Genomic DNA, 223706 nt, shown 5'->3' on the forward strand with positions numbered 1-223706 from the left:
AAGAAACTGAAACCGGCGAGCATGGAAGCCGAGCCGGCGGGGATGGCGCGTCTGGTGCCGACGCAAAAGCGCAGCCGCGAGCGCTACGAGAAGATTTTGGAATGCGCCGCCGCGATGATCGCCGAGAATGGCAGTGAAGCCTTTCGCATGAGCGACGTGGTCGAGCGCAGCGGCGTTCCGTTCGGCTCGCTCTATCAGTATTTTCCCGACAAGACCGCGATTATCGGCACGCTGGCGGAACGTTACAACGCGGTCGGGCGCGTCTGCGTGCAGCAGGAACTGGCGGCGGTCGAAAACAGGGCGGACCTGCGCCCGGCGTTGTGGCGGATCGTCGACGGATATTATCGGATGTTCGTGGATGAGCCGGTGATGCGCGACATCTGGCAGGCGACCCAGGCCGACCGTGCGCTCCAGCAACTGGATGAGGCCGACGGTGAATTTCTCGCCGGCCTTCTGCTCGATGCGCTCAGGCGCATTGCGCCGCGCCGGGATCCCGCGGCATTGGCGGCGGTCGCGCGATTGACGATGACGCTGATTGCGGCGGCAGTCCGGCACGCCATTACGCTTAAGCCGAAAGAAGCAGAGCGCATGATCGCCCTGTTCAAGCGGATGCTGCCGGAGGACACGGCCGCGCTGGCCTGATACCCCGCTGAACTCCGGTCACAGATTCGTTGGTTGACGGGTCGCATGCGCCGGAGGAACGCTTGGCCAGGTATTGCCTGACCGGAGATGACGCGCGATGAACAAGCAGAAAATCATGCTGGGTGCGATCGGAATCGCCGTCTTCTCGGCGCTTGGTGCCAGTCCGTCCCTGTCGCGCGACTATCCGTTCTGCCGGAAGGGCGAGGCCGGTCCGGGCGATTGCCGATACGATACTTACGAGCAGTGTTTGGCTGCGGTCTCCGGCACCGCAAGTTATTGCCAGCAGAATTTCTGGCTTCAACCGTCCAGCCGGGACATTCCGCCGCGGCGCGCTCCTCGCAACTGAAGCAGCGGAAGTACCGTTTCGCGGCGCGAGCTGCGCGCTTGCATGATAGCCCGCCGTCCTGCCATGCACGACGCGGCGCGTTAAGCTGAATTTTCAGCTAACACACGCGCCGCAGAGATCAAGATGCGCCGGTTATCCGGCATTTAGCCGTGTCTGCGCGCGCTGCGCGACTGCGACCGGTTTCTGACACGATCTTAACCGTGTGGTTTTACTCAAATGAAAGTCCTGCATGTGCCTATGGCCGCGGACGCAGAACGCGCCAATAAGGACCAGTAGAATCATGACCTCAAGGTCCGCCGGATATTTCGGGGCATTCCTGCAACGGCTCAAATTTAGGCTCTTGCGCAACATGCCGTGCGGCGACGATCACAGCCTTCGCCGCAAGTTGTTGATCGGGACCGGAATCGCACTCGTCTGCACCGGAATTCTCGCCACCAGCGTGATCGGCAGTGCACTCGACGATTACCGCCGCGCGCGCCAGAATCTCAGTGGGCTGGAAAGCTACCGGCTGATCCTCGAGACCGCCAATCTTCTGTCGGCTGAACGTGGGCCGTCCAACAGCGTGCTCGGCGACGTCGGCGTGACGCACGGCGCGCTGCGCGAACGTCTGACGGCGTTCCGCGCGAAATCCGACGCCATTCTCGATCAGCTATCGGCGAGCGCGGGCGTTCCCCGGGACCTGCTCGCGCCGACCAGGGCACAGCTTCAAAAGGGCCGGCAGGAAGTGGACCGGGTCGCGGCCATTCCGCGCGATCTGCGGCGTTTAGACGACGTACAGTCTGTGATCGAAAGCATGTTCGACGTGGTCGATATCTTCCAGTCCGTGGTGGCCTGGAAGGCGAGTGCGTTGACGACGCAAAATCCCGAGCTCGCAGCGCCGGTGATGACCGGGCGGATGTTCGGAGAACTGCGCGAGTATGGCGGCCGGATCGCGTCGCAGATCATGGCGCCGATCGCCGTCAGTCAGCCGCTGCCACTGAAAAATCTCGTCGACAGCAACCGGACCCGTGGCCGCATTCTCCAGTTGTGGCACCTGGCCGGAGGCCGGCAGGTGGTCGGCCACGACGATCGGCGGCTGTCGGCCGATCTTCACGATGTCGAAACGATGTTCTTTGGCGAAGGCCTCGGCATTCTCGACGGGCTGGTGGCGGAAGGCCGCAAGTCGGGCAATTACTCGATGACGGCCGACGAGTTCACCGTCCGCTTCGTCAAGACCCTGAAGCCGCTGGAACGCCTGCGCGGAGATTTTCTCGATATCACCATCGAGCGTTTCACCGTGCTTCGCAACGGAGCGCTGGTGACCCTTGCGGTTACGGTCACCATTACCACGATCATTCTCGGAATTCTGGTCGGTCTGCTGGTCGCGGCCCAGCGGTTTGTGTTCGGACCGTTGATGAGGGCGCGGGAAGCCGTGATCGTGCTGGCTGAGGATCGTCCCACTGTGCCCTATCCCGAGCCGCATCACGCCACCGAGATGCGCCGCCTGTTCGATGCCATCGTCATTCTTCGCCGCAGCCTGGCCGAGCGTGCGTCGCTGACGAAGGAGCTGAAGCAGCAGGCGGAGACCGACGGGCTCACCGGGCTGATGAATCGCGGCGCCCTCGATATGATTGGTGAGCGTCACGCCGGCAACCGGGCCGGGGAGGATGCTGCCTGTCTCATCCTGATGGACATCGATCATTTCAAGGCGATCAACGACCGCTACGGGCATCTCGAAGGCGATCACGTTCTGAAAGAATGCGTGCGTATGGTGCGTCCGATGCTGAGACCGGGCGATATCTTTGCCCGCTTCGGCGGGGAGGAGTTCGTGATCCTGATGTCGGGTGACGATCTTGCTGGTGCAAATGCACTGGCGAAGAGAATCCGCGCCGCGCTGGAAGCGCATGAATTCGTTCTATCGGATGGCACGACACTGACTGTGACGGCGAGTTTCGGCGTTGCCAGGGGCAATCTCGGGCAACTGGCCTGGCGGCAGCTGGTCGAGGCCGCCGACGCAGCGCTGTACCGCGCCAAATCCGACGGCCGCAACTGCGTGCGTCATTCGCAGCAGCTGCATCCGACGCTGGTGCCCGATCTTCCGAAAGGTCGTGATGCGGATGCGCCGACGAGGAAACCCGCCGCCGCGCGCTAGCGGGTCCGAGGCGGTCTTCGAAGAGAGTGCTGGTCGTCATTGAAGTGGCGCACCCGACACGATTCGAACGTGTGACCTTTGCCTTCGGAGGGCAACGCTCTATCCAGCTGAGCTACGGGTGCAGTGATGTCCATTTAGCCGATTGGCCCCGCGCGGGCAACGGCCTGAAAGCCCGATTTTGGGGCCCGCGTTGCCCTGTTTCAGGCGGTAGTCACACGTTTGAATCGGGTGGGGCTGGCTCGTGTGGTGAGTTGTGGCGCCGCTGGGTCTATTTGCGATCGCCGCCGTTACCGGTTCTGTGGCAATGCAGAACTATCCGAAACTGTCGTTGCGGGGGCCTGTTCCAGATAGCTCTTGGAGAGATCGATTTTATTCCAATGAATTGTCTCGGAGATCAATCCGAAGATATCGCCCGATGTGAACTCGGTCTCTGGATCCGGCTTCTCAAACAATGACGGTCCGTATTTCGATGCGATGTCCTGTGGTTTGAAACCGAAAACGTCGAGAAGCGTCGGTGCAATGGAAAAGTGACTGGCATAGCCCCAATTCGTCCTGGCGCCGGCCGAAAGCCTTTCGCGCAGCCGAGGCTCGTCGGTCATTGCAAAAAGAGGGACCAGAGCTTCGCGCGGGTCGGCGTTCTTAACGGAGCAATGCGACAATGCCGTGCTGGACAGACTTTGCCCGTGGTCAGAGGTATAGATGATCAGTGTGTTATCAAGCGGGACGCTGTTGGCGAGACGCTTTAGAACGCGATCCACCGACCATCGCACGGCGTTTCGATACGAGTTGATCAAGGCCGGATCATTGTCGCGTGCACTCTCGCTCATCGTCGGCTGGAAAATTCGTTGTGTCGACGGATATCCGCGGTCGTAGGGGAAATGCGCGCCGTTCTTGATGGCATAGACAAACGTCGGCTGTTCGGATTTCAGCTTCTCCGCGAGGATGTCGACAAGCCTGTCGTCAAGGTCGGGCGGCGCTATGGTCTCTTCGATGGCGTTGAATGAGTCGATCTCTCTCTTCTCTTCGGGCGTCATGAAGTTCTGGAGTTTGGCCGGTCCTCGCAGGAAGGCCGCCTGAGAATCGATCATGACGGTCCGAAAGCCGGCGGTCTTTGCATAGTCCCAGATCGTCGGGTTGCGCGCGACCGAATTCATAAGGTCGCGGCGTGTCGCTCCAAACCGCAGCATTGCATTGGAATAGGAGCTGCAATTCCCTCCAGAAACCGCATGTCCAAAATTGACGATACGATCTTTCAAGCTGGCGATGTCCGGGGTGTAAGGATTTCCGGGGCGCCAATCGATGTAGTCGCCGCGAACGCTTTCATCGACCAGCAAAACCACGTGCCGGATTTTTCGGCCGTCGGCGCTCCACGTCACCCGCTCGCGGGTAGGCATCGCTTTGGTTGCGAGCCTCGCACCAGATATGGCTGCGACGGACAGCGGGGCGAATTGCATCGACATGCCATAATGTCCGCCGCCGTCCTTTGCATAAATGACCGCGGCGAAAAGAACGATCGGAAACGCCGGCGCCCACGCAAGATATCGCCACAGCCGTCGCAGGTGAGCGCCGGGACTAACCGATGGCGCCGCAATGACGATAAATCCGAAGAGGAAAACGAGGGCGCTCCAGGCCATAGCCGAGCCGTAGAACTCGAGGGCACGGCCGACTTCATGACGCGCAGCCCATAGCGATGCGATATCGAACATCGATATTTCCACGCCGGAAACAAGATAGAAGGCAAAACCTGCGGCGCTCGAAAGAGCGATGACCGCCGCCCAAAACGATCTGACCCAGGGATTAACCTGGAAAGCAGCAATCAGGATGGCGGTGAGGGCGCAGGCCCAGAGTCCGAGATAGACGACAAGCGTGAGCCATCGCCCCTGCTCGATGTACTGGCTGGGCCACGTCAAGGCATTTGGATTGGTCACAGCGACAAACGCGAGGACGCTGCAGAGCTTGAGTGCGATGATCGCTTTCGCGACTCCCGACGTGTGGCTCGCGCGATCCAAACGCATAGGCGCTGCTCTCTGTTCTCAGGGTTGGCAGAGCGTCAAACAAACTGATCTGCTCGTGCGTCGCAGATGTCTGGATCGCGAATTCGCGCAGTTCAAGCTGGAGATACTTCTAGGGTTAAAGCTTTAAATAATTGAATGCAGCGAGACCGGCATTCATCGCGGCGGCAGGTAATTAAATACCCATGTCGTCGCGCGTAGACAGGTCCCACGATCAAGCGTCATCGGTAACAAAGCACCTCGACACGAAGAAGGGTGCCATCGTCGTGGTGCGCATGAATTCACAGAACACGGAAGCGGTCAGCGGCGGCTCGGCGCTCTCGATAACTCCTTGAGGTCGGCGACAAAGATTAACAGCGCATGCGGGAAAACGGTGTTGCCGGGAGGCTCCTTGATTGGCCCCGTGCGGGCAACGGCCCGCACGGATTTTACAGGCTCCAAAGGAGAGGGCCGGCGTGCGACGGCTTACGCCGCGCGCACCTGATCGAGGAAGTTGTCGACCTGCTTCTTCAACTCCTCGCCGCGCCGGCTGAGTTCGTCAGCCGAGGCCAGCATCTGCGTCGAGGCCGCGCCGGTCTCCTGCGCAGCGGCGCTGACGCTGGCGATGTTGCTGGAGACTTGCGCCGTTCCGCGCGCCGCCTGCTGCACGTTGTTGGCGATCTCGTTGGTCGCGGCGCCCTGCTGTTCGACCGCGGCTGCGATGGCGGCTGCAATCGACGAGATGCGGTCGATGGTTTCGCTGATGCCTTTGACCGCGGTGACCGACTCCTGCGTCGCGGTCTGCATGCCGCTGATCTGCCCGCTGATCTCGCCGGTCGCTTTCGCAGTCTGCGCGGCGAGCATTTTCACTTCCTGCGCAACGACGGCAAAGCCCTTGCCGGATTCACCGGCGCGTGCGGCCTCGATCGTGGCGTTGAGTGCAAGGAGGTTGGTTTGCCCGGCGATGGTGTTGATGAGCTGGACGACGTCGCCGATGCTGTCGGCGGCCTGAGACAGTGCCATGATCCTCGTGTTCGTCACTTCGGCTTGCCGGACCGCTTCCGCGGCGACCGTGCTGGACTCGTGCAGTTGCCGGGCGATGTCGTTGACCGAGGCAGCCATTTCCTCGGTAGAGGCCGCCACGGATTGAACATTCGCCGTGGCCTGTTCCGACGCCGCGGCGACGGTGGTGGACTGCTGCGACGTTTCTTCCGAAATGGACGACATCGATGCCGCCGTCGCCTGCAGTTCGGCGGCCTGCGATGAGACCGAGCCGAGCATGCTGGAGACGTCTGTTTCGAATGCCGATACCAGTTCCTCGATCCGGTGGGTGCGGATCAGGCGGTTCTTCTCATCCTGCTTTTGCATCTCCCGGTCGAAACCGAGTTTGGCCTGCATCGCCTGAAGGTTGCGCAGGGCAACGCCGATCTCGTCGTCGCGTTCGATGAAGACCCGGTTGTTGAAATGCCCTTGGGCGATTCGGGTCATCAGCTCGATCAGCCGGCTCGTCGGGCGGCCGATCGCGCGGATCGTCATCAGGCCGAGCAGGATGCCGAGAACGAGCGCCGCAATCAACGCCCCGGATGCGACCATGATCGAGGTCGTGAAGCTGCTCTGGGCGTCTTCATACTGGCTCTTTGCGACATCGATCTGCAGCGCGACGAGCTTTTCGGCGTCCAGCTTGGCCGCCTCAAACAGCGGGTTCACTTTCTCCGTGAGGTGTTGTGACAGTTCGCTGAACTTGCCGGCCGTGAGCAGGGCGAGGCCGGGCTTCAGGCCGTCCTCGACATAGCTTCGCCGCTTCTGGCTGTAGCTGTTGGCAATGGCCTGCTCTTCGGCGGTGTGGGAGCTCGCCATGAACTTCTCCCAGCTCTTGCCGATCTGGGCGATGTTGTTGCTGACGGTCGTCTCCACTCCTCCGACCGTCTTTTTTGCGAGCCCATTGGTGGCCGCGCCGTAAAGGGAAAGAATATTGGTCTGCATCCGGTCGTTGATCGCGAATAGATGGGCGAGCGGCACGGTCCGGTCGTTGTAGACCTGCTTCAGATGGGTGTTGGCCTGCTGCGCGGTGACGAGGCCAACGAGGCCGATTGCCAGCATGAACATCGTCAACGTCGCGACGAGGGTGACCAGCCGTGCCCGCAGCGAGCCGGTAAACAATGAGAAATGGTCGGCGAGCGAGCGCTTGCGCAGAATGCCGGCGTCCAGTCGGTAGTCGTCGGCCTTCTTCGCGCGGAACTGGGCGTAGACGGCTTCGGCTTCGCGCCGCTGGTCGGGCTGCAGCCTGGTGCGCACCGACATGTAGCCGGTCACCGCGCCGTTCTCCCAGATCGGAGAGGCGCTCGCCAGCACCCAATAGTATTCGCCGTTCTTGCGCCGGTTCTTCACCGCGCCGGTCCATGGCTTGCCGCTCTTTAGCGTCGCCCACAGATCACCGAAAGCCTCGACCGGCATGTCCGGGTGGCGAACAATGTTGTGGGGCTGATTGAGCAGCTCTGCTTCGCTGAAACCGCTGACGTCAATGAACTGGTCGTTGACGTAGGTCAGCTTTCCCTTGGTGTCGGTCTTGGAGACGATCATCGTCTCATCGCCAAGCGGATATTCGACATCAACGACGGGCAGATTCATTTTCACAATGGGAAACTCCGGATCATGTAAGAGACGAAAGCATGCCGCTCATGCGCGACAAGCGATGCGCACAACAAAATGGCTGCGAGGTGGGCTGGATGCGTCCTTGCGGCCGTCACAGGCCGTGTGGGAATCAGCGAGGATCGCAAGATACGTTGCTGAAGACTCAATTCCCGGCGTCTCATCGATCTGCCCTGCTTCGACGACAAGGCAAAATGCCTGCAGGGTCTTGGCCACATTCTTGATTCGATTTTTATGATTCAAGACCTAAGAATTGGTTGCGCTCCGATACGTTGAGCGCGCTGAAGACAAAAAGTCACACGCTCGGATGGTTCGGATGACGCGCAGCATTCCGCTGGCGGCAAGCAAAGGCTGCGCGTGACTGGAAAACTCACGCGCAGCTAAGGAGTTTTACGGAGGCGCTCTGTTCGTCAGGCGGTCTCGACGGCGAACTGCAGCCCGGCATGATCGATGAGACGCTTGATCAGGCGATCGCCCAATGCCGCGCCCGGAGTCCAGATGCCGCCGGCAACGTCCGGTGCATCGCGCACGAGGCAGACAGCGCACTCCGCAATCATCTTTGATGTCGAGCCGTAACCCGGATCGCGATCGCCCTTGACCGAGGCATGGATCTGCCGGCCGTCCAGCGACACGCCGACGAACAGGATGTCGTAGAGACCCGTCTCGCGCTCTTCCTTCGAGGGACCTTCGCCGGGCTTCGGTCCGCCGGGTCCGCCCATCGCGGCATTGGCAGCGACGATGGCCTTGGCGGTGGCTTCGCCCTTCTCGCCGGGACCGGCCAGCATCATTTCGTCGTAGATGAACTCCCTGCCGTAAGGGAATCCCATCAGCAGATTCGAGCGATGCACGTTGCGGGTGTTGATCGTCGCCATCACGAACGGTGCGACCCACATACCGAGATCGTCGTCGTGGAGCGGCTTGTTGCCGGGCGGCTGTTTCGGGCCTTCGAAGCCCGGCGTCAGCGCGAATGGATTCTTGAGCAGCGGGACGATGCTGAGATCTTTTGCGGCCGCGGCGTAGGTCGCTTTCAGGCTCGCGGCGGTGCCGCCGGAGAACGTGCCTTTCATCTTGCGCACGCGGCCCTTCACGCGGTGCACGGTCGCGCCGAATTGCTTCTTCGCGGCATTCTGCAGGAAGAACACCCCGAGTTCGAACGGGATCGAATCGAACCCGCAGGAAAACAGGATGCGGGCGCCGGTGGATTGTGCGGTGGCATGATGGGCGTCGATCATCTGGCGCATCCATGCGGGCTCGCCGCACAGATCGAGATAGTCGGTGCCTGACGCGGCGCAGGCCGCGACCAGTTCAGACCCGTAAAGCTGATAGGGACCGACCGTGGTCAAAACCGCCTTGGTCTGACCGACAAGCGCCTTGAGCGAGGCGGGGTCGCTGGCATCGGCTTCGATCAGCGGTGTATCTTTCGGTGCACGGATCTCGTCGCGGACGGCTGCAAGCTTGTCGCGGCTGCGGCCGGCCATCGCCCATTTGAGATTGCTGCCGGGGCCATAGTGCGCGGCGAGATATTCGGCCACGAGCCTGCCGGTGAAGCCGCTTGCGCCATAAACAACGACATCGAATTTCGGTTGGGTCATCGCGGTATCCTCTTCTCGTCCGTCGGGCACGGCCCGCTTATGCCAGCAATTTACGCAATTCCGCTTTCGCCACTTTCTCCAGCGTCGAACGCGGCATCTCCTCGACCAGATGGACCTCGCGCGGCACCTTGAAATCGGCCAGCGCGTTCTTGCAGGCGCTCAGAATATCTTGCTGGAGCGTGGACGGCGCGCCGTGGAGGCCGCTCGTTGGAATGACGAACACCACCGGCACTTCGTCCAGCATCGGATGCTTCTTCGCGACCACCGCCGCCTCGCGCACGCCGGCCACCGTGATGACGATCTGCTCGATCTCCGAGGCGGCGACATTCTCGCCGCCGACCTTCAGCATGTCCTTGGCGCGATCGCCGAACCGCAGGAAGCCGTTCTCCAGCAATTTTGCGCGGTCGCCGGTGATGAAATAGCCATGCTCGTCGAAGCTGTCGCGGGTGGCCTGCTCGTTGTGCAGATACTCCTTGAACAGCGACAGGCCGGGAATACCGCGGATCAGAAGATCGCCGGTGTCGCCAACCTGCGTCGCTGCGCCGTTCTCATCGACCACGCGGATCTCGTATTCCGGCGCGGCGCGGCCGATGGCGAGCGGAATGTTGGGCTGATGGGGCTCGCCGACAATGCCGTGGGTGATGGTTTCCGTCATGCCCCACCAGCCGATGGTCTTTACACCGAAGATGGCGTCGGTCGGCGGCTCGCAGATCGCGCTGCCCCACAGCCGGAAGTGATGCGCCTTCGGGACCTCACGCTCCATCAGCGCCTTGACGCAGAACGGCACCAGCGACGTCCAGGTGCAGCGGTGCTCCAGCGCCGTGCTCCAGAAACGGCTGCCCGAGAAGCGCGGCTGGATCACGGCGGTGCCGCCGACCCACAGCGTCGATAGCATGGAGTAGGCCAGCGCGTTGGTATGGAACAGCGGCAGGTAGATAAGGTGAGTATCGTCGGGCCGGAGATCCTGATGCACGGCGTTGATCTTCGCGCCCCAGAGCGCGTTGGCATGTGTCCATAGCACCGCCTTCGGCCGCGACGTAGTGCCGGACGTATATTGCACGCTGCATGACGCGTAAGGATCGGCGGGACGGCGCGGACGGTCGGCGCTGTTGGCAAACAACGCCTCGAATGATTCAGACTTCGGCGGCTTGTAGCCCTGCGCGGGCGGTGCGCCTGCGTCGTGAGAAATGACCGCGAGCCAGTGCAGGTTGCGGCAGTTTGTTGCAATCAGGTCGGCATAGGCCGGTTGCGTGATCGCGGCGACCGCGCCGCAGTGATCGGCAAAGTATTCCATCTCGGCGGGCGCCGAGCGGGTGTTGGTCGTCACTGCAATGGCGCCGAGTTCGACGCAGGCAAACCACGTCAGCAGCATCTCGATGCAATTGTCGAGATGGATCAGCACGCAATCGCCGGGCTTGATCCCGCGTTTTGCGAGGCCCGCGGCCAGCGCACCGACACGGTCGTGGAATTCGCCATAGGTCCAGGGACGCGACGGCGCATCGAACGGCGCCCAGATCAGAAACGGATGGTCCCGCCGTGTCTCGGCGCGCAGCCGCAGCAGCCACGGCACATCCAGTCCGGCGAAGGGGCCGACATGACCCGGCAAGAATTGTCCCGATACTAGATCGATCTTTGGCATGTTTTCTCCCGTCCCGCTTGTCCGTTGCGGATTGCCAATTGCTTGTCTGACGGGAGGCGCGGAGTCAACGTTGGACGGGCGCCGGCGCTTCATGCGGCCGTCAAAATCACGCGCAATCCGTCCTTGGGTTTGGGGATCGGCCACATCTGCCATGCGGGGACATAGCCCGGCGCCATGGTGACGTTGAGATTTTGCAGGAAATGAAATGCGAAGCACTTGGCCTGCATATAGGCGAAGTGCACTCCAATGCACATATGCGCGCCGCCGCTGAACGGAACGAAAGCAAAGCGGTGTCGCGCGCGTTGCGCCTCGTCGGTAAAGCGCAGCGGATCGAACGCCTCGGGATCGGGCCAGTGTTCGCTCATGTGGTGGGTAAACAGCGGATTCATGCTGACCAGTGTGCCGGCTGGAATGTCAAAGCCCTTGAAACTGAAGTCACGCGTCGCGCGGCGCGGGATCGACGGCACCGGCGGTTTCATCCGCATCGCTTCCTTGAACGCCATTTCGGTGAGCGGCATGGCGTCGAGCTTCTCGAATGGCAGCGGCGCCCCGGGTTCGATCCCGAGCGCCGAGACTTCGTCGCGCAATCTGGTCTGCCACTCCGGATGCGCGGCCAGCAGCGCCACGAACGACGTCAGCGATGATGTGAGCGTGTCGTGCGCCGCCATGATCAGAAAACTCATGTGGTCGACGATATCCTGCGTCGTGAGCAGCGCGCCGTCTTCATGAGTCGCGTGGCACAGTTGCGAGAACAGATCGTCACCGCCGTTCTCTCGCCGCAGGGGAATCTGTTGCGAGAAATAGGCGACGATACGCTGGCGCCCCCTGACGCCGCGCGCCATCTGGGTGCCGGGCCAGGGCTGGCGGATGACGGCGACGGAGGCGGCGATCATGTCGACGAAGGCGCGTGTGACCTCGTCGACGTCAGGACCGATCTCGGTGCCGAGGAACGACGTCGCGGCGAGATCGAGCGTGAGCTGTTTCATCGCCGGGTAGAACAGCATCGGGCCGGGTGCCTCGCGCCATTGATCCACGCGCGCCGCGATACCCGTATCGAGCTGCGCGAGATAATTCTTCATCGGTCCCGACTTGAACGCGACCGACATCGCGCGGCGATGCTGGCGATGTTCCTCGAAATCCAGCAGCATCAGTCCACGCGGAAACAGTCGCCCAAGAATTGTCTCCCATCCGTTGGTCGACGAGAACAGCTTGGTCTGGTCGAGCAGCATGAATTCGTTGGCTTCGGGACCGAGCAGCGAGACGCTGGTCTCGCCGAGCACGCGCGAGCGGTAGATCAGCCCATACTTGCGCGCCATCGCATCGACTTCGCCTCTTGGGTCGGCAAGAACGCTGAGCGTTCGCCCAATGAATGGCCAGCCTTCGTCGCCGGGAATGTGAGCAAGCTTGGCGCGGTCCACCATGAGGGGCGGCTTGACCGCGACGGGTGATGTCAGGCTCTGCGTCGACATTACTATTCCCCGGAAAAGGTGTCGGAGGACATCGGTGAGCGGGCGGTATCCGATCAGAATTATCGCCGAGTTGGCGATGGCCGACAACTCCGATCACGGCTGGTTCGGATAGTTGTGATGGTGCGGTGCAGTTGATCGCTTGTGATGCGTCCACGACGCGGTGTCACGGAACCGGGTTACCCGGAATCCGCTGCCGCTTTCGCCAGCGCCTCGATGCGTTTCCGGAATGATCGCGGCGATTCTGCAAACACCCGGCCGGACAACAGCCGCGCGCGTTCGAGGTGAAACCGGCGCCGGCTTTCGATCGGCGGTGTCAGGCGCGAGCGCCAGTGAGCCAGCGGCTGGTTCGGTTGCGTCAACAGGCTGAGGGCGACGAGATCGTTGCTCTTGCCGAGTTGCATGCGCAGTTTCTGTACCTCATCGATGAAGGCGCGCCACACCTTCGGCCACAGCGGTGCAATGAGGTCCAGTTGGTAGCGAAATGCAACGATGGCCTTGCGGAAATCGTGAATGGCCTCTGGATTCGTGTCGTCCCATTCGCGCGGAAGACGGCGGCGGGCGCGGCGGTAGGATCGTGCGAGCGCGGTCACGCTGTCTTCAAAGGAGATGCGTTCGAGCGGCCAACTCGCTAGGCAAGTCGACGCCCGCGCAAGGCCGTCGCGCAGGTGTTGATGAACCTCTGCATTGAGCTGGGCGGTCTCGGAAGCCTCTCGCGTCTCTTGCAGCCGCCGGGTGATGGTGGCTTCGGTTCGTTGCGACATCGCGGGCGTCCCGGCATCCCGCTGTTTTGCGATGTCGGCCAGCGCATCGAGAACGCTTTGTGCATCACGGCTGCGGCCGAACTCGCGGGCGAGGAGGCGAGCTTCGTGACGCAGAACCATGGCCTCGTCGCCGATCGGACCTTGCAGCAGCCGCAACAAGGCCTGCCAGCGCTTCAGCGCGACGCGAAGATCATGAATGGCGGTGCTTGGTTCGCCGCCATGAAGCGGGTCTTGGAGTCGTTCGTGCGCGGCCCGGGCCGTGGCCAGAATGTTATCCCCGGTCTGCCGCAGCGAATGCGCAACCGGCGGAGCCTGAGGGGCGGCCATCATCGACGTCTGTCCAGAGCCATTCGCGCAAGATTATGGCTTCTCAACGCCGGTGGAAAGTCTCCATCCAGGTGTACCGCGAAGTGGGATGCCGCCTTCTGGCAAACGAACTAGGCTGGAACGATGGTCTTGCCGATCGGCCACAGCGCGATACCGGCGAGCTTGAGATGCGCCCATGCGAAGGGAATGCCGATAATCGTCACCGCGAGAATGACGGCGGTCACCACATGGCCGAGCGCCAGCCACCAGCCCGCCAGCACCAGCCAGATGATGTTGCCGATCAGGCCGAGAACTCCGGTGCCGACATCGGAGCGGCCGAGATATTCATCGCGCGACACGGCTTTCTGACCGAACGGAAACAGCGTGTAGGTCGCGATGTTGAACGCGGCCCTGGCCCACGGCACGCCGATGATGGTGATGGCCATGATGACGGCGGCGACCACCCAGCCGAGCGCCATCCAGAAGCCGCCGAGCACGACCCACAATATGTTGAGCAGAAGTGAAACGGGGGACATCGGAACTCATCGGAAGGAGGGCACTTGATCCAGTGTAGCACCATTTCGCAACGCCGTCGTGAAAACCGGCGCGCGCTGCGTTTAACGGTAGCCAATCCGGATGCGACGCCCATATAGAGTGGGACATCAAGGAGACATCAATGCCGAAACTCAATTTCGCGTCAGCTACGGCGACTCTGGCAACGGTTGCCGTTGCGGCGCTCGCCGTCACGCTCGGCTCCGCAGCACCGGCCAGGGCCGATGCGCCATTCTGCTCGGAAAACTACAGCCGCACCGGGATGGGCCGTATGTGTGTCTATTACACCTATGAGCAGTGCCGCGTGGCCACCAGCGGCGTCGGCGGTTCGTGCAGCGCCAATGCGTGGTACCAGCCCCGTGAATATTATGAGCCCGCCCCGCGGCGGCATCGTCGGCACCGGCATCACGGCTGAGGCCGTTTCCGGTTCACGCGATTTTGTCGTCGCATATATCTTCGGCGCGGGTTTCCGCGCCGATATTTGTCTGCGGCGCGCCTTGAACCCATATTGCCGGGCGGCCGTATTTTTGGAACGCTGGCCGGGCAACACAGCGCGCTGAGGGAACGGCAAGGCATTGGTCATGAACGCGTCGGACAGTCAGGGTGCAGGCGGCGACAGCGGCAGGGACGCGTTCTACAGCGCCATGCCGGTGTTTCGCGGCTTCGCCAATCTGATGGACCCGTCGCTGTACCAGCCGGTGCCCGATGGATGGCTGATCGGCGTTGCCGATATCGTGCAATCGACCAAGGCGATTGCGGACAATCGCTACAAGGCCGTGAACATGGCGGGCGCATCGGTGATCGCGTCGGTGACCAATGCGCTGGACAATCGCGATTTTCCGTTTGCCTTTGGAGGCGATGGCGCGGGCTTCGCGGTGTCGCCGCAGGATGCCGAGCTGGCGCGCGATGCGCTGGCGGCCACCGCGACCTGGGTCAAGGAGGATCTCGATCTCTCCTTGCGCGTGGCGCTGGTGCCGATCGAGGCGATCCGCGCGCAGGGTCTCGATGTGCGGGTGGCGCGCTATGCGGCCTCGCCGCATGTGTCCTACGCGATGTTTTCGGGCGGCGGGCTGGCGTGGGCGGAAGCCGCGATGAAACGCGGCGAGTTCACCGTGCCGATGGCGCCGTCCGGCGCGCATCCCGATCTCACCGGATTGTCGTGTCGTTTTTCGGAGATGCCGGCGGAGCGCGGTCTCATCCTGTCGATGCTGATCGTGCCTGCATCTACGGACAGCGCGGCATTCCGCCGCCTGATCGAGGATGTGGTGACGCTGGTCGAGCGAAGCCCGGGTTCGGGACGGCCGGTGCCTGTCGCCGGGCCGCCGCTGCGCTGGCCAGTGCCGGGCGCGCAATATGAAGCGCTGGCGCAGCGCGGCGGGCCGCTGTTCGTCCGCCGCCTCAGTGTTCACGCCATGACGTTGTTCGCCTATGTGCTGTTTCGATTCGGGATTCCCGTCGGCGGTTTCGTGCCGCAAATCTATATGCAGCAGGTGGTGGAGAATTCGGACTTCCGGAAATATGACGACGGCCTGCGCATGGTGCTGGACTGCAAGCCCGAACTGGCCGACGCACTGGAAAACCGTCTTGCGGTGGCCGCCGCCGCCGGCACGGCGCGTTACGGCCTGCATCGGCAAGATGCGGCGATGATGACGTGCTTTACCCTGGCAGCGTCCCGGCCTGATCACTTTCATTTCGTCGATGGCGCACGCGGCGGTTATGCGTCCGCCGCCACCGCGTTGAAGGCGACGCTGAACTAACAAGCCGGACGTCTTTCGACGGTCATTGAAAAGGGCGGCGGAAACCTGCACCATCGCGCGACTTTCGCGGGCGCTGCAGGCGGATTATGGGCAGGATCGATTCCAGGGGTAAGCGCCGGCGTGGCAGGACATCGCTTTGCGGTGTCGCGCTCGGCCTGCTTGTCGTCCTCGGTTGTCTTGGCCCGGCGCAGGGCAGCGACGATGACGATGATGAGTCATCCAGCGCAGGCCCGAGGCAGCCGAACATCTATCTCGATTACAATACGGCCTATGCGATCGTGCCGCCCAATACGCTCGCGATCGGTTTCAGGAATTTCATTTCGCCGATTCCGGTGGGGTCGCAGGCCGTGATGCTGAACGCGCCGCTGACGGTAGATCTCACCGAACGGTTCTCGCTATATGGCGGCATTAGCGCCATCACGTCGCGGTCCGATACCTCGCCCTGGTCGTCGATGATCGTCGACAGCTTGAATATCGGGTTCAACGCCGACGTCATCCAGCAGGATAGTAAGACGGTGACGGTGATTTCGACTTTGACGCGGTCGATCAACAGCGCGCCGGGGCTGGGGTCGACATCGAACCAGACGGTCGTCGAACTCGATTACGGACTCAATGAAGATCAAACGAAGGGTTTGCTCGCGGGCACACGAGTGACCGCCGTCTGGGTGGATTCGGCGCTTGCGAAAGTCGAGCCGGCGTTCGTCGGATATCTCGGCGGCTATTATCAGTGGCCGAACAACTGGAAGCTGTCCGGTCGCTTCGGCATTCAGAGCTTCGGCGGGGCCCAAATCTTCGGCGGTCTGATCAGGGCAAAGGCGTTTACCCAGCCGACCATGCGGATCGATCTTGAGCGGATGGACGACAATGACAACCGGCTGTTCGGGGCGACGGTCGAGGTGTCCTGGATGCCGGAGCCGCTTGTCCAGTTCACGTTGCGGACGCCGCTCTATGCGGTGCGCAATTGAGCTTCGCGAACAGCGGCAACAGATGCGCTGTACCAGAACGTGTTCACTGAGAGGAACGGACATGGACATTCACGGAGGACAGAGGCAACGCCTTGACGTGAAGGGATCGGACATTTCGGGCTCGACCTTCGACGACGTCAACATGTCGGGCTGTACCGCGCACGACGTCAATCTCAGCGGATTGCGGATCGACTACGCCAACCTCGCGGGGCTTCATATCAACAATGCGAATATGGCCGGGGCCTGTCTCACGGATTGCCGGATCGAAGGCATGACCATTAACGGCATCAAGGTCGAGGACATGCTGGCGGCCTATGAGAAGCAGAAATAGCCATCCTTGGCGCCTCCCGCTTCGACTTTAGGCTAAAGCCACCCCATCAGGTGGAACTTTCCCGGTGCGCCGGCGTTTGGGCTGGTTGGCATGGGAAATACCGATGATTGCTGAGGACACCGCTTTAAAGACAGCGAACCGTTTCGATGCGTCCCTGACCCAGGACGGGCGCTACCGATTATTGATCGAAGCGGTAACCGATTACGCCATTTACATGCTCGATCCTGATGGGTGGGTGACGAGCTGGAATCCGGGGGCGCAACGCTTCAAGGGCTACACCGCCTCTGAAATCATAGGCCGTCATTTTTCCGAGTTCTATGTTGAGGAGGACCGCAAGTCCGGGCTTCCCGCGCGCGCGCTCGCGACCTCGGCGCGCGAAGGCAAGTTCGAGAGCGAGGGCTGGCGTATCCGCAAGGACGGCAGTCGGTTCTGGGCTCATGTGGTGATCGACCCGATCCGCTCGCCCGACGGGCAGCTCGTCGGCTTCGCCAAGATCACGCGCGACCTGACCGAGCGCAGGGCGGCGGAACAGCGTCTCAAGCAGAATGAAGAACAGTTTCGGTTGCTTGTGCAGGGCGTGACCGATTACGCGCTCTATATGCTCGACCCGCAGGGGCGCGTGAACAGCTGGAATGTCGGCGCAGAACGGATCAAGCAATACCGCGCCGATGAGATCATCGGTCAGCATTTCTCAAAGTTCTACTCGGAGAGCGACCGGCAGAAGGGTGAACCGCAGAACGCGCTGGACACTGCGCGCCGTGAAGGCCGCTTCGAAAAGGAAGGCTGGCGCGTGCGCAAGGACGGCACGCAGTTCTGGGCCAGCGTCATCATCGACCCGATCCGCGACGACACCGGCGCTCTCATTGGCTTCGCCAAGATCACCCGCGACATCACCGAACGCAGGGAAACGCAGAAGGCTCTCGACCAGGCGCGCGAGGCACTGGCCCATTCACAGAAGATGGATGCGATCGGACAGTTGACCGGCGGCATCGCCCACGATTTCAACAATCTGCTGATGGTCATTCTCGGAAGTCTTGAGCTTGTCGGCAGACGGCTCCCCGACGACGAACGGATCGCAACGCTGATCTCCAACGCGACCCAGGCCGCACAGCGCGGCGCCGCGCTGACCCAGCGCATGCTGGCTTTCGCGCGCCGCCAGGATCTCGATCTCAGGCCGGTCGATGTGCCGGACCTCGTGGGAGGCATGACCGATCTGTTGCAGAGATCTCTCGGCCCGTCGGTGTCGATCGAGACGCACTTTCCGCCCAAGCTCAATTTTGTTCACGCCGACGCCAATCAGCTTGAAATGGCGTTGCTGAATCTCGCGGTGAATGCGCGCGATGCGATGCCGGGTGGCGGCAGCATCGTCATCGCGGCGCGCGCGGAAACCGTCAAAGGCCGCTCGCAAGGCAGACTCAAGGCCGGGCGTTATGTCTGCCTTTCGGTGAAGGACACCGGCGAGGGCATGGATCGGGTGACACTGAGACGCGCGATGGAGCCGTTCTTCACCACGAAGGGTGTCGGCCGCGGCACCGGACTGGGCTTGTCGATGGTTCACGGCATGACCGAACAGTCCGGCGGCCGCTTCGTTCTGAAAAGCCAAAAAGGCGAAGGTACCACGGCGGAGATCTGGCTTCCCGTCGCCAAAGCGGCCAAAGCCGCTGAGAGAGAGCGTTCCATCCGCGACGGCGCACCGCACACCCGCCCGCTGGTGGTGCTTGCCGTCGATGATGACGGTCTCGTGCTGATGAATACCACGGTGATGCTGCAGGACATGGGGCATAAGGTGCTCGAGGCGACATCAGGCAGCCAGGCGCTCGATATCCTGCGGCGCGAGCAGGCGGTCGATCTCGTGATTACCGATCACGCGATGCCGAAAATGACCGGCGTTCAACTCGCCGCTGCGATCAAGGTCGAGCGGCCGGGCCTTCCGATCATTCTTGCGACGGGCTACGCCGAGCTACCGGCGGGCGAGGACGCCGAGCTGCCCAAGCTCAGCAAGCCATTCGGCCAGCAGGAATTGATGCAGGCCGTGGCCACGGCGATGGTGAATCAAGCTCCATTATCCAAGGCGATTTGATTCAACGCGATTTGCGTCCCGTCGATGATTGTGCGCCGCCGCGCCAGATGGATGCTGCGCATTCGTAGGCGTTGCCTGTCCAGCTTGACGGCCTTGGCGATGCGCATAAGCTGACGCTGCTCAAGTGCCAAAGATTTACGTCTTGATCCATGTCAGGAGAAAATCATGTCAGTTGCACGCGTCACCGAGCTTATTTCCGCATCCCCAAAAAGTTTTGAAGACGCCGTCCAGGTCGGCGTCAAGCGCGCCGTCAAGACGTTGAAGAACGTCGAAGGCATCTGGGTCGACAATCAGAAATGCGTCATCAGGAACGGCAAGATCGCGGAGTACCGCGTCAATCTGAAGGTGACGTTCATCCTCAAGGACTAGCGATACCTCGGCCGGATCGCCGCTCCGAGACATGTGCGGAGCGTTGATCCGTCAATGGCCAATCTGCAGGGTATCGTCGTCGTCCTCACCGGTGGCTTCGATAGGATCGAACATCGCTCGCCAGGCCGGCAGCGATCGTGACGGATGCTGCGCGGCCATAAGTTGCCGGATCGCGATCCGGATATTGGCGCGAGCCACGCGATCCTGTGCGATGGGCTGCGAATCCGGCGACACGTCATTCGCGATGGCTGCCAAGATTTTCTTCTTGGCCGCGACGGCTTCGGCGTGACCATGTACGTCGAGCAATTCTTGAAACGCATCGTGCCGCGCCCCATCGAAGGTTTGCGCCATGCCGCGCGTGTCTTTCGTCGGATGCGCCGGATAGAGATGCGCGCACGGAATCCAGCCATCCGGGACCGGTTCCGTCGCCGGATGGGTGCGGCGACTTCTGAGAAGTTTCGGAAGCACGTGGGTGTGCGGGCCTTCCGGGCTCTTCCCGGTGGGCGGTGGAATCGGCTGATAAACCTCGACGCGACCGGCGCGGCTGATGAAGACGCGATGGGGACTGGCGGCCAGAATGATCGACATGGCCGGATTGTCCGGATCGAAAACGGGACGGTTCAGACAGGGCTGTAGACGTGCAATCACATCGGCGTTCCTGATCCGGACGCAAAGATCGGCTTGAAGCGCATCGAGCCCGAGATCGAACAGCACGCCGTCGCGATCTTCCTCGCGCAGCGCGTCTCCGTCATGGCTCAACTCGGTGAGCACCGTGCGCCGGTTCATGGCGCAGGTATCCTGCGGCAGACACAGCGCGACGCGGTGGCTCCAGTCCTTTCGGGTGACGCTTTCGGAGGCGAATGGGCGAAGATCGTCACGAACCGTGATCGCAATGCCACCCCGCGCGGTCACAGCCGACACAACGCTATCCGATGTCGTCAACGTCACCGGTTCGTCGCGGCCCCGGGAAAATTCCGCGATCCCGCCGAAGGTGCCGAGACTCCATTGGGTGTCTGGATTGGAGATCTGCTCCGTCAACAGGTCCACGATGCTGGCCATCTGCGCCATGTTTGCGGTGTCCGGATCCGATCGGCTCGCGATAGCTGCTGGCTACTATGCCATCCGGCGCAGCAAGAACAAGGGTGATGGCTGCCTTGCGCCGCAGGTCTCGACAGGCCACGTCTGGCGGGCTTATCCTTGCCGCATGAGCGGACACGATCACGATCATCACGACCATCATCACCACGGCCATCACCATCATCATGATGATGATCATTCCGAATTGTCGGAGACGGAATTGCGCGTGCGCGCGCTGGAAACCGTCCTGACCGAAAAAGGTTACGTCGATCCTGCGGCGCTCGACCTGCTGATTGAAACCTATGAAACCAAGGTCGGACCGCGCAACGGCGCGCGCGTGATCGCCAAAGCCTGGGCCGATCCGGCCTATCGCGCGCGCCTGCTGGCCGACGCCACGCCCGCGATTGCCGAACTCGGTTATTCCGGTCGTCAGGGCGAGCATATCGTGGCGGTCGAGAACACCGCACATCAGCACAACATGGTCGTCTGCACATTGTGCTCCTGTTATCCGTGGTCGGTGCTCGGCCTGCCGCCGGTCTGGTACAAGGCCGCGCCGTACCGGTCGCGCGCGGTGATCGATCCGCGCGGCGTGCTGCGCGATTTCGGTTTCGAGCTTCCCACCGACACGGACATCCGCGTCTGGGATTCCACCGCCGAGATTCGTTATCTCGTGGTGCCGCAGCGCCCCGCCGGCACCGAAGGCTGGAGCGAGGAGCAACTCGCCGACCTCGTCACCCGCGACAGCATGATCGGGACCGGCTTCGCGAAATCGCCGGCATCGGCCGAAACATGAACGGCGCACATGACATGGGCGGTGTCGATGGCTTTGGGCCGGTGATTCCGGAGCCGAACGAGCCGGTGTTTCACGGCGAGTGGGAGCGGCGGGTTCTGGCGATGACGCTGGCGATGGCGCGGCCTGGCGGCTGGAACATCGACATGTCGCGCTTCGCTCGTGAGGACCGTTCGCCCGCGGATTATCTCAGCAAGACGTATTACCAGATCTGGCTCGTCGGTCTGGAGCGGCTGATGCAGGAGCGCGGTCTGGTAATGCCGGAAGAAATCGAGGCCGGCCGCATGGTGCATCCGCCCAAGGCGGGTGTGGCTGTTCTGCCTTCAAACGATGTTGATGCCATGTTGCGCCGTGGCGCGCCGACCGAGCGAGCCGCAACCTCAACGCCGCTGTTCGCCATCGGCGACCGTGTGCGCGCGAAGAACATTCATCCGGCAGGTCACATCCGGCTGCCGCGCTATGTCCGCGGCCATGTCGGCGTGGTGGAATTGCTTCACGGCGCACATGTCTTTGCCGACAGCAATGCGCGCGGCGCCGGCGAAAATCCGCAGCAGCTTTACACCGTGCGCTTCACGGGGCCTGAGCTGTGGGGCGAACGCGCCGATCCGCGCACGGCGGTTTCGGTGGATGCCTGGGAATCCTATCTGGAGCGCGCCGAATGACTATCGACCAGAGCGCCGCGATGCAGGCCACGGCGAGCGTTCCCGGAATTCCGCGCGACGACGAGGGGCCGGTGTTTCGCGAGCCGTGGGAGGCGCGCGCTTTCGCCATGGCGCTGGCGTTGCATGCGCGCGGCCTGTTCACATGGACGGAATGGGCGGACGCACTGGCGCAGCAAATCAAGCTCGCGCAGGCCGAAGGCGACGCCGACACCGGCGAAACCTATTACAATCACTGGCTTGCGACGCTCGAGAAATTGGTGGCGGCGAAGAACATCGCGCCGGCGAGCGAGCTGGACCGTTATCGCGATGCCTGGGATCATGCCGCCGACCGCACGCCGCACGGACAGCCGATCGAACTGACGCCTCAAGATTTCTGACGCGCGGCCCACCTTCCCACCGGATTCGACAGCCATTCTCCGCTCATTCCCGCGCAAGCGGGAATCCAGCGCTTCAAGGCCTGGGTCCCCGCTTTCGCGGGGACGACCGGAATGAAATGCGTTGGACGCTAACCCATCTCTTCGTTCAGGAACGGATTGGTCATGCGCTCGTGGCCGAAATTCGAGCCGGGACCATGGCCGCAGATGAATCCGATATCGTCGCCGAGCGGCAGCAGCTTGTTCTTGATCGAGCTGATCAGCGTGGCGTGATCGCCGCCGGGCAGGTCGGTGCGCCCGACCGAGCCGCTGAACAGCACGTCGCCGACGATCGCGAAACGCATATCCTTGTTGAAGAACGCCACGCTGCCGGGTGAATGCCCGGGGCAGTGATAAACGTCGAACGTGAGGTCACCGATCTTGAGCTGATCGCCTTCATTCAGCCAGCGATCCGGCGCGAAGTTGCGGACGCCGGTCATGCCGAAATTGGCGCCGCTCGCAACGACGTTGTCGAGCAGATACTTGTCCGCGATGTGCGGACCCACGATCGGCACTTTCAGTTCGTCACGCAGCTGCGCCGCGCCGCCGACGTGATCGATATGGCCGTGCGTGATCCAAATCTCGTCGACCGTGATGCCGGCCTGCTCGATTGCGGCAAGGATGTCAGGAACATCCCCGCCGGGATCGATCACGACCCCGTGCATGGTCGCTGCGTTCCATAAAAGCGTGCAGTTCTGCTGGAACGGCGATACCGGAACGATCAGGGCGCCGGCTTTGGCGGCAGTCTTCGATTCATCTGTCATGCCGGTCACAATGCTGATTTTTTGCGCCGCGCCAAGTGGATTCCGACGAATCCTGCTGATGAGAGGGTTGCGCGTCGCGGGTGCACCCGCTCTGCGGTCAGGCGACGCGTAGGTTCGGCTTCACGGTCGCCACCATGTCGAACGGTTCCGGTCGACCGACGCCGTAGCCTTGCGCGTAATCGACCCCGATCTCACGCAACGCCTGGAGAATGGCGTCGTTTTCGACGAATTCGGCGATGGTCTGCTTGCCCATCACCTTGCCGATGCGGCAAATCATTTCAACCATGGCGCGGTCGATCGGATCGTCGAGCATGTCCTTGACGAAGCCGCCGTCGATCTTGAGGTAGTTCACCGGCAGATGTTTCAGGTAACCGAACGACGACATGCCGCTGCCGAAATCGTCGAGCGAGAACCGGCATCCCAGTTTCTGCAGCACGCCGATAAAGCGGTTGGCATTGTCGAGATTGGCGATCGCGCTGGTCTCGGTGATCTCGAAACAGATCATCGCCGGCGGAATATTGAACAGCTCGAGCTGTTCGCGAACGTAGTCGACGAAGCCTTCGTCGCTGAAGGTTGCGCCTGACAGGTTGATCGCGCAGGTGGCGATGATTTCGGATGCGGCGAGCCGGGTGGAGATGATCTCGAAGGCGTGATGCACGACCCAGCGGTCGATCAACGGCATCAGGCCGTAGCGTTCGGCAGCAGGGATGAAATCTCCCGGAGGAATCAGATTGCCGTCCTTGTCGCGCAGCCGCAGCAGAAGCTCGATATGCGCTCCGGCGTGGCCGGTGTCGTGCAAGGCAGCGATATTCTGTGCGTAGAGACAGAAGCGCTCTTCATCCAGCGCGTCGTGAATGCGTTGCACCCACGCCATTTCACCGAAGCGATGCAGCAGCTCCGTATCGCTCGGATTATGGATCTGGATCCGGTTGCGGCCCTTCTCCTTGGCAAGGTAGCAGGCGAGGTCGGCCGTGCGCAGGGTTTCATCCTTGGTGGCGCGGCCGCGCATCTGCACGAGGCCGATGCTTGCCGTGATCGTGAACGACCGCCCGTTCCAGACGAAATTGAGATCCTGCACCGCCTGACGCAGCCGTTCGGCGACGATTGCGGCCCGATCGAGATCGCCGTTCTCCAGCAGGATCGCGAATTCATCGCCGCCGAGCCGCGCCAGCAGATCGTCGACCCGCAAATGCAGCTGCAGCGCCGAGGCGACCTCGCACAGAAGCTTGTCGCCGGCGGCGTGGCCGCAGGTGTCGTTGATGATCTTGAACTGGTCGAGATCGAGGAACATCAGCGCATGCGGGCCCTGGCGGTCGCAGTCCTCCTGCAAGGCCTTCTCCAGCCGGTGTTCGAACTCGCGGCGGTTGGCCAGCTTGGTCAGGCTGTCGTGCGACGCCTGCCATGACAGGCGGGCGATATATTTTTTCTCGCTGGTCATATCGTGCAGCACCAGCACCGCGCCCGCGACGGCGCCTTCCTTGTAGAGCGGCGTTCCGATCATGGAGATCGCGACGGACGTGGAATCCGGCCGTTGCAGCAATTGCGGACGCGCGGTGTGGGTGAGGTCGCCGCCCTCCAAAATCTGTTCGATCTGGCTTTCGCGTAGCTGTCCGGTCTCTTCGTCGAGAATTTTAAACAGTGAGGCGACCGGCAGTCCTCTTGCGGCCAGCGCGCGGCAGGCTACCAGTCGCTCGGCGGCCGGGTTCATGTATTCGACGTTGCCCTTTGCGTCGGTGCTGATGACGGCGTCGCCGATAGCCGCGAGGGTGATCTGCGCGCGCTCCTTCTCTGTGCGCAGCGCATGGATGAATCTGCGGCGCTGCGCCAGGAAATAGCGCGCCATCGTCAGCAGCAGCCCAACCAGCAGCGCGGCAACGAGCAGATTGGCGATGGTCAGGACGAGCTTGACCTGCCGCGATCCGTTGCCGAGGCTTTCGACGTAACCTGTCGCCTCGGGCGCGATGCGGGCGTTGAACTGGTCGATCCGCTCGCGCAACGAGTTGAGTTGTGAGGGCGAAACCGGTGTGCCGTTCTGTTCGGTCTGGATCTGTTTCGCAAGGTTGGTGAGTTCATCGAGTATCGCATCGGTGTTGATCCAGTGCGTGATCGCTTTCTTGAACGGCGGCAACTCCCGGAAATGGCGGTACAGCCAGATGACGCCGTCGATGTCGTCGGGATGAATTCCGCCTTGCAGAAAGCCGTCGCGGGCGGTTGCGAGGTCTGGCGGCTTTTGTTCAAGCGCGAGACGCGCGGTGCGGTCGCCCAGCGGTCCGGCGATGGCTTTCTCGTATTGTTCGAAATGCCGGTCGTCGCCGGTTTCGCCGTAGAGATAAAGATGTTGGACGGCGTCCTTCTGGCCCTTCGACCACAGGCTTTCGCCGCCGACATAGGCGCGGACGGATGACAGGACGCTCAGGCTCATCCCAGCCAGAAAGGCTTGCAACAGAACAATGGCGATGAAGGGCGAGACCAGCCGCAGCAGACGCATTTTCGCTGATACAAAATTGAACTTCATCGGACGCCGTACGCCCCCCGCCTGCCGTTTGACTTGAATTCCCTGACTGCCATTCCCATTCCAGCGCAGGCGGCGCGGCTCTTGGGCCCGTCCGTCATGCGCGAGTTCCAACACTGGCGGTAACCGATTAAGAACGCGCGAATGATGCCCCTTCCGGTTGCGGAACCCGGAAGTTGCGTGAATCACGGGTAAACAGCTGGAAGCATTCTTTAATGACGCCGGTCTGCGTCGGCCTCGGCGGGGCGGCTGGCCATGCAGCCCAGTCAAATGAGGGCTTTCTGGCCAGCCGTTCAGCGTTGCGGCGTTCCCGGCATCGACGTTGGCGAAATGAGGTTACCGCCTGGTCTGGGCTTTCAGCGTGTCCTCCACCGCGCGGTCGAAGGACGAGGCCTTGGCGGGTGAGGCGCTGCGCTTCTTGTCGGTGACGTAAGCGTCGCGCTTCTGCACGAGAGCTGCGAGCTTTTCATTCAGGGCCTTGCGCGCCTGCGTCTGCTTGTCGAGTTCGGCCTTGCGTTGCTCGGGCGAGAGTTTGCGCAAGCCGTCGGGAAGTTCTTCCTCCTTGATGTCGCCGAGCGTCGCGCGGCCGGACGCAACCGCGCTGACCAGATCGCCGTCGCCGGTGACCGCTTCGGACGAGACCTTCGAACGCTTGTTGAGATAGCTCGCCATGTCGGAGGCCGACGCGGGCGCCGCCGCCGCAACCTGCGACAACTGCCGGGTTTTTTCCTCGACGCGCTTTTGCAGTCTCGTTGGTCCATAGGGAATCACGGTGCCGTTGATTTCCTTTTGCAGGATGATGATGTCGTCGTCGTAAGGCGTTTCGATCACCACGACCTCGCCGCCGTCCTGCGGAATCGGAATGAAGCGGCCGTCGCCGAGTTGCGCGATGTCCTGCCAGACGCGCTCGGTGTCGCGGGCGCGGCCGGCCAGCACCGCGTTGACCACGATGTCGCGCTGCTTCGCCACGGCGAGCGTCTTCGGGTATTTCGTGTCCTGCGCGTAGTCCATGTGCGGCGGCGCGTCGCCAACCAGAAACACGATGCGCCGCGCGTCGCTGCCCTTGGTCCATTGCAGCTTGTTGACCGCGACATCGAGCGCTTCGTTGACGCTCTCCGGCCAGTCGCCGCCGCCGCGCGCTTTCAGTTCGAGCAGGTTGGCGTAGATGTCCTGAATGTCGGTGGTGAGATCGAAGGTTCTGGTCACATACTCGTCGCCGATATCGCGATAGGCCACGAGGCCGATGCGGATGTCGGCGTCAGGATTGGTGTCGACGACACTGTTTGCGATCGACCAGATCTTTTGTTTGGCGCCTTCGAGCAGACCGCCCATCGAGCCGGTGGTGTCGAGAACGAATGCGACTTCGACGGTCGGCTTCGCAACGGCTTGCGAGAGCGTTGCGGTGACCGGCAGCGCGAGGACGGCAAGTGCGAATGCACGGCCGCCGGATTTGAATCTGTCGGTGATGCGAGTACATTTCCCCTCCAAGGGATGAAACCAGTGCCCTGAATCCGAAGTTCGCTTTGTTTTGCAGCGCGTTCTGTAGCGAACTTCGGATTCAAAAGGGCACTGGCTAATTGTGATTCCAGTGTGGTTTTGGTTCGCAAGTCCGCAAAAGGATATGCGGCAGCAACGATGCGGACTTGCGAACCACCACACTGGTTCGCTCCCAGCGGAACCCATGGTTCCCATGCTTCGCGACGGCGCGGAGCCCGAATTGTGTCGGGCCGCGTACGCTTTTAGGGCTGAGGGGTTTTTGCTTTTCTGCTACCCTCGTTGGAATCATGCATTCACCGTTTCGCCATATCGAGCCGGGTTTGCCGCCGGATCGCCGCCAGTCCGACACTGCGCTTGCGATTGCGCGCGGCACGTCCAGGCTTTTGAGATCGCTGGGCTTTTCCTGCGTCAGCGAATTGACCCTGCCGTCGGGGCGGCGCGCCGATCTGGTGGCGATGAACGCGCGCGGCGACATCTGGATCGCCGAGATTAAATCGTCGGTCGACGATCTGCGCGCCGATCAAAAATGGCAGGACTACCGGATGCATTGCGACCGGCTGTTCTTCGCCTTCACGCAGGATCTGCCCTGCGATCTGTTTCCGCCCGAGACCGGATTGATCGTCGCCGACGCCTACGGCGCGCACCTGCATTGCGACGCGCCCGAGCATCGGCTGCCGGCCGCGACACGCAAATCGATGATGATCAGTTTTGGATTGCTGGCGGCGCAGCGGATCGGGCGCCTCGCCGATCCGCAGGATTATCCCGGCGTCGGCGCGTAACCGCGGCCTTTGCCGGCGCGCGTGAAATCCACGACGACGTTTTCCATCGGCTTCAGCGCATTCTCGAACATCGCGAACGCGATCTCCGCGCCATGCACCACGCCCGCTGTATCACTCTGCGCGGCGGGATGAATTTCCAGCAGCGTCAGAAAGCTCGGCCAGAACCGCTTGCCGAAGCCGTGGCGAAGATAGGCGGTCGCGTTCATCGCGTCCGAGTCGGGATGCTCCGCAAGACGCGCCAGCATCACGCGCGCACCCATCCGTGAGGCTTCAAGCACATAGACTGCGCCGAGCATTTCCGCAGCCGATCCGAATGCGGGCAAGGGCAGTGGATTGCAGGTGATGTTCAGGGTTGCGAGGTCGCGTTCAAGCGCGGGTGTGCGAATGCGCTGCGTCCAGTCCGGAATCAAACTTTCGATTCCGTTGGCTTCGAGGGCTGCCTCGATCGGGAACAGCGCTTCGGCCTGACTTCGCAGGAAGCCCTCATAATAAAGGGGAATGGCGAGATCGAGTTTCGCTAGCGCAACGTCGAGGCGGCTGTGCGACATTCTCGTCGCTTCGCGGATCGTATCCCAGATTGCGGCGCCCATGACGGTTTCGCCTTATGCTGCGCTAACTCATGTTACCACGATTTCGCGCGACGGTACGAACGGCTCAAGCAGGGTTGTCACGTAATTCCGGGTCACCTGAACGGGATAGGCTTCTCGCCTGCGGACTGTGATGCGCGGCGCACGCAGGGACGATCCCTGCGGCCAGTCGATGCGATAATCCTCGACCAGACCGAACTGTTTGGTGACTTCAAGCCGGGACGAGATTTCGATATGTCGCGCTTTTCGCATCTGCTCTCGGCGGCGTGGCCGCTCCCTTTCTGAATGGTCCTGCGTGGATAACGCAGGGCCGCTCACAAAAGTTCCGCCGGCGAGCCGCTGTTCAGCGCGGCGCGCGCTTGGCCAGGATACGCTGCAAGGTCCGGCGATGCATGTTCAGGCGGCGCGCGGTCTCCGAAACATTGCGATTGCACATCTCATAGATGCGCTGAATGTGTTCCCAGCGGACCCGGTCGGCCGACATCGGATTCTGTGGAAGCTGCGACTTGTCGGTGCCGCTTGCGAGCAGCGCCGCGACAACGTCGTCAGCGTCAGCGGGCTTCGAGAGATAATCGACCGCGCCCATCTTCACCGCGGTGACGGCGGTTGCGATGTTGCCGTAGCCGGTCAGCACAATGGCGCGGGCATCCGGCCGCTGACGCTTCAGCGCCGACACCACGTCGAGGCCGTTGCCGTCGCCGAGCCGCAGATCGACCACCGCGAAGGCTGGAGGAGTCTGATCGATGTGATGAAGTCCGTCGGACACATTGTCGCAGGCGGTCACCGCGAAGCCCCGGGTCTCCATGGCGCGCGCCAGCCGTTCGAGAAACGCCTTGTCATCCTCAACAATCAGCAGAGAACGGTCGGCAATCTCGGTCAAATCGGCAGTTGCGGTCACGGTGATGCGCCTCCTGATGTGGTTTCATAGATATGGCGTCTCTATCGGGCGATGCCAAGGCCGAGAAACAGGTCTGCCGTCCTAATCTGCTGTCCTAAAAAGGTACCCGGCCGTACTGGCCCTCAAAGCAATGCCGGTGACGGAACTTCCGAGGTCTCGAAACTGCTGCGAGGCCAGACAATCGTTACAATTGCGCCGTGGTCGGGGAATGTGCGGTTGGTGAACGACACCCGTGCGCCGGTTCGCTCCAGCAAGGTGCGCGCGATGAAAACGCCGAGGCCGAGACCGCCGCCCTGGGCGTCGCCGGTGCGCCGCCGCGTCAGATAGGGTTCGCCGATCCGCTTGAGAATGTCCGGCGCGATACCGGGTCCGTCGTCGGAGATGACGATCTCAACCGTGCTCGCATCCCACCACGCATTCACCTCGACACGCTCGCGCGCGAAATCGACCGCGTTCTCCAGAATGTTGCCGACGCCGTAGAGGATCGCCGGATTGCGCATGCCGACCGGCTCGGGATCCTGGGCCAGTGCGATACGCACCTTGATGGCGATGCCGAAATCGCGATGCGGCGCGACCGTCTCTTCGATCAGTGTCGAGAGCGGCATCCGGTCGAACGGCGCGCCGTGCGACGAGAGCTGCGTGATCTTTGCAAGAATTTCACGGCAGCGCTGTGCCTGCTCGCGCAACGTCTTCAGGTCGTTGCGTGCATGTTCGTCGAGCCCGCTTTTTTGAACAGCCTGCTCGAGTTCGCGCGAGATCAGAAAGATGGTGGACAGTGGTGTTCCGAGCTCATGCGCGGCGGCGGCGGCGAGACCGTCGATCTGGGTCAGATGCTGTTCGCGCGTCAGCACAAGCTCGGTGGCGGCCAGCGCGTCGGAGAGCTTGCGCGCCTCTTCGGTGACCTGAAACGCGTAGAGGCTGGTGACGCCGATCGCCAGCACGATCGAAAGCCAGACCGCGACCATGTAGGTCGGCGGCAGCACCAGCGGCTCGTCGCCATTCCACGGCAACGGCAGGTGGAAGAATCCAAGTGCCGTGGCGCAGGCTGCTGCGAAGATTCCGAGTGCGATCGTGATCCGGGTCGGCAGCGCCGTTGCCGAGATCAGCACCGGCGCAAGGAAAAGAAATGAAAACGGATTCTGCAGGCCGCCGGTCAGGAACAGCAGGGCGGCGAGTTCCGCGATGTTGATAGTGAGCAGCGCGGCGGCGTAGCGCGGCGCCAGGCGGTGGACCGGGTTGAACCGGACCTGCAGCACCAGATTGAGGAGCGACGACAGCCCGATGATGACCACGCAGGGAATCACCGGGACTTCGAAATCGAGCCCCTCGGAGACGATGAAGATCGTCGCCAGTTGCCCGAGCGCGGCAAGCCAGCGCAGCCTCAGGATGGTGTCGAGGCGCACATAACGGGTGGAGTGGCGGAAATCGGACCTGAGATCGCTCATGAGCTAGTCTTAGCGTCCAGCCACGCCGATCACAAACGGCGTCCACATCGGACCATTGCAAATCCGGCCCTTGCAGACAGGGCGCGGTTGGCTCATTGAACGCCTGTCATGACTGCTCCGCTTCAAGCCAACGTCACGCCGCAGTCCGGTCCGGCATTGTCTGACGCCGCGATCCGGCTCGACCAGCTGGTGAAGGTCTACAAGACCACGCGCGCTGTGGACGATATCTCGTTCACGATTCCGCGCGGTTCGGTGACGGGGCTGCTCGGAGGCAATGGCGCCGGCAAGACCACGACCATCTCCATGATCATGGGTCTGGTGTCGCCGACATCGGGCCATGTCAGCGTGCTCGGATGCGCGATGCCCGAGCAAGGCGCCGAGGTGCTCGGCCGGATGAATTTCGAAAGCCCCTACGTGGACATGCCGGGCCGGCTCACCGTGCGGCAGAACCTCAACGTATTCGGCCGGCTCTATGGCGTGACGAACCTGAAGGAACGGATCGTTTCGCTCGCCGCCGATCTCGATCTGAACGAATTCCTCGACCGTCCCAGCGGCAAGTTGTCGGCGGGCCAGAAGACGCGGGTCGCGTTGGCAAAGGCCCTGATCAACGAGCCAGAGTTGCTGCTGCTGGACGAGCCGACCGCGTCGCTTGATCCGGACACCGCGGACTGGATCCGCAGTCATCTGGAAACCTATCGCAAGGAGCGTGGGGCCACGATCCTGCTGGCCTCGCACAACATGCTGGAAGTCGAACGGCTGTGCGACCGCGTCATCATCATGAAGCGCGGGCGCATCGAGGACGATGACAGTCCGGCCGCGATTCTCGCGCGCTACAACCGCGCCACGCTGGAAGAAGTGTTCCTCGATGTGGCGCGCGGCCGCGTGCAGCAGGCCGCATCATGAGCGGCGTCGAGCTTCGCCACGGCAATCCGAATGCCCTCGCCCTGCACCGCATCGGCGCGATGATCCTACGCCACTGGTATCTGCTCACGTCGTCGTGGCCGCGGCTGCTCGAGCTGATTTACTGGCCGGTGTTGCAATTGATCACATGGGGCTTTTCGCAGGCCTATATCTCCCAGAACGCGGGTTTCTTCGCCAAGGCCGGTGGCACCTTTATCGGCGCGGTCATCCTGTGGGACATCCTGTTCCGCGGTCAGCTCGGCTTCTCGATGTCGTTTCTTGAGGAAATGTGGTCGAAGAATCTCGGCAATCTCCTGATGAGCCCGCTCAAGGTCAGCGAATACCTGATCTCGCTGATGGTGATGAGCGTGGTGCGGCTGGCCGTCGGCGTCATTCCGATGACGATACTCGCCATCGCTTTCTTCGGTTTCAACCTGTTCGGTTTCGGCTTCGCGCTGGTGGCATTCTTCTGCAACCTGATCTTCACGAGTTGGTCGTTCGGGCTGATCTCGTCGGGGCTGGTACTGCGCAACGGCATGGGCGCCGAGGGATTGGCGTGGACTCTGATGTTCGCGCTGCTGCCGCTGACCTGCGTCTATTACCCGGTCTCGGTGTTGCCAGAGTGGCTGCAGGTGGTGGCGTGGATGTTGCCGCCGACTTATGTCTTTGAAGGCATGCGGGCCTTGCTGATCGACCAGGTGTTCCGCGCCGATCTGATGATCCAGGCACTGGCGATCAATGTGGTTCTGTTTGCCATATCGACTGTGGCCTTTTTGCTGCTGCTGAAAAGCGCCCGAAAGCACGGTTCCCTGGTCCAGAGCGGCGAATAGCGCTGGAAAACAGGGGCCGCCCCTTAATTAAGGGCTGGCCTGTAGATTCGTCGGATTGACGCATTGTCGCAGTCCAGCGCAGTATGCTGCGCTGCGAAACCGGGATCGAGGAATCACTATGCCGATAGGCGAATTTGGCAGGCCGCCAGAGCTGCCGTCCGAGGTCAGTCCTGCGCTGACCACGCCCATGTACTGGATGTACGAAATGGGCCAGGCCTCGCTCAATCCGGCGCGTGCGGTGGCGGACATGACGAAGCTGTGGTTCGAGAACCCGTTCAATCCGCTCGCCAGCACCGAATTTGGAAAATCGATCGCTGCCGGCTGCGAACTGTTCGAGCGCACCACGCGCCGCTACGGCAAGCCGGAATGGGGTCTGCATGACACCGAAGTCAACGGCATGCGGGTTCCCGTCGAGATCAAGACGGTCTGGGAAAAGCCGTTCTGCCGCTTGCTGCATTTCGAGCGCAAGCTCACCCAGCCGCTGCGCGCGCCGCATCCGCGCGTGCTCATCGTCGCGCCGATGTCGGGACACTACGCGACGCTGCTGCGCGGCACCGTCGAAGCTTTCCTGCCGGCGCATGACGTCTACATCACCGATTGGGCCGATGCCCGCATGGTGCCGGTGGCGCAGGGCCGTTTCGATCTCGACGACTATGTCGATTACGTCATCGAGATGATCCACGCGCTCAAGGGCGACGTGCATGTTGTGGCTGTGTGCCAGCCGTCCGTGCCGGTGCTGGCTGCGGTGTCGATTATGGAAGCCGACAAGGATCCTTACTTCCCGACTTCGATGACCCTGATGGGCGGCCCGATCGACACGCGGCGCAATCCGACCGGCGTGAACGATCTCGCTGAGCAAAAAGGGATCGAATGGTTCCGCAACAACGTCATCACCAAGGTGCCGTTCCCGCATCCGGGATTCATGCGCGACGTCTATCCGGGCTTCCTTCAGCTCACCGGCTTCATGAGCATGAACCTCGACCGCCATGTCGATGCGCACAAGAACCTGTTCAGCAACCTCGTCAAAGGTGACGGCGATCTCGTCGACAAGCATGTGGAGTTCTACGACGAGTACCTGGCGGTGATGGACCTCACCGCCGAGTTCTATCTGCAGACCGTCGATCTGGTGTTCGTGAAACACGCTCTGCCGAAGGGCGAGATGAAGCATCGCGGCAAGCTGGTCGATCCGTCGAAGATCGAGCGCGTTGCGCTGATGACGGTCGAAGGTGAGAACGACGATATTTCGGGTTTGGGTCAGACCGAAGCCACGCACGGACTGTGCAGTTCGATTCCGGATGCGCGGCGAGTGCATTATGTGCAGAAGGGCGTCGGCCATTACGGCGTGTTCAACGGCTCCCGCTTCAGGTCGGAAATCGTCCCTCGAATCTCCGATTTCATGCAGTCGTCGGCCCATACCAAGCGGGCTCTGGCAGCTGCGGAATAGGCTTTTTCGGGCATTTAGGGCGAAAAAGCCCGGTTTTAGGGGGATTTTGGGGCTTTTCGCTCCCGAGTCTTCTGTGAACGTATAAGCCTTTGAATTTACGATCGATTTTTCCTTCTGCAATTGCGGCGGAGGAGTGAATTCCGGCGGCACTTTCAGAAGCCGGTTCCGGGTTAGAAATGAATCAAAATTTCATGTTCCATCCCCCCGGATGTAGAGGCTAAGCCTTTAAAACTACGATATATTGGGCAAATGATTTGTTTTTGCGCCGATGAATTTCACTGGCGGCGGATATGGCAGAATCCCGGCGAATTCCTGCTGTCTGGACCCGCTGACATGGCCTTTCGTGCTCTCCTTTATCGCCGCCCGACCGAACCGCGCACGCTCGCGGTCAAAATTGGCTCATCAATCTACGCGATTCAGTTGCGGCGACATCGCCGCGCGCGCCGATACACGTTGCGTATTCATCCGAGCAGGCGTGAAGCCATTCTCACCATGCCTCCGCGCGGAAATCTGATTGAAGCCAAGGACTTCGCGCAGCGTCACGGCGCCTGGATCGCCGCGCGTCTCGGTGGTTTGCCGAAAGCCGCGCCGTTTTCACCTGGTACATCGGTGCCGTTGCGCGGAAATTTGCACCGGATCGTTCATCGTGCCGGCGTACGTGGAACCGTGTGGCCGGAGACACGCGACAGCGGCGACAAGATTCTGTGTGTTGCGGGTGATTCTGAGTTCATCGATCGTCGCGTCCATGACTTTCTCAAGCGCGAAGCGCGCGCCGCATTGACGGAAGCCTCGCATCGCTATGCTGACGTGCTCGGTGTCAAGGTGAAGCGGATCACCATTCGCGATCAGTCGAGCCGGTGGGGATCGTGCACCTCCGCAGGCGCGCTGTCGTTCTCGTGGCGGCTGATTCTCGCGCCGCCTTATGTGCTGGATTACCTTGCGGCACATGAGGTTGCGCATCTGGTCGAGATGAACCACTCGCCGCGATTCTGGAAAGTGGTCGCCAAAATTTGTCCGGCGACCGAGCGTGCCAAGCGATGGCTCGACACCCACGGCAACGATCTTCATCGTTACGGCATCGAAGAATAACACCTGACCGAGTGGCATGCCGCGAGTCTGATTCAGTAAAGCTGAATCAGACTTCAGTTATGCGCGCGATCAACGTCGTCCGCCGAAAACCCGATCGATCAGCCAGCCATCGAGACCAGCTGCCGATTCAGGGCGGCCGGATGTTTGCGTAACCGGCGGCTGACTTTGTTGCGAAGTGCGCGCGGGCGCATTCGGCGGCGGGAAATCCTGATTGTTGGACTGCGACGGAGCAGGATAAGGCTGCTGTTGCGGTGAAGGCGCGCGCGAAGTTCCCGGGAACAGGTTGGACAGGAATCCGCCCGGCGATTGCATCGAGCCCGGCAACGGTGACGCCGGCACGTTCTGGTGCGCGACTTTCATGAAGCGGGTCCAGACCTCGACCGGCAATCCGCCGCCGGTCGCCTTTCTGGTCGGAGAGTTATCGTCGTTGCCGAGCCACACGCCGGTGACGAGGTTCGCGGTGTAGCCGATAAACCAGGCATCGCGGAAATCCTGACTGGTGCCGGTCTTGCCGGCGGCCGACCATCCCGGAATGTCCGCCTTCTTTGCTGTTCCCGTCACAAGCGTCTCGCGCATCATCGCATTCATCATGCCAACAGCATTCGCGGCGATTACGCGCGCCGGTGGATCGTTGCGGCGCGCATACAGCACCTTGCCCTCGGGAGTGCGGATCCGGTTCACCACATGCGGCGAGACGGCGAGGCCGCCATTGGCGAACGGCGCGTAGGCGCCTACCAATTCGTTGAGCGACACTTCCGAGGTGCCGAGCGAGATCGTCGCGTTGGGCTCGAGCTTCGAGGCAATCCCGAGCCGATGCGCGGTGCGCACCACATTGGCGGGGCCGACTTCAAGGCCGAGACGCACGGCCACGGTGTTCAGCGACATCGACAGCGCCTGCGTCAGCGTCACCGGTCCGAAATATTCGCGGCTGTAATTCTCCGGCCGCCAGCCCTTGACGTCGAGCGGCGCGTCGGGTCGCACCGTGTCAGGCGTCATGCCGGCTTCGACGGCGGTGAGATAGACGAACGGCTTGAACGCCGAGCCGGGCTGGCGTTTCGCGGTCACCGCGCGGTTGAACTGGCTTTCCGCATAATTGCGCCCGCCCACCATGGCGCGCACCGCGCCGTCCGGCGTCATTGCCACCAGCGCACCCTGCGTGACGTTGAACTTCACGCTCTTGGTGGCCAGTTCGTCGATGATCGCGGCTTCGGCGATGCTCTGGAGTTTCGGGTCGATCGAAGTTTCCACCACGATGTTCTGGTCGATCTGGCCAACCAGATCGTCGAGCACTTCGCCGATCCAGTCGGCGACATAGTTGATGGTGCCGGCGCCGACCGGCCTGACGGCATAGGACGGCTTTTCGATCGCGGCCTTGGCCTGCGCGTCGGTGATGAACTTCACGTCGGCCATCGCGCTCAGCACGATCTGCGCGCGCCGCTCCGCACCTTCCGGGTTGCGGTTCGGCGCGAGCCGCGACGGCGATTTGACGAGGCCGGCCAGCATCGCAGATTCCGACAGCGAGACATTGCGTGCAGACTTGCCGAAATACTTCTGCGCCGCGGCCTCGACGCCGTAAGCGCCGGAACCGAAATAGACGCGGTTGAGATACAGTTCCAGAATCTCGTTCTTGGAGTATTTGCGCTCCAGCCAGAGCGCCAGTTCGACTTCCTGCAGCTTGCGCTGGAACGTGCGCTCCTGCGTCAGAAACAGATTCTTGGCGAGCTGCTGGCTCAGGGTCGAACCGCCCTGCGAGACGCCGCGATGCATGAGATTGGCGAAGGCCGCGCGTGCGATGCCGGTCGGGTCGAGGCCGAAATGCGAATAGAAGCGGCGGTCCTCGATGGCAATAAACGCCTTCGGCAGATGGGGCGGCAGATCTTTCAGCGAGACGTTGGCGCCCGGCATTTCGCCGCGTGTGGCGATGACGGTGCCGTCCATGCCGGTGATCTGGATGGTGGGCGGGCGCTTGGGAATTTCCAGCGACTGGATCGGCGGCAGTTGCGCGCTGACCCAGACAATCACGCCAGCGGATGCGATGATCGCCCAGAGGCCGAGTACGGCGCCCCAGTACACGACACGGCCGAGGCCGGACCGCGAGCGTCCCTTCGCTTTGGCTTTACTTTCCTTGCGGGCTGCAGCGCGGGTCTTGCGCGGACGGGTTTCGCGCGGGGCATCGTCTTCGTCGTCATCGACGGGACGGCTTTTCGCTGCACGACGCTTCGGCTTGACGTCTTCGTCGTCCTCTGGCCCACCGACGCGGTCCCACGGATTGAGGCGGACGCCATCAAGCGATGCGGCGCCGTCGAATTTCGGCTCCTTGCGACCGCTCTTCTTTTTACGCCCCAACGCCATCCAAACCCGTGCCGGCAATGCTGATTGTGCAAGGCATGCAGGCTAGCGGCGGCGGTTTAAAGGCGCGTTACGCAAAGGTTAACGAGGGATTAGATGTTCCGTCGCGGCATGCCAGAAATGCCGGTCCGAAGTTCTATTGACCTGGCTTTGCGGATCGACAGAGTCTGTCGGCCAATTTCATGCACAAAGGTAAGATGATGACCGGCCATGTCGATCCCACCAAGGAAGTGTTCGCTGCGTTCCGCACCAACGATCGTCCCGGTCCGATCCATATGCTGAACCTGGTGCGGCTGCACGCGCAGGCGAAATACCCCGACGGCCGGGCGGCGACCGGCGCGGAGGCCTATGCCAGTTACGGGCGCGAAAGCGGGCCGGTATTTACCCGGCTCGGCGGTCGGATTGTCTGGCAGGGCAGGTTCGAACTGATGCTGATCGGCCCTTCAACGGAGCGATGGGATCACTGCTTCATCGCCGAATATCCGAGTGTGGCGGCGTTCGTGGAGATGATCCGCGATCCGGTCTACCGCGAAGCGGTCAAGCATCGTCAGGCCGCGGTCGAGGACTCGCGGCTGATCCGCACCGCGCCGATGCAGGTCGGTGCGACCTTCGGTGAAATCCCCGATTAGCGGGCGAGCCAGAGCAGGACCAGTGCGACGGCGGCGGGAAGCGCCTGCACGATGATGATCCGCTTGCTGACCGAGTAGCCGCCGTACAGTCCGGCGACGATCACGCACAGCAGGAAGAACATCTTGATCTGGAAGCCGAACGCCGGATTGGGATGGAGCAGGCCCCAGATCAGCCCGGCGGCGAGGAAGCCATTATAAAGCCCCTGATTGGCAGCGAGCACCGCGGAGGCCTGCGCCTTCTCGATGGTGTTGCCGAACGTCGCCAGACCCTTCGGCTTGGTCCAGAGAAACATCTCCAGCACCAGGAAATAGATGTGCAGCGCGGCCACCAGCGCGACCAGACCATTGGCAATCAAGCTCATCGCAATCTCCCCCAGAAAGAGGGAAACCTAGCAGCAAGCGCGATGATTGCCGAGGCCTCGATCTTGTCGGAAAACGGAAAGACTTCCCGGATCGCTGCAGCCATGATGGTCGAAATTCACGGTTACGGAAGCCGAACATGACTGCAGAGCAACCAAAGCGATTTCATCTCGACCGGCTGGAGACGCCGATCGGAACCGCCTTGCTCGTGACCGACGATCAGGGATTTCTGCGCGCGCTCGACTGGAGCGATTACGAGGCGCGGCTGCATCGCCTGCTGCGGCGGCACTACGGCGACTATGTTCTGGAGGGAGCGTCCGCTCCGAAGGACATCGTCGCGGCGCTGACCGGCTACTTCGCCGGCGATCTCGGCCAGTTGAAGACGATCAAATGGCGGACCAACGGCACAGCATTCCAGCGCAAGGTGTGGAGTGAGCTGCACAAGATACGCGCCGGCAAGACGTCGAGTTACGGTGCGTTCGCAACGCGGCTGGACGTGCCGAATGCGGCCCGCGCGGTCGGCCTCGCCAACGGCGCCAATCCGGTCAGCGTCGTGGTGCCGTGTCATCGCCTGATCGGCGCGGACGGCTCGCTCACCGGCTACGGCGGCGGTCTTGCGCGGAAAGAATGGCTGCTTGCGCACGAAGGCGCGGCGTTCAAGCGCCCCCAAGAATGATCCGGACATGATCCTCGAAATTCAAGGATCATGCCCGATCAGGATGCGCCTAGCTTTGAGCGTTCAGCAGCTTGCCGACGGTACGGTCGATCTCGTCATATGCACCTTCGCCGGCGTGGCTGTAGACGATGCGGCCGGACTGATCGACGATGTACTGCGCCGGCCAGTACTGGTTGCGGTAGGCATTCCATGTCGCCGAGTTGTTGTCCTGCGCGACAGGATAAGTAATGCCGTGCCGCTTCAGCGCGGCCTGCACATTGCTCGTCGAACGCTCAAACGGAAATTCCGGTGTGTGCACGCCGACGATGACGAAGCCCTTGTCCTTGTACTTGGCATAGAGCTTCGTGACATGCGGCAGCGTGTTGACGCAGTTGACGCAGCCATAGGTCCAGAAGTTTACCATCACGACCTTACCGCGCAGGCCTGCGATCGTCAGCGGGCCGGAATTCTGCCAGTTGGTGAGGCCGCTGAATTCAGGCGCGGCGGCTTTCGTCTCCACCATCTGGATCGTTGAGGCTGCGCTGCCCGCGTCATCGCTGCGGCCGGGCAGGGTCGAAGCAATCAGCGCGAGTGCGATAACCGGAATGCTCATGATGGATCGGCGCATGGAAATCTCCTTCGGCGTTACAGGCCGGTCTGGCCATTGGGATAAAACTGGGTCAGCCACGCCACGGCGAGCGTGTCGTATTGAAAGTAGGTCGCGGCGGCGAAGGCGATCACGATCACGCCGAAACCCTGCTGCAGCCGCGGCGCGATCCGCGCGAGACTGCGCACGCGCGCGGTCACGGCCTGTCCGCCATAGGCAATGAGCAGCATCGGGACTGCCGCGCCGACGGCATACGTCACCAGCAGCAGCGAGGCCCATGCGGTGTCCTTCGATGTTGCAATGACCGTCAGGATCGAGCCGAGCACCGGACCGGCGCAGGGCGTCCACACCAGGCCCAGCGTGGTGCCGAGGATGAATCCGCCGAGCAGGCCCTGACGGTCGCGCGGTGTGGTGTCCTGCTGCGTCAGACCGGCGAGCCGGATCGACAGCCACTCGAACGGCGCGGGCCAGATCATCAGCACGCCGAAGATCGCGAGCAGAACAGCCGCGCCGTCGCGCAGTACGTTCGGGTCGAAATCAAAAATGCGCGTCAGTGCGCTGAGCGCCAGCGCGACAACCGAGAATGCAAGCACGAAGCCTGCGGCGATGAACGCCGGGCGAAGCCGGCTGGTCTGTCCCATCGACGCGCCGAGCAGGATCGGCAGCACCGGGAGTGTGCAGGGGGCCGCAATGGTGACGACGCCGGCCAGCGCCGCGAGAAGAAGATTGAACACGATTGAGGTCCGCCGAAACTCTTAAGCCACCGCGCGCATGACGGCGCGGCCACAGGATGGGTTCGGGGGAATCTTCGGGGAGGCGGCCAGAATGTTACCACGCATGGCGTCACGTGTTCGTGACGCGGGCGTGAGACGCGATCACGCGGCGGATGTGGTCAGCGGATGAAGAAGCGCACCGGCACGGTAAAGCTCGCGGAGCTTTGCGTCATTTCCGGCGGGAATGACGGCAGCGGTTGGGCGCGGTGGATCATCGCCATGGTTTCGCCATCCAGTGCCGACGATCCGGAGGATTTGGACAGCCGCGCACCCGTCACACTGCCGTTGCGGTTGACGGTGAAGCTCAGCATGGCGACGCCCTGTTCGCCGGCGGCTTTCGCTCCCGACGGGTACTGCTTGTAGCGCTGCAGATGCGCCGAGAGCATGCCGTTGTAGCTCGCGCGCGCGGCCTGCGCGGCGCGCGGCGTCGCGGTGGTCTGCGGCGCGGGATTTTCGGTCGGCTTCTTCGGCTTCTCGACGACGGGCTTCGGCTTCTGCTTCACCGGCTCCGGTTTTGGCTTCGGCTTCTCCGGAGGCGCTACTACCTCCGCCTTTTCCTGCAGCGGGGTCGGCGCGATCTGTTCCTCGACAACGTCGGGCTGCTTTTCAGGCTCGGGGGCGGGAGGTTCGGCTTCCTGCATCTGCGGCCCGGGCGCGATGTCCTGCTGTACCGGTTCCGGCGTTTGCGGCGCGGATTCCAGATCGAGCATGATCGGCTCGGATGCCGTGCCGATCGCGTCCGGCATGGACGGCGTGTACAGCACAAATCCCGCGACCAGCGCCACATGCGTTGCCACCACCAGCGCCGCCGCGAGACCCCAGCGGCGAACGTCGGAAATGTCAGGCGGTCCGTGCAGGACGAGTGTGTTCATTACCGCGAGGCTCTCTGCTCAGTTTCGTGCGTCGAGCCCGACGAGCGCCACCTTGAGGTAGCCCGCGTTGCGCAGCAGGTTCATCACGTCCATCAGTTTCCCGTAGGGGACGCTCTTGTCGGCGCGCAGGAAAACCGGATCGGCTTTCTTGCCGCTGGTGGCGGTGTCGAGCGCGCCGATCAGCGTGGTGCGCGGAACGATGTTCTCACCGACCGCAACCGAAAGATCCGGCTTCACCGTGATGAAGACCGGCTTGTCGGGCCGTGGCGGTGGCGTCGCCGTGGAGGCTGGAAGCTCGACGCCGATATCGACCGTCGCCAACGGCGCGGCGACCATGAAGATGATGAGAAGCACCAGCATCACGTCGATGAACGGCGTGACGTTGATTTCGTGGGTCTCGGTCAGATCGTCATCCGAACCGCCGACTTTTCCACCCAGACGTGCGCCCATGACGTTACTCCGCCGCGCGCGCGAGGCGCAGTGAACGGCGGCCCTGGTCGCGGCTGATGAGCAGCATCACCTGCGCCGTCGCGTCGCCGAGCAATGCACGGTAGGCGGTGATCATGCGAACGAGGTGGTTGTAGATCACGACTGCGGGAATGGCCGCGATCAGGCCCATCGCGGTCGCGAGCAGCGCTTCGGCGATGCCGGGCGCGACGACGGCGAGGTTGGTGGTGTGGGCTTCGGAAATGCCGATGAAGGAATTCATGATGCCCCACACCGTGCCGAACAGGCCGACGAACGGTGCGGTCGCGCCGATGGTGGCAAGCATGCCGGTGCCGCGCGAAATTCGTCGCGACATCGCCGCTTCAACCCGGCTGAGCCGCAGTTCGACGCGCTCCTTGAAGCCTTCATCGTTGACGGTGTCCGACAGCGCGGCTTCCGCGGCTGCGGATTGCACCAGCCGCGACACTGCATCCTTGCCGCTGCGGGCGTCCCGCTCGGCTTCCATCAGCGAGATGTCATTGGCGAGAACCTTGATGCGCTTTTTCGCGCGCTTGGTTTCGTGGCGCAGTTCAAGCAGCTTCGCGACGCAGATCGTCCAGGTGATGAGCGAGGCGAAGGCCAGTCCGATCATCACGATTTTGACGACGATGTCCGCGCCCATGAACATGCCCCACGGCGACAGGTTGTGTGGCAGTGCAGGGTTCTTTGCAGTCTGTCCAATGACCGGTGTTTGAGCGGCGGTGGCCTGCGGGGTCGGGGTTTGCGCCTGAGCGGCAGGCTGCTGCATCGCGGGTGCCGGCGCGGCCGGTGCCGGAGTGGCGGGCGCAGTGAGAGCCGGAGAAAGTGTTGGCGCGATCGTCGATTGCGCTGGCGTTTGAGCGATGGGTGCTTGCGCAGCCGGTGTTGGCGTTTGCGCAAAGGCCTGCGCGACCATCAAAGACGTTGCAGCGGCAAGCAAGACCAATGATCCCGCAGCCATTTTTGTATTGGTCATGTGCTCTCCGCTTCTTCAAATCGCATTTGCAGCCGACATCGGGTCAACGTCGGATGGCTTGCTGTTTCGCAGTTTTCGCCGTCTTGCAGTTTTCGCCCAAAGCTCTCGTCGGCAAATCCGCGGCGAGGCACCGCGGCCATAGCCATTGCCGGGAGGCGAGTTTCATTTTCAGAATAATGCACTGCGGTGTCCTTGTCGCCACCGGGGGGGTAGATTTAGCCAAAACTGGAACGATTCCAGAGTTTCCGCCCCGTCAGAACCTCACATTCGTGAACACCCGCACGCCGAGCCCGGGCTGAAGAACTTCGGCTTTCTTGAAGGAAATATGATTGCGAATCCGCTCGTTGAGCAGGTTGTCGCCGGCGAGGCCGACGGTGATGTCGCGCGGTCCGCTATCGGTTCTGTTGAACGTATGCGTGTAGCTCACCTCTGCCCTGAGCAGATTGTATCCGTCGGTCGGGGTCTCGTTGAACGACACGTCGTTCTGCGCAAATGCATGCAGCAGGCCGACCCGGGTGTACCATTCGGCGCTGCGCCACCAGAGGCCACCGCCGGCGCGCATCGGCGCGATGCGCGGCACGTTGGTTCCATCGGTGAAGGTTGCACGCACAATGTCATACTGTCCGTCGATGCCAAACATGCCGTCGCCGAGCGGCGTGACGTCGAGTTGGGCCGCGACTTCCGCGCCCCGGAAAATCGCATCGCGCTGGCCGTAAGCGACCTGGGTCAGCGGACCGGCGGCGCCGCAGGTGGCGAACGTATCGGTGCAGAAGTTGCCGGTGACCTGCTTGAAGATGAAGTCCTGATAGCGCGTGTAATAAAGACTGGTCTCGAACCGCAATTGTCCCTTGGCGCGTTTGAGACCGATTTCGGCGGTCTGCGCGGTCTCGATCTTGAGATCCGGATTTCCGATCACGAAGGTTCCTGACGCGCCGTCGGAGCCGCGCGAGAAAAGTTCAGGCGCCGCGGGCGCGCGCTGCACATACTGCGCGTTGAGCGTCGCCACCATGTCCCAGGGCAGGTCCTTCAACACACCGAGGCTGGCGCTTTTCGGTGTGAAGGTTCGCCGCGCGGGCTCTTCAGAAAAAGTGTTGGGCGGCGGCAGGAAGTTCGCCGGGAAGGTCGGCGCCAGCCCCTTGACGATGTGGTTCTCGATGCGCGCCGCGGCCTGCATCCGCAGCGTGTTGGTGAACTGAATCTGCTCGAAGCCAAAGGCCGCGGCGGTGTTGGTTTTGGTCGGCGCCAGCAGGCCGCCGAGGCTGCCGTCGGTACCAAGGTCGCGCTGGCCGAATTGCGCGCCCCATGTTCCGGTCAGCGCACCGATGCCCGTCGCAACCGCCGCATGGTCCAGTTCGAATCGGCCTTCCACCTCGCGGTTTTTGATGATGTTCTTCACCACATCGACGCCATTGCCGTTGAGGCCGAGTTCGTCGTGCTTGTAGTTGCTGGCGCCGAAGGTGAAACGCACCGCATCGATGCCTTCGATTGGCGCGCGCAACTCGCCCTTGCTGGTCCATTTCGTCTGTTCCATGTCGATGCGCAAATTCTGCGGCGCATCGATCACGCCGGGGATGTGATAGAGGCTGGTGATGTGCTGGATCGCGGTACCGACGTAGCCGCCGTCGAAAATGTAGGAGCCGCCGACGGCTTGTCCTTCGCTCTGCAGCCGCGTGTTGGCCTGCACGCCGCCGGGAATCCGGTAGTCGCCCGCGCGCCGGCTATAGGCATCGGCATGGATCGCGACGTTGTTGCCGCTGGCGTCGAGGCTGACCGCACCGTCAAGACCGTTGTCCACCGATGAAGCGCCGCCCTTGAACCGCGCGCTGAAACCGTCCTGCACCAGTTTCTCTGGGATACGGTTGTTGGTAGCGCTCACCACGCCGCCGATCGCCTGCGATCCGTAACGCAGCGTCGACGGTCCGCGGATCACCTCGACCTTGTCGGCGGCGAGCGGATCGATCGGCACCGCGTGATCCTGACTGAAGTCGGATGCGTCCTGGCTGCCGATGCCATTTTCCTGCACGCGCACGCGATAGTCGTCGAGGCCGCGGATGTTGGGGCGGCTCGCGCCCGGCGCGAAGGTCGATGACGAGGCACCCGGCAATGTAGAGAGCAGGTCGGCGAGCGAAGCCGCGCTGCTGCGCTGAATCTCGCGGCCGGTGATCGCGGTGGTGGATTGAAAGGTGTCGTCGATGATGTTGACCGGCCCGCGCTGCAGACCGTCGCTGGACGTGTTCGCTGTCGGGGCGGGCGCAGACACCGCGATCTCGGGAAGGACCTCCTGGGCCTGGCCGTGGCCGACACCAGCCCCAGTCACCGATACGCAGGCCATGCCTGCTGCAGAAACCCATGATTTCAAACGCATTTCGCCCCCAACGCCTACGCAACTCGCAGAGAGTTGATAATGCAAGTGCGAATTATTCGCAATAAGTTTTTGCGATTGATTCTTAATAGGAAAGTGAAGCGGGGAGAAACGGACAAGTGACGGCGAATCTCGCCGGAGGCGCGCGAAGTCGTGCCCGACGAATGGCAGAAAAATATGCGTCAGGTGGTTGCGGTTATTCGGCAGGCGCAGCGTCGCCGACGGGACGCGACGGTTTGTTCGCTGCAGTGTGCGGCGTGTTGTTCTTTATCAGCGCGCGCTGACGGCGCTGGCGCAGCCAGATCAGAATGCCGGTGACGCCGAGCACCGCCGGAATGATGCCGCTCAGGAATACGACGAAACGCCAGATCTCGCCCGAATGACTGCCTTCATGCAGCCAGCGAATCCATGACGCGGTCCGGTCTCCCGACAGCGGCTGAACGACGCTGATGTCGCCGCTGCGGTCGTTGATCATGATCGTCACCGGTTCGGTCTTGCCCTCTTCACGAAGCCTGACGCGCCAGGCGCCGGTCTGGTTCGGATAGAAGATTGCATCGACGGTCGCGTTCGGCCGCGCGGATGCGGTTGCGAAAATCTCGGACGGCGAACGTGTCGGGTTCGCCATCACCTGGCCTCCCGGACCACCGCCGCGCGGCGGCTGCGCCGTCATCGGTGCCACCGACGACAGGAGTTCGCGTCCCTGTTGCGGCCAGGCCAGATAAATTCCGGTCAGCGAGATCAGCACCAGCGGAAAGCAGATCCAGAAGCCGGTCATGTAATGCAGGTTCGATGACGTCGCGGGGCTCCGCCGCCACACGAAGGCGCGCGACCATTGGCCGTGCCGCGGCCACCACAGATACAGGCCGGTGAGCGACAGAATCAGCATCGCGACGCCGGTCCATCCGACGATGCTGCGTCCGTAGTTCGGAATGGTGAGATTTTCATGGAACACGTGCATGAAGCCGAAGAACGTGTTGCGGAAGTTGGCGATGCTGATCACGTGCGCGTCGTGACGATCGATGCTCGCAGTGAGACGCACCGGACGTTCGCCCTTCGCCGCAGGTCCGCGCAACGCAATCGTCAGCGGCACGCGATCGTTTTCCGGAAAACCGATGAACAGCGGCACGAAGCCGTCGCCGGCGGCCTTGCGCGCATTGTCGACAGCAAGCGCGATGTCCGTTGGTTTCGACGGCGCAACCGCGCCGCGCGGCGTGCTCATGAATTCGCCGATGTCATCATGATAAACGAGAATCGCGCCGGACAGCGCAACAGGCACAAGCAAAACGAACAAGCCGATGCCGAGCCAGAGATGGATGTTGCGCCAGAGTCGCTTCAGGGCTCCACGCCGGTGTGTCGAAGGTGGTGCTGACATTTGGATTCGTTCCAGGAGTTCCATCTGGAGAAATTCTAAGAGCGCGTTTGCGCGCCGCGCTGATCCACATCTTCTATTCACAACAGGCATATCGCTGCAATTGACAAAGCTTCGCACCGTTGAAGTTTGCAGAAGTTCTAATCTCAAAGCCTTGCCCTGCTTCCGTGTCCTTTCCTAAAGGCTGCCTTGAAATCGCCGTTCAGGTGAACGCGCGGCATCTTGAAGGGTGGGGCAAGCGATGCGTCGGAACAAATTCAACAAAGAAATAAAGTCGAAGAAGAACCAGAAGCACGACGCCGTTGCCGCCGCGCCGCAGACTGCAACCTCATCGTCTTCCTTTATTCGCGCTTCGGTGCGAAAGCCCGGACCAGCGATGCTCGGCCTCGCGTCGGTGATGATGGCGACAAACGCGATGGCGCAGGAAGCGCTTCCGACCATCGACGTGCAGGAAACCACCAACAATGGTGGCGCTGGCGGCTATCAGGCCACTGCTCCGCAGGTCTCGCGCGTTCCGACGCCGCTGCTCAATACGCCGCAGACGGTCAACGTCGTCACCCAGCAGGTGCTGCAGGAGCAGCGGCTCACCAGCATGGAAGATGCGCTGCGCACCGTGCCGGGCATCACCTTCGCCGCGGGCGAGGGCGGCAACCAGGGCGACACGCCGATTATCCGCGGCTTTGCAGCGCGCGGCGATATCTTCCGCGACGGTATCCGCGATCCGGGCTGGTACACGCGCGACCTGTTCAACGTCGATCGGGTTGAGGTCTACAAAGGTCCGTCGGCCTTCGCGTTTGGGCGTGGTTCGACCGGCGGCGCGATCAACCTCGTCACCAAGCTGCCGACCGGCATTCCCTATATCGAAGGCTTCGTCACCGGCACCACCGCGGGCGGTTACCGCACCGAACTCGATGCCAGCGGCAAGAAGGACAACGTCTCCGGACGTATCGCCGCGATGTATCAGGACATGCCGACCCCGGGCCGCGACAATGTCGGCGTCAAGCGCTGGGGTGTTGCGCCGTCGATCAAGATCGATCTGAATCCGGAAACGCGGGCGATCGTCAGCTACATCTATCAGGGCGAAGAGAGCGTTCCCGACTACGGCGTGCCGTATCTTCCGGCGCCGACGCGAAATTCAAGCGGTGTACTGACAAACGGGGGCTATTACGGCAACGGTCAGGCGACCGCGCCGATCCCGGTGCCGCGCAGCAACTGGTACGGCGTCAGGAACGGTCCGCTCGCCGATGTCGTGCGGACTGATACCCACATCGGCACGATCAAGGTCGAGCGCGACCTTGCGCCCGATCTCAAGATCAGCAACGCAACGCGTTACGTGAGCAACAATCGCTTTGCGATCAACACTGCGCCGCGCAGCCTGCTTCAGGCGGACAACACAACAGCGGTAACGCCGGGTTATCCTGTCGATCAGATGACGATCGGACGGCAGCATTTCCAGATCGAGACCAACAACACGCTGCTGACGAACCAGACCGACATCGGGGGTAAATTCTACACCGGCTCGTTGCTGCATACGTTCTCGGCAGGGTTGGAGACGACGCGCGAAACACGCTACCAGCAGCGTGCGCGCGGCGTCGGTCCAACCGGAACCGCTTCGAATCTATGCGATCCCGCTCAATTGGCTTGCCGGACGAGCGCCTACTATCCCGTCGATACGTCATTTGGCGGCTTTTTCGGCGGCTGGAACACGTCGCTCTCGACCGAAACCACCACGGTCGCCGCGTATGCGTTCGATCAGATCAAGATCAACGAGTATTTCGAGGTGCTCGGTTCGATCCGGCACGACTACTACAAGGCCGAGTTCGGAGATCCCGGTAACGCGACCGCTGCGAATCGTAATCTTGGTCGCACGGACGATATGACGAGTTGGCGCGTCGGTGGCGTTTTCCATCCGACCAAAAACTCCAGCGTCTATGCAGCATACGGAACGTCGTTCAATCCATCAGCAGAATTTGGCGTCCTTTCGAGTGCCGTCAACAATGCAGCGAGCCCGCTGCTTGATCCCGAAAAGAACACAACCATCGAGGTCGGAGCCAAGGCGGATTTCCTCAACAACAAGCTCAGTGTCACCGGCGCAATTTTCCGCATCGAGAAGACCAATCTGCGGATTTCGTCCGCTCCAGCGGATACGACCGCAGCGCTGGTGCTCGACGGGCTTGCACGTGTTGACGGCATCGAGCTTGGCATCGCAGGGGCCTTGACCGACAAGTGGCAGGTGTTCGCCGGCTATAGCTATCTCCAGTCTGAAATTGTCAGCACCCGTAATCTCGCGGAGCTTGGCCGTGAACTGCCGGGCACCCCGCACAACAATTTCAATCTGTGGACGTCCTATGCCATCACGCCGGATCTGACCATCGGCGGCGGCGTGCAGTATCAGGACGATGCTTTCGCGAACACGACCAACACGACCTATGTTCCGTCGTTCTGGAAGTTCGACGCGATGGCGGCCTACAAGGTCACGCGAAACTCGACGTTGCAGCTGAACGTCTACAACATCGGCGATGCGATGTACTATGCCCAGTACTACGCCGGTCACGCGGTGCCTGCGTCTGGTCGCTATGCGTCGCTGACTTATCGCATCCGGTTTGAGCCGGAGCCGGCGGTAGTGCCGGCGAAGTACGTCAAGTAACTGCGGATGCTGTTATGTCTGCAACGGGCCGCTCGGTCAGGGCGGCCATGTTGTTTGCAGGGCAGGTCCTTGCAAATGGACTTGGACGAAACGCGTTCCGGCGCTAACGCTGTCGCGTCAATGAAGGAGTCGATGCCATGATGCTGCACATTCCGAATGTGCTGACGCCCGAGCAGGTCGCGCGCTGCAAGGACGTCATGACCAAGGCCGCTTGGGTCGATGGCAACGTCACCGCCGGTCATCAGTCAGGCAAGGTCAAGTTCAATCTGCAATTGCCCGAGGAGTCCGCCGAGGCGCGCGAGTTGGGCGACATGGTGCGCGGGGCGCTCTCGCGCAATCCGCTGTTCATGTCGGCTGTGTTGCCGATGCAGATCTTTCCGCCGCTGTTCAACCGCTACGACGCCGGCATGACGTTCGGATCGCATATCGACAACGCCATTCGCACCCATTCGCAACTGCCGGTACGGATTCGCACCGACGTATCGACGACGCTGTTCATCTCGTCGCCCGAGGATTACGACGGCGGCGAACTGGTTGTCGAAGACACCTATGGCAGTCACAGCGTGAAGCTGCCCGCCGGCGACGCCATCATCTATCCCGCGACCAGCGTTCATCACGTGACGCCGATTACGCGCGGCTCGCGCATCGCGTCATTTTTCTGGACCCAGAGCATGATCCGCGACGTCAGCCATCGCGCCATGCTGTTCGATCTCGACATGGCGATCATCCGGCTGAACCAGGATGTGCCCGATCATCCCTCGGTGGTCACGTTGACCGGCTTCTATCACAACATGCTTCGGCAATGGGCCGAGCTGTAGGTCGTCGCGTAAATCGCGATGAGTTGTGTGCCCGTTATCCTGAGGTGCGAGCTTTTGCGAGCCTCGAAGGATGAAGGGCAGGTTATGCCGCTGCCCTTCGAGACGCGGCCAAGAGGCCGCTCCTCAGGGTGACGGCACATAGCGATGCGGGCTACGATCCACAACAGTCTCGGTCACAAATCGCTTCTGCCATTCTTCTTTCTAATGAGTGATCGCGCGCAGCCGGCTTGCAGCAGGTAATTTCGGGTTGGCGGCATCGGCGTCAGTCGTTTCGTTGGCTTCACGGAGCAAGCGGTGCGTCATTATATGGAAGAGGTGATGCCACGCTCGGTTCGTGTAATTTTCGATGAAAAACAGCACGTTAGTCGGGTTGAGGCAGCTCCCCGCGTCTCCGGAAGCGCCGCGCGGGCTGACCCGGATGATGAAACAGTAGGCGGCATGCTGCCGCAGCCGCAGAGTCCCGCGGCAATTGACACGTTCTAAACAATCTGCATTATATTGCATTAGTCGCCGAAGAGCGGCAGGAATAACTGCATTATTATTCTAAACATGCAGTCTCCGAGGGGAGGGAAGCCGATGCCTGCGTTCGCAGAACCTGCGGCGGAAGAAATGCTGGTCGGTGCGCGGCCATGACGGCGGCCACCGCTCATCGTCAGGCCAGCGCGCAGGCTTTGTTCGCCGCGCCGGATATTGTCGCCGAACGCAAACCTGACGGAAGCATTTGGCTGAAATCGGCGACGCCGTTGCAGCCGTTCGCGCGCTGTGTCGGCGACTGGCTCGAGCAATGGGCGCGCGACACGCCCGATACGTTTTTCCTCGCAGAGCGCAGCAGCGCTGATGCGCCGTGGACCAAGCTGACTTATCGCGAAGCGTTGCGGCGGGTGCGCGCGGCGGGCGCCTGGATTCTGGCGCAGGGTATGAGCGCGGAACGCCCGCTGGTGATTCTTTCAGACAATTCGATCGACCACGCCGTATTCATGCTGGCGGCGATGCACGTCGGCGTGCCGGCGGCGCCGGTGTCGCCGGCCTATTCGCTGGTCTCGAAGGATTTCGACAAGCTGAAAAGCATGGTCGCACTGCTCGATCCCGGCGCGATCTATGTCTCCAGCGCGAGGATGTTCGCTCCTGCGTTGAGTGCTATCGCGCCGCTGCACACGGCTATCGTTGTCGCCGGAGATCCGGACGGCTTTGACAATGCGATTGCTTTTTCGTCGCTGACCGCTGCCGCAGAGACCCCGGATGTCACGCGCGCGTTTGCTGGCGTCGGTCATGACACCATCGCGAAGTTTTTGTTCACGTCGGGTTCGACCGGCACGCCGAAGGCCGTCATCAACACCCAGCGCATGCTGACCTCGAACCAGGCTGCGAAAATCCAGACCTGGCCGTTTCTCGGCGAGCCCAATCTCACCACGCTCGACTGGCTGCCGTGGAGCCACACGTTCGGCGCCAATCACAATTTCAACTGCGTGCTGCGCAACGGCGGCACGCTTTACATCGACAGCGGCAAGCCCGCGCCCGGCCTGTTCGCGCTGTCGCTCGCCAACCTGCGCGATGTGATCCCGACGGTGTATTTCAACGTGCCGCGCGGCTACGACATGCTGATCGCAGCATTGCGCGAAGACGACGAGTTGCGCCGGCGCTTCTTTTCGCAGGTGAAGTTGCTGTTCTATGCGGGCGCCGCGCTGCCGCAGAATCTCTGGGAAGCGCTGGAGGCGTTGTCGATCGCGACCGTCGGCCATGCCGTGCCGATGGTGTCGTCATGGGGCTCGACCGAAACCGCGCCGCTGGCGACGGACTGCCATTTCCAGGCGCCGCGCTCGGGCAATATCGGCGTGCCGATCCCCGGCACCGAAATCAAACTGGTGCCGACAGGCGACAAGCTCGAGGCGCGGGTGCGCGGGCCGAACGTGACGCCGGGATACTGGAAAGCGCCCGAGCAGACCGCGAAGGCGTTCGACGCCGACGGCTTCTATCTGATGGGCGACGCGATGATCTTCGCCGATGCCGCGCGCCCCGAACTCGGCCTGTTTTTCGACGGCCGCGTTGCCGAGGATTTCAAGCTCACATCCGGCACCTGGGTCAGCGTCGGCACGTTGCGCATCGCCGGTATCGCCGCGCTGGCACCGCTGGCGCAGGACATCGTGGTCGCCGGACATGACAAGGACGACGTCCGCTTTCTGGTGTTTCCGAATATTCCGGCCTGCCGCGCGCTGGCCAAACTGCCCGACGCCGACGTTGCCGAGGTGCTGCGTGCATCGGTGATCCGCGACGCGGTGGCGCAGGGGCTCGCGCGGCTGAAGGCCAAGGGCGGCGGCTCGTCGAGCTTCGCCACCCGCGCTTTGCTGCTGGCGGACCTGCCGTCGGTCGACGGCGGCGAGATCACCGACAAGGGTTACATCAACCAGCGCGCGGTGCAGTCGCGGCGCGCGCCAGACCTCGCAAGGCTCGACGACGACGGATGCGGTGACTGGATCGGATGCCCGGCCTGATGGGCACAAGGTCCATCTTGAAAACAGCGGGCTATGCGTGCTGCAATCGGATTCAAACATAAAAACGAGAGGGAGACGTCTATGTCCAAGATTTTGAAGGTGAGCCGCCGGACGCTGCTGTCCGGCGCGGCTGGCGCCGCGACACTCGCCGTGACGCCGCGCCTGTTCAGCCCGGCGATCGCGCAGAATGCGCCGCTGAAGGTGGGTCTGATGCTGCCGTATACCGGCACATTCGCGAAGCTCGGCCAGTTCATCGATAACGGCTTCGAGCTTTACTATCAGCAGAAGGGTCTCAAGCTCGGCGGTCGCGAGGTGACGTTCGTCAAGGTGGACGATGAATCCAAGCCGGAAGCAGCGACCGACAACATGAACCGCCTGGTCGGGCGCGAGAAGGTCGACGTTGTGGTCGGCACGGTGCATTCCGGCGTCGCCATGGCGATGGTCAAGGTGGCCCGCGACACCAAGACCATGCTCATTATTCCGAACGCGGGGGCCAACGACGCCACCGGCGCGCTGTGCGCGCCGAACGTGTTCCGCACCTCGTTCTCGAACTGGCAGACAACCTATCCCGCCGGCAAGGTGCTGGTCGATGCCGGCGTCAAGAACGTGGTCACCATCACCTGGCGCTACACCGCCGGCGCGGAAATGATCAGCGCGTTCTCGGAGAACTTCACCAAGTCCGGCGGCAAGATCGTCGAGGACCTGACGCTGCCGTTCCCCGAAGTGGAATTCCAGGCGCTCATCACCCGCATCGCCACATTGAAGCCCGACGCGGTGTTCTCGTTCTTTGCCGGCGGCGGTGCTGTGAAGTTCGTCAAGGATTACGCGGCGGCGGGCCTCAACAAGACCATTCCGCTGTACGGCGCGGGTTTCCTTACCGACGGCACCCTTGCGGCGCAGGGCGAGGCGGCCAACGGCATCAAGACCACGCTGCACTATGCGGACAATCTCGATCACCCGGCCAACGTCGCCTTCCTGAAGGCGTTCAAGGCCAAGACCGGCCTCGACGGCGACATCTACGCCGTGCAGGGCTATGACGCAGCGGCGCTGTTCGACATCGGTCTTACGGCGGTCGGCGGCGATGCCAAGGCGCAAGACAAGATGATCGCGGCAATGGGAGCAGCGAAGATCGACTCCCCGCGCGGGCCGCTGAGTTTCAACAAGGCACACAACCCGATCCAGAACATCTATCTGCGCGAGGTGCGCAACGGCCGCAACGAAATGGTGTCGATCGCGCAGGCCAGCGTCAACGATCCGGCACGCGGCTGCAAGATGACGTAAGGCGTTGCTTCCGGCGTATTAGTCGGAGTTCGTCATGCCCGGGCATAGCCGTTCGAAGAACGGCGTTCTAAAAGAACGCCTATGTCCCGGGCATCCACGCCTTCCATGATGGTGCCCAAGACGTGGATGGCCGGGACAAGCCCGGCCATGACGGTGAGGCATTCACTTGCAACGTTAGTCTTCACTTTTGCGATTCTCGACAGGATTCTTCGCGATGGATTTCGTAACCCTCGGCGTTCAGCTTCTGAATGCCATTCAGTACGGGACGGTCCTGTTTCTCGTCGCCAGCGGGCTGACGCTGGTGTTCGGCATTCTCGGTGTCATCAATCTCGCGCACGGCGCGTTCTATATGCTGGGCGCTTATCTCGCCTACTGGATCGCGGCCTATACCGGCAGCTTCTGGGTCGCCGTCGTCGGAGGTGTTGCCGTCGCCTTCGTCGTCGGGCTGCTGCTGGAGAACGTTTTCATCCGCAGGCTCTATGGACGCGATCATCTGGCGCAGGTGCTGCTCTCCTTCGGCCTGATCCTTGTCATCGATGAAGTCCGGCAACTGCTGTTCGGCAAGGACGTGCATTCGGTGCTGCCGCCGGAAGGGCTGCGCGGCGCGATCCAGCTCACCGACAATCTGTCCTATCCGGTCTATAGGCTCGCGATCTGCGTGTTCTGTCTCGTGGCCGCTGCGATCATCTTCCTCGTCATCACGCGCACAAAAATCGGCATGATCGTGCGCGCCGGTGCCGAGAACCGCGAGATGACCCGCACGCTCGGCATCAATTTCGACACGGTGAACCGTTACGTGTTCGCGGTCGGCATTGCGCTGGCGGCGCTTGGCGGCATCGTCGTCGCGCCCATCTCGACCGTCTATCCCGGCATGGGCGACAGCATGCTCATTCTGTCCTTCGTCGTGGTCGTGCTCGGCGGCATCGGTTCGATCGGCGGCGCGGCGATCGGCGCGCTGCTGATCGGTCTCACCGATACGTTCGGCAAGGTGTTCTTCCCGAGCGTCTCGAGCGTTCTGATTTACGTGCTGATGGCGGCTGTGTTGTTGTGGCGCCCGAACGGCATTCTCGGCCGGCGGGAGATCTAACCATGATCCCGAAAGCAGATCATGCGGAGCAACACATGAGCACGCAACGCGATCCGCGTGCGTGGCTGGTGCCGGGCGTCCTGTTAGCGCTGGCAATCGCGCTGCCGTTCGTCGCGCCGACTTACTACGTGCAGTTCATCAGCAAGGCGCTGATCATGGGCATCCTGGCGATGTCGCTCAATCTCGTGGTCGGCTATGGCGGGCTGGTGAGCCTGTGCCACGCGGCGTTCTTCGGCATCGCTGGTTACGCGCTGGCGCTGGCCTCGCCGAAATATGATCCGGCTTCGCTGTGGTGGACGCTGCCGCTCGCCGTCGCGGCATCGGCGGCGGTGGCCGCCGTGATCGGCTCGCTGGCGCTGCGCACCCGCGGCATCTACTTCATCATGGTGACACTGGCGTTCGGCGAGATGCTGTTCTTTTTCTTTCATGACAGCAAGTTCGCCGGCGGCTCGGACGGCGCCTTCATCTACAACAAGCCGTCGATGATGCTGGGCAACATCACGCTGCTCGATCTCGAAAAGCCGCTGGTTTACTATTTCGTGGTGCTGGCCGTGCTGGTGGCGGTGATCGCGCTGCTGACAATGATCGTGCGCTCGCCGTTCGGTCATGCGCTGGCGGCAGCCCGCGACAATGAACGCCGGGCCCGCGCGCTCGGCTTTCCGGTGTTCCGCGTGCGGCTGACCGCGTTCGTGATCTCGGGTGCGATTGCGGGCATCGCCGGATATTTCGCCGCCGCTCAATTCGGCTTTGTCGCCCCGCAGATGCTGGGCTGGCATCTGTCGGCAACGGTGCTGGTCATGGTGCTGATCGGCGGTCAGCGCTCGGTCGCGGGGCCGCTGGTCGGCGCGCTGGTGTTGATCGGGCTGGAGGAAGTGTTGAAAGCCACTACCGAACACTGGAAGCTCGCGGAAGGCCTGATCGTGATCCTGATCGTGCTGATGCTACCTAATGGCGTGCGCGATCTGCTGAAGATGGTGCTGAGATCGCCGGAGGATCGCCCGCAGCCGCGCGCGGATGCAAAGCCGATGACGGAGGCGGATCATGGCTGACAATGCACAGGTCGCCTTGCGCGCCGAGGGCCTGAGAAAACATTTCGGCGGCCTCACCGCCGTTTCAGATGTCTCGCTCGACGTACACACCGGCGAAATTCACGCCGTGATCGGGCCGAACGGCGCCGGCAAGTCGACCCTGATCAACCTGCTATCCGGCGATCTCACGCCGAGTGCGGGAGAAATCATGATCGGTGGCCAAAATTCTTCTGGATTTGGTGACATCACCCGCCTTGCGCCGGATCGTCGTGCACGCGCCGGGCTCGGCCGTTCGTATCAGAAGACCACGATCTTCCCGCAGTTCAGCGCACAGGAGAACGTGCGGCTGGCGGCGCAGGCCCATGCCGCGTCGCCGCTGAAAATGTTCGGCAATGTGACGTCCGATGCCGACGTCAATCGGCGCACAAGCGAGGCGCTGGAGCAGGCGGGACTTCTGGCGCGCGCGCAGATGACCGCGACGCATCTGTCCCACGGCGAGCAGCGTCAATTGGAGATCGCCATGGTGCTGGCGACGCAGCCGCGAATTATCCTGCTCGACGAGCCGCTCGCGGGCATGGGCCAATCCGAGGCACGCAAGGTGGTCGACCTAATTGCATCGCTGAAGAAGGGCCGCGCGGTGCTGGTGGTCGAGCACGACATGGACGCGGTGTTCGAGCTGGCGGATCGTCTCACGGTGATGGCGGACGGCCATGTCATCGCCAGCGGTTTGCCGCAGGATGTCCGCGTCGATCCGGCGGTGCGGCTCGCCTATCTCGGCGTTGAGGAGGACGCGGCATGAGCGCGCTCCTTGAAGTGCAGAAGCTCGAAGCATTCTACGGCGCAGGGCAGGTACTGCATGGCATCGCGCTCTCGGTTGCGCGCGGTGAACAGGTGGCGCTGCTCGGCCGCAACGGCATGGGCAAGACCACGCTGTTGCGATCGCTGATGGGGCTTGTCGCCGACCGGCGCGGCCAGATCAATCTCAACGGCCGCGACATCATGCGCGCGGCCCCCGAAGCGATTGCGCGCGCGGGCGTGGCGCTGGTGCCGGAAGGCCGCGGTGTGTTCGGCTCGCTGTCGGTGGTGGAAAATCTCGTGATGGCGGCGCGGCCCGGCATCGACGGACGCCGCGCGTGGACGTTGGAGAAGATCTACGACTTGTTTCCACGCCTTCATGCGCGCCGCGCCAACGGCGGGCAGCAACTCTCCGGCGGCGAACAACAGATGTTGACTATCGGCCGGGCGCTGATGACCAATCCCGATCTGATCCTGATCGACGAGGCCACCGAAGGTCTTGCGCCACTCGTTGCAAAGGACATCTGGCGCACCCTCGGCATCATTCGCAGCGAAGGTGTTGCAACCATCGTGGTCGATAAGGATTTCAGGTCTCTTTCTCGGATCGCCGACCGCATGGTGATGCTGTCGAAGGGCACGGTGGTGTTCGATGGTACGCCGGCTGCGTTGGCGGAGAAACAGGATCTGCTAGAGCAGCATCTGGGGGTTTAGCCAGTCCGGCCCATAGATGGCCGGCGGGCCAGAATCGGACTGGCTTGTCGGCGGTGTCCTGCTATCGTTCTGCAAGCGGGGTTGACGCACATGCAGATCGCCGACGTTCGCGCACACCACATCCGTATCCCTTATGACGCTGGCGTGGCGAGTTTCAAGCAGGGCGCTTCGGCCATTGCTGCGGTGGATATCGTCCTTGTCGAAGTCTCAACCGATGCGGGGCTGACCGGCTGGGGCGATGCCTGGGGTTACGTTTGCCCCCGCTCGACGGCGACCGCTATCGACGAGATGATCGCGCCGCAAGCCAGGGGCCTTGAAGTCCCTGATGCGGTAGGCATTCCCGCTTTCATGGAGCGCATCCAGCGTAACCTGCATCTGTTCGGCCGTTACGGCATCACGATGTTCGCGATCTCCGGCCTCGATATCGCATTGTGGGATATTGCCGCGCGGGTGCAGGGCGAGCCGTTGCATCGCCTGATCGGTGCGCGCAAGCGAGCGCGGATTCCCGCCTACGCAAGCCTGCTCAAGATCGGCAAGCCCGATCTGGTTGCACAAGAGTGCGAAGCGGCGCTGCGGCGCGGCTACCCGGCCATCAAGCTCCATGAGACCACGGTGCCGCCGGTCTTTGCGGCGCGGCAGGCGATCGGCGCGAACATTCCGCTGATGGTCGACATGAACTGCCCGATGGATGGAGCGACTGCGATCGCGTTCGCTCATGAATGCCAGGCGGCTGCGCCCTTGTTTCTCGAGGAGCCGGTTTGGCCGCCGGAGGATTTCACAACCTTGGCGGAGGTCCGCAAGAAAGGTGGGCTCGATCTCGCCGCGGGCGAGAATGCGTGCACCTTTTATCAGTTCCGCCAGATGCTGGCGGCGGGCGCGGCCGGCTTTGCGCAGCCCTCGGTTATCAAGGTCGGCGGCGTCACGGAATATCTGAAGGTTGTCGCGCTGGCCGATGAGCTGGGCATCAGGCTCGCGCCCCACTCCCCCTATTTCGGGCCGGGCTTTCTTGCGACCCTTCAACTCATGTCGCTTCGCGATGACGGCACGTTCGTCGAAGTCTTTTACATGAACCGCACCGCATGTCTTTGGCGGGGCCGTATCGATGTCGATGCGGCGGGCACCATCGCGGTGCCTGACGGGCCGGGGCTGGGCTATGAGCCGGACAGGGACGTCATGGAGCGTTACCGCGTGACGTGATTCAGCTTCGGCTCACCTGCGGCAACGATCAACCTCGGATCATTCGCATCAACGATATGCCGCTCCAGCGGTTGCGGCCATTGCACCACAAGCTGCTCGATCAGATCGTCGAGCCCCGCTTCATCGAATGTATCATAGAACACCGGCGTTGCGGCGCGGGCGATGAACGCATGCAACAGATGCGCGGCGTCGTAGTCATAGACGATGTCCGTCGGCACGATGCCTTCGCGCCGCATCAGGAAGCGGCGAAAACCCGTCAACCGCGCGCGGCCATCGTCAAGCGCGGCGAATGACAGCACCAATGCGTCGTGCGCGATACGCGGTCCGTCCTGCATGCGGTCAAGCATCGGCAGCGCGTTGGCCTCAACGACGTCGGCGAGGGTGCGGAAATCGCGCGACATATCGTCGGCGTGCAAGGTGTTTCGGATCGCGACGATGTTCGCCGCGTCAAGCCCGCGCGCGGTGAGCAGATCCGCAAGAGTGCGTGCACGTCCGGCAGTTTTCGATGGTGCAGCGATGGTATCGAGAGCCGCGCTCATTGCGCGGCGACGGCGCGCGGCGCGAATGTCAGCGACTGCTTCGCCAGCACCGGCGCGACGGTATCGGCCAGCCGCCGCGCGGCTTCATCGATATCGAGCCCCGCGGTGTCGACCTGCGCCGCCGCGCGCGCGTAGAGCGGCTCGCGACTCACGAGGATGGTGCGCAGCTCCTGCATGGCGGAGCGGTCGTCGGCCATCGGCCGCAGGTCGCCCTGCTTGCGCACGCGTCCCATGTGTTCCTCGGGCGTGGCTTTGAGCCAGATCGTATAGAACGACGACAGCACCAGATCGAACGTCACCGGTTCGGAGACGATGCCGCCGCCGGTCGCCAGCACGATCGGCTCCTTGCGCGCGAGCAATTGCGCCAGCGCCGCCTGCTCCATGCGGCGGAAACCTTCCTGGCCGTAGAGCGCGATGATCTCGGCGACCGACAGGCCGTTCTGCTGTTCGATTTCCTTGTTCAGCTCGACGAAGGTCCAGCCGATCTTTTTCGCCAGCATCTTGCCGAGCGTCGATTTGCCGGCGCCGCGCAGCCCGATCAAGGCGATACCCGCAAAGGTGTTGCCGTGGCGCGAAGCGCCATTGCCGGAGAGAATGTCCTTGGCCTGTGCGATTTGCGGCGGCGTCGCGTTGCGCATCAGGTCGCGGATCACCAACCAGTCCGGCGAGGTGTCCGTGGTCGGGATCAGGTCCTCGACATGGGCGCCCATTGCTGCGGACACGCGCCGCAGCAGCACGATGGAGACGTTGCCCTTGCCGCTTTCGAGCTGCGCGATGTAGCGCTCGGAAATTCCCGAAACCTTCGCCAGCACTTTCCGCGACATGCCGCGCAGCGCGCGCATGGTGCGGACGCGCTGCCCAAGCTGCTCAAGGAAATGGGTTTCCAGTTCTGCCTGCGGGGTCATGCCGTTCGACTCGTGATGGACCTGAAACATAATGCCGGAAAAGGTTGACAGCAAGCTCAGGGGGTGACTTTATATGAATTATAATTCTAAGAAATAGATCAGCGGGAGAGCTTCGTGCGGGTTGAGGGTGGACTGGGCACCGGCCCAGAATCGAAGTCATGAGCGATTTATCCGGCGGATACAATGCCGTGACCTATCTGCTCGACCGCAATGTGGCGGCGGGGCGCGGCAAAAAGGTCGTGTTCAAGGATCCGGTCTCCGAGATCACCTATGGCGAGTTGCAGGCGCAGACCCGCCGCCTCGCCAACCTGCTGCGGCGGCTGGGCGTGCGGCGGGAAGAGCGCGTCGCGATGATGATGCTCGACACGGTGGATTTTCCGATCGTGTTTCTGGGAAGTATCCGCGCCGGCATCGTGCCGGTGCCGCTCAACACGCTGCTGACGTCCGAGCAATATGCCTATGTGCTGGCGGATTGCCGCGCGCGGGTGCTGTTCATCTCTGAGGCGTTGTTGCCGGTGGTGAAGGATGTGCTCGGTCGCATGCCGGATTTGCAGCATGTGGTGGTGTCGGGTGCGAACGCGCAGGGTCATCTGCTGTTCAAGGATGAACTCGCGAAAGAGAGCGATCAGTTCGAGACCGCCGCGACCCATCCAGATGAGCCTGCGTTCTGGCTGTACTCGTCCGGCTCGACCGGCATGCCGAAGGGCGTGCGTCACCTGCATTCCAATCTCGAAGCGACGGCAGAGACCTACGCCAAGCAGGTGCTCGGCATTCGCGAGGATGATGTCGGCCTCTCGGCGGCGAAACTGTTCTTTGCCTACGGTCTCGGCAACGCGCTGACCTTCCCGATGTCGGTGGGCGCGACGACGGTCCTCAATCCCGAGCGCCCGACCCCGCAGGTGATGTTCGAACTGATCCGCAAGCACGATCCGAGCATCTTCTTCGGCGTGCCGACGCTGTTCGCGGCGATGCTCAATGACGAGGCCTTCAAGAACGAGCCGCGCACCAGGCGTTTGCGCGTCTGCACCTCGGCGGGCGAAGCGTTGCCGGAACTTGTGGGCCAAAGCTGGCAGCAGCGTTTCGGCGTCGACATTCTCGACGGCGTCGGTTCGACCGAACTGCTGCACATCTTTCTCTCCAATGCACCGGGCGACATCAAGTACGGCACCTCGGGCAAACCCGTTCCCGGTTATGCCGTGCGGCTTGTGAATGACGCAGGCGCGGATGTTGCGGACGGCGAGGTCGGTGAGTTGATCGTCAACGCGCCGTCGGCCGGTGAAGGCTACTGGAACCAGCGCAGCAAGAGCCGGCAAACGTTCGAGGGCGGCTGGACCCGCACCGGCGACAAGTACACCCGCGACGCGGAGGGCCGTTACACCTACTGCGGCCGCTCCGATGACATGTTCAAGGTGTCCGGCATCTGGGTTTCGCCCTTCGAAGTGGAAAGCGCGCTGATCACGCATCCCTCGGTGGCGGAAGCTGCCGTGGTGCCTGCCGAGGATGCCGAAGGCCTGCTGAAACCGAAAGCATTTGTCGTACTGAAGCAGGGCGCCTCGGTGAGCGATCTCAACGGCGCACTGAAAGAGCACGTCAAGCAGAAGATCGGCCCCTGGAAATATCCGCGCTGGATCGAGGTGGTGGAGAGTTTGCCGAAAACCGCAACCGGAAAAATCCAGCGCTTCAAGCTGCGTGATAGCGCGAAGTAACAACGCCGTCATTGCGAGCGAAGCGAAGCAATCCAGAAGCAACAAGCAAGACTGGATTGCTTCGTCGCAAGCGCTCCTCGCAATGACGAATTGAACGGAAGAGAATGATGAGGAATCGACAATGACCCTGCAACCCTCCGGCACACTCGCAATCGGCGATGCGCAGCTCGAATACCGCATGATCGGGCCGACGCCCGACAAGGCGCCGACCATCGTGATGTTGCATGAAGGCCTCGGCTCCGTCGGGCTGTGGGGTGATTTCCCCGAGAAACTGCAGGCCGCAACGGGGGCGGGCGTGTTCGTCTATTCGCGCGCGGGTTACGGCAACTCGTCGCCGGTCAAACTGCCGCGGCCGCTGAATTTCATGGACATCGAGGCGCTCGAGGTGTTGCCGAAGGTGCTCGACGCCATCGGCTTTCGCCGCGGCCTGCTGCTCGGCCATTCCGACGGGGCGTCGATTGCGACGATCTATGCCGGCGGCATCCAGGATCATCGCGTGCGTGGCGTCATGCTGATCGCGCCGCACTTTGTGGTCGAGGATTTCGGGCTCGTCTCCATCGCCAAGACCCGGCAGAACTACGACACCGGCGATCTCAAGCCGAAGCTGGCGCGCTGGCACAAGGACGTCGACAACGCGTTCAACGGCTGGGCCGGTGTCTGGCTCGATCCGAAATTCCGCGAGTGGGATATTTCGGAGTCGCTCGCGTACGTGCGCGTGCCGGTCGAGATCATTCAGGGCGCGGACGACCAGTACGGCACACAGCGTCACATCGAGATCGCGCAGGCCGAATGCTACTGCCCGGTGGACACGACGATCATTCCCGGCGCGGGCCATTCCCCGCACCGTGAGGCACCCGATGTGACGCTGAAGGCGGCGGCGGATTTCGCCAATCGTCTGTTGTCCCTGCACGGCGAAGGTGCCTTGGAGCGTGCTGCTTAGAGTCGATCTCTCGTTCGTCATGCCCGGCTTTATGCCGGGCATCCACGTCTCGCTGGCGGCCAAAAGACGTGGATGGCCGGGGCAAGCCCGGCCATGACGAGAACGGCGACATGCATAAAAATGCAGGATGACTGCATTATGAAGCTGGACAGGCTCTAAAAGCTGCATTATTGTGCATTATAATTCAGATTTCAGCCGGATCGAGGGTGGCCAATGGCCCAGACGGACAGAAAACTCGCCAACAGCGCGACCTTTATCGACTTCCAGACCGAGCCTTTGAGATACCGGCACTGGAAGCTCGATGTGGCGGGCGATGTCGCCACGCTGACCATGGACGTCGATGAGAACGGCGGCCTGTTCGAGGGCTATTTGCTCAAGCTGAATTCCTACGACCTCGGCGTCGATATCGAACTGGCGGACGCCGTGCAGCGGCTGCGGTTCGAGCATCCGCAGGTGAAAGTCGTGCTGCTGCGCTCGGGCAAGAACCGCGTGTTCTGCGCCGGCGCCAACATCCGCATGCTCGCGGGCTCGACCCACGCGCATAAAGTGAACTTCTGCAAGTTCACCAACGAGACCCGCAACGGTCTCGAGGACTCGTCGGAGAATTCCGGCCAGCGCTTCATCTGCGTCGTCAACGGCACCGCGGCCGGCGGCGGCTACGAACTGGCGCTCGCCGCCGATCACATCATCATGGCGGATGACGGCGCTGCTGCTGTCGCGCTCCCCGAAGTGCCGCTGCTCGCGGTGCTGCCGGGTACCGGCGGGCTTACGCGCGTTGTCGACAAGCGCAAGGTGCGCCGCGACCACGCCGACTTTTTCTGCACCATCGAGGAAGGCATCAAGGGCAAGCGCGCCGTGCAGTGGCGGCTGGTGGACGAGATCGTGTCCAACTCCAAGCTCGAAGCCAGGGTCGCGGATCGCGCCAAGGAATTCGTAAGCCAATCGAAGCGCGCGGGCGAGGGGCAGGGCGTTACGCTCAAGCCGCTGAAGCGCAGCTTCACCGAAGACGGCATTCGTTATGGTTTCGTCAGCGTCGATCTCAATCGCGCCGGGCGCATCGCCACCATTTCGATCAAGGCGCCGGAGAACGATCCGCCCGCCGATGTCGCGGGCATGACGGCGCAGGGCGCGGATTTCTGGCCGCTTCAGGTGGCGCGCGAACTGGACGACGCCATTCTGCATCTGCGCATCAACGAGCTTGAAATCGCGATGCTGGTGTTCAAGTCCCACGGCGAACGTTCGCGGGTGCTGGCCTATGACGCGCTTCTGGAAACCAACAAGACGAACTGGCTGGTCAACGAAATCCGTCATTACTGGAAGCGTGTGCTCAAGCGCATCGACGTCACCTCGCGCACGTTGGTCACATTGGTCGAGCCCGGCTCCTGCTTCGTCGGCACGCTGGCTGAGCTCGTGTTCGCAGCCGACCGTTCCTACATGCTGATCGGCGAGAAGCAGGGTGACAACCGCGCGCCCGCCGAAATCATCCTGAGTGCGGCGAACTTCGGCCCCTATCCGATGAGCCACGGCCTGACCCGGCTGGAATCGCGTTTCCAGGCCGATCCGTCCGATATCGAGACCGCGAAGGCGAGAATTGGTGAGGCGCTCGACGCCGAGACCGCCGAAGAGCTTGGTCTGGTGACGTTCGCGCTCGACGACATCGACTGGGACGACGAGGTGCGGGTGTTCTTCGAGGAGCGGACCAGCTTCTCGCCCGACAGCCTCACCGGTATGGAGGCGAATCTCCGCTTCGTCGGTCCGGAGACCATGGAATCGAAAATCTTTTCGCGGCTCACCGCCTGGCAGAACTGGATCTTCCAGCGGCCGAATGCGGTGGGCGAGAACGGCGCGCTGCAACGCTACGGCACCGGCGAGCGCGCGCAGTTCGACATGACACGGGTTTGAAGCAATCGGCGGCGTCATCCTGAGGTGCGAGCACTTGCTAGCCTCGAAGGATGAGAGCCGAAACAACAATTGACCCGCCACCCTTCGAGGCTCGCGCGCAAGATGCGCTCGCACCTCAGGATGACGGGAGAGACAACGGCAGAATGCGCGGCACGACATCAAGGAGCACGCCATGAACATCATGAACGTCGATTACACCACCAAGATCCCGAACAACGTCAATCTCGCCGAAGACCGTCAGGTGCTGAAAGCGCTGGAAGGCTGGCATCCGGGTTATCTCGACTGGTGGAACGACATGGGGCCGGAAGGTTTCCAGGAATCGCTGGTCTATCTGCGCACCGCCATCAGCGTCGATCCGAAGGGCTGGGCCAAATTCGATTACGTGCGCATGCCGGAATATCGCTGGGGCGTATTGCTAGCGCCGCAGGACGAGCAACGTCAGGTGAACTTCGGCCAGCACAAGGGCGAGAAGGCGTGGCAGGAAGTGCCGGGCGAATATCGCGCGATGCTCCGCCGTCTCGTCGTCATTCAGGGCGACACCGAACCGGCCTCCGTCGAGCAGCAGCGGCATCTCGGCAAGACCGCGCCGTCGCTCTACGACATGCGCAACCTGTTTCAGGTCAACGTCGAGGAAGGCCGTCATCTCTGGGCGATGGTCTACCTGCTGCAAAAGTATTTCGGCCGCGACGGCCGCGAGGAAGCCGACGATTTGCTGCGTCGGCGCTCGGGCGACGAGGACGCGCCGCGCATGCTCGGCGCCTTCAATGAAGCCACGCCCGACTGGCTGTCGTTCTTCATGTTCACGTTCTTCACCGATCGCGACGGCAAGATGCAGCTTGAGAGTCTGGCGCAGTCCGGCTTCGATCCGCTGTCGCGCACCTGCCGCTTCATGCTGACCGAAGAAGCCCACCACATGTTCGTCGGCGAGACCGGAGTGAGTCGGGTTCTCCAGCGCACCTGCGACGCCATGAAGGCTGCCGGTATCGAAGATCCGAACGAGATCGAGAAGGTCCGCGCGCTCGGCGTGATCGATCTGCCGACCATGCAGAAGAAGATGAACCTGCATTACTCGCTGTCGCTGGATCTGTTCGGCTCGGAAGTTTCCACCAATGCGGCGAATTTCTACAATTCGGGCCTTAAGGGCCGCTTCCAGGAAACCAAGATCGACGACGATCATCGCCTGACCAACGACATCTACAAGGTGCTCAAGCTGGTCGACGGCAAGATCACGCTGGTCGACGAGCCCGCGCTCACCGCGCTCAATATGCGGCTGCGCGACGACTACACGCTGGATTGCGAAAAGGGCGTCGAGCGCTGGAACAAGGTCATCGAGAAAACCGGCGTCAACTTCCGGCTCGAACTGCCGCACACCGCGTTCCATCGCCAGATCGGCGAGTTCAAGGACGTCAATGCCACGCCGAAAGGCGTCATCGTCAGCGACGCGGAATGGGCCAAAATTCGCAACGACTACCTGCCCTCGACGGCGGACGGCGATTTCATCTCGTCGCTGATGGAACCGGTCTCGGAGCCCGGCAAGTTCGCGAACTGGATCGCGCCGCCGAAAGTCGGCATCGACAACAAGCCCGGCGACTTCGAATACGTGAAGATCGCGGCGTGAGGACTCTCAACTCGTCATGGCCGGGCTTGACCCGGCCATCCACGTCTTTCCGACTTCAAAGTAAGACGTGGATCACCGGGACAAGCCCGGTGATGACGACTGGATATGTTGAACGGTCATGACGACAACCGAACTCCTGAAGCAACATCTCATCGACCCGGAAATATGCATTCGCTGCAACACCTGCGAAGAGACATGTCCGGTCGATGCGGTGACGCATGACGGCAACAACTATGTCGTCGACGCGAGCATCTGCAATCACTGCATGGACTGCATTTCGCCGTGCCCCACGGGGTCGATCGACAACTGGCGCGTGGTGACGAAGGCTTATTCCCTCGAAGAGCAATATTCGTGGGAAGAACTGCCGAAGCAGGAAGAGGTCGCGACGGCGGCTGCGGGCGAGGGCGCTGCGGTCGAGGCACTGGAGGATGAAGTCTCACGGCTGCTCGAAGAAGCCCGCAAGGGTCTCGGCGGCAAGCCGGTCGCGCCGCATTCCGCCAGCAAGCCGACGGTCAATCTCTACAATCGCTCCAAGCCCGCGACTGCGACCGTCACTGGAAATTTCCGTCTGACCGATGCGGCTGCGGATTCGGACGTGCGGCATATCATTCTGGATTTGGGCGACCAGAAATTTCCGGTGCTGGAGGGCCAGAGCATCGGCATCGTCGCGCCCGGCACCGATGAGAACGGCAAACCGCATGTCGCTCGGCTCTATTCGGTGGCGTCGCCGCGCGGCGGCGAGAAGCCGAACACCAACAATCTCGCGCTCACCGTGAAGCGTGAGGACAAAGGCGTTTGCTCGAATTATCTCTGCGATCTGCCGCGCGGTGCGAAACTTGAGATCACCGGGCCGTTCGGCGCGACCTTCCTGATGCCGGATGATCCCGCTGCAAATATCATCATGATCTGCACCGGCACGGGCTCCGCGCCATTCCGTGGCTTCACCGAACGCCGCCGCCGTGCCATGCCCGATGCGCCGGGACGGTTGCTGCTGTTCTTTGGCGCGCGGCGTCCGGAGGAACTGCCGTATTTCGGGCCGCTGCAAAAGGTCCCGGAAAAACTGCTCGGCAAATACTTCTGCTACTCGCGCGTGCCGGACCAGCCGCGCGTCTATGTGCAGGATCGTATCCGCTCTGAGATGGCGCAGATCGCCGCGCTGCTGCGCGACGACAAGACCCACGTTTATATTTGCGGGCTGAAGGGTATGGAGAGCGGCGTCGATGAAGCCTTTGCCGATGCCTGTCGCTCGGCGTCGATCGACTGGTCGGCGCTCAAGCCGCAGATGCGCGAGAGCGGCCGCTATCACGTCGAGACGTACTGACCGCGATCAATCTGGCTGCGTGTCGACCAACTCGGTGACATCCGGCATTTTGAGCCAGGCGTGACGGCGTGACGCCCAGCACAGCAGGGACGGCGGCGCGAACGACGCGTCGGCAAAACAACCGGCGGCGATCGCAACGTCGTCCGGCTGTATTTCAAGAAGAGTGAATACGTTGGTGCCGCAGGTCGGGCAGAAATGTCCCTCGCCCCATCGCCCGGAATCGGACGTATAGCGATAGGCCTTGTGCTCACCCGAAACCGACATCGCGGATATCGGATAGACGGCCGCGTAACTGAACACGCTGCCGCTGCCGCGCTGGCAGGACTTGCAACTACACGCGTAGACACCCGACGGCTCGCCTGTCACGGCGACCGACAATTGCCCGCACACGCATTTCGCAGTGCGCGTCGCCACGACTTACTCGCCCGAGACCGGCAGGCTGAGGTTCGCGTAGACGATACCGCCATCGACCGCGATGGCATTGCCGACGACATAGTCACCAGCGCGCGACGCGAGGTAGATTGCGATGCCTGCCATATCCTCCGGCGTGCCGATACGCTTTGACGGGATCGCCTTCGCGATCGTGTCGCCGTGATCGCGTGCCGCCGTGTTCATGTCTGACTCAAACGCGCCGGGGCAGATCGCCGTGACATTAATGTTGTCCTTAATCAGCTTGGCGGCCATGCGGCGCGTGAGATGGATCACCGCCGCCTTGCTCGCCTGATAGGAATAGGTTTCCATCGGATTGACCGACAGGCCGTCGATCGATGCGATATTGATGACCTTGCCGGGCTTCTCCTTTGTGGCGGCGGCGCGCAGCGGCTTGGCCAGCGCCTTGGTCAGGAAGAACAGCGACTTCACATTCAGATTCATCACCTTGTCCCAGCCGGCTTCCGGGAATTCGTCGAAGGCCGCGCCCCAGGCCGCGCCTGCGTTGTTGACGAGAATATCGATCTTCGGCTCGCGCTTGATTAACTCTGCGGCCAGCTTCTCGCAGCCAGCGACGGTGGACATGTCGATCGGCAGCGCGATGCATTCGCCGTCATAGGCGGCGGTCAGTTCCTTGGCGGTTTCCTCGCAGGGACCGGCCTTGCGCGCGGTGATGTAAACCTTCGCCGCGCCCTGCGCGAGAAAGCCCGAGGCAATCATCTTGCCGATGCCGCGCGAACCGCCGGTGACGACCGCGACGCGGCCTTTCAGTGAAAACAGATCCTTGAACATGGTGCCTCCTGTTGCTTTGGCGGCGATATAGCGCCAGCAGCAAGAGCGGTGTCAAGGAATGGCCGATTGCGCGGTCTGTTTGAAACGCGTTTCAGGCCGCATCCACCCGGCGGAAACCGTTCCACATCGCGGTGGCGGCGCCCGACGTCAGCACCGACAGGAAACGCGTGTTCTGGTAGTTGCCGTTCAGCGAAATGCGCGGCAGCGCGGTGAGATGTTCGGCGTTCTCGGCGAACACCATGCCGGGACGCGTGGTCACGGCGGTTGCGAATCCAAGCTCGCGCGCCATGGCGAATTCGCGTGCCGCGGCGGCGGTCCTGTCGCCGTAGGGATATGCGAAATGCAGCGCGGGTCTCTGCAACTCGGTTTCGATCCGCTCGCGGCTGACGCGCATCTCGTGCGCGGCATCGGCCTCGCTGTCCCGCGCCAGGTTGCAGTGGCTGATTGTATGCGCGCCGATGGTGACCAGCGGGTCGGGGGCAAAGGATCGCAGCTCAGCCCACGACATGCACAACTCGCGCACGATCGCTGTATCGTCGACGCCGTGCCGCGCACACAGATCGCTGACGGCGTGCTGGACGTCCCTGTCGTTCGGGAGCATGCGCAGCCAGTCGTGGATCTGGTTGAACGCCTGCTGCTTGGCGGCGGGGTCGCCTGCGTCAAGCCGCTGCACTGCGCCGTCTCGCGTTATCTCTACAATGCCGGCCTTGGCGATGACGCGCTCCAGCGCCACCCACCACAGTCGCCCGTTGCCTTCGGCGAAATCGCTGGCGACGTAGACTGTGAACGGTGCATTCTGGTCGCGCATCACCGGCAGCGCGTGGTCGCGGTTGTCGCGATAGCCGTCGTCGAACGTAAAGCAGGCGAAGCGGCTGGCGAAGTCGCGCTCCCTCATTCGGCGGTGTGCTTCGTCCATGGAAACGATATCCACGCCGAGCGCGCGCACATGCGACAGCACTTCGCGCAGAAAGTCCGGCGTGATTTCGAGATGCCGGTTGGGCTGGAACATATCGTCGCGGGCCGGGCGGACGTGATGCAGCATGAAGATGGTGCCGACGCCCGCCAGGATCGGCCGCAGCACATGGTGCGCGCCGGTGAAGTACAGCGCGTCGAGGCCGGCGCGAATGACGTTATTGCGAAGCTGCTTCATGGCGATGGCCCGGGCGATCCCGAAGGATCCGGCTCCGAGATGTGGCAGAAACGGTTGAACAAACGGTTATCCGGATGGCTGAAACGGCCGTCATTGGCTGGAAACCGGCCTGCGCCCGGGACACCGCAGCCGCGTTCATTTCCAGTTTGACACCTCGGCAAGGGTTTGTTTTGTCTGCATTCTGTCAGGTAAAGGTCCGGGATGAGCCGCTTAGCGAGTTGGGCACGTAAATGGTGGCCAGGGTTGATTCCCCTGGTGCTTCTGTGGATCGCTGCGATCTGGACCGGTACCGCGCCTCTCGAGGCGGACCTTGCCGCGCGCTCGACCCGCGCTCTGAAGGATACGGTGCTCGACAAGACCCGGATCGCGGTGTCCGGCCGTGACGTCAAACTGTCGGCGGATGCGTTTTCGGAGGAGGGCCGGCGCAGCGCGGCGTCGCAGGTCGAGGCCGTCACCGGCGTGCGGCTGGTCAACGACAACACCAGCCTGATCCCCGAAGCCAAGCCGTTTGCCTGGTCGATCGAGCGCGACGTGGTGCGCGTGACGCTCAGTGGCAACACGCCGTTACCGGCGATCAAGGCCAAACTGATGGAGGCGGCCCGCGCGTCGCTCAAGGGCACCGAGATTTCGGACAGGATGACGATGGCGCGCGGCGCGCCGCCGCGGTTCGACAACGCCGCGCTGCTGCTGATCGATCAGGTCGGCAAGCTCAAGGACGGCAAGATCACACTCAGCGACACCAGTGTCAGCCTGACCGGCATGGCGCGCGAAATCGGCAGCCGCGAAGCGATCCTGGCCGCGCTGAAAAACCTGCCCGAAGGTTTTTCGGTGAAGGAGAATGCGATCAAGGCACCGCCTTACGTCTTCCAGGCGAACAAGGACCCGGTGGCGAATACGGTCACGCTCGCGGGTTACGTGCCGGACAACGCCGTGCACGCAGCCATCGTCGCAGCGGTCGGCCGCAAGTTCTTCTCCGAGAAGCTGGTGGACAATCTCAAGGCCAGCGTCGGCGCGCCGCAGGGATTCCAGAACGCGGTGGTGGCCGGGCTCGGCGCGCTGTCGCGGGTCTCGACCGGGTCGCTGGTGATCTCGGATCGCGAAGTGAAGCTGTCGGGTGACGCGCTTTACGCGGTCGCGGCCGACCAGATCCGCGGCGGCATCGGCGGCGAGTTGCCGCAGGGCTGGACCGCGAAAGCCGAGGTTTCCGTCAAGCCGGTCGCCAGCGCGGTCGATCCCACCGTCTGCCAGCAATTGTTCTTCGAACTGCTGGCCAAGGCGAAAATCAGGTTCGATTCCGGCCGCGCGACCATCGACAAGGATTCCATGGGGCTTCTCGACAAGCTCATCGAGACGGCGCTGCGCTGTCCAACCGCGACTATCGAAGTCGCCGGCCATACCGACAGCGACGGCGACACCAACGGCAACGTCGCGCTGTCCGAGAAGCGCGCGCAGGCGGTGGCGGACTATCTGATCAAGGCCGGCCTGCCGACGGACAGGCTGAAAGCGGTGGGCTACGGCAGTTCGCAGCCAGTCGCCGCCAACGATACCGACGAAGGCAAGGCCAAGAACCGGCGCATCGATTTCGTGGTGAAATGAGCATGATCTGCTGCGGGCAAAAGCGTCATCCTGAGGTGCGAGCTCTTGCGAGCCTCGAAGGATGTCGCTCGGTCATGCCGTCGCCCTTCGAGGCCTTCGCTACGCTACGGCACCTCAGGGTGACGGCATCAGGTCATAAGGACGACACTCCATGATCTACCTTGCGACATTCAACTGGGGCTGGTTGCTGGCATCGGGCGTGGCCGGTCTCGCGATGGGATGGATCGCCGTCGTGCATCGCGGGCAAGGCTGGACGACGGTCACGCTGCGCAAGGTCGTGGTGCTGATCGCGGGACTGGTTCTGGCCTCGGTGTTTCATCTGGCTCCTGGCCGCTTCGGCTATTGGCTGGACCTCGGTCTCATGATGCTGGCGGCCTACGTCGCCGGCTGTGCTGTCGGCTCGTGGTTGCGCCACCTCGTGGTCTCGCGTCATACGCCGGCCGGCGGCTGACGCGTGAACGATCTGGCGTCGCATTTCCGGATGCTGGGCCATTACAATGCGTGGGCGAACGCCCGGCTGTACGATGCTGCGTCCCGTCTCGATGAAACGCGGTACAGGGCGGATCGCGGTGCCTTCTTCAAGTCCGTCCATGGCACCCTGAATCATCTGCTGGTTACCGATCGCATCTGGATGAAGCGGTTTACCGGCGACGGTGATGCCCCGGACCGGCTCGATGCGATCCTGTTCGAGGCCTTCGATGCGCTTCGTGCCGCCCGTGCCGCGGAGGACGCCCGGATCGTGGCCTATGTCGATGGTCTCGATGAGGCGCGGATTGCCGGAACGATTTCCTACCGCCGCGTCTCCGGTCCCGAACAGTTCGTGCAGCAACGGGCGCCTGCCCTGGCGCACTGGTTCAATCACCAGACCCACCACCGTGGTCAGACTCATGCGCTTTTGACAGGGCTCGGGCAGCCGGCCACTGAACTGGACCTGCTGTTTTTCCAGCGTGAGCAGGCCAAAGCGGCGTCATCGGCCTGACACCTTCGCGACGCATTGCGGTACGGAAGGAAACGGTATTGTTAATGGTATTCCGGACCCGTGAAGGGGTTCAAATCCGCGTTGCCGGCCTCGCGGTTGCACGGCCGGTCTGCTAGGACATCATTCTGGTGCGATTGATCGAATTTTGAGGTCTGGATGCTGGAGACACTTCGCGGGGCCATCGCGTACATGCGCGAGAAGCAAATCCTGCACAAGCTTGGTGTTGCGATCAGCATCGCGATTATCGCGACCGCCTGCTACATCCTCTATCACATGCTTCAGGGTCTCGACGTCGATGACCTCTATGAAGCATTGCGCGAAACCGAAATCCGCACCGTTGCGCTGGCCGGGCTTTGCGTCGCCGCCGGCTATTTCACGCTGACGTTCTATGACCTGTTTGCGCTGCGCGCGATCGGCCGCAACGATGTTCCGTACCGGGTTGCCGCCTTCGCCGGCTTCACCAGCTATTCCATCGGTCACAATGTCGGAGCCAGTGTCTTCACCGGCGGCGTGGTGCGCTACCGCGTCTACTCCGCCTGGGGCCTTTCGGCGGTCGATGTCGCCAAGGTCTGCTTTCTCGCCGGATTGACGTTCTGGCTCGGCAACGCCGCGGTGCTGGGTCTCGGCGTCGCCTATCATCCGGAGGCGGCGGCTTCCATCGACAAGCTGCCGGTCTGGCTCAATCGCGCCGCAGCGGTCTGCATTCTCATCGGATTGACGGCCTATGTGGCGTGGGTCTGGATGAAACCGCGGGAAGTCGGCCGCGGCAGTTGGACCGTCACTCTTCCCGGCGGTCCGCTGACGTTGCTGCAGATCGTGATCGGCATCGTCGATCTCGGCTTCTGCGCACTGGCGATGTACATCCTCGTTCCCGACGAGCCCCATGTCGGTTTCGTCGTGGTCGCGGTGATCTTCGTGTCGGCGACGCTGCTCGGTTTCGCCAGCCATTCGCCGGGCGGACTCGGCGTGTTCGATGCCGCGATGCTGGTCGGCCTGTTCCAGTTCGACCGGGAAGAACTGCTGGCCGGCATGTTGCTGTTCCGTGTGCTGTACTATCTCGTGCCGTTCATGCTTTCTGTCATCTTGCTCTCGCTTCGGGAGCTTATTGTCGGTCTTCGGGCGAAGCGGGTGACCGCAGCGCTGCAAAGGCTCGACGAAGCCGCGAAGCCCACCCCGGGATCGCCTCGTGGATCGGGATCTCCGGTCTCGTAATACGCGCTCGCGAAACAGGTATGGCGCATGACGGTGACATCCCCCAATTCAAGTTTCGCGCCGTGGCCGGATCGGTTGCGGCGGTCGGCGATCATCCTGATCGCGACCGCACTTGGCCTCGCCGCGTCGGTGGTGTTCGGCGGCCTGACGTTGCCGCAGGCCGGATTGATATTCATTGTGATTGCTGGCGCGGCGTTGGTGCCGTGGCATCTGCATCAGTCTGTCCCCACCAGCGAAGACATGATCGGCGCGCGGCCCGCTGAAACGCCGGTAGTGCAGGCGCTGGTCGGCGGAATGCCGGACGCGGCGGTGCTGCTGGATCGCGCCGGACGCGTGCTGCATTTCAATACTGCTGCGGGACAGCTGGCGCCGGCCTTGCGCAAGAACGAACTGGCGCTATTCGCGCTGCGCTCGCCCGAGATCATCGCCGCACTTCGCGAGGCCATCGCCACCCGCCAGCCGCAACGCGCCAGCTATGTCGATCACGTTCCCATCGATCGCTGGATGGAATTGATCGTGACGCCGCTGTCGCTGCCGACCGCGTTCGGCGGCAGCGAATATTGCATTCTGATGACGTTCCACGACCAGACCCCGCTGCGCCGGGTCGAGGAAATGCGCGCAGACTTCGTCGCCAATGCGAGTCACGAGTTGCGCACGCCGCTGGCGGCGCTGTCGGGTTTCATCGATACGCTGCAGGGCCCGGCGCGCGAGGATCCGAAAGCGCGCGAGCGCTTCCTCGGCATCATGCATACACAGGCGACGCGCATGGCGCGGCTGATCGACGATCTCCTGTCGCTGTCGCGGGTCGAACTGAGTGCGCATGTGCGTCCCGAGAAGCTGGTCGATGTCGTGCCGCTGGTGCATCAGGTGATCGACGGCCTCGAGCCGCTGGCGAGCGAACGGCAGGTCGCCATCGAGATCGAACTGCCGCCGGCGCCTGTGCTGATCGCAGGCGATACCGAAGAATTGCTGCGGGTGTTCGAGAACCTGATCGAAAATGGTCTCAAGTACGGTGCGTCCGGCGGCCGCGTGATGGTGTCGCTGACCGAGCCTGTGCCTGATGATGCGACCGGTGAAGTTCGTTTCGCGGTGCGCGATTTCGGTCCCGGCATTCCGCCCGAGCATCTGCCTCGGCTGACCGAGCGGTTCTATCGTGTCGATGCCGGCGACAGCCGTGCGCAGGGCGGCACCGGCCTCGGTCTGTCACTGGTCAGGCACATCCTCATTCGTCATCGCGGTCGGCTGCTGATCGAGAGCGTGTTCGGACACGGTGCGACCTTCACCGCATGCTTCCCGGCGACCAAGTCCGCGATGACAGCGGCGAAGGAATAGGGGCATGATCCCGAAAAGTGGGAACCGGTTTTCGGACACGATCATGCCCGTCTAGAAGAGCGATGGCGCAGCCGCAGTTTCGCCGTACGTTCACAAAGCCGCCATTTGCATCGAAGTCCGCCGCCACTTCGCAACAAAAAAGCCTCATCGGTTCGATGAGGCTTTTTCGCGTCGTATGTTGCTCGAAGCGTTGAGCTTTCGCCTACTTTGTCGGCCGCGAGGTGCGGCGCCGGTCGCTCGCCGGCTGATAGGCGACGCGCGAGTGATGCGCGCAGTAAGGCAGACTGTTGAGGGCCTTGCCGCCGCAGAAAAAGAAGTCCGCGCTGCCTGGATCGCCGACCGGCCAATGGCAGGTGCTTTCATTCAGTTCCAGCAGACTCAACCGCTGGCTCATCGGCACCACGTTGTCGTACGCGATCGGATCGGGTTCGGCCTCGACGTCAAACGCGTGGGCGAGCGCGGTATTGCCGCGCGACACCGGGCGGCTGATCCGCATCATGTGCTGCGCGGGCCGCGCTGCCTTGCGCTGCCGCGGCGCCGCCGATGAGGGGCTCTTGGCGCGGCCGGACAAGCCCAGTCGGTGCACCTTGCCGATCACGGCGTTGCGGGTGATGTTTCCGAGTTCAGCGGCGATCTGGCTTGCCGAAAGTCCGGCTTCCCAAAGCTTCTTCAACTGCTCAACGCGATCGTCGGTCCAGCTCATTACCGTCATCGCACTCTTCCTTTTGGTATCGCGCCGGCCATTTTTGACGCGGCGTCGCGATTGCAAACCGTCCAAAATCCCTGTCGGCAGAATCCCTTAGCCCTCGCCGGTTGCATGAAAAGCGACCGGGCGTTTACGCCGTACCGAAGACAAGCAAGGATCAGAACTGCCGCACGAGATGTCGTACCCAACGTCAGGAATGCTACAATATGCCGTGACTCACGCGCAAGAGTCGGCCGTTGCGCGTCCACATGTTCCGGCTAGAAAGCAAATAAATTCGGTCATTGTGCGTCGCCTGCAAATGACGTTTTCCTGGCTGAGATGGGTGCCGAGGCGCTGGAACAGGTCGGAAAATGCTGGTTTTTCGCTTATCGCAGCGACAAACGGGCGCTCGTTTGAGGTCCGGAAGAGCGGGCGTGGATTGACACCACACCTCTCACCAATAGAATAACCGCCGCGTGCCGCCTTTTCGGGCGGCACGTTTCGTTTCCGGGGCAGGCAACTGAGCGACAAGCGCTGACGCGATCGCGATGCTGTTGGCCCATACCCTCGATCAGGTCGCCATGAGCCACACAGCCAAGCCGCATCTCGACTCTCACATGTTGCCGGTTTTTGCCCGCGCCGACGTCGCTTTCGAGCGCGGTGAGGGCCCGTGGCTGATCGCAACCAACGGCGACCGCTATCTCGATTTCACCAGCGGTGTCGCGGTGAATGCGCTTGGCCATGCCCATCCGCATCTGGTCGCTGCAGTGCAGGAGCAGGCCGCGAAGCTGTGGCATGTCTCGAATCTTTTCACGATTCCGGAAGGCGAGCGGCTCGCGACGCGGCTGTGTGATGCAAGCTTCGCCGACGTGGCGTTCTTCTGCAACTCCGGCGCGGAAGCGATGGAAGCGTGCATCAAGATGGCGCGCAAGTTTCAGGCGGTGAATGGCAGGCCGGAACGCTACCGGCTCATTACGTTTGAAGGCGCATTCCACGGCCGCACGCTCGCGACGCTCGCCGCGGGCGGCCAGCAGAAATATCTCGAAGGTTTCGGGCCGCGTGTTGAAGGCTTCGACCAGGTGCCGCTCGGCGATCTCGAAGCGACCAAGAAGGCAATCGGTCCGCATACCGCAGGCATCCTGATCGAGCCCTGGCAGGGCGAGGGTGGCGTACGCGCCGCGGATCCCGCGTTCTTCCGCGCGCTGCGGCAGCTCTGTGACGACAACAAACTCGTTCTGGTGTTCGACGAAGTGCAGACCGGCATGGGCCGCACCGGCAAACTGTTCGCCCATGAATGGACCGGCGTCACGCCTGACATCATGGGTCTGGCGAAGGCGCTTGGCGGCGGATTTCCGATGGGCGCGTGCCTTGCCACTGTCGACGCTGCAGCCGGCATGACGCCGGGTACACACGGTTCGACCTTCGGCGGCAATCTGCTCGCTGCGGCGGCAGGTAACGCCGTGCTCGATGTGATGCTGGCGCCGAAGTTCTTTGAGAGCGTTCAGCGCTCGTCGCTGGTGCTGAAACAGAAGCTCGCATCGATCGTCGATCGCTATCCCGACGTGGTCGAAGAAGTCCGTGGCGAAGGCCTGCTGATCGGCCTCAAGGCCGTGATTCCGGCGGGTGATCTCGTCGGCGCGCTGCGCGATGAGAAACTGCTCACAGTCGGAGCCGGTGAAAACGTCGTGCGGCTGCTGCCGCCGCTGATTGTCTCCGAGGCGGAGATCGATGATGCAGTGTCGCGCATCGAGCGCGTCTGCACGAAGTTCACGCGGACGTCGGCGCGGCGCGAGGCGGTATAATGACGACGTCTCCCCGACATTTCCTCGATCTGTTTGACGTGCCCACCAAGGAGTTGCGTGCGATCCTCGACGCCAGCGTGGCGATGAAGAACAAGCGCAAGGCCGGCGATATGTCGAGCAAGCCGCTTGAGGGCAAGACGCTGGCCATGATCTTCGACAAGCCGTCAACACGTACCCGCGTGTCGTTCGATGTCGGCATGCGTCAGCTCGGCGGCGAGGCCATCATGCTGACCGGCGCTGAAATGCAGCTCGGGCGCGGCGAAACTATCGCCGATACCGCCCGGGTGCTCTCGCGTTTCGTCGATGCCATCATGATCCGGATTCTCAACCATGAGGCGCTGACCGAGCTTGCGGCGCATGCGACCGTGCCTGTGATCAACGGACTGACCCGGCGCTCGCATCCCTGTCAGGTGATGGCTGACGTCATGACGTTCGAAGAACATCTCGGCCCGATCAAGGGACGCACCGTGGCGTGGACCGGCGACGACAACAACGTGCTGGCGTCGTGGGCGCATGCCGCGGAGCGGTTCGGTTTCAATCTGCGTGTCGCGACGCCGCCGGAACTGGCGCCGAACAAGCTGCTGAAAGACTGGATCAAGACCACGGGTGCGCCGATCGTGCTCGGCACCAAGGCCGAAGAAATGGTGCGCGGTGCAGATTGCATCGTCACCGACACCTGGGTGTCGATGGGCGACAAGGATGGCGAACATCGGCACAATCTGCTGAAGCCCTATCAGGTCAACGCCAAGCTGATGTCGCTGGCCAATCCCGGCGCCATTTTCATGCACTGCCTGCCGGCGCATCGCGGCGACGAAGTCACCGACGAGGTGATCGACGGCCCGCAGTCGGTGGTGTTCGACGAGGCGGAAAATCGCATGCACGCGCAGAAGGGCATTCTGGCCTGGTGCTTGCGCGCGATTGACTGAGTGTGTTCGGTGCCCGTGACCTCATCCCGGGTGCTTATTTGCAGCCTTTCGCGCACTTCGGGCCGGACGTCACTGTTCCCGATCCGCTCCCTTTTTTGCGGAACGAAGCACCCTATATGGGGCGGATACCCTGCTTGACCCACCATTGCCCTGGGGCCGAAAGTCAGACCGATATGGTTTGAGCTTTCACTGCGGCAATCCGGTTCCTCCTGACAAGAATGCGCCTGACATGACTCTCGAAAGCCAAATTCGTGCCCCCTCCGCAACGCCGGTGGACGATGCCGTGCTGCCCTTCGATGTAAGTGCGCTTGATGTGCGCGGCCGGCTGACGAAGATGGGCCCGGCGCTCGATGAGATTCTCACCAAGCACGATTATCCCGCGCCGGTCGGCAAGCTGCTCGGCGAAGCCATCGTGCTTACGACGCTGCTCGGTTCGACACTCAAGTTCGAGGGCCGCTTCATCCTGCAAACCCAGACCGACGGCCCGGTGTCGCTGATCGTTGTCGATTTTCAGGCGCCCGATCGCCTGCGTGCTTATGCCCGTTACGATGCCAGCAAGCTCAAGGCAGGCCAGGACTCTGCAGCGCTGCTCGGCCACGGCCACCTTGCCATGACCATCGATCAGGGCGCTGACATGAGCCGCTATCAGGGGCTCGTGGCGCTGGAGGGCGGCAATCTGGAAGACGCCGCGCATGAGTATTTCCTGCGCTCCGAGCAGATTCCAACGCGGGTGCGGCTCGCGGTCGGTGAGGAGTTTCGCGGGGGCGATGGGCCGAAGCATTGCTGGCGCGGCGGCGGCATGCTGATGCAGTTCTTGCCGAAGGCGCCCGAGCGTGCGCGGCAAGCCGATCTGCACCCCGGCGACGCGCCGGAAGGCGCGGTCGCTCACGACGTGCCTGAGGATGACGCCTGGGCCGAGAGCCGCGCGCTGTTCGGCACCATCGAGGACGTCGAACTGATCGATCCCGACCTGTCGGGAGAGCGGTTGTTGTTCAGGCTGTTTCACGAGCGCGGCGTGCGAGTGTTTCCGGTGCAGGCGATCCGCGCGCAGTGCTCATGCTCGCGCGAGGCGGTGGCCGGAATGCTGGGCAGCTTCACGCCGAAGGACCGCGCCGACATGGTCGAGAACGGCAAGGTGGTCGTGACCTGTGAGTTCTGCAGCTCGGTCTACGAATTCACGCCGGACGAGGCGGGCGTGGTCCCGGAGCAGAAGGCCGCCGAAAGTTAATTCAGCGTCCGCTTGTAGTTCGGGCTATCGAGTGAGAACGCGGGGATGTCGATCTCGAACGGCTCGCCGCTTTCTGTCACCATCTGATAGCTGCCGGTCATGAATCCGGACGGCGTCTGCAGCGGAACTCCGCTGGTGTATTCGAACCGTTCGCCGGGTTCGAGCACGGGCTGCTCCCCCACCACGCCTTCGCCGCGAACCTCCTGGCTGCGGCCTGCGCCGTCGGTGATGATCCAGTGCCGCGTCTTGAGCTGGACGGTTTCGGTTCCGGAATTGACGATGGCAATCGTGTACGCCCAGAAGTACCGGCTATCCTCTGCGGACGAGCGCTCGGGAAGGAAGTTCGGTTCGACGATGACTTCAATCTGGCGAGTCACGGCGCGGTACATGGGATCAGTCCATATTCGGGGCGTAGAATAACAGACCCCGTGCTCCTTGCGTAGGCATTGAACATCGTATTTTGCAGGCGGTCTGCACAGGATACGAAATGGGGCCGATCATTGTTTCAACATCGTTGTCATTCAGCATTCTCGACGCGGCCTGTCCAATGGAATCCCTGCAATTTGCGGGCCGCCTCGATCTTCCATAGAATTAGAGTGTGTGCCGGCCTCCCGACGGAACTGCACTGAAACGGACTGGACTCGTATGACGTTCGTGACGACCGATCAGGCTGTCGTGAAAGCACCTGCCGTAAAGGTCACGGTTCTTCCGGTTGCGGCCGGCGAACGCGAATTGCGTCTCGATCTGTTTCGCGGCATGGCGCTGTGGCTGATCTTCATCGATCATCTTCCGCCGAATATCCTGACCTGGTTCACCATTCGCAACTACGGCTTTAGCGACGCCACCGAGATCTTCATTTTCATCTCGGGCTACACGGCGGCATTCGTATACAGCCGGGCAATGCTCGATCGCGGTTTCGTGGTGGCGAGCGCGCGCATCTTCAAGCGCGTATGGCAAATCTACGTCGCGCATGTTTTTCTGTTCACGATCTACCTTGCCGAAATCTCCTATATCGCGACAAAGTTCGACAACCCGCTCTATGCGGAAGAAATGGGAATTCTGGATTTTCTCAAGCAGCCCGACGTGACGATCGTCCAGGCGCTGCTGCTGAAATTCCGGCCCGTCAACATGGACGTACTGCCGCTCTACATCGTGCTGATGATCTTTCTGCCGTTGATCATCTGGCTGATGCAGCGAAAGGCGGATCTGGCGTTGGCACTGTCGGTATTGCTTTACGCCATCACATGGGAGTTCGATCTTGCGCTTCCGGCCTATCCGAACGGGACATGGTTCTTCAATCCGTTCGCCTGGCAGTTGCTGTTCGTGTTCGGCGCGTGGTGCGCGCTCGGCGGGGCGAAGCGAATGGGCCGTATCCTGTCCTCCGACATCACGCTCTGGCTTTGCATCGCCTATCTCGTGTTCGCATTCTGTGTGACGCTGACCTGGCATGTGCCGCGGTTGAATATCTTCATGCCGCGCTGGCTGGAAAGCTGGATGTATCCGATCAACAAGACCGACCTCGATGTGCTCCGCTTTGCCCATTTTCTGGCATTGGCGGCGATTACGGTGCGGTTCATTCCCGCCGACTGGCCGGGCTTGAAATCGATATGGCTCCGCCCGGTGATCCGGTGCGGCCAGCATTCGCTGGAGATATTCTGTCTCGGGGTCTTTCTCGCATTTGCGGGACATTTCGTCCTTGCTGAAGTCTCCGGCGGGGCATGGATGCATTTCCTTGTCAGCGTTGCGGGGGTCGTCATCATGTCTGCCGCGGCGTCGTTGTTTTCGTGGTACAAGAGCGAAACGAGCAAGAGCGACAAGCGTGCGAAAGCCGCGGAAAGCGACGCCGACCTTGCCGGAGGCGGGTCATGAAAGCACTACTGGTTGCAGGTCTGTTTGCGGCTCTCCTGGTGACGGCTCCGTCGCGCGCCGAGGACGCTCCCGGCTGCGCGGTGCCGGCCTATCTCCTGGCGACCGAGAGCGCGCTTCCGAAAGTCGCCGATGCGATCAAGACACGGAAGCGGCTGGACATCCTTGTCGCCGGCAGCGGCTCCTCGACATTGCCTGGATCTGACGGCGCGAGCATGTCGTATCCCTCTCGTCTGGAGGCTGCGCTGCGCGAAGCTCTTGCGGGCGTGACCGTCAATGTCAGGACCGAGTTGCGGCCGAAGAAAACCGCTGCGGAGGCCGCGCAGGGTTTCGGCCAGATGATGGACAAGCTGCCGCCGGATCAGAAACCGGATCTGGTGATCTGGCAGACCGGCACTGTCGATGCGATACGCTCGGTCGATCCCGACGACTTTCGAACGGCACTCGACGCCGGGGTCGAGGCATTGCAGAAATCTGGTTCCGACGTGCTCTTGATCAATCTCCAGTACAATCCACGTATGGAAACGATGCTCTCGGTTGGGCCGTATAACGATACGATGCGGGTCGTCGCGCAGCAGTACGAGGTGCCGATGTTCGACCGGTTTTCGATCATGCGGCACTGGAACGATGCCGGTGATTTCGACCTTTTCGGTTCGGTCCACGGATACGGAATGGCGAAACGTGTCCACGATTGTATCGGCCGTGCGTTGGCGGCCATGGTCGTGGAAGCGTCGCGCATCAACCCGGCGGAGCTCAGGATTCAACGTTGATGCGTTTCAGTATGCGTTCTGTGGGTGTGGCGGCGATGCTGTTTGGCTCGCTCGCAGCGCGCTCCGCTTTGGCGCAGGCCACGCCGTCGGACGCTGCTTCACCGCAAAAAAGTCAAAAGGGTCTTGCCACCAAAGCTGTCGAAGCGGCGAAGAGCGCGGCCAGCACTGCGGGAGATATTTTCACCCGCGTGCCGTGCCTGCCTGCCAAGGGATTGAAGGACATTTCGGGATCGCTGCCTCGGGTTGCGCGGCGGATCGCTGCGGATGAACCGGTCACCATCGTCGCGTTCGGCTCCTCCACCACGGTCGGATTCGGCACGTCATCGCCGGCCTATACCTATCCGAACCGGCTTGCCGATCAGTTGCGCCGGAAATTCCCGACGTCCGACATCACGATCATCAATCGCGGCATGGGCGGACAGGATGCGCCCGAAATGATGAAGCGGTTCGATGCCGCCGTTCTCGATGCGGACCCCGATCTCGTGATCTGGCAACTCGGCACCAACACCGTCGTCAAGGGCAACGCCAGCGACATTGCCGCTACCGCAGCGTTGGTGGAAGACGGCATCGCGCGCCTTCAGGCCCGCGGCATCGATGTCGTGCTGATCGATCCGCAATATGTGCCGGCGGTGACTGCAAAAACCGAGAACGCCGGGAGGATGGTGAAGCTGATCGGCGAAGTCGCCAGGCTCAAGAACGTATCGGTGTTTCCACGTTTCGAAGTCATGCGGCAATGGCACGAGGACGAGAAAATGCCATTCGACAAGTTCGTGATCGGTGACGGCCTGCACATGAACGACTGGGGTTACGCCTGCTTTGCTCAGCTGCTCGGCGACACCATCATCAAGTCGGTCGGGCAGGTAAAGGCCGGCGTCAACATTCCGAGCAATGTCATGACATATCGGCCGATGTAGGTACCCAACAGGCTCTCATGCGTGGAGTTATCCACGCATGAGATGAAGCGTGCGTCACGCCTTCTCCAGCGCGGCGGTCAGATCCTCGATCAGATCGTCCTGATGCTCCAACCCTGCGGAGAAGCGGATGAACCCTTCGCTGATGCCGAGTTCGGCGCGCGCTTTCGGTGTCAGACGCTGGTGGGTCGTTGTCGCCGGATGGGTGACGATGCTTTTCGAATCGCCGAGGTTATTGGAAATGCGCGCCAGCTTCAGCGCGTTCAGCGTGCGGAACGCTGCCGCCTTGCCGCCCTTGACCTCGAAGCCGATCAGCGTCGAGCCCGCACGCATCTGCTTCTTCACGATCGCGGCCTGCGGATGATCGGCGCGGCCCGGATAGACCAGCCGCGAGATTTTCGGATGCTTTGCCAGCGCGTCGGCGATTGCGCCGGCCGTCTCGGTTTGCGCCTTGACGCGGATGCTCAGCGTCTCAAGGCCCTTCAGCAGCACCCAGGCGTTGAATGGCGACATCGCCGGACCGGTCTGGCGCAGGAACGTATGGATATGCTCCTGGATGAATGCCTCCGACGAGAGGATAACGCCGCCAAGGCAGCGGCCTTGACCGTCGATATGCTTGGTCGCTGAATAAACCACGACGTCCGCGCCGAGCGCGAGCGGGCTCTGCCAGATCGGTGTCGCGAACACGTTGTCCACGATCAGTCGCGCACCGCCGCGATGCGCGATTTCCGCGACAGCGCCGATGTCGACAACGTCGAGGGTCGGGTTGGTCGGGCTTTCGAGGAAGCACGACTTGGTATTCGGCCGCATCGCCTTCTGCCACTGATCGAGATCGTGGCCGTCCACCAAGGTGGACTCGATGCCGTAACGTGGCAGCAGGTCTTCCACGACGTAACGGCAGGAGCCGAACAGCGCCTTCGCTGCGACAACGTGATCGCCGGATTTCAGCGGAGCGAGAATTGCCGTGGTGACCGCGGCCATGCCGGTGGCGGTGGCGCGCGCGGCCTCGGCGCCCTCAAGTTCGACCATGCGCTGCTCGAACATCGATACTGTCGGATTCGAGAACCGCGAATACAGGAAACCGGGATCCGCGCCGGTGAACCGCGCTTCGCATTGCTCGGCGGTATCGTAGATGAACCCCTGCGTCAGGAACAGCGCCTCGGAGGTTTCGCCGTATTGCGAGCGCAGCGTGCCGGAATGCACGAGGCGGGTTTCAGGACGATAGTTGCGGGTCGGGGATGGCGGCTTGTTTCCGGAAGGATTGGCCGCAGGTGTTTTGGTCTCGGACATGTGCACTCCATCGTGGCCACCTCACGATGGACACAAAAAAACCGGCCTGGAAAAAATTTCCATTTCTGGAAAACAACCGGCCGGGATCACACTGTCCCCGGCCTGTTTAGCGAGTTATTTAACGTGGCTGCAAGCCGGCCGGCTCAAATGACCACGGGATAAGTCCTAGGCTTAATCCCGCATGGTCTTTCCGTCAAGCACCCCATCGGATAACCGATAAAATGCTTATTTTGCCGGATCATCTGGTAGCCGAGGACTAGCCCGTGGCCTTCACACTTGCCCCCGACGCGACAGGAATTCTGCCCGACCGCATGATTGCGGCGATGGCCGATGCCGGGCTGATCCTGCCCGAATATCCCTTCGTTGAAAGCCAGATCCAGCCGGCCAGTCTCGATCTGCGCCTCGGTTCGATTGCCTATCGCGTCCGCGCCAGCTTTCTGCCGGGACCGGACATGACGGTTGCCCAGCGCATCGACGAACTGAAGCTGCACGAGATCGATCTGTCCGATGGCGCGGTGCTCGAGACCAACTGCGTCTATATCGTGCCGCTGCTGGAAAGCCTTGCGCTGCCGCCGACAATTCAGGCCGCGGCAAATCCGAAAAGCTCCACCGGCCGCCTCGACGTGTTCACCCGCGTGATCGCCGACGGCACGCGCCGCTTCGACATGATTGCCGCCGGTTATCACGGCCCGCTCTATGCGGAGATCAGCCCCAAGACATTCCCGGTGTTGTTGCGCGAGGGATCGCGGCTGTCGCAGATCCGTTTCCGCACCGGTCATCCGTTGCTCGATGCCGATGAACTGCACGCGCTGCACGCAGCCGAGCGGCTGGTCGATAGCGACGAGGCCGATCTCGTCGGCGGCGTGGCGCTGAGCGTCGACCTGTCCGGTGAAGGTTCCGATGGTTTCGTTGGATACCGTGCGAAGCGCCACACCGGAGTGGTCGATGTCGATCGCCGCGCCGGATACACCGTGGGCGAGTTCTGGGAGCCGATCCGCGCGCGGCCGGATCGCAGCCTGATCCTCGATCCCGGCGAGTTCTACATTCTCGCATCCAAGGAAGCGGTGCAGGTGCCGCCGGATTTCGCTGCCGAGATGGTGCCGTTCGATCCGCTGGTCGGCGAATTCCGCGTGCACTATGCGGGCTTCTTCGATCCCGGCTTCGGCTATGCGGGTGCAGGCGGGCAGGGCTCGCGCGCGGTGCTGGAAGTGCGATCGCGCGAAGTGCCGTTCATTCTCGAACACGGCCAGATCGTCGGGCGGCTGGTCTATGAAAAAATGCTGTCGCGTCCCGACGCGCTCTACGGTCAGCGCATTGCGTCGAACTATCAGGGGCAGGGCCTCAAGCTGTCGAAGCATTTCCGGACGTAAGTTCCGCTCTGCGAATTAAGTCCTCTCGCCGCACATTTCTCCCATGTCGTCAGCGGCTCCCGGGCCTGCTTGCCGTTAGCATCCAAATACCGGATCATTCCTGAAAACAACGGGAGAGATCCCGGTAGGGATGAAACGCCATGGTTGCAGCCGCAAAAACGCCACGCGCCGAGATACCAGTTTCGACGACCGGATCAAAATCCGCAGTCGGTTTGATCGCGCCTGACACGTCGGGCATGAATTTCTATCGCGCCGATCCGATTCTCGCAGATCTGCTGCGTGTCCATCTGCCCGCTGCGCTGTTTCAGCATATCGAACCGCATCTCGATCGCCTCGGCGGGCTCGCCGGCGGCCACCTCGACGAGTGCGCACGTCTCGCCGACAAGCATGGCCCGGTGTTGCATCAGCGTGATCGCTTCGGCAACGACCGGCAATGGATCGAATATCATCCGGCCTATCGCGAACTTGAACGCGCGGCCTATGGCGAGTTCGGCATCCATGCGATGTCGCATCGCAAGGGCATTCTCGGCTGGTCCGACACCTATCCGGCCGTGGCCAAGCATGCCTTCACCTTCCTGTTCAATCAGGCCGAGTTCGGACTTGGATGTCCGATCAACGTCACCGACGGCGCGGCACGTCTGCTGTCGCGGTTCGGCGACGATGCGCTCAAGGCAAAGTATCTCGATGGCCTGACGCAAACCGACATGGCGAAGCTGACCCAGGGCGGTCAGTTCATGACGGAAAAGGAAGGCGGCTCCGACGTCGGCAAGCTGACCACAACTGCCGTGCAGGAAGGCGATCACTGGCGGCTGCATGGCGAGAAGTGGTTCTGCTCGAATGCGGACGCCGAAGTGGTGATGCTGCTGGCGCGGCCCGAAGGCGCGGTCGGCGGTACGCAGGGCGTGGGGCTTTTCCTGATGCCGCGGCGGCTCGATGACGGATCGCCGAACCATTACCGCATCGTCCGTCTCAAGGATAAACTCGGCACCCGCTCGATGGCGTCGGGCGAGATCAAGTTGGAAGGTGCAATCGCCTATGCGGTCGGGCGGCTCGATCGTGGTTTCGTGCAGATGGCCGAGATGGTCAACTGGTCGCGGCTGTCCAACGGCGTGAAGTCGGCGGCGTTGATGCGCCGCGCCCATCACGATGCGAACACGGTGGCGAACAACCGCGTCGTGTTCGGCCGCCGCATTGTCGATATGCCGCTGGCGCGCAGGCAATTGATGAAAATCATGCTCGCGACCGAACAGGCCGTGTCGATGAGCTTCGTCACAGCCGATGCGCTGGATCGCGCCGAGGCGGGTAGCCAGGATGCGGCGGCATTGCTGCGCGTGCTGACGCCGACGCTGAAGTATCGCGCCACGCGCGATGCCCGCAAGGTGTGCGGCGAGGCGCTCGAGATGCGCGGGGGTATCGGCTACATCGAAGAATTCGCGACGCCGCGATTGCTGCGCGACGCGCATCTCGGTTCGATCTGGGAGGGCACCGGCAACATCGTGGCCCTCGATACGCTTAAGCGTGCCGTCGGCCGCCACGGCGCGGAAGCGGCCCTCGGAGCTGATCTGCATGCGCGGATCGACGATGCATCAGGCATTCCGCTGGGCTGGCGCAATCGTCTCCGCAACCTGACAGACAAGGCCATCGGTTTTGCTCGCGATGTGGCGGGCCGATCCGAGAACGAAGCCGAAGCCCGACGCGCCACCAGCACGCTCTATCACGTCGCCAGCGCGGTGACGTTCGCCTGGGAAGGCAGCCGGATTCACGCGATGCGCGGCGACGCGCGCCGGCTGCTGCTCTCAAAGCTCGTCGTCGATCACCGGCTGACCGCGCAGGACCCGTTCACTGTCCTGCCGGGCGGAGGCGATGGCGTGATTGCCGACCGGCTGCTTGGCGACAGGCCGCTGGCGATGACGGACGCGGCTGCTCTGTTGGGGACTTAGTCCGCTGCGCCGCGCTATTGTGGTGTGCAATTTTGATATTTGTGAGCGGCAAAGACGGCTGCTGAGATTTTAATAAGACCGTCGCACCGGGGAGTGCATGTCCGAACTTGGAGCTGCCGAAATTCCTGTGGTGCAGGCGGAACCGAAGCCGCCGCTGCCGCCTGTCAGAGGTCCGCGAAAGAATCCGCTGCTCGACGGTCCGATCCTGCCGACGCTGCTGAAACTGGCGGCTCCCAACGTCGTCGCTTTGACCGCAGGCACTTGCGTGGCAATCGCGGAGACATCGTATATCGGTCGCCTCGGCGTCGAGCCGCTGGCTGCGATGGCGCTGGTGTTTCCATTCGTCATTCTGATGATGACCATGTCCGGCGGCGCGATGGGCGGCGGTGTCGCCTCCGCGATCGCGCGTGCGCTTGGCGCCGACGATGCCGAGCGTGCATCTGCGCTTGCGGTGCATGCGCTGATGATCGGCGTCTGTTTCGGCCTGACTTTCATGATCGGGATGCTGATTTTCGGGCCGTATCTGTTTGCCGCGCTCGGCGGCAGCGGCCGTGTTCTGAGCGAGGCCATCGGCTATTCGCAGATCTTCTTTGGCGGCGCTGTTCTGCCATGGATCATGAACACGCTGGCGGCGTTGCTGCGCGGGACCGGCAACATGAAACTGCCCTCGGCGATCATTCTGAATTCGGCATTCTTTCAGATTCTGTTCGGCGGCGTACTGGGTCTGGGTCTCGGACCAGTGCCGGCATTCGGCATGCGCGGTGTTGCGGCCGGCACGCTGGTGGCGTTCTTGATCGGAGCGGCCATCATGGCGTGGTATCTGTTGTCGGGCCGCAGCCGCGTGAAACTGTCTTTCAAGGGCTTCCGGTTTCAGCGCACTATGTTCTACGACATCCTGCAGGTGGGAGCGATTGCCTGTTTCTCGCCGCTGCAGATCGTGCTGACGGTCACGATCTTTACGCATCTGCTGGCGAATTTCGGAACCGAGGTGCTGGCGGGTTACGGCATTGGCGCGCGTCTGGAGTTCATGCTGACGTCGCTGGCGTTTGCCGTGGGCATCGCATCGGTGCCGATGATCGGAATGGCGATCGGTGCCGGCCGTATCGCGCGGGCGCGGCGAATTGCATGGACCGCTGGCGGTGTGTCGTTCGCGGCTGTCGGTCTGGTCGGTGGCTTCTTCGCCATTTTTCCCGACGTATGGGTGAACATCTTCACGGACAATGCCGCCGTGCGCGCCGCCAGCCGCGAGTATCTTTCGATCGTTGGGCCGTTTCTCTCGTTCGGTGGCCTGGCGATCGCACTTTATTTTTCAGCGCAAGGTGCGGCGCGCGTGGCCGGGCCGGTGCTGGCGCAAACGGCGCGGCTCGCGTTCGTCATGGCCGGCGGCTGGTGGCTGATGTCGCAAGGCGCAACCAGTACGCAGTTTTTCTGGCTGGCGGCGGTGTCCATGATTTTGCTTGGTGTTCTCGCCGCCGCAGCCGTTCGGCTGACCAGCTGGGGCCCGCGAGCCGCCGCCGCCGAATGAGTATCCTCATTCGAGTACGGTGACCGGGCGCGACAATGCGGAGCGCGCGAACTTCTTGGCATTGGCGGGCTTTCCGAACAAAAAGCCCTGCGCCAGGTCGAATCCCATCTCATGGGTCGCAACCAGATCCGACCTGGTCTCCACGCCCTTGGCGACGGTGCGCGCGCCGACCCGGTCCGCCAACTCAAGGATACTGCGGCACACCGTCTGCTTCAGGCGATTGTCCGCACAGCCAGTGACAAACTCCCGATCGACCTTGATCTCGACGAATGGAAAACTGTTCAACTCCGAGAGTGACGGCCAGTCGACTCCAAGGTCATCGATCGAAATGGCGATGTTGTGGAACCGCATCCGCTTGGCGGCATCGATCGCCAGATCGAGATTTCGGATGATCTCGGCGGCCTTGACCTCAACGATCAATCCGCCGAATGCCGGATGATCGGGAATCTGGCGGCACAGCCGGCTGACGGATGCTGGATCTTCGAGAAAGCCGATCGGCAGATTGATGGAAATGTCCACCGGACCGTGCTGGCCGATAAAGTAGTGCCAGTCCTCAAGCGCGCGGCTCACCACGAAATCCGAAAGTCCCTTGAACTGTGGGTCCTTCGAGTCGGGAATGAAGGACGCGGGAGGCACGACACCCCACGCCGGATGGCGCATCCGGACCAACGCCTCGGCGCCGCGCGGCGCAAGCGTATGCGCGTCGATTTTCTGCTGATACCATAGTTCCAGCCAGCCGGCCTTGAGGGCCTCTGCGACATCGACAGGTGGGCTTGGAGGCGCTTTCTGCGGAAGCAGCGTGGCGACGCTTGCCCGCAGGCCATCCGCGCTGAACGGCGTGGCGAGCGGTGGCAGCATGGCGATTCCCGTCTCTTCTCCGAGTTGGCGCAGTGCGCTCACGATGATGGAATCTCGCGAGCCGATCAGCAGCACCTGGCCGTCGAACATTTTTGTGACCAGTATTTTCAGGATGTTTCCTGCCTCGACGCCGTCGTTCGGCATGCCGAGAACAACGAGATCGGGTAATTGCTGCTCCAGCAACGTCGGGAGTTCCGCCGCTGCCGTGCATTCACTGGCGATGAATCCGAGTTCGTCGAGGGCGTCTGCCAGGAATGTGCGGATGTGCCGCTTTGGGTCGATGATGCACACGCGCGGTGCCATCTTGCGTTGCCCGAACGTCGCAACGGCCTCTATTTCCGCAGGCTTGAAAACCCTCATAAGAATCACCTCCGCTGTCCCCAGACGCGGAAGTGATAGCGTTACGGAGCGGTCACAAATGTGGAATTATTGAATCATCCCCTTGAGGTTTTGGGTAAGGTTAAAGGGGAGATTATGATTCAAATTTGCGCAGCATTTAGCAGAAGTTTTGTCTGCAGCTGGGTTCGAATGTCGCTTGTGTGACGAAAGGATCAGTCCTCGAGAGTTGCCTTCATTGCAATCATGCCGAGGTCCATCTGCGCGCTGATATAGGGTGCGATTTCGTTCGGCAGCACATCGACGGTCCATATGAATCGACTGCGTCCCGCGCCGTCATCGACGATTTGAAACGACGCGCTGTGCTGCTTGATGCGCTCGCCGACAATGGCATAGACGAGGCGGCGTCTTGCATCGTCGCAATCGACGAACAACTCCCGCGCAGTCGTGCCGTTTGCAAACGTCACGATCCGCGCGTCGTCATCCATCGTGCAATCGGTCACGAACCCGTGCGCGAGACGCGTATGAACCGCTCCGAAATCGCGAACGGCATCCCAGACGCGATCCGACGGTGCATCGAGCAGAGCTTCTTTATGAATTGACGCCATGATCAGCTTCCTTTGGTTGTGGGATGTTTCTTACGTGCACACGGCTTCGACGTTGTTGCCGTCAGGGTCGATCAGAAAGGCCGCGTAATAGGTCGGGCTGTAATCCGCGCGCGGACCTGCGCCGCCATTGTCGCGGCCGCCGGCTTTCAGTCCCGCAGTGTGGAAGGCCTTGATGGCGTCGTGGTTGGCGGCGCGGAAAGCGACATGGGCGCCTGGCCCTTCCGGCTCTTTCGACAGATGCAGCCAAAGTGCCGGTGCATCCTTCGGCCCGAATCCCGCGCCGCTGTCGTCGCGCGAGCAGAGGACATGACCGAGCGGCGCTAGCGCAGCCGTGTAGAATTTGATGCTGGCGTCGAGGTTTCTGACTTTCAGTCCGATATGGTCGTACATGGTGATCTCCCTTGCGATGGAGATCACCCTACGGCGGCGGCCTTGAGCCGATCTTGGAAAATCTTGCGGTCGCCGCGCGCAGCATCGCGGAACCGCCGGGGCGACACGCCGGCGGCGCGATGGAACGTTCGCACGAAGTTCGACAGGTCGCCGAACCCGACGTCGAACGCGATCGCGGTAATCGACCGCGCGTCGTCGGCGAGAAGCCTTGCTGCGTGACGCAGCCGCGCGCGGACCAGATACTGATGCGGCGTCACCCCGAGCACATTCGAGAACAGCCGCAGGAAATGAAATGGGCTGACGCCGGCTGCTTTTGCGGTCGTCTCCAGATCGACAGTCTGATCGGCGTTAGCGTCCATCCACAGCGCGCTTTCGACGGCGCGGCGGCGATCGCGCGCCGTAGCGGGCGTTGCTTTCTGTGTTTTCCCCGATGTCGTTTCGATGAACCGGTTCACAAACAGCATTGCGGCTTCGTCGATCCCGATGTCGCTGTCACCACGTCCGGCGGCCTGCGCCAGTTCGCCATAGACCATGAGTTCCGGCGTCGGCGGCACGCAGGCGATACGCAAGGCGTCCTTGCGAAGGCCCATGTCGTCCGCGAGCGAAGGCGAGAGTTGAAACGAAAGGCACTCATCGCCGCAGGCGTGATGGTCGTGCGAGCAGGTGTATTCGTCGCCGGCATGGCCCACCATCACCGATCCGGCGACCAGTTCGTGGCTGCGGCCACGGGTGTCGTAGCTGAAGCTGCCGCTGCGGACATAGGAGAGCGAGTGCCGCGCGTGCTGTTCGAGGAACGGCACATCGCCCGGTCCCATGGTGCACCGGTAGTCGATCACGGACAGGGTCGGGCTCTGCAACAGCGGTCGGGCGTGCATGGATCGATTTTATCCCCGCCGCCGTCGCGGGGCAATCGACAAACCGGGATCGAACAGCATTGGCGCATCGTCGGAAGCGGCGCCGGCGATCCTGGCGCGCTCGATGGCGAGCATCCGGAACTTGGTGGTGACGCCGCCATTGGCCGAAAAGCCGCCAGTCTTGCCATTGGCCGCCAGCACCCGATGACAGGGGATCACGATCGGAAGCGGATTTTCTCCCAGCGCCTTGCCGACGGCGCGCGACAGCAGCTTGTCGCCGAGGCGGGTGGCGATATCGCCATAGGTCAGGGTTTCGCCGGGCGCGATGGTCCGGGCGATGTCATAGACGCTGCGGTTGAAGGCGGGCAGCCGTTCGGTATCGAGCGCGATGAACGACAAATCGCGTGCTTCGCCGCCCAGCAGTTCCGCCATGGCGTCACAGGCCTTTTGCACCTCCGCCGGTGGCGTCATCTCGCGGGCTCCGGAAGCTTTCTGAAGGAGGTGTGAGCGGGTTCTGGTGTCGTCGGTTTCCGGCAGTTGCACGCCCAAAAGGCCGCGCTCACCCCAGGCGACGCCGCAACGCCCGATCGCCGTGTCGAACAATGCAAAACCCATCGTCATACTGCGTTCCAGTCTGTCATGACCGCGATTCACGCGACTTGGAGAATCTTGCGCTTTTTCGCCTTGTTTGCCACCCGAATCCTGCGACGACAGCCATCTTGCGGCGCGGCGCAGGGTGTGGCTAAGGTCGGAACCGCGCGGGCGTAGTTCAATGGTAGAACGGCAGCTTCCCAAGCTGCATACGAGGGTTCGATTCCCTTCGCCCGCTCCAACTGTCAGCGATGCGTCGACCCGATCACGCAGCGTCGGCAATGCCAAGAAGATTGGCCAGCCGCGCGCGGGGCCGCACCAGGTCGGCCAGCGTGTAACCCTCCAGAACATTCATGAACGCGTCGCGAGCTTTTGCCAGCGCGCTGCGAAGGACACAGCACGAGCCGATCGCGCAGGGGACATCGAGCGGTTGGAAGCACGATGCGATGGCCATGTCGGGTTCGGTGTAACGCACCACGTCGGCGAGCCGGATGGTCTCCGGAAGCTTTGCCAGCCGCAAACCACCGCCGCGGCCGCGCACGGTTTCGACATACCCGGCGACACCCAGCTGATGGGCCACCTTCATCAGATGATTTGACGAAATGTCATAACTGGCTGCGATCTCGGCGATCGTCGCCAGCCGATCCTCTTTCACCGCGAGATACATCAGCATCCGCAGGGCATAGTCCGAATATGTCGTTAGTCGCATGGTGGCCTCGCGTGTGCTTTTAAAGATATATTTTAAATATTGCTTTAAGACAAGGCCTGCAATATGAAGGTCCCGGTATTGCTTGTGCAATGACGAAGGAGTGCTCCGATGCGCAAGACGACCTCGGTAAGCGATGCGATCGCCTGGCCGTTTCTGCTGCCGGGCAATGTTGCCTGCAATGCGCTGGGCTCGGACGAGCACGGAAATCTGGTGCGGATGCTGGTCAATTCGCTGGTCTGGACGGTTCTGGGTGTCGTGGTGGTGTGGATCGTCGCATGACACTCGCCGCGCAAAAACACAGCTCTGTTTCGGAAGAAACGATCCGGCAGCTCGTCGATGCATTCTACGCCAAGGTCCGCCAAGAACCGGAACTGGGGCCGGTTTTCGAAAGGGCCATTGGCGACTGGCAGCCGCATCTGGAAAAGATGTACGCGTTCTGGTCGTCGGTCATGCTGACCAGCGGACGCTACAAGGGCAATCCGGTCATGAAGCATTTCGCCGTGGCCGGGATGTGTCCCGAATTGTTCGCCACATGGCTGAAGCTGTTCGACGAGACATGCACTGAAATGTTTGACGAAGCAGTCAGTGCGGTGTTTCGCGACAAGGCCGAGCGGATCGCCGAAAGTCTGAAGCTCGCGCTGTTCTATCGACCGGATCGGCCGTGGCCTCCGCAAGCGGCGGAATAAAACGCGTGGCGCATGCGCGCCCTGATGGGGCGCATGGCTGCTTGCTTGGCTTTCCTCTTCAGGCTGTTAAGTTGGCGATCATTCCAGTCCAGCCAACAGAGGCCTGATGTCACAGCCCCGCTTGTTCACGCCGATTTTCCTGCGCAGCATCACTGCGAAAAACAGAATCGTGATTTCGCCGATGTGTCAGTATTCAGCCGACGATGGCCTCGCCAACGACTGGCATCTGATTCATCTCGGCAAGTTTGCGCAAGGCGGCGCCGGCATCGTGATGACAGAGGCGGCTGCCGTCACCGCGGAGGGCCGCATCACCCATGGCGATCTGGGTCTCTGGCACGACGGACAAATCGGACCGCTCAAGCGCATCGCTGCCTTTCTTCGCGCCGACGGATCAGTGCCTGCGATTCAGCTCGCGCATGCCGGGCGCAAGGCCAGCATGCAGCGGCCGTGGTACGGCAACGCGGCGCTGACCGCCGAAGATCATGCGCGCGGCGACAAGCCGTGGGCCATCGTCGCACCCAGCGCCATTCCGATGGACGACGGCTGGCTGATGCCGCACGAACTGACTGAATCAGATCTGGAAAAGTTGCGTGAGGACTGGCGTCTCGCGGCGCTGCGCGCGGTGGAGGCGGATTTCGATGTGCTCGAGATTCATTGCGCTCACGGCTATCTGTTGCATGAATTTCTGTCGCCGCTGTCCAATCATCGCACCGACGCCTATGGCGGCGACCGCGCCGGGCGCATGAAGCATCCGCTCGAGATTATCGAGACGGTGCGCGCGGTCTGGCCGGCTGATCGCCCGCTGTTCGTGCGCATTTCGTCCGTCGACGGCATCGACGGTGGCATCGATATCTCCGACTCGGTTGCCTTCGTGAACGAAGCCAAGGCGCGGGGCGTGGATGTGATCGACTGTTCGTCCGGCGGATTGATGGGCTCGGCCACGGCGGCGCGCATTCCGCGCGGTTACAGCTTTCAGGTGCCGTTCGCCGAACAGATCCGTCGCGAGACAAAAGTCACCACCATGGCCGTCGGCCTCATCCTGCATCCGCAGCAGGCCGAGGACATTGTTGCGGAAGACAGGACCGATCTCGTTGCAATCGGACGCGAGGCTCTGTTCGACCCGAACTGGCCACTGCACGCCGAACTGGCCCTGCGCGAAACAAAGGGCGAAATCGGAGACGGGACCTTCGCGTCCTGGCCCAAGCAATATGGCTGGTGGCTGGAACGTCGCGAGCCGGGTCTGCGCAAGCTCGACGGTCCCGCGTTGCCATTCCGCAAGGTTTAGGCGACGCTCCGCCCGTTATCCATCGGGCGAGGGTCGGCATGATGTCATCGAAATCCATCTGCGTGGCGGGAGCAGGCAGCATCGGCTGTTTCGTCGGCGGTATGCTGCGCTCCGGCGGCCACGCAGTGTCGTTGCTGGCCCGGCCACGCGTGATCGACGAGATCAACCGGAATGGGCTGAAGGTCACCAGCTTTGAGGGCATAGAGCGTCGCCTGTCATCGGCGGAGATCAAGCTGTCCGGTGACCCGGCCATCTTTGCAGATGCCGACATCATCCTCGTTACAGTCAAGAGCGACGACACCGCCGAGATCGCGGAGCTGATCGCGCAACATGCCAGAAAGGATGCCGTGATCGTCAGTCTCCAGAACGGCACCGGCAACGTTTCGGTACTGCGCGAGGCAATGCCGGATCATGATGTGCTGGCGGGCATGGTGCCGTTCAATGTGCTGTCGATGGACGACGGACATTTTCACCGCGCCACCTCCGGCGACATTTTGCTGGAGAAGGATGATGCCGATACCGCGAAGCTGCTATCGACGCCTGAGTTTGTTTTCCGCGGCGTGGACGACATCGAAGGCGTGCAATGGGGCAAGCTGCTGGTCAATCTGAACAACGCGCTCAATGCGCTGTCCGGGTTGCCGTTACGCGATCAGCTTGCACAGCGATCCTGGCGTGTGCTGTTCGCGGATCAGATGCGTGAGGCATTGGCGGTGATCAAGGCCGAGGGCATTGCGCCGGTATCGACGACGCCACTGCCTGCATCTTTCACGCCGTTCATCCTGAAACTGCCCGACGCGCTGTTTACGAAGATCGCCGCGTCGATGGTGAAGATCGACCCGAAAGCCCGCTCGTCGATGTGGGAAGATCTGCAGCGCGGTCGCCGCACCGAGATCGATCACCTGCAGGGCCTGATCGTTGCGCTCGCCCAGCGTCATGGGCTGAAAGCGCCTTTGTCCGCGCGTATCGTGGCGCTAATCCGTGAGGCCGAGCAGGCGGCCAAGGGATCGCCCGGCCTGACGCCGGAGCAGGTTCGTTCGCCTGTGCGTTCGGGCTAATTTTCCCCGCAACGGGCTGGCGGGAGAACAGCCGCAGGATTAGATTATGGCTGTTGATGCAAGTGCCGGGCAAAGCCCGCTTTGTCTTGCCCGCGAGCCCGGCTTACAGGCCCTTTTCCCGGCAGCCGATCCGCATGATTGGAACCAACCAATCCTGTGTTTCCGGCACGCGGTTACGTGCGGGATGAGGACCTCAACGCCTGGAGGGTCACATGCAAGTGGACACCATGAGTCTCAAACCACATCGTCTTGTCGCAAGCGACAGGGTGGAGGGGACGCGGGTTTTTAATGCCGATGGCAGGAAAATCGGAAGCATCAAGCGACTGATGATCGACAAGACCAGCGGCAATGTTGCATACGCCGTTCTGTGCTTCGGCGGCTTTCTCGGAGTCGGCGAAGACTATCGCCCGCTCCCATGGGCAAGCATGAAGTACAACCCCGCGATTGAAGCCTACGAACTCCTGACGCTGATGTCCGAGGAGGAGCTGAAGAAGGCGCCGTCCTTCGGCACGGACAAGGAGTTCGATTGGGGCAACCGCGTGCGCGAAGTCGACGCCTACTGGATCGGCTTCTGACGCAGGGACGCTCGCCGGTCGCGGGCGTCAGATCACGGCCTTCGCCGCAGCGCGCCCTGCATTGCGGCCCGAGAACAGGCAGCCGCCAAGGAACGTTCCTTCGAGCGAGCGATATCCATGCACGCCGCCGCCGCCGAATCCGGCGGCTTCACCGACCGCATAGAGTCCCGGAATGATGTTGCCGTCATTGCCGAACACACGCGAGTCGAGATCGGTCTCGAAGCCGCCGAGCGTCTTGCGCGTCAGGATGTTGAGCTTGACCGCGATCAACGGTCCATGTGCGGGATCGAGGATCTTGTGCGGCTTGGCGGTGCGGATCAGCTTGTCACCGATGTAGCGCCGCGCGTTGTGGATACCCATGACCTGGGTGTCCTTGACGTAAGGATTGTCGATTTCGCGGTCGCGGGCCTCGATCTGCTGTCTGATTGAAGCGGTGTCGAGCAGGCTTGTTCCGCTAAGCTTGTTCATGGCGGCGACAAGATCATCGAGGTTGTCGCGGACGATGAAGTCGACGCCTTTTGCCTTGAAGGCTTCGACGGGATCGGGTGCGCCTTTGTTGAAAGCGCGGCGGATGGTCATGCGCCAGCTCTTGCCGGTCAGATCCGGATTCTGTTCCGAACCCGACAGCGCGAATTCCTTCTTGATGATGCTTTGCGTCAGGATGAACCATGAATAGTCGTAGCCGGTCTTCATGATGTATTCGAGCTGACCGAGCGTGTCGTACCCGGGATAGAGCGGCGAGGGCAGACGCTTGCCGATTGCGTCGAACCACATCGAAGATGGCGCGGGCAGAATGCGGATGCCGTGGCCGGGCCAGATCGGGTTCCAGTTGTGGACCCCTTCGACGTAATGCCACATGCGGTCGCGATTGATCAGGCGCGCGCCGGCGGCCTCGGTGATGCCGATCATGCGGCCATCGACGTGAGCCGGAACACCGGTCACCATGTGCTTGGGCGGGGTGCCAAGACGTTTCGGCCAGTTCTCGCGCACGAGATCGTGGTTGCCGCCGATGCCGCCTGAAGCGACGATCACGGCCTGTGCTTTCAGTATGAAGTCGCCTGTCTCAGTGCGCGACGAACTGACGCCGCGCGGTTCGGACGACAGCTCCAGGATTTTACCGCTCACGCCAGTGGCCGCACCGCCCGCCATATCGAGCGCGTCGACGCGGTGACGGAACTTGAAGGCGATGCGGCCGGTGTTGGCATGTTCGCGGGCACGCCGCTCGAACGGTTCCACAACACCGGGGCCGGTGCCCCAGCTGACATGAAAGCGCGGCACCGAATTACCGTGTCCCATGGCGTCATAGCCGCCGCGTTCGGCCCAGCCGACGACGGGAAATATCCGGTGTCCCATTGCCTGCAGCCAGCCGCGTTTCTCACCGGCAGCGAAGGCGACATAGGCTTCAGCCCATTTCTTCGGCCAGTGATCCTCGTCGCGGTCGAAACCTGCTGTTCCCATCCAGTCCTGCAACGCCAGGTCGTGGGAATCCTTGATGCCCAGCCGTCGCTGTTCGGGGGTATCGACGAGAAACAGTCCGCCGAGTGACCAGAAGGCCTGCCCGCCGAGATTCTGTTCGCCTTCCTGATCGAGCACGATCACGCGCTTGCCGGCATCGGCCAATTCTGTCGCCGCCACAAGACCCGCGAGACCCGCACCGACGACAATCACGTCCGCATCGTTCGCCATTTTTGTTCCCTCAGCCTTGGTGGATAGAAACGCGGCGTGTGAAGTCCGGTCAACGGAAATTCGGTCAAGGACTGACCTTCGGTCGTTCAATGAACCATGCCGCCATGTTCCGATTCGGGATCGTCCGGTGCAAGTGCAGCAAGCTAGCAACACTGCGGCAGAATCCGTCTTTGCATCGCAAGGTGTTCTGGACAAAAATCCGGACTCGCAACACGCTGACGATGCCCCGATCGATACAGGCAGGGGGCGACGGGGCCGGCAATGAAGATTGTGACGGGGTTTCTTGCGGCAGTCCTTCTCCTGGGCGGAGTTGGCGCGAGTCAGGCTGTGGTCCGGATTTCGGAAGATCGCGGCGGCCGGATCGGCACCTACGTCGATAAATACCAAAGCCTCAGGGGTTCAGGCGAGACCGTGGTGATCGACGGGCTGTGTGCGTCAGCCTGCACCATCGTGCTCGGCGCCGTTCCGCACGACAAGATCTGCGTGACGTCGCGGGCAAGTCTCGGATTCCATGCCGCGTGGGATTTCGGGGCAAGCGGCCGGCCGGTCACGAACCGCGAAGCGACCCGAATGCTGTACGACATGTACCCGACCTCCATCCGCAGCTGGATTTCCCGCCGCGGCGGGTTGAAACAGCGCATGATCTTCCTCCGCGGCCGCGAACTCGCGAGCATGTATCGTCCGTGCTATATGGACGCACAGGCTTCGGCGCACGGCCGCTAACGCCAAAAACCGCGATCAAACAGCCTCTTGCTCCCCGTCATGTGATCAGACATGCGGGCGCGGCGCTTGCTCGTCCGGGCTGCGCGCTCTATCCCATGCCCAACTCGGAACAAGCGGCCGGCCCTTCGGCCATGCGCCGCCCGCGAAGGCGGAAGGAACGGATTTGCGATGAACAGGACGACCCGGCCGCTCGTGATTATCGCCGCGTTTGCCGCCAGCCTCGCGATCGGGCTGTTGGTTACGCTGTGGCTGATGGGCGGCCTGCGCGGCGCCGCCGCGCCGGCGGCGATCGGTGGCCCGTTTCGTCTGACCGATCAGGCCGGACAGACGGTAACTGAAAAGAGCCTCATCGGCCGCCCGACGATCATCTTCTTCGGTTTCACGCATTGCCCCGATGTGTGCCCGACGGCGCTGTTCGAAATGTCCGAAGTCCTGCGTGCCATGGGCCCGGACGCAGCCAAGGTGAACGCGTACTTTGTGTCGGTCGATCCGGAGCGGGACACGTCTGCCGTGATGAAGGATTACATCTCGAGCTTCGATCCAAATCTGAAGGGATTGACCGGCAGTCCGGACGAAATCGCCAAGGTGATCTCGGCCTATCGGGTGTATGCCAAGAAGATCCCGCTGAAGGATGGCGACTACACGATGGATCACACCGCGCTGATCTATCTGATGGATCGTAAGGGAAACTTCGTGCGTCCGTTCAATCTGAAGCGCACGCCTGAAGAAGCCGCGACCGATCTCAAGCGTTATCTCTGAGCCGCCCTGCGACGCTCACCGGCTTCGGCTCGACGCTGCGCTGCGATTCGCGAATGCTGCGCGAGGCCATGCTCTGTTTTCTCCCAGTGGTAAGGCTCGGCCAGAAGTTGATAGAGCGCGCGCCACGCCGCGATGGATAGGCAAACCCAATACACGGGCGTGAGGACCAGAACCCACGCCTCTCCAAGCAAATTCCGCTTCGCCAATCCGATCAGCCCGATCGCGATGGTGGTCAGATAGCCCGCCGCGATCGTCGCGAGATAGAGCTCGATGAATGGCTTCGCAAAGAACGGCGCGACGCTGTCGTCAAAAGCGCTCATCACCCCCCGCACCAGAAGTTCGCCAAGCAGGAACGGATGCGCGAGTGCGGTCAGGACATTTCCGCCGACAATGATGTTGAGGGTGAAAAAGCCGCTCGTCCCGGCGTCGCGCCAAAGTTGGCGCGGCGAGCGCATATGCACGCTCCATGTTTGCATCCATCCCTTCATCCATCGCGAGCGCTGGCGCAGCCAGGGGCCGAACCGCGCGGGAGCTTCCTCGTAGGTTGTCGACGGGAACATCACGCTGCGATACTTGAATCGCGCAAGCCGGAAGCCGAGGTCGGCGTCCTCGGTGACGTTGTAAGGATCCCAGCCGCCAACCTCGCGAAGGACGCAGGTGCGGAAGTGATTGGAGGATCCGCCGAGCGGCAGCGGCATCTCGAAATTGGAAAAGCCCTGCAGGAACACGTCGAACTGCCCGGCGTACTCGGCAGTGAACATCCGCGGTATCCAGCCGTCGGCGGTGTTGTCGATACAGAGGCTTGCCTGTGCGCAGGCGACGTCCGATCCATGCGTCCGGAAGACGTCGAGCGCTTCGCGAAGCTGGCCGGGTTCGGGCCGGTCCTCCGCGTCGAATACGGTGATGAAGGTTCCGCGTGCGAAGGTGAGCGCGCAGTTGAGGGCCTTGGGTTTTGTCCGTGGCCCCACGTCCGGTGCGATGATGACCTGGACGTGCGGCATCGGTCCTAGTCTTGCTATCGCGGCGCGGGTCTGCAGATCGTCCGTTTCGATGACGAGCTTGATGTCCAGTTTTTCGCGGGGATAGTCCAGATCATCGAGGTGCTGCATCAGCGGTGCGACCGACGATGCTTCGCGGTAGAGCGCTGCGACCACCGTATAGATGGGAAGCTGACTGTCGTGCAGCCGCGGCAGCCGAGGACGCCGTTTTGGCGGTGAGAAACATCCGGTAAGCCGCAGGCTCGTGAACAGCAGAAACCATATCGCGAGGATTACGCCGAACGCGTCGAGCAACAGCATGGGCGCCAGCGTCAGGAGCACGACGGGAGCGGAAAGCCGCAGCAGATAGCGGAAGAAACGAAACAGACGGCCATGCGAAGCCAGCGCCGGTGCCGCTGACAGGTCGGGGAAACGTGTCGCCAGACCTTTGGCTGCGGTGTCGGCCAACGCATCGCCGGAGTGATATTCGAGGAATGAATTGAAACGCGCGATCGACGTGAGGCGGATGCGCGGACGAAGCAACGGGTATCGCGCAATCAGCCTGACGATGCGGCGGGCGCTGTATCCGTGCGGCGCCGACACATACACCAGTCCTCCGCGTTGCCGGATGGGCAAGAGACCGTGCCGGGCGCAAAGATGAAGGCCGCCGTCGGGCAGCACACAATCGGTGCGGCTGACATTCTCAAGAGTTTCGACGTCTAGTCCGGTATGCACGGCAAGGTGGTCGAGGTAGACGCACTCGTTGATGACGCCCCACTGGATCAGAACGCGATCGGCACCGATGCCGAGATCCTCGCTGCGTTGCTCTGCCGCGGCGAGGAGATCAGGGGCAAGTACGTGCCGCAGGCAATCAAGTTCCACGGCAGGTCCAGGCTCGTGATGTCCGGGCTGATTGTCGTTTTGTGACCGTGGCCGTCCGAGAAAGCCGGCAAGGAAGGTCGTTAGATTCCGGGCGGACGCCGTCAGGCCCGCAAAACGTTGCGGCCTCTCCTCGCCGAACTCGCTTGCCCGCCCAGCCACGGCCATTTGACCGCTACCCCACGCCACAAACGCACTCGAATCGTTCCGTGGATGGTCTATAAGACCCAGCACGCGGAACCCCCAGCCAATGCAACCACAGATGGTATTTGCCTTCAATGTCCGATTGCGCCGTATTGCCGGTGCAGCTGCCGGGTTGGCTGTCTGGTGGGCTGCACTAGGTTTCGCCGCTGGGGTCCAGCCGGTTTTCGCTCAGGGCGCGCCGCCATCTGCGGCTCCGCAGTCGTCGCAGCCAACCGCTATTCCTCAGCCCGCCGCGCCTCAGGCCGTCCCGGGCTTTTGGGATCCACGGCGACGGCCCGACCGGCCGGACCTTTCGCGCCTGACGGTCATCCGCTTCCTGACTGAGACGGATTACCCGCCCTTCAACTTCACTGGCCCCGACGGCAATCCGGCCGGCTTCAATGTCGATCTGGCCCGGATGATCTGCGACGAGATCAAGGTGGCGTGCACGATCCAGATGCGCCGGTTCGAGACGCTGGTGGATGCGATCAACGGCAACCGTGGCGATGCCATCATTGCGTCGCTGGCGGTGACGCCGCAGCTTCGCGCCAAGCTCGATTTCAGCGATCCGTACTACCGCTCGCCGGCGCGCTTCGTGTCCCGGCGGGACGCGGTGATGGCGGAGGTTCGCCCAGAGTATCTCGAGGGCAAGAAGGTCGGCGCGATCGCGGGCTCCTCGCATGAGGCTTATCTGAAGACGTTGTTCACCGACGCGCAGCTTGTCAGCTTCCCCAATGACGATGCGCTTCGCTTGGCGTTGCGCCGGGGTGAAGTCGATTTCGTTTTTGGTGATGCCATTTCGCTGGCGTTCTGGATCAACGGCACCGATTCCGGCGACTGCTGCGCGTTCAGCGGCGGTCCTTTCATCGAGAGCCGCTATTTCGGCGAGGGTGTCGGCATCGGGGTCAAGCGCGGCAACGATCTGCTGCGTCAGGCGCTGAACTGGGCGATGTTCCGGCTCTGGGAGAAAGGCCGCTACACTGATCTTTGGCTGCGCTATTTCTCGGTCAGTCCGTTCTGATCTGGCGACGAGGCACGGTGACGATGGCAATCGGATCGGCAAGGATCAAGCGCACGGGTGCAGCGTTGCTGGCGGCATTCTGCTGGTTTTCGCTGGTGCTTCAGCTGGTGCTGCATATTCAGGTCGCGAGCGGGCTCGGCCTTTCGCTTGTGGAAGCGCTGATCCGTTTCTTCTCCTATTTCACCATCCAGACCAATATCCTCGCAGCGTTGGTGCTGACGGCCTTTGCGATCAAGGCAGGCATGGACGAGTGGCTGGTGCATCCGTTCGTGCGCTCCGCCGTCGCGGTCTATATCGTTCTGGTCGGGATCACCTATCACACCTTGCTGCGCCATCTTTGGGAGCCGAAAGGCGCGCAATGGTTCGCGGACACGGCGCTGCATACAGTGATGCCGGTGGGCTATCTGGTGTTCTGGCTGACCTGCGTCCGCAAGGCGGGGCTTCGCTGGTATGACCCGCTGCTGTGGCTGATCTATCCGCTGTTCTATCTCGGCTTCGTGCTGGTGCGCGGAAAGATGTCCGGCTTCTATCCTTATCCCTTTATCGACGCCAAGACCTTGGGTTATGCAGGCGTTGCGGCTAATACAGCCGGATTGCTGATCGTCTGCGCTGCGATCGGTATGTGTCTGGTGATGACCGGCTGGTGGCTCGCGCGCCGCCAGCCTGCCTAAACCGGCAATCCTTCTAAGCTTGTGAGAGTCTTGATGTCGAATGAAATGCCCGCAACTGCGAGTGACCTTCGGGCGCTTGCCGAACAATCCAACGCCTGGCCGTTCGAACAGGCGAAGCAGATTGTCGCGCGGTTGATGAAAAAGCCGAAGCACGAGGTGCTGTTCGAGACCGGCTACGGTCCGTCGGGGCTGCCGCATATCGGCACCTTCGGCGAGGTCGCGCGCACCACCATGGTGCGTCATGCGTTTCGTGTGCTGACCGACGACAAGATCAAGACCAAGCTTTTAGCGTTCTCCGACGACATGGACGGCCTGCGCAAGGTGCCGGACAATGTGCCGAACAAGGAGATGCTGACGCAGGACCTTGGCAAGCCGCTGACGCAGGTCCGCGATCCGTTCGGCACCCATCCGAGTTTTGGCGAGCACAACAATGCACGGCTGCGCGCGTTCCTCGACACCTTCGGATTCGATTACGAGTTCGCCAGCTCGACCCAGTACTACAAGTCGGGTCGCTTCGACGCGACGCTGCTGAAGATGCTGGAGAACATCGACAAGGTGATGGCGATCATGCTGCCGTCGCTGCGCGAAGAGCGTGCCGCAAGCTATTCGCCGTTCCTGCCGATCTGCCCGCGCACCGGCATCGTGCTGCAGGTGCCGATCGTGGCGCATGACGCCAGGGCCGGTACTGTGTCCTATGACGATCCCGACACCAACGAGCGTGTCACCGTTCCGGTTACCGGCGGGCATTGCAAGCTGCAGTGGAAGCCGGACTGGGCGATGCGCTGGGTTGCGCTTGGCGTCGACTATGAAATGGCGGGCAAGGATCTGATCGATTCCGTCAAGCTGTCGGGAAAGATATGTTCGGCGCTTGGCGGCACGCCTCCGGAAGGCTTCAACTACGAGCTGTTTCTCGACGACAAGGGCCAGAAGATTTCCAAGTCGAAGGGCAACGGCCTCACCATCGACGAATGGCTGCGTTACGCCTCGCCGGAATCGCTGTCGCTGTTCATGTACCGTGAGCCGAAGGCGGCGAAGCGGCTGTATTTCGACGTCATCCCGCGCAACGTCGACGACTACCAGCAATTCATCGACGGCTACCCGCGTCAGGATGGCAAGCAGCGCCTGAGCAATCCAGTCTGGCATATCCACGCTGGCAATCCGCCGCTTGCCGACATGCCGGTGACGTTCCAGTTGCTGCTGACACTGGTGTCGTCGTCGAATGCGGAGAATGCCGAAACGCTGTGGGGTTTCATCGGGCGCTATCGTCCGGGCGTGACGCCGAAGACCCATCCGAAACTCGACGACATGGTCGGTTACGCGATCAACTACTATCGGGACTTCGTGGCGCCGACGAAGAAATTCCGCGAGCCGACCGAGGGCGAGCGCGCGGCCTTGACCGATCTGCGCAACGCACTGGCGCAACTGCCGCCGGAAGCGTCCGCGGAAGATATCCAGAACGTGGTCTATGAAATCGGCCGCCGCGAGCCGTTTCTGGATCAGGTCAAGAAGGGCAAGGATGGCCGTCCGGGCGTTTCGCTCGACTGGTTCAACATGCTCTATCAGGTGTTGCTCGGTCAGGAGAAAGGCCCGCGCTTCGGATCGTTCGTCGCGGTCTATGGCGTCGCGAATGCCATCGCGATGATTGACGCTGCGTTGAAGCGGGCGGAATAGTCTTCGCGCGACCTCGGAGACACGAATGTCCAAGGTGACGCGCGCGACGAAGATGCTGGAACAGGCAGGCGTCGCCTTCACCGTTCATACTTACGACTATGACGGCGACGCTGACCGCATCGGATTACAGGCCGCCGAGGCGCTGGGCGAAGAGCCGTCACGCGTGCTCAAGTCGCTGATGTCGCTGGTCGATGGCAAGCCGGTTTGCGTGATCGTTCCTTCGGATCGCGAAGTGTCGATGAAAAAGCTCGCGGCAGCGTTCGGCGGAAAATCCGCGCAGATGATGAAGCCGGCCGATGCGGAACGCCTGTCGGGATACAAGGTCGGCGGCATCAGTCCGTTCGGGCAAATGCGCGCGCCTCGCGCGGCCATCGAGGAGATGGCGATGGCTCATGATCTGGTGTTCATCAATGGCGGGCAGCGCGGATTGCAGGTCCGGCTTGATCCGCGCGACGCAGCCAGGGTGTTGAGCGCGATCGTTGCGCCGCTGGTGGCTTGACGCGGAGCGTTACTGGCTCGCCCAGACGATGCGCGCGATCCACTCGACGTTCTTGGCGTCGATGATGCGGTCCTTGTGTGCCGGATTGAGCGATTGCAGCTCGATGACTTTCGCGGTCCGGCGTTTCAGTTCCTTGACTGTGACCTCACCGTCCTTGGTTTTCACCACGACACGGTCGCCGCGCCGGATCGGTGAGCCGGGCGAGACGATGATGACGTCGCCGTCGCGATAGGCCGGCTTCATCGAGTCGCCGGAAATTTCCAGCGCGTAGGCGTGTTCGTCGTTGACCGAAGGAAGCCCGACTTCATCCCAGCCCTTGCCGACGGGAAAACCGCCGTCGTCGAAATAGCCGCCAGCACCGGCTTCGGCGAACCCGAGAAGCGGCACCGCCTGCACCGAGCGCGCAGTATCCTCGATGAACTGCACAAAGGTATCGACGGTGGTGCCGGTAGCGGCCAATGCCTTCGCCACCGATTCGGTCGAGGGCCAACGCTCGCGCCCGTCCGGCGTGATGCGTTTCGATTTGTTGAAGGTGGTGGGGTCGAGGCCCGAGCGTTTGGCCAGCGCGGATGCTGACAGGCCTGCACGTTCGGCAAGCCGGTCGAGCGCATTCCAGATTTGATCGTGGGTCAACATGAGGGTGGCCGGATGTCTGGCCCAGCCGACCGGACCGGGCAGTGAATTTTATCAAGAACTAGGAATTATTACCTCGAATCGGATGGTTCTGCAATGCATAGCGATCACCTGAACGCTGTCCTTGAAGTGGCCGGAGTGCGCCGATAGGGTCTGCGGGGCTTCCGCCCGCGCTCCGAAAAATTCCGAACGAATTCAAGAACTAGCGAGAACCCGGCGACCGTGTCCACCATCTATAAAGTTTGTTCGGCGTCGGCCTGGCGAGAGGCCGAGCGCCAGGGCGCCTTTCGCGGCAGCGCCGACGACCGGCGCGACGGGTTCATCCATTTTTCAACGGCGTCCCAGTTGGCAGGAACCGTCGCCAAACATTTCGCCGGGCAGGCAGGACTGTTTCTGATCGCCGTCGATACCGATGCACTGGGCGAGGCGTTGAGATGGGAGCCTTCGCGCGGTGGCGAACTGTTTCCGCATCTCTACGGCGAACTCGATACCGGTGTGGTGATCGAGATTCGCAACCTGCGCGCCCGCGCTGACGGCTCGCACGATATTCCGGAGTGGACCTCGTGATCCGCGCTTTCGATGCCCTCACATTGCCGCTGCTGCGCCGGCTCGATCCGGAGGATGCGCACCGGCTGGCGATCGGTGGGTTGCGATTGTTGCCGCCGGGGAAACCGCGCGCCAGCGATCCGAAACTCGCGGTGCGGGCCTTCGGTCTGAATTTCCCCAATCCCGTCGGCATGGCCGCGGGCTTCGACAAGAACGCCGAAGCGCCGGACGCGCTGCTGCGGTTGGGCTTTGGCTTTGTCGAGATCGGTTCGGTGACGCCGAAACCGCAGGATGGCAATCCGCGCCCGCGGTTGTTTCGGCTGGAGCAGGATTCCGGCGTCATCAACCGGATGGGTTTCAACAATGACGGCGCGGAGGCCGTGTTGCGCCGGCTCGCGACGCGCGCGCGCCATGGCGGCATCGTCGGCGTCAATGTCGGGGCCAACAAGGACTCGGTGGATCGCACGGCGGACTATGTCAGGCTGATCGAACTGTTCGCGCCGGTGGCGAGTTATTTCACAGTCAACGTATCGTCGCCCAATACGCCGGGCTTGCGAAACCTGCAACAGGCAGCGGCGCTGGACGATCTTCTGGCGCGCGTGATCGATGCGCGCGAGCGCGTACGCAAGAATGCGGGTGATTCTCCGCTACTTTTGAAGATCGCGCCCGATCTAACGCTGCAGGAACTCGACGACGTGGTTCACATCGCGCGCTCGCGCCGGGTCGACGGCATGATCGTCGCCAACACCACGCTGGCGCGGCCTGAGACGCTGCGTGATCAGGCGAAGGCGAAGGAGCAGGGCGGATTGTCGGGGCGGCCGCTGCTGCGGCTGTCGACGCGGATGGTGGCGGAAACCTATGTGCGGGCCGAAGGCGCATTTCCGCTGATCGGCGTCGGCGGCATCGATTCCGGCGGTGCGGCGCTGATGAAGATCCGCGCCGGCGCGACCCTGATCCAGTTGTATTCGTCGCTGATCTACAAAGGCCTCGGGCTGGTGGAAGACATCAAAGCGGATCTCGTATCGACGCTGCGGCGGACCAGCCGCGAGAGTCTCTCTGAAATCGTCGGCGCGGATGCGGCGACGATTACTGCGGAACCCTGGCCGGATTAAGCGCGCCGTCGCCGAAAGAAGCCTTGAACAGCGCGGGATAACGCAGCGCCTGCAGGCCGCCGCGCGCAACGTAATGGACGAGAAGCGCCGTCCAGAGACCAGCATTGCCGAATGGTCGCAGAAGAGCCCACGCGGCGAGGAAGATCACCAGCGACAGCAGCATGAGATTGCGCATGTCGCGCGCCCAGGTCGCGCCGATGAAAATCCCATCATAGGCGAATGCGAAAAAGCCCACGATCGGCGCGAGGATCACGAACACAAGATAGGCGTTTGCCACGCGCTGAATGTCGGGGTTTGACGTCATCAACGCAATCAGGCCCGATCCGAAGAAGAAATAGGCGGTGGTCACGGCCAGTGCGAAGACAGATCCCCACAGCATAACGAGCTTGGTGGCAGTCAGGAAACCCTCGCGGTCGCGCTGACCGTAAGTCCGCCCGCAAATCTGCTCAGCGGCATTCGCGATGCCATCGAGAAAGAAAGCGCTGATCAGAAGGAAGTTGTTGAGGACGGCGTTGGCCGCCAGCACGGTGTCGCCGGCGCGTGCGCCCTGCGACGTAAAGAAGAGAAATGCCGCGATAAGTGCGGCGGTGCGAATGAGAATATCGCGGTTGACCGAGAACATATGCAGGAGCCGCTCGCGGTCGAACAGCCGGTCGGCGCTGATATCGAACACGCGGCCAAGCAGGCGCCAGGCCAGTATCGCACCGACAATGAATCCGGCTGTTTCGGCGAGGACCGCGGCAATCGCTGCACCGGCAACGCCCTTATTGAGCACAAGGACCAGCCACACCGTCAGCGCGATGTTGGCCGCATTGATCAGGATTTGAAGAGCAAGCGCGGTTTTTGCGCGCGCCTGACCGACGAACCAGCCGAGAAGAGCATAGTTGCCCAGCGCCATCGGCGCGGACCACAGCCGGATCGCGAAGTATTCGCGTGCCGCGGCGGTCACCGGCTCGCTGCCTCCCATCAATGACAGGACGACAGTGCCGAGAGGCTTGCTCACTGCGATCAGGAGAAGGCCGATCGCTGTCGCGACGATGATGGCGCGAAACAGGGTTGCGCGGATCTCGGCATGATCCCGCGCGCCCAGGGCCTGCGCGGTAAACGCGACGGTGCCCATGCGCAGGAAGCCGAACAGCCAGAACAGGCAATCGAAAACGACCGACGCGATGGCAACGCCGCCGAGCAGCGCGGGGTCACCCAGCCTGCCGATACAGGCCGTCGCGACGACGCCGAGCAGCGGCGTCGTCAGATTGGCCAGCATCGCCGGACCGGCGATGCTGAAAACCTGTCCGGTTGTAACTTTGGCCGTGTCTCTCAATCAGCGTGGCCGCTGGGTGCTGAACAGCCGCGAGATCAGCCAGATCGGGATCACGATCACCGCGCCCAGCAGGAAATAGCGCCACACACCATTGATGAAGTCGAAGCCCAGATTCCAGACCCAGTCGATCAGGCGGCGGATGCTGTAGACGATGTTCCACGGATCGAAGCCGATTGCGGCGAGCACGACGCCGACCAGCAGCGACAGCAGCACCAGCCTCAGCAGCACCGCCAGCGGCGAACCGCCGAGGAAGCGCGACAGGGTGTCGTCGTTCCTGGTTGGCAATTCCTTCACATCGTCCGGCATCGTCGTCTCCTGAATGGGTGCGTCAGCGCACAATAGCACGCCACATGGGGAACTGTCTCGCCGCCGTCAATGGCCGTCGGCGGTCGCCGGAGAGGAAATCCTGCTCTCGGAGATTAACATCCGTTCAAGTGTTTCCAGCCGATCTGCATCGCGCGGTGGTTTATCCCAGCGCAAGCGGTTGATGCGGGGAAAGCGCATGGCAACGCCCGACTTGTGCCGCGCCGACCGAGCCAGCCCTTCGAACGCGACCTCAAGCACCAATCCCTGATCCGGTTCGTGCACCACGTGACGCACCGGACCGAATTTCTCGGTGGTGTGGCGGCGGACGAAACGGTCGATTTGAATCAACTCTTCGTCGGTGAAGCCGAAATAAGCCTTGCCGACCGGCACGAGCTGATCGGCGCCATCGATGCTGGTCCAGACGCCAAAGGTGTAATCCGAATAGTACGACGAGCGTTTGCCGTGACCGCGCTGCGCGTACATCAACACGGCGTCGATGATGTGTGGATCGCGTTTCCATTTCCACCACTGGCCTTTTGGGCGACCCGGCAGATAGGGTGCGTCGCGCCGCTTCAGCATGACGCCCTCGACAGCGTCCGAATCTTCGCCGGCTCCGGCGCTGGCAGGATCGGCGCGCGCGGCGGCAAGATCGTCCCAGGTCTTGAAGGACACCTGCGGCGACAGATCGATCCGCGGGTCGGCAAGCTGCGCGACAAAGGCTTCCAGTTTCGTTCGTCGTTCGCTGAACGTCAGCATGCGCAGATCGTTATCACCGTCGCTGAGCAGATCGTAGGCGCGCAGATGGATCGGACAATCCCTCATCAGCTTCGGCGTCACGGATTTCCGGTTCAGTCGCTGCTGCAACACATTGAACGTCTGCACCCGCCCGTCGCGCAGCACCAGCAGCTCGCCGTCGAGCGCGCCGGGCAACCTCAAGGATGGCACCAGATCGGGAAAGCTTTTGGTGATGTCCTCGCCGGTGCGTGAATAGAGACGTGTAACGGTGTTGTCTTTCTCGTCGCGTCCGCTGACCGCCTGCACGCGGATGCCGTCCCATTTCCATTCGGCGGTGAAGTCTTCCGGCGCGAGATTTGCGAAGTCGGTGTCCTCGATGGCGTGTGCCAGCATCACCGGACGGAACGGGGCGGGATCGCGGTTCACTGGCTTGTCGGCGCAGCCTTCGAGCCATGCGAACAGATCGAGATACGGAGGTGCTAATCCGGGCCAGATCAATTCGACATCGTGGGCATCCTTATCGCCGACTGCCGCCGCCGCTGTTTTCGCCAGCCGCGCCGACACGCCGATGCGCAGGCCGCCTGTAACCAGCTTCAAGAGTGCCCATCGGCCGGTCTCGTCAAGCTCATCGAGCCAGCGCACCAGTTGCGCGGGGATTTCGGTCTTGCCCAGCGTGTTGAAGGTGGTGACCACTTCGGTCAATGTCGGCGGGGGCGGCGAGTTCGTGGCCCGCTTGTCTGCCGGCCACATCAGCGCGACGGTCTCCGACAGGTCTCCGACGTAGTCATAGGACAGCGCGAACAGCGTGGGATCGGTGCGTTCCGCGATCAGATCGCGAATGAGGCCAGCCTTGGCGTGCCGAAACGACAGCGCACCGGTGAGCGCCGCCAGTGCCCAGCCGCGATCCGGGTCCGGCACCTCGCGAAAGTAATTCGTGATCAGCCGCAGCTTGTTGTTGCGTCCGGGCTCGTAGGCAAGGCGGTCCAGCAGATGCGCGAAACGGTTCATGGCGCGGCAGCCTCGTCCGCGGCCGCGCTGTCTTCGTCCTCGTCACCATAGCCGACCAGAGCAAGCGGCCGCGCCTTCAGGCCCTTCGACTGGCACCAGTGCACCAGCGCGTCTTCCTCTCCATGCGTGATCCAGACTTCGCCGGCACCGGTCGCATCAATCGTCGTGCACAATCCATCCCAATCGGCATGATCGGAAATCACCAGAGGCAGTTCGATCCCCCTTTGCCGCGCGCGTGCGCGAACCCGCATCCAGCCCGATGCAAAGGCGGCGACCGGATCGGGAAATCGCCGTGTCCAGATGTCGGTGATCGCGGTGGGCGGCGCGAAGGTGATGGTGCCGGCGAGGTCGGCCTTTTTCATACCCCTCGCCAGCCGCAGATCGCCGAGATCGATACCACGGCTCTCGTAGTAGCGTGTGATCGTCTCCATCGCGCCGTGGAGGTAGATCGGCGCGGCGTACCCTGCCGCGCGAATGAGGGCGATGACCCGCTGCGCCTTGCCGAGTGAGTATGCGCCGACCAAGTGGGCGCGTTCGGGAAACAGCGCCACCGATGCCAGAAGTTTCGCAATCTCGCCTTCGACGTTCCCGTGGCGGAATACCGGTAATCCGAATGTCGCCTCCGTAATGAATACGTCGCATGGCACCACCTCGAACGGCGTGCAGGTCGGATCCGCGGTGTCCTTGTAGTCGCCCGATGCGACGATTTTGGTCTTGCCGTGGGTCACGGCGATCTGCGCCGAGCCCAGCACGTGCCCCGCCGGGTGGAAAGTCGCGCTGACACTGCCGAGCTTGATGGTTTCGCCGTAAGAAATGGCCTGCGTGCTTCCAGCGAAGTTATCGCCGTAGCGCAGCCGCATCATGTCGAGGGTTTCCTGCGTGGCCAGCACTGCGCCGTGGCCGGGGCGGGCGTGATCCGAATGGCCATGGGTGATCAGCGCCCGCTCGACCGGCCGCACCGGATCGATATGAAAGCCGCCGGGCTTGCAGCACAGGCCAGCGGCGACGGGCATGAGGATGTCTTGCGGACGCATGGACTTCATATAGGTTGTGCGGGCCTTCATTCGAGCCTTGGTTTGCAACGCTCAGGCTCAGCCGCTTACTCCCCCAGGATCAATTTTGCCCTTTAATTCTGCCAATCAGGTTCAGACCAAGTCCATGCCAGCCGCGTTGTTCCTGTCCTCGGGAAATCTTATCGCCGACCGGCGCTTCGATTTTGGACGCGATCTGATGCTGCGCGGCGACCTTGCGGCGGCAGCAGAATTAATGGAGCAAGCGATTGAACTGGAGCCGGGCTTCGCATCGGCGTGGTTCATGCTTGGAGATTTGCGCGAACAACTCGGCGCCTGGGACGAGGCCATTGTCGCCTACACCCATGCCTGCCAGTCCGATCCTGACGACAGGCACGGCGCGAAGCTGCGGTTAATGCGGCTAGGTGCGGAGGAAGTCTCCTCCATGCCGCCCGGCTATGTGCGCGCGCTGTTCGATCAGTACGCGCCGAGGTTCGACAAGACGCTGGTGCAGGATCTGGACTATTGCGGCCCGCAGGTGCTCTTGAAGGCGGTGCTGGCGGCTCGTCACGCGGCAAGGCTGCCGGCGCGTTTCAAGCGGGCGATCGATCTCGGATGCGGTACGGGGCTGGCCGGGCGCGAGTTTGCCTCATTATCCGATGAATTGATCGGGATCGACCTGTCGTCCGGCATGATCGAGCGCGCCCGCGCTACCGGCCTTTATGCACGGCTCGACGTCACGGATATGTTGCAAGGTCTGTGCGCGGAGAGCGAGGCCAGCGCGAATCTCGTCATCGCGGCTGACGCTTTTGTCTACGTGCAGAAACTGGAGCCGTTGCTCCGCGAGGCTGCGCGCGCGCTGAAGCCGCAGGGGTTGCTGGCGTTTACGGTGGAGACCCACCCGGGTGAAGGCGTCATTCTCGGGCGCGGGCTGCGCTATGCCCACGGCGAGGCCTATCTGCGCGATGCGATTGCCGATGCCGGATTGACGGCATGTGCGATCATACCAGCATCCACCCGGATCGAGGCGAACGAGCCCGTGCCGGGATTCGTGGTGACTGCGAGCAAGGCATAATCGGCTTCGAGCCTGCCTCAAGACGAGTCTCTCATTGGGTCCGCAGCGCCAAAACGCAAGACAGCGGCGTGATGCCCGGCAGGATGCCGTGATCTGCGTCCGATCCGGAATGAATAGGCCCGGAAAATCAAAGGCATCGCAGAATGCCGCGAAAACAATTCAGGGAGACAACAACAAGATGAAAACGACGATGAAATCGTTCACTGCCGGTGCTGCGCTTGCAGCCGCTGTTCTGATGGCGGCGTCAGCTGCGCACGCGCAGAAGAAATACGACCCGGGCGCGAGCGACACTGAAATCAAGTTGGGCCAGACCGTGCCGCATTCGGGTCCAGGTTCGCTCTATGGTGTGCTGGGCCGCGTCGCGACCGCCTACTTCGAAATGATCAACGAAAAGGGCGGCATCAACGGCCGCAAGGTCAAGATGCTCTCGCTGGACGACTCCTATTCCGCTCCCAAGACGGTGGAAGCAACGCGGCGGCTGGTGGAACAGGAAGAGGTGCTGGCGCTGTTCGGCTCTCTGGGCACCGCGCCGCAGACCGCCGTGCACAAGTATCTCAACTCCAAGGGTGTGCCGCAGCTCCTGCTGAATACCGGCGCGTCCAAGTGGAACGATCCCAAGAACTACAAGTGGACCATGGCGGGCTTGCCGCTCTATCCGACCGAGGCGCGCATTCTTGCCAAGCACGTCCTGAGCGTGAAGCCGAATGCCAAGGTCGCGATTCTCTATCAGAACGACGATTTCGGACGTGACTTCCTCGGTCCGTTCAAGGAAGTGCTGGCGCAGGCCGGCGGCAAGGCCACCGTCGTCGCGGAGGCCACCTACGATCTCACCGATCCGACGATCGATTCGCAGATCATCAACCTGTCCAAGTTGGGCGCCGATGTTTTCTTCAACATCACCACCGGCAAGGCGACATCGCAGTCGGTCCGCAAGGTGGCCGAACTCGGCTGGAAGCCGCTGCATCTGTTGACGGCCGGCTCCACCGGCCGCTCGATCCTCAATGCCGCGGGCCTTGAGAATGCCACCGGCATTGTCGCCATGCGCTACGCCAAGGAGGTCGGCGTGCCGCGCTGGGAGAAGGACCCGGACGTGATGGGCTTCGAGGAACTGCGCAAGAAGTATCTGCCGAATGTCGATCCCGACAACACCATCGCCTATGCAGGTTACGGGCAGGCGGTGACCATGGCGGAAATCCTGCGCCGCTGCGGTGACGATCTGACCCGGGCCAACGTGCTGAAGCAGGCGCAATCGCTGGCGGGCTTCCATTCGCCCTACATGCTGGACGGCATCACCTACAGTTTCACGCCGGATAACTACACGCCGATGAAGACGCTCCACATCGCGATTTTCAACGGCAAGGACTGGGATATTTCGGACAAGCCGGTCACCGAATAACACCCGAGGGCGGAGGCGGATCGTCCGTCTCCGCTCTCGACCGGACGCCTGCCACGCCTTAACTCTAGGGCGTGGATACCAGAGCCCCGTCTTCCAATCTGCTGCCCGAGATCTTCCAGCGCTGGTTCGCCGCGCGGGGCTGGTCGCCGCGCGCGCATCAGCTCGATCTGCTGGCAAAGGCGCAAAGCAACCGGTCTGCATTACTGATTGCGCCGACGGGCGCGGGCAAGACGCTGGCGGGATTCCTGCCGACACTGGTGGAACTGGGCGTGCCCAAATCCGCGAAGACAATGTCGACCGGACGCAGCGTTGCGCGCAGTGGTGGCTTGCACACGCTTTATATATCGCCGCTGAAGGCGTTGGCGGTGGACATCGCCCGCAATCTTGAACGGCCGATTGCTGACATGAAGTTGCCGGTCCGGGTGGAGACCCGCACCGGCGATACGCCGGTGTCGCGGCGTCAGCGCCAGCGCAAATACCCGCCGGATATTCTGCTGACCACGCCCGAACAACTCGCGCTGTTGCTGTCGTCCGACGACGCGCCGTTTCTGTTTTCCTCGTTGAAGCGGGTCGTGCTCGACGAGTTGCATGCGCTGGTGACCTCAAAGCGCGGCGATCTTTTGTCAATCGGTCTTGCGCGGCTGTGGCGGCTCGCGCCGCAGGTGACGACAGTCGGCCTGTCGGCGACCGTGGCGGAGCCTGATGATTTACGGCGCTATCTAATGCCACAGGCCAGCGGCACGCAGAACATGGCCGACCTTGTGATCGCGGATGCCGGCGCCGCGCCGATCGTTGAAATGCTTGACACCAAGGAGCGGCTGCCGTGGGCCGGCCATATGGCGCGGCACGCGCTCGGCGAGATCTACGATCTGGTCAAGGCCAACAAGACCTCACTGATGTTCGTCAATACCCGCGCGCAGGCGGAGATGCTGTTTCAGGATTTGTGGCGCATCAACGACGACGGCCTCGCGATAGCGCTGCATCACGGCTCGCTCGATGTGGCGCAGCGCCGCAAGGTCGAGGACGCAATGGCGGCGGGGAAATTACGCGGTGTTGTCTGTACGTCGTCGCTCGATCTCGGCATTGACTGGGGCGACATCGATCTCGTCATCAATGTTGGCGCGCCGAAAGGCGCATCGCGGCTGATGCAGCGAATCGGGCGCGCCAATCACCGCCTCGACGAGCCGTCGCGCGCGGTGATGGTGCCGGCCAATCGCTTTGAAGTGCTGGAATGCCGCGCGGCCATCGATGCGGTGGCGGAGAATGCGCAGGATACGCCGCCGCAGCGCACCGGCTCGCTCGATGTGCTGGCGCAGCACATACTTGGGTGCGCCTGCGGCGAGCCATTTCTGGCCGATGCGCTTTACGACGAAGTGCGCAGCGCTGCGCCATATATGGATCTGACGCGCACAGATTTCGACGACGTGATGGATTTCGTTGCGACCGGCGGTTATGCGCTGAAAAGCTATGAGCGCTTTGCGCGGATCAAGCAGGACAAGGCCGGACGCTGGCGCGTCACCAATCCGAAGGTGCGCCAGAGCTACCGCCTCAACGTCGGGACCATCGTCGAAGAGCCGATGCTGAAGGTGAAACTGGTGCGTGGCCGCAGCAAGGGTTCGGGTTCGACCGGCGCGATCGCGCGGGGCGGGCGGATGCTCGGCCAGATCGAGGAATATTTCATCGAAGGACTGGTGCTGGGCGACACCTTCGTGTTCGGCGGCGAAGTCGTGCGCTACGAAGCCTTGATGGAAGACGAGGTCTACGTGTCGCGCAGCAACGACGCCAATGCCAAGGTGCCGTCCTACGCGGGCGGGAAGTTTCCGCTCTCGACATACTTGGCCGAGCGTGTGCGTCTGTTGCTCGCCGATCAGCGCGCGTGGAAAGGCCTGCCCGATCAGGTGCGCGAATGGCTGTCATTACAGGCAGCATTTTCCCGCGTGCCGGGTCCGCGCGAACTGGTCGTTGAAACATTCCCGCGCGCCGACAAGCATTACCTTGTCTGCTATCCGTTCGAAGGCCGTCTGGCGCATCAGACGCTCGGGATGTTGCTGACGCGGCGGCTGGAGCGGGGACGGGCAAAACCGCTCGGTTTCGTTGCCAACGAATACGCGCTGGCCGTCTGGTCGCTCGGCGACATGTCGTCGATGATCCGTAACGGACGCTTGGATCTCGATGCGCTGTTCGATGCGGATATGCTCGGCGACGATCTGGAGGCGTGGCTCGCGGAATCGGCACTGATGAAGCGCACGTTCCGGACCTGCGCCGTGATCTCGGGCCTGATCGCGCGGCGGTTTACCGGCGAGGAGAAATCGCGGCGGCAGGTGCTGTTCTCGACCGACCTCGTCTATGACGTCTTGCGCAAGCACCAGCCCGATCATGTCCTGCTGCGCGCGGCGCGGGCCGATGCCGCCACGGGACTGCTGGATATTCGCCGCCTGAGCGATATGCTGATCCGGATCAAAGGCCGAATCACGCACAAGGAACTCGACCGGGTGTCGCCGCTCGCAGTGCCGGTGATGCTGGAAATCGGCCGCGAAGCGGTTTATGGCGAAGCGTCCGATGAGTTGCTGGCGGAAGCCGCCGAGGAACTCGTGAAAGAGGCGATGTCGCCCGATCAGGATTGACGAGAAATGCAAGGCGCGCAGGCGACAGAGCGAATTCCGGGGGTCACTGTCGCAGGCGTCACGTTTGCTGCGGATATTGCTGGTGCGTTAGTTTGGGAGGATGAGCGCCTTCTGGTCGTCTCGGACCTGCATCTGGAAAAAGGTTCCAGTTTTGCGCAGCGCGGCGTGTTGTTGCCGCCGTTCGACACCGCTGCGACGCTAGCGCGGCTCGGCGCAGTGATCGCACGGCACGATCCGCGCACGGTGATTGCTCTCGGCGACAGCTTCCACGACCGCAAGGCCCATGAGCGGTTGTCGCCTGACGACCGCGAAACGTTGTCGGCGTTACAGTCGCGGCGGGACTGGATCTGGATTTCCGGCAATCACGATCCGGCACTGCCGCGCGATCTCGGCGGCGTGGTCGCAGACGAAGTCGCGATCGGGCCGATTGTATTTCGCCATGAGCCGACCGGCGCTGTGGGCGAAATCGCGGGACACCTTCATCCCAAGGCGCGTGTCTCGACGCGCGGGCGCTCCGTGGAACGGCGCTGTTTCGCCAGCGACGGGATGCGCGCGGTGATGCCGGCGTTCGGTGCTTACACGGGCGGCTTGAGCATTCGCGATGTGGCCTTTGCCGCGATCTTCCAGACCCTGGCCTTCACCGCGCATGTGCTCGGCGATCGCCGTGTCCACACTATCGCGGCGTCGCGCTGCTATTGAATTTCCGATTCGAGCGGCGGGCGAGACCGGCTTCTTCCTTTAATCCCTGCGGAAGATTACAGACGCAAGCCACCCGGTCATGATCGCCATCATCGCGGTGGCGAGGCCGTAGAGCAGCCCATGGTGGCGCGCGGAGTTGGCGACGAACTGCTCGAAGCCGACCTTGACGATTTCGAACGCAGTCTCGGTCTTCGCCACGAACGCTCCGCCAGCAAACAGCTTGATGTCGATGGTGTAGGTGCCGGTCGGCACCTCCGCCGGCAGGGGAATGCCGGTGCGAAACAATGTCGGCGTTAGAAAGGTCAGCGCGCTGGTCTGTTCGAGATAAAGCCCGTGTTCGGTGCGCAGCCGCACGAATGCCGAGCGGAACGGATCGCTGGCGACCGTATTGGCGACGTCCGGCCCCATGCGTTGCGGCAACGCGAAATTCGTCAGCCCGATTTGCTGCCGCCGCTGGACGTCCGGCGAGGCGATATTGTCGATCGGGCGATTGGCGAAGATGCCGAGGTAGGACGGGACCTGAATGAACTCGCGCGAATCTACGTTGACCCAGATACCGAGCTTGCGCTCCTTGCGCCGGGTCACCATGTCGGCGCGCGGTCCGGTCACCGTGACCACGATGTCATAGGCCGTGCCCGGCGGCTTCGATTGGCCGTCGCGCTCGATGGAACCGAACAGCACAAGCTCTTCGCCGGAATAGTTCGGCGTTACTGTCACGCGGTGATTGGAGACCGAGACGATCAGGTTTTCCGCCCACGTGTTTCCGCCTGCTGCGAGCGTGAACACCAAAGCGGCGAAGAAGATGGTTGCGCGATACTTCATCCGCCGATCCCCAGATCGCGAATGGAATAGAGTTCGTCCGGCCGGATCACCAGTTCGACGGCAAAGCGGACGCCGACCGACAGGATCAGAAGCCCGAGCAGCAGGCGCAGATGGTCGCCGCGGATGCGCTGCCCGGCCCGCGCGCCGAATTGTGCACCGAACACGCCGCCCACCATCAGCATCAGCGCCAGAACCGCATCGACGAGATGATTGGTCACGGCATGCAGGACGGTTGCGACCACCATCGTCACCAGCGTCAGCACCATCGCCGAGCCGATGACGGTGGAGGTGGGCACCCGCAGGACGTAGATCATGATCGGAATCAGCAGGAAGCTGCCGCCGACGCCCATGATGGCGCCGAGAAAACCGACGAAGAGTCCGACCGCGAGCACCGGGATCACGGACAGATAGATCTTCGAGCGCTTGAAGCGCATCTTCAGCGGCAGGCCGAGAATCCAGCCCTGTGCCCGCGCCCGCCGGGTGATCGTGGTGTTGCCGCGCCGTGCGCGCAGGATGGCGCGTGCGCCTTCGAGGAACATCAGCGTGCCGACGGCGGTCAGCAGCACCACGTAGGATAGCGCGATGATGAGATCGAGCTGCCCGACCGAGCGCAGCAGCGTAAAAATCCACACGCCCAAGGCGGTGCCTGCGACGCCGCCGCATAACAGCACCAGGGACAGCGCCGGATCGATCGCCCGCTTGCGCCAGTAAGACAACGCACCGGAAAACGACGAAGCAGCCATGTGACTGGTCACCGAGGCGACGGCGACCGCGGGTGCAATTCCGATGAAGATCAGCAGCGGCGTCATCAGGAAGCCGCCCCCGATCCCGAACATGCCGGACACGAAGCCGACCGCGGCACCCATCCCCAGGATGAGAAACACATTGACCGGGATGTCGGCGATGGGGAGGAAAAGTTGCACGCGCGTTCGCTTGAGTTTTGGCGCGAGGCCCTGTGTGCCCCTCGCAGCATGAATCTGCCGCGACGCGGGTCATGCGCCGCGCCTCTGCTTACCCGAAATCATCTGCGGTGGGGTTAAAGATTTGGCGAGCGCACGCGAAAGCGACGCGGTTTCCAGATCACGTTGCCCGTTAATCTTAACACTGTGGTGAGGGTTCGCTGGCGCGGCTCATTCAGCGGTCAGGAGCGCTAAATGGCCATCAGTGGGCAGTGACTTTGGCCGCCGTTTTCGCTGCCGGCTTCGTTGCCGGCTTCGCCGGTGCTGCGACATCCCATCCGCCGGCCGGTGCGCCGTTGGCGGTGGCCTCTTCGGGCTGGGTTTCAGGCACGAAGGTCTGGGTCGCGAGTTTTGCTGCAGCGAGCGACTGAGGGTCGAGGCGCTTGGCGATATCGTCCCGCTTCCGGCCGGAATCCGCGTCGCCCTGGGCAGCCGCGAGGCTGAACCACTTGAAGGACTCAGCAAGGTTCTGTTCCACGCCGATGCCACGGGCATAGAGGATCCCGAGATTGAACTGGCTGTCGGCGACGCCGCGCTCGGCGGCCTTGCGGAACCATTGCGACGCGCTCTTGTAGTTCGGACCCGCGCCGCCGCCATCGGCATCCAGCACGGCGAGATTGTGCATGGCCTTGGCGCTGCCCCTCTCGGCGGCCTGCAGGTAATATCCGCGCGCGGCGTCGATATCCTTTTTGACGCCGAGCCCCTTTTCATAAAGCGTTCCGAGCCGGAACGTCGCCGGAACGATACCGTTCTGCGCGGCGCGCTCATACCATGTCGCCGCTGTCACGTAATCCTGTGCGACTCCCTTGCCTTCGGCGTAGCGGACGCCGATCTCAAAAGCCGCGCCGGGATCGCCCTTGTTGGCTGCGGTCCGAAGCGCTGCGCTGCCGATGGTGTCGGGGAATTTATCCGCTACCGGGGTCAGCTTGATTTTTGCCTTGTCCTTCGCCGCCGGAGGAATCGTCACCGATATCCGTTCTTGCGGCGTCACGATCGAGCCGGTGACGTCGGGCGCAACAGGCGTGGCGGCAGGCGCAGCGACAGGTTCAGCCGGTGCTGCAGCGGGGATCGCGGGCATGGCAGGGACGGAAATAATCTGCGGCGACGCGCTCATCGACTGACGCGTGAGCAGTGTTGGTGACGTCATCGATGGCATCGAAGGCGTCAGATCGGAGCGCGGTCCGTTCTCTGGCGCGGGAGGCGGCGCCGGCGGCGGCGTGATGCTGGATTCGGCGGGGAGCGACGAGTTGGCGTTGTCGTGGCCGCTGAGCAGGTTCATGCCCATCTTGACCGTGCCGAGCACGATCACCACCACGCTCGCGCCAACCAGCAGCGCGCGAATCTTCGATGAAATTCCGGAGTCGCCCACGGTCGCAGCCTTGGCTGCGTTGCGCGCCGCGTCGTTGAGTGCGGTGACACGGTTCGGCTTCGGGCCGGACGATGCAGGAGGCGCGGCAGCGGCGGCCTGCGCGGCGCGGCGCGCAGCCTGGATAAAGTTGGTCGAACTGACCGGCTCCTGCTTGCTGGCGGAAATCTCGTTCAGCACCACTTCCGACGCGGCGATGCGCTCGGACGGGCTTGATCCGCTTCGGGCTGATTGTACGCGGGTGCCCGGCTCAAGCGGATGATCCGGCGGCAGGTTGGGATCGATCGGGCTGCGCGGCGACGGAGGTGGGCGCACCGACGCGGCCTGCGGCGCAGCTTCGTTTGCGTCATAGGACGGTGCAATCGCGGGAGCCCGCACGGCTGGCGGCGAGACCTGCGTCTGCGCGGCGGGCGGGCGTGCAATCGGGGCCTGCGCTGCAGCCGGATTCGGCATTTCAGGGCGGGGCACTGGTGCGAAAGACGCAGCTGGGCGCGGCGGTTCCGGCGCATAGGTCTCGCGTGCGCGAGGCTCTGCCATCGCAGGCGCGGGCGGCATCTCGCGCGGCGCGGGAGCGGAGCGTGCGTTGCGCAGGTCGCCTTCGATCTGCGCCAGACGATCGACCACATGACCGAGCGTGTTGTGAACGGCTTCGAGTGAATCCTGCGTGTGGCGGTTGGTTTCCGACTGGCTGAAGCGGATGTCGGAGAGTTCGCGCTTGATGGTATCGACCAGATCGCCGTCCATCGGTGCGACCGCGCGCAATCCCTGATCGGCGCCTGCGCTGGTCATGCGCTGGCTTTCGAGGTGCCGCAGAATATCGGAGAGGCCTTCCTCGACCTTCGCGAGATTCCCCCCGCGCGGTTCTGACATCTCCAGCCGCTCGAGCAGATGATGGACACGCTGCTCGACGTGGCTCAGGGACGCGGAGCTGTCGTTGCCGACCTGAAGATGATCGAGCCGGTCCGAAATCGTGCGCACCGCGTTGTCGAAATAGACGGTGTCGCCCACCGGCGAACGGTCGCGCTGCTCAAGCGCAGTGGTCAGCACCGCGATGCGCTGTTCGAGCGCCGAGAGGATGTCGCTGCTGCCGCCCGCGCGCGCCAGTTGATCGACCTTCGCCGACAATGTCTGCACATGCCCGGCAAGTTCGTTGAGCGCGTCGTTCGATGCGACGTTCGATACGATGACCTTGAGCGCCGCAATGGCGTCCTCAAGCTGTCGGACGGTCGCAGGATCAGTGCTGGACCGCACGATCGTGTCGATCTTTCCGCCGAGATTGCGGATCGCGTCGTCGAAGCCCGCGAGCTGTTCGGCAGGCTTGAGTGTGCGCAGTTCGCTATAGATGTCCGACAATGCCCGTTCGATGCCGGACAGTGCACTGCTGTCGATCCCGGTTGAACGAGTCTCGTCGATCCGCCGCCCGAGTGAGCGGATTTCGCCTTCGAGGGATTCGATCGCGCGGCGCGGCAACGCCTCGGTGATGGCCTGGCGGATCTCGGCAAGTTCGCCGCGGAACGCCGCAATCGACTGGTCGATGCCGTCTGGACGACGCAGCGTCTCGATCTGGCTGGTGATCTGGGAGAGTTGCCGCTCGAGGCCGGAGAAATCGGCCTGCGGCTGGATCGGCGGCGCATGGTTCACGAACGACGGCGGTGGCATCCGCGTGGACGGCTGCGGGATCGCGCGTGGCGCGCCATCGAGTTCGCCCTGTCGCGCGACGATTTCCGCGATCGAGAAGTCCATGGGTGACATGGCGGGCGAGGTCGCGGGAGCCATGCGCGCAGCAGACGCTGCGCGGTAAGGCGCACCTTGAGGCGGCGGGACGTCTGAAAGCTGCGACAGCCGGGCGTCGAGCCGCGAAATGGCGTCGTTTAGCTGCCGGGCAACCGCCGGATCGCCCTTAGGGGCTCCCGGCGCGTGCGACATGTGTTCGACCTGCCGGGCGATCGAGTCGAGGCGCTTGTGGATTTCGGCGACATCCTGGGCTTCGCGAGAGTTTGGGCCGGGGCTGCCGATTGCCGAATTCAGCCAATCTCCCAAGGACATACCGGCATGGCGCGCGGAAGCTTCGGCCCTTTCGCGGACCGATGGCTCGATTCCGTCAACACTCCACGATACGCGCGCTGTCATGCCTTGGTCCGGTGTCGGCTCTGGCTGGTGCCAGAGCGCTTCAGACCCCTCGCGCCCCTTGAAGAGACAATCAAATTTCGACGCGAGACGTCTGTGTCCAGCCCCGACTTTTTCGCGTTACGGTAAATACCGCGTTAATGAAACGCCGGCCGCCCTTATTATTAATTCGGCCTTATTACTTCTCGGGCCTGAGGCGTCAGCTTGAGGATGGCCGGGTAAACAGGCCGCTGAGATCGCCGAGATCCGCTTCCGTTATTGTTCCGTGAGCGGAATTCATGACGGACGACTGTCCGATATAAGCCCAGTAAATGAACTCTGCGCGCGGGATCGACGCCCTAGCGTCAACGCCGGATTCTCGAAGAAGTTTGGCGATATAGGCGACACGCTTGGCATCGACGGTTGCCACGACTTTGGCGGCATCGAAATCTGAAGCGGCCCATGAGCGGAAGGCGCGATCGAGGCTTCTGTCTTCCTTAAAGGCCAGCTGCATCAAATAAGTCAGCCGTGCGGGCCCTACGATCGACGAAGCAATCTCGCGGATCACGCCATCTGTCGCGCGCTCCTGCCAAGTCGCCAGAAGCTGAGCGCGAAAATCGGCAATGCTATTGAAATGCCAGTAGAAACTGCCTCTTGAGACCTGCAGGCCTTTGGCCATCGTGCCGGTTTTCAGCGCGGCGGCGCCTTGCCGGGCAAGTGTCCGCAGCCCGTGGGCAATCCATTGCTCACGGGTGAGGCGGTCTTTCGAGACTGAAGATTCGGCAACTTCAACCATGCACAGGTGTATTGACACAAAATGGCACCGCGCGCTAGGCTCCGTACAGATGTGTACGGAGAATATGGCACTGGCACTGGCGTCGGTATGAATGGTCGATATTTTTTACGCTCGCTGATGACGGCGCGTATCGCGCATTTCCATGTCATGGTGAGGTCATCGACGGCAGTCCATGTGCTGAGCCGGCTCATTGCCAAACAATTCGCGCAATCCACGTTCAATTGTGAGCTGAGAGACATTCCATGACGATCTACAAAGCGCCCGTCGAAGATGTGACTTTCCTTCTCAACGACGTCTTTCAAATCGACCGCTACAACAACCTTCCCGGCTTCAGCGACGCGACGGCGGACGTTCGCGCAGCGATTTTCGACGAGGCCGCCAAGCTCGCTGAGCAGGTGCTTCATCCGCTGAACCATAGCGGCGATCTCGAAGGCTGCACGCGCCACGACGACGGCAGCGTCTCGACGCCCAAGGGTTTCAAGGAAGCATTCAGGCAGTTCGCCGATGGCGGCTGGATCGGTCTGGCGGCTCCGCAGGAATACGGCGGGCAAGGGCTGCCGGCGTCGCTGTCGGAAACGGTCAGCGAATTCATGTCGTCGGCCAATATGGCCTTTGGCATGTATGGCGGCCTCACCCAGGGCGCGATGGCGGCGCTTCTCGTGCATGGCACGCCGGAGCAGAAGAAGACCTTCGTGCCGAACATGGTCACCGGCAAGTGGACCGGCACCATGAATCTCACCGAACCGCAGTGCGGCACCGACCTCGGTCTGATGCGCACCAAGGCGGTCAAGCAGGCCGACGGCACCTACAAGATCACCGGCACCAAGATTTTTATCTCGGGCGGTGAGCAGGATCTCACCGAAAACATCGTTCACCTTGTCCTCGCACGTATTGAAGGCGCGCCTGCCGGCATCAAGGGTGTTTCTCTGTTCGTTGTGCCGAAAATCAAGCTCAATGCGGACGGCTCACTGACTGGCGAGCCAAACGGCGTGTCGTGCGGCTCGATCGAACACAAGATGGGCATTCACGGCAATTCCACCTGCGTGCTGAACTTCGACAACGCGGTCGGCAACCTGGTCGGCACCGAGAACAAGGGTATGGAGGCGATGTTCGTGATGATGAACGAGGCGCGCCTCGGCGTCGGCGTTCAAGGCCTGTCGCAATCCGAAGTCGCCTACCAGAACGCAGCCGCCTACGCGAAAGACCGCTTGCAGGGCCGCTCCATCAGCGGCGTGAAAGCTCCCGATAAACCTGCCGATCCGATCATTGTTCACCCCGACGTGCGGCGTACGCTGATGTCGATCCGCGCGTTCAACGAGGGCGCGCGCGCTCTTGTGGTGTGGACATCGCTGAAGAGCGACGTTGCGCATCGTTCCGACGATCCGAAAGAGCGCGAGGCCGCTGACGACCACATGGGCCTTCTGACGCCGGTCATCAAAGGCGTGCTGACCGATCAGGGGTTTGCCAACGCAGTCGCTGCCCAGCAGATGTTCGGCGGTCACGGCTTCATCGTCGAGACCGGCGTGGAACAGTTCGTGCGCGATGCGCGCATCACGATGCTGTACGAAGGCGCCAATGGCATCCAGGCGCTGGATCTGGTCGGCCGCAAGCTCGGCCGCGCCGGCGGACGTGCGATCACCACGTTCTTCAACGAAGTCGCTGCCTTCTCCAAGGAGAACGCCGCCAATGAGGCGATGAAACCCTTTATCGGCCCGCTCAGCGCGGCGGTGAAGGATCTGCAGCAGGCGACCATGTGGCTGATGCAGAATGCGATGGCCAAGCCGGACAACGCAGGTGCGGCGTCCACCGACTACATGCATCTCTTCGGTCTGGTTGCGATCGGCTACATGTGGGCGCGCATGGCGAAGGTCGCGCAGGACAAGCTGGCGGAATCCGGCGAGCAGCCTTACCTGAAGGCCAAGCTGGTGACGGGCAGGTTCTTCATGGAGCGGATGCTTCCGGAAACCGCGCTGCGCCTGTCACGCGTTCAGTCCGGTGCAGCCACGATGATGGAACTGCCCGCCGAGACGTTCTGACGTTCGAATTTGTCTCGCGCCGGTGTCCGGCGCGAGCTTCCGATCACACTTTTTCAATCAAAATTCCCAGGAGGGCGTCATGCCAGAGGCATTTATCTACGATCACGTGCGCACGCCGCGCGGCAAGGGCAAGTCCGATGGTTCGCTGCATGAGGTGACGGCACTGGCGCTGGCGACTGCGCCGCTGAAGGCCCTCAAGGAGCGCAACAACATCGCGCCCGACACCATCGACGACGTGATCCTCGGTGTGGTTGATCCGGTTGGCGAAGCGGGCGGCGATATCGCGCGCTTCGCGGCGCTGAACGCCGGTCTTGGTGAATCGGTGCCGGGCATCCAGATCAGCCGTTTCTGTGCGTCGGGCCTTGATGCAGTGAATTTCGCAGCCGCGCAGGTGATGTCCGGTCAGCACGAGATGACCATCGGCGGCGGTGCAGAATCCATGAGCCGCGTGGGTATTCTCTCTTCGGGCGCATCGTGGCCGATGGACCCGTCGATGGCGGTGCCGAGCTATTTCATGCCGCAGGGTGTGTCGGCGGATCTGATCGCCACCAAGTACGGCTTCTCCCGCGACAACGTCGATGCCTACGCGGTGCAGAGCCAGCAGCGCGCCGCCAAGGCGTGGGACGAAGGCCGCTTCAAGAATTCCGTGATTCCGGTGAAAGACATCAACGGTCTCACCATTCTCGACAAGGACGAGCATATGCGTCCATCGACGACGATGCAGTCGCTCGGGCAGTTGCAGGCGTCGTTCGCGGCGATGGGCGCGATGGGCGGTTTCGATGCGGTTGCTGTGCAGTCGCATCCGGAAATCGAGGCAGTGAACTACGTACATCACGCCGGCAACTCGTCGGGCATTGTCGACGGCGCAGCAGCTGTGCTGCTTGGCAGCGCAGAAGCCGGCAAGAAGCGCGGCCTGAAGCCGCGTGCAAAGATCCGCGCGTTCGCGAATATCGGCTCCGAGCCTGCGATGATGCTGACCGGTCCGGTCGACGTCACCAAGAAGGTGCTGGAGCGTTCCGGGATGAAATTGTCGGATATCGACCTGTTCGAGTTGAATGAGGCGTTTGCTTCGGTGGTGCTGCGTTACATCCAAGCCTTCGAGATCGACAACGACAAGATCAACGTCAATGGCGGCGCGATTGCGATGGGCCATCCGCTCGGCGCGACCGGCGCGATGATCCTCGGCACGGTGCTCGACGAACTCGAGCGCACCAACAAGTCCACCGCCCTCGTCACGCTGTGCATCGGCGGCGGCATGGGTACTGCGACCATCATCGAGCGCGTTTGAGGATCAATCACATGACTTACAAGAATTTCAAGGTTGAGACCGACGCCGACGGCATTGCGCTGGTGACGTGGGACATTCCCGGCAAGTCGATGAACGTGCTGGACGAAACCACCAACACTGAACTCGCCGCCATCGTCGATGCGACCACCAAGGACGCAGCGATCAAGGGCGTCGTCATCACCTCGGGCAAGGAAGCATTCTCCGGCGGCGCGGATCTGACCATGCTGGAAGGCATGAACCGCGCCTATCTCGAATTGCTGAAAGCCAAGGGCGAGGAAGTCGCCAACAAGTACGTCTTCGACGAAGTCCGAAAGTTGTCGCAGGCGCTGCGCAATATCGAAGTCAGCGGCAAGCCATGGGTCGCCGCGATCAACGGCCTCGCCTTCGGCGGCGCATTCGAACTGGCGCTGGCCTGTCACTACCGTGTCGCGTCGGACAATCCCAGGACCCGCCTCGGCCTTCCCGAAATCAAGGTCGGCTTGTTCCCCGGCGGCGGCGGCACCCAGCGGCTCCCGCGCATGATCCAGCCGATGGACGCCTTGCAGATGCTGCTCAAGGGCGACGCCATCGATCTGAAAAAGGCCAAGGCGTCCGGCATCGTCGGCGCGGTGGTTCCCGCGGCCGATCTGATCAAGACCGCGAAGGACTGGATCAAGGCAGGCGGCAAGGCCGTGGCGCCGTGGGATGAAAAGGGCTTCAAGCTGCCCGGCGGCCCGGTGTACTCAAAGGCCGGCATGCAGTTCTTCCCGCCAGCGAACGCGATCTTGCGCCGCGAGACGTACGACAACTACCCGGCCGCGCGCGCGATTATGCAGTGCGTCTATGAAGGCCTGCAGCTGCCGATGGATGCAGCGCTGCGCGTGGAGTCGCGTTACTTCTCGAAGATCCTGCGTTCGAAGGAAGCGGCGGCGATGATCCGCTCTCTGTTCGTGTCGATGCAGGAACTCAACAAGGGCGCACGCCGTCCGCAGAATGTGCCGCCCACCAAGGTCAAGAAGCTCGCCGTTATCGGCGCCGGCTTCATGGGCGCCAGCGTCGGCTTCGTGTCGGCGCAGGCCGGTATCGATGTGGTGCTGATCGATCGCGACCAGGAAAGCGCCGACAAGGGCAAGGGGCACGCCAAGACCATGCTCGACGGCCAGATCGCCAAGGGCCGCATGACACAGGACAAGGCCGACGCCATCCTCGGCCGCATCACGGCCACGCCGGATTACAATGCGATCAAGGAATGCGATCTCGTGATCGAGGCCGTGTTCGAGGATCGCAAGGTCAAGGCCGAGACCTACGCCAAGGCGCAGCCGCTGCTGCGCGACGGCGCGATCTTCGCCTCCAACACCTCGACGCTGCCGATCAATTCGCTGGCCGAAGAATGGAAGGACCAGTCGAAGTTCATCGGCATCCACTTCTTCTCGCCGGTCGAGAAGATGATGCTGGTGGAGATCATCGTCGGCAAGAACACCGGCGATGTGGCGCTTGCCACCGCGCTCGATTACGTGCGGCAGATCAACAAGACGCCTATCGTGGTGAACGACTCGCGCGGCTTCTTCGCCAACCGTTGCGTGCTGCGCTACATCTCGGAGGGCTACGAGATGTTCAAGGAAGGCGTGCCGCCGGCGATGATCGAGAACGTCGGCAAGATGGCCGGCATGCCGGTCGGCCCGCTTTCGCTCAACGACGAGGTCGCCATCGACCTGTCGCTGAAGATTCTCAAGGCAACCGAGGCCGACATGGGCCCGCAGGCCGTCGATCCGGAGCAGAAGGCGCTTCTGGTCGAGATGGTGGAAAAGCGCGGGCGCTTTGGCCGCAAGAACGGCAAGGGCTTCTACGACTATCCCGAGAAGGGCAAGGGCCAGAAGAAGCTGTGGCCGGAGCTGAGCTCGCTGCATTCCAAGCATCTCGATCCGGATACGCTGGACGTCGAAGAGTTGAAGCAGCGTTTCCTGGTGGTGCAGGCGGTGGAAGCCGCGCGCACGGTTGAGGATCACGTCATTACTGACCCGCGCGAGGCCGACGTCGGCTCGATCCTCGGGTTCGGCTTCGCGCCGTTCACCGGCGGCACGCTGTCCTACATCGACTTCATGGGCACCAAAAACTTCGTCGAACTGTGCCACAAGCTCGAGAAGAAATACGGCTCGCGCTTCACGCCGCCAAAGCTTCTGATCGAGATGGCGGCCAAGGGCGAAACGTTCTACGGCCGCTTCGCGCCGAAGAAGGCTGCGGCGTAACGACGACGCGCTTCAAGCACTGAAACAAAAGGCGGGATCATCGATCCCGCCTTTTTCTTTCTCAGGAATGTGATCGTGCTTACGACGCCTTCAGCAGCCCTTCGGCGGTGAGCGCTTCCTGCACCTTCGGCCGCGCGGCAACACGTGCCTTGTAGGCAACGAGATTCAGAAGGCCGGAAATGTCCAGACCGACGCGATCGGCCCAGGCGAGCATCGTGAAGAGATAGGCGTCCGGCACGGTGAAGTGGTTGCCCATCACGTAATCCCGACCCTTCAAGGCCTGATCGACGTATTTGAACTTGCCCATGAGGCGATCCTTGAAGAACGCCTTGGTGTCGTCCGACAGGACGGGCTGGAACAGCGGGCTGAAGTTCTTGTGCAACTCGCTGGCGACGAAATTCAGCCATTCCTGCAGCTTGTAGCGCTCGGTGGAGCCGGCGGCGGGCGCGAGGTTCTTCTGCGGCGCACTATCGGCGATCATCTGGACGATGACCGCGCCTTCCGTCAGCAGATCGCCGCTGTCGAGGCCGAGCGCCGGCACCTGGCCCTTCGGATTGATCTGGGTGTAGTCGCTGCCGTCCTCGAGTTTCTTCGCCTTCAGGTCGACCCTGACCAGGTCGAACGGGAGCCCGGCCTCCTTCAGGGCGATATGGGGGGACAGCGAGCAGGCGCCGGGCGAATAATACAGTTTCATAGGAGGTATCCTTTTGAGGATTCTGGGCGTTGGGGCATTGGCAAGAGCTATGACCGCCCCCTAAATGCAGCTATGTCAAGATTGATGCAACTGCATTTATTGGGATAGACTTGGGCGAGCCAGCAGATTTAGGCAGCCCAAGGCACGGACGAGACCATGAAACGCAAACCATCTACCGAGGCCACAGAGGTCTGGATCCGCCTGATGCGGGTTCAGGGCAAGGTGCTCGGCGCGGTCGAGCAGGATCTCAAGAAGGCCGGGTTTCCGCCGCTGGCCTGGTACGATGCGCTGCTTGAGCTGTCGCGCGCGCCAAGCGGAGAGCTGCGCCCCGTCGAACTCGAAAAGCAGATGCTGCTGCCGCAGTACTCCACGTCGCGGCTGATCGATCGTCTGGTCGAGGAAGGTCTTGCTGCGCGGCGCGAGTGCGAGATGGACAAGCGCGGCCTGTTCGTGGAGATCACCGATGCCGGCCGCGAGCTGCAGAAGAAGATGTGGAATTCATATTCCGCGGCGATCGAACGGCACATCGGCTCGAAGCTGTCGGATGCCGACGCGGTGAGACTCGCTGGCCTGCTGGATTGTCTCGGCTGCTGCGCGGGCGCGCCGCAGGCTGTGGCCATCTCGAAAGAAGCCGCCAAAGAAACCGTCAAAGAAATCACGTCGACCCGATGATTCTTTCTTTACCTCTCGCGGTTACGGATGCCGTCATCCGTGGCACCCGCCTGCATCGTGCGCAGACCCATCAATCAACACTTCTTGTCTGGATGTCCTATGGCGCGTGATCAGATCGATATGACACCGCTGGATTCGCGGGACGAACTGGTTGCGTGGCTGGAGGCCGGCGTAAAGCCGAAATCCGAATTCCGCATCGGCACCGAGCACGAAAAAACACCGTTCACGCTGGAGGGCCACAGGCCCGTGCCTTATGAGGGCGCGCGCGGCATCGGCGCTTTGCTTGAAGGGATGAAGCTCCTGCTCGGCTGGGATCCGATCATGGAGAACGGCAACATCATCGGATTGCACGACGTCACCGGTGGCGGCGCGATTTCGCTGGAACCCGGCGGCCAGTTCGAATTGTCGGGCGCGCCGGTCGAAACGGTGCACCAGACCTCATCCGAACTGATGGCGCATCTGGCGCAGGTGCGCGAAGTCGCGACACCGCTCGGAATCGGATTTCTTGGTCTCGGCATGACCCCGTCATGGTCGCGCAAGGAAATGCCGGTGATGCCGAAGGGCCGCTATCGGATCATGACCAACTACATGCCGAAGGTCGGCCAGTACGGCCTCGACATGATGTACCGGACCTGCACGGTGCAGACCAATCTCGACTTCTGTTCGGAAGCGGACATGGTCAAGAAGCTGCGCGTGTCGGTGGCGCTGCAGCCGGTGGCCACCGCACTGTTCGCGAACTCGCCGTTCACCGAAGGTAAGCCGAACGGGTTCCTGTCGTTCCGCTCCGAGATCTGGCGCGACACCGACAACGCGCGCGCCGGCATGATTCCATGGGCGTTCGAGGACGGCATGGGCTTTGAGCGCTGGGTCGACTACGCGCTCGACGTGCCGATGTATTTCGTCAAACGCGGCGATGACTACATCGACGTCTCGGGGTCGTCGTTCCGCGATTTCTTCGATGGCAAGAACCGGATGATACCGGGCGAGAAGCCGACATTGTCCGACTGGGCCAATCACCTCTCGACGATTTTCCCCGAAGTGCGCCTGAAGCGTTATCTCGAAATGCGCGGCTCCGACGGCGTGCCGTGGCAGCAGTTACCGTCGCTGCCGGCATTCTGGGTTGGCTTGCTGTACGACGACGAAAGCCTCGATGCCGCGTGGGAGATCGCCAAGCGCTGGACCGCGCATGAGCGTCAGGCGCTGCGCGATGACGTGCCGCGACTGGGATTCAAGGCAAAAATCGGTAACCGCTATCTGTTCGAGGTCGCCAAGGACTGCATGGCCCTGGCGCACAAGGGTCTCGCGCGGCGAGGCCGGATTGATCATCTCGGCCGCGACGAGTCGCGGTATCTGGAGCCGCTCGATCAGATCATCGATGCGGGACATACCCCGGCCGAACGGCTGCTCGAGAAATTCAACGGCCCATGGGGACAATCCGTCGATCCCGCGTACAGCGAATACGCTTATTAATTCAACGGGTTCTCACCATCACGAGAATGTTGTTCCGCGTTTATCTGCCGTTCATCTGCCATACATCAGCCCGGCGATTGAATAGTGGCATCCGCCCGACTCATCACGCCCGTCCTCCGCTGAAAGCGATGGCATGCTTCCAGTCTGCAGTTTCAGATCATGCATCAGCTTCTGCGTTGCGTTCGCTGTCGCGCTCGCCTTGACGAGCCTTGCCGGTGTTCAGCCGGTTCACGCGCAGGCCAGCTTCGATCGTCCGGGCAACGATTATCAGCGCATCCTGCTGCCTGCCGGCGATCCCGCCGTATGCGCGCTGCAATGCGAGCGTGACCGCCGCTGCCGCGCATGGAGTTTCAACTATCCCGCCGTCAGCGATGACAGCGCGGTCTGCTGGCTCAAGAATGCGGTGCCGCCGCGGGTGCCGAGCAGTTGCTGCGTTTCCGGAGTACGCGGGGCGGGCGTGGTCGAACCGCGCAACAGCGTGCTTGAGTCCGAGACCGATCGGCCCGGCGGCGACTACCGCAGTGTCGAGGTGGGGACCGATCCCAAGGGCGCGACCTGCAAGGCGGTCTGCGACGACGACAAAAAGTGCCGGGCGTGGACCTATGCGCGGCCCGGCTACATCGGAAAATCAGCACGCTGTTTCCTGAAGGATCATATCAAGCCGCCGCGGCGCAAGCCGGGCTTTATATCCGGCGTGGTGCGGTAATCGCTGCCGCAAAAAGCAAACGATTACCGCATTTGAGCGTTAGGATCATCGTTCAAGCTGGGTTGAGCGATCAGGAGCGTTCCGATGAAGCATACCCGCGTTGCAGTCGCCGGATTGTCCATTCTCGCGGTCACGACAGTGGCTGCGGTCGCGCATCATGGCTGGGGAAGTTACGATGCCGGCAAACCGATCACGGTCGAAGGAGCAATCCTGACCAGCACGTTCGAGAATCCGCATGCGACAATCGCTGTGAAGGCGCCTGACAAGATCTGGACCGTGACGCTGGCGCCGACGTCGCGCATGATAGCGCGTGGTGCGCAGGCTGACGTTGTCGCCGTCGGCAAGAAGGTGTCCGCTTATGGCTATCCCTCGACCGTGGAGATGAACGAGATGCGCGCCGAACGGATTTCGGTGGACGGCAAGACCTACGAGCTGCGCTGATGACGGACGCGGCGCCTGCGATCTTCGTTGCACTTGAGGCCTCGGGATTCGGCGCGGCGATCCGGCAGTCGCGCTGGCTCTACATGATCGCCAACGTCAGTCACATCGTATCGCTGATGGTCTTCGCAGGCGCCATCGCTGTGATGGACCTGCGCATGGCCGGCGCGCTGTCCGCGACGTCGCCGGGATATGTGCTGAAGGCGGCGCGCCGTGTTGCAATCGCCGGGTTCATTGGCCTTGTCCTGTCCGGAGCGTTTCTGTTCACCGCGGAAGCCAGCCACGTCATCGTGAATCGCGTGTTCCAGATCAAGCTCGGGCTGATCGCGCTCGGTCTTCTCAACGTCGCGTTGTTTGAAATCCTGATTGCACCGAAGGTGAAGGATTTGCCGCCGCTAACGCTGCTGCCGTCAGGGGCACGCGCCACAGCCGTGGCGTCGATTTCGATCTGGATCGCGGTTGCGATCTGTGGGCGTTCGATCGCGTATTTTTGAGCTTTTTTCCGGTGGTACGTAACATCCGCAGGTTTGCTCCCGTAATTTGCAAAGGGCCGCCGAGCCGTGTGCTCGCGCTCTTCACACAACCGGGAGGAAGATCCAACATGCGACAAGTTTCCGGAGGACTTCGCGTCGCCCTGTTTGCGGCGGCTTTTGCAGTTTTCGGTCTGGTTCAGGCCGCCATGGCGTCCACACCCTATTCGGAGAGCGCGTTCAAATCCGCCCAAGCCACGGGCGCGCCCATTCTCGTGGAAATCCACGCCAACTGGTGTTCGACCTGCAAGGCGCAGACGCCGATCATCGACGCTCTTGCAGTTCAGCCTAAATTCAAGAACCTCAAGATATTCCGCGTCGATTTCGATAGCCAGAAATCCGACGTGCAGAAATTCGGCGCCAAAATGCAATCGACGCTGATTGTCTACAAGGGCAATTCGGAAGTGGGCCGATCGGTTGGCGACACCAAGCGGGACTCGATCGCGGCCCTGCTCGACAAGGGCCTTTGATCTGCCGTGACCATCATCGCACTGGCGTTCGCCGCAGGACTGCTGTCGATCCTGTCGCCGTGCGTGTTGCCGCTGCTGCCCATCGTGCTGGGCGCGGCGGTGACACAGCATCGCTGGGGGCCGCTCGCGCTCGCAGCGGGGCTTGCCATCTCATTCACGGGGTTGGGATTGCTGATCGCGGTCGCCGGTTTCTCCCTCGGACTGGACGCCAATGTATTTCGCGTGGTTGCGGCCATCATCATGATTGCGATGGGGCTGGTTCTGCTGATGCCTGCCTGGCAGACCCGTCTGGCCACGGCAGGCGGTCCTGTTTCCGACTGGACCGATCGGACGTTTGGCGGATTCTCCGGCTCAGGTCTCAGCGGCCAATTTGCGATGGGACTGTTGCTGGGTGCAGTCTGGTCGCCGTGCGTTGGCCCGACGCTGGGCGCGGCCTCGCTGCTTGCGTCGCAGGGTCGCGATCTTGCTCAGGTGGCGGTCACGATGGTGGCATTCGGTCTCGGAGCTGCCTTGCCGCTCGCCATTCTGGGGCTTCTGTCCCGCTCTGCTCTCATGAGGATGCGCTGGCGCATGTTGTCCGCGGGGCAGTTCGGCAAAGCGCTGCTTGGCGTGGCGCTGCTCCTGATCGGGATCGGCATCGTCACGGGCGCCGACAAGTGGATCGAGACCGCTCTCGTCAACGCTTCGCCGGCCTGGCTGACCGACTTGACGACGCGATTCTGATTCTGCGCGGCAGACTGCGCATAGCCCGTTCCGCCGGCGGTGATGGGGGCATGCGCAGCGCTGTTGATGTTCGATCGCCTATTTTTGAGGCCCGCGACCGGGCATTGTCTCCAGCGCCTTGATGGCCTTCTTCGAGGCCAGCGTGCGCCAGTGCCGCAGCAGCAATCCCTCGACCGTTTGCCGCCGCGCTTTCGGCAGCCGCAACAGTACGATCGGCCAGTCGCGATAATGATCGGTGAAATAGAAAACTGTCGGCTGCGTTTCGATCAGCATGGCGCGTTCATCAGCGTCAACGCCCAGCACGACAAGACTTTCGCCGTCTTCCTTCAGCCGCGTCAGAAGTTTTCCGTGCACCTTCAGAGCAGGTGTGCCGTAAGACGTCCCGTCGGTGACCTCCGGCCACTTCAAGGCGACAATCCGGACATCATCGAACGTCATCGCTGCGGGTCCGGCTTCGTGGTGATTTTGCCTAGCCTGTCCCGCCGACGGTGATGCGGTCCATGCGCAGCGTCGGCTGTCCGACGCCAACCGGGACGCCCTGACCCTGCTTGCCGCAGGTGCCGATGCCGTCATCGAGCTGTAGGTCGTTGCCCACCATCGAGATGCGATGCAGGTCGGTTGGGCCGTTGCCGATCAGCATCGCGCCTTTCAGCGGTGCACCGAGCTTGCCGTTCTCGATCTTGTAGGCTTCGGTACACTGGAACACATACTTGCCCGACACGATGTCGACCTGACCGCCGCCGAAATTCGCCGCGAAGATTCCGTTTTTCACCGAGCTGAGAATTTCCGCCGGGTCGCGGCCGCCGGCCAGCATGTAGGTGTTGGTCATGCGCGGCATCGGCACATGTGCATAGCTTTCACGTCGTCCGTTGCCGGTCGGCTTCATGTTCATCAGCCGCGCGTTCTGCCGGTCCTGCATGTAGCCGACGAGGATGCCGTCCTCGATCAGCACGGTGCGGTTGGTCGGCGTGCCTTCGTCGTCGATGGAAAGCGAGCCGCGCTTCGACGAAATGGTGCCGTCGTCCACCACGGTGACGCCCTTGGCCGCGACCTGCTGGCCCATCAGGCCCGAGAAGGCCGAGGTCTGCTTGTGGTTGAAATCGCCCTCGAGCCCATGACCGACGGCTTCATGCAGCATCACACCGGGCCAGCCGGGGCCGAGCACCACGTCCATCTCACCCGCGGGCGCGGGCACCGATTCCAGATTGACCAGCGCCTGACGGATCGCGCCGTCGGCGGCCGAACGCCACGCCTTGGTTTCGATGAAGCGTGCATAACCTTCGCGTCCGCCGTAACCGGCGCTGCCGCTTTCCTGCCGGTCGCCGTTGCCGGCAACCACGGAGATGTTCACGCGCACCAGCGGGCGGATATCGCGATAGCTCTCGCCGTCGGGGCGCACGATTTCCACCACCTGCCAGGTCGCGCCGAGTGACACCGAGACCTGCCGCACGCGCGGGTCCTTGTCGCGGACGTAGGCGTCGATTTCGGCAAGCAGCTTCACCTTGGTCTCGAAGCTCTGGCCGTCGAGCGGATTTTCATCGCCGTAGAGGCGTGTGTTGGTATGGCCGGGCGCGGCAGCGAATGTCCCGGAATAGCCGCCGCGCACCGCATGCACGGCGTCCGCGGCGCGGATCAGGGCGGGCAGCGACACGTCGGACGAATGGGCATAGCCGACGGCGTCATTCTTGACCGCCCGCAATCCGAAGCCTTGCGCGGTGTCGTAGGTCGCCTGCTTGAGGCGGCCGTTGTCGAAGCCGAGCCCTTCGGACTGGCGGTATTCCAGAAACAGCTCGCCGTCGTCGGCGCCGGCCAGCCCGCGCACGATTTCCTTGCGCACTGCGTCGCGGTCGAGTCCCGCGCGATCGAGCAGCGAGGTGGTCACAGGCACGGCGTCGGACGGATGGCTCATGGGAACTCCGGGAATCTGGCTTTCGAGAATCTGGCTTGGGCGGGCTCATCAAAGATAGGTACGACGAAGCGGCAGAACCAGCCGGTCGCAATACCTGGAATTCAAAGCGGGCTTCGGCGTGGCGGGCTCGGTTGTTTATTCTGTTTGCCCGCTGATGAAATCTCGGGACGCGCGTTCGGAAAGCCATGCTCTTGTGACCATTTGAACAGCTCTTCGAACACGGGGCGCAGCGCCAGGGCAGAGGGCGTTATCTCGTATTCGACGCGCGGCGGAATTTCAGGAAAAACCGTGCGTTTGACCAACCCATCGGCTTCGAGATCGCGCAGTTGCAGCGTCAGCATGTGCTGGGTGACCCCGGGGATTGCGCGGCGCAACTCGCCGAAGCGGTGCTTGCCCTGACCAAGCAGCCAGAGAATCTCGCCCTTCCACTTGCCTGTCAGCATTCCCAAGGCGCGGTGGAATTGGCTCACGGCCTCTTCACCGCTGCAAATTTCATCAGGATTTTCTGCATTAGTCTCAAATTTCATACTACACCAGAAAAAGCATCCTACTTGTCATTTTCATCTTAGTTCTGAATTTTGCCTGGCGAAAGCGATCAGTGCTCAATCCAGGGAAATTGATGATGTCGACGACGGATGTTCAAAGGCCGCCACGCTGGAAACCAGCCGCTTTATGGACCCTCAAGGGCCTGCTCGCGGCAGCGTTCCTGTCGGCGGGCGGGGCGAAAATCCTTGGCGTGCCGATGATGGTCGAGAACTTCCAGCAGATAGGGCTGGGACAATGGTTCCGCTATCTCACCGGGGTTCTGGAAATTGTCGGCGCGATCATGGTCCTGATGCCCCGTGTTGCCGCAATTGGAGGCCTGCTCCTGAGCTGCATCATGGTGGGGGCCATCGCAACGCATCTGCTTCTGATGGGCGGCTCGGCGGTCCCAGCGATCGTTCTTCTGGTCCTGAGCGCCATCGTCGTCTTCGCGCATCGCGATCAGATCGACAGCCTTTTCGATCGATACGACACATAACCGCTGCAAGGATGAAAACGATGCGGATCAATCGCCGACGATGGTTTGCCTTTGCCGGATACGGCCTTGCATTCGCGATGCCGCTCGCCGCGACATTGGCGGTCACCGCCGCGCCGAAAGAGCAGAAGGCTCCGCCACGCTCGCATCGCCTCGTTCTGCAAATCAACTCGGACGATCCGACGACGATGCGAGCGGTGATTTCGACCTCAGTTCACCTGACGAAGTACTACAAGGCGATCAACGAAGGATTCACGGTCGAGATCGTCGGCTATAACGCCGGGCTCCATATGTTTCGCGCCGATACCTCGCCGGTGCAGGACCTGCTGAAAGTTCTGCGAACCACCAATCCGGATATTCGCTTCGTCATTTGTGAAGCGACAAAGATGGGCATGGAGCGTAACGAAGGCCGTCCGCTGTCTTTCGTTGAAGGCACCACATCTGCGCCAAATGGGCCTGCCTATATGATCGGGCTGCAGGAAGCCGGATGGTCCTATATCCGCTCATAAGCCCGTATGGATCGAGATAGTAATATGACCGCGAGTGATGAAGCCGCCGATCGGGCGCGCCATGCAATTGCGCGGCGCGCCGTACTTGGCGGCATGCTCGGTACCGTCTCATCGGTCATGATGCCGTCCGGACATGCGCAGGCGCGAACAAGCGGGCCGCCGTCATTCGGAACGGCCCGCAGCCAGTTCACGCTTCTGGCCCCTGCGAAAATAGTGCCGTCCCTTCCGCTGACCCGGCTGAACGGCGCGACCGATAATTTTGCGGCGTTTCGGGGCAAGACCGTTCTTGTGAACTTCTGGGCGACATGGTGCGCGGCGTGCCGGGTCGAGTTGCCGATTCTCGATCGGTTACAGGAAACCATGGGCCAGAAGAATTTGAAGGTCGTCGCAATATCCCTCGATCGCAACGGCCGCCCGGCCGTCATGCCGTTCATGCAGAAGCTCAAGCTCCGGCATCTCGAAGTTTATCTCGATCCGGAGGGGCGCGTCGGGAGCGTTGGCAATGACAATGCTGCGGCCCCATTCCCGATTTACGGAATGCCGATTTCATATGTCGTTGGTCCCTCAGGGCGGATCGAAGGATATCTGACCGGAGAAGCCGACTGGCTGTCGGACGATGCCAGAAATCTTCTCAGCTATTATGCGAGTGCCATGGCTGGCTGATGTATGCCGTGCCGGACTGCGACTATGGCAGCTTGTCGTAGCCCTCGCCGATTCCCTTCAGGCTGAGCGGGAAGCCGATGCCTTCTTCGGGCGTCTCGAAAATGATGAAGGTCGCGGTCTTGGCGGTCTTGAGCTGGTTGAGCAGCGCGTCTTCCATCACGACTTCGGCAACGCAGCCATTGGGCAGGCAGCGCACGAAACCGGCCCGGCCCACGTCCTTGTCGTCGAGCTTGAGCCCGAGGCCGGACGGCAGCAGCACGCCCAGCGGCGCGACTACCCGCATCAGTTTGCTCTTCTGGTCAGCGGTCTTGAGGATAATGACGGTCAGGCCTGCGTTGGAGCGGTCTTCGGCCACCACACTCTGGATCAGGGCGCATTGTTCGGCCTGCGCACCGGCCGGGGTATCGCAGCGGATCTGCCAGTCGCCGTGGACCGATTTAACCGCGCCCTGCGCCCGTGCCGGAGCGGACGCTGCGAAAAGCGCCGCCGTCGCGACAATCGCGAGCCAGACCGGTGCCGTCGCGAGGCTGCGGATCGAGAAAGGTTGGTTTCGCACGCCCATCAGGCTCAATTCCTCGGCATAGATTCCGGCAATACGACGATTCCCGGAGGTTTCCCGCAGCGTCGTCTGCCTGATCGCTGGATTGACAGGGCAATGACGGCGTCTTGAGGGCAAGCCTTGTTTGGGCAAAGCCTACCGCCGGAATGCACCACCGCACAGCCGCGAATCGGGTTTTCGCCGCATATCTCGCCCGTGGGTACAACGGACAAACCAAGTGTCAAGCATCTCCCCCTGCCGGCCTCGGATTTTGGCCCATTTGCCAAGGGGATTCCGCCTGTGTGCCCGCCTTATTACGTGCATTGCGGTAGGCATGGAATTATGGTTTGAGAGGCTGGAAATTCGACGCGTTCTAACCTTTGGCCGACGGCCGAAATCGCGACCGCGACCGAAAAAGCAGGCTTTCACGCATCTTGCCGCCCGGCAGGATCGCTGGGGTGACAAGAGCAGGAGCGAGTGCGGCATGAAGATGTCGAAGGGCCAAAATGGCCGGCGAGTACTGGGCTTTGCGGTGGCTGCCACCGTGCTTGCCGCGGCAGGGGCAGCGTTCGCGGCGGGCGGGACCTTGGGTCAGCCGTCGCCTTGGGAAATCGCGCTCCAGCCGTCCGCATCGCCGGTGATGGATAACATCATCTGGTTCCACAATTTCCTGCTCTGGATCATCACCGCGATCACGGTCTTCGTCGCGATTTTGCTCGGCATCGTGGCGGTCAAGTTCAACGCCAAGAAGAACCCGGTCCCCTCCAAGACCACCCACAACACGCTGATCGAAGTGGTCTGGACCATCGTGCCGGTGCTGATCCTGGTCGGTATCGCCGTGCCGTCGTTCCGCCTGCTGTTCCAGCAGCTCGACATTCCGAAGGCCGACCTCACGATCAAGGCCACCGGCAAGCAGTGGTACTGGACCTACGCCTATCCCGATAACGGCAAGTTCGAGTTCGATTCGCTGATGGTCGCCGACAAGGCGCCGCGGCTGCTGGCGGTCGATAACGAGGTGGTCGTGCCGGTGAACAAGGTGATCCGGGTGCAGGTTACGGGCGCCGACGTCATTCACTCCTTTGCCATGCCTGCGTTTGGCGTGAAGATCGACGCGGTTCCGGGCCGTCTCAACGAGACCTGGTTCAAGGCGACCAAGGAAGGAATGTTCTACGGTCAGTGCTCCGAGCTTTGCGGCAAGGACCATGCCTACATGCCGATCGCGATTCGCGTTGTGAACGATCAGGAATTCACGGCCTGGGTCGAGACGGCGAAGAAGAAGTTTGCGAGCAACCCCGCGAATTCGTACGCGTCGATCGGGGCTGTTGCGCAGTAAGCGCATCGACGGACTAAGGGCGGAGAAGGGCGCGCGGCGCCCGCACCGCAAGGCTGACGGGACTAGCTGACGGCACTATGAGGCTTAAAGGATTTGAAAATGGCCACCTCCGCTGCAACACATGATCACGCTCATGACGACCATGCGCACGATCACCCGACCGGGTGGCGGCGTTACGTCTATTCGACGAACCATAAGGACATCGGCACGATGTACCTTATCTTCGCGATCGTTGCGGGCGTCATCGGCGGCGCGATGTCGATCGCGATCCGCATCGAGTTGATGTATCCGGGTGTCCAGCTGTTCACCCACGCGCACACCTACAACGTGTTCGTGACCTCTCACGGCCTGATCATGATCTTCTTCATGGTGATGCCTGCGATGATAGGCGGCTTCGGCAACTGGTTCGTGCCTTTGATGATCGGCGCGCCGGACATGGCGTTCCCGCGGATGAACAACGTTTCCTTCTGGCTGCTGCCTGCTTCGTTTGCGCTGCTCCTGATCTCGACCTTCGTCGAGGGTGAGCCGGGCGGCAACGGCGTCGGCGCTGGCTGGACCATGTACGCGCCGCTCTCGACCTCGGGTCACCCGGGTCCGGCGGTCGATTTCGCGATCCTGTCGCTGCACATCGCGGGCGCATCGTCGATTCTCGGCGCCATCAACTTCATCACCACGATCTTCAACATGCGCGCGCCGGGCATGACCCTGCACAAGATGCCGCTGTTCGTGTGGTCGATCCTCGTCACCGTGTTCCTGCTGCTGCTGTCGCTGCCGGTTCTGGCCGGCGCGATCACTATGCTGCTGACCGATCGCAACTTCGGCACCACGTTCTTCTCGGCGGAAGGCGGCGGCGATCCGGTGCTGTTCCAGCATCTGTTCTGGTTCTTCGGCCACCCCGAAGTGTACATCCTGATCCTGCCGGGCTTCGGCATGATTTCGCAGATCGTCTCGACCTTCTCGCGCAAGCCGGTGTTCGGCTATCTCGGCATGGCCTACGCGATGGTCGCCATCGGCGGCATCGGCTTCGTGGTCTGGGCGCACCACATGTACACGGTGGGCATGTCGTCGGCGACGCAGGCCTATTTCGTCGCGGCGACCATGGTCATCGCGGTGCCGACCGGCGTGAAGATCTTCTCGTGGATCGCCACCATGTGGGGCGGTTCGATCGAGTTCAAGGCGCCGATGGTATGGGCGATGGGCTTCATCTTCCTGTTCACGCTGGGCGGCGTGACCGGCGTGGTGCTCGCAAATGCCGGCGTCGACCGCGTTCTCCAGGATACGTACTACGTCGTCGCGCACTTCCACTACGTGCTGTCGCTCGGCGCCGTGTTCGCGATCTTCGCGGGCTGGTACTACTGGTTCCCGAAGATGTTCGGCTACATGTACAGCGAAGGCATCGCCAAGCTGCACTTCTGGGTCACCTTCATCGGCGTGAACCTGATCTTCTTCCCGCAGCATTTCCTCGGCCTGTCGGGCATGCCGCGCCGCTACATCGATTATCCGGATGCCTTCGCCGGATGGAATCTGGTGTCGTCGATCGGCTCCTACATCTCCGCGTTCGGTGTGCTGATCTTCATCTACGGCGTGATCCAGGCTTTCGTCCGCAAGGAACAGGCTGCGGACAATCCGTGGGGCGCCGGTGCAACCACGCTGGAATGGACGCTGTCGTCGCCGCCGCCGTTCCATCAGTTCGAAGTTCTGCCGCGCGTTCAGTAATCCCGCGGCTAAGACAATGCATCCGCCGCGGCTCAGCGGCCACGGCGGATGAAACGTTCAGGAAGTGAGTTCAGATCTTGTCGATTGTCGACCATCACGCGATCGATCTGTCGCCTCGTATCTCCGAGGCGAGCGTCGCCGACTATATCGCGCTGCTGAAGCCGCGCGTGATGTCGCTGGTGGTGTTCACCGCGCTGGTCGGACTCGTGATCGCGCCGGGCCATTTTCATCCGGTGCTGGCCGTCACGTCGATCCTGTGCATCGCAGTCGGTGCGGGCGCGTCCGGTGCTCTGAACATGTGGTACGATGCTGACATCGATGCGTTGATGTCGCGCACCGCGAACCGTCCGGTTCCTCGCGGGCGCATCCTGCCCGGTGAGGCGCTGGCCTTCGGTCTGACGCTGTCGTTCTTCTCCGTGATGACGCTCGGCATTCTGGTGAACTGGCTCGCCGGTGGGCTGCTCGCTTTCACCATCTTCTTCTACGTGATCATCTACACGATGTGGCTGAAGCGCTGGACCGCGCAGAACATCGTGATTGGCGGCGCTGCGGGCGCTCTGCCGCCTGTTGTGGCCTGGGCCGCAGCCACCGGCTCGCTGTCGCCTGAGCCGCTCCTGCTGTTCCTGATCATCTTCCTGTGGACGCCGCCGCACTTCTGGGCGCTGGCGCTGTTCCGCACCGACGATTACCAGCGCGCCAACGTGCCGATGCTGCCGAACGTCGCCGGTCCCGATGCGACGCGGCTGCAGATCCTGCTCTATACGATCCTGCTGGTGGCGGTCGCGGCGTCGCCCTGGCCGCTGGGGTACTTCTCCGCGATCTACGGCGTGACGTCGCTGGCACTCGGCGCGGGCATGCTCTGGTATGCCGTTCGCGTCTACCGCTATCGCACCGGCAGCGCTGCGCTGCGCGCCACGCGCGGTCTGTTCAAATTCTCGATCCTGTATCTGTTTGCATTGTTCTTAGTGTTGCTGGCCGAAGTCGTGGTGTCCGCAGTCGTGCGGATGTGGTCATGATTGCGGGCATCGTCATGGACAGCAAGAAACCACCGCAGGGCATCGTTCTCACGCCGGAGCAGAAAAAGCGCCAGCGCGAGCGGTCCATCGCCATAGCGCTGGCGCTGGGTGTGCTCGTGCTGCTGTTTTTTGCGGTGACCATGGTGAAGGGCCCCATCGTCCTTCATCGGCCGCTGTGAACGGAGGCGATGCGCACGACATGACGCAACAGTCCACCAGCAAGGCAAAGCCGCGTAGCAACCGCGATATTATGGTCGCGTCGATCTGCGGGTTCGTCGTCGCATTCATGGTCGGCGCATCCTACGCCGCGGTGCCGTTCTATGACTGGTTCTGCCGCATGACCGGATTCAACGGCACCACGCAGGTCGCGACTTCCGTGCCCGAAAAGTCACTGGAACGCCGCATCGCCGTGCGCTTCGATTCCAACGTCAGCGGCGGCTTGCCCTGGAAATTCGAGGCCGAGCAGACCGAGATCAACGTCAAGATCGGTGAGGTCGTGACCGTCTATTACACCGTCACCAACCAGGCCGCGCGTACGACCACGGGCGTCGCTGCCTACAATGTCGCGCCCCTGACGGTCGGCGCGTTCTTCCAGAAGATCAATTGCTTCTGCTTCACCGAGCAGTCGTTCGGTCCCGGCGAGAAGCGTGAGATGGCGGTGGTGTTCTATGTCGATCCGGCGCTCGCCGCCGATCGCGAATACGACGACCTCAACACCATCACCCTGTCTTACACCTTCTACCCTGTGAAAGATCCCGCACCGAAGCCGCTTGCGGCGACGGCGCCGGACAAGCGCAAGGGCAATCTTTGATCTTTCGACTATAACGACGACACGCGCCGGATCGCACCGGCATCACGGAGAGACCACATGGCAACGGGCCAAGCCAAACACCACGATTATCATCTCGTCGATCCGAGCCCGTGGCCGGTCGTCGGCTCCATCTCGGCCTTCATCATGGCCGTGGGTGCTGTCGCATGGATGCACAAGATGTTCGCCGGCGCGCCAATCGTGTTCGGCGTTGGCACCATCGGCGTGCTCTACACCATGGCAAGCTGGTGGGCCGACGTGATCCGCGAGGCACAGTACAAGGGCGATCACACCCGCGTCGTGCAGCTGCATCACCGCTACGGCATGATCCTGTTCATCGCCTCCGAAGTGATGTTCTTCGTGGCGTGGTTCTGGGCCTATTTCAACGCCGCGCTGTTCCCGGCCGATCCGGTTCACGTCACCCGTGAGGCACTGTTCGGCGGCGTGTGGCCGCCGAAGGGCATCGAAACCTTCGATCCCTGGCATCTGCCGCTGCTCAACACGCTGATCCTGCTCACCTCCGGCACCACGGTGACCTGGGCGCATCACGCGCTGCTCGAGGGCGACCGCAAGGGCCTGAAGTGGGGACTGATCCTCACCGTCGTTCTCGGCGCGCTGTTCACCTGCGTGCAGGCCTATGAGTATGGCCATGCGGCATTCAGCTTCGCGGGCAACGTCTACGGCGCGACCTTCTTCATGGCCACGGGCTTCCATGGCTTCCACGTGCTGGTCGGCACCATCTTCCTGCTGGTGTGCCTGCTGCGCGCCTATGCAGGGCACTTCACGCCGCAACAGCACCTCGGCTTCGAGTTCGCCGCCTGGTACTGGCACTTCGTCGACGTGGTGTGGCTGTTCCTGTTCATTGCCATCTATGTCTGGGGACATGGTGCATCGACCATGGCGGGCGCGCACTGATCTCGCGCCGGTTTCATCGATCAGGGCGGCCTTCGGGCCGCCCTTTTTCGTGAAGTGCTTTGCTCTTGCGGGGGCGGGGCAGCGGGCGTAGCGAAGGCCGATGAGAACAACGCCATGACCGATACTCCCGTGTCCACGAGCGTGTCACAGGCGGCGCTGCGCGGTCTCGGCTGCAGGTGCCCGCGCTGCGGCGAGGGCAAGCTCTATGCGGGATTCCTCACGCTGCGCCCGCGTTGCGATGTCTGCGGCCTCGACTATGCCTTCATCGATGCAGGCGATGGGCCGGCCGTGTTCATCATCATGATCGCGGGATTTATCGTGGTTGGCTCGGCGCTCATTGTTGAAATCAAGTATCAGCCGCCGTTCTGGGTGCATGCGGCGCTGTGGGGACCGTTGATTCTGGCGACCACCTTGCTGCCGCTGCGGTCGATGAAGGCGCTGCTGATCGCCTTGCAGTATCACCACAAGGCCGCTGAAGGTCAGTTGATCGAACGTAAACCGAAATGAACCAGCTCAATACAATTCCATCCACGCGTCAGCGCGGCGTTTTCGGTCTTGCCGTGATCGCACTGATCATGGTGTCGGTGCTCGCCAGTCTCGGCGTCTGGCAGCTTCGCCGCAAGGACGAGAAACATGCGCTTATCGCAGCTCTGACCGAGCGGCTTGCCAAGGCGCCTGTTGCGTTGCCGCCGGCAGCCTCCTGGCCGACACTGTTGCCCGCCCATGACGAATTTTCGCGCGTCAGGTTCAGTGCGACATTCGAGGCGAAGCCCGATGCCATGGTCTATAGCTCCGGCTCTGCGGTGCGCGACGATATTACCGGGCCGGGGACATGGGCGTTCATGCCGGCTCGACTGGCGGATGGACGCAGCGTCGTTATCAATGCAGGCTTCGTGCAGAACACGATGCAGGATCGTGCGCAGCAAGACCGCGCGGTGACGCGGCTCGTCACCGGCGCGCCGGTTGAACTGACCGGCTATCTGCGTTTTCCGGAGGAGCCCGGCACATTCACGCCGAAGGAAGATAGCGGCAAGCGGCTGTGGTTCGTGCGCGATCATCAATCGATGGCGCAGGTGCTCGGGTGGGGAGAGGTCGCGCCGTTCTATGTCGATCTCGAATCGCCGCAGCCCGCCTCGGGGACCCCGAAGCCGGGCCCGCTGCATGTGCAGCTCAAGGACAACCACTTGCAATACGCCATCACCTGGTTCGGTCTGGCGCTCGTGGTGGCGGCGGCCTTCGGTTTCTGGGTCGCAGGCCAGCGCCGGGCTTGATCCAGCCCGGTTTGGATTCTTGTGAAGCCGGTTCGCAGCCGATATGGTGCGTTTCGATTTCACCGTGGGTGAAGTTTATAATCAAACATTATCAAAGGCTTGCGTCGGGCTTGAGCCTTTGGAGGATCGCTTGACGAGCTATATTTCGACACGGGGCGAAGCGCCCCGGCTTGGGTTCTGTGACGTGATGCTGACCGGGCTGGCCCGCGACGGGGGCCTGTATGTGCCCGAGGTCTGGCCGCAGCTCAGCGCTGAGACCATTGCCGGGTTTTTCGGCCGGCCTTATTGGGAGGTCGCGGTTGAAGTGATCCGCCCCTTCGTCGCGGACGAGATTTCGGAGGCCGATCTTGGCCGCATGGCGGTAGAAGCCTACGCCACGTTCCGTCATCCGGCGGTGGTGCCGCTCAGCCAGATAGGCCCGCACCAGTTCGTGCTCGAACTGTTTCACGGCCCGACGCTCGCGTTCAAGGACGTCGCAATGCAGCTGCTGTCGCGGCTGATGGATCATGTGCTGGCAAAGCGCGGCCAGCGCACCACCATCGTGGTTGCGACCTCGGGCGACACCGGCGGCGCCGCGGTCGATGCGTTTGCCGGCCGCGACTATGCCGACCTCATTGTGCTGTTTCCCAACGGGCGCATTTCCGATGTGCAGCGGCGGATGATGACCACCAGCGGCGCCGCCAATGTCCACGCGCTGGCGATCGAAGGCAACTTCGACGACTGCCAGGGAATCGTGAAAGGCCTGTTCAATCACCACAAGTTCCGCGATTCCGTATCGCTGTCCGGGGTGAACTCGATCAACTGGGCACGTATCGTTGCGCAGGTGGTCTATTACTTCACCTCTGCCGTTGCCTTGGGCGCGCCCGCACGCGAAGTCGACTTCACCGTGCCGACCGGAAACTTCGGAGATATCTTCGCAGGCTATGTCGCCAAGCGCATGGGCCTTCCGGTCCGGCGGTTGCGCATCGCCGCCAACGTCAATGACATTCTGGCGCGCACGCTCAAGACCGGCATCTACGAGGTAAAGCAGGTCCACGCCACGACATCGCCATCGATGGACATCCAGATCTCGTCGAACTTCGAGCGGCTGCTGTTCGAGGCCACTGGCCGCGACAGCGCCGTGATCCGCGCGCTGATGGCGTCATTGGCGCAGTCGGGTCGTTTCGTGCTGAGCGATGCGGTGCTTAAACAGGTCCGCGAAGATTTCGACGCGGGCCGCGCCGACGAAACCGAAACCAGCGCTGCGATCCGCGCCGCATGGCGCGAGGCGGGCGAACTGGTCGATCCGCACACCGCGGTGGCGCTCGCTGTCGCCGATCAGGACAAGCCGGTCTCGACCGTTCCTAACATCGTGCTCTCGACAGCTCATGCCGCGAAGTTCCCCGATGCCGTCGAGGCGGCGTGCGGGGTTCGTCCGCCGCTGCCGGCGTGGCTCGACGGCCTGATGACAAAGTCCGAACACGTCAAGGTCATGAAGAACGATCAGACCGAGGTCGAGCGGTTCATTCTCTCGGTGAGCAGGGCCGCGAAGCAGGGAGTCGCCGGATGAGCGTTGAAATCACCAAGCTGGCTTCCGGACTGACGGTGGTCACCGATACGATGGCGCATCTGGAAACTGCGGCGCTCGGCGTATGGACCGGCGTCGGCGGCCGCGACGAGAAGGCGGACGAGCACGGCATGTCTCATCTTCTGGAACATATGGCCTTCAAGGGCACCACGAAGCGGACCTCGCGGCAGATCGCCGAGGAAATCGAGGCGGTCGGCGGCGATCTCAATGCCGCGACCAGCAACGAATCCACCGCTTATTATGCGCGCGTGCTGAAGGCCGATGTGCCGCTGGCGCTCGACGTGCTGTCGGACATTCTCGCCAATCCCTCGTTCGATGCCGAGGAGCTGGAGCGCGAGAAAGGCGTGATCGAGCAGGAAATCGGCGCGGCGCAGGATACGCCGGACGACGTGATCTTCGAGCATCTCAGCGAGTTGTGTTATCCGGATCAGCCGCTGGGCCGTTCGCTGCTCGGAACGCCGCAGACGCTTGCCAGTTTCAACCGCGACAATCTGCACAACTACCTGACCACGCATTATCGCGGCCCCGAAATGGTCGTCGCCGCCGCTGGCGCAGTCGATCACAAGCACGTTGTCGCCGAGGTGGAGCAGCGCTTTGCTAGCTTCGCCGGCACGCCGGGGCCGAAGCCGGTGCCCGCGATGTTCGGCAAGGGCGGCTCGCGCGTCATTCGCCGCGATCTCGAACAGGCGCATCTGACGCTGGCGCTCGAAGGTGTGCCGCAATCGGATCTGTCGCTGTTCAGCGTACAGGTCTTCTCCAACATTCTGGGCGGCGGCATGTCATCGCGGCTGTTCCAGGAAGTCCGCGAGAAGCGCGGGCTTTGCTATTCGATCTACACATTCCACGCCGCCTATTCCGACACCGGATTTTTCGGACTTTACACCGGGACGGATCCGGCCGATGCGCCGGAGATGGTGGAAGTCATCGTCGACGAAATGAACAATGCCGTCGAGACGCTGACCGAAAAGGAGATCGCCCGCTCCAAGGCGCAGATGAAGGCTGGCCTCCTGATGGGAATGGAAAGCTGCAGCGCTCGCGCCGAGCAGATGGCGCGGCATATCCTGGCCTACGGACGTCCGCTGACGGTGGACGAGCTGGTGGCGCGGATCGATGCGGTCAGCGTGGAATCGACCCGCAATGCCGCGCGCGCCTTGCTGAGCCGCAGCCGTCCGGCGGTGGTGGCGCTGGGCGAGGGGCGTGGGCTCGATCCCGCCGTAAGCCTGGCGGAAGGTCTGGCGCGCCCGAAGGCCAGGGCGCTGCTGCACTGACGCAGAACGCCGCATGTGACAACGTGAGCAGCGATCCCGCCGACAACGATTCTCGCTCCTTGCGTTTTCTGCGCATCCTCTTCCTCGCCCTGGGATTTGTCTTCGTTGCGCTCGGCTTTGTCGGTGCGTTCCTTCCGGTGCTGCCGACAACGCCTTTCCTGATCCTGGCGGCGGCGTGCTTCGCGCGGTCTTCTCCGCGGTTCGAGGCCTGGCTTTTGGAGCATGAGCGTTTCGGACCGACCTTGCGCGCGTGGCGTTCGCGCGGCGCTATTCCGCGCAATGCGAAGCTGGCCGCGCTCGGCGGCATGATCATCGGCTTCACCCTGTTCCAGCTTGCCAGCGATCCCGGCCTGCCGCTCACGCTTGCCGTCGCCGCGCTGATGCTGACGGGCCTTGCTTATGTATTTTCAAGACCGTCGTAGCGCTCGATCGGATCGCTTGCCGGATCGGAATGACCGGCAGATTATGGTAGAATAGGTATGTGGGTGCATCGCCTGCATCCGGATAGGGAAGAAGGGTTTCGGCATGGCCCTGTTTCGCTTGCCCACGACGACGGCTCCGGCGCTCGCCCCGCGCGGACACGGACTTCTGTTGCGCGCACCGCAAATGCCCGACTATCCGCAGTGGAGCGAGCTGCGCGAGATCAGCCGGACGTTTCTCACGCCATGGGAGCCGATCTGGCCATCCGATGACCTGACCCGCTCGGGATTCCGCCGCCGGCTGCGGCGCTACGCCGAGGATATCGCCGAGGACCGGGCCTATCCCTTCCTGGTGATTCGCGAGGACGACGGAGCGCTGGTGGGCGGGGTCACGCTTGCCAATGTGCGGCGCGGGATCGTGCAGGCGGGGACCCTTGGATACTGGATCGGCCAACCGCATGCGGGCAAAGGCTATATGACCGCGGCGCTCCGGGTGCTGCTGCCGACGCTGTTCGGCGAGCTCAACCTGCACCGTGTCGAGGCCGCCTGCATCCCGACCAATCAATCCTCGATCCGGGTTCTCGAGAAATGCGGCTTTGCCCGCGAAGGGCTGGCGCGGCGTTACCTCTGCATCAACGGGGTCTGGCAGGACCACTGTCTGTATGGCCTGCTGGATGAGGATTTCCGCGGTTAACCAGCGCACCTGAGCCCGGCCTTGCGCCTTTGGTTCGCCGTCATTGCCCTGCTATAAGGCCGTCTCGTGTGGTGGTTCTCAAGTCCGCATCATTTCTACAGCGCGCTCGGTTGCGGACTTGCGAACCAAAACCACACGACAATTATAATTTCTAGTGTCCTTTTGAATCCGAAGTTCGCTACGAAAGTGCTGAAAAATGAAGCGAACTTCGGATTCAGGACACTAGGTTCCTTTCCGATCTTTTGGCCAACTGGAAGCAATGATGGCGGATGGCAGGCGTTTGAAGCGCGCAGCGATGGCTGCGCTGGCCGTGGCAGCGAATACGGCCCTGTCGGGCTGCGGCAGCATGTCCGGCGGATCGTCCGGCAGTCCATCGACCAGTTCGTCGATCGGCAGCAAGTTCAGCCAGCTGTTCGGTTCGAATTCGCAGGAAGCCAGCACATCCTCCAGTCCGTCAACGCAGGCGACGCAGAACAGCGATCTCACGTGCCCCAGCGTCGCGATCCGCTTCGGGGCGTCCACGCTCGCGGTCGGTGTGCCCGGCAAGCCTGCTTCCGGTAACGATCTGCGCTATCAGGGATCGATCACCCGCACCGCGCGCGACTGCAATTTGCAGAACGGTCAGGTGACGGTGCGAATCGGCATTCTGGGCCGGATCATCACCGGGCCGGCGGGCGCGCCGCCGACGGTCGATGTGCCGATGCGCGTCGCCGTCGTACAGGAAGGTGCACCGGAGAAGGTCATCGTCACCAAGGCGTTCCGGACGACGGTGGCGATGGAAGGCGAAAACACCGAGTTCAGCATCGTGGCCGAGGATATCGTCTATCCGGCGCCGACCGAAGCCGCCAACGACAAGTACATCTTCTATGTCGGGTTCGATCCAGCTGCACTAAAGCCGGAGCCTGCGCGCAAGCGGAAGAAATAACGAGCCACATGATCTGACAGCAAAAAGCCGGCCTCGAATCAACGGGGCCGGCTTTTTGATCGTGTGTGAGATATCAGTTCAGCTTGCTGCGAACGTCCTGGATGCCCTTGGCGATCAGGCCGTCGGCGACCGAGCCCTTGACCGACTGCGTCATGATCGAGGACGCGGCGGTCACGGCAGCTTCCGCAGCGGCCGCGCGGACGTCGGCAATCGCCTGGCTTTCGGCCTGGGCGATCTTGCTTTCCGCGGTCTTGGTGCGGCGGGCGACGAACTCTTCCATCTTCGTCTTGGCTTCGGCCGCGATGCGCTCGGCCTCGGCCTTGGCGCTGGTGATGATCTCCTGCGCTTCACGCTCGGCGCTGGCGCGACGGGCACGATACTCGGCGACCAGTTTCACAGCCTCTTCCTTGAGGCGACGGGCGTCGTCGAGTTCTTTCTTGATGCGATCGCGGCGAGTATCGAGCGCCTGCAGGATGGTGCGGTGAACGCCAAAATAGCCGAACACACCCATCAGGAGGACGAAAGCGACGGCGACCCAGAATTCTGCTTGGAACATCGTCGTTATCCCTTCAAGGACGCATCGACGGCGCTATCGACTGTTTTGCTGTCGGGCGCAACGCCGGTGAGACGCTGGACGATAGCCGTTGCCGCGTCCGATGCGATCGAGCGGACATTGCCCATCGCGGTTGCGCGCGTTGAGGCAATGGTCTTTTCGGCATCGGCCAGTTTGGCTGCGAGGCTGGTCTCCAGCGCCTTGCGGTCGCTTTCGGCCTGCGCGTTCAGCTTGTCGCGTGTCTCGGATCCGATGGCCTGAGCCCGCGCCCGCGCATCGGCAAGCTCGGTTTCATAAGCCTTCAGAGCCTGATCGGACTCGTCTTTCAGCTTCTGCGCCTCGGCGAGATCGTTTTCGATCACGCCTTCGCGGTTCGAGATAATGCCGCCGACGCGCGGAAGCGCGAACTTCGACACAATGAAGTAAAGCAACGCAAAGGCGATCGCGAACGACACCAGCTGCGAGGCAAACGTCTCCTTCTGGAAAGGCGGGAAACCCGCCTTGCCATGTCCGTCTGCCGCGGTGTGGGCGGTCGTGCCCTTTGCAGTGCCCTGACCCGTCGCCATGAGCGTCTCCTGTTGGCGTCAGCCGCGGTGCGTTAACGGCCCCGCGGCGTACGCATCATCTGAAATCAGACGGCGAACAGCAGCAGCAGCGCGACGAGCAGCGAGAAGATGCCGAGCGCTTCCGTCACGGCGAAGCCGAAAATCAGGTTAGCGAACTGGCCCTGCGAGGCCGACGGGTTGCGAAGCGCGCCGTTGAGGAACTGGCTGAAGATCATGCCGACGCCGATACCTGCGCCGCCCATGCCGAGACAAGCGATGCCGGCGCCGATGTACTTTGCTGCAACTGGATCCATGGTGAAACTCCTTCTTGGGATGTTGGTATTAGTGGATGAGTGAAATCCGGTCAGTGTCTGAAGTCAGTGTCCGGGATGAAGTGCGTCGTTGAGGTAGATGCAGGTCAGGATGGTGAAAACGTAGGCCTGCAGGAAAGCCACGAGAATTTCGAGGCCGGTGAGCGCGGTCGTCATCGCCAGCGGCAATATCGAACCGAAGATGCCCACAGCGCCGAGCGCGCTCAGCGACGTTACGAATCCCGCAAACACCTTGAGGGTGATGTGACCTGCCAGCATGTTCGCGAACAGACGCACGGAGTGGGACACCGGCCGCGACAGGAACGAGATCACCTCGATCACCATGATGAGCGGCAGGATATAAAGCGGAATGCCACTGGGCACGAACAGCTTGAAGAATTTGAAGCCGTTCTTGTAGAGGCCGTAGAGCAGCACGGTCAGGAACACCATCAGCGCCAGCGCCAGCGTGACGATGAGGTGGCTGGTCACGGTGAAGGTGTAGGGAATGATGCCGATCATGTTCGCGGTCAGGATGAACATGAACAGCGAGAACACGAAGGGGAAGAACTTCATGCCTTCGTCGCCGACGCTTTCTCTCAGCGTGTTTCCGACGAATTCATAAGACAGTTCCGCGACCGACTGGAAACGGGTGGGGACCAGGTGGCGTCCGGCGCTGCCGCCGATCATCAGCAATGAGACGACTGCAACCGCGCCGAACATGTAGGCCGATGAGTTGGTGAACGCGATCTCCTGTCCGCCGATGTGGCCCAGCGAGAAGATCTTGTGGATCTCAAATTGATGGATCGGATCGGCCATCCACGTTCGTCTTTCATCTTTGCCGGCGCGCCGGACAGTAACACCCGCCAGCGAACTGGCTTGAAATTCAATGCGATTCCCAGGACCGGTCGCGGGACCTTGTCAGGAGCGATCGGACGCGTCGCGGTTTGCGACGCCGGCTGCCCGCATCACGTTGATCACGCCGGCGGTGAAGCCAAGCAGAAAAAACACGATCAGACCCCAGGGGGAAGTCGACAACAGACGGTCGATGCCCCAGCCAATGACCGCTCCGACAATGACACCTGCAATCAATTCGGAGGAGAGGCGAAACCCCCGGGCCATCGCAGATGCGTTGGCGGAGGCAGCCCCGCTTCCTGACTGATCTGTCTGGTTCGTGCGGTCTTTCCGGACTTTGGAAAGCCGATGATTCAGACGGTCGAGCCTTGCGGAGAGCGCAGCTTCGTCGGCAGGCGGTTTGTCTCGTTCCCCCTCGCCGCGACCGTTGTTGTGCGTGCCGTTCGCCATTGCTGTCGACACCCACCCCCGTCGCGCGATTTCAGAGAAAAACGCCCCGCCACCCACGGAAACCGCGCGGACCATACTGACGGCATACGGGCAAGTCAAGATTGCCTGATTGACAGGTATCACATTGAAATAATTTATGAAATCGAAGAAAAAATCCAACCGCTGCGCGCACTCGCCGCACTGCGATAATCGTGACACACAATGTCGCGCCTCCTGCTGCGGTTTGGCATGGTTGTGATATCACCGGAACATCCTGAAATCGTGCAGCCGGAGGACCGATGGCGCGCCAGATTGACTACTATTTTTCCATCCAGTCGCCATGGGCTTACATCGGCCATGCCTTGTTTCAGGACCTCGCGGCCGCGCATCAGTTGAAGGTCAACTACAAGCCGGTCGTCCTCGTCGATCTGTTCTCCGAGACCGGCGGGTTGCCGCTGGCGAAGCGGCATCCGGCGCGGCAGCGCTACCGCTTCATGGAGATGCAGCGCTGGCGCGAGAAGCGTGGGCTGAATTTCCACATCCAGCCGAAGCACTGGCCGTTCAATGTGCGGCTTGCGGATGGCGCCGTGATCGCTGCGATGGCGGCGGGATTGAACCCCGAACCGTTTCTGCGCCGCGCCTTCATCGGCGTCTGGGAGCAGCAGCTCGATCTTGCCGATGCGGCCACTGTCGCGCGGCTGGCCGACGAGGCGGGACTGCCGGGCGCCAGCATCGTGGCGCACGCGGCGTCGAACGAAGTCGGCGCGGTTTACGACCAGAACCGTCAGGATGCGATTGAGGCCGGTGTGTTCGGCTCGCCGGCCTGGGTTCTCGATGGCGAGGTTTTCTGGGGGCAGGACCGGATCGAATTGCTTGCGGATGCGTTGAAATCCGGTCGCAAGGCCTACACCTCTAACGTCTGAGACGAAGACAGGGGCGATTGCGCGGGAGGGCCGAGCCCATGCGTTCAGATAAGATGGCCGGTGAGGCTTTCGTAACGGCGGCGATCCGCCGAACCGGTTTTGCCGCGATGGCGTTGGCGGCGTCGCTGATGCTGGGGCACGGCGCACACGCCCAGACTGCCCCCGACACTGAGAATGGCCGATATGCGCTCTCGCCGGTCACCGATGGTTTTTTGCGGCTCGATACCCGCAACGGCGTGGTGTCGATCTGCACCAACAAGAACGGCTGGATCTGCCGGCTGGTGCCGGATGAGCGGGCCGCGCTCGACACCGAGATCGGCCGGCTTCAGGCCGACAACAAGAACCTGCGTGACCAACTGGCCCAGCGCGACACCGTGACCGGCAAGACCGATACGCCGCTTGCCAAGGAAGATTCAAAAAAGAGCGCGCAGGCGTCGCCAGACAGCAAGGCGTCGCCCGACAGGAAGGTCGAACTGCAACTACCGCCCGAGCACGAAAAGCTGCTGGCGCTAATCGACCGCGTCTGGGATCGCCTGATCGAGATGGCGGTCCGTCTGCAGAAGCGGTTGTCTGAAATCTGAGCGAACTGCAACTCAAAACAAAAAAACGGCCGCGGAGCGATCCGCGGCCGATGTGTTTGGAAGATCAGGCGGCGTGGGCCGCCTGATCTTCGATCGTTACTTGGTGATATCGACGTCCTTGGTTTCCGGCAGGAAGAAGAAGCCGACCACCACGGTGATCAATGCGAAGATCACCGGATACCAGAGGCCTGAGTAAATATCGCCGGTCGATGCCACGATCGCGAATGATGTCGCGGGCAACAGACCGCCGAACCAGCCGTTGCCGATATGATAGGGCAGCGACATCGACGTGTACCGGATCTTGGTCGGGAACAATTCGACCAGCATCGCGGCGATCGGCCCGTATACCATGGTGACGAACAGCACCAGCACGAACAGCAGACCGATGATGGCGGCAACCTGCGGCCGGAAGATATCGAATGGATGCGACATCTTCACAAGCGTCGGGTTGGCGCCGCGCTTTGGATAACCGGCCGCCTGGAGGGCAGCGGTCGCGCCGGCATTCGAGTCCGCCGGCTTGGTGTAAGGCACCTCAGTGCCGTTGATCGAGATCTTCACCGGCGAACCGGCGGGACCAGCGACGGTGTCATACTTGACCGAGGACTTCGCGAGGAAGTCGCGGGCAAGGTCGCAAGGCGCGGAGAACACGCGGGTGCCGACCGGATTGAACAAGTCACCGCAGCCCTTCGGATCGGCAACAACCGACACCTTCACGGTCTCGATGGCCTTTTCCAACTGCGGGTTGGCGTTGGTCGAGATCATGCGGAAAATCGGGAAGAAGGTGAGAGCCGCGATCAGGCAGCCCGCGAGGATGATAGGCTTGCGGCCGATCTTGTCCGACAGCGCGCCGAACACGATGAAGAAGCCGGTGCCCAGCAGCAGCGACCACGCGATCAGCAGGTTCGCCGTATAACCGTCGACCTGCAGAATCGATTGCAGGAAGAACAGCGCGTAGAACTGGCCGGTGTACCAGACCACGCCCTGGCCCATCACACCGCCGAACAATGCGATCAGCACGATCTTGGCGTTGCTCCAGCGCGCGAAGGATTCGGTCAGCGGGGCCTTCGAGCCCTTGCCCTCGTCCTTCATCTTCTGGAACACGGGCGATTCGTTCAGCTTCAGCCGGATCACGACCGAGACGCCGAGCAGCGCGACGGAGAGCAGGAACGGAATGCGCCAGCCCCAATCCGCGAACGCGGCTTCGCCCAAAATCGTGCGAGTGAAGAGGATGACCAGCAGCGACAGGAACAGGCCGAGTGTGGCGGTGGTCTGAATGAATGACGTGTAGTAGCCGCGCTTGCCGGGAGGCGAGTGCTCCGCGACGTAGGTGGCCGCGCCGCCGTACTCACCGCCGAGCGCGAGGCCCTGCAGCAGGCGCAGGATGATCAGGATGATCGGAGCTGCGATGCCGATGGTGGCTGCGTTCGGGAGCAGGCCGACGATAAAGGTCGACAGGCCCATGATGAGGATGGTGACGAGGAAGGTGTACTTGCGGCCGACGATGTCGCCGATGCGCCCGAACACGATGGCGCCGAACGGGCGAACCAGGAAGCCGGCGGCGAATGCGAGCAGCGCGAAGATGTCGCGGGTGGCTGGTGGATAGGCGCTGAAGAACTGCGCGCCGATGATCGCGGCCAGCGAGCCGTAAAGGTAGAAGTCGTACCATTCAAAGACGGTGCCGAGCGATGACGCGAAGATGACGAAACGTTCGTCCTTCGTCATGCCGCCCGTCCGCGGCGAGGTTGTAGTGATGGTGGCCATTTCGATGCTCCCCAAAAACGTTGCTGATAAAATCGCCTCTGCGCGCCGTTCTTTGGCCGGCTCATAAGCGCGAGAAGTTCGCAGCAAGGTAACATCGGCGTGAAACCTAGCCCTATTGGACTTTCGGCTCACGACCAAAGGCGGGTGAAGGGCTTTTCGCGTCGCACAAATGTCATTCCTGCGAGGCGGGTGGGCTCGGAGCTAGAGGCCGAAGACCGAAAAGAGCAGTGCGATCGTCCACATCGCAATGGTGACGAGTGCAGTCCAGCGCGCAAACAGCAAGTAGGTCTCGCGCATCAAGGCTGCGATCGTCCGCTGCGCGTGGGTAGCTGGCGGACGGTTTTCCTCAGATAAATAGAGCCACATCTCGGTCCGGCGATGGTCCTTGGTCTGGGCTTCGTACGCCTTCAGGACAAGGACGAGGGTCATCACCATGCTGAGAAATCCACCAGCCTGAAATGCGGATCGCGGCAGGAAAGACAGGCCGATCATGACGCAGAAAATGGCGAGGGATGCGAAACCGCAGGCGCGCAGCACCGTCTCAAAGGCGATGCGGCGCATTTCCTCCATTGTCGTTACTCCATGAACGACCGGCAACGTCAGTCAACTGGGCACCTGCATCGCGCGTTCAAGCGTATCGTCAAGTCAGATCACGCCCACCTTACTCTGCGCGTTGCTGTCTACAAGCCGATCTTGACGAAGTTGCCGACGGCCGGCAGCGTCAGCAGCGCGGTTCCGGCGAGCCATATCCAGAGCGACGCATCGTTCGACTCCGAGGCGCGGGTGACGCGTTCGTAAACCGCCGCCGGAATGCCGCCAAGAATGACGGTGGCGGTCGAGACCATCAGGGATGCGAACATCAGCGTCAGCGGCAGGCTTCCGAACAATAGCGGTCCCACGAAGGGCTGCACGTAAAGCAGCGCGAAGATCAGCCAGAGCTGGTTGAAGATGCCGTTGATCATGCCGAAAAAGGCGATGCCTATAAAATAGAAGTTGCGGCTCATGACGCTGCTCCCGCGGCTCGGGGGGCGAGATTGAGCACCAGCAATGTGTAGTGGAAGCCGACGCGAATCCAGAACAGCCAGACGAATCCGAACAGCCAGCGGACCACCGGGGCCGTGACCTTAGGCGTCACGATCGCAACCGCCGCAATCACCGGATCGGTGATTCTGCAGAAAAACCGCCAGATATAATTCGGCGAGTCGGGATCAACCATCAGGCTGAGCAAAACCCGGCCGAGCATCGTGTACATCAATGCCGCCAGAATGAAATTCGGGATGTGAAAGTACCAGTAGCTGGCAAAGGATGTCGCTATGTCCACGGATATGTGTCCCCGAAATGTATCTCTCAACGTGCGGAGATTGCGCACTCAATCGTCGACAAGAGAAACTTTTGCCTGCGTCGTTTCGGTTTCGGGAGCGACATTGTCACAGGATGACAAGCGCCAGGATTGGCGGCAAGTCCGAAGGCTGTCGTCTCGACAAAACGGGGCCCGAAAGGGCCCCGTTTCCAGAGATCAGGAGTGGTGCGTCAGGTGGTTTTTTCCTTGAGCACCGTCTCACCGCGTGGTCTGCGGATTTCATCGACGAAGGCCTGCATCTCCTTCGACGGTTCCTTGCCCATCAGGCTGACGACGTAGATGACCAGGAAGCCAAGCGGCATTCCCAGCAACCCGCAGGCGATGTTGTTGAGGTTGAACCAGCCCACCTTGTTGGCCATGGGATGAGCCAGGGTGACCCAGCTGTCCATGGCATTCGGCAGGGCCATGGCCTTGGCGAGATCGACCACCGGTGCCCCGGTTACCGGGTTTAGCAGCGAGGTCATACCGAAGTACGCCACGCCGGCACCGGGGAAGTACCTTGTGGTCACAAGATAGAACAGGCAGAGACCGAAGCCGGCGATAATGCCGCAGACTGCGCCTGTCGATGTCGCGCGTTTCCACCACACTCCCATCACGAGCGCCGGGAAGTTACCGGCCATCGCGAGCGAGAATGCCCACCCCACCATCGCCAGGATGTCTCCCGGTTTGGTCGCCGCCAGGGCGGCGGAAACAACCGCGACCATGACGAGAAGCACGCGTGCCACCGTAAGTCGGCGCATTGTGGGCGCGTTGGGGTCGAGCATCTTGTAGTAGACGTCGTGGCTGAGTGCGTTGGCGATGGCGAGCAGAAGCCCGTCAGCGGTGGAGAGCGCTGCGGCGAGGCCACCGGCGGCCACAAGGCCCGAGATCACATAGGGAAGTCCCGCGATCTCCGGTGTGGAGAGCACGATCACGTCCGTATTGATCACGAAGTCCTGCAACCTGACCACGCCGGGATGACCGGCAATGGCCTTGCACGCGGCCACGATGGCATCGATGTTGGCGGCGTTCTTGCCGCAGATCTGGATCAGCCCGAGTTCTCCCCACTGGAAGAGCCAAGGCCGGATCGCGGTCAGATCCCGCCCGATGATGTTGGTATAAACTTCCAGCTTCGAGAACGCCGCATAAGCCGGCGCCGAGAAGTAGAGCAGGAAGATGAAGAGCAGCGACCAAGCGACCGACTGACGCGCCTCACGCACCGACGGGGTGGTGAAATAGCGCATCAGGATGTGCGGAAGTGAAGCCGTGCCGACCATCATGCAGAAGATGATCGCGAAGAAATTCAGCGGACTGTAGTTGATGAACGGTTGAATGTGCGGCTTGAGACTCGCGGCCGTTGCAAGGCCCGTTTGCAGCATCTGGTTTTCACGCGCCGTGATTTCCGCGATTGCCCGACCGTAGGTGAGTTCAGGAATCGGAATCCCGTACTTCTGGGTGGACAGGATTACGATCGGCGTCAGATACGCGATGATCAACACAACGTATTGCGCGATCTGCGTCCAGGTGACCGCGCGCATTCCGCCGAGCATCGCGCAAAGCAGGATGCCGACCAGTCCGGCGAACACCGCAACTTCGAACTGCATGCCGAGGAATCGCGATGCGATCAGTCCGGTGCCGTAGATCTGCGCCGTCACATAAGTGAAGGAGCAGCAGACGAGCACGATGACGCCGAGCGTACGCGCCACATGGCCGCCGAACCGGAACGAGAGGAAGTCAGGCACGGTATAGGCGCCGAACTTGCGCAGGTACGGTCCGATCAGGATCGACACCAGCACGAAGCCGCCGGTCCAGCCGAGCACCCAGGCAAGGCCGTCATAGCCGAGCAGGAAGAGAGTGCCGGCCATGCCGACGAAGGACGCCGCCGACATCCAGTCGGCGCCGGTTGCCATGCCGTTGTAGAAGGCGGGCACACGCCGCCCTGCAACGTAGTATTCGGAGACTTCCGCCGTTCGCGTCATTACGCCGATGATGGCGTAAACTGCGAGCGTGAAGAACACGAACAGGTAGCCAAGTATTTTGTTCGGAACGCCGGCCTGCTCGAGAATTGCGAGGAGGATAATGAATGCGATGAAGCCACCGGTGTAGGTGCCATACATCTTTCCCAGATTCTTGATGAAGTCCGAGCTACTGCTGGAAGTGGTTTGCGTGGACATGTTCGTTTCCCCTCAATCGTCTTCGGCAAAGCCGAATTCGCGATCGATCTTGTCCTGCTGCTTTGCGAACAGGAAAAGCATGACCACGAACACGATCAGCGAGCCCTGCGCGGCCATGTAGAAGCCGAGCGGGAAGTTGAGGATTGGGACCGTGATCTTGTTAAGCGGGATCACGAACATGTGGATGATGAATCCAAAGAAGAACCAGACCGCGAGATGCGTGAACATCAGGCGGGAGGTTTTTCTCCAGTGGGCGACTTCTCTTTCCTTGAGATCTGCGGAGTGAGGCATGGGCTGCAATCCTCCCCAAACCGGGCTCTGCGAGCGCCGGGTTTTGTCGAGGGGAATGCAATCCCATCAAAAGCGGCGCCCCCCGCTGCCGCGGCCCAACCGATCTTGATGCCGGTCTGGAAGCCGGTAAAAAACTAACAACGGGACAGGAAGAGGCCTTATAGACTTTCGTCTTAGAGCCCTGTTTTGCCTCCTATTTACCTGCGGTTCTTTGACGCGGGCTTGGTTCGCAGGTGCGAAAAGAATTGAGCGATCGAACCCGCGCAACGCCGTGGTAAGGCAGGATCTCGCCGTCAGGATTCACACCTATGAAGCTGCTCGACCGGTTTTTCCGACGCCAGCCGCCGATCAGCGACAGAGCGGCGCTTGCAGATTTTATCGACGCGCAATCGGCCTTTCTTGTGCAAAAAGGCATCTACGAGTATTCGCGCGCACGCGCGGGCCACTACGCGAAAGTGCTTTTCGCCGAAGAAGGTTTCGCAAAATCCGTCGAACATTCCCGATGGCAAGCGTACCCGCTCGGTCTCGCGATGGTCGGCGAAATGGTTGAGGGCGTGCTGCGGCCGCATGCCGGTGATCGCCGACGCGCCATGCTTGATGAACTGACCGCGATGGTGCTCTCGGTGCTTGATCGTTATCCGGTCCCTCCCTCGATCGGAGAAGACGCGTGGCTTGTTGCGCGAGACGAACTGGCAAGACGGATCGAGCTCACTGCTGGCCATGCGCCCAAGCGCGTGATGGATATTCCCGAGCCTTTGGCGGAAACCTATTTCGCGTTGATGCCGATCCACGAGAAGCTGCGTGGCCGTGACTTCGCGACAACGCGCAATTATCTGCGGGTCAGTCTGTGCAACATCCACGATGAATTGATTTCGCGCATCGACCGGCCGGCCCTGGAACGGGCATTTGTCGCAAGGGCCGCAGAGTAACATCCGACAGGTTGTGCGCGTCCGGCGTAAGAAATGGGGCGAGCGATGGACAGAACGAAGGGTGGCGTTCCGCTGTTGTCGCTCGATGCTGTTGTCATCGACACCGAAACCACCGGGCTGGATCCCCGCAAGGCGCGGGTGGTCGACCTTGCTGCGGCGCGCCTTTCCGGCGGCAAGCTGCTGATCGACCACTCATTCCGGCAACTGTTGCGGCCAGGCAGTGAGTCAATTCCCGTAACGGCGACGCGAATTCACGGTATCGACGATGCCGCGGTCGCTGAATCGCCTCCGTTCGTGGATGTTTGGTCACGGTTCAAAGCATTGCTCGATCAGAAAGTGGTCATTGGGCACACGATCGGCTTTGATCTCGCGGTCCTGAAGCGTGAATGCGATCTGGCGGGATTGCAATGGTCCCGTCCACGAACGCTCGACACCAGGTTGCTGGCGGAGATTGTTGCTCCCGAACTGGCCGGATACTCGCTGGAGAAACTCGCGGCGTGGCTCGATATCGATGCGGTGGACCGGCATTCCGCATTGGGCGACGCCGTCGCCACGGCGCGCATATTCCTGGCGCTGGTCCCAAAGCTGCGTGAGTGCGGCATCCGCACGGTCGCTGAAGCCGAGCGGGCCTGCGGCGCGCTCTCCCGGCAACTCGATCATGAGGCGCGGATTGGCTGGATCGAGGCCGTCGAAGCTCCGGCCCGCATCGACGCGGAGCAGGTGAAGCGTGTCGATAGCTATCCTTACCGGCACCGCAACCGCGACATCATGCGAACGCCGCCGCTGTTCGTCGCGACAAATGCAACGGTCAGCGACGCCCTGGCCCGGATGATGCGGGAAAACGTATCGTCTCTCTATGTCAGCGATCCGGAAACAGGCATGGACGGCGTCAAGGCGGCCGAGGCCGGAGTCATCACCGAACGCGATGTGTTGCGCGCGATTGACGGTCTTGGAGCGGGCGCACTCGAATTGCCGGTAAGCCGCATCATGAGCTGGCCGCTCGTGTCAGTCGCGGCCGACGCATTCGTCTACCGCGCCATCGGGCGAATGAGTCGCCTCAATACCCGCCATCTTGGTGTTGTCGATGAAACAGGCCGCGTAGTCGGAGCCTTGTCTGCGCGGGATCTGCTGCGCCCGCAGGCCGCGGAGGGGATCTTGCTCGGCGATGAGATCGATGCCGCGCCGGACGCGCGCGCCCTGTCTGCCGCATGGGGAAAGCTCCCGCCCTTGGCGGAATCGCTGTTGGGGGAGGGGCTGTCCGGCCGCGACGTTGCCAAGGTGATCTCCAGCGAACTCTGTGCGCTGTCCCGTCAGGCCGCGGTGATCGCCGAGGGTCTTATGCGGGAAGGTGGCCAGGGTGGCCCGCCATCGCCCTACGCTCTGGTCGTGCTTGGGTCGGCCGGGCGAGGCGAAAGCCTGCTGGCGATGGACCAGGACAATGCCGTGATTTTCGAGCGAGGCGAGCCGGGGGGCACCGAAGATCGCTGGTTCGCAGCGTTCGGGGCGCATGTCGCGGATCTCCTGCATGAGGCCGGCGTGCCCTATTGCAAGGGTGGCGTGATGGCAAGAAATGAAGCCTGGCGCGGCTCAATTGCGACATGGCGGAATCGCATCGATCACTGGATCAGTCGTTCAAATCCCAGCGATCTGTTGTCCGTCGATATTTTTTTCGATTTGCGCGCGGTACACGGCGATGGAGGTCTTGCTCTTGCCGTGCGGCGGGCGGCATTCGATGCCGCCGTGGGGCAGGTCGCTTTCGCCAAGCTTCTGGTCGAAGGCATTGACACTCCCGCGAGTCTGAAATTCCTGGGCGGAATCCGCACCGAGGCTGGCCGTATCGACCTCAAGAGGGCCGGGCTGTTTGGTCTTGTGGCCGCTGCGCGCGCCTTGGCCATCCGATACGGTATCGAGGCTCGATCAACGCCAGCGCGGCTGGCGGGCATCAAGGCGTGCACCAACGCCAGCGAATCCGACATCGATGCACTTGAAGAAGCTCATGGCGTCTTTCTCGACTTGATCCTTGCTCAGCAGATCGATGATGTGCACCACGGAATGCCCCCCTCCAACGCCGTCGCGATCAAGCAACTGACGGCCCGCGAATATCACCGGCTGCGCGCGGGGCTCGAAGCAGTCACAGCTATAGATGTCCTGACCCGGGATCTGCTGTTCAATGACTGATGTGACGTGGGCGTTCCATCCGGAGACCGATCCGCGTATTGCGATTCAGTTGAGAAGGACGCGGTTTCTCTTTCTGGACAAAGGGATAAAAGGCCGTGAATCTGGATATTGCAATGCACGATCCCGGTGACGTACCATTCGAGACATGCCAATAAGCTGCCTTGCAAGACTCTCCGGGCCAGTGAACACTTGATCTGCCTCAGCCGTCAGTTCACTCAGACCCATCAGCGACGTTCGTATCGGATAAATGACCTCAGTCTCCAGCACACGTCTCGTCGTTGCCGACGATCACCCGCTTTTTCGCGACGCCTTGCGACAGGCCATCGCGACCGTCGTCGCGACCGCCCGGATCGATGAGGCCGGATCGTTCGAGGAACTGACGGCGCTGCTCGATCGCGAACCCGACGTGGACCTGATCCTGCTCGACCTGTCGATGCCGGGGATCAGCGGCTTTTCCGGGCTGATCTACCTGCGCGCGCAGTTTCCGGCGATTCCGGTGGTGATCGTGTCCGCCAGCGACGACGCCGGGACCATCCGCCGCTCGATGGATTTCGGAGCATCGGGTTTCATCCCGAAACGGTTCGGCGTCGAGACCCTGCGCGAGGCCATCGGCAAGGTCATGAACGGCGATGTCTGGGTGCCGGCCGACGTCGATCTCTCCGTGGCGGGCGATCCCGACATGACCAGACTGCGCGATCGACTGGTGACCCTGACACCGCAGCAGGTCCGGGTGCTGATGATGCTGTCCGAAGGTCTGCTCAACAAACAGATCGCCTACGAACTCGGGGTCTCCGAAGCCACCATCAAGGCGCATGTTTCCGCCATCCTGCAGAAGCTCGGCGTCGAAAGCCGGACGCAGGCAGTCATCGCCGCCGCCAAGATCGCAGGCGGAGAATGGAAACAGTCCGACACGGCGAAGTAGCGGCGTGGCTAGCCGCTCTGTGTCAGCGACGCGCAAAGCAATTCAATTGAAGGCAATCGATCATGGTTGAGGCAGTGATTTGGGATTTTGGCGGGGTGCTCACGACCTCGCCGTTCGAGGCCTTCGCGCGGTTTGAGAAGGAGCGCGGCCTTCCCGCCGATATCATCCGGCGCACCAACGCCGCGAACCACTTCGAGAATGCATGGGCGAAGTTCGAACGCGCCGAAGTGGATCTCGAAACCTTCGACGTGCTGTTCGCCGCCGAATCGCTGGCGCTCGGCGCCGAGGTGCGGGGACGCGATGTCGTCCCGCTGCTGTCGGGCGATCCGCGTCCGGAGATGGTCGAGGCGCTCCGGCGTGTGAAGCAGCACTTCAAGACCGGCTGCATCACCAACAATCTTCCCGCCAACGCCATCGGTAGTTCCGGTGGCCGTGCGCTTTACGTCGCGGAAACGATGGCGCTGTTCGATCATGTCATCGAGTCGGCAAAAATCGGTCTGCGCAAGCCCGATCCGCGGATCTATCGGATGATGGCTGATGCGCTCGGCGTCGATCCGAAGAACTGCGTCTATCTTGACGATCTCGGCGTCAACCTGAAGCCCGCGCGCGAGATGGGCATGACCACCATCAAGGTGATCGACGGACCTCAGGCCATCGCAGAACTCGAAGCCGCCACCGGCCTGACGCTGAGCGGCCACGCGCACGCCTGAGCACCGCCGGAGCGCGCTCCCAACGGAAACTACTCCGCCGCCGCCACTATCTGCTGCGCCCGCCACTGCCCGAGCAGTGCGCGCAGCGCCGCCGGCTTGAGCGGCTTGTTGAGCACCACGATTCCATCCTCACGCGCGGCGTCGCGGACGTGCGGGCTGCGGTCGGCGGTGATCAGGATCGCGGGAATTCCCTCGCCAAATCGCTGCCGGATGTCACGGATCGCCGCGATGCCGTTGCCGCGATCGAGGTGATAGTCGACCAGGAGGCCGGTCACGCGCTCGTCGGTTGCCGCGATTGCTTCCGCGGCCGCCACCGGATCGACGGCGGCGATGACCTTGGCATCCCAGCCGGTCAGCAACGTCTTCATGCCGTCGAGAATGGCGCGGTCGTTCTCGATGCAGACGATGAGGGTGCCGCTCATGGGCGCCTTCGAAGAGATGTTCGCGCCGGTCAGCGCCCCCGTATGCGTCACGGTCTTGGCGATCGGCATCGTCACAGTGAAATGTGAACCGCCACTAAGGTTCGACCCAACCACGATGCCGTGGTTCAGCACGCGCGCGAGCCGTTCCACGATCGACAGTCCGAGCCCCAGTCCGCGTGCGATCCGCGCGCCCTGATCGAGCCGGTGGAATTCCTTGAAAATTTCCGTGCGCTTCGGGACCGGGATTCCGACCCCGGTATCGTAGATTCCGATCTCGAGGGATTTTCCCTTGCGGCGGCAGCCGACCAGGACGCGGCCCTTCGGCGTGTACTTGATGGCGTTCGAAATCAGGTTTTGCAGCAGACGCCGCAACAGCACGCGATCCGAGGACACCGGCAGCGAGCACGGCACGAACGTCAGCTGGAGCTTCCGCGCCTTTGCGATCGGCGCGAACTCCACTTCCAGCGAGCGCATCAGGTCGCTCATGCGGAAGCTGGAGATCGATGGCGTCATCGCGCCGGAATCCAGCCGCGAGATATCGAGCAGCGCGCCGAGAATTTCCTCGATGGCTTCCAGCGAGTCGTCGATGTTGCCGACCAGGCGGGCATCTTCGCCGCCGTCCTGCCGTTCCACCAGGCTGGTAACATAGAGACGTGCCGCGTTGAGCGGCTGCAGGATGTCGTGGCTCGCCGCCGCGAGGAAGCGGGTCTTGGAAATGTTGGCTTCTTCGGCGGTGCTCTTGGCCAGCGCAAGCTCGCTGTTGAGCCGGGTGAGCTGTTCGGTGCGCTCACGGACGCGCTTCTCGAGCGTGGCGTTGGCGCGCTCCAGTGCTTCCGCCGCCTCGAAGCTCGGTGTAATGTCGGAAAACGTGATGACCAGCGCGCCGCCCGGCATGCGGTTGGCGCGAACCTCGACAACCATATTGCGATCGGCCAGCCGCTCCAGATAGGGCTCGCCCTCGGTGGTGTAGGCGGCAAGCCGTCGCTGCAGGGCGGCCGGATCGGTGTCCGGATCTGACTGTCCGTTGCTGCCGATGAATTCGAGAATCTCGACCAGCGGAATGCCGATCTGTGAGTATTGCGCCGGCAGGTCGAGAATCTCGCCGAACTGCTGGTTCGAGGTAATGAGCTGAAGCTCCGGATTGAACACCGCGATGCCCTGGCGAACGTGATTGAGCGCGGTCTGCAGCATCTCGCGGTTGAAATGCAGCGCGGTGTGCGCATCGTCGAGTAGTTTCAGCGCCGCCTTGGCGGACACCGCGCGCTTGCGCAGCAACAGCGACAGCACGAGGCGGGAGGAGGCCGCGCCGATCGATGAGGCGATCAGGTGTTCGGCGTGGCGCAGCAGGCGGAAATCGGCGGGAGCCGCGCGATCGATATTGATGTGATGGGTCGCGGCGAAGGTTTCGAACGACACCTGCGCGCGCTCGGGGCCGAGATATTGTGCGACGGTGCTGAGCAGATCCTGCACCGTCACTGTCGTGCGCCAGCGCCTGAAATTCGGCGCGATCGGCGCCAGTTCGCTCGGCACGAACAGGTCGGCTTGAACCCGTTCGATCGATGTCGGCTGGCGCAGCAGCGACAGCACGATGTAGGTCAAGAGGTTGAGTGAAAGGCTCCAGAATACGCCGTGAATCAGCGGCGCCATTTCGGTGCCGAGCAGCGCGCGGGGCCGCAGTGCGGCGATGCCGAACAGTCCTTCTTTCAGCCAGACCGCGCCGCGCGGATCGACCTCGGCGAAGCTTGGCAGAAACAGCGTGTAGGCCCACACCGCGAAGCCGATCAGCATGCCGCCCATCGCGCCGCGCGCGGTCGCGCGCCGCCAGAACAGTCCGCCGAAAAATGCCGGCGCGAGCTGCGCGACGGCGGCGAATGACAGCAGGCCGATGGCGGCGAGCTGCGCATTCCCCAGCGCGTGATAATACAAATAGGCCATCGCCATGATGACGAAGATCGCAACGCGCCGGACCTTGAGCAGAAAGCCGCCGAAGTTCGCCTTGCCGTCCTGCGACGACCGCTTCCGTTTCAGCGCCAGCGGCATAATGATGTCGTTCGACACCATGATGGCGAGCGCCACGCATTCCACGATCACCATGGCGGTGGCGGCGGACAGGCCGCCGATAAACACGATCACGCTGAGCGACGTTGCCTTGGCCTGGATCGGCAACGCCAGCACGTACATGTCGCTGTCCGATGCGCCGAACGGGAAGGTGACAAGGCCGGCGATGGCGATCGGGATCACGAACAGGTTGATCGCAATCAGATAGAGCGGGAACAGCCAGCGCGCGCGGCGCACCTCGGCTTCGGTCGAATTCTCGACGACGCTGACGTGGAACTGTCGCGGCAGCAACATGATCGCCAGAAACGACAGCAGCGTCATGGCGAGGAAATTGCCGATCGACGGCGTGGCCTCGATGGCGCGCACCGCCTCCGGCGTCTTCATGGCGCGTTCGATCAGTTCGGTCGGCCCGAACATGAAAAACGTGACGAACACGCCGGCGGCGATGAACGCTACTAGCTTGACCAGCGATTCCGTCGCGACCGCCAGCATCAGGCCGTGCTGGTGTTCGGTGGCGTCGGTCTGACGCGTGCCGAACAGCACCGCGAAGGCGGCGAGGGTGATGGTGACGATGAAGGCGATGTCGCCGATGTAGGGAATGCTGGAGACGTCCTGATCCTGATTGAGGATGGTTTCCAGCGATGATGCGACGGCCTTCAATTGAAGCGCGATGTAGGGCACCGAGCCGATGATGGCGATGGCGGCAGCGGTGGCGGCGACGGCCTGGCTCTTGCCGTAACGCGCGGCGATGAAGTCGGCGATCGAGGTGATGTTCTGTGATTTCGCCAGTTGAATGACGCGCATCAACAGCGGCGTGCAGAATGCGATCATCAGGATCGGGCCGACATAGATCGCGAGAAACTCGACGCTGGTCCGCGTCGCAAGCCCGACCGAGCCGAAGAACGTCCAGGACGTGCAGTAGATCGCGAGCGACAGCGGATAGATGATAGTGCCGAGGCGGCCGCGCTGAGCCTGCGTCAGCCGCTCGCCGTAGCTCGCGACGACGAACAGAAGGCCGATGTAGCCGAACGCGGCTGCGATCACGCCCCAGTCATGCAGCATCGATAGGGTCCCCGTCGCCTATGTCGTTTGGGCATGATCCTCCCGAAAACCGGTTTCCACCTTTCGGGATCATGCCTTCGGTCAACGCCCGGCTGCGACCTTAGCCCGGTCCGCCGTCAGACGCATCCGGACATCGATCGCGTTTGCCTGGCGAACAAAAATGTTGGCGAGTCAGCCCGAATCAGCATATACACGTAAAAGTTGCAATACGCACGTAACGCAACAAGGAGCCGGCCGATGGGTCAGATGCTGCCCTTCGTTATGCAGGATGCCCCGGTCGTCGTTGTGGATGACGACCCTTCCGTTCGTGATGCCCTGCTGCTGCTGCTGAGAATCGACGGGTTTGAGGCGCGGGCGTTTGCAGATGGCGAGTCGTTCTTTGAATCGCTGCAATCCTCCACGCCCTCTTGCGTGATCCTCGATCTGCAGCTCCCGGGCCGTTCCGGGCTGGCGGTGCTGAAGCAACTCGCCGATACGCGGTTTGCACCGCCGGTGTTCGTCATCTCCGGTCAGTCCGATATCGCGATGGCCGTCGCAGCCATGAAGCTCGGCGCTGTGGATTTTCTTGAGAAGCCGTTTTCGGCGGGAGCCATGATCGATCGGGTGCGGGAGGCTGTCCTGATCTATCGCGGATCGATGGTCGGGAGGATCGACGGTCTCGCCGACTTCCCGGGCTTTGCGCTTTTGACACGGCGCGAACGGGATGTGCTGGCGCAGATCACGCACGGTGCGTCGAACAAGGAAGCGGGACGGCGGCTCGGCATCAGCCCCCGCACCATCGAGGTTCATCGTGCGCGCATCATGGACAAGCTGGGTGCGCGCAATGCTGCCGACCTGATGCGGATCGTGTTGTCGCACACGCCGGCACGGCACGCCAAAGCCGTTAGTGTCGGAAGGCCATAGTTTTATTCAGCTGCCATTTATTCAGCCGCCATGGATTTGGCGTGCAGCGGCAGGCCGAGCTGTTCCCAGACCTGGACCAGCGCCTCGGCGAGGCCGTCGATCAGTGCGTCCTCGTGATACGGCGACGGGGTAATGCGCAGGCGCTCCGTACCCTTGGGCACCGTCGGATAATTGATCGGCTGGATGTAGATGCCGTGCTGTTCGAGCAGCAGGTCGCATGCCTTCTTGCAGCGCTCCGGGTCGCCTACGAACAGCGGGACGATGTGCGTATCGCTCGACATCACCGGCAGGCCGGCAGCGATGAGAATGGCCTTGAGCCGCGCGGCGCGGTCTTGATGACGCTCGCGCTCCCATGACGATGATTTCAGATGCTTGATCGCGGCGGTCGCGGCCGAGCAGATCGCGGGCGGAAGGGCCGTGGTGAAGATGAAGCCCGGCGCGTAGGAGCGCACCGCGTCAACCATCTTGGTGCTGCCGGCGATGTAGCCGCCGAGGCAGCCGAACGCCTTGGCCAGCGTGCCTTCGAGAATGTCGATCCGGTGCATCACGCCGTCGCGCTCGGCAATGCCGCCGCCGCGCGGGCCGTACATGCCGACCGCATGAACTTCGTCGACATAGGTCATCGCACCGTAACGCTCGGCGAGATCGCAGATCTTCGCCAGCGGCGCGACATCGCCATCCATCGAGTACAGGCTTTCGCAGACGATCATCGTCGGACGGCCCGGATTGGCGCGCAGCAATTCTTCAAGATGCGCGACGTCGTTGTGGCGGAACACGAGGTACTGAGTGCCGGACTGACGGATGCCCTCGATCATCGAGTTGTGGTTCAGCGCGTCCGACAGGATCAGGCAGTTCGGAATCAGCTTCGCCAGCGTCGCGATGCCGGTCTGGTTGGACACATAGCCCGACGTGAAAACCAGCGCCGCTTCCTTGCCGTGCAGATCGGCGAGTTCGCGCTCAAGCTGGATCAGGGAATGGTTGTTTCCGGCGATGTTGCGGGTGCCGCCGGCGCCAGTGCCGGTGCGGGTCGCGGTTTCGACCATTGCGCCCACGACTTTTGGATGCTGCCCCATGCCGAGATAGTCATTGGAGCACCACATCACGATGTTGCGCTGGCCCTTCGGGGAGTGCCAGATCGCGTGCGGAAACCGCCCGGCGATCCGCTCCAGATCCGCGAAAACGCGGTAGCGCCGCTCGTCATGAAGCCGCCCGAGGGCATCGCCGAAGAACTTGTTGTAATCCATCACAAAAACCCTGGATGGGGACCCGAATTACGGCAGCCGGGCCAAGGGCCTTCTGCCGTGCACGAGGTCTTTTTAGAGCTTTTCCAGCTTTGATGTCGAGGCCGTTTTCGCCGGGCTCATATGCGGCAAAAACTTGATCCAGATCATCTCGGGATCAATTCCGCTCAATCAGCGTATTCGGGTTCAGTCAGGCGGTGAAGCGCAGCACGCCATCGGCGCCAAGACCGGACGTCAGCCGGCCTCCGGCCAGCATGTGATTGACGTGCGCGATCAGCTCTCCGGCGGCGAAGCCGGTCTGATGGGCGTCGAGGACGTGCTTGTGGAACACCACCGGCACCAGCTCCGCGGAGGTCTTCGGCGATGTGCGGCACGCAGCTGCGATCAGCTGGCACCGTTCTTCGTGATGATCCGCGAGTTGCGTGATGCGCGTCTTCACGCCGTAGAACGGCACGCCGTGACCGGGCAGCACCAGAACGTCGTCCGGCAGCAGGCCTGCAAGCTCCTTGAGCGAGGTCAGGTATTCGCCCAGCGAATTGGCATCGGGTTCCACCGCCCACACGCTGACATTCGGCGAAATCTTGCTCAGCACCTGATCCGCCGACAGGAAGATGTTGTCGGCCTCGCAATAGAGCATGACCTGATCGAGTGCGTGACCGCCGCCGGTGAGGACCTTGAACGTCCGCGTGCCGATCGTGATCTCGTCGCCCTTGGACAGGCGATAATAGGAGGCGGGCAGAATCGAAACGCGCGTGAGATAGTCCTGGCCCTTGCCGAGCAGGGCTTCGGTGATCTCTTCGTCCATGCCGTGACGGCGGAAGAACAGCCGCTGCGCCAGTTTGCGTTCCGGCGAGCCGCGATGCTGGTGATACGCGGCCTGCAGATATTCGACCTGAGACATCAGAAGCGGGCAACCGAAGCGTTCGACGATCCAGCCCGCAAGCCCGACGTGGTCCGGGTGCGAGTGCGTCACGATCAGCCGGGTGATGTGAAAGCCCTTGAGCGGGCCTTCGAACAATGTCGTCCAAGCCGCAATGGTGGCGTCGTTGCCGATGCCGGTATCGACCATGGCCCAGCCGTCGCCGTCAGCGATCAGGTAGATGTTCACATGGTTGAGACGGAACGGCAGAGTCATGCGCACCCATATCAGACCGGGCGCGACCTCGATCGCTTCGTCCGGCTTGGGCGGCGTCTCGATTGGATAGCGCAGGCCATCAGAGGCTGCGGGCAATGGGGCGGTCTTGGTGTGCATCGTCTCGCAATCGCAGTTTTCAGGCCCGGCTTAACGCGGCAAACCTCGCGGCGCTAGTGTCCGGTCGGCCGAAAAGCCGCGTTTTACGGGCTGCGTCAGCATGGTTGCCATGCGGCAGCCATGCTGATCGGCCGTTTGAAACAGCCTCAGGACGCCGCTGCGCCGCTGATCGGCACTGTGGCGGCTGCCGGCTGCGCATTACCATGCGTATGGCAAGCGTGCTTGCCGTCGTCGAGCTTCGACTTGATGCCGAGGCGGTCCAGCAGGTTGGCGTCGCGTTCGGTCTGCGGATTTTTGGTGGTCAGCAGCACGTCGCCGATGAAGATCGAATTCGCGCCAGCGACAAAGCACAGCGCCTGCAACTCATCGGTCATGTACTGGCGGCCGGCGGAAAGGCGAACCACGCTTCGCGGCATCATGATGCGCGCGACAGCGATCATCCGCACCAGCGCGATCGGGTCGGGCCGCTCGGCGGTGTCGTTGACCGGCACGCCCTTGACCTCGTTCCACATGTTGATCGGAACGCTCTCGGGATGTTCGGGCAGGTTCGCCAGCAGCGCCAGCATGCCGAGACGGTCATCGACCTGCTCGCCCATGCCGATGATGCCGCCGCAGCAGACCTTCAATCCGGCTTCGCGCGCATGCGCCAGCGTGTCGATGCGATCCTGCATGGTGCGCGTGGTGATGATCTTGTCGTAGAATTCCGGCGAGGTGTCGACGTTATGATTGTAGAAGTCGAGGCCGGCATCGTGCAGCCGCTGCGCCTGCTTGTCGGTCAGCATGCCGAGCGTGACGCAGGTCTCCATGCCGAGACCTTTCACCGCGCTGACCATCTCGCAAACCTTGTCGAGATCCTTGTCCTTCGGATTGCGCCAGGCGGCGGCCATGCAGAAACGTTCCGCGCCGGCTTCCTTGGCGCGTTTTGCGGTGGCGACGACGTCGTCGTGATCCATCAGCTTGGAGGCCTTGAGGCCGGTGTCGTACTTGGCGCTCTGCGAGCAGTAGCCGCAATCCTCGGGGCAGCCGCCGGTCTTGATGCTGAGCAGGCTCGCGGTCTCGACGTGGTTGGGATCGAAGTTGCGGCGATGAATGCTTTGCGCCTGAAAGATCAGATCCGCGAACGGAAGATCGTAAAGCGCCTGCGCCTCCGCACGGGTCCAGTCGTTGCGCGGTTCGATCAGCACATCCCGGCCGACCGACACTCCGCCATTCACATCCGAACCCGGCACTATGCTCATGCGCTGTCCTTTGCTTATTGATGACGTCGCCTGAAGACGCCGCTATCTCAATTGATCGGGCAGAAGGCGATGTCTTGACGGCACGCGCGATTTCCCCGCATCGAAACTAGCAAGGATCATGGGGACCCAGAAGAGTCAATCTGATGTGTGGTTCGGCCCGCGGACGTGACTGCTGAAAGCGCATTGGAATCATAATGTTCCAGTGTGCGTTGGATCTCGATTTCATTCAGGAAAGCGCCACAACAAAGGCATTACGGGTTCGGGACATGAAGTCCCGAACCCGTAATAGAACGCTGCCATGCCCGATGGCATAGCGTGTAGACGCAATTATGCCGCGCGGATGTTCAGCAGGAAGGCATCGACCTCTGCGCGAAGCGTGTCGGCCTCGCGGCGAAGTTCGTTCGATGCGTTCAGCACATCGCCCGCTGCAACTCCGGCCTCGCTCGAGGCGCGGCTCACGCCGACGATGTTGCTCGAGACTTCCGAGGTGCCGCTGGCGGCGTGCTGGATGTTGCGGGCAATCTCGCGTGTCGCAGCGCCTTGCTCTTCGACCGCGGCGGCGATGGCGGTGGTCACTTCACTGATCTCGCCGATGGTAGCGCCGATGTTGCGGATTGCGCCGACCGCCGACGTGGTGACGGTCTGCATACTGGCAATCTGCGAGCGGATTTCATCGGTCGCCTTTGCCGTCTGCTCGGCGAGGCTTTTGACTTCCGATGCGACGACGGCGAAGCCACGGCCGGCTTCGCCAGCACGCGCGGCTTCGATAGTGGCGTTGAGCGCCAGCAGGTTGGTCTGCGATGCGATTTCCTGAATCAGATCGACCACGCTGCTGATGCGGTTGGCGTTGTCGGCGAGGCCCTGCATGGTGGCGTCGGTCTTGCCGGCTTCGCTGACCGCGTTGGCGGCGATCTGCGTCGAGTTCGTGACCTGGCGGCTGATTTCCTGAATCGACGAGGTCAGTTCCTCGGTGCCGGCCGAAACCGTCTGTACGTTGACCGAGGTTTCCTCGGCGGCGGACGCGACAGTGCTCACCAGAGCGCTCGAATGCTCTGCGGATGTCGACATGCTCTCCGCCGTCGATTGCATGACATTGGCCGAGGTCATCAGGCCATCAAGCGCGGCCCGCACCTTGTCCTCGAAATGTACGATCTGGGTTTCGATGCGCGACGCGCGCTCGGCCTTGGCGACGCGGTCCTGGTCCTGTTCGCTGCTCAGCGCACGCGAGCGGATCATGCTCTCGCGGAACACCTCAAGCGAGCCGGCCATGACGGCGATTTCGTCCTGCTGGCGGCTGCGTTTCACCTCGGCGTCGAGGTCGCCCTCGGACAGCCGCCGCATCACGTTCTGCAGGTTGCTGATGCGGCCCAGGATGTTGCGGCCGACATAGAGCCAGACGAACAGCGCGGATCCGATCAGTGTGAGCGCGCCGAGTGCGAGCATGGTTGTCGTTCCCAGCGTAATCGTGCTGCGCGCCTTGGTCGCTGCAGTGTCCGTCGCCGTCTGCACGTCATCGACCAGCCGCTTGATGCTCATCTCGAGACCGCGGTTGAGCTTGCCGGTCTCTTCCAGAATAAGCCGGCCGTAATCGGCGGAATCCAGTTCCTTTTGGCGGAGCTTGAAGACGCCGGTCTTCTTGTTGCCGAACGCCATCAACTGCGCGACGGCTTCCTTCATCTTGTCGCCATCGCCGCGGCGGCCAAGCGAAGCAAGAGAAGTGTCGATGCTGTCGGACGTCACCGAGAACGCATATTCCTGATCGCTGAGCGTCTCGGCGTTGCTGGCGCTGGCAGCGGCGCTGATGTTGCTTGCGGCAAAGTTGACGTCTGCCAGCAGGCTGGCCAGCATATCGACGCCCTGCATGGCTTTCAGGGCGTCGCGGCCATCGCCGCTCAGGCCTGTCAGCGCGGTGTTGACCACGATTTTCGCCTGATCGGTGCTGGAATTGATCATATTGACGACGGCGGCGTGGGCCTTGCGGGCGGCCTCGAATTGCTTGGTATGCTGTCCGGCGAGATCGAGCCGTTCCTTTGCCGCCGACTGCAGGCTGGTGATGGTGTCGTCGATCATTCTGACGTTTTCTTCCAGCGCCGTCACGACGGACGGGTCGGCGTTGAGATTCTTGATCTCTTTCAGCTTGTCGATGGCGGCGGTCTGAGCGTCCTTCAGGTCCTTGACGCGCGTTTGAAGGACGCTTTCATCGTCCGATGCGAGCACGGCTGGTCCGCGCGAGGCGAGGCTCTGGCTCAGAGCGGATAGCTGCAAGCTCGCCGTCAGGCGGGGAATGTCGCGGTTGCTGAGTTCGGTCATCATGCCGCCGAGCTGGCCAAGCAGCAGGCTTGCACCTGCGCTGATCGCGATCGCCATGCCGGCGATGACTGCAAATGCCAGGAAGAGACTTCCCCGAACGCCGAGCTTCAGGCTCGGCAATTTGAAGCGAAACAGATTTTTTCCGACCTTGAACCGCAAAGCCATAATTCCAAATCCCCCCGGATTCCGTAATTTTACGTGCGGGCGCAGTATCCGGATGGCTGGTTAAAATTTTCGCGAAAAATCAGCGATTTTGGCGAAATTCTGGCATGGGCTCTTGTCATTGAAATCAAAGAGATTTTCGCGTCTTGCGAAACAGCAAGGACGTCGCAGCCTGTCCGGAATCTTGAAGGAAGGTAGGCTGGTGCTGCCAGACAGGATTGAACTGTCGACCTCTCCATTACCAATGGAGTGCTCTACCACTGAGCTACGGCAGCGAACGCCAGACGAGAAAAAGCCAGAACCGTACCGTGTACGTGAATCAGCTGAAAAGCCTCTAAAGGCGCGCGTTCCTTTGCCATAAGGCCACCGATGGTGCAAGCGCCGAACGGCTCATTCTTCGACTCCTGGACCGGAACTCAGGCCGGCGCGGCCGTTTTGTATTTCGCAAGCTGGGGACCGATCCGGGCGTTCATTCGGGTGCTCAGGGCCTCAAGGGCCTTGAAAGGCCGGATCATCACCTCGAATTCGATGATCTTGCCCGCGGAATCGAACTTCACCAGATCGATCCCCTTCAGTTTCAGCTCACCGATATTGGCGCTGAATTCCAGCGCCACATCGTGGGTTCCGGAGACGAATGTCCGGTGGTAGCGGAAATTCTCGAAAATCTGCACGACCGCGCCGAGGATCAGCACGCTGGCGGGACGGCCGGGGATTGGCAGGTGGACAAACGGCGAGCGGAACAAGGTGGTTTCCGCGAACAATGGCCGCAGCACGTCTTCGCTCTTGGTTTCGACGAAGCGGTGCCAGTCACGGAGCGTATTCTGCACCGCCGGTGCGAGCGCTTCTGTGTGCTCTGTCATGGCATTTCCTCTGTCATACGGCGCGGCGTATCCGATATTATTGCAACTGACCGTCATCGGCGATGGTGGTCAAGGCAAGATGCGAGCAGAGTTGAATGGTGAACGACCCCGACCGGAACGATGCCAAATCCGCGCGCGAGGCGCGGCTGAAATCGGCGTTGCGCGACAATCTGAAACGGCGCAAGTCGCAGGCACGCGGCCGCGCAGGAATGGCGATTGTCACGCCGGATGACGATGCGCGGGCGCGGGACGAGGCATCAGGCATGGACGCGCATCGGCGTGACGACGACCGTTGACCTTGCAGCCTTGGTCCATCGCTTGATTGTTTGGCGTGCAGACACGATCTAGCTTTACGAATGCGATCTCCAACGAGGGAGTTCGCGAATCTTCTGTGCGAATGTAAGGAAAGTATCTGATGGCGACGGACCAGGCCGCAGCGATTGGGGCGGGCGCCCCGCAATCGGACGCTTCACGAGCGGCATTTCCCCGGTTCGAGCAGACATTCCCGACGTTGACGGATGCGGAGATCGACCGCATGCGCCGGTTCGGCGATGTGCATCATCATAAAGACCGCGAGTTGCTGTTCGAGAGTGGCAAGGTCGGCCCCGGCATGTTCGTCATTCTCTCCGGGCACGTCGCCATCACCCAGCGCGACGGCATGGGCCACGTCACGCCGGTGATCGAGCAGGGGCCGGGACAGTTTCTTGCTGAGATCGGGCAACTGTCGGGCCGCAACGCACTGGTCGATGGCACAGCCGAGGGCGACGGCGAGACGCTCCTGATCCCGCCAGCCAGTTTGCGTGCGCTGCTCGTCGCGGAAGCCGATCTCGGCGAGCGGATCATGCGCGCGCTGATTTTGCGGCGTGTTGCGCTGATCCAGGCCGGTGTCGGCGGTCCGGTGCTGATTGGTTCGCCGACGCTGGGCGGCGTGGTGCGGCTGCAAGGCTTTCTGGCGCGCAACGGCGTTCCACACCATGTGCTCGATCCTGCCAGCGACACGGACGCAACGGATCTGGTGGCGCGCTATTCGCCGTCGCCTTCCGATCTTCCTCTTGTGGTGGCTCCGGATGGCACGGTGCTGCGCAATCCCAGCGAAGTCGATCTTGCCTATGCGATGGGAATGATCGGCGGCCCGATACGGGACAAGCTCTACGACGTCGCTGTTGTCGGCGGTGGTCCCGCCGGTCTCGCGACCGCGGTGTATGCCGCATCGGAAGGATTGTCGGTGGCGGTGCTCGATGCACGGCATTTCGGTGGCCAAGCCGGCGCCAGTGCGCGGATCGAGAACTATCTCGGATTTCCGACCGGCATCTCGGGACAGGCGCTGGCCGGGCGCGCCTACAATCAGGCGCAGAAGTTCGGTGCGGATCTGATGATTCCGGTCGAAGCCAGATCGCTCGACTGTTCGAAAAGCGATGGTGCCTTCGGGCTTACCACCGAATGCGGTCATTTCCTGAAAGCGAAATCCATCGTCGTTGCCAGCGGTGCACGCTACCGGCGTCCAACGATCGAGAACCTCGACAGGTTCGAGGGGCGCGGCATCTGGTACTGGGCGTCGCCGATCGAGGGGCGGCTCTGTGCCCAGCAGGAAGTCATTCTGGTTGGTGGCGGCAATTCCGCCGGTCAGGCCGCGGTGTTTCTGTCGGGCCACGCCAGCAAGGTGCGGATGATGATCCGCAGCGGTGGTCTCGCCGACAGCATGTCGCGCTATTTGATCGATCGGATCATGGCGACGCCGAACATCGAATTGATGATCCACACCGAGATCGTCGGCCTGGAAGGCCCTGACGATGGCGGGCTCGAGCGGGTGCGCTGGCGCAACCGGAAGTCAGGGCTCGAAGCTGCCGGCGATATCCGCAACGTGTTTCTGTTCGTCGGGGCCGATCCCGCCACCGCATGGCTCGCGGATTGCGGCGTGACCCTCGATCGCACCGGCTTTGTCCTGACCGGGGCGCAATGCGGGCGGCCGGTGTCGGCGCTGGAGACCTCGGTGCCGGGCGTGTTCGCCGTCGGCGACGTGCGCGCCGGTTCGGTCAAGCGCGTCGGCGGCGCAATCGGCGAAGGAGCGCAGGTCGTGGCTGCGCTGCACGGTTTTCTTGGCGACAAACCGGCATAGCCTCTCTAGCTTGCGAAGTGCCGGACGACGCTCTCATCGAGAGACCCTGACCAATGCCTTGCAAGCACATCGCGGAAATCAAGGACGTCACCCCGAGCGCGCTCGGCTGCGAAGAATGCCTGAAGACCGGCAGCGTCTGGCTGCATCTGCGGATCTGCCGGACCTGCGGTCATGTCGGCTGCTGCGACGATTCGCCCAACAAACACGCCACCAAACATTTCCACGCTACGCAGCATCCCGTTATCGAGGGATATGATCCGCCGGAAGGGTGGGGCTGGTGTTTCATCGACCAGGTCATGTTCGACCTGTCCAAACGCAAGACCCCGCATAACGGTCCGATCCCGCGTTATTATTGAACTGCGCCTGCCGATTGTCTGAGCTTGCCAAGCCCCTTTCATTTTCGGGATCGTACCGATCTCAAAAGGAATTTCAGCATGCGGTATTTTCGACAGGTCATTCGCGGTGCGATCTGTGCCGGTATGATGGTGACGTCCGTCCTGATCGTGTCATCCGGCGTTGCGGTGGCGCAATCGATGCCGCAAAGCCGGTCCGCCGTCGTCAACGGCGTGAAGCTGAATTATCTGATCGCCGGCGAAGGCGATCCCGTCGTGCTGCTGCACGGTTATGCGGAGACCAGCCACATGTGGCGGCCGCTGTTTCCCGGACTTGCGAACAACCACACCGTGATCGCGCCGGACCTGCGCGGCTTCGGCAAGTCCGATGCGCCCGAGGGCGGCTACACCAAGAAGGAAATGGCGCAGGACATCCACGCGCTGGTGAAAAGTCTCGGATACACGAAGGTCAAGATTGTCGGTCACGACATCGGTCTGATGGTCGCCTATGCCTACGCGGCGCAGTATCCGGCCGAGGTCGACCGCATCGTGCTGATGGATGCCTTTCTGCCCGGCGTCGGAGACTGGAAGAACGTCTGGCTGCTGCGCGACCTGTGGCACTTCCATTTCTACGGCAAGACGCCGCTGGCTTTGGTCACTGGCCGCGAGCGGATTTATCTCGAACACTTCTGGAATGATTTCGCCGCCAACCCGGCAAAGTCCATCTCTCAGAAGGATCGGAAGTTCTACGCCAAGGCTTATGCGCAGCCGGGTCGCATGAAGGCAGGGTTCGAGGTGTTTCGCGCCTTTGAAAAGGACGCCGATGATTTCGCAGGCTTCGCAAAAACCAAGCTGCCGATACCGATGCTCATTCTCTCCGGCGAAAAGGCGGGCGGCAATTTTCTGATCGAACAGGGCAAGCTGGTCGCCACCAACGTCGAAGGTGTCATCATCAAGGGCTCGGGACACTGGCTGATCGAGGAAGCGCCCGGTCAGGTGATTCCGAAGCTGGTGGATTTTCTCAATCGCTGATCGCGCGGACGTATTGCCCGAAAATTTTGCAGGCGTGCAGCGTGCGGAAACGGAACTTCTGTTGCATAGCCATGCGTATGATGTAGCCTTGGATCAATTCTAAAGTGGGGCGAGCATCATGATTCTAGGCATGTCGTTGGCGGCGTTTACCGTTCTTCATCTCATCATCAGCATGATCGCGATCGGTTTGGGCTTCATCGTCGCGGGCGGACTGCTCGCATCGAACAGGATGCCCGGCTGGACGCTCTGGTTTCTCGTTCTGACGATCCTCACCAGCGCGACAGGCTTTCTGTTTCCCTTCACCAAGATCCTTCCTTCGCATGTCGTCGCCATCATCTCGCTGGTGTTGCTGGCGGTCGCGGTTTACGCGCTGTACGGCAAGGGCCTCTCCGGCGTCTGGCGCGCGGTCTATGTCGTCACCGCGATGCTCGCGCTCTGGTTCAACGTTTTTGTCCTGATCGCGCAGTCGTTCCAGAAGGTGGCGCTGCTGAACGTCTATGCGCCGACCGGTGCCGAGCCGCCGTTTGCGATCAGCCAGGGGATCGTGCTGGTCTTTTTCATCGGCTTGATCGTCGTTGGTATCAGGCGATTCAAGACGGCGTGATGCGCGCTAGTGGTCCGATTCTAACATTCGCATCCCGTTTCAGCAGGTATTCTTGCGAATGTTAGAATCAAAGGACCACTAGCAAATATAGGTTTCTAGTGGAGTTTGGATTTGACATTCGCTTTGCGGGCTCGCAGCCGATTGGGTCGCGAATGTCAAATCCACTCCACTAGAGCAACGGGAGCGTCGATGAAAGTCATTGTCTTCGGCGCGACCGGCATGGTCGGACAGGGCGTCCTGCGCGAATGTTTGCGCGATGGCGATGTGACGCAGGTGCTGACGGTTGGCCGCGCGGCCACCGGTCAACCGCATCCGAAGCTGCGCGAACTCGTGCACAAGGACTTTCTCGATTTCTCGGCCATCGAAAACGACATCACGGGTTATGACGCCTGCTTCTTCTGTCTCGGCGTGACATCATTGGGGTTGGATGAAGAGCGCTACCGCCATCTGACCTACGACATCACGCTGGCGGCGGCGCGTCCGCTGGCGCGGCTCAATCCCGGCATGACCTTTGTCTATGTCACGGGCGCGAGCACCGACAGCACCGAGCAGGGCCGTGTGATGTGGGCGCGGGTCAAGGGCAAGACCGAGAACGATCTGCTCAAGCTGCCGTTCAAGGCCGCCTACATGTTCCGCCCCGGTGCGATCCAGCCGCTGCACGGCGTGCGGTCGAAAACGGCGTGGGTTCAGGCGATCTATGTCGCGACCGCGCCGCTGCTGACACTCCTGCATCGGGTCGCGCCGAAATATGTCACCACCAGTGAAAAGGTCGGCCGCGCCATGCTCGCGGTGGCCAAGCGCGGCTATCCGAAGCCGATCCTGGAGATGGACGATATCAACAAGGCCGGGGTCTGATCGCATCAGGCCCGGAGGCCGTCAGCGCCATCCCTCGTCCGGCCGACACAATTCGAGCGATTTTTCAGGTATTAACCTGACATGCCGGGTTTTGGGCGTCCCGGCGCGCAGTTTCCACCTCCGATGAAACACGCTAAAAGCCGGTTATCCGCAACAGGGCAGGTTTGGCATGGATCGCATTCGCATTGTCGGCGGCAACAAGCTCAATGGCACTATCCCGATTTCCGGCGCGAAGAACGCGGCTTTGCCGCTGATGATCGCCAGCTTGCTGACCGATGAGACCCTGATTCTCGACAACGTGCCGCGTCTGGCCGACGTCGCGCAGTTGCAGCGGATTCTCGGCAATCATGGGCTCGACATCATGTCGAAGGGCAAGCGCCCCGGCGATCATGAGTATCAGGGCCAGACGCTGCACATCTCCGCGGCGAACATCATCGACACCACGGCGCCCTATGAGTTGGTCTCGAAGATGCGCGCCAGCTTCTGGGTGATCGCGCCGCTGCTGGCGCGGATGCATGTGGCCAAGGTCTCGCTGCCCGGCGGCTGTGCCATCGGCACCCGTCCCGTGGACCTGCTGATCATGGCGCTGGAGAAACTCGGCGCGGAATTGCAGATCGACGGCGGCTACGTGATCGCGAAAGCGCCCGGCGGCCTGACCGGGGCTGAGATCGATTTCCCCAAGGTTACGGTCAGCGGCACCCATGTGGCGCTGATGGCCGCGACGCTGGCCAAGGGCACGACCGTCATCACCAACGCGGCGTGCGAGCCCGAGATTGTCGATGTCGCCGACTGCCTTAACAAGATGGGTGCGAAGATTTCCGGCGCGGGGACGCCCCGCATCGAGATCGAGGGCGTTAAGAAGCTGCATGGCGCGCGGCACACGGTGTTGCCGGACCGGATCGAGGCCGGCACCTATGCCATGGCGGTGGCGATGACCGGCGGCGACGTTCAGCTTGCCGGCGCGCGTCCCGAACTGTTGCAGTCGGCACTCGACGTGCTGACGGAAGCCGGCGCCACCATCACGCCGAACAACGAAGGCATCCGCGTCACGCGCAACGGTGCGGGCATCAGTCCGGTCAAGGTCACGACCGCGCCGTTCCCCGGCTTCCCGACCGACCTGCAGGCGCAGCTCATGGCGCTGATGGCCTGCGCGAAGGGCTCGTCGCATATCACTGAAACGATCTTCGAGAACCGCTTTATGCATGTGCAGGAGCTGGCGCGTTTTGGCGCCAGAATCTCCCTCGACGGCGAAACCGCGATCATCGAGGGCATCGCCAAGCTGCGCGGCGCGCCGGTGATGGCGACCGATCTGCGTGCGTCCGTATCGCTGGTGATCGCCGCGTTGGCGGCCGAAGGCGAGACCACCGTCAATCGTGTGTATCATCTCGACCGCGGCTTCGAACGGCTTGAGGAAAAGCTGTCGGCCTGCGGCGCGACCATCGAGCGTATCAGCGGGTAGCTTTTGGGCGGGGGCCATGTCTCAGAACAAAGCGTCTCAGAACACAACGGCTCAGCAGAAGTTTTCTCAACGCAAGCTCGCCGCGCTGGATGGCGACGATCTGGCGGTGATCTCCGCGCATATTCAGGACGCGGCGGTGGTCGCGGGCGACATCCTGTGGCGGCAAGCCGAGAAGCGTCTCGTGGTCGCGATGCGGCGGCTCGACTGCGAGGATATCATTGCAGGCGATTGCGTCCCGCGGCGGCTGATCTCGGCGCTGCGGTTCGACCGCGTGCTGTCGTGCCAGTCGCGCGAGATCGACATGGATGCCCCGGGACTTCCGTTGACCCTGCTCGGGCTGGAATTCCATCCGGGCAAGAAACCGGGCGGTCAGGTGATGCTGCTGTTCGCCAGCGGCGGGGTGTTGCGGCTCGAGGTCGAATGTCTCGAATGCGAGCTGGCCGATCTCGGCCCGGACAGTCTGGACGCTGATCTGGTGGACGGCGCTGCTGCCACCTAATCTGCCTGCGGTCACAGACATTTAGCAACCAATCCGGGCGGTCCCGCTCGCGGTTTCATTCCGGGAATGTTATGGGTTGGCGGTGATCTGGCGTCACCGCCCAGGGTCACATCGTTAAATGATTGAATGAGCGCATGATTTCACAGTCATGCGCGAGCCTGCCGGACCCTGGAATGCCGATCCGCCTCAACAGCCACAGCGCCGACTTCAGCGAGCGCTTCAACGCCTTTCTCGATATGAAGCGGGAGGTCTCCGCCGATATCGACGCGGCGGCCCGCGCCATCGTTGACGATGTGGCGAAGCATGGCGACGCGGCGCTGATCGCGGCGACGAAGAAGTTCGACCGGCTGGATGTGGCCGCGAGCGGATTGCGGATTACGGCGGCGGAAACCGAAGCGGCGGTGAAAGCTTGCGATGCCGCGACGCTCGACGCCCTGAAGTTCGCGCGCGACCGCATCGAGGTGTTTCACCAGCGGCAGATGCCGAAGGATGAACGCTTCACCGACGCTGCCGGCGTTGAACTCGGCTGGCGCTGGAGCGCCATCGAGGCGGTCGGGCTTTATGTGCCGGGCGGCACCGCAGCCTATCCCTCGTCAGTTCTGATGAACGCGGTGCCTGCGAAGGTCGCGGGCGTCGGGCGCGTGGTGATGGTGGTGCCGTCGCCCGACGGCAAGCTCAATCCGCTGGTGCTGGCGGCGGCGCAACTCGGCGGCGTATCGGAAATCTACCGCGTCGGCGGCGCGCAGGCGGTTGCGGCGCTGGCCTATGGCACCGCCACCATCAAGCCGGTGGCGAAAATCGTCGGCCCGGGCAACGCCTATGTCGCGGCAGCCAAGCGGCTGGTGTTCGGCAAGGTCGGTATCGACATGATCGCCGGGCCGTCCGAGGTGCTGGTGATCGCGGATCGCACCGCGAATCCGGACTGGATCGCAGCCGATCTGCTGGCGCAGGCCGAGCACGACGCCAATGCGCAGTCGATCCTAATCACCGATGACGAAACTCTCGCGAACGACGTCGAACGTGCGGTCGAAGCGCAGCTGACGACGCTGCCGCGCGCGGCGATCGCGCGCGCCTCGTGGAACGAGTTCGGTGCGGTCATTCTGGTCAAGTCGCTCGATGAATCGGTCGCACTGGCCGACGCCATCGCCGCCGAACATCTGGAAATCATCACCGCCGATCCCGAAGGCCTGAGCGCGCGTATCCGCAATGCCGGCGCGATCTTCCTCGGCGCGCATACGCCGGAAGCGATCGGCGACTATGTCGGCGGTTCGAACCACGTGCTGCCGACGGCGCGCTCGGCGCGGTTTTCGTCGGGCCTCGGCGTGCTCGATTTCATGAAGCGGACCTCGATCCTGAAATGCGGACCTGAGCAGCTCCGCGCTTTGGGACCGGCGGCGATGACGCTCGGCAAGGCCGAAGGGCTCGACGCTCACGCGCGCTCGGTCGGGTTGCGGCTCAATCTGTCATGAGCACGCCCCCGCCAGATGAGAATGCCAACAACCGCGTCGTCGCGGTGACGCTCGATGAGGAATCGATCGGGCGATCGGGGCCGGACATCGAGCACGAACGCGCGATCGCGATCTATGACCTCGTCGAGAAGAACCTGTTCGTGCCGGAGGGGGGCCATGGCGGGCCGTTCACCTTGCATATCGGCATCACCGGCAACCGCCTGATGTTCGACATCAAGCGCGAGGACGGCACGCCCTGCGTGGTGCATCTGCTGTCGCTGACGCCGTTCCGCAGAATCGTGAAGGACTACTTCATGATCTGCGACAGCTACTATCAGGCGATCCGCACCGCGACCCCGGACAAGATCGAAGCCATCGATATGGGCCGCCGTGGCGTGCATGACGAAGGCTCGCGCACGCTGATGGAGCGCCTCGAGGGCAAGGTGCGGATCGACTTCGAGACCTCGCGCCGGCTGTTCACCCTGATCTCGGTGCTGCACTGGAAGGGTGACGGTGGCAGCGCATGATCCCGAAAAGCGGAAACCGATTTTCGGATCGGATCATGCGCAAGCAGCAATGCATGATCGCAAAAAATCTCATGCCTATCACTGACGGGCGAGCCTGACGCATGGCGCGTTCTCCGCAAGCTGTCCTGTTCATGTGCGGACAGAACAGCGTCCGCTCGCCGACGGCGGCGTGCCTGTTGCGCCATCTGGTTCCGCGCGGGCTCTATGTGCAGTCGGCCGGTGTCAGCAAGGCCGATCTCGATCCCTTTGCCGTCGCCGTGATGAAAGAAATCGGCCTCGATATTTCAAATCACAAACCGTGGACGGTGGCCGATCTGGAAGACTGGGAAGGTCTGAACTTCGATCTGATCGTAACGCTGTCGCCGGAGGCGCATCACAAGGCGCTGCAGTTGACCACGACCTCGGCGACAGAGGTCGAATACTGGCCGACGCCCGACCCTGTCGGCGTCGAGGGCCGCCGCGAGCTGCAGCTCGATGCCTACCGGCACGTCCGGGACAGTTTGCGCCAGCGGATCCGTGAGCGTTTTGCGCCGGCCGCCATCAAGAACGAGTAGGCAAATCCTCCAGAATCGACCTTTGGCGCGCCGCCATGCTGTTGTCGCCGCCGCGCCCTTCGGATAGTTTCCGCGCCCATTGACCCCGAGCGAAATCGATAAATCCCGCATGCTAGGCAGTCCCAAATTCGTTCTCGCCTCCGGCTCGCCGCGGCGTCTCAGCCTGCTGAATCAGGCCGGTATCGAGCCCGACGCGCTGCGCCCGGCCGATGTCGACGAGACCCCGAAACGCGGTGAGCTGCCCCGCGCCTGCGCCAATCGCCTCGCGCGCGCCAAGGCCGACGCTGCGCTCAAGTCGGTGCAGCTCGATGACGAACTGCGCGGATCCTACATTCTTGCCGCCGATACTGTGGTCGCGGTCGGCCGCCGGATTCTGCCGAAGGCGGAACTGGTGGACGAGGCGTCGCAGTGCCTGCGGCTGTTGTCGGGCCGCAACCATCGCGTCTACACCGCGATCTGCCTGGTGACCCCAAAGGAGAGCTTCCGCCAGCGGCTGGTCGAAACCCGGGTGCGCTTCAAGCGGCTGAGCGAGGACGACATTCAAGCCTATATCGGCTCCGGCGAATGGCGCAGCAAGGCAGGCGGCTATGCCGTGCAAGGCATCGCCGGCTCGTTCGTGGTCAAGCTGGTCGGCTCCTACTCCAACGTCGTTGGATTGCCCCTGTATGAAACCACGGCGCTGCTTGGCGGCGAGGGTTTCCCGATCCGGTTTGGCTGGTTGAATGCCAGCTGACGGCACGAAATCCGCGCGTGCCGCGAGGCCCTGCCCGATCTGCGGCAAGCCGCCGGTCGAGGCCTCCAAACCGTTCTGCTCGGAGCGCTGCCGCGATGTCGACCTGAATCGCTGGCTGTCGGGCTCCTACGCCATTCCGGCGCGGGAGAGCGACAACGAGGACGAGCCGGACGAGCCGAAATAGGCTGTCCGGCGCTTTCTGGCCGCTCCGGAAGCCCAGAATCCGATGGAATTTTACGAGGCGTTGCCGCCGTTCACAGCCCACCGGGAAATTCTGCCAATGGCTGGACAGCGCGGCCCTGTCTCACTATAAACCGGCGCTCTCCCCGGGCAGCGTTCGGGGCGACGCCCAGGTAGCTCAGTTGGTAGAGCATGCGACTGAAAATCGCAGTGTCGGTGGTTCGATCCCGCCCCTGGGCACCATCGCTTTTCCAAGCGATTGTTTCCACAGAACTAATGCAAAATCAGAAAGAGACATGCAGCGAGCTCTTCGAGAGCCCGGCAGGCGCACTGTTGTCCAGAGAGTTGCGTGAGACCGTAGGGACCATGCCGTCCGGCCCAAAGACCCGCTTTGTTTCCTCAAAGCGACATCGGAGCGCGACGACGAAGACATCATCGCGCTCCAATGCAGACTTACGCCATGCTCAGTTCGTGGCGGCCAACGACCATCCAGTGCACTTCATCGGGGCCGTCGGCGAAGCGCAGATGCCGGACGTCAGCGTACATGTCGGCGAGCGGCGTCCATTCGGAAATGCCGGTCGCGCCGTGCATTTGAATCGCCTGGTCGATGATCTTGCAGGTCCGCTCGGGCACCATGGCCTTGACCATGCTGACCCAGACGCGAGCTTCCTTGTTGCCCAGCACATCCATGGCTTTGGCAGCCTTCAGCACCATCAGTCGCATCGCCTCGATCTCACAGCGTGCCTGCGCGATGATCTGGAGGTTGCCGCCGAGATGCGCGATCTGCTTGCCAAAGGCTTCCCGCGTCAGGCCGCGTGACACCATCAGGTCGAGCGCCTTTTCCGCTTTTCCGATCGTGCGCATGCAGTGATGGATGCGGCCCGGTCCAAGGCGGACTTGCGAGATTTCGAAGCCGCGGCCTTCACCGAGCAGGATATTTTCCTTCGGCACACGGACATTGTTGAAGCGCATATGCATGTGCCCACGAGGCGCGTGATCCGCCCCGAACACATGCATCGGGCCGATGATTTCAACGCCGGGCGTGTCAACCGGCACGAGAATCTGAGACTGCTGCTTGCCGCGCGGCGCGTCGGGATTGGTCTGCACCATGACGATCATGATCTTGCAGCGGGGATCGCCAAGACCGGAGATGTAGTACTTCTCGCCGTTGATTACCCATTCGTCGCCGACGAGTTTCGCGGTGGTCGAAATGTTCTTGGCATCCGAGGACGCAACATTCGGTTCGGTCATGGCGTAGGCCGAGCGGATTTCACCGTTCAGCAGCGGCTTCAGCCATTTTTCCTTTTGCTCTTTCGTGCCGACGCGCTCCAGCACTTCCATGTTGCCGGTGTCCGGCGCAGAGCAGTTCATGGTTTCAGATGCCAGCGGATTTTTCGCCAGCTCCACCGCGATGTAGGCGTAGTCGAGGTTCTTGAGGCCTTCGCCGGTTTCGCTGTCGGGCAGGAAGAAGTTCCACAGGCCTTCTTCCTTGGCCTTTGCCTTGGCTTTCCCCAGGACATCGAGCTGGCCCTGCGTGAAGCTCCAGCGATCCTTTTTGCCCTCACCATGCCGAACGTATTCGAGCTGCATGGGATCGACGGTTTCCCGGATGAATTTTTTGACGTGCTCAAAAAGCGGCCGGACCTGATCCGACATGCGCAGATCGTTCAGTTCATCGCCCGGATTGAGTCCGTAACTGGTCGTTCGCGGTACGTAAGCTTGTTTCATACAAAGTTTCTCCGATGGGTGTTTCCTCGATGAAACTCTTAAAGCACGAATGCGCCCCTTGATAGGGATGAGCAGAGTTGCGCGATCGAAGGGGCATCAAACCGCGTCCGGCATTTGCTCACTGTCCTTAGCCTGCTGAACTGCCCATTGCGTGCGCTCCCGACTCACGCCGATGTCGAGAGCTTCATCATGACGAGACCGGAAACAATCAGGGCCGCAGCCGCGAGGCGCATGACCGTCACCGCTTCGCCTAGGACGATGATCCCGACAAGGAATGCGCCGACGGCCCCGATCCCTGTCCAGATGGTATAGGCGGTCCCGAGGGGAAGCGTCCTCATGGCGACGGACAGCAGCGCGAAGCTGCCAATCATCATGACGATGGTGATGGTGCTCGGAACGAGCTTTGTGAAGCCTTCCGACTGCTTCATCGAATAGGCCCAGACGATTTCAAGAATGCCGGCCGCCGCGAGATAGATCCATGCCATTTTCAACTCTCCATTGGGCCGGGCCGTCCCGGTCATTGCGCCCAAAATGGGGAGGTCGTTCCTCTGGATTTTACGGTGCGCGCTTGCAGTCCGCCTAGTGTCCCGGATGGAGCGCGTCGTTGAGGTACATGCAGGTCAGCATGGTGAACACGTAGGCCTGAATGACGGACATCAGGAGTTCCAGCGCGGTCAGGGCCAGGACCATCAGAAACGGCATCGCCGCTCCGAGTATACCCAGTGTCCCGAGACCGCCGAGACCGACGACGAAACTCGCGAACACCTTCAGCGTGATATGCCCCGCGAGCATCACCGCGAACAGGCGCACGGAGTGCGACACCGGCCGCGACAGATAGGAAATCACTTCAATCGGGACGATGAACACCGCGATGTACGGCGGAACGCCCGACGGCAGGAACAGCCGCAGGAAGCCGAAACCGTTGCGCATCACGCCGTAGATGGTGACCGTTAGAAACACCATCATCGCCAACGCAAAGGTCACACTGAGGTGGCTGGTGACGGTGAATGCGTAGGGCAGCATGCCGAGCAGGTTCGCCACCAGAATGAAGGTGAACAGTGAAAAGACCAGCGGGAAAAACCGCATTCCCTCGTCGCCGGCGTTTTCGCGCACTGTTTTTGCGACGAACTCGAACAGCAGCTCCGAAGCCGACTGCCATCGTCCCGGCACGAGCGCGCTTCGCCGCGTCGAAAGCAGCATGAAGAGGCCGATGATGCCGACCGTCACGAACATATAAACGGTCGAGTTGGTGATGCTGATCTGCTGTCCGGCGATCTCGCCGAGTTGCAGGATCGGCTTGATTTCGAACTGTTCAATCGGCCCGGCCATGATGCCCCTGTCGCATGCAAAAGCAATCGCATCCGATGGCACGGAGCGATCCTGAACGGAGCATGATGAGGGGAAGGCTTCCTACCCGGAGCGGCCGTCCCGACATCTCTCCAAGAGATGTGGGGCCGTCCCCGACGAAAGCTGAAGCAGTACGAGTCGTCCCGTACGCAGGTTTGTACTTAAACGTCTATGATGGGATTTTCAAGCCGTGCGATCGCGCAGGCGCCTCCCGCGCCGGGCACGCCATGAGCGGTTCCGGATGCGGGCGGGTTGCCCCGCAGGAGAGAACGATAAATTCTCAGTCATGCATCATGCGAACTGAAACGCCCATGAAGTGCGTTGGCCGTCAGGCGCGCAAACTGTGCACCACTGAGATGAAGCAGCGTCTCGTGATCGCCGGCTTTCATATAGATCTCCGGCTGCGCCTCGATGCTGTCGTCGACGATCAGATCCAGTCCGTAGCATTTGCCGACGGCCGGAACTGCACCGTGCGCGCAGTCGCGGAACAACTGACCGATCTCGGTTTCATCGGCCATGGCGACATCTTCACCGAGTTTTTTTCTCAGTTCCAGGAGGTGGAGATGATGCGATGCGGGCATGACAGCCAGCATATAGCCGCCGTCGCGCCGCAACACGATGCCCTTGGCGAGGCGATCACCCGAGACGTGGCATGCCTCGGCCGTGCGCGTGGACGACATGGTGAGTTCGTGCGGAATCTCGTCGTATTGGATGTTTTCAGCAATCAGATATTGCCGGAGTGTGGGAGCAATGGACATGACGGGACCTCCCGATATGCAACCATCCACCGTTTAGGGCTTCCTGTAAGCCTTGCCGCACGATGGGCGGCCGCGTGGTTACAACGCCGACATAGGTCTTCAGTTCGCGCGCTGCAATTCGTGCACAGCCGATTTAATCGCGTGATAGCCACAACCCTGCTCGCGCTCCAAACATGATGGGCCTGGAGAGACACCGCATACTGTCGAGGCACACGGTATCCCTCGCCGTCAACGGCGCTGACAAGGCCGGTTTACGACCCTCGCCACCAGGTCAGGTGACCGGATGATGCCATCGATCGTGCCACCAGGTGGTGAAATCGCGATCGGTCATCAGTTCCCAGATCGCAAACAGGATCACCAACAGACCCGACGCGATGCTGCTGACCGTGGCCGGCGCTGACTCATAACCGACTGTCCAAGGGGCAGCCAGCAGCGCCAGACCGAGGAGAATCTCTCCCCATTCCTCCAGATAGGACGGAATGACGAGCCCTTCGACAGCAAACAGAATGACGAAGAACCCAAGCACGATGGTTATCCATGTCGCCGCCCCGGAGAAGCCCAGGACGAACGGCGACACAACCAACCACACGCCCAGCAACAGGCTCGCGATATCTTGCCAATGACGAATACGCATGATGCTCACCTCCTCTCGCTGCGCAAACTCCTTTCCATCATTCAAAGATAGTCATCACTTCCGGCGCCCCTAGCGCCGGCCCTCAGGCATCTATGTCGCAGTCCGTGTCGCTGTGTCGCAGGAGAACGCTCGCGTGCGAGCCGTCCTCGAATGCATCTGCGCCAAGGTGTTCCTCAACATTGTGGAGCGGCGATTCTCGTACTCAAGAATTTTCCTGAAATTTCAATAATATACGCGTTTTCTGACCTTGTCCGGAATGACGCGCCCCCGCCTCAGGCGCCGGCGCGTTGGTCATTGCCGCCACGGCCATGCCCTGAGACAATCGGTGCGGAGCCGGCGGTCAGCGGATACGCCGCCGTGTCATTTTGCGGGAGCTTTCGATGCATCGATTGCGCCTTGTCATCCAGCTGGGTACGGCGCTTGCCGGCGTCATGCTGTCGGCCGGTTTCGGCGCGGCGCAGGACAAGCCGCCGCCGAGCGAGTGTCTCGCGATCGCGCAATCGATCCCGCGCGTCATGTTCGCCAGCTTTTCAAGGGCGGCGGCGGAAAAGAGCGAGGTGACGATCACCTATGCCGGCCACTCGACCTACATTCTCGAGACGCCCCGCAACGTCACCATCGCCACCGACTTCAGCGGCGCCTACACCGCCGGCAAGTCGCCCAGCGTCGTAACCATGAACCGGGCTCATTCCACGCACTACACGCTCAATCCCGATCCGCGCATCGCCCACGTGTTGCACGGCTGGGGCGAGGGCGGTCAGCCGGCACGGCACGCAAGGATGATCGGCGATGTGCTGATCCGCAACGTCACCACCGACATCCGCGCATACCGTTTCGACTCCGAAGCTCTGCAGAAGGACGGCAATTCGATCTTCATTTTTGAAGTCGCGGGTCTTTGCATCGGCCATCTTGGCCACCTGCATCATCCGCTGGATGAGACGCATTACGCCGCGATCGGCCGCCTCGATATCGTCATGGTGCCGATCGACGGCACGTTCACGCTGTCGCTCGACGGCATGTCGGAGATCACGCGGCGGCTGCGCTCCTCCATTGTACTGCCGATGCACCGGTTTGCAACGCCGCTGAGCGACTTTCTCGCGCGCATGAACGGACAGTTCGAGATGGACATTCGTCCCGAACGATCTTTCACGGTCTCCCGCGACACGCTGCCGAAGAAGCCGACTGTCATTGTTTTGGATGGGGTTTAGACGCGATATTCAGAACGCCGCAGCCAGCTCCTTCGCGCCCTGAAGATTGATCTGGTTGTCCATCCGGGCATCTGTCGCCGCCAGCAGCTTCGCGACGGTGTTGTTGCGGATCGCCACCGGATTGCGCTCATAGCCGTTGCGCTGGAAGAAGTTCGATGTCGGGACTATGGCGCGCATCGCCTGCGGCATCGACACCATGTCGAACCCGTTGCCGTCGCCGGTCAGGTTCATCATCTCAAGCTCGGCGGCGGTGAGCAGTGCATTGTAGCCCTTGCGTTTGGCGAAGTTCACCGAGTCCGTCAGCTTCAGCGTCTGCAGCAGCGGCCCGACATCGATATCGAGATTCAGCGCGTGAACCGCGATGCCGCGCGGCGTGACGCCGAGCTTTTCATGCGCGCTCCATTGATTGGGCACGGTCTTGCAGAACGTAACCATCTGCTGGACGACGGCGGCCTTGCGTTGCAGCTCGGCCTTCTGCGCGCCGCTGGCCTGATGGGCCTTCTCGTGCAGCGCCTTGAGGATGAGGCCGCCATGTTCGGTGAGAAGACCGATGGTGTTGGTGGTCAGGAGCTGGTTGTAGCCGAGCGCGGTGGAGATCGCGCGAGCGCCGGGCCGGTTGCCTTCCAGCCCGGCCTGCACGTCGTACTTGCCGTTGCCGCCGGATTCGAAGCTGTAGATCCGCACCGCCTGATCCCTGGTCAGCCCGTAGCTCGATGCAACGCGCGCATAGGCGCGCTTGTAGTCGATCTCGGTCGCGGGCTTGCGCGGCGTGAAGTGAAAATGCTCCTGCGCCTGGCTGAGGAAATCCGCCACCACCGGCAACGGCGCGCGGGGCTTTGTCGGCTTCTCCGGCGGCGAAGGATCGACCGGCTTCGGCGGGCCGGTATAGACCGGCGGCTGGGTCAGGACATAGTCCTCGGCGACGATAGTCTCGCCGTTGCGGCGCTTGGCGTTGCGCGCGCGCCGCTTGTCGCCGATCGCGGTCCAGTAGCTTGAGGCGGCCTCATCGAACGGCTGGCGGACGGCGGTGTATTCGGCAAGTTTGCGGCGATAGTCCGCGATCTGCTGCGGCGTCTGGGCGAGGACAGCGGACGACAGCGTTGCCGCGATTGCAGCGGCCGCCATGCACGACATCGTCCAGCGCAGACATCTCACATGAACACCGCCACGTTTTGCCGGCTGACCAGCACCGGCTGTCTATCGGCATTCCACAGGGTCGTCGCCTGACTGGAATAGCCGCCCACGACGTTCTCGGCCTTGGTCTGCAGGAGCCACCAGCCCTCGTTGGTTTCCAGCCGGTCGGTCAGGAGGTCGACCGCCCAGGTCATGGTGCTGATCGGCCCCGGCCGCTCGAACAGCACCAGCGCCGCGGGTGGCGGCGCATCGGTGAGCGCCACCAGTGCGGCGGTCGATGCCGGTTTGGCGGGATCCTGATGGCGCAGCCAGATCGAAAAATTCGGATGCTGACCCTGGCTGAAAGGCGGATTGCCGCCGGCGAATCGGCCTTCGAAATGCTGGATGAAGTTCAGTCCGGGAATTTTGCGGAAGAACGGCGGACAGGTCTCGGGTTCCGGCACCGCCGGCGCGGACAGACTGCCGTATCCGACAGCGGAGGCGCGGGCGGTGCCGTAGCAAAGCGTGGCCCGTGTCGCCAGACCGGCTTCGCCAAACAGGTCGACGCCGACGAACACCGTGGATTTGCCTCTGCGCAGCACGGTCGGGCGGATCATGACCGTGCCGGCGGCCGGTCCGACGAAGCTGAATTGTGCAGAGCGCAATGGTGGAAGGTCGCCGTAGTGCTGCGCCACGCTTTCGAGGCAGAAGGCGGCCGAGAGACCACCGTAGATGGTGCGGCCCTGAAGCCAATCTTCCGTCGCCGTGACGGAGCTGGTCTCGCCGTCGGCGCTCATGCTTGCCATCAGTGCAGTGAAATCGATCATCGTATTGGACCCGTTCCCGAAATTTGCTGACGAGGTATACCCGCGCAAGTCACTGGCGTCCTAGTCATGGCTCCCATGATGCCAGACTCGCGGGCGCATCACACTGCGGACCGTGCGCAAACTTTGCTTTGACTCACCGCGGACTCAATCCGTCAGTAAAGCTGACCGAATCGAGTTATCAACAGGCGTTTGATCGGCACTTTCGAATCATTCTCGCTTCACGCTACGAGATCGTTTCAAATGTGAAGCTTGCGTGACTGTGGCGTTCGCGTGCGGGGCGACGATCATGAACAAAATTGTTTCGCCGAAAGGTATCGTTTCGAGTGAGTTGTCGAAGTTGTTCGGCGATGTTCCGAAGCCGGACCGCGCCGAATGGGAAAAGACACTCAAGGCGCTGAAGCCGTGGTTGAGCCCGGAGAAGTTCGCGGAAACCGAGGCGATCCACTGGCGCATGTTCGAGCGCGCGAACCGCTGGCACGAAAGCCAGTCGTCTTCGTCGAACGACTGACGCTCTCGAACGACTGACGCTCTCGAACGACTGACGTTTTCCGAACAACCGGGTTGCAACGGCTGAGCCGCTTCTCGCGCCCTCACACGCCGCTGCTGGCCGGCGTCTCGATGGGCACGTCGCTCGTCTTGGTGCGGTCCGGCGTCTCGTCCTTCCAGCGCACCGATCCCAGCGGCCGCTCCAGCATGCGGTGAACCTTGATCGGTTCCGGCCCCAGATGAAACCCGATGGCCTTGAGCTGCACCTCGCGCTCGGACTGGGTCGAGCGGTTGCGCTGGCGCAGATAGTCCAGCCAGGTCGGGCAGTGATAGCGCTCGATCCACAGTTCGGGGTCGGCGATGTCGCGTGCGATCGACCAGTCATAGGCGCCATTGCGCTGACGGATGGCCTGGAGCTGCAGCATCGTCGTGTAGAACGCGCGGGCTTTCTGCTGGCTCACACGGTATTCGATTTCGACAACGATCGGCCCGCTTCGCTGCGAGATGGAAAGGTTCACCTCGGGCTCTTCAAGCGCATCGACCGCGTCGTTGTTGGCGCCTTCGGTTGACGGCATACGCAGCCAGATCGCCAGCACCGGCGAAACGAACATGACCGCGCCGGCGATCAGCAGCGCGTTGCCGATGCCGACGCCGTTGGCGACATATCCCCACAGCCAGCTTCCGATCGCGACGCCGCCGGCAATCGCGGCCTGATACGCCGCCAGCGCGCGTCCCGCGACCCAGCGTGGCGTCGAGAGCTGCACGCCGATGTTGAACAGCGTCACCGCGATCATCCACGACGCGCCGGCCACGACCAGCGCCGCGCCGGTCAGCGCCGGCCAGCGGCTGAGCGCAAGCACGGCAATCGCCAGACCCATGGTCAGCGCGCACAGCCGGACGGCATATTCGCCGCTCAGGTGAGCGCGAATGCTGGAGATATTAAGTGCGCCGAGCACGCCGCCCATGCCGAAGCAGCCGAGCATGATGCCGTAGGTCTGGGCGCCGCCGTGCAGGATGTCGCGCGCCACCAGCGGCAACAACGCCAGCACAGAGCCGCCGGCGATGCCGGTCACCAATGTTCGGTACAACACGATGCGGATCGGCGGGGAGTGGACGATGTAGCGCACGCCGGACACGACAGCGCGGCGCAATCGCTCCGGCGGCAGCCGCGAGGGCTCCAGCGTCCGCTGCCAAAGATAAAGCACGACGATCAGCGGAATATACAGCAGCACGTTGCAGACGAACGCGGCCACCGCGCCCGCCGCCGCCACGATGATGCCGCCCAGCGCCGGGCCGAAGCTGCGCGCGATGTTGTAGCTGATGCCGTTGAGCGCGACCGCCGAGGGCAGCGTCTCGGCGGGCACCTGCTCGCTGACCGAGGCCTGCCATGCCGGGCCGAACAGCGCCATGCCGCTGCCGATCATGAAACAGAACAGCAGCAGGCTGTTGGGCGTGATGGCGTTGAAATAGGCGAGGACGGCCAGCGTCACGCCGCCGACGAGCCCGAGCAACAGCGCGATCAGGCCGACGACGCGCCGGTCGTACATATCCGCGATGGCGCCCGCGGCCAGCGACAACAGCATGATCGGCAGCATCAGGGCGGTCTGGACCAGCGCCACCATGCTGGCCGACGACGTCATCTGGGTCATCGCCCAAGCCGCACCCACACCATTGATCATCAGGCCGAGATTGGTGAGCAGACTTGCCAGCCAGATTCGCCGGAACACCGCATGCCGCAGCGGCGCGGTGATCCCGTCGGCCGACAGCAGCGATCGCTTGGCGGGTTTGTCGGTCGTCGTGCTCACAGGGGTCCTTTGATTGGCATCATCTGAAAACGGGCTGGCTGAATCGCGATATGAAACACGAATGTGTTCCAATCGGAGCGTGTTGGAAAGAGATTTGCTACCAGCGCCATTGTCCGTCGTCGGCCCAGCGGGAGCGGTAACCGATCAGGCGCATCCACACCGTGACGATCTGGTCGAAGCCGGTAACGTAGTCGCACGCCGTGTCGCGCGACCATTTCTTGTCGGCCTTGACGTCGGCGATGGTTTTCTCGCTGGCGTAGGAAAAGAGCTGAAGCGGTTTCGACGGATCGCTGATCTCGGTGCGGTTGGCGATCACTTCGCGGTCCAGCTTGTTGAACAGCACGCACGGTGTGCTTGCATAGGTCAGCCGCTGCTCGTCGGCGATGACGCGCGCATGGTCGGGCGGCGATTCGATTTTATAGGACATCAGGATCGCCGCCGCCGCGATCAGCGCGACAAGAACAACGCTGCTCAGAACCGGCCAGATGAGCCGGGATCGCCTGACATCGTCCGCTGGAATCGGTGGAGCCATCACCCCGACAATAGCATGGCCGGCAAGAATGTTCCGGATGCCGCAGCGGACAATGCCCGCCGCGGCGCCCGGAACCGGGTGTTACTGAGGTTCGATCTTCGCGAACTGCGCGACCTTGCCCCACTTTTCCATTTCAGAGATGACAAATGCCTGCATTTCCTCGGGCGTGTTGCCGATCGGCTCGCCGCCGAGCTTGCGGATGCGTTCGATCCCCTCGGGCGACTTGATGTACTTGATGATGCTCGCGTTGAGCTTCATCACGATGTCCTTCGACACCTTGGCCGGCGCCGCGACGGTGAACCATGAGGAGGCGTCATAGCCCTTCACGGTTTCGCCGATGGCGGGAATGTTCGGCAGCAACGGCCAGCGCTCGGCGGTGCTGATCGCCAGCGGGCGCACGTTGTTGGCCTCGGCGAACGGAAGCACCGCCGGCAGGTTGTCGATCATGACATGCACGCGGCCTGCCACGAGATCGGTGAGCGCCGGCGCACTGCCCTTGTAGGGAACGTGCACGATGTCGATGCCGGTCATCGACTTGAACAGCTCGGTCGACAGATGCGCGGTGCTGCCGAGCCCCGGCGTGCCGTAGAACAGCTGGCCGGGTTTCGATTTCGCCAGCGCGATGAATTCGGCGACCGATTTCGCCGGGACTTCGGGATTGACCGACATCAGGTTCGGGACACGCGCGATGATGGTGACCGGCTGAATGTCCTTGAGCTGATCGTAAGGCATGTTCTTCTGAACAAACTTGTTGATCGAATGAGTGCCGGGCGTGCCCACGATGAAGGTGTATCCGTCGGGTTCGGACTTTGCGACGAAGTCGGCGGCGATGTTGCCGCCCGCGCCGGTCTTGTTCTCGATGATGAACTGCTGGCCGTACTCCTCCGACAGCTTCTGCGCCACAAGCCGTCCGAGAATATCGGTGGTGCCGCCGGCGGCGAAAGGCACGACGAATTTCACCGGGCGTTCCGGCCACGCGGCAGCCTTTGACGTGCTGCTCAGAAAGGGCGTCGCGGCGAGTGCTGCGGCACCGCCTGCGAGAACGGAGCGGCGGGTGATACGCGATGCTGAATGAGATTGTACGGAAGTCGGTCGCTTGATCATATCTTCAAAGTCTCCATCCCGCCCGCCTGTGCGGGCCTTGTTCGTTGCGCCGTATGTGTCGACGCTATCAGCGTTCTAGAGCAAGCCGGTGACCTTGACCATGTGAGCGATCATGACAAATGGGCTGCAACCCTGATGGCAACTGGGCCTCTGAATGCTGGTCTTGCAGTTCCATATTGCAGCGCAGCAGAGCATCCACCGAACGGTTTCATCGCTCGTTCTTTCGCGTGTCGCTGGTTGACCGCACTGCCTCGTCCGTCCAATTTCCCGCAGAATTCTAGAAAGAAACGCGAATGCACGCTGATGTTGCAGAACATCGACCTGATGCGGCCAAACGCGGCTTCCATGACGTCTCGATCTGGCGATGGCGCAAGAACCGGCCCCTTTCGGTGGCTGCTTGAAGGACTTCTGAGGTGATGATGTGAGCCTGTGTCTCGCCACCGCGGGCGTCGTCAAATCGCTGGCGATGGCGTCGTTCATGCTGACATGGACCCATTCGGTCGAGAAGATCGAATGGCAGGAGGACTGGCGCGTCACGCCGCAGGGGCTCGAAATCGTCGAGGTGCGCGTCAACGGGGCAGGCGCGGGCATGGAGCCGCCGCCCGACGCGCGGCTGGTTGACGGCTGGTTTCGCTGGAAGCCGCAATTGCCGATGTCGCCGGAGGTCGCGCTGGGAAAATCCGGGCTCGCAGGCGAGCGGCGGCTTTGTATCGATGGCACGTGCCAGGAACTGTCTGCGATTCTCGGACGGCCTGTCGGCGTGAGCGTCGCGATGATGAGCGTGTGCAAGCCGGACCAGACCGCGAAGGCGGTGGACGCGAAAACGCTGCTGGCGCGCGGCGACGATTTCAACGTCAAGGGCGAATTCGACCGCGCCATCGCCGATTACGATGCGGCGTTGAAGGTCGAGCCGGCATTGGTGGAGGCGCTGAACGGCCGCGGCATGGCCTGGCGCGCCAAGGGCGATCGCCGCCGGGCGCTGGCGGATTTCGACGCCGCGCTCAAGCTGAAGCCGGACTATGAGGTCGCGCGCGCCAATCGCAAGAGCCTTTTCAGCGAGATCGAACGCGCCGGTGCACAGATGCCGCTGAAGGGAAAAGACGCCGCCAAATAGGTGCGGCGAACGAACGATCAAAGTTCGTCATGCCCGGACTTGTTCCGGGCATCCACGTCTTCTACCGTTGACGGAAGACGACGATGGCCGGGACAGCAGACGAGTTTACGCAGTCTGCGACTGCTATGGTCCGCCATGACAAACAACTGAAGATTCGCTGGGACAATGCCATGACCACCATTTCCAATAGCCGTTACGCCGAAGCCCATGCGCGTTCGCTGCGCGATCCGGAAGGATTTTGGGCTGAAGCGGCGCGCGAGATCGACTGGATCGAGCCGGCGAAGAAGGTTTTTGATCCATCGCAAGGCCTCTATGGCCGCTGGTTTGCGGGCGCGGTGGTGAACACTTGCTACAATGCGCTGGACCGTCACGTCGCGGGCGGGCGGGCCAACCAGACCGCGCTGATTCATGATTCTCCGCTTGCAAATACCGTTACCAAGTTCACCTACGCTGAACTGTTGCATGAGGTGCAGACGCTCGCCGCCGTGATGCAGGATTTCGGCGTGGTGAAGGGCGATCGCGTCATCCTCTATATGCCGATGGTGCCGCAGGCGATGGTGGCAATGCTGGCCTGCGCGCGGATCGGCGCGATTCACTCCGTGGTGTTTGGTGGGTTCGCGGCGAAAGAACTAGCAACGCGCATCGAGGACGCCGAACCTAAACTCATTATGTCCGCAAGCTGCGGCCTGGAGCCCGGCCGCATCGTCAAGTACAAGCCGCTGCTTGATGAGGCGATCAATCTGTCCAGCGTGAAGCCGCAGGCCTGCATCATCCTGCAACGTCCCCAAGAGACCTGCGATCTGGTCAAGGGCCGCGATCACGACTGGAACGAGCTGCGCGATGCCGCCGTCAAGGCGAAGAAAACCGCTCCTTGCGTGCCGGTGCTGGCGACCGATCCGCTCTACATTCTCTATACGTCCGGCACGACCGGAAAGCCGAAGGGCGTGGTGCGCGACAACGGCGGACATCTGGTCGCGCTGAAATGGTCGATGTTCAATCTCTACGGCGTCAAGCCCGGCGAGGTGTGGTGGTGCGGCTCCGACATCGGCTGGGTGGTCGGCCACAGCTACATCATCTACGGCCCGCTGTTTCATGGCGCGACCTCGATCATGTACGAGGGCAAGCCGATCGGCACGCCGGACGCCGGCGCGTTCTGGCGGGTGATCTCGCAGCACAACGCCGTCGCGTTCTTCACGGCGCCGACCGCGTTCCGCGCTATCAAGAAGGAAGATCCGAACGGCGAGTTCATCCGCAAATACGATCTGTCGAAATTCCGCACGCTGTTTCTCGCCGGCGAGCGTGCCGATCCGCCGACGGTGGACTGGGCCGAGCAGCAGTTGAAGGTGCCGGTGATCGATCACTGGTGGCAGACGGAAACCGGCTGGTGCATCGCCGGCAATCCTGTCGGCCTCGGCGCGTTGCCGGTGAAACACGGCTCGCCGACGGTGCCGATGCCGGGCTATCAGGTCGATGTTGTCGATGAAGCGGCGAAGCCGCTGCCACCGAACACCATGGGCTCGATCGTCATCAAGCTGCCGCTGCCGCCCGGCAACCTGCCGACGCTGTGGCAGCAGGACGAGCGCTGCAAGGAAGCCTATTTCAACGAATTCCCCGGCTACTACAAAACCTCCGATGCCGGATACAAGGACGAGGACGGCTACATCTTCGTGATGGGCCGCACCGACGACATCATCAATGTCGCGGGGCATCGGCTTTCCACCGGCGGGATGGAGGAGGTGCTGGCGTCGCATCCGGATGTCGCCGAATGCGCCGTGCTCGGAATCAAAGACGCCGTGAAGGGCGAAGTGCCGTGCGGCCTGCTCGTGCTGAAGGCCGGCGTGACGCGCCCGGTGGCGGAGATCGAGAAGGAGATCGTCGCACTGGTGCGCGAGAAGATCGGCCCGGTGGCGGCGTTCAAGCTTGCGATCACCGTGGCGCGGCTGCCGAAGACGCGGTCGGGCAAGATCCTGCGCGGGACGATCAAGAAGATCGTCGACGGTGACGCCTGGACCATGCCTGCGACCATCGAAGACCCAGCCGTGCTGGACGAAATCAGGACGGCGCTCAGTGGCCGGACCTAGCAATCAGGTTCACTTGCTCTCTCCGCTCATTCCCGCGAAAGCGGGAATCTAGCTTGGGTCCCCGCTTTCGCGAGATGAACCACACCAGGAGGAGGTCACCATGAACGAGGATGTCTTCAACACCAGCGTGCGCAAGTTTCTCAAGCAGGTCGGCGTCACCTCGCAGCGCGAGATCGAAAAGGCGGTCCGCGATGCGGTCGCTTCCGGCCGTCTGAAAGGAAGCGAAAAGCTGCCTGCGAGGATGGTGCTCACGGTCGGCGGCGTCGATCTCACGTTCACTGTCGACGGTGACCTCGAGCTTGGATAGGCTCAGGACGCAATTTCTTCGGAATTTTGGACGATTGTTGTGAGGTGGACCTCAGAGCGTGAGGCAATCACAATCGTCATCACCGGGCTTGACCCGGTGATCCACGCCTTGCTTTTGCCGGTTGTGGCGGTCAAAGACGTGGATGGCCGGGACATAGGCGAGCGGAAGCGACGCCGTTCTTCGAACGACTATGCCCGGCCATGACGAAACCTGAAAACCTGTTCGTGGTCGCCTGATGCAGACAAAATTCCGTATGATGATGGCTTTCGCCACCGTGGCCCTGCTGCTCTCGGCCTGCGCACAATTTGAACGAAACACGTCGCCACAGGCAACCGTGGATGACGATGCGTATTGCCGCGCCAACAGCGGCGAGCCGGGATCGTCGGCCTATGCGGCTTGCCGGAAAGACCGCGATGTCCAGAGCAGCCGGGCGTCCGGAGGCGGTTCGCGGATCGAGCGCGCTCACCGCAATCTCGCGGAAGACATGCTCAACAATCCGCGATAAGGCTGACTAGTGATCCGGTTCTGACATTCGTATTGTATTTTTCGCAGGCACTTTTACGAATGTCAGAACCAAAGGATCACTAGAGTTATGGTTTGCTAGTGTCCTTTCGTATCCGACGTTCGCTCGGAAGGCGCTGCGGAGGCAAGCGAACGTCGGATACCGGACACTAGCGCCGCACTGATGCCGCGCCTATCAAGGGACACATCATGGCGGTCAGGGACAGCAACGGCACCGAACTGAAAGAGGGTGACACGGTCACGGTCATCAAGGATCTGAAGGTGAAGGGCTCATCCAGCGGTCTCAAGCGCGGCACGGTGGTGAAGAACATTCACCTCACCGACAATGAAGACGAGATCGAGGGCCGTACCGACAAGATCAAGGGCCTCGTGTTGCGCACGGAATTTCTCAAGAAGGCGTAACGTCCCGCGCTTTGAACTTTGAAAGCTGATCCTGATGAAACTTGTCGCACGATATGCTCTTAGTCTCGCTGTCATGGCGCTTGCGGTGATGCTGCTGGCTTTCGAGTCCGCGCAAACCGCGCCGGCGCAGGAGCAGGGCGCTGCCTCCGATGTGCTGAGCAAGGACGCGGTGCTGCGCGACCCGGAGAATCCGGTGCTGGGCAATCCGCAGGGCGACATCACCATTATCGAGTATTTCGATTACCAGTGTCCGTACTGCAAGAAGATCTCGCCGGTGCTCGATCAGGTGGTGAACGAGGACAAGAAGATCAGGCTGATATTCAAGGACTGGCCGATCCTCGGCGAACCGTCGGGATATGCTGCGCGGCTGGTGCTGGCCGCGAAATATCAAAACAAATATGAGGCCGCCCACCGTGCGCTGATGGCCAAGGTCGGCCGCCTGACCGAAGGTGTCATCGATGAAGCTTTGACCAAGGCCGGTGTCGACCTTGCCAAGGCCAAGGCCGATCTTGCGGCCAACAAGCCCGCGATCGACGGTCTGCTTAAGCGCAACAACGCGCAGGCGGAAGAGTTCGGCTTTCGCGGCACGCCCGCGTTCGTGGTCGGCACCTTCCGTGTCCCCGGCGGCCTGACCGCGGAGCAGTTCAAGCTGGCGATTGCGGACGCGCGCAAGGCGGCGAAGAACGGGGCGAAGGGGAAGTAGGCTGGCGGTGTAGCGTCAACGGCGTGGAGTTCACTCTTCGGCTTTCAAGTGCGGCTTTTCATGCAGCACCGCATGCAGCAGCGAATGGTGGACTTCAATCTTCCCGTTGTAGCTGATGAAGCCGAGCTTGCGGAATTTGTTCATGAAGAAACTCACGCGTGAGCGCGTCGTGCCGATCATGTCGGCCAGGATTTCCTGGCTGATGTTGGTGTCGATAGGCTGCGGGCGGCCTTCGTTGCCGAAATTTGCCAGCAGCAACAGCAGGCGCGCGAGCCGCCGTTCGCTCGAGTTGAAAAGCTGATCGATCAGGTCTTCCTCGATCCGGTTGTTGCGGGTCAGCAGGTAGCCCATGAACAACTCTGAAAACTTTGGCTCGCTCGCGATAGCCGCGATCATCGCCGTCTTTGTGATGGCGACGATGTGGGAATCCTCCATTGTCTTGGTGGTCGCAATGCGTAGCCTCTGTCCGTTGAGGCACCCCTCGCCGAAAAATTGTCCCGCTTCCAGAATGGCAACGACGGCTTCCTTGCCTTCCTTGGAAACGACGATCAGCTTGACCTTGCCTTCCTGGATATAAAAGACCGACTCCGCCAGGTCGCCCTGGGCGTAGACAGTCTGGCCGGTGCGGAAATTGAGACTGGTTTTACCGGGCCCCAGATTGGCGAGGAAACTCGTGGGGTCGAATGCTTTGAAGGATTTCTTGGCAGGTTTGCTCACGTGTCGTCCTCAAACACATCGCGCCGTGAGGATGGCTATGTCAAAAATGCACCATAAGCCGTCCCGATTTCGCTCCGGTTCTGCCGTGATGCGAGGCGAGCAGAATGGTTCATCGGAGCAGCGCAGCCTGTGCGCAGGATTTTAGCATCCGCCAAAACGGAATCAACGGCGGTGAATGGCTTGCCGTTGCCCGGCAATCTGTTGATCTTTCCGTTGCGGGGCAAGCGGGCAACACGAGATGCACCCGCAAGAAAATCTCGGGTATCATGCGGTGCAGCAAATGGTCTGTTGCTTGCTATTTTCCCGTCGGCGCCCTGAGTCCCGGCGATGAAAGCCATTCGTTGATATGTGAAGCGGTGTCCAGTTGACGGGCCTTCTTGAGCAACGCATCCCGGTCTTTCCCGGGGGGAAGTTTTCCCGCCTCGTCTCTTGCGATGTCCGCAATGGCCTTCCACTTTTTGGCGATAGGGTCTCGGTTGGTGCGGTCTCGGTTGATGGGGTCCTGGTTAGAGAGGGACATAACTCACGCTCCCAGTACACATTAGGCGGGAGCACAACACTCTCAGTCACCGATGATAGCCAAAAAACCGTGCGGTGATGAGCCATTATGCCGCTCCCGGCGGCGCGCGCTGTGCTGTTTTGACCACACCACGTAATCTTTGTTGCAGCGGTGTCGCGCGAGTTCTTTGATCCGCTACTTCAAAAGTTCAGCCTTTTCGGTACCGCAACTGCTGCACTTGTAGACGATCACGTCATGCCCCCGGAACACCGCGGGGCGAATGGATTTGATGCTCATCGCCGTTGGCTTTTCGCAGTTGGGGCACAGAAAAAGAGACGCAATGCAGTAGTCGTCGGTCGAATTCGGCAAGGGTACCCGCCGGTGCATGACCGATTCTCCTTCGGTGGAGGCGGGAGCGCAACACTCTCGGTCACCGCTAAACGCCAGGAACGTGCGGTGATGAACCATCTTGCCGCCTTTGGCTTCATGCCGCTGTCCAATATTGCTCAGCCGCACGAAATGCGGCGTCAGAGCATCAGGGCCAGATGCGGTTGACATGAAGATGGGTCTAGGAATATAATCATATGATCTTGTTGGGGTGATTGATCAGCACCCGAACGGGAAAGCGAAGTGACGACGGTGGAGCGCCGGGAGGCGCAGCGCCAAAGTCATTTGGCGCGCGCGGCCCTCGCTGCTTGTTTGCGCAGACTGCGTAAACTTGTCTGCGGGCTGCGCAGGCGGACCGATCGCAAGGTTCGCCTTACGGGTGTCTCGCCAACACCCCGGCGCCTCCCGAGGCTCCATCGCCTTCGCGCATCGGCGCGGAGATCATCACACCTCGGACGCGTTCGTTCGCGCCGCGAGAGCGTGTTGGCATGTTGGGAATACTGCCTGATGCAAATTCAGTGTCGTCCCCGCGAAAGCGGGGACCCATTGATCTTTGCGAAATGTAACGATGTCGCGTCATCCTGAAGTGCGAGCCGCGCTTGCGGCGAGCTTCGAAGGGTGTGCGGCTCCATGTCATCGCAGCCATCCTTCGAGGCTCGCAAGTGCTCGCACGTCAGGACGACGGCGATCTATGCTCCACGAGAAGTTATGGGTCCCCGCTTTCGCGGGGACGACGAAGTTATTCGCGGGGAATTTGAAAGAGCCGGCTACGGCTTGTCGAAACACGCCGCCACATACTGCGCCATGTCGCGCTTCTGAATCTTTGCAACCTTCGCGGCGTTGTTGCATTCGTTGAGCTTGATCTGTTCGGCCTGGCGCTTCTCGGCGGCCTCGCGAAATTCGGGCGCGACCGTCTTGGGGTCCACGATTTTTTGCGTGCGCGCCGGGACAGTCGCAGCCGCAAGGCCGGTCAGGGTCGCCGCAACAAAAAGGAGCGTGACGCGGTAGCGCATCACACTCCTGTACCACTCGTTGGGCGGTTACGTCATACCCCGTTTGGGGCGAAAGCTTATTCGTCTTCGGCCTTCTTGCCGCCGATGGTCTTCAGCTTGGCGAACACGGCATCGACATTCATGTCGTCGCGCTGCTTCTCGGTGGTCGTGGCGATTTCGTGCTCGGCTTCCTTGCGGGTGGTTTCCGAGGCCGGCAGCAGGGTCGCGCCGCCGTATTGGGTGGCTGCAGGCTTTTCCTTGGCCGCGCGCTGCACTTCGAAATCGAGTTCGATCTGCGAGCACAGGCCGAGCGTCACCGGGTCCATCGGCGTCAGGGTCGAGGCGTTCCAGTGGGTGCGGTCGCGCACGCTTGCGATCGTCGTCTTGGTGGTGCCGACGAGGCGCATGATCTGGCTGTCTTTTAGTTCGGGATGGCTGCGCACCAGCCAGAGGATCGCGCTCGGCCGCTCGTGGCGGCGCGACACCGGGGTATAGCGCGGGCCCTTCTTCTTTGCTGCGGGCGGCAGGATCACCTTGGATTCGCCGAGTTTCAGGCGATAGTCCGGATCGGCTTCGCCCTTTTCGATTTCTTCGCGGGAGAGCTGGCCGGTCGAGATCGGGTCCATGCCCTTGATGCCCTGCGCCGCGTCGCCGTCGGCAATGGCGCGGATTTCCAGCGGGTGCATCTTGGTGAACTCGGCGACCTGGTCGAAGGTCAGCGCGGTGTTATCAACCAGCCATACGGCAGTCGCCTTCGGCATCAGCGGTGCGTTGCTCATGGCAAATCTCCTTTACGCTTCGCCCGCCAGATTTTTTGGGGGGTAAAGCCGTCTGGTCATCGGTGATGACGGGAATTCGTCCCTATATAGTCTGCGGAGGGCAGACCGTTCAATGGTTTTGATCGCCCTTGACAGAACGGGGACCGCGGCCCCAAGTCCCATCCATAGCTCCCAAAATGCTTGATTCCGGCTCAAAAATGACCCCTGACGCTCAAAAACCCCTGCTTTCAGTCGTGCTTTGTTCCCCCCGGGGGTTCTGTGCCGGCGTCGTGAGGGCCATCGACACCGTGGAACGCGCCCTGAAGCTCTACGGCGCGCCGGTCTATGTCCGTCACGAAATCGTGCATAACCGCTATGTGGTGGAGAGCCTGCGCGAAAAAGGGGCCATTTTCGTCGCGGAACTGAACGAAATTCCCGAGACCGACGCTCCGGTGGTGTTTTCCGCCCATGGCGTGCCGAAGGCGATCCCCAACGAGGCCGTCAAGCGCAATTTCTTCACGCTGGACGCGACCTGCCCGCTGGTCACCAAGGTCCACCGCGAAGCGGCGATCCATTTCAAGCGCGGGCGCGAAATCATCCTGATCGGCCACGCCGGTCATCCGGAAGTGGTCGGCACCCTGGGCCAGTTGCCGAAGGGCGCAGTCGTCCTGATCGAGACCATGGACGCGGCGCGGACCTTCGAGCCGAAGGATGCGTCGAAGCTGGCGTTCGTGACGCAGACCACCCTGTCGATCGACGACACCGCGGAAATCGTCGCGGTGCTGAAGGAGCGTTTCCCGGACATCGACGGACCGCACAAGGAAGACATCTGCTACGCCACCACCAATCGCCAGCTTGCGGTGAAGAAGGTTGCGCCGCAGGTCGAAGCCATGATCGTCGTTGGTTCGCCGAACTCGTCGAATTCGCAGCGCCTGCGCGAGGTCGCCGAGCGTGAGGGCTGCAAGGTCTCCGTGCTGGTGCAGCGTGCGTCCGAACTCGACTGGTCGAAATTCGAAGGCATCAAGACACTCGGCATCACGGCGGGGGCTTCCGCGCCGGAAGTCATCGTCGAGGAAATCATGGATGCGTTCGCTGCTCACTACAAGCTGAGCGTCGAAACCGTATCCGCCGCGCAGGAAAACGAATTCTTCCCGCTGCCGCGCCCGCTGCGGCACGACGCAGCGGAGTAAGCCGCGTCGGACCTGAAGCCCTGTCGCTTCGTCGCGAATTCGTCTAGTAATTCCAAATCCTGACCCGAGTGGAGTGGATTTGACATTCGCTATCCAGTTCGCTGCGAATGCGCGAAGCGAATGTCAAATCCAAACTCCACTCAAAACTTAACAATTGCTAGTGGTCCTTTGATTCTAACATTCGCAAGGATGCCTGCTGAGGTAGGATGCGAATGTTAGAATCGGACCACTAGCGGAATCGAGACGCCAGATGGCGGTTTACACCGACGTCACCGCCGAAGAACTGACTGAATTTCTCGCCCCTTACGGGATCGGCGATCTGTTGTCCTACAAGGGCATCGCCGAAGGCGTGGAGAATTCCAACTATCTTCTGCATACGACCAAGGGTTATTTCTTCCTGACGCTGTACGAGAAGCGCGTCGCGGTAAACGATCTACCGTTCTTTCTTGGATTGATGGCGCATCTGGCGACGCACGGGATCACGTGTCCGCAGCCGGTCGTTACAAGGAGCGGCGAAGCGCTGGGCACGCTCGCGGGGCGGCCCGCAGCGATCATCGATTTTCTCGAAGGTGTGTGGCCGCGCAGGCCGAACGTGACTCACTGTGCCGCTGTCGGTCAGGCGCTCGCAAAGATGCATCTGGCCGGCGCGGATTTTAAAATGTCGCGCGCCAACGCGCTGTCGGTGAAAGGCTGGCGCCCGTTGTTCGATCAGGCTTCGTCCCGTGCGAACGATGTGCAGCATGGGTTGCGCGCGCTACTCGATGCCGAACTCGATCATCTCGAACAGCATTGGCCAGGCGATCTGCCGAAAGGCGTGATCCATGCCGATCTGTTTCCGGACAATGTGTTGTTTCTGGGCGACAAGCTGTCGGGGCTGATCGACTTCTATTTCGCCTGCAACGACATGCTCGCCTACGACGTCGCGATCTGTCTCAACGCCTGGTGTTTCGAGATCGATCATTCCTTCAATGTCACCAAGGCGCGCGCTTTCCTCAATGCCTATACGCGCGAGCGCAGGCTGTCCGCGGCCGAGCAGGACGCGCTGCCGCTGCTGGCGCGCGGGGCCTCGATGCGCTTCCTGCTGACGCGGCTGGTGGACTGGCTCAACGTGCCGCCCGGCGCGATGGTCAAGCCGAAGGACCCGCTCGAATATGTCCGCAAGCTGCGCTTCCATCAGGGCGTGAAGAGTATGAGCGACTACGGCGTCGAACAATCCGGGTTCGTGGCGTGAGCGACGCAAAGCCTTCGCATAAAGACCTGCCGCATGTGACGATCTTCACCGACGGCGCGTGCTCCGGAAATCCGGGGCCGGGCGGGTGGGGCGCGATCCTTCGTTTCGGCGATGTCGAGAAGGAACTGAAGGGCGGTGAAAATCCGTCGACCAACAACCGCATGGAGTTGATGGCGGCGATTTCGGCGCTGGAAGCTTTGAAGAAGCCGGCGTCGGTCGATCTGACCACCGACAGCCAGTACGTCCGTCAGGGTATCACAAGCTGGATACACAACTGGAAGCGCAACGGCTGGCGCACCGCCGACAAGAAGCCGGTGAAGAACGCTGACTTGTGGCAGCGGCTCGATGCAGCGCTGAAGCCGCACGCTGTGCGCTGGCACTGGATCAAGGGTCACGCCGGGCATGTGGAGAACGAGCGAGCCGATCAGTTGGCGCGCGACGGGCTGGCGGAGAATCGATAAGGCCTCCTGCTCAGGCGACGCCGTTGCTTTCTCTGCGTCGTCCCCGCGAAAGCGGGGATCCATAACCACCGAAGGTTATTGAAGCCAGGACGCTAACAGCTTGCTCAGGGAAGTACGGGTCCCCGCTTTCGCGGGGACGACATCTCGTGTGGTTCAGCTCTTAAAGCTGCGACAGCAGCGTGTCGCCGCCCGAAACTTCGACCTTGCCGGGATTCGGCTCGAGGTTGAAGATCTTCACCACGCCGTCTTCCACCAGCATCGAATAACGCTTGGAGCGGATACCGAGGCCGTTGCCGGACGCGTCGAGTTCCATGCCGATCGCCTTGGCGAAGTCGGCATTGCCATCGGCGAGGAAGACCGCTTCGTCGCGCTGGTCGGTGTCGCGCTTCCAGGCATTCATGACGAACGCATCGTTGACCGACACGACGGCGATGCTGTCGACGCCCTTGCCCTTGAGGGCATAGGCGTTCAGGAAAATGCTCGGCATGTGCATCTTGTGGCAGGTGCCGGTGTAGGCGCCGGGCACGGCGAACAGCGCGACCTTCTTGCCCTTGAAAATATCATCGGTGGTTTTGACCTGCGGGCCTTCCGCGGTCATGACGCGAAACTTGGACTCGGGCAGCTTGTCGCCAACTTTGATGGTCATCGGTATTCTCCGTGGGATCGATGCAGTGTCATAGCGCGGTTTCCACAAGGGTGGGAACACGTTCTGCGAATGGAAGATGCGTAATTCGCCGGCCGTCAGCCGCATGCTGCGGTGCGATCTCAGGCCGTTTGCTATGGCAGGGTGGCGTTGACCTCGTAGGCACCGCCCGGTCCGGCGAGCGTCAGTTTCAGCGTGGCGCGCTCGGCGCTTGCGCCCGAGGGAAGTCCGTCGAGTTCGAATTCGAAGCGCTGAACGCCGGCGGCCTCACGCTTGACAAGCTTGGGGACGGGCAGCGCCCAATCCGGTGTCGGGCCTTCGGCAAAGAGCCGGACGTCCTTGCCCTTGCCGTTCGCGGTCTTGTCGTCCTGCACGGCGACATCGACCAGCACCAGCTTGCCCTCGCGCCGGACATCGCGAATGGCGAGCGGGCCTGTGTCGCCGACCTTGGCCGGCTTCGGCACGGTTTCGAGAGCCGCGGCGATGGCGCTGTCCTCGGTGCTGGCGACGCTGACAAAGGCAAGCTCCGCCTGCGCTTCGACCGGAATGCAGAGCTTTTCGCACACTGCGTAGTTGATCTCGGCGCGCAGCGTCACCGGCTTGTCAGGACTCTTTGCAATGATCCGTAACGGCAGCAGCACCTGGTTCTGGTAGCCGAACGAGATGCCGCCTGCGCCATCGGGGAACTGCATCGGCACCGGCCAGAGGATTTTGACGGATTCGACATTGTCGGATTTCGAGAAATCGATCCGCGGCGGCACGCCGGAATCTCCCGGCGTGCGCCAGTAGGTTTTCCAGCCCGGCTGCAACTGGAAACCGATGCCGCCGAGCAGCACGCCGCCGCTGCGCGAACCGGCGATCAGCCGCACCGAGGAGTGCGTGTCCTTGATCCACGGCGAGACGTCCTGCGCGCTCGCGCACAGGGGAGCGAGGCAAGCGAGTGCGGCCAGAGCGATGCTGGAAGCTGCGCGAAAGGGAACCGTAAGCGTCATCACACTTCCTTACAGGGTGGTATCCCCGTGAACCATTGAATTGCCTGTGATCCGGTCTTTTTCGCGACCAAACGTCGCTCACCGCGCCGCGCCGGCGCTTGATTGACAGAACAAACACCCGATATCAGGATGGTAGAACAGCGTGAGAGTCGTTTGCGAATGAAGGCCATGCGCAAGAAGACCGAAAAGCCTGCTGGTGGTCAGATCGTGGCTGAAGGCGAGACATCCGGCGTTGGTTATCTCGACGGTCAGTTGCTGATTGCCATGCCCGTGATGGACGATGAGCGCTTCGCTCGCTCGGTGATCTATCTGTGTGCCCATTCGTCCGAAGGCGCGATGGGCATCATCGTCAACCGTCCTGCCGGCAGCATCGACTTCCCGCAACTGCTGGTGCAACTCGACATCATCAACAAGGCCGATCAGATCAAGCTGCGCGGCAGCGCCGAGGACATGAAAGTCCTGAAAGGCGGACCGGTCGATACCAGCCGCGGCTTCGTGCTTCATTCGAGCGATTTCTTCATCAAGGACGCGACGCTGCCGATCGATGACGGCATCTGCCTGACCGCGACGCTCGACATTCTCAAGGCCATCGCCGCGGGATCAGGCCCCAAGCACGCCATCCTGGCGCTGGGATACGCCGGCTGGGCGCCGGGCCAGCTTGAGAACGAGATCCAGCACAATGGCTGGCTGCATTGCCCCGCCGATGCGGATCTGATTTTCGGATTGGATGCCGAGGACAAGTATCAGCGCGCGCTGGAGAAGATCGGCATCGATCTGGCGATGCTGTCGAACGAAGCCGGCCACGCGTAGAATCGAACCGCACGCATCGACGCAGACTTCATTTCCGCTCGTCCCCGCGAAAGCGGGGACCCAGGCTTTCGAAGTGCTGGATTCCCGCGTTCGCGGGAATGAGCGGAGAAGGTCTAAGTTTGCTGAAGCCTAAGCCGTTCCAGGCCCGGGCATGGCAGCGGGAGCTGTCGGCGCCGTTGCCGCAGGCGTCGTGATATTGCGGATGCTTTGACGGCGGTTGCGCGGCTGCGGAACCTTCTCGCCCGTGAGCAGCCGGACCGTGGCGTCGGCGTCGATCGGCTCGCCGAAGGCGAAGCCCTGCGCATATTCGCAACCGAGCTGGAACAGCTCGACCGCATCGGAGTCCGTCTCCGCGCCCTCGGCGACCACTTCCATGTTGAGGTCGTGCGCTAGCGCGACAATCGATTTCAGCAGCACGGGCCGCGCGCCGCGGCTGGAGGTGCGCACGAACGACTGGTCGATCTTGATGGTATCGAACGGGAAGCGCTGCAGGTATGCAAGCGACGAGTGACCGGTGCCGAAGTCGTCCAGCGAAAGACCGACACCAAGCTCCTTGATCCGGTGCAGCATCTGGGAGGCGTGTTCGGGGTTTTCCATCACCAGCGACTCGGTCAACTCGAGCTTAAGCGATCCGCGCGCCACGGCGGAACGCGACAGCACGCCGCGCACATCGTGGATGAGATCGTGGCGCAGCAATTGCCGCGAAGAGACATTGACGCTGGCGAAAATCGGCTCGCGCGACCGCACGGTGCGTTGCCAGATCGCAAGCTGCTTGGCGGTGGTGTCCATCACGAACAGGCCGAGTTCGACGATCAGGCCGATTTCTTCCGCGATCGAAATGAATTCCGACGGCGACATGCGGCCGAGCTTGGGGTGATCCCAGCGCGCCAGTGCCTCGAAGCCCGCGATGGTGCGATCTTCCAGCCGCACGATGGGCTGGTAGAGAATCGTGATTTCTTCGCGCTCGATGGCGCGGCGCAGTTCGGCTTCCAGCGCGAGGCGGTCGGTCTTGCGCGCGCGCATCGCGGGCTTGTAGACGTCGATGCGGTCGCCGCCGATGCGCTTGGAGTGATACATCGCCAATTCGGCGTCCTTGATGATCTCCTCGGTCAGCGGGATCTGCGGATCGCTCAGGGCAAGGCCGATCGATGCGGTCAGGAAAATCTCGCGCCCGTCGAAGGCGATCGGCGCGCGGATGGTCTTGCGGATGGTTTCGGCGAAGGCTGTGATCCGCGCGGGCTCGTGTTCCGAAGTCAGGATCAGGCCGAACTGGTCGCCGGCCAGACGCGCCAGCGTATCCTGCGGCTTAAGGATACGCGCGAGGCGGCGCGCCAGCGTCAGCAGGATCGAGTCGCCGACCGCGATGCCGACGGAATCGTTGACCTGCTTGAAGCGGTCGAGATCGATCACCATCACGGTGGGGCGCAGGTTCGGCGTGGTCTTGGCGAACATCGCGACCGAGCCGAGGCGATCGATGAACAACTGACGGTTCGGCAGGCCGGTGAGATTGTCGTGCACCGAATCATGCAGCAGACGTTCTTCGGAATTCTTGGCTTCGGTGACGTCGGTCAGCGTGCCGACCACGCGAGACACTTCGCCATCGGAGCCGACCACCGGGCGCGCCTTGAGCGCGAACCACATGAAATGACCGTCGGGCGTCCGTAGCCGGAAGTCCTGAACCAGACGTCCGCGGCGCTGATCGAGCACGCTGTCCAGCGCCGCACGGAAGCGATCCTGATCGAGCGGGTGCAACACCTCGAGCCATTTCGCGGCAGGCCCTTCGAGCGTGCCGCGCTTCAGCCCGAGCAGAACTTCGGTTTCGGGACTGGTGAACACCTTGTCCGCCGAGACGTCCCAGTCCCAGATCAGATCGCCCGAGCCGGTCAGCGCCAGAGCGCGGCGCTCGACGTCGGAGACGACGCCGTTGGTGGCGCCGCCGCCTGCGAAGGCGTGCTGCATCACCGTGAACCCGATCAGCATCACGATCAGCACAAGACCGCCGAGCAGCGCCGGTCCGACGATGTCGTTGGTGACGCCGCCTGCGATGGTCATGCCGGCTGCGATGACCCACACGACCAGCAGGAACCATGTCGGGATCAGCAGCACGGCGCGATCGAATCCGTGGGTCGACAGGTAAACGATCAGCGCGAAGCCAAACACCGCGATCAGCGCCAGCGAGATGCGCGCGATGCCGGATGCGACGGCGGGATCGAACAAAGCGAGCGCGACCAGCGCGCCGAGGAACAGCAGCCAGCCCATGGTGATGTGCGAGTAACGCACATGCCATCGCGACAGGTTGAGATAGGCGAACAGAAACACCAGCAGCGTCGCCGCCAGCATGGCCTCGCCGGATGCGCGCCACACGCGCTCCGCGCCGGCCGACATGTCGAACACCTTGCCCCAGAATCCGAAGTCGACGCCGATGTAGACCAGAACCGCCCATGCCAGCGCAGCCGCGGCCGGGAACATGATGCTGCCCTTGACCACGAACAGGATGGTCAGCACCAGCGCGAGCAATCCGGAGATGCCGATGACAATGCCCTGGTAGAGCGTGAACGAGTTGACCTTGTCCTTGTAGGCTTCCGGCTCCCACAGATAGAGCTGCGGAATCTTGTCGGTGCGCAACTCGGCGACGAAGGTGATCACGGCGCCGGGGTCGAGCGTGATGCGGAACACGTCGGCGGTGGCGTTGTCCTGCCGCTCGGGGCGGTCGCCGGTCGAGGGCGTGATCGAGGCGATGCGCGACAGGCCGAGATCGGGCCACAGCAATCCTGATGACACGATGCGGTAATGCGGTACGACGATCAGGCGGTCGAGCTGGTCGTCGGTGTTGTTGGTCAGCGCGAACACGATCCAGTTCTGGCCGCCTTCACGCGCACGCACTTCGATGCGGCGGACGATGCCGTCGGTGCCGGGCGCTGTGGAAACCTGGATACGGTCAGTGTCGCTGCGCTGGAACTCGAGCACGCCGGTGAGATCGATCGCGGGCGCGTCGCTGCGGACGCTGATCGCGTCGAGCGCATGCGCCGGCTGCGCGGCGGCGAAGAGCGTCAAGCTCAGCAGAAAAGAAAGCGCTGCGACACGAAGCGAACTTCGGATGTGGAACACTTGCAGCGCGAAGCCTCTGATCGAGCGCAAAGTCAGCTCTCCGCGTTAGACACAGCTGGCCGCGAACGGCCAACTGGTGGAAACGCGATAAATGCCACGAATATGAAGCAAATCAAAGGGTTTCGATGGGTTCCCCGGCTCTAAAGCGTCAGCACAATTTTGCCAATATGTTGGCTGGTTTCCATCCGCGCATGGGCTTTTGAGGCATCTTTCAGCGGGAACGAGCTGTCCATCAGGGGTTTGACGCGGCCATCGGCAAACCAGGGCATGGCCTTGGCCTCAATTGCGCTGACCATGGCCGCCTTGTCGGCGACCGAGCGCGGGCGCAGCGTTGAGCCGGTATGGTGTAGCCGCTTCATCATCAGCTTGGCGAAATTCGGCGTCGCCTTCGAGCCGCCGAGGAACGCGATCTGTACAATGCGGCCCTCGACCGCGGCGGCCTCGTAGTTGCGATCGATGTAATCGCCGCCGACCATGTCGAGGATGACGTTGACGCCTGCGCCATCGGTGAGGGCCTTGATCCTTTCGACGAAGTCCTCGGTCTTGTAGTTGATCGCCGCATCCGCGCCGAGCTTGAGACACGCATCGACCTTGTCCTGCCCGCCGACAGTAACGAACACCTTGGCGCCATGTGCCTTCGCCATCTGAATGGCCATGGTGCCGATGCCGGACGAGCCGCCGTGAATCAGCAGCGTCTCATTCGGTTTCAATCCGCCGCGCTCGAACACGTTGTGCCAGACGGTCATCAGCGTTTCGGCGATCGCGCCGGCTTCCGTCATCGAAAGCCCTTTCGGCACCGACATCGCGTGAGTTTCGTGGGTGATGCAGTATTCGGCGTAGCCACCGCCTGCGACCAGCGACATCACCTTGTCGCCGATCTTGCGCTTGGTGACGCCGTCGCCGAGCGCGACCACTTCGCCCGAGATTTCGAGACCGGGAAGATCGCTCGCGCCGGGAGGCACCGGATAGAGTCCCAAGCGCTGCAACACGTCGGGACGGTTCACGCCGGCGGCGGCAACCTTGATGAGGATTTCATTCGGTCCGGGCTTGGGCACCGGACGCTGTTCGGGCACCAGCACCTCAGGGCCGCCGGGCTTCGAAATCGCGATCGCGGTCATTTGTGCGGGCAGCTTGTCCATGAGGTGTCCTTGCGGCGGTGGGGCGGGAAATGAAATATCATCAGGGCCAGCAGCTATAATCGGGCGAGCGACGGGAGGGAAGCATGGCCGGCGATGACGACGACAAGCCGAGGAAGAAAATCACTCACGAACTGGGGCAGGACCTGTCGTTGCTGTCGTTCGAGGATATCGAAGACCGCATTGCAGCACTGGCGGCTGAGATCGAACGGCTGAAAGCCGACGCCGCAAAGAAGCGCGCCAGCCGCGATGCTGCGAACGCGTTCTTCAAATCGTGAACGCAGGAAACCGGGAAACGCAGGTTCCGAGCAATTGCAAAGGAACCGTAAAGGGAATCGTTCATTTACGGCGTATTAAGCTTTCGGGTTTATGACTTTGATTGTCCTTGTTTGGACACCGAGTGGCTCCTGTCCACTCTGTTTGACGCCTCCCTGTTATCAACTTTCAAAAGCCGCCGGAAACGGCGGCTCTTTTTTGTCCGCTGCGTTAATCTTTGCGGGCCCGTTTTGCCGCGTGCGGCATCCCGTTGGAAACCATATCTCCTCATTGTTATCGCAAGTGGCTGGACTCCCGGCTGCGGGCGCGCAATCATTTGTTCATCATAAAAAAATCAGCGTAACCGCGTGAGGCGTTAACCATGTCCGACCAGGGCGCAGCCGATCTCGTTCTTCTCAGTGAACGGATCACCAATTCACCCGCCTTCGGGACCTTGTTCCGGGAAGGCATGGATCTCGTGGAGGAGACCGCGGCCTATCTCGACGGGCCGGGCCGTACCGAGGCCAAGGCGCTCGAGCGCTCTGTCAGCCTGAGCTATGCGACCGAAAGCATGCGGTTGACGACGCGGCTGATGCAACTGGCGTCGTGGCTGCTGCTGCATCGCGCGGTCAAGGAAGGCGAGATGACGCTGCACCAGGCCAATCGCGAAAAGACCAAGGTCAAGCTGACGGCGGCCGATCCCTGCCCGGATGACATGCTCGCAAAGTTGCCGGAGCGATTGCAGGAACTCGTGTCGCGCTCGATGGCGCTGCAATCCAAGGTGCGCCGGCTCGATATGACGATCCACACGTCGGCCTCCGAGCATCTTTCGATCGGCAATCCGCTGGTGCCGCAGATGAACATGCTGAAGGCTGCGTTCGAGCGGTAGGCAGACGCAATGCGTCGTCCCTGCGAATGCGGGGACCCATACTCCCCAAGCCATCGATCTTGTGGCGATGGCGATGCAGCTCTTCCTGCAATCACCAGAGCCTTCGGTGGCTATGGGTCCCGGCCGGAGCCTGTCATCGGACCGGCGAAGCCGGACCCGTTGGCCGGGACGACCCTGAGACGCCGCTCACATCGCTTCCCAAAACGAAAAACGCCCCAGCAGATGCCGGGGCGTTTGTATTTGTGCGCAATCCGAACCCTGAGAAGGATCAGTCCTTCTTGAGGAAGCCCGAAAACTTCTTCTGGAAGCGCGAAACGCGGCCGCCGCGGTCGAGCAGCTGCTGGGTACCGCCGGTCCAGGCCGGATGCGACTTGGAGTCGATATCCAGGTTCAGGGTGTCGCCTTCCTTGCCATAGGTCGAGCGGGTCAGGTACTCGGTCCCGTCAGTCATAACGACCTTAATTGTATGATAATCCGGGTGAATTTCGGCTTTCATGGCAAATCCTCTGGCGCCGTGCGCCCACAGATCGGGGATGTTCGGGACGAATTTGGCCGCTCTATATCGCAGGACAGGCCGTGAAACAAGCTGAGAACGTCATTTGCCAGCGCCTGCTATGGGGCCTATTTGAGGGCCAGAAAGCAACACGGCGGCCAATACAAAATGAGTGCAGTGGAACGCGTTGAAGACCCGGGTCTGCCATCCGCGCTGGCGCGGGAGGCAGGGGCCGTTAAAGGGCTCTCCACGCCTGCTGCGGGGCCGTCGCTTGACGCGCCGGAGACATCACGGAAGAAATCCCGCGGCGTGAAACTGCGGCCCCTGATGGCGCTGGCGCCCTACGTGGCGCGCTATCGCGGACAGGCACTCGGCGCGCTGGTGGCGCTGATCGTCGCCTCGGCGGCGACGCTTGCGGTGCCGCTTGCGGTGCGCCGCATGATTGATTTCGGTTTCAGCCCCGAAGGCATCGCGCTGATCAACAGTTACTTCGCGGTGATGATCGCGGTCGTGGCCGTGCTCGCCTGCGCCAGTGCCGCGCGTTACTACCTCGTCATTACCTTGGGCGAGCGGATCGTCGCCGATCTGCGCCGCGACGTATTCAAACATCTGACATCGCTGTCGCCGTCCTTCTTCGACACCGCGCACAGCGGCGAACTGGTCTCGCGCCTGACGGCCGACACCACGCAGATCAAGTCGGCGGTCGGCGCGTCGGTTTCGATCGCGCTGCGCAACCTTGTGCTGTTCGTCGGCGCGTCCGCCATGATGGTTATCACCAGTCCCAAACTGTCGGGCTTCGTGCTGGCGGTGATTCCGCTGATCGTGCTGCCGCTGGTCGCATTCGGTCGCCGCGTGCAGAAACTGTCGCGCGGCGCGCAGGACACGCTGGCCGATGCGTCATCCTATGCCTCCGAACTGATCGGCGCGATCCGCACGCTGCAGGCCTTCACCAACGAGCGGCTGGCTGAGGCGCGGTTCGGCAAGGAAGTCGATCGCGCCTATGTCGCGGCGCGCAGTTCGACCCGCGCCCGCGCGTTCCTCACCGCGACCGTGATCTTCCTGATTTTCACCAGCGTGGTGGCGATTCTCTGGATCGGCTCGCACGATGTGCTGACCCGTCAGATCACCGCCGGAACGCTGGGCCAGTTCATCCTCTATGCTGCGTTCGCGGCGGGCGCACTCGGCGAACTCAGTCAGGTATGGGGCGAGATTTCTCAGGCTTCCGGCGCGTCGGAGCGGTTGTTCGAGATCCTGCGTATCAAGCCGGACATCGCCGCGCCTGCGAACCCGCGCGCGCTGCCGGTGCCGCCGCGCGGCGACGTTGTGTTCGACAATGTGCGGTTCTCCTATCCGACGCGGCTCGATCATCTTGCTGTCGATGGCGTGTCGTTCGCGGTGAAAGCCGGCGAGAAGGTTGCGGTGGTCGGACCGTCGGGGGCGGGCAAGAGCACGCTGTTCCATCTGTTGCTGCGGTTCTATGATCCTGCCTCCGGGGTGATCTCGGTCGATGGCGTTCCGGTCCGCGAGGCTGATCCGTCCGCGGTGCGGTCACGCATCGCGCTGGTGCCGCAGGATTCGGCGGTGTTCGCCACCAGCGCCCGCGAGAACATCCGTTTCGGACGCCCCGACGCCACCGATGCCGAGGTCGCGCGTGCCGCCGATCTCGCCCACGCCACCGAGTTCATTACGCGCTTGCCGCTCGGCTTCGATACGCAGCTCGGCGAGCGTGGCGTCACGCTGTCCGGCGGTCAGCGTCAGCGCATTGCGATTGCGCGCGCGATCCTGCGCGATGCGCCGCTGCTGCTGCTGGACGAGGCGACGTCATCGCTCGACGCCGAAAGCGAGACGCTGGTGCAAACCGCGCTGGAAGAACTGATGAGCCACCGCACCACGCTGGTGATCGCGCATCGTCTCGCCACCGTGCTGTCCTGTGACCGCATCCTGGTGATGGAGAACGGGCGTATTGTCGAGCACGGCACCCACGCATCGCTGGTGGCGGAGAACGGCCTCTACGCACGTCTCGCACGCTTGCAATTCGAAGGCGTTTGATTCGCCCGCCGCTTGTTAGCTGCGTTTGAACACCGGCTTGCGCTTTTCGACGAAGGCTTTCACAGCCTCCTTGTGATCCGCGGTGCCCGCGGATCGCACCATGCGCTCGGCTTCGTGATCGAGCGAGGTGAGAAAATCGTTCATCAGCGCTTCGTCGAGATTGTCCTTGAGAAAACGCAACGCCGTCGACGGGCCTTCGGCGAGTTTCCTCGCCATCGCGAAGGCTTCCTCGCGCAGTTTGTCGTCCGGCACCACGCGATTGACGATGCCGAGCGCCTCGCAACGCTTGGCGTCGATCTTTTCACCGAAGAACATCAGCTCTCGCGCGCGCGATGTACCGACAAGACGCGTCAGCAGCCATGACATGCCGTAGTCGCCGCTGAGCCCGATTTTGACATAAGCCGTGGTGACGAACGCCGATTCCGCCGCGATGCGCAGGTCGCATGCGAGCGCCAGCGAAAGTCCGGCACCGGCGGCCGGGCCGGGCAGCGCCGCGATGGTGGGCTTGCGGACGTTGACCAGCGCGCCGGTCAGTGTGCGCTGACGTTCCTGTAGGCGCGCGACCTTCTCGTCGAATGTCAGTTCGGGCGCGTTGCTGCTGCCGCTCTTGCCGCCCATGCCCTTAACGTCGCCGCCGGCGCAGAAGGCGTCGCCCGCGCCGGTAATGAGAATGGCGCCGACGTTCGGATCTTCGCCGCAAAGCTTGATCATGCGGCGCAGCGCCGGGGTCAGATTGTCCGAAAGTGAGTTGCGCGCGTGCGGCCGGTTAAGCGTGATGATCGCGACGCGCTCGCGCACCACGCAAAGCAGTTCCTCCGTGCCGGTGTCGATCACGGTTTCGGATGGGACAATCGCGGTGGCGGTCATGGTCGCTGTTCCGATCGTTGGTTTCGAAACGGAACTTTGAACGCATGTAGAAGCCGTTGCCAGCGAAACCTTGCGCAACCCTGTCATGTTTCGCAAGGTTCACGCCACCTGCGCGAGTGTGTATGCTCGTCGTCACAGGGCCATCGTAAGGTCACCCGCCTGTTCGTTCATTTGCCGGCGCCCGGCGTTTTAATGGAGATCATTCATGCGCAAGATATTGACGGTCCTCGCAGCGCTTGCGTCGCTGAGCCTCACCAATTGCGGATACAATGCGATCCAGCAGAACGATGAATCGGTGAAGTCGGGCTGGTCCGAAGTCGTCAACCAGTATCAGCGCCGTGCCGATCTGGTGCCGAACCTCGTCAACTCCGTCAAGGGCTTCGCGCAGCAG

Annotated in this window: 220 protein-coding genes, 4 tRNA genes and 1 riboswitch (2 of these 225 cut by a window edge); of the genes, 129 read left to right on the forward strand and 95 right to left on the reverse strand. The window is 62.1% G+C overall.

Going from position 1 to position 223706, the window contains the following annotated elements; genetic code table 11:
• The 3 genes from HNQ36_RS10875 to HNQ36_RS10885 form a co-directional block, all read left to right on the forward strand.
• A protein-coding gene (locus HNQ36_RS10875) for a TetR/AcrR family transcriptional regulator (RefSeq protein WP_184084727.1) crosses the window boundary here: on the forward strand, positions 1–642 show its 3' portion. The gene continues 9 nt to the left of window position 1, outside the view; 642 of the gene's 651 nt are visible here — the last part of the coding sequence; its start codon lies beyond the left edge, outside the window; its stop codon occupies positions 640–642.
• A gap of 97 nt (positions 643–739) precedes the next feature.
• On the forward strand, positions 740–988 hold the full coding sequence (locus HNQ36_RS10880) for a DUF3551 domain-containing protein (RefSeq protein ID WP_184084730.1): 249 nt from the start codon (positions 740–742) through the stop codon (positions 986–988).
• Positions 989–1268: 280 nt separating this feature from the next.
• Positions 1269–3119 carry a GGDEF domain-containing protein gene (locus tag HNQ36_RS10885; RefSeq protein WP_184084732.1) on the forward strand — a complete coding sequence of 617 codons (1851 nt, stop codon included), beginning with the start codon at positions 1269–1271 and terminating at the stop codon, positions 3117–3119.
• A 45-nt stretch (positions 3120–3164) separates the two neighbouring features.
• On the opposite strand, the gene HNQ36_RS10890 is transcribed toward HNQ36_RS10885, so the two are convergent.
• Positions 3165–3241: transfer RNA gene (locus HNQ36_RS10890), tRNA-Arg, on the reverse strand.
• Positions 3242–3406: 165 nt separating this feature from the next.
• Positions 3407–5134 carry a sulfatase-like hydrolase/transferase gene (locus HNQ36_RS25945; protein ID WP_210311995.1) on the reverse strand — a complete coding sequence of 576 codons (1728 nt, stop codon included), beginning with the start codon at positions 5132–5134 and terminating at the stop codon, positions 3407–3409.
• Between the two features lie 182 nt (positions 5135–5316).
• Between HNQ36_RS25945 and HNQ36_RS10900 the strand changes: the two genes are divergently transcribed.
• Positions 5317–5466 (forward strand): hypothetical protein, encoded by a 150-nt coding sequence (locus HNQ36_RS10900; RefSeq protein WP_184084738.1) that lies wholly within the window; start codon positions 5317–5319, stop codon positions 5464–5466.
• A gap of 130 nt (positions 5467–5596) precedes the next feature.
• Here HNQ36_RS10900 and HNQ36_RS10905 read toward each other — a convergent pair whose 3' ends face one another.
• The 7 genes from HNQ36_RS10905 to HNQ36_RS10935 all read right to left on the reverse strand — a co-directional run bounded on the left by HNQ36_RS10905 (position 5597) and on the right by HNQ36_RS10935 (position 14062).
• Positions 5597–7744 (reverse strand): methyl-accepting chemotaxis protein, encoded by a 2148-nt coding sequence (locus HNQ36_RS10905; protein WP_347339957.1) that lies wholly within the window; start codon positions 7742–7744, stop codon positions 5597–5599.
• Positions 7745–7786: 42 nt separating this feature from the next.
• A complete protein-coding gene (locus HNQ36_RS10910) occupies positions 7787–7975 on the reverse strand; it encodes a hypothetical protein (protein WP_184084744.1) in 189 nt (62 codons plus the stop codon).
• 194 nt (positions 7976–8169) lie between these two features.
• Positions 8170–9351, reverse strand: a complete 1182-nt coding sequence (locus HNQ36_RS10915; RefSeq protein WP_184084747.1) for a saccharopine dehydrogenase family protein — start codon at positions 9349–9351, stop codon at positions 8170–8172.
• Positions 9352–9388: 37 nt separating this feature from the next.
• A complete protein-coding gene (locus HNQ36_RS10920; protein ID WP_184084750.1) occupies positions 9389–10990 on the reverse strand; it encodes an AMP-binding protein in 1602 nt (533 codons plus the stop codon).
• An 89-nt stretch (positions 10991–11079) separates the two neighbouring features.
• Entirely contained in the window at positions 11080–12459 is a 1380-nt protein-coding gene (locus HNQ36_RS10925; RefSeq protein WP_184084753.1) for a cytochrome P450, read from the reverse strand.
• A 176-nt stretch (positions 12460–12635) separates the two neighbouring features.
• Complete coding sequence (locus HNQ36_RS10930; RefSeq protein ID WP_184084755.1) at positions 12636–13550, reverse strand: CHAD domain-containing protein; 915 nt, start codon at positions 13548–13550, stop codon at positions 12636–12638.
• A gap of 107 nt (positions 13551–13657) precedes the next feature.
• On the reverse strand, positions 13658–14062 hold the full coding sequence (locus HNQ36_RS10935; protein ID WP_184084758.1) for a YccF domain-containing protein: 405 nt from the start codon (positions 14060–14062) through the stop codon (positions 13658–13660).
• Between the two features lie 140 nt (positions 14063–14202).
• On the opposite strand from HNQ36_RS10935, the gene HNQ36_RS10940 reads away from it, so the two are divergent.
• From HNQ36_RS10940 to HNQ36_RS10965, 6 genes are all read left to right on the forward strand, one after another.
• A complete protein-coding gene (locus HNQ36_RS10940) occupies positions 14203–14493 on the forward strand; it encodes a DUF3551 domain-containing protein (protein WP_184084761.1) in 291 nt (96 codons plus the stop codon).
• Between the two features lie 166 nt (positions 14494–14659).
• Positions 14660–15835: a DUF3095 domain-containing protein gene (locus HNQ36_RS10945; protein ID WP_184084764.1), complete on the forward strand. Its 1176-nt coding sequence runs from the start codon at positions 14660–14662 to the stop codon at positions 15833–15835.
• 86 nt (positions 15836–15921) lie between these two features.
• Positions 15922–16800 (forward strand): hypothetical protein, encoded by an 879-nt coding sequence (locus tag HNQ36_RS10950; RefSeq protein WP_184084767.1) that lies wholly within the window; start codon positions 15922–15924, stop codon positions 16798–16800.
• A gap of 61 nt (positions 16801–16861) precedes the next feature.
• Entirely contained in the window at positions 16862–17131 is a 270-nt protein-coding gene (locus HNQ36_RS10955) for a pentapeptide repeat-containing protein (protein WP_184084770.1), read from the forward strand.
• A gap of 103 nt (positions 17132–17234) precedes the next feature.
• Positions 17235–19211 carry a hybrid sensor histidine kinase/response regulator gene (locus HNQ36_RS10960; protein ID WP_184084773.1) on the forward strand — a complete coding sequence of 659 codons (1977 nt, stop codon included), beginning with the start codon at positions 17235–17237 and terminating at the stop codon, positions 19209–19211.
• Positions 19212–19376: 165 nt separating this feature from the next.
• Entirely contained in the window at positions 19377–19580 is a 204-nt protein-coding gene (locus HNQ36_RS10965) for a dodecin family protein (RefSeq protein ID WP_184084776.1), read from the forward strand.
• A 51-nt stretch (positions 19581–19631) separates the two neighbouring features.
• Here HNQ36_RS10965 and HNQ36_RS10970 read toward each other — a convergent pair whose 3' ends face one another.
• A complete protein-coding gene (locus HNQ36_RS10970) occupies positions 19632–20648 on the reverse strand; it encodes a DUF6925 family protein (protein ID WP_184084779.1) in 1017 nt (338 codons plus the stop codon).
• A 136-nt stretch (positions 20649–20784) separates the two neighbouring features.
• Here HNQ36_RS10970 and nthA point away from each other — a divergent pair, with 136 nt between their 5' ends.
• Genes nthA through HNQ36_RS10985 form a run of 3 tightly spaced genes read left to right on the forward strand, consistent with a single transcriptional unit; the run spans position 20785 to position 22486 of the window.
• Positions 20785–21450 carry a nitrile hydratase subunit alpha gene (gene nthA / locus HNQ36_RS10975; RefSeq protein ID WP_184085921.1) on the forward strand — a complete coding sequence of 222 codons (666 nt, stop codon included), beginning with the start codon at positions 20785–20787 and terminating at the stop codon, positions 21448–21450.
• Positions 21447–22109 (forward strand): nitrile hydratase subunit beta, encoded by a 663-nt coding sequence (gene nthB, locus HNQ36_RS10980; RefSeq protein ID WP_184084782.1) that lies wholly within the window; start codon positions 21447–21449, stop codon positions 22107–22109. The genes nthA and nthB overlap by 4 nt, the downstream gene beginning before the upstream one ends.
• A complete protein-coding gene (locus tag HNQ36_RS10985; RefSeq protein WP_184084786.1) occupies positions 22106–22486 on the forward strand; it encodes a nitrile hydratase accessory protein in 381 nt (126 codons plus the stop codon). The genes nthB and HNQ36_RS10985 overlap by 4 nt, the downstream gene beginning before the upstream one ends.
• A gap of 128 nt (positions 22487–22614) precedes the next feature.
• Here HNQ36_RS10985 and HNQ36_RS10990 read toward each other — a convergent pair whose 3' ends face one another.
• The 3 genes from HNQ36_RS10990 to HNQ36_RS11000 all read right to left on the reverse strand — a co-directional run bounded on the left by HNQ36_RS10990 (position 22615) and on the right by HNQ36_RS11000 (position 27286).
• Complete coding sequence (locus HNQ36_RS10990; protein ID WP_184084789.1) at positions 22615–23286, reverse strand: MBL fold metallo-hydrolase; 672 nt, start codon at positions 23284–23286, stop codon at positions 22615–22617.
• Between the two features lie 97 nt (positions 23287–23383).
• Positions 23384–25801 carry an EAL domain-containing protein gene (locus HNQ36_RS10995; RefSeq protein WP_184084792.1) on the reverse strand — a complete coding sequence of 806 codons (2418 nt, stop codon included), beginning with the start codon at positions 25799–25801 and terminating at the stop codon, positions 23384–23386.
• Positions 25802–26134: 333 nt separating this feature from the next.
• Positions 26135–27286, reverse strand: coding sequence for a vWA domain-containing protein (locus HNQ36_RS11000; protein WP_184084795.1), 1152 nt, complete (start codon positions 27284–27286; stop codon positions 26135–26137).
• 296 nt (positions 27287–27582) lie between these two features.
• Between HNQ36_RS11000 and HNQ36_RS11005 the strand changes: the two genes are divergently transcribed.
• The gene (locus HNQ36_RS11005; protein ID WP_184084799.1) at positions 27583–28074 is read left to right on the forward strand and encodes an MmcB family DNA repair protein; all 492 of its coding nucleotides are present in this window, start codon (positions 27583–27585) and stop codon (positions 28072–28074) included.
• Here the strand turns inward: HNQ36_RS11005 and HNQ36_RS11010 are convergent.
• From HNQ36_RS11010 to HNQ36_RS11025, 4 genes are all read right to left on the reverse strand, one after another.
• Positions 28053–28664 (reverse strand): biliverdin-producing heme oxygenase, encoded by a 612-nt coding sequence (locus tag HNQ36_RS11010; protein ID WP_184084801.1) that lies wholly within the window; start codon positions 28662–28664, stop codon positions 28053–28055. The two genes, HNQ36_RS11005 and HNQ36_RS11010, sit on opposite strands and share 22 nt — an antisense overlap.
• A 27-nt stretch (positions 28665–28691) precedes the next feature.
• The gene (locus HNQ36_RS11015; protein WP_184084804.1) at positions 28692–28913 is read right to left on the reverse strand and encodes a hypothetical protein; all 222 of its coding nucleotides are present in this window, start codon (positions 28911–28913) and stop codon (positions 28692–28694) included.
• Between the two features lie 91 nt (positions 28914–29004).
• Entirely contained in the window at positions 29005–29559 is a 555-nt protein-coding gene (locus HNQ36_RS11020; protein WP_046828371.1) for an ActR/PrrA/RegA family redox response regulator transcription factor, read from the reverse strand.
• Between the two features lie 122 nt (positions 29560–29681).
• Entirely contained in the window at positions 29682–31004 is a 1323-nt protein-coding gene (locus tag HNQ36_RS11025; protein ID WP_184084807.1) for an ActS/PrrB/RegB family redox-sensitive histidine kinase, read from the reverse strand.
• 108 nt (positions 31005–31112) lie between these two features.
• Here HNQ36_RS11025 and HNQ36_RS11030 point away from each other — a divergent pair, with 108 nt between their 5' ends.
• The 4 genes from HNQ36_RS11030 (at position 31113) to HNQ36_RS11045 (ending at position 35267) form a co-directional block, all read left to right on the forward strand.
• Complete coding sequence (locus tag HNQ36_RS11030) at positions 31113–31907, forward strand: ABC transporter ATP-binding protein (protein WP_184084810.1); 795 nt, start codon at positions 31113–31115, stop codon at positions 31905–31907.
• Complete coding sequence (locus HNQ36_RS11035; RefSeq protein WP_184084813.1) at positions 31904–32734, forward strand: ABC transporter permease; 831 nt, start codon at positions 31904–31906, stop codon at positions 32732–32734. The genes HNQ36_RS11030 and HNQ36_RS11035 overlap by 4 nt, the downstream gene beginning before the upstream one ends.
• 118 nt (positions 32735–32852) lie before the next feature.
• Positions 32853–34178, forward strand: coding sequence for a polyhydroxyalkanoate depolymerase (locus HNQ36_RS11040; RefSeq protein WP_184084816.1), 1326 nt, complete (start codon positions 32853–32855; stop codon positions 34176–34178).
• A 249-nt stretch (positions 34179–34427) separates the two neighbouring features.
• Positions 34428–35267, forward strand: coding sequence for a M48 family metallopeptidase (locus HNQ36_RS11045; protein ID WP_046828376.1), 840 nt, complete (start codon positions 34428–34430; stop codon positions 35265–35267).
• Between the two features lie 69 nt (positions 35268–35336).
• Here HNQ36_RS11045 and HNQ36_RS11050 read toward each other — a convergent pair whose 3' ends face one another.
• On the reverse strand, positions 35337–37619 hold the full coding sequence (locus HNQ36_RS11050) for a transglycosylase domain-containing protein (protein WP_184084819.1): 2283 nt from the start codon (positions 37617–37619) through the stop codon (positions 35337–35339).
• A gap of 197 nt (positions 37620–37816) precedes the next feature.
• Between HNQ36_RS11050 and HNQ36_RS11055 the strand changes: the two genes are divergently transcribed.
• Entirely contained in the window at positions 37817–38245 is a 429-nt protein-coding gene (locus HNQ36_RS11055; RefSeq protein WP_184085923.1) for a DUF1330 domain-containing protein, read from the forward strand.
• Here HNQ36_RS11055 and HNQ36_RS11060 read toward each other — a convergent pair.
• Positions 38242–38607 (reverse strand): DUF1304 domain-containing protein, encoded by a 366-nt coding sequence (locus tag HNQ36_RS11060; RefSeq protein ID WP_184084822.1) that lies wholly within the window; start codon positions 38605–38607, stop codon positions 38242–38244. The two genes, HNQ36_RS11055 and HNQ36_RS11060, sit on opposite strands and share 4 nt — an antisense overlap.
• A gap of 137 nt (positions 38608–38744) precedes the next feature.
• Between HNQ36_RS11060 and HNQ36_RS11065 the strand changes: the two genes are divergently transcribed.
• Entirely contained in the window at positions 38745–39281 is a 537-nt protein-coding gene (locus HNQ36_RS11065) for a methylated-DNA--[protein]-cysteine S-methyltransferase (RefSeq protein WP_184084825.1), read from the forward strand.
• A gap of 49 nt (positions 39282–39330) precedes the next feature.
• On the opposite strand, the gene HNQ36_RS11070 is transcribed toward HNQ36_RS11065, so the two are convergent.
• The 7 genes from HNQ36_RS11070 to HNQ36_RS11100 form a co-directional block, all read right to left on the reverse strand.
• Positions 39331–39888, reverse strand: a complete 558-nt coding sequence (locus HNQ36_RS11070) for a thioredoxin family protein (RefSeq protein ID WP_184084828.1) — start codon at positions 39886–39888, stop codon at positions 39331–39333.
• Positions 39889–39905: 17 nt separating this feature from the next.
• Entirely contained in the window at positions 39906–40601 is a 696-nt protein-coding gene (locus HNQ36_RS11075; protein WP_184084831.1) for a cytochrome c biogenesis protein CcdA, read from the reverse strand.
• A 158-nt stretch (positions 40602–40759) separates the two neighbouring features.
• Positions 40760–41512 carry a TonB family protein gene (locus HNQ36_RS11080; protein ID WP_184084834.1) on the reverse strand — a complete coding sequence of 251 codons (753 nt, stop codon included), beginning with the start codon at positions 41510–41512 and terminating at the stop codon, positions 40760–40762.
• 18 nt (positions 41513–41530) lie between these two features.
• A complete protein-coding gene (exbD, locus tag HNQ36_RS11085; protein WP_184084837.1) occupies positions 41531–41962 on the reverse strand; it encodes a TonB system transport protein ExbD in 432 nt (143 codons plus the stop codon).
• 4 nt (positions 41963–41966) lie between these two features.
• Positions 41967–42953 carry a tonB-system energizer ExbB gene (exbB, locus tag HNQ36_RS11090; protein WP_184084840.1) on the reverse strand — a complete coding sequence of 329 codons (987 nt, stop codon included), beginning with the start codon at positions 42951–42953 and terminating at the stop codon, positions 41967–41969.
• A gap of 253 nt (positions 42954–43206) precedes the next feature.
• Complete coding sequence (locus HNQ36_RS11095; RefSeq protein WP_430641363.1) at positions 43207–45318, reverse strand: TonB-dependent receptor; 2112 nt, start codon at positions 45316–45318, stop codon at positions 43207–43209.
• A 193-nt stretch (positions 45319–45511) separates the two neighbouring features.
• Positions 45512–46687, reverse strand: coding sequence for a PepSY-associated TM helix domain-containing protein (locus tag HNQ36_RS11100; protein ID WP_184084843.1), 1176 nt, complete (start codon positions 46685–46687; stop codon positions 45512–45514).
• Positions 46688–46925: 238 nt separating this feature from the next.
• Between HNQ36_RS11100 and HNQ36_RS11105 the strand changes: the two genes are divergently transcribed.
• The 9 genes from HNQ36_RS11105 (at position 46926) to HNQ36_RS11145 (ending at position 58737) form a co-directional block, all read left to right on the forward strand.
• Positions 46926–49331, forward strand: a complete 2406-nt coding sequence (locus HNQ36_RS11105) for a TonB-dependent receptor (RefSeq protein WP_184084846.1) — start codon at positions 46926–46928, stop codon at positions 49329–49331.
• Between the two features lie 137 nt (positions 49332–49468).
• Positions 49469–50149, forward strand: coding sequence for a Fe2+-dependent dioxygenase (locus tag HNQ36_RS11110; protein ID WP_184084849.1), 681 nt, complete (start codon positions 49469–49471; stop codon positions 50147–50149).
• A gap of 629 nt (positions 50150–50778) precedes the next feature.
• Complete coding sequence (locus tag HNQ36_RS11115) at positions 50779–52638, forward strand: feruloyl-CoA synthase (RefSeq protein WP_184084852.1); 1860 nt, start codon at positions 50779–50781, stop codon at positions 52636–52638.
• 81 nt (positions 52639–52719) lie between these two features.
• The gene (locus HNQ36_RS11120; RefSeq protein WP_046828389.1) at positions 52720–53919 is read left to right on the forward strand and encodes an ABC transporter substrate-binding protein; all 1200 of its coding nucleotides are present in this window, start codon (positions 52720–52722) and stop codon (positions 53917–53919) included.
• Positions 53920–54133: 214 nt separating this feature from the next.
• Complete coding sequence (locus tag HNQ36_RS11125) at positions 54134–55006, forward strand: branched-chain amino acid ABC transporter permease (RefSeq protein WP_184084855.1); 873 nt, start codon at positions 54134–54136, stop codon at positions 55004–55006.
• A 35-nt stretch (positions 55007–55041) separates the two neighbouring features.
• A complete protein-coding gene (locus tag HNQ36_RS11130) occupies positions 55042–56055 on the forward strand; it encodes a branched-chain amino acid ABC transporter permease (protein WP_184084858.1) in 1014 nt (337 codons plus the stop codon).
• On the forward strand, positions 56048–56833 hold the full coding sequence (locus HNQ36_RS11135; protein ID WP_184084860.1) for an ABC transporter ATP-binding protein: 786 nt from the start codon (positions 56048–56050) through the stop codon (positions 56831–56833). The genes HNQ36_RS11130 and HNQ36_RS11135 overlap by 8 nt, the downstream gene beginning before the upstream one ends.
• On the forward strand, positions 56830–57540 hold the full coding sequence (locus HNQ36_RS11140) for an ABC transporter ATP-binding protein (RefSeq protein WP_184084862.1): 711 nt from the start codon (positions 56830–56832) through the stop codon (positions 57538–57540). Before HNQ36_RS11135 ends, HNQ36_RS11140 begins: the two co-directional genes overlap by 4 nt.
• Positions 57541–57630: 90 nt before the next feature.
• Positions 57631–58737, forward strand: a complete 1107-nt coding sequence (locus tag HNQ36_RS11145) for a mandelate racemase/muconate lactonizing enzyme family protein (RefSeq protein ID WP_184084865.1) — start codon at positions 57631–57633, stop codon at positions 58735–58737.
• On the opposite strand, the gene HNQ36_RS11150 is transcribed toward HNQ36_RS11145, so the two are convergent.
• Positions 58722–59276 carry a hypothetical protein gene (locus HNQ36_RS11150; protein ID WP_184084868.1) on the reverse strand — a complete coding sequence of 185 codons (555 nt, stop codon included), beginning with the start codon at positions 59274–59276 and terminating at the stop codon, positions 58722–58724. The genes HNQ36_RS11145 and HNQ36_RS11150 overlap by 16 nt on opposite strands.
• Complete coding sequence (locus tag HNQ36_RS11155; RefSeq protein ID WP_283814033.1) at positions 59273–60211, reverse strand: helix-turn-helix transcriptional regulator; 939 nt, start codon at positions 60209–60211, stop codon at positions 59273–59275. Before HNQ36_RS11155 ends, HNQ36_RS11150 begins: the two co-directional genes overlap by 4 nt.
• A 128-nt stretch (positions 60212–60339) precedes the next feature.
• Between HNQ36_RS11155 and HNQ36_RS11160 the strand changes: the two genes are divergently transcribed.
• The 5 genes from HNQ36_RS11160 to boxA all read left to right on the forward strand — a co-directional run bounded on the left by HNQ36_RS11160 (position 60340) and on the right by boxA (position 67668).
• Complete coding sequence (locus HNQ36_RS11160) at positions 60340–61887, forward strand: benzoate-CoA ligase family protein (protein ID WP_184084874.1); 1548 nt, start codon at positions 60340–60342, stop codon at positions 61885–61887.
• A 121-nt stretch (positions 61888–62008) separates the two neighbouring features.
• Entirely contained in the window at positions 62009–62827 is an 819-nt protein-coding gene (locus HNQ36_RS11165) for an alpha/beta fold hydrolase (protein WP_184084876.1), read from the forward strand.
• A gap of 213 nt (positions 62828–63040) precedes the next feature.
• Positions 63041–64729: a 2,3-epoxybenzoyl-CoA dihydrolase gene (gene boxC / locus HNQ36_RS11170; protein WP_184084880.1), complete on the forward strand. Its 1689-nt coding sequence runs from the start codon at positions 63041–63043 to the stop codon at positions 64727–64729.
• A 172-nt stretch (positions 64730–64901) separates the two neighbouring features.
• A complete protein-coding gene (gene boxB, locus HNQ36_RS11175) occupies positions 64902–66347 on the forward strand; it encodes a benzoyl-CoA 2,3-epoxidase subunit BoxB (protein ID WP_184084883.1) in 1446 nt (481 codons plus the stop codon).
• A 118-nt stretch (positions 66348–66465) separates the two neighbouring features.
• A complete protein-coding gene (gene boxA, locus HNQ36_RS11180; RefSeq protein ID WP_184084886.1) occupies positions 66466–67668 on the forward strand; it encodes a benzoyl-CoA 2,3-epoxidase subunit BoxA in 1203 nt (400 codons plus the stop codon).
• Between the two features lie 6 nt (positions 67669–67674).
• Here boxA and HNQ36_RS11185 read toward each other — a convergent pair whose 3' ends face one another.
• From HNQ36_RS11185 to HNQ36_RS11195, 3 genes are all read right to left on the reverse strand, one after another.
• The gene (locus HNQ36_RS11185; protein ID WP_184084889.1) at positions 67675–68082 is read right to left on the reverse strand and encodes a GFA family protein; all 408 of its coding nucleotides are present in this window, start codon (positions 68080–68082) and stop codon (positions 67675–67677) included.
• A 3-nt stretch (positions 68083–68085) separates the two neighbouring features.
• Positions 68086–68889 carry an SDR family NAD(P)-dependent oxidoreductase gene (locus HNQ36_RS11190; RefSeq protein WP_184084892.1) on the reverse strand — a complete coding sequence of 268 codons (804 nt, stop codon included), beginning with the start codon at positions 68887–68889 and terminating at the stop codon, positions 68086–68088.
• 91 nt (positions 68890–68980) lie between these two features.
• Positions 68981–70039, reverse strand: a complete 1059-nt coding sequence (locus HNQ36_RS11195) for a polysaccharide deacetylase family protein (RefSeq protein ID WP_184084895.1) — start codon at positions 70037–70039, stop codon at positions 68981–68983.
• A gap of 201 nt (positions 70040–70240) precedes the next feature.
• Between HNQ36_RS11195 and HNQ36_RS11200 the strand changes: the two genes are divergently transcribed.
• The 5 genes from HNQ36_RS11200 to HNQ36_RS11220 all read left to right on the forward strand — a co-directional run bounded on the left by HNQ36_RS11200 (position 70241) and on the right by HNQ36_RS11220 (position 75158).
• Positions 70241–71635: an OmpA family protein gene (locus HNQ36_RS11200; protein WP_184084898.1), complete on the forward strand. Its 1395-nt coding sequence runs from the start codon at positions 70241–70243 to the stop codon at positions 71633–71635.
• A gap of 151 nt (positions 71636–71786) precedes the next feature.
• A complete protein-coding gene (locus HNQ36_RS11205; RefSeq protein WP_184084902.1) occupies positions 71787–72086 on the forward strand; it encodes a hypothetical protein in 300 nt (99 codons plus the stop codon).
• A 12-nt stretch (positions 72087–72098) separates the two neighbouring features.
• Positions 72099–72614, forward strand: a complete 516-nt coding sequence (locus tag HNQ36_RS11210) for a DinB family protein (protein ID WP_184085927.1) — start codon at positions 72099–72101, stop codon at positions 72612–72614.
• A gap of 156 nt (positions 72615–72770) precedes the next feature.
• Positions 72771–73826, forward strand: a complete 1056-nt coding sequence (locus HNQ36_RS11215; RefSeq protein ID WP_184084905.1) for a lysylphosphatidylglycerol synthase domain-containing protein — start codon at positions 72771–72773, stop codon at positions 73824–73826.
• A gap of 27 nt (positions 73827–73853) precedes the next feature.
• Complete coding sequence (locus HNQ36_RS11220) at positions 73854–75158, forward strand: ATP-binding protein (protein ID WP_184084908.1); 1305 nt, start codon at positions 73854–73856, stop codon at positions 75156–75158.
• Between the two features lie 202 nt (positions 75159–75360).
• On the opposite strand, the gene HNQ36_RS11225 is transcribed toward HNQ36_RS11220, so the two are convergent.
• Positions 75361–75870 (reverse strand): GcrA family cell cycle regulator, encoded by a 510-nt coding sequence (locus HNQ36_RS11225; protein ID WP_184084910.1) that lies wholly within the window; start codon positions 75868–75870, stop codon positions 75361–75363.
• A gap of 554 nt (positions 75871–76424) precedes the next feature.
• Here HNQ36_RS11225 and HNQ36_RS11230 point away from each other — a divergent pair.
• From HNQ36_RS11230 to HNQ36_RS11240, 3 genes are all read left to right on the forward strand, one after another.
• Positions 76425–77645, forward strand: coding sequence for an aspartate aminotransferase family protein (locus HNQ36_RS11230; protein WP_184084913.1), 1221 nt, complete (start codon positions 76425–76427; stop codon positions 77643–77645).
• Entirely contained in the window at positions 77645–78571 is a 927-nt protein-coding gene (gene argF, locus HNQ36_RS11235) for an ornithine carbamoyltransferase (protein ID WP_184084916.1), read from the forward strand. Before HNQ36_RS11230 ends, argF begins: the two co-directional genes overlap by 1 nt.
• Positions 78572–78800: 229 nt before the next feature.
• Positions 78801–79799, forward strand: a complete 999-nt coding sequence (locus tag HNQ36_RS11240; RefSeq protein WP_184084920.1) for an Hsp33 family molecular chaperone — start codon at positions 78801–78803, stop codon at positions 79797–79799.
• On the opposite strand, the gene apaG is transcribed toward HNQ36_RS11240, so the two are convergent.
• Complete coding sequence (gene apaG / locus HNQ36_RS11245) at positions 79796–80188, reverse strand: Co2+/Mg2+ efflux protein ApaG (protein WP_184084923.1); 393 nt, start codon at positions 80186–80188, stop codon at positions 79796–79798. The genes HNQ36_RS11240 and apaG overlap by 4 nt on opposite strands.
• A gap of 256 nt (positions 80189–80444) precedes the next feature.
• Here apaG and HNQ36_RS11250 point away from each other — a divergent pair, with 256 nt between their 5' ends.
• From HNQ36_RS11250 to HNQ36_RS11260, 3 genes are read left to right on the forward strand one after another with little or no spacing between them, the layout of a single operon-like run.
• A complete protein-coding gene (locus HNQ36_RS11250; RefSeq protein WP_184084926.1) occupies positions 80445–81668 on the forward strand; it encodes an OpgC domain-containing protein in 1224 nt (407 codons plus the stop codon).
• Positions 81665–82435 (forward strand): SGNH/GDSL hydrolase family protein, encoded by a 771-nt coding sequence (locus HNQ36_RS11255; RefSeq protein ID WP_184084929.1) that lies wholly within the window; start codon positions 81665–81667, stop codon positions 82433–82435. The genes HNQ36_RS11250 and HNQ36_RS11255 overlap by 4 nt, the downstream gene beginning before the upstream one ends.
• Complete coding sequence (locus tag HNQ36_RS11260; protein WP_184084932.1) at positions 82435–83349, forward strand: SGNH/GDSL hydrolase family protein; 915 nt, start codon at positions 82435–82437, stop codon at positions 83347–83349. The genes HNQ36_RS11255 and HNQ36_RS11260 overlap by 1 nt, the downstream gene beginning before the upstream one ends.
• Before the next feature lie 54 nt (positions 83350–83403).
• Here HNQ36_RS11260 and HNQ36_RS11265 read toward each other — a convergent pair whose 3' ends face one another.
• Positions 83404–84636, reverse strand: coding sequence for an O-succinylhomoserine sulfhydrylase (locus tag HNQ36_RS11265; RefSeq protein ID WP_184084935.1), 1233 nt, complete (start codon positions 84634–84636; stop codon positions 83404–83406).
• Positions 84637–84721: 85 nt separating this feature from the next.
• Positions 84722–84801: riboswitch (SAM riboswitch) on the reverse strand.
• A gap of 98 nt (positions 84802–84899) precedes the next feature.
• On the opposite strand from HNQ36_RS11265, the gene HNQ36_RS11270 reads away from it, so the two are divergent.
• The 3 genes from HNQ36_RS11270 to HNQ36_RS11280 all read left to right on the forward strand — a co-directional run bounded on the left by HNQ36_RS11270 (position 84900) and on the right by HNQ36_RS11280 (position 89471).
• Positions 84900–86006, forward strand: a complete 1107-nt coding sequence (locus HNQ36_RS11270; protein WP_184084938.1) for a 2'-deoxycytidine 5'-triphosphate deaminase — start codon at positions 84900–84902, stop codon at positions 86004–86006.
• Positions 86007–86146: 140 nt separating this feature from the next.
• Positions 86147–87946: an acyl-CoA dehydrogenase family protein gene (locus HNQ36_RS11275; protein WP_283814029.1), complete on the forward strand. Its 1800-nt coding sequence runs from the start codon at positions 86147–86149 to the stop codon at positions 87944–87946.
• A gap of 97 nt (positions 87947–88043) precedes the next feature.
• Complete coding sequence (locus tag HNQ36_RS11280; RefSeq protein ID WP_184084940.1) at positions 88044–89471, forward strand: MATE family efflux transporter; 1428 nt, start codon at positions 88044–88046, stop codon at positions 89469–89471.
• A gap of 6 nt (positions 89472–89477) precedes the next feature.
• Here HNQ36_RS11280 and HNQ36_RS11285 read toward each other — a convergent pair whose 3' ends face one another.
• From HNQ36_RS11285 to HNQ36_RS11305, 5 genes are all read right to left on the reverse strand, one after another.
• A complete protein-coding gene (locus HNQ36_RS11285) occupies positions 89478–90689 on the reverse strand; it encodes an EAL domain-containing response regulator (protein WP_184084943.1) in 1212 nt (403 codons plus the stop codon).
• 191 nt (positions 90690–90880) lie between these two features.
• A complete protein-coding gene (locus HNQ36_RS11290; RefSeq protein WP_184084946.1) occupies positions 90881–91273 on the reverse strand; it encodes an SRPBCC family protein in 393 nt (130 codons plus the stop codon).
• Between the two features lie 30 nt (positions 91274–91303).
• A complete protein-coding gene (locus HNQ36_RS11295) occupies positions 91304–91663 on the reverse strand; it encodes a VOC family protein (RefSeq protein ID WP_184084949.1) in 360 nt (119 codons plus the stop codon).
• 23 nt (positions 91664–91686) lie between these two features.
• A complete protein-coding gene (locus tag HNQ36_RS11300) occupies positions 91687–92538 on the reverse strand; it encodes a helix-turn-helix transcriptional regulator (protein ID WP_184084952.1) in 852 nt (283 codons plus the stop codon).
• Positions 92539–92547: 9 nt separating this feature from the next.
• On the reverse strand, positions 92548–93138 hold the full coding sequence (locus HNQ36_RS11305; protein WP_184084955.1) for a methylated-DNA--[protein]-cysteine S-methyltransferase: 591 nt from the start codon (positions 93136–93138) through the stop codon (positions 92548–92550).
• Between the two features lie 137 nt (positions 93139–93275).
• On the opposite strand from HNQ36_RS11305, the gene HNQ36_RS11310 reads away from it, so the two are divergent.
• Positions 93276–93349 (forward strand) — tRNA-Gly (locus HNQ36_RS11310).
• 24 nt (positions 93350–93373) lie between these two features.
• Here the strand turns inward: HNQ36_RS11310 and HNQ36_RS11315 are convergent.
• A complete protein-coding gene (locus tag HNQ36_RS11315) occupies positions 93374–93817 on the reverse strand; it encodes an RrF2 family transcriptional regulator (protein ID WP_184084960.1) in 444 nt (147 codons plus the stop codon).
• A 108-nt stretch (positions 93818–93925) separates the two neighbouring features.
• Here HNQ36_RS11315 and HNQ36_RS11320 point away from each other — a divergent pair, with 108 nt between their 5' ends.
• The 5 genes from HNQ36_RS11320 to HNQ36_RS11340 all read left to right on the forward strand — a co-directional run bounded on the left by HNQ36_RS11320 (position 93926) and on the right by HNQ36_RS11340 (position 97418).
• On the forward strand, positions 93926–94096 hold the full coding sequence (locus HNQ36_RS11320; RefSeq protein ID WP_184084963.1) for a hypothetical protein: 171 nt from the start codon (positions 93926–93928) through the stop codon (positions 94094–94096).
• Positions 94093–94503, forward strand: a complete 411-nt coding sequence (locus HNQ36_RS11325; protein WP_184084966.1) for a group III truncated hemoglobin — start codon at positions 94093–94095, stop codon at positions 94501–94503. The genes HNQ36_RS11320 and HNQ36_RS11325 overlap by 4 nt, the downstream gene beginning before the upstream one ends.
• 106 nt (positions 94504–94609) lie before the next feature.
• Positions 94610–95788, forward strand: a complete 1179-nt coding sequence (locus tag HNQ36_RS11330) for an NADH:flavin oxidoreductase/NADH oxidase (RefSeq protein WP_184084968.1) — start codon at positions 94610–94612, stop codon at positions 95786–95788.
• Positions 95789–95826: 38 nt separating this feature from the next.
• Positions 95827–96843, forward strand: a complete 1017-nt coding sequence (locus tag HNQ36_RS11335; protein WP_184084971.1) for a 2-dehydropantoate 2-reductase — start codon at positions 95827–95829, stop codon at positions 96841–96843.
• A gap of 212 nt (positions 96844–97055) precedes the next feature.
• Complete coding sequence (locus HNQ36_RS11340) at positions 97056–97418, forward strand: PRC-barrel domain-containing protein (protein WP_184084974.1); 363 nt, start codon at positions 97056–97058, stop codon at positions 97416–97418.
• A gap of 27 nt (positions 97419–97445) precedes the next feature.
• Here HNQ36_RS11340 and HNQ36_RS11345 read toward each other — a convergent pair whose 3' ends face one another.
• Positions 97446–99104 (reverse strand): FAD-binding dehydrogenase, encoded by a 1659-nt coding sequence (locus tag HNQ36_RS11345; RefSeq protein WP_184084977.1) that lies wholly within the window; start codon positions 99102–99104, stop codon positions 97446–97448.
• A gap of 261 nt (positions 99105–99365) precedes the next feature.
• On the opposite strand from HNQ36_RS11345, the gene HNQ36_RS11350 reads away from it, so the two are divergent.
• Positions 99366–99827, forward strand: coding sequence for a hypothetical protein (locus HNQ36_RS11350; RefSeq protein ID WP_184084981.1), 462 nt, complete (start codon positions 99366–99368; stop codon positions 99825–99827).
• A 168-nt stretch (positions 99828–99995) separates the two neighbouring features.
• On the forward strand, positions 99996–100586 hold the full coding sequence (locus HNQ36_RS11355) for an SCO family protein (RefSeq protein ID WP_046828429.1): 591 nt from the start codon (positions 99996–99998) through the stop codon (positions 100584–100586).
• Here HNQ36_RS11355 and HNQ36_RS11360 read toward each other — a convergent pair.
• Positions 100577–102610: a glycosyltransferase family 2 protein gene (locus tag HNQ36_RS11360; protein WP_184084984.1), complete on the reverse strand. Its 2034-nt coding sequence runs from the start codon at positions 102608–102610 to the stop codon at positions 100577–100579. The two genes, HNQ36_RS11355 and HNQ36_RS11360, sit on opposite strands and share 10 nt — an antisense overlap.
• Before the next feature lie 82 nt (positions 102611–102692).
• Between HNQ36_RS11360 and HNQ36_RS11365 the strand changes: the two genes are divergently transcribed.
• Genes HNQ36_RS11365 through ybaK form a run of 4 tightly spaced genes read left to right on the forward strand, consistent with a single transcriptional unit; the run spans position 102693 to position 106487 of the window.
• Positions 102693–103646, forward strand: coding sequence for a transporter substrate-binding domain-containing protein (locus HNQ36_RS11365; protein ID WP_184084987.1), 954 nt, complete (start codon positions 102693–102695; stop codon positions 103644–103646).
• 23 nt (positions 103647–103669) lie between these two features.
• Positions 103670–104317, forward strand: a complete 648-nt coding sequence (locus HNQ36_RS11370; RefSeq protein ID WP_184085931.1) for a Pr6Pr family membrane protein — start codon at positions 103670–103672, stop codon at positions 104315–104317.
• Between the two features lie 33 nt (positions 104318–104350).
• Positions 104351–105988: a lysine--tRNA ligase gene (locus tag HNQ36_RS11375; protein ID WP_184084990.1), complete on the forward strand. Its 1638-nt coding sequence runs from the start codon at positions 104351–104353 to the stop codon at positions 105986–105988.
• Between the two features lie 25 nt (positions 105989–106013).
• The gene (gene ybaK, locus HNQ36_RS11380) at positions 106014–106487 is read left to right on the forward strand and encodes a Cys-tRNA(Pro) deacylase (RefSeq protein WP_184084992.1); all 474 of its coding nucleotides are present in this window, start codon (positions 106014–106016) and stop codon (positions 106485–106487) included.
• A 9-nt stretch (positions 106488–106496) separates the two neighbouring features.
• Here the strand turns inward: ybaK and HNQ36_RS11385 are convergent, their stop codons facing one another.
• Positions 106497–107123 carry a S24 family peptidase gene (locus HNQ36_RS11385; protein WP_184084995.1) on the reverse strand — a complete coding sequence of 209 codons (627 nt, stop codon included), beginning with the start codon at positions 107121–107123 and terminating at the stop codon, positions 106497–106499.
• 219 nt (positions 107124–107342) lie between these two features.
• Between HNQ36_RS11385 and HNQ36_RS11390 the strand changes: the two genes are divergently transcribed.
• Positions 107343–107687 (forward strand): DUF952 domain-containing protein, encoded by a 345-nt coding sequence (locus tag HNQ36_RS11390; RefSeq protein ID WP_184084998.1) that lies wholly within the window; start codon positions 107343–107345, stop codon positions 107685–107687.
• A complete protein-coding gene (locus HNQ36_RS11395) occupies positions 107684–108778 on the forward strand; it encodes a quinone-dependent dihydroorotate dehydrogenase (RefSeq protein WP_184085001.1) in 1095 nt (364 codons plus the stop codon). The genes HNQ36_RS11390 and HNQ36_RS11395 overlap by 4 nt, the downstream gene beginning before the upstream one ends.
• Here the strand turns inward: HNQ36_RS11395 and HNQ36_RS11400 are convergent.
• From HNQ36_RS11400 to HNQ36_RS11415, 4 genes are all read right to left on the reverse strand, one after another.
• Positions 108753–110042, reverse strand: a complete 1290-nt coding sequence (locus HNQ36_RS11400) for an MATE family efflux transporter (protein ID WP_184085004.1) — start codon at positions 110040–110042, stop codon at positions 108753–108755. The genes HNQ36_RS11395 and HNQ36_RS11400 overlap by 26 nt on opposite strands.
• Before the next feature lie 57 nt (positions 110043–110099).
• Positions 110100–110405, reverse strand: a complete 306-nt coding sequence (locus HNQ36_RS11405) for a DUF6460 domain-containing protein (protein WP_184085006.1) — start codon at positions 110403–110405, stop codon at positions 110100–110102.
• Between the two features lie 66 nt (positions 110406–110471).
• Positions 110472–112148 (reverse strand): cisplatin damage response ATP-dependent DNA ligase, encoded by a 1677-nt coding sequence (locus tag HNQ36_RS11410; protein ID WP_184085009.1) that lies wholly within the window; start codon positions 112146–112148, stop codon positions 110472–110474.
• Positions 112145–113182, reverse strand: coding sequence for a ligase-associated DNA damage response exonuclease (locus tag HNQ36_RS11415; protein ID WP_184085933.1), 1038 nt, complete (start codon positions 113180–113182; stop codon positions 112145–112147). Before HNQ36_RS11415 ends, HNQ36_RS11410 begins: the two co-directional genes overlap by 4 nt.
• A 124-nt stretch (positions 113183–113306) precedes the next feature.
• Between HNQ36_RS11415 and HNQ36_RS11420 the strand changes: the two genes are divergently transcribed.
• The 4 genes from HNQ36_RS11420 (at position 113307) to pdeM (ending at position 118952) form a co-directional block, all read left to right on the forward strand.
• Positions 113307–114233 carry a class I SAM-dependent DNA methyltransferase gene (locus HNQ36_RS11420; protein WP_184085012.1) on the forward strand — a complete coding sequence of 309 codons (927 nt, stop codon included), beginning with the start codon at positions 113307–113309 and terminating at the stop codon, positions 114231–114233.
• A gap of 190 nt (positions 114234–114423) precedes the next feature.
• Complete coding sequence (locus HNQ36_RS11425; RefSeq protein WP_430641364.1) at positions 114424–115629, forward strand: ABC transporter substrate-binding protein; 1206 nt, start codon at positions 114424–114426, stop codon at positions 115627–115629.
• A 71-nt stretch (positions 115630–115700) separates the two neighbouring features.
• The gene (locus HNQ36_RS11430; RefSeq protein WP_184085018.1) at positions 115701–118253 is read left to right on the forward strand and encodes a ligase-associated DNA damage response DEXH box helicase; all 2553 of its coding nucleotides are present in this window, start codon (positions 115701–115703) and stop codon (positions 118251–118253) included.
• A 6-nt stretch (positions 118254–118259) separates the two neighbouring features.
• Positions 118260–118952 (forward strand): ligase-associated DNA damage response endonuclease PdeM, encoded by a 693-nt coding sequence (gene pdeM / locus HNQ36_RS11435; protein WP_184085021.1) that lies wholly within the window; start codon positions 118260–118262, stop codon positions 118950–118952.
• A gap of 39 nt (positions 118953–118991) precedes the next feature.
• Here pdeM and HNQ36_RS11440 read toward each other — a convergent pair whose 3' ends face one another.
• From HNQ36_RS11440 to HNQ36_RS11455, 4 genes are all read right to left on the reverse strand, one after another.
• A complete protein-coding gene (locus tag HNQ36_RS11440; protein WP_184085026.1) occupies positions 118992–119774 on the reverse strand; it encodes a TIGR02186 family protein in 783 nt (260 codons plus the stop codon).
• The gene (locus HNQ36_RS11445) at positions 119771–120697 is read right to left on the reverse strand and encodes a TSUP family transporter (RefSeq protein ID WP_184085029.1); all 927 of its coding nucleotides are present in this window, start codon (positions 120695–120697) and stop codon (positions 119771–119773) included. The genes HNQ36_RS11440 and HNQ36_RS11445 overlap by 4 nt, the downstream gene beginning before the upstream one ends.
• A gap of 238 nt (positions 120698–120935) precedes the next feature.
• Complete coding sequence (locus HNQ36_RS11450; RefSeq protein WP_184085032.1) at positions 120936–124229, reverse strand: tetratricopeptide repeat protein; 3294 nt, start codon at positions 124227–124229, stop codon at positions 120936–120938.
• A gap of 196 nt (positions 124230–124425) precedes the next feature.
• Positions 124426–125001 (reverse strand): TetR/AcrR family transcriptional regulator, encoded by a 576-nt coding sequence (locus HNQ36_RS11455; protein ID WP_184085035.1) that lies wholly within the window; start codon positions 124999–125001, stop codon positions 124426–124428.
• Between the two features lie 242 nt (positions 125002–125243).
• Between HNQ36_RS11455 and HNQ36_RS11460 the strand changes: the two genes are divergently transcribed.
• The 3 genes from HNQ36_RS11460 to HNQ36_RS11470 all read left to right on the forward strand — a co-directional run bounded on the left by HNQ36_RS11460 (position 125244) and on the right by HNQ36_RS11470 (position 130550).
• The gene (locus tag HNQ36_RS11460) at positions 125244–127037 is read left to right on the forward strand and encodes an acyl-CoA dehydrogenase C-terminal domain-containing protein (protein WP_184085038.1); all 1794 of its coding nucleotides are present in this window, start codon (positions 125244–125246) and stop codon (positions 127035–127037) included.
• Positions 127038–127116: 79 nt separating this feature from the next.
• The gene (locus tag HNQ36_RS11465; RefSeq protein WP_184085041.1) at positions 127117–128325 is read left to right on the forward strand and encodes an acetyl-CoA C-acetyltransferase; all 1209 of its coding nucleotides are present in this window, start codon (positions 127117–127119) and stop codon (positions 128323–128325) included.
• A gap of 11 nt (positions 128326–128336) precedes the next feature.
• Complete coding sequence (locus tag HNQ36_RS11470) at positions 128337–130550, forward strand: 3-hydroxyacyl-CoA dehydrogenase NAD-binding domain-containing protein (RefSeq protein ID WP_184085044.1); 2214 nt, start codon at positions 128337–128339, stop codon at positions 130548–130550.
• A 79-nt stretch (positions 130551–130629) separates the two neighbouring features.
• Here HNQ36_RS11470 and gstA read toward each other — a convergent pair whose 3' ends face one another.
• A complete protein-coding gene (gstA, locus tag HNQ36_RS11475; RefSeq protein WP_184085047.1) occupies positions 130630–131244 on the reverse strand; it encodes a glutathione transferase GstA in 615 nt (204 codons plus the stop codon).
• 156 nt (positions 131245–131400) lie between these two features.
• Here gstA and HNQ36_RS11480 point away from each other — a divergent pair, with 156 nt between their 5' ends.
• The 7 genes from HNQ36_RS11480 to HNQ36_RS11510 all read left to right on the forward strand — a co-directional run bounded on the left by HNQ36_RS11480 (position 131401) and on the right by HNQ36_RS11510 (position 136253).
• Positions 131401–131916 carry a MarR family winged helix-turn-helix transcriptional regulator gene (locus HNQ36_RS11480; protein ID WP_184085050.1) on the forward strand — a complete coding sequence of 172 codons (516 nt, stop codon included), beginning with the start codon at positions 131401–131403 and terminating at the stop codon, positions 131914–131916.
• A gap of 99 nt (positions 131917–132015) precedes the next feature.
• A complete protein-coding gene (locus HNQ36_RS11485) occupies positions 132016–133386 on the forward strand; it encodes a glutamate--cysteine ligase (protein ID WP_184085053.1) in 1371 nt (456 codons plus the stop codon).
• A gap of 133 nt (positions 133387–133519) precedes the next feature.
• Positions 133520–134092: a PAN domain-containing protein gene (locus HNQ36_RS11490; RefSeq protein WP_184085056.1), complete on the forward strand. Its 573-nt coding sequence runs from the start codon at positions 133520–133522 to the stop codon at positions 134090–134092.
• An 84-nt stretch (positions 134093–134176) separates the two neighbouring features.
• A complete protein-coding gene (locus tag HNQ36_RS11495) occupies positions 134177–134533 on the forward strand; it encodes a DUF6152 family protein (RefSeq protein WP_184085059.1) in 357 nt (118 codons plus the stop codon).
• Positions 134533–135024, forward strand: coding sequence for a DUF6644 family protein (locus HNQ36_RS11500; RefSeq protein ID WP_184085062.1), 492 nt, complete (start codon positions 134533–134535; stop codon positions 135022–135024). The genes HNQ36_RS11495 and HNQ36_RS11500 overlap by 1 nt, the downstream gene beginning before the upstream one ends.
• A 107-nt stretch (positions 135025–135131) precedes the next feature.
• A complete protein-coding gene (locus HNQ36_RS11505) occupies positions 135132–135530 on the forward strand; it encodes a thioredoxin family protein (RefSeq protein WP_184085065.1) in 399 nt (132 codons plus the stop codon).
• A gap of 6 nt (positions 135531–135536) precedes the next feature.
• A complete protein-coding gene (locus tag HNQ36_RS11510; protein ID WP_184085068.1) occupies positions 135537–136253 on the forward strand; it encodes a cytochrome c biogenesis protein CcdA in 717 nt (238 codons plus the stop codon).
• A gap of 78 nt (positions 136254–136331) precedes the next feature.
• Here HNQ36_RS11510 and HNQ36_RS11515 read toward each other — a convergent pair whose 3' ends face one another.
• The 3 genes from HNQ36_RS11515 to HNQ36_RS11525 all read right to left on the reverse strand — a co-directional run bounded on the left by HNQ36_RS11515 (position 136332) and on the right by HNQ36_RS11525 (position 138605).
• Positions 136332–136691, reverse strand: coding sequence for an MmcQ/YjbR family DNA-binding protein (locus tag HNQ36_RS11515; RefSeq protein WP_184085069.1), 360 nt, complete (start codon positions 136689–136691; stop codon positions 136332–136334).
• 31 nt (positions 136692–136722) lie between these two features.
• Positions 136723–138162 carry a metalloprotease TldD gene (gene tldD / locus HNQ36_RS11520; protein ID WP_184085072.1) on the reverse strand — a complete coding sequence of 480 codons (1440 nt, stop codon included), beginning with the start codon at positions 138160–138162 and terminating at the stop codon, positions 136723–136725.
• A gap of 101 nt (positions 138163–138263) precedes the next feature.
• Positions 138264–138605: a winged helix-turn-helix transcriptional regulator gene (locus HNQ36_RS11525; RefSeq protein WP_246395375.1), complete on the reverse strand. Its 342-nt coding sequence runs from the start codon at positions 138603–138605 to the stop codon at positions 138264–138266.
• A 179-nt stretch (positions 138606–138784) separates the two neighbouring features.
• On the opposite strand from HNQ36_RS11525, the gene HNQ36_RS11530 reads away from it, so the two are divergent.
• Genes HNQ36_RS11530 through HNQ36_RS11540 form a run of 3 tightly spaced genes read left to right on the forward strand, consistent with a single transcriptional unit; the run spans position 138785 to position 140352 of the window.
• On the forward strand, positions 138785–139183 hold the full coding sequence (locus tag HNQ36_RS11530) for a DoxX family protein (protein WP_184085078.1): 399 nt from the start codon (positions 138785–138787) through the stop codon (positions 139181–139183).
• A 20-nt stretch (positions 139184–139203) separates the two neighbouring features.
• Positions 139204–139689: a DsrE family protein gene (locus tag HNQ36_RS11535; protein WP_246395355.1), complete on the forward strand. Its 486-nt coding sequence runs from the start codon at positions 139204–139206 to the stop codon at positions 139687–139689.
• Positions 139690–139713: 24 nt separating this feature from the next.
• Entirely contained in the window at positions 139714–140352 is a 639-nt protein-coding gene (locus HNQ36_RS11540) for a TlpA family protein disulfide reductase (protein WP_184085084.1), read from the forward strand.
• Between the two features lie 22 nt (positions 140353–140374).
• Here the strand turns inward: HNQ36_RS11540 and HNQ36_RS11545 are convergent, their stop codons facing one another.
• Positions 140375–140914 (reverse strand): invasion associated locus B family protein, encoded by a 540-nt coding sequence (locus tag HNQ36_RS11545; protein WP_184085935.1) that lies wholly within the window; start codon positions 140912–140914, stop codon positions 140375–140377.
• Positions 140915–141374: 460 nt separating this feature from the next.
• On the opposite strand from HNQ36_RS11545, the gene coxB reads away from it, so the two are divergent.
• The 13 genes from coxB to HNQ36_RS11610 all read left to right on the forward strand — a co-directional run bounded on the left by coxB (position 141375) and on the right by HNQ36_RS11610 (position 152822).
• Positions 141375–142223 (forward strand): cytochrome c oxidase subunit II, encoded by an 849-nt coding sequence (gene coxB, locus HNQ36_RS11550; protein ID WP_184085086.1) that lies wholly within the window; start codon positions 141375–141377, stop codon positions 142221–142223.
• Between the two features lie 99 nt (positions 142224–142322).
• On the forward strand, positions 142323–143939 hold the full coding sequence (gene ctaD / locus HNQ36_RS11555) for a cytochrome c oxidase subunit I (protein WP_184085089.1): 1617 nt from the start codon (positions 142323–142325) through the stop codon (positions 143937–143939).
• Positions 143940–144016: 77 nt separating this feature from the next.
• Positions 144017–144955 (forward strand): heme o synthase, encoded by a 939-nt coding sequence (locus HNQ36_RS11560; protein ID WP_184085092.1) that lies wholly within the window; start codon positions 144017–144019, stop codon positions 144953–144955.
• Positions 144952–145134 carry a CoxF protein gene (locus tag HNQ36_RS11565; protein ID WP_184085094.1) on the forward strand — a complete coding sequence of 61 codons (183 nt, stop codon included), beginning with the start codon at positions 144952–144954 and terminating at the stop codon, positions 145132–145134. The genes HNQ36_RS11560 and HNQ36_RS11565 overlap by 4 nt, the downstream gene beginning before the upstream one ends.
• A 20-nt stretch (positions 145135–145154) precedes the next feature.
• On the forward strand, positions 145155–145766 hold the full coding sequence (locus tag HNQ36_RS11570) for a cytochrome c oxidase assembly protein (RefSeq protein WP_184085097.1): 612 nt from the start codon (positions 145155–145157) through the stop codon (positions 145764–145766).
• A gap of 57 nt (positions 145767–145823) precedes the next feature.
• On the forward strand, positions 145824–146678 hold the full coding sequence (locus HNQ36_RS11575; protein WP_184085101.1) for a cytochrome c oxidase subunit 3: 855 nt from the start codon (positions 145824–145826) through the stop codon (positions 146676–146678).
• Between the two features lie 114 nt (positions 146679–146792).
• A complete protein-coding gene (locus tag HNQ36_RS11580; RefSeq protein ID WP_184085104.1) occupies positions 146793–147185 on the forward strand; it encodes a DUF983 domain-containing protein in 393 nt (130 codons plus the stop codon).
• A complete protein-coding gene (locus HNQ36_RS11585) occupies positions 147182–147949 on the forward strand; it encodes an SURF1 family protein (RefSeq protein WP_184085108.1) in 768 nt (255 codons plus the stop codon). Before HNQ36_RS11580 ends, HNQ36_RS11585 begins: the two co-directional genes overlap by 4 nt.
• A 130-nt stretch (positions 147950–148079) precedes the next feature.
• Positions 148080–149498: a threonine synthase gene (gene thrC, locus HNQ36_RS11590; RefSeq protein ID WP_184085111.1), complete on the forward strand. Its 1419-nt coding sequence runs from the start codon at positions 148080–148082 to the stop codon at positions 149496–149498.
• On the forward strand, positions 149495–150784 hold the full coding sequence (locus tag HNQ36_RS11595) for a M16 family metallopeptidase (RefSeq protein WP_184085114.1): 1290 nt from the start codon (positions 149495–149497) through the stop codon (positions 150782–150784). Before thrC ends, HNQ36_RS11595 begins: the two co-directional genes overlap by 4 nt.
• A gap of 23 nt (positions 150785–150807) precedes the next feature.
• On the forward strand, positions 150808–151206 hold the full coding sequence (locus HNQ36_RS11600; protein WP_347339958.1) for a YbaN family protein: 399 nt from the start codon (positions 150808–150810) through the stop codon (positions 151204–151206).
• Positions 151207–151309: 103 nt separating this feature from the next.
• Positions 151310–151897 carry a GNAT family N-acetyltransferase gene (locus HNQ36_RS11605; RefSeq protein WP_046828467.1) on the forward strand — a complete coding sequence of 196 codons (588 nt, stop codon included), beginning with the start codon at positions 151310–151312 and terminating at the stop codon, positions 151895–151897.
• A gap of 262 nt (positions 151898–152159) precedes the next feature.
• Positions 152160–152822 (forward strand): hypothetical protein, encoded by a 663-nt coding sequence (locus HNQ36_RS11610; protein WP_184085117.1) that lies wholly within the window; start codon positions 152160–152162, stop codon positions 152820–152822.
• Between the two features lie 73 nt (positions 152823–152895).
• Here HNQ36_RS11610 and HNQ36_RS11615 read toward each other — a convergent pair whose 3' ends face one another.
• From HNQ36_RS11615 to HNQ36_RS11635, 5 genes are all read right to left on the reverse strand, one after another.
• Positions 152896–153378, reverse strand: coding sequence for a F0F1 ATP synthase subunit B family protein (locus tag HNQ36_RS11615; protein ID WP_046828468.1), 483 nt, complete (start codon positions 153376–153378; stop codon positions 152896–152898).
• A 5-nt stretch (positions 153379–153383) separates the two neighbouring features.
• Entirely contained in the window at positions 153384–153941 is a 558-nt protein-coding gene (locus HNQ36_RS11620; RefSeq protein WP_184085120.1) for a F0F1 ATP synthase subunit B family protein, read from the reverse strand.
• Positions 153942–154006: 65 nt separating this feature from the next.
• The gene (locus HNQ36_RS11625) at positions 154007–154234 is read right to left on the reverse strand and encodes a F0F1 ATP synthase subunit C (RefSeq protein ID WP_019195259.1); all 228 of its coding nucleotides are present in this window, start codon (positions 154232–154234) and stop codon (positions 154007–154009) included.
• Between the two features lie 63 nt (positions 154235–154297).
• On the reverse strand, positions 154298–155047 hold the full coding sequence (locus tag HNQ36_RS11630; RefSeq protein ID WP_046828470.1) for a F0F1 ATP synthase subunit A: 750 nt from the start codon (positions 155045–155047) through the stop codon (positions 154298–154300).
• Positions 155048–155149: 102 nt separating this feature from the next.
• Positions 155150–155533, reverse strand: coding sequence for an AtpZ/AtpI family protein (locus HNQ36_RS11635; protein WP_184085939.1), 384 nt, complete (start codon positions 155531–155533; stop codon positions 155150–155152).
• A 278-nt stretch (positions 155534–155811) separates the two neighbouring features.
• Here HNQ36_RS11635 and HNQ36_RS11640 point away from each other — a divergent pair, with 278 nt between their 5' ends.
• Both HNQ36_RS11640 and HNQ36_RS11645 read left to right on the forward strand, forming a co-directional pair.
• Positions 155812–156435 carry a 2-hydroxychromene-2-carboxylate isomerase gene (locus HNQ36_RS11640; protein ID WP_046828472.1) on the forward strand — a complete coding sequence of 208 codons (624 nt, stop codon included), beginning with the start codon at positions 155812–155814 and terminating at the stop codon, positions 156433–156435.
• Between the two features lie 53 nt (positions 156436–156488).
• The gene (locus HNQ36_RS11645) at positions 156489–157016 is read left to right on the forward strand and encodes a hypothetical protein (protein ID WP_184085941.1); all 528 of its coding nucleotides are present in this window, start codon (positions 156489–156491) and stop codon (positions 157014–157016) included.
• Between the two features lie 96 nt (positions 157017–157112).
• Here the strand turns inward: HNQ36_RS11645 and HNQ36_RS11650 are convergent, their stop codons facing one another.
• From HNQ36_RS11650 to HNQ36_RS11675, 6 genes are all read right to left on the reverse strand, one after another.
• Positions 157113–158777 (reverse strand): MFS transporter, encoded by a 1665-nt coding sequence (locus HNQ36_RS11650; protein WP_184085122.1) that lies wholly within the window; start codon positions 158775–158777, stop codon positions 157113–157115.
• Between the two features lie 201 nt (positions 158778–158978).
• Positions 158979–159347 (reverse strand): hypothetical protein, encoded by a 369-nt coding sequence (locus HNQ36_RS11655; RefSeq protein ID WP_184085125.1) that lies wholly within the window; start codon positions 159345–159347, stop codon positions 158979–158981.
• Between the two features lie 110 nt (positions 159348–159457).
• Positions 159458–159781 (reverse strand): hypothetical protein, encoded by a 324-nt coding sequence (locus HNQ36_RS11660; protein WP_184085128.1) that lies wholly within the window; start codon positions 159779–159781, stop codon positions 159458–159460.
• On the reverse strand, positions 159778–160098 hold the full coding sequence (locus HNQ36_RS11665) for a hypothetical protein (protein ID WP_046828477.1): 321 nt from the start codon (positions 160096–160098) through the stop codon (positions 159778–159780). Before HNQ36_RS11665 ends, HNQ36_RS11660 begins: the two co-directional genes overlap by 4 nt.
• Positions 160099–160307: 209 nt before the next feature.
• Positions 160308–162290: a sodium:solute symporter family protein gene (locus HNQ36_RS11670; RefSeq protein ID WP_184085131.1), complete on the reverse strand. Its 1983-nt coding sequence runs from the start codon at positions 162288–162290 to the stop codon at positions 160308–160310.
• A 12-nt stretch (positions 162291–162302) separates the two neighbouring features.
• Positions 162303–162581, reverse strand: coding sequence for a DUF4212 domain-containing protein (locus tag HNQ36_RS11675; protein ID WP_046828479.1), 279 nt, complete (start codon positions 162579–162581; stop codon positions 162303–162305).
• 308 nt (positions 162582–162889) lie between these two features.
• Between HNQ36_RS11675 and HNQ36_RS11680 the strand changes: the two genes are divergently transcribed.
• The 4 genes from HNQ36_RS11680 (at position 162890) to HNQ36_RS11695 (ending at position 167320) form a co-directional block, all read left to right on the forward strand.
• Positions 162890–163510 (forward strand): hypothetical protein, encoded by a 621-nt coding sequence (locus HNQ36_RS11680; RefSeq protein ID WP_184085134.1) that lies wholly within the window; start codon positions 162890–162892, stop codon positions 163508–163510.
• Positions 163511–163555: 45 nt separating this feature from the next.
• Complete coding sequence (locus HNQ36_RS11685) at positions 163556–165688, forward strand: DUF294 nucleotidyltransferase-like domain-containing protein (RefSeq protein WP_184085150.1); 2133 nt, start codon at positions 163556–163558, stop codon at positions 165686–165688.
• Positions 165689–165935: 247 nt separating this feature from the next.
• Entirely contained in the window at positions 165936–166610 is a 675-nt protein-coding gene (locus HNQ36_RS11690; protein WP_184085153.1) for a response regulator, read from the forward strand.
• Positions 166611–166672: 62 nt separating this feature from the next.
• Positions 166673–167320, forward strand: a complete 648-nt coding sequence (locus tag HNQ36_RS11695; protein WP_184085156.1) for an HAD-IA family hydrolase — start codon at positions 166673–166675, stop codon at positions 167318–167320.
• A gap of 29 nt (positions 167321–167349) precedes the next feature.
• Here HNQ36_RS11695 and HNQ36_RS11700 read toward each other — a convergent pair whose 3' ends face one another.
• A complete protein-coding gene (locus HNQ36_RS11700) occupies positions 167350–170862 on the reverse strand; it encodes a PAS domain-containing hybrid sensor histidine kinase/response regulator (RefSeq protein ID WP_184085158.1) in 3513 nt (1170 codons plus the stop codon).
• Between the two features lie 237 nt (positions 170863–171099).
• On the opposite strand from HNQ36_RS11700, the gene HNQ36_RS11705 reads away from it, so the two are divergent.
• On the forward strand, positions 171100–171765 hold the full coding sequence (locus tag HNQ36_RS11705) for a response regulator transcription factor (protein WP_184085162.1): 666 nt from the start codon (positions 171100–171102) through the stop codon (positions 171763–171765).
• Positions 171766–171782: 17 nt separating this feature from the next.
• On the opposite strand, the gene hemA is transcribed toward HNQ36_RS11705, so the two are convergent.
• The 6 genes from hemA to HNQ36_RS11735 all read right to left on the reverse strand — a co-directional run bounded on the left by hemA (position 171783) and on the right by HNQ36_RS11735 (position 178828).
• On the reverse strand, positions 171783–173009 hold the full coding sequence (gene hemA, locus HNQ36_RS11710; protein WP_184085165.1) for a 5-aminolevulinate synthase: 1227 nt from the start codon (positions 173007–173009) through the stop codon (positions 171783–171785).
• 187 nt (positions 173010–173196) lie between these two features.
• Positions 173197–174258: an MBL fold metallo-hydrolase gene (locus HNQ36_RS11715; protein WP_046828487.1), complete on the reverse strand. Its 1062-nt coding sequence runs from the start codon at positions 174256–174258 to the stop codon at positions 173197–173199.
• Between the two features lie 146 nt (positions 174259–174404).
• On the reverse strand, positions 174405–175496 hold the full coding sequence (gene bioB / locus HNQ36_RS11720; RefSeq protein WP_210311996.1) for a biotin synthase BioB: 1092 nt from the start codon (positions 175494–175496) through the stop codon (positions 174405–174407).
• A 327-nt stretch (positions 175497–175823) separates the two neighbouring features.
• Complete coding sequence (locus HNQ36_RS11725) at positions 175824–177971, reverse strand: methyl-accepting chemotaxis protein (RefSeq protein WP_184085168.1); 2148 nt, start codon at positions 177969–177971, stop codon at positions 175824–175826.
• Positions 177972–178168: 197 nt separating this feature from the next.
• Positions 178169–178243 (reverse strand) — tRNA-Thr (locus HNQ36_RS11730).
• A gap of 141 nt (positions 178244–178384) precedes the next feature.
• Entirely contained in the window at positions 178385–178828 is a 444-nt protein-coding gene (locus tag HNQ36_RS11735) for a nuclear transport factor 2 family protein (protein ID WP_184085171.1), read from the reverse strand.
• Between the two features lie 95 nt (positions 178829–178923).
• Between HNQ36_RS11735 and HNQ36_RS11740 the strand changes: the two genes are divergently transcribed.
• The 14 genes from HNQ36_RS11740 to HNQ36_RS11805 all read left to right on the forward strand — a co-directional run bounded on the left by HNQ36_RS11740 (position 178924) and on the right by HNQ36_RS11805 (position 189410).
• The gene (locus HNQ36_RS11740; RefSeq protein ID WP_184085174.1) at positions 178924–179124 is read left to right on the forward strand and encodes a hypothetical protein; all 201 of its coding nucleotides are present in this window, start codon (positions 178924–178926) and stop codon (positions 179122–179124) included.
• 119 nt (positions 179125–179243) lie between these two features.
• Positions 179244–180944 carry an FAD-dependent oxidoreductase gene (locus HNQ36_RS11745; protein WP_184085178.1) on the forward strand — a complete coding sequence of 567 codons (1701 nt, stop codon included), beginning with the start codon at positions 179244–179246 and terminating at the stop codon, positions 180942–180944.
• 53 nt (positions 180945–180997) lie between these two features.
• Positions 180998–181300 carry a UBP-type zinc finger domain-containing protein gene (locus HNQ36_RS11750; protein ID WP_184085181.1) on the forward strand — a complete coding sequence of 101 codons (303 nt, stop codon included), beginning with the start codon at positions 180998–181000 and terminating at the stop codon, positions 181298–181300.
• Positions 181301–181378: 78 nt separating this feature from the next.
• Positions 181379–182308 carry an alpha/beta fold hydrolase gene (locus HNQ36_RS11755; RefSeq protein ID WP_184085184.1) on the forward strand — a complete coding sequence of 310 codons (930 nt, stop codon included), beginning with the start codon at positions 181379–181381 and terminating at the stop codon, positions 182306–182308.
• Positions 182309–182426: 118 nt separating this feature from the next.
• Complete coding sequence (locus HNQ36_RS11760) at positions 182427–182912, forward strand: hypothetical protein (protein ID WP_184085186.1); 486 nt, start codon at positions 182427–182429, stop codon at positions 182910–182912.
• Positions 182913–183101: 189 nt separating this feature from the next.
• Positions 183102–183767, forward strand: coding sequence for an NAD-dependent epimerase/dehydratase family protein (locus tag HNQ36_RS11765; RefSeq protein WP_184085189.1), 666 nt, complete (start codon positions 183102–183104; stop codon positions 183765–183767).
• Between the two features lie 169 nt (positions 183768–183936).
• On the forward strand, positions 183937–185226 hold the full coding sequence (gene murA, locus HNQ36_RS11770) for a UDP-N-acetylglucosamine 1-carboxyvinyltransferase (protein ID WP_184085192.1): 1290 nt from the start codon (positions 183937–183939) through the stop codon (positions 185224–185226).
• A 16-nt stretch (positions 185227–185242) separates the two neighbouring features.
• Entirely contained in the window at positions 185243–185725 is a 483-nt protein-coding gene (locus tag HNQ36_RS11775) for a DUF2948 family protein (protein WP_184085195.1), read from the forward strand.
• Positions 185726–185898: 173 nt separating this feature from the next.
• Positions 185899–187194 carry a histidinol dehydrogenase gene (gene hisD / locus HNQ36_RS11780; protein WP_184085197.1) on the forward strand — a complete coding sequence of 432 codons (1296 nt, stop codon included), beginning with the start codon at positions 185899–185901 and terminating at the stop codon, positions 187192–187194.
• Positions 187191–187700, forward strand: a complete 510-nt coding sequence (locus HNQ36_RS11785; RefSeq protein ID WP_184085200.1) for a UPF0262 family protein — start codon at positions 187191–187193, stop codon at positions 187698–187700. Before hisD ends, HNQ36_RS11785 begins: the two co-directional genes overlap by 4 nt.
• 101 nt (positions 187701–187801) lie before the next feature.
• Positions 187802–188254: an arsenate-mycothiol transferase ArsC gene (locus HNQ36_RS11790; RefSeq protein WP_046828499.1), complete on the forward strand. Its 453-nt coding sequence runs from the start codon at positions 187802–187804 to the stop codon at positions 188252–188254.
• Between the two features lie 109 nt (positions 188255–188363).
• Positions 188364–188987 (forward strand): Maf-like protein, encoded by a 624-nt coding sequence (locus tag HNQ36_RS11795; RefSeq protein ID WP_046828500.1) that lies wholly within the window; start codon positions 188364–188366, stop codon positions 188985–188987.
• Positions 188977–189171, forward strand: a complete 195-nt coding sequence (yacG, locus tag HNQ36_RS11800) for a DNA gyrase inhibitor YacG (protein ID WP_184085203.1) — start codon at positions 188977–188979, stop codon at positions 189169–189171. Before HNQ36_RS11795 ends, yacG begins: the two co-directional genes overlap by 11 nt.
• Positions 189172–189334: 163 nt before the next feature.
• Positions 189335–189410, forward strand: a tRNA-Phe gene (locus tag HNQ36_RS11805).
• Between the two features lie 210 nt (positions 189411–189620).
• Here HNQ36_RS11805 and HNQ36_RS11810 read toward each other — a convergent pair.
• From HNQ36_RS11810 to HNQ36_RS11830, 5 genes are all read right to left on the reverse strand, one after another.
• Entirely contained in the window at positions 189621–190895 is a 1275-nt protein-coding gene (locus HNQ36_RS11810) for an acyl-CoA dehydrogenase family protein (RefSeq protein WP_184085206.1), read from the reverse strand.
• Positions 190896–191059: 164 nt separating this feature from the next.
• On the reverse strand, positions 191060–191380 hold the full coding sequence (locus HNQ36_RS11815; RefSeq protein WP_046828565.1) for a DMT family transporter: 321 nt from the start codon (positions 191378–191380) through the stop codon (positions 191060–191062).
• A gap of 94 nt (positions 191381–191474) precedes the next feature.
• Positions 191475–192224: a F0F1 ATP synthase subunit A gene (locus tag HNQ36_RS11820; protein ID WP_184085210.1), complete on the reverse strand. Its 750-nt coding sequence runs from the start codon at positions 192222–192224 to the stop codon at positions 191475–191477.
• Between the two features lie 302 nt (positions 192225–192526).
• Positions 192527–193000 carry an aminoacyl-tRNA deacylase gene (locus tag HNQ36_RS11825; protein WP_184085213.1) on the reverse strand — a complete coding sequence of 158 codons (474 nt, stop codon included), beginning with the start codon at positions 192998–193000 and terminating at the stop codon, positions 192527–192529.
• Positions 193001–193271: 271 nt separating this feature from the next.
• Positions 193272–193634, reverse strand: a complete 363-nt coding sequence (locus HNQ36_RS11830; RefSeq protein WP_184085215.1) for an SPW repeat protein — start codon at positions 193632–193634, stop codon at positions 193272–193274.
• Positions 193635–194014: 380 nt separating this feature from the next.
• On the opposite strand from HNQ36_RS11830, the gene HNQ36_RS11835 reads away from it, so the two are divergent.
• Positions 194015–194842 carry an MBL fold metallo-hydrolase gene (locus HNQ36_RS11835; RefSeq protein WP_430641365.1) on the forward strand — a complete coding sequence of 276 codons (828 nt, stop codon included), beginning with the start codon at positions 194015–194017 and terminating at the stop codon, positions 194840–194842.
• A gap of 9 nt (positions 194843–194851) precedes the next feature.
• Here HNQ36_RS11835 and HNQ36_RS11840 read toward each other — a convergent pair whose 3' ends face one another.
• Both HNQ36_RS11840 and HNQ36_RS11845 read right to left on the reverse strand, forming a co-directional pair.
• Positions 194852–195967 (reverse strand): hypothetical protein, encoded by a 1116-nt coding sequence (locus HNQ36_RS11840; protein ID WP_246395357.1) that lies wholly within the window; start codon positions 195965–195967, stop codon positions 194852–194854.
• A 26-nt stretch (positions 195968–195993) separates the two neighbouring features.
• On the reverse strand, positions 195994–196782 hold the full coding sequence (locus tag HNQ36_RS11845) for a thioesterase family protein (protein WP_184085218.1): 789 nt from the start codon (positions 196780–196782) through the stop codon (positions 195994–195996).
• A gap of 286 nt (positions 196783–197068) precedes the next feature.
• Between HNQ36_RS11845 and HNQ36_RS11850 the strand changes: the two genes are divergently transcribed.
• Entirely contained in the window at positions 197069–197290 is a 222-nt protein-coding gene (locus tag HNQ36_RS11850) for a hypothetical protein (protein ID WP_083992720.1), read from the forward strand.
• An 82-nt stretch (positions 197291–197372) separates the two neighbouring features.
• Here the strand turns inward: HNQ36_RS11850 and HNQ36_RS11855 are convergent, their stop codons facing one another.
• The 3 genes from HNQ36_RS11855 to HNQ36_RS11865 all read right to left on the reverse strand — a co-directional run bounded on the left by HNQ36_RS11855 (position 197373) and on the right by HNQ36_RS11865 (position 200709).
• On the reverse strand, positions 197373–199073 hold the full coding sequence (locus HNQ36_RS11855; protein ID WP_184085220.1) for an MFS transporter: 1701 nt from the start codon (positions 199071–199073) through the stop codon (positions 197373–197375).
• A gap of 97 nt (positions 199074–199170) precedes the next feature.
• Positions 199171–199605: a hypothetical protein gene (locus HNQ36_RS11860; protein ID WP_184085222.1), complete on the reverse strand. Its 435-nt coding sequence runs from the start codon at positions 199603–199605 to the stop codon at positions 199171–199173.
• Positions 199606–199686: 81 nt separating this feature from the next.
• Positions 199687–200709, reverse strand: coding sequence for a Bug family tripartite tricarboxylate transporter substrate binding protein (locus HNQ36_RS11865; RefSeq protein WP_184085225.1), 1023 nt, complete (start codon positions 200707–200709; stop codon positions 199687–199689).
• Positions 200710–201130: 421 nt separating this feature from the next.
• Here HNQ36_RS11865 and HNQ36_RS11870 point away from each other — a divergent pair, with 421 nt between their 5' ends.
• From HNQ36_RS11870 to HNQ36_RS11895, 6 genes are all read left to right on the forward strand, one after another.
• Complete coding sequence (locus HNQ36_RS11870) at positions 201131–201823, forward strand: DUF1850 domain-containing protein (RefSeq protein ID WP_184085229.1); 693 nt, start codon at positions 201131–201133, stop codon at positions 201821–201823.
• Positions 201824–201993: 170 nt separating this feature from the next.
• Positions 201994–203904 (forward strand): propionyl-CoA synthetase, encoded by a 1911-nt coding sequence (locus HNQ36_RS11875; RefSeq protein ID WP_184085232.1) that lies wholly within the window; start codon positions 201994–201996, stop codon positions 203902–203904.
• Between the two features lie 100 nt (positions 203905–204004).
• Positions 204005–204211 (forward strand): DUF6494 family protein, encoded by a 207-nt coding sequence (locus tag HNQ36_RS11880; protein WP_184085235.1) that lies wholly within the window; start codon positions 204005–204007, stop codon positions 204209–204211.
• Between the two features lie 235 nt (positions 204212–204446).
• Entirely contained in the window at positions 204447–204716 is a 270-nt protein-coding gene (locus HNQ36_RS11885; RefSeq protein WP_046828579.1) for a hypothetical protein, read from the forward strand.
• A 206-nt stretch (positions 204717–204922) separates the two neighbouring features.
• On the forward strand, positions 204923–205135 hold the full coding sequence (locus HNQ36_RS11890) for an alkylphosphonate utilization protein (protein WP_046828580.1): 213 nt from the start codon (positions 204923–204925) through the stop codon (positions 205133–205135).
• Positions 205136–205169: 34 nt separating this feature from the next.
• Complete coding sequence (locus HNQ36_RS11895; protein WP_184085238.1) at positions 205170–205838, forward strand: DsbA family protein; 669 nt, start codon at positions 205170–205172, stop codon at positions 205836–205838.
• 30 nt (positions 205839–205868) lie between these two features.
• On the opposite strand, the gene HNQ36_RS11900 is transcribed toward HNQ36_RS11895, so the two are convergent.
• The 5 genes from HNQ36_RS11900 to HNQ36_RS11920 form a co-directional block, all read right to left on the reverse strand.
• Positions 205869–206555, reverse strand: a complete 687-nt coding sequence (locus HNQ36_RS11900; RefSeq protein ID WP_184085241.1) for a cyclic nucleotide-binding domain-containing protein — start codon at positions 206553–206555, stop codon at positions 205869–205871.
• A gap of 35 nt (positions 206556–206590) precedes the next feature.
• Positions 206591–206893, reverse strand: coding sequence for a hypothetical protein (locus HNQ36_RS11905; protein ID WP_184085244.1), 303 nt, complete (start codon positions 206891–206893; stop codon positions 206591–206593).
• Between the two features lie 356 nt (positions 206894–207249).
• Entirely contained in the window at positions 207250–207612 is a 363-nt protein-coding gene (locus HNQ36_RS11910; RefSeq protein WP_184085247.1) for a hypothetical protein, read from the reverse strand.
• 596 nt (positions 207613–208208) lie between these two features.
• Entirely contained in the window at positions 208209–208454 is a 246-nt protein-coding gene (locus HNQ36_RS11915; RefSeq protein ID WP_184085250.1) for a hypothetical protein, read from the reverse strand.
• A gap of 56 nt (positions 208455–208510) precedes the next feature.
• Positions 208511–209212 carry a DUF1013 domain-containing protein gene (locus HNQ36_RS11920; RefSeq protein WP_184085253.1) on the reverse strand — a complete coding sequence of 234 codons (702 nt, stop codon included), beginning with the start codon at positions 209210–209212 and terminating at the stop codon, positions 208511–208513.
• Positions 209213–209409: 197 nt separating this feature from the next.
• On the opposite strand from HNQ36_RS11920, the gene ispH reads away from it, so the two are divergent.
• From ispH to rnhA, 3 genes are all read left to right on the forward strand, one after another.
• Positions 209410–210381, forward strand: a complete 972-nt coding sequence (gene ispH / locus HNQ36_RS11925) for a 4-hydroxy-3-methylbut-2-enyl diphosphate reductase (RefSeq protein WP_184085255.1) — start codon at positions 209410–209412, stop codon at positions 210379–210381.
• Between the two features lie 250 nt (positions 210382–210631).
• Entirely contained in the window at positions 210632–211612 is a 981-nt protein-coding gene (locus HNQ36_RS11930; RefSeq protein WP_184085258.1) for a homoserine kinase, read from the forward strand.
• A complete protein-coding gene (rnhA, locus tag HNQ36_RS11935; protein ID WP_430641366.1) occupies positions 211609–212073 on the forward strand; it encodes a ribonuclease HI in 465 nt (154 codons plus the stop codon). Before HNQ36_RS11930 ends, rnhA begins: the two co-directional genes overlap by 4 nt.
• Before the next feature lie 160 nt (positions 212074–212233).
• Here rnhA and HNQ36_RS11940 read toward each other — a convergent pair whose 3' ends face one another.
• Together HNQ36_RS11940 and HNQ36_RS11945 are read right to left on the reverse strand one after the other, a co-directional pair.
• On the reverse strand, positions 212234–212719 hold the full coding sequence (locus HNQ36_RS11940; protein ID WP_184085261.1) for a peroxiredoxin: 486 nt from the start codon (positions 212717–212719) through the stop codon (positions 212234–212236).
• Positions 212720–212850: 131 nt separating this feature from the next.
• Positions 212851–213708 carry a protein-disulfide reductase DsbD domain-containing protein gene (locus HNQ36_RS11945; RefSeq protein ID WP_184085264.1) on the reverse strand — a complete coding sequence of 286 codons (858 nt, stop codon included), beginning with the start codon at positions 213706–213708 and terminating at the stop codon, positions 212851–212853.
• A 168-nt stretch (positions 213709–213876) separates the two neighbouring features.
• Between HNQ36_RS11945 and HNQ36_RS11950 the strand changes: the two genes are divergently transcribed.
• Positions 213877–214518: a YqgE/AlgH family protein gene (locus tag HNQ36_RS11950; protein ID WP_430641367.1), complete on the forward strand. Its 642-nt coding sequence runs from the start codon at positions 213877–213879 to the stop codon at positions 214516–214518.
• A gap of 129 nt (positions 214519–214647) precedes the next feature.
• On the opposite strand, the gene HNQ36_RS11955 is transcribed toward HNQ36_RS11950, so the two are convergent.
• Positions 214648–217617, reverse strand: a complete 2970-nt coding sequence (locus HNQ36_RS11955; RefSeq protein ID WP_184085953.1) for an EAL domain-containing protein — start codon at positions 217615–217617, stop codon at positions 214648–214650.
• A gap of 149 nt (positions 217618–217766) precedes the next feature.
• On the reverse strand, positions 217767–218765 hold the full coding sequence (locus tag HNQ36_RS11960; RefSeq protein ID WP_184085267.1) for an NAD(P)H-quinone oxidoreductase: 999 nt from the start codon (positions 218763–218765) through the stop codon (positions 217767–217769).
• A gap of 83 nt (positions 218766–218848) precedes the next feature.
• On the opposite strand from HNQ36_RS11960, the gene HNQ36_RS11965 reads away from it, so the two are divergent.
• Both HNQ36_RS11965 and rcdA read left to right on the forward strand, forming a co-directional pair.
• The gene (locus HNQ36_RS11965; protein WP_184085270.1) at positions 218849–219040 is read left to right on the forward strand and encodes a DUF1192 domain-containing protein; all 192 of its coding nucleotides are present in this window, start codon (positions 218849–218851) and stop codon (positions 219038–219040) included.
• Between the two features lie 359 nt (positions 219041–219399).
• Positions 219400–219906, forward strand: a complete 507-nt coding sequence (rcdA, locus tag HNQ36_RS11970) for a protease adaptor protein RcdA (protein ID WP_184085273.1) — start codon at positions 219400–219402, stop codon at positions 219904–219906.
• Between the two features lie 268 nt (positions 219907–220174).
• On the opposite strand, the gene rpmE is transcribed toward rcdA, so the two are convergent.
• The gene (gene rpmE / locus HNQ36_RS11975; RefSeq protein WP_019199795.1) at positions 220175–220402 is read right to left on the reverse strand and encodes a 50S ribosomal protein L31; all 228 of its coding nucleotides are present in this window, start codon (positions 220400–220402) and stop codon (positions 220175–220177) included.
• Between the two features lie 165 nt (positions 220403–220567).
• Here rpmE and HNQ36_RS11980 point away from each other — a divergent pair, with 165 nt between their 5' ends.
• The gene (locus HNQ36_RS11980; RefSeq protein WP_184085276.1) at positions 220568–222448 is read left to right on the forward strand and encodes an ABC transporter ATP-binding protein/permease; all 1881 of its coding nucleotides are present in this window, start codon (positions 220568–220570) and stop codon (positions 222446–222448) included.
• A 15-nt stretch (positions 222449–222463) separates the two neighbouring features.
• On the opposite strand, the gene HNQ36_RS11985 is transcribed toward HNQ36_RS11980, so the two are convergent.
• Positions 222464–223315 (reverse strand): enoyl-CoA hydratase, encoded by an 852-nt coding sequence (locus HNQ36_RS11985; RefSeq protein WP_184085279.1) that lies wholly within the window; start codon positions 223313–223315, stop codon positions 222464–222466.
• Positions 223316–223520: 205 nt separating this feature from the next.
• On the opposite strand from HNQ36_RS11985, the gene HNQ36_RS11990 reads away from it, so the two are divergent.
• Positions 223521–223706, forward strand: the 5' portion of a protein-coding gene (locus HNQ36_RS11990) for a LemA family protein (RefSeq protein WP_184085281.1). The gene runs 450 nt beyond the window's last position; the window shows 186 of its 636 coding nt (coding positions 1–186); it begins with the start codon at positions 223521–223523; its stop codon lies off the right edge, out of view.

The organism is Afipia massiliensis, assembly GCF_014203115.1.
GTDB classification, from domain to species: domain Bacteria; phylum Pseudomonadota; class Alphaproteobacteria; order Rhizobiales; family Xanthobacteraceae; genus Afipia; species Afipia massiliensis.

Bases quoted from the DNA above. Each gene is read 5' to 3' on its own strand.
- HNQ36_RS11565 (WP_184085094.1), top strand. From the start codon at position 144,952: ATGATTGCGGGCATCGTCATGGACAGCAAGAAACCACCGCAGGGCATC.
- HNQ36_RS11010 (WP_184084801.1), bottom strand. From the start codon at position 28,664: ATGGGCGCCGCAATCTGGGATACGATCCGCGAAGCGACGAGAATGTCG.
- HNQ36_RS11690 (WP_184085153.1), top strand. From the start codon at position 165,936: ATGACCTCAGTCTCCAGCACACGTCTCGTCGTTGCCGACGATCACCCG.
- rcdA (WP_184085273.1), top strand. From the start codon at position 219,400: ATGTCCGACCAGGGCGCAGCCGATCTCGTTCTTCTCAGTGAACGGATC.
- HNQ36_RS11685 (WP_184085150.1), top strand. From the start codon at position 163,556: ATGGACAGAACGAAGGGTGGCGTTCCGCTGTTGTCGCTCGATGCTGTT.
- HNQ36_RS11400 (WP_184085004.1), bottom strand. From the start codon at position 110,042: ATGCTGGCCAATCTGACGACGCCGCTGCTCGGCGTCGTCGCGACGGCC.
- HNQ36_RS11045 (WP_046828376.1), top strand. From the start codon at position 34,428: ATGATTTGTTTTTGCGCCGATGAATTTCACTGGCGGCGGATATGGCAG.
- HNQ36_RS11540 (WP_184085084.1), top strand. From the start codon at position 139,714: ATGACCGCGAGTGATGAAGCCGCCGATCGGGCGCGCCATGCAATTGCG.
- HNQ36_RS11640 (WP_046828472.1), top strand. From the start codon at position 155,812: ATGGCGCGCCAGATTGACTACTATTTTTCCATCCAGTCGCCATGGGCT.
- HNQ36_RS11330 (WP_184084968.1), top strand. From the start codon at position 94,610: ATGTCACAGCCCCGCTTGTTCACGCCGATTTTCCTGCGCAGCATCACT.
- HNQ36_RS10995 (WP_184084792.1), bottom strand. From the start codon at position 25,801: ATGAAGTTCAATTTTGTATCAGCGAAAATGCGTCTGCTGCGGCTGGTC.
- HNQ36_RS11570 (WP_184085097.1), top strand. From the start codon at position 145,155: ATGACGCAACAGTCCACCAGCAAGGCAAAGCCGCGTAGCAACCGCGAT.
- HNQ36_RS11125 (WP_184084855.1), top strand. From the start codon at position 54,134: ATGGATTTCGTAACCCTCGGCGTTCAGCTTCTGAATGCCATTCAGTAC.
- HNQ36_RS11490 (WP_184085056.1), top strand. From the start codon at position 133,520: ATGCTTCCAGTCTGCAGTTTCAGATCATGCATCAGCTTCTGCGTTGCG.
- HNQ36_RS11635 (WP_184085939.1), bottom strand. From the start codon at position 155,533: ATGGCGAACGGCACGCACAACAACGGTCGCGGCGAGGGGGAACGAGAC.
- HNQ36_RS11190 (WP_184084892.1), bottom strand. From the start codon at position 68,889: ATGTTCAAGGATCTGTTTTCACTGAAAGGCCGCGTCGCGGTCGTCACC.
- HNQ36_RS11355 (WP_046828429.1), top strand. From the start codon at position 99,996: ATGAACAGGACGACCCGGCCGCTCGTGATTATCGCCGCGTTTGCCGCC.
- HNQ36_RS11575 (WP_184085101.1), top strand. From the start codon at position 145,824: ATGGCAACGGGCCAAGCCAAACACCACGATTATCATCTCGTCGATCCG.
- yacG (WP_184085203.1), top strand. From the start codon at position 188,977: ATGCCAGCTGACGGCACGAAATCCGCGCGTGCCGCGAGGCCCTGCCCG.
- HNQ36_RS11650 (WP_184085122.1), bottom strand. From the start codon at position 158,777: ATGGCCACCATCACTACAACCTCGCCGCGGACGGGCGGCATGACGAAG.
- HNQ36_RS11340 (WP_184084974.1), top strand. From the start codon at position 97,056: ATGCAAGTGGACACCATGAGTCTCAAACCACATCGTCTTGTCGCAAGC.
- HNQ36_RS11580 (WP_184085104.1), top strand. From the start codon at position 146,793: ATGACCGATACTCCCGTGTCCACGAGCGTGTCACAGGCGGCGCTGCGC.
- nthA (WP_184085921.1), top strand. From the start codon at position 20,785: ATGAGCGGACACGATCACGATCATCACGACCATCATCACCACGGCCAT.
- HNQ36_RS11265 (WP_184084935.1), bottom strand. From the start codon at position 84,636: ATGTCCGAGACCAAAACACCTGCGGCCAATCCTTCCGGAAACAAGCCG.
- HNQ36_RS11055 (WP_184085923.1), top strand. From the start codon at position 37,817: ATGACCGGCCATGTCGATCCCACCAAGGAAGTGTTCGCTGCGTTCCGC.
- HNQ36_RS11480 (WP_184085050.1), top strand. From the start codon at position 131,401: ATGAAACGCAAACCATCTACCGAGGCCACAGAGGTCTGGATCCGCCTG.
- HNQ36_RS11225 (WP_184084910.1), bottom strand. From the start codon at position 75,870: ATGACGGTAATGAGCTGGACCGACGATCGCGTTGAGCAGTTGAAGAAG.
- HNQ36_RS11735 (WP_184085171.1), bottom strand. From the start codon at position 178,828: ATGACAGAGCACACAGAAGCGCTCGCACCGGCGGTGCAGAATACGCTC.
- HNQ36_RS11980 (WP_184085276.1), top strand. From the start codon at position 220,568: ATGAGTGCAGTGGAACGCGTTGAAGACCCGGGTCTGCCATCCGCGCTG.
- HNQ36_RS11375 (WP_184084990.1), top strand. From the start codon at position 104,351: ATGTCGAATGAAATGCCCGCAACTGCGAGTGACCTTCGGGCGCTTGCC.
- HNQ36_RS11470 (WP_184085044.1), top strand. From the start codon at position 128,337: ATGACTTACAAGAATTTCAAGGTTGAGACCGACGCCGACGGCATTGCG.
- HNQ36_RS11280 (WP_184084940.1), top strand. From the start codon at position 88,044: ATGTCCGAACTTGGAGCTGCCGAAATTCCTGTGGTGCAGGCGGAACCG.
- HNQ36_RS11545 (WP_184085935.1), bottom strand. From the start codon at position 140,914: ATGGGCGTGCGAAACCAACCTTTCTCGATCCGCAGCCTCGCGACGGCA.
- HNQ36_RS11675 (WP_046828479.1), bottom strand. From the start codon at position 162,581: ATGCCTCACTCCGCAGATCTCAAGGAAAGAGAAGTCGCCCACTGGAGA.
- HNQ36_RS11485 (WP_184085053.1), top strand. From the start codon at position 132,016: ATGGCGCGTGATCAGATCGATATGACACCGCTGGATTCGCGGGACGAA.
- HNQ36_RS11755 (WP_184085184.1), top strand. From the start codon at position 181,379: ATGCGGTATTTTCGACAGGTCATTCGCGGTGCGATCTGTGCCGGTATG.
- HNQ36_RS11615 (WP_046828468.1), bottom strand. From the start codon at position 153,378: ATGTTCCAAGCAGAATTCTGGGTCGCCGTCGCTTTCGTCCTCCTGATG.
- HNQ36_RS11315 (WP_184084960.1), bottom strand. From the start codon at position 93,817: ATGCGACTAACGACATATTCGGACTATGCCCTGCGGATGCTGATGTAT.
- HNQ36_RS11425 (WP_430641364.1), top strand. From the start codon at position 114,424: ATGAAATCGTTCACTGCCGGTGCTGCGCTTGCAGCCGCTGTTCTGATG.
- HNQ36_RS11715 (WP_046828487.1), bottom strand. From the start codon at position 174,258: ATGCACACCAAGACCGCCCCATTGCCCGCAGCCTCTGATGGCCTGCGC.
- HNQ36_RS11025 (WP_184084807.1), bottom strand. From the start codon at position 31,004: ATGAGCGATCTCAGGTCCGATTTCCGCCACTCCACCCGTTATGTGCGC.
- HNQ36_RS11165 (WP_184084876.1), top strand. From the start codon at position 62,009: ATGACCCTGCAACCCTCCGGCACACTCGCAATCGGCGATGCGCAGCTC.
- HNQ36_RS11135 (WP_184084860.1), top strand. From the start codon at position 56,048: ATGGCTGACAATGCACAGGTCGCCTTGCGCGCCGAGGGCCTGAGAAAA.
- HNQ36_RS11040 (WP_184084816.1), top strand. From the start codon at position 32,853: ATGCCGATAGGCGAATTTGGCAGGCCGCCAGAGCTGCCGTCCGAGGTC.
- HNQ36_RS11005 (WP_184084799.1), top strand. From the start codon at position 27,583: ATGCATTCACCGTTTCGCCATATCGAGCCGGGTTTGCCGCCGGATCGC.
- HNQ36_RS10965 (WP_184084776.1), top strand. From the start codon at position 19,377: ATGTCAGTTGCACGCGTCACCGAGCTTATTTCCGCATCCCCAAAAAGT.
- HNQ36_RS11050 (WP_184084819.1), bottom strand. From the start codon at position 37,619: ATGGCGTTGGGGCGTAAAAAGAAGAGCGGTCGCAAGGAGCCGAAATTC.
- HNQ36_RS10930 (WP_184084755.1), bottom strand. From the start codon at position 13,550: ATGATGGCCGCCCCTCAGGCTCCGCCGGTTGCGCATTCGCTGCGGCAG.
- exbD (WP_184084837.1), bottom strand. From the start codon at position 41,962: ATGGGCGCACGTCTGGGTGGAAAAGTCGGCGGTTCGGATGACGATCTG.
- coxB (WP_184085086.1), top strand. From the start codon at position 141,375: ATGAAGATGTCGAAGGGCCAAAATGGCCGGCGAGTACTGGGCTTTGCG.
- hemA (WP_184085165.1), bottom strand. From the start codon at position 173,009: ATGGATTACAACAAGTTCTTCGGCGATGCCCTCGGGCGGCTTCATGAC.
- HNQ36_RS11750 (WP_184085181.1), top strand. From the start codon at position 180,998: ATGCCTTGCAAGCACATCGCGGAAATCAAGGACGTCACCCCGAGCGCG.
- HNQ36_RS11095 (WP_430641363.1), bottom strand. From the start codon at position 45,318: ATGCGTTTGAAATCATGGGTTTCTGCAGCAGGCATGGCCTGCGTATCG.
- HNQ36_RS11810 (WP_184085206.1), bottom strand. From the start codon at position 190,895: ATGAAACAAGCTTACGTACCGCGAACGACCAGTTACGGACTCAATCCG.
- HNQ36_RS11120 (WP_046828389.1), top strand. From the start codon at position 52,720: ATGTCCAAGATTTTGAAGGTGAGCCGCCGGACGCTGCTGTCCGGCGCG.
- HNQ36_RS11785 (WP_184085200.1), top strand. From the start codon at position 187,191: ATGAGCACGCCCCCGCCAGATGAGAATGCCAACAACCGCGTCGTCGCG.
- HNQ36_RS11620 (WP_184085120.1), bottom strand. From the start codon at position 153,941: ATGGCGACGGGTCAGGGCACTGCAAAGGGCACGACCGCCCACACCGCG.
- HNQ36_RS11290 (WP_184084946.1), bottom strand. From the start codon at position 91,273: ATGGCGTCAATTCATAAAGAAGCTCTGCTCGATGCACCGTCGGATCGC.
- HNQ36_RS11440 (WP_184085026.1), bottom strand. From the start codon at position 119,774: ATGAAGTATCGCGCAACCATCTTCTTCGCCGCTTTGGTGTTCACGCTC.
- HNQ36_RS11255 (WP_184084929.1), top strand. From the start codon at position 81,665: ATGAAAGCACTACTGGTTGCAGGTCTGTTTGCGGCTCTCCTGGTGACG.
- HNQ36_RS11535 (WP_246395355.1), top strand. From the start codon at position 139,204: ATGCGGATCAATCGCCGACGATGGTTTGCCTTTGCCGGATACGGCCTT.
- HNQ36_RS11015 (WP_184084804.1), bottom strand. From the start codon at position 28,913: ATGCGAAAAGCGCGACATATCGAAATCTCGTCCCGGCTTGAAGTCACC.
- HNQ36_RS11275 (WP_283814029.1), top strand. From the start codon at position 86,147: ATGGTTGCAGCCGCAAAAACGCCACGCGCCGAGATACCAGTTTCGACG.
- HNQ36_RS11305 (WP_184084955.1), bottom strand. From the start codon at position 93,138: ATGACGATGGGTTTTGCATTGTTCGACACGGCGATCGGGCGTTGCGGC.
- HNQ36_RS11420 (WP_184085012.1), top strand. From the start codon at position 113,307: ATGCCAGCCGCGTTGTTCCTGTCCTCGGGAAATCTTATCGCCGACCGG.
- HNQ36_RS11890 (WP_046828580.1), top strand. From the start codon at position 204,923: ATGGCGGTCAGGGACAGCAACGGCACCGAACTGAAAGAGGGTGACACG.
- argF (WP_184084916.1), top strand. From the start codon at position 77,645: ATGACGACGTCTCCCCGACATTTCCTCGATCTGTTTGACGTGCCCACC.
- HNQ36_RS11905 (WP_184085244.1), bottom strand. From the start codon at position 206,893: ATGGCTTTCATCGCCGGGACTCAGGGCGCCGACGGGAAAATAGCAAGC.
- HNQ36_RS11365 (WP_184084987.1), top strand. From the start codon at position 102,693: ATGCAACCACAGATGGTATTTGCCTTCAATGTCCGATTGCGCCGTATT.
- HNQ36_RS11605 (WP_046828467.1), top strand. From the start codon at position 151,310: ATGGCCCTGTTTCGCTTGCCCACGACGACGGCTCCGGCGCTCGCCCCG.
- HNQ36_RS11835 (WP_430641365.1), top strand. From the start codon at position 194,015: ATGCATCGATTGCGCCTTGTCATCCAGCTGGGTACGGCGCTTGCCGGC.
- HNQ36_RS10970 (WP_184084779.1), bottom strand. From the start codon at position 20,648: ATGGCGCAGATGGCCAGCATCGTGGACCTGTTGACGGAGCAGATCTCC.
- HNQ36_RS11325 (WP_184084966.1), top strand. From the start codon at position 94,093: ATGACACTCGCCGCGCAAAAACACAGCTCTGTTTCGGAAGAAACGATC.
- HNQ36_RS11285 (WP_184084943.1), bottom strand. From the start codon at position 90,689: ATGAGGGTTTTCAAGCCTGCGGAAATAGAGGCCGTTGCGACGTTCGGG.
- boxC (WP_184084880.1), top strand. From the start codon at position 63,041: ATGGCCCAGACGGACAGAAAACTCGCCAACAGCGCGACCTTTATCGAC.
- HNQ36_RS11145 (WP_184084865.1), top strand. From the start codon at position 57,631: ATGCAGATCGCCGACGTTCGCGCACACCACATCCGTATCCCTTATGAC.
- HNQ36_RS10990 (WP_184084789.1), bottom strand. From the start codon at position 23,286: ATGACAGATGAATCGAAGACTGCCGCCAAAGCCGGCGCCCTGATCGTT.
- HNQ36_RS11625 (WP_019195259.1), bottom strand. From the start codon at position 154,234: ATGGATCCAGTTGCAGCAAAGTACATCGGCGCCGGCATCGCTTGTCTC.
- HNQ36_RS11645 (WP_184085941.1), top strand. From the start codon at position 156,489: ATGGCCGGTGAGGCTTTCGTAACGGCGGCGATCCGCCGAACCGGTTTT.
- HNQ36_RS10915 (WP_184084747.1), bottom strand. From the start codon at position 9,351: ATGACCCAACCGAAATTCGATGTCGTTGTTTATGGCGCAAGCGGCTTC.
- HNQ36_RS11630 (WP_046828470.1), bottom strand. From the start codon at position 155,047: ATGGCCGATCCGATCCATCAATTTGAGATCCACAAGATCTTCTCGCTG.
- HNQ36_RS11845 (WP_184085218.1), bottom strand. From the start codon at position 196,782: ATGATCGATTTCACTGCACTGATGGCAAGCATGAGCGCCGACGGCGAG.
- HNQ36_RS11790 (WP_046828499.1), top strand. From the start codon at position 187,802: ATGGCGCGTTCTCCGCAAGCTGTCCTGTTCATGTGCGGACAGAACAGC.
- HNQ36_RS10940 (WP_184084761.1), top strand. From the start codon at position 14,203: ATGCCGAAACTCAATTTCGCGTCAGCTACGGCGACTCTGGCAACGGTT.
- ctaD (WP_184085089.1), top strand. From the start codon at position 142,323: ATGGCCACCTCCGCTGCAACACATGATCACGCTCATGACGACCATGCG.
- hisD (WP_184085197.1), top strand. From the start codon at position 185,899: ATGCCGATCCGCCTCAACAGCCACAGCGCCGACTTCAGCGAGCGCTTC.
- HNQ36_RS11985 (WP_184085279.1), bottom strand. From the start codon at position 223,315: ATGACCGCCACCGCGATTGTCCCATCCGAAACCGTGATCGACACCGGC.
- HNQ36_RS10885 (WP_184084732.1), top strand. From the start codon at position 1,269: ATGACCTCAAGGTCCGCCGGATATTTCGGGGCATTCCTGCAACGGCTC.
- HNQ36_RS11745 (WP_184085178.1), top strand. From the start codon at position 179,244: ATGGCGACGGACCAGGCCGCAGCGATTGGGGCGGGCGCCCCGCAATCG.
- HNQ36_RS11220 (WP_184084908.1), top strand. From the start codon at position 73,854: ATGACGGTGACATCCCCCAATTCAAGTTTCGCGCCGTGGCCGGATCGG.
- HNQ36_RS11110 (WP_184084849.1), top strand. From the start codon at position 49,469: ATGATGCTGCACATTCCGAATGTGCTGACGCCCGAGCAGGTCGCGCGC.
- HNQ36_RS11940 (WP_184085261.1), bottom strand. From the start codon at position 212,719: ATGACCATCAAAGTTGGCGACAAGCTGCCCGAGTCCAAGTTTCGCGTC.
- HNQ36_RS11030 (WP_184084810.1), top strand. From the start codon at position 31,113: ATGACTGCTCCGCTTCAAGCCAACGTCACGCCGCAGTCCGGTCCGGCA.
- pdeM (WP_184085021.1), top strand. From the start codon at position 118,260: ATGCAAGGCGCGCAGGCGACAGAGCGAATTCCGGGGGTCACTGTCGCA.
- HNQ36_RS11405 (WP_184085006.1), bottom strand. From the start codon at position 110,405: ATGCCGGACGATGTGAAGGAATTGCCAACCAGGAACGACGACACCCTG.
- HNQ36_RS11700 (WP_184085158.1), bottom strand. From the start codon at position 170,862: ATGCTGCATGACTGGGGCGTGATCGCAGCCGCGTTCGGCTACATCGGC.
- HNQ36_RS11360 (WP_184084984.1), bottom strand. From the start codon at position 102,610: ATGGCCGTGGCTGGGCGGGCAAGCGAGTTCGGCGAGGAGAGGCCGCAA.
- HNQ36_RS11915 (WP_184085250.1), bottom strand. From the start codon at position 208,454: ATGCGCTACCGCGTCACGCTCCTTTTTGTTGCGGCGACCCTGACCGGC.
- bioB (WP_210311996.1), bottom strand. From the start codon at position 175,496: ATGAGCATAGTGCCGGGTTCGGATGTGAATGGCGGAGTGTCGGTCGGC.
- HNQ36_RS11115 (WP_184084852.1), top strand. From the start codon at position 50,779: ATGACGGCGGCCACCGCTCATCGTCAGGCCAGCGCGCAGGCTTTGTTC.
- HNQ36_RS11215 (WP_184084905.1), top strand. From the start codon at position 72,771: ATGCTGGAGACACTTCGCGGGGCCATCGCGTACATGCGCGAGAAGCAA.
- HNQ36_RS10920 (WP_184084750.1), bottom strand. From the start codon at position 10,990: ATGCCAAAGATCGATCTAGTATCGGGACAATTCTTGCCGGGTCATGTC.
- HNQ36_RS11495 (WP_184085059.1), top strand. From the start codon at position 134,177: ATGAAGCATACCCGCGTTGCAGTCGCCGGATTGTCCATTCTCGCGGTC.
- ispH (WP_184085255.1), top strand. From the start codon at position 209,410: ATGACCCCTGACGCTCAAAAACCCCTGCTTTCAGTCGTGCTTTGTTCC.
- rpmE (WP_019199795.1), bottom strand. From the start codon at position 220,402: ATGAAAGCCGAAATTCACCCGGATTATCATACAATTAAGGTCGTTATG.
- HNQ36_RS11515 (WP_184085069.1), bottom strand. From the start codon at position 136,691: ATGACGTTCGATGATGTCCGGATTGTCGCCTTGAAGTGGCCGGAGGTC.
- HNQ36_RS11880 (WP_184085235.1), top strand. From the start codon at position 204,005: ATGAACGAGGATGTCTTCAACACCAGCGTGCGCAAGTTTCTCAAGCAG.
- HNQ36_RS11830 (WP_184085215.1), bottom strand. From the start codon at position 193,634: ATGCGTATTCGTCATTGGCAAGATATCGCGAGCCTGTTGCTGGGCGTG.
- HNQ36_RS11825 (WP_184085213.1), bottom strand. From the start codon at position 193,000: ATGTCCATTGCTCCCACACTCCGGCAATATCTGATTGCTGAAAACATC.
- HNQ36_RS10900 (WP_184084738.1), top strand. From the start codon at position 5,317: ATGTCGTCGCGCGTAGACAGGTCCCACGATCAAGCGTCATCGGTAACA.
- HNQ36_RS11670 (WP_184085131.1), bottom strand. From the start codon at position 162,290: ATGTCCACGCAAACCACTTCCAGCAGTAGCTCGGACTTCATCAAGAAT.
- HNQ36_RS11910 (WP_184085247.1), bottom strand. From the start codon at position 207,612: ATGTCAACCGCATCTGGCCCTGATGCTCTGACGCCGCATTTCGTGCGG.
- tldD (WP_184085072.1), bottom strand. From the start codon at position 138,162: ATGAGCCATCCGTCCGACGCCGTGCCTGTGACCACCTCGCTGCTCGAT.
- HNQ36_RS10960 (WP_184084773.1), top strand. From the start codon at position 17,235: ATGATTGCTGAGGACACCGCTTTAAAGACAGCGAACCGTTTCGATGCG.
- HNQ36_RS11060 (WP_184084822.1), bottom strand. From the start codon at position 38,607: ATGAGCTTGATTGCCAATGGTCTGGTCGCGCTGGTGGCCGCGCTGCAC.
- HNQ36_RS11660 (WP_184085128.1), bottom strand. From the start codon at position 159,781: ATGAGCCGCAACTTCTATTTTATAGGCATCGCCTTTTTCGGCATGATC.
- gstA (WP_184085047.1), bottom strand. From the start codon at position 131,244: ATGAAACTGTATTATTCGCCCGGCGCCTGCTCGCTGTCCCCCCATATC.
- HNQ36_RS11500 (WP_184085062.1), top strand. From the start codon at position 134,533: ATGACGGACGCGGCGCCTGCGATCTTCGTTGCACTTGAGGCCTCGGGA.
- HNQ36_RS11820 (WP_184085210.1), bottom strand. From the start codon at position 192,224: ATGGCCGGGCCGATTGAACAGTTCGAAATCAAGCCGATCCTGCAACTC.
- HNQ36_RS11230 (WP_184084913.1), top strand. From the start codon at position 76,425: ATGAGCCACACAGCCAAGCCGCATCTCGACTCTCACATGTTGCCGGTT.
- HNQ36_RS11385 (WP_184084995.1), bottom strand. From the start codon at position 107,123: ATGTTGACCCACGATCAAATCTGGAATGCGCTCGACCGGCTTGCCGAA.
- HNQ36_RS11300 (WP_184084952.1), bottom strand. From the start codon at position 92,538: ATGCACGCCCGACCGCTGTTGCAGAGCCCGACCCTGTCCGTGATCGAC.
- HNQ36_RS10945 (WP_184084764.1), top strand. From the start codon at position 14,660: ATGAACGCGTCGGACAGTCAGGGTGCAGGCGGCGACAGCGGCAGGGAC.
- HNQ36_RS11065 (WP_184084825.1), top strand. From the start codon at position 38,745: ATGACTGCAGAGCAACCAAAGCGATTTCATCTCGACCGGCTGGAGACG.
- HNQ36_RS11840 (WP_246395357.1), bottom strand. From the start codon at position 195,967: ATGGCGGCCGCTGCAATCGCGGCAACGCTGTCGTCCGCTGTCCTCGCC.
- HNQ36_RS11450 (WP_184085032.1), bottom strand. From the start codon at position 124,229: ATGACAGCGCGCGTATCGTGGAGTGTTGACGGAATCGAGCCATCGGTC.
- HNQ36_RS11895 (WP_184085238.1), top strand. From the start codon at position 205,170: ATGAAACTTGTCGCACGATATGCTCTTAGTCTCGCTGTCATGGCGCTT.
- HNQ36_RS11945 (WP_184085264.1), bottom strand. From the start codon at position 213,708: ATGACGCTTACGGTTCCCTTTCGCGCAGCTTCCAGCATCGCTCTGGCC.
- HNQ36_RS11815 (WP_046828565.1), bottom strand. From the start codon at position 191,380: ATGGCATGGATCTATCTCGCGGCGGCCGGCATTCTTGAAATCGTCTGG.
- HNQ36_RS11350 (WP_184084981.1), top strand. From the start codon at position 99,366: ATGAAGATTGTGACGGGGTTTCTTGCGGCAGTCCTTCTCCTGGGCGGA.
- HNQ36_RS10925 (WP_184084753.1), bottom strand. From the start codon at position 12,459: ATGTCGACGCAGAGCCTGACATCACCCGTCGCGGTCAAGCCGCCCCTC.
- HNQ36_RS11960 (WP_184085267.1), bottom strand. From the start codon at position 218,765: ATGGACAAGCTGCCCGCACAAATGACCGCGATCGCGATTTCGAAGCCC.
- HNQ36_RS11530 (WP_184085078.1), top strand. From the start codon at position 138,785: ATGTCGACGACGGATGTTCAAAGGCCGCCACGCTGGAAACCAGCCGCT.
- HNQ36_RS11795 (WP_046828500.1), top strand. From the start codon at position 188,364: ATGCTAGGCAGTCCCAAATTCGTTCTCGCCTCCGGCTCGCCGCGGCGT.
- HNQ36_RS11460 (WP_184085038.1), top strand. From the start codon at position 125,244: ATGACGATCTACAAAGCGCCCGTCGAAGATGTGACTTTCCTTCTCAAC.
- HNQ36_RS11195 (WP_184084895.1), bottom strand. From the start codon at position 70,039: ATGAAGCAGCTTCGCAATAACGTCATTCGCGCCGGCCTCGACGCGCTG.
- HNQ36_RS25945 (WP_210311995.1), bottom strand. From the start codon at position 5,134: ATGCGTTTGGATCGCGCGAGCCACACGTCGGGAGTCGCGAAAGCGATC.
- HNQ36_RS11950 (WP_430641367.1), top strand. From the start codon at position 213,877: ATGCGCAAGAAGACCGAAAAGCCTGCTGGTGGTCAGATCGTGGCTGAA.
- HNQ36_RS11655 (WP_184085125.1), bottom strand. From the start codon at position 159,347: ATGGAGGAAATGCGCCGCATCGCCTTTGAGACGGTGCTGCGCGCCTGC.
- HNQ36_RS11775 (WP_184085195.1), top strand. From the start codon at position 185,243: ATGTCTCAGAACAAAGCGTCTCAGAACACAACGGCTCAGCAGAAGTTT.
- HNQ36_RS11595 (WP_184085114.1), top strand. From the start codon at position 149,495: ATGAGCGTTGAAATCACCAAGCTGGCTTCCGGACTGACGGTGGTCACC.
- exbB (WP_184084840.1), bottom strand. From the start codon at position 42,953: ATGACCAATACAAAAATGGCTGCGGGATCATTGGTCTTGCTTGCCGCT.
- HNQ36_RS11150 (WP_184084868.1), bottom strand. From the start codon at position 59,276: ATGAGCGCGGCTCTCGATACCATCGCTGCACCATCGAAAACTGCCGGA.
- HNQ36_RS11200 (WP_184084898.1), top strand. From the start codon at position 70,241: ATGAGCCGCTTAGCGAGTTGGGCACGTAAATGGTGGCCAGGGTTGATT.
- HNQ36_RS11410 (WP_184085009.1), bottom strand. From the start codon at position 112,148: ATGAACCGTTTCGCGCATCTGCTGGACCGCCTTGCCTACGAGCCCGGA.
- HNQ36_RS11155 (WP_283814033.1), bottom strand. From the start codon at position 60,211: ATGTTTCAGGTCCATCACGAGTCGAACGGCATGACCCCGCAGGCAGAA.
- HNQ36_RS11320 (WP_184084963.1), top strand. From the start codon at position 93,926: ATGCGCAAGACGACCTCGGTAAGCGATGCGATCGCCTGGCCGTTTCTG.
- HNQ36_RS11725 (WP_184085168.1), bottom strand. From the start codon at position 177,971: ATGGCTTTGCGGTTCAAGGTCGGAAAAAATCTGTTTCGCTTCAAATTG.
- HNQ36_RS11335 (WP_184084971.1), top strand. From the start codon at position 95,827: ATGATGTCATCGAAATCCATCTGCGTGGCGGGAGCAGGCAGCATCGGC.
- HNQ36_RS11130 (WP_184084858.1), top strand. From the start codon at position 55,042: ATGAGCACGCAACGCGATCCGCGTGCGTGGCTGGTGCCGGGCGTCCTG.
- HNQ36_RS11260 (WP_184084932.1), top strand. From the start codon at position 82,435: ATGCGTTTCAGTATGCGTTCTGTGGGTGTGGCGGCGATGCTGTTTGGC.
- ybaK (WP_184084992.1), top strand. From the start codon at position 106,014: ATGTCCAAGGTGACGCGCGCGACGAAGATGCTGGAACAGGCAGGCGTC.
- HNQ36_RS11875 (WP_184085232.1), top strand. From the start codon at position 201,994: ATGACCACCATTTCCAATAGCCGTTACGCCGAAGCCCATGCGCGTTCG.
- HNQ36_RS11250 (WP_184084926.1), top strand. From the start codon at position 80,445: ATGACGTTCGTGACGACCGATCAGGCTGTCGTGAAAGCACCTGCCGTA.
- HNQ36_RS11965 (WP_184085270.1), top strand. From the start codon at position 218,849: ATGGCCGGCGATGACGACGACAAGCCGAGGAAGAAAATCACTCACGAA.
- boxB (WP_184084883.1), top strand. From the start codon at position 64,902: ATGAACATCATGAACGTCGATTACACCACCAAGATCCCGAACAACGTC.
- HNQ36_RS11850 (WP_083992720.1), top strand. From the start codon at position 197,069: ATGAACAAAATTGTTTCGCCGAAAGGTATCGTTTCGAGTGAGTTGTCG.
- HNQ36_RS11035 (WP_184084813.1), top strand. From the start codon at position 31,904: ATGAGCGGCGTCGAGCTTCGCCACGGCAATCCGAATGCCCTCGCCCTG.
- murA (WP_184085192.1), top strand. From the start codon at position 183,937: ATGGATCGCATTCGCATTGTCGGCGGCAACAAGCTCAATGGCACTATC.
- HNQ36_RS11465 (WP_184085041.1), top strand. From the start codon at position 127,117: ATGCCAGAGGCATTTATCTACGATCACGTGCGCACGCCGCGCGGCAAG.
- HNQ36_RS11370 (WP_184085931.1), top strand. From the start codon at position 103,670: ATGGCAATCGGATCGGCAAGGATCAAGCGCACGGGTGCAGCGTTGCTG.
- HNQ36_RS10880 (WP_184084730.1), top strand. From the start codon at position 740: ATGAACAAGCAGAAAATCATGCTGGGTGCGATCGGAATCGCCGTCTTC.
- HNQ36_RS11070 (WP_184084828.1), bottom strand. From the start codon at position 39,888: ATGCGCCGATCCATCATGAGCATTCCGGTTATCGCACTCGCGCTGATT.
- HNQ36_RS10985 (WP_184084786.1), top strand. From the start codon at position 22,106: ATGACTATCGACCAGAGCGCCGCGATGCAGGCCACGGCGAGCGTTCCC.
- HNQ36_RS11505 (WP_184085065.1), top strand. From the start codon at position 135,132: ATGCGACAAGTTTCCGGAGGACTTCGCGTCGCCCTGTTTGCGGCGGCT.
- HNQ36_RS11525 (WP_246395375.1), bottom strand. From the start codon at position 138,605: ATGCTGACAGGCAAGTGGAAGGGCGAGATTCTCTGGCTGCTTGGTCAG.
- HNQ36_RS11455 (WP_184085035.1), bottom strand. From the start codon at position 125,001: ATGGTTGAAGTTGCCGAATCTTCAGTCTCGAAAGACCGCCTCACCCGT.
- HNQ36_RS11680 (WP_184085134.1), top strand. From the start codon at position 162,890: ATGAAGCTGCTCGACCGGTTTTTCCGACGCCAGCCGCCGATCAGCGAC.
- HNQ36_RS11205 (WP_184084902.1), top strand. From the start codon at position 71,787: ATGATCTACCTTGCGACATTCAACTGGGGCTGGTTGCTGGCATCGGGC.
- HNQ36_RS11740 (WP_184085174.1), top strand. From the start codon at position 178,924: ATGGTGAACGACCCCGACCGGAACGATGCCAAATCCGCGCGCGAGGCG.
- HNQ36_RS11930 (WP_184085258.1), top strand. From the start codon at position 210,632: ATGGCGGTTTACACCGACGTCACCGCCGAAGAACTGACTGAATTTCTC.
- HNQ36_RS11100 (WP_184084843.1), bottom strand. From the start codon at position 46,687: ATGTCAGCACCACCTTCGACACACCGGCGTGGAGCCCTGAAGCGACTC.
- HNQ36_RS11860 (WP_184085222.1), bottom strand. From the start codon at position 199,605: ATGGCTCCACCGATTCCAGCGGACGATGTCAGGCGATCCCGGCTCATC.
- HNQ36_RS11885 (WP_046828579.1), top strand. From the start codon at position 204,447: ATGCAGACAAAATTCCGTATGATGATGGCTTTCGCCACCGTGGCCCTG.
- HNQ36_RS11760 (WP_184085186.1), top strand. From the start codon at position 182,427: ATGATTCTAGGCATGTCGTTGGCGGCGTTTACCGTTCTTCATCTCATC.
- HNQ36_RS11140 (WP_184084862.1), top strand. From the start codon at position 56,830: ATGAGCGCGCTCCTTGAAGTGCAGAAGCTCGAAGCATTCTACGGCGCA.
- HNQ36_RS11610 (WP_184085117.1), top strand. From the start codon at position 152,160: ATGGCGGATGGCAGGCGTTTGAAGCGCGCAGCGATGGCTGCGCTGGCC.
- HNQ36_RS11105 (WP_184084846.1), top strand. From the start codon at position 46,926: ATGCGTCGGAACAAATTCAACAAAGAAATAAAGTCGAAGAAGAACCAG.
- HNQ36_RS11865 (WP_184085225.1), bottom strand. From the start codon at position 200,709: ATGATCAAGCGACCGACTTCCGTACAATCTCATTCAGCATCGCGTATC.
- HNQ36_RS11415 (WP_184085933.1), bottom strand. From the start codon at position 113,182: ATGCGTCCGCAAGACATCCTCATGCCCGTCGCCGCTGGCCTGTGCTGC.
- HNQ36_RS11240 (WP_184084920.1), top strand. From the start codon at position 78,801: ATGACTCTCGAAAGCCAAATTCGTGCCCCCTCCGCAACGCCGGTGGAC.
- HNQ36_RS11345 (WP_184084977.1), bottom strand. From the start codon at position 99,104: ATGGCGAACGATGCGGACGTGATTGTCGTCGGTGCGGGTCTCGCGGGT.
- HNQ36_RS11080 (WP_184084834.1), bottom strand. From the start codon at position 41,512: ATGAACACACTCGTCCTGCACGGACCGCCTGACATTTCCGACGTTCGC.
- HNQ36_RS10935 (WP_184084758.1), bottom strand. From the start codon at position 14,062: ATGTCCCCCGTTTCACTTCTGCTCAACATATTGTGGGTCGTGCTCGGC.
- HNQ36_RS10950 (WP_184084767.1), top strand. From the start codon at position 15,922: ATGGGCAGGATCGATTCCAGGGGTAAGCGCCGGCGTGGCAGGACATCG.
- HNQ36_RS11705 (WP_184085162.1), top strand. From the start codon at position 171,100: ATGGGTCAGATGCTGCCCTTCGTTATGCAGGATGCCCCGGTCGTCGTT.
- HNQ36_RS11160 (WP_184084874.1), top strand. From the start codon at position 60,340: ATGAGCGATTTATCCGGCGGATACAATGCCGTGACCTATCTGCTCGAC.
- apaG (WP_184084923.1), bottom strand. From the start codon at position 80,188: ATGTACCGCGCCGTGACTCGCCAGATTGAAGTCATCGTCGAACCGAAC.
- HNQ36_RS11695 (WP_184085156.1), top strand. From the start codon at position 166,673: ATGGTTGAGGCAGTGATTTGGGATTTTGGCGGGGTGCTCACGACCTCG.
- HNQ36_RS11920 (WP_184085253.1), bottom strand. From the start codon at position 209,212: ATGAGCAACGCACCGCTGATGCCGAAGGCGACTGCCGTATGGCTGGTT.
- HNQ36_RS11295 (WP_184084949.1), bottom strand. From the start codon at position 91,663: ATGTACGACCATATCGGACTGAAAGTCAGAAACCTCGACGCCAGCATC.
- HNQ36_RS11585 (WP_184085108.1), top strand. From the start codon at position 147,182: ATGAACCAGCTCAATACAATTCCATCCACGCGTCAGCGCGGCGTTTTC.
- boxA (WP_184084886.1), top strand. From the start codon at position 66,466: ATGACGACAACCGAACTCCTGAAGCAACATCTCATCGACCCGGAAATA.
- HNQ36_RS10955 (WP_184084770.1), top strand. From the start codon at position 16,862: ATGGACATTCACGGAGGACAGAGGCAACGCCTTGACGTGAAGGGATCG.
- HNQ36_RS11765 (WP_184085189.1), top strand. From the start codon at position 183,102: ATGAAAGTCATTGTCTTCGGCGCGACCGGCATGGTCGGACAGGGCGTC.
- nthB (WP_184084782.1), top strand. From the start codon at position 21,447: ATGAACGGCGCACATGACATGGGCGGTGTCGATGGCTTTGGGCCGGTG.